The organism is Saccharopolyspora erythraea, from assembly GCF_018141105.1.
Taxonomy (GTDB): Bacteria; Actinomycetota; Actinomycetes; order Mycobacteriales; family Pseudonocardiaceae; genus Saccharopolyspora_D; species Saccharopolyspora_D erythraea_A.
This window is the reverse complement of the sequence record NZ_CP054839.1, coordinates 4,680,035-4,905,083: the sequence shown is the minus strand read 5'-3', so window position 1 is coordinate 4,905,083 and position 225,049 is coordinate 4,680,035. Positions and strand designations below refer to the sequence as shown.

Genomic DNA, 225,049 nt, shown 5'->3' with positions numbered 1-225,049 from the left:
AGCCCATCCGCAACAGCTCTCGCGCCGCACCCGTAGCTACGCCCTGTCCCCACAACCGCGGATGCACCGCGTACGCGATCTCGCCGGTGCTCGGGCCGTGCAGCTTCAGCTCGGCGCTGCCGACAACGTCGTCATCGACGAGCACCCCGAACACCAGCCGGTCCCGGGGTGCCGCCACTGCGGCCCGCACATACGCCTGCGTCTGATCGAAAGTGTTGGGTCCCCACGCCTGAAAGCGGCACGACTCGGGCAAGCAGGCCCAGTCGTGCACGGCGGTGACGTCGTCGAGCGCGAGCGGCCGGAGCTTGAGCGCCATGGCGGCACATTAGATCCGCGCGCACTCAGGAACAACCGACCAGTCGCACGACTCCGACCCGCGAAGAAATGCCATGAATCCGAGACTGATCACGGCCGCCATCACTGTGCGGCAGAAGAGAAGCTCCAGGTCGAACCAGATCAACATGTCACCCGGTTCGAGAACCCGCACCTGCGCGTCGCCGGACTCGGGACGAAATGCCCGGGAAGTCGGCTGGGCGAGCGGGCAGGGTGGGCGTCGGGCCGCGCGCCTGCCGGGCGGCCCGGCGGTGTTCGCCGAGGCTGGGGAGACCTCATGGGCGTGATCACGACCAAGGACGGCACCGAGATCTTCTACAAGGACTGGGGTTCGGGGCGGCCGGTGGTCTTCAGCCACGGCTGGCCCCTCAACGCCGACGCCTGGGACGACCAGTTGGTGCTGGTGGCCTCGCGCGGCTTCCGGGCCATCGCCCACGACCGCAGGGGGCACGGGCGTTCGGAACAGCCGTGGAGCGGCAACGACATGGACACCTACGCCGACGACCTGGCGGCGCTGCTCGACGTGCTCGCCCTGGAACACGCGGTGCTGGTCGGCCATTCGACCGGCGGCGGTGAGGTGACCCGCTACATCGGCCGCCACGGCACCGCCCGCGTGGCAGGGGTCGTGCTGCTGGGCGCGGTCCCGCCGCTGATGTTGCGCACCGAGCAGAACCCCGGCGGCCTGCCGATCGAGGTCTTCGACGAGATGCGCACGGGCGTCGCCGCCGACCGATCGCAGTTCTACCGCGACCTCAGCGAACCCTTCTACGGCGCGAACCGGCCCGGTTCGGCGGTCTCGCAGGGCCTGCGCGAGGCGTTCTGGCTGATGAGCATGCAGGTCGGGCTCAACGCGGCGCTGGAGTGCATCAAGGCGTTCTCGGAGACCGACTTCACCGGCGACCTGCGCAGGATCGACGTCCCGACGCTGGTCGTGCACGGCGACGACGACCAGATCGTTCCCATCGACGCTGCTGGGCGGCGGTCGGCCGAAATCGTCCGCGACGCGACCCTGAAGGTCTACTCCGGCGCCCCGCACGGGCTCGCCGCCACTCCGGAGTACAAGGACGCCTTCAACTCCGACCTGCTGGAGTTCATCAGCTCGTAGGGCCGGTATCACGCCGGCGGCAGTGGACGGCTCGCCGGCTCGACGAGCTGCGGTTGATCCGGACTGAGCCACCCACGGACGAGTGACCCGATGTCGGGTGTGCAACCGATCCGCGCCGTCGGTGTTCTCCTGGAACATGGGTGACATGCCAGCCGAGCCGGACGACTCCGGCGAGGTCCTCGCCGCGCTCGCCGACGACCTGGACGAGGGCTTCGCCGCGCTCGTGCGCGCCTACTCGCGGACCGTGTACTCGGTCGCGTACCGGCTGTGCGGTCGGGACACCGACGCCGAGGACCTCGCGGCCGAGTCGCTACTGCGCGCCTACCGGTCGCTGCGCGGCTACGACTGCGACCGCATCCTGACGCTGTCCCTGAGATCGTGGCTGGTCACGATCGTGCTCAACGCGTGGCGCAACCTCGCGCGCGACGCGGCCAGACGGCCGCGGCAGGTGCCGATGGCAGAGCTCCCGGAGCGGTCGGTCGCCGGCCCCGGCGTCGAGGAGCAGGTGGAACGCCTGGAGACCCGCGACGAGTTGGGCGCGCTGGTGGCACGGCTGCCGGAGAGCCAGCGGATCGCGGTCGTGCTGCGCCACGTCGTGGGCATGCCGATCGCGGAGGTGGCCGCGGCGATGGACTGCCCGGAGGGGACGGCGAAGTCGCACGTCTCACGGGGTCTGCGGCGCATCCGCGAGGACTACACCGCCGCCGCGCGACCCGCGGCGACGGCCGGAGGGAGGAGTACCCGATGACGGTCAACAGGCACAGTCCACTGGAGGCGGCGCTGGCCGATCTCCTCGACGAGCCGCCCACGCCGCTCGCGGACCGGATCTTCGTCGACTGGACGCGTGCGCGCAGCCGGTTCGGGCCGATCGACGTGGCGTTCAACCGCCACGGCGTCGTGTTCGTCCGCACCGCGGAGTCCGAGCAGGACGACGCGGAGTTCCGGGAGGCGTTCCGGCACGAGTTCGAACAGCCGTTGCGGCGAGCCGGGCGCGAGCCCACCGGGATGCTCACGGCCCTGCGCCGCAACCGGACCAGGTCGATCCGGGTCGACCTGCGGCATCTGCCGGACTTCGACCAGGAGGTGCTCCAGGCGACCCGGCTCATCCCGGCGGGACAGACCCGTCCGAGCGCCTGGGTGGCCCGGGAGGTCGGTCGCCCCGAGCGGGCGCCCGCGGTGGACGTCGTGCTGGCGCGCAACCCCGTCCCGGTCGTCGTCCCGTGCCACCGCGTGACTCTCGGCGAGGGTGGCGAGCACGTGTTCGGCGCGCGGGCCCAGGATCGGATGCTGCGGTCGGAGGATGTCAACGTCGACGAGGTCCGCGAGCTAGCCGAGTCCGGCGTCCACTACCTCGGCAGCGACACCACCAACATCGTTTGCTTCCCGACCTGCCACAACGCCAGGCGGATCAGCGCGGCCCACCGGCGGGGCTTCGGTACCGTCGAGGCGGCCGAACGGGCCGGGTACCGGCCGTGCGGGCACTGCCGTCCGGTCGAGCTGGTCTCGTGACCGGAGTGGAGGTCGCCAAGGTGGTCGAGCTGCTGCGCGAGCTGGAGGCGACCCTGGTCAACGTCGGGCACGGGCGGGACGTGGGCTCAGACGAGCGGGCGGCCCGGTTCGTGCGCGCTTGGAGCGCGGTGGGCGGCGAGATCGGCGCGGTCGTGTCGTGGCCCGCCAGCGCCGCGTCCTGGCTGAAGCCGGCGTGCCGACTGGTCTCCGGAGCGCCGGACGCCTGGGTGGTGGCCGACGAGCCGACCGGCTGGACCGGATTCTGCCGCAGACTCGCGGCCGTGGGCGGTTGGCGGCCGGACCGCACCGTCGCCTTCTCCGGGCTCACCGACCCGCTCCTGCCGGCGGCGGTCGGAGCCGGAGCCACCGAGGGCATGAGAGGAGCCGCATCGGACGGTACGGGCTGGATGTTCGCCGACGGCCGCCTCATCACCGAGGTACCGGAGCAGGGACGGTGAACCGATGGAGATGATTCCCCGGCCGCGCACCGAACTCGCACCGGGCGCGGTCCACGTGCCGGACTGGCTCGACGCCGAACAGCAGCGGATGCTCGTCCGGGCCTGCCGGGAATGGGCGACCGGCCCAGCCGGTATGCGGGCCGCCCGCATGCCCAACGGGGCCCTCATGTCCGCACGGACCGTCTGCCTGGGCTGGCACTGGTATCCGTACCGGTACTCGCGAACGCTCGACGACCAGGACGGCTCCCCGGTCAAGCCGTTCCCGTCCTGGCTCGGAGATCTCGGCAGGCGCGCGGTCGCGGACGCCTGCGGTGACGACTTCGAGGCGGCGGACTACGAACCCGACGTCGCACTGATCAACTACTACGACGATTCGGCCCGGATGGGGCTGCACCAGGACAAGGATGAGCGCGCGCTGGATCCGGTCGTCTCGCTCAGTCTGGGCGACACGGGCGTGTTCCGCCTCGGCAACACCGAGAACCGCAACCGGCCGTGGACCGACGTCGAGCTGCGTTCGGGAGACCTGCTGGTGTTCGGCGGCCCCTCGCGGATGGCCTACCACGGCGTGCTGCGAATCCTGCCCGGGGCCCGCGAGCCGGACATCGGGCTCGACCGCGGCAGGCTCAACATCACGCTCCGGGTGTCCGGTTTGGACTGACGGATCGTGTCTGCGGCTCGCGGAGATCCGCATCGTCCTGACGAGAACTCGTCGCGTCGATTTTCCCCGAACTGCAACCGGATCCGCTCATCGGTGTTCTTCATGGTGTGGGCGCGAGGAGCAGCCCACCTCCGCCGCCACAAGGCGGGGACCTTCCACAGGAGAACACGATGGATCTGAACCTCTCCGGCCGGGTCGCGGTGGTGACCGGCGCTTCCAAGGGCATCGGGCTCGCGGTGACCCGCACGCTGCTGGCCGAGGGCGCCCGCGTGGTGGCCACTTCCCGAAAGCCCTCTCAGGAGATCGACGAACTCGCCGGCCCCGACCTGGTGCACTTCCCTGCCGACCTGATGGACCCGGAGGCACCGGCCGCGATCATCGCGCACGCCGTGGAGGTGTTCGGTGGACTCGACATCCTGGTCAACAACGCGGGCGGCTCGCCTCCGGGCGTCACCCTGCCCAGGGGCTCGTTCATGGACGCCACCGACGAGCAGTGGCGGATGATGTTCGAGCTGAACCTCTTCTCGGCGGTCCGCGCGATCCGGGCGGCGATACCGGCGATGCTGGCGCGGGGCGGTGGCTCGATCGTCAACGTCTCCTCGGGCAACGCCCGCCAGCCGTCCCCGATCAACGTCGACTACGGCGCCGCCAAGGCGGGGCTGAACAACCTGACCAAGGTGCTGGCGGGCGAGTACGGCCCGCAGGGCATCCGGGTGAACACGGTCTCGCCGGGGCCGGTGCGCACTCCCTGGTGGACCGCGGAGGGCGGTGTCGCCGACCTGATCGCAGCACAGGCGGGCACCGACCGCGAGAGCGTCATGTCCTCGGTCGTGCCGGAGATGATGAAGCTGGCCACCGGGCGGTTCGCCGATCCGCAGGAGGTCGCCGACGCGGTGGTGCTGCTCGCCTCACCCCGATCCGCCAGCACCACCGGCGCCGACTTAGCCGTCGATTCGGGCTTCCTCAAGGAGGTATGAGGTCACCCCGGAGGCTTGAGCGCGCACGACAGAAGGTGGGTAGGGCCGAGAGAGGAGCGTGAACAACGACGGGTGGGGTGAAGACGGTCGGAGCCTGGCGACGCAGTCGCCGGTGGGCTGGACGGATCGGGGTGGCCCGGGTAAAACGCCGCGTGATGGGTACCTCGTCGGGCACCCATCACGCGGACCCCCAGTGATCAATCGATGTGCTGTGCGGCAGTTGGTTCCTGACCTGATGTGCGAGTTGGGTCCTGACGCGATTCCTGTCAGTTGGTTCCGGACACGGAGGAGGTCAGGGCCAATTGACGTGGCTTGCCTCGGAATCAGTCAGCGTGGCGTCCGTTGAGGTCGCCGCCGGTGGGTTCGAACGGTGCCTCCACGGGGTCGTCGTGTGACCGGCCTGCATGTCCGTTCTCCGTCTCGGCAGGTAGGGCACCGTTGTCCGCGTGGGGAAGATCCCCGCCCGCGGGCACGGTGTCGCCATCCGCGTCGACCCGATCAGGATCCACAGTGGATCCCGTGCCCGTGCCCGTGCCCGCGTCGGCGTCGTCGGCGTCAGCGTCAGCGTCAACGTCAACGTCAACGTTAGCGTCGGGAGTCGCAGGGGAGGGGTGGTCGAAGCGACGTCGGATCTCCGCGGCCTCCTCGTGCTTGCCCGCCGCCTCGACGAGTTTGGCGAACCGGTTCGCCAGCAGTGCGCCGCGGTCGCTGTCCGGATCGAGGTCCAGCGCCGTCATCAGGTTGGCCAGCAGTTCGGTGGGGTTTCGGTGCTCGGCCTCCGGGAAGTGCACCGTGAAGTCGGAGAACGTGCCGTCGGGGAAGGCGTGGTAGCCATTGCCGCCCGCGGAGCTGGCACTGGAGCCCGAACCGGCACCGGAGCCAGAGGCGGCGGCGTCCGCCGAGTACTGCTCGGACGCCAGCCGCAGGTACAGGTCGGGGACGTCGGTGCCGGTCGCGGCAGCGGAAAGCTTCGCCAGCGGCCCGATCAGCTTGACCGCCTGCTCCACCTGCGTCTCGTTGTTGGCCAGCCACCACACGAGCGCGCTGCCCGGGTTCTTGAGCACGTCGTCGCTGAGGTAGGTGCGCTTGTTGCGTTCGTGGTTGCGTTCGTGCTCCCACACCTCCTCGTCCTTGCGGACGTCGGAGAGCTTGCGCAGGCGCCGCAGGTCGGCCTCCGACAGCGTCAGCGCGACGTTGTTGGCCATGCTCTCGACTCGGCCGGTCTCGTCGCGCAGCACGGTTCCGAGCACCGCGTTGAGCTTGTGCTGCACGATGGTCCGGCGCTCCGGCGTGCCCTGGGCGGTGATGTCCCTGGCCCGGCTGAGAACCGAGTCGATAGCCAGCCCGCCCGGGTTGGCGTGCGGTATGCCCGGTGGGTTGGGCACCGGGCGCCACCAGACCGTGGCGGAGAACAGGAAGTCGTAGTCGGCGACCGAGCTGGGCAACGCCACCTCGGTCACGTCCTCCTGCTGGAACGGCGGCGGTGCCGGCTGCTCGACCGGCGCGGGTTGCGCGGTGACGGTGTCCAACTCCTGCTGCATCCGGCGCTGGTTGTTCTGGTCGACGAGCTTCCTGGCGACGAGGTACGGGATCGTCAGCAGCGCCAGGGTGATCAGCGCCCACAGCCAGCCGTTCATCCCGGTGCCGATGGCGATGCCGGTCGGGACCAGCACGCAGGCCGCGGCGATGAAGGCGACCATGATCTTGTTCTCGGAGTTCATCGTTGCCTCTCCTGACTGTCCTCAGTGGTTAACTCGTCTGCTTCGAAGCCCTGCGCTCGGTCGATCCGGCGCAGCAGCGAGTCGCGCGTCGCCGCACGCGACGGGTCCTCGTGTGCCCAGTCGCGGGCCGTCACGTAGAGACCGCCGAGCGCGTCGCCGTCGTCGCGGACGGCCTCAACGAGGACGTCGAGCGGGCGCGTGTCGGTGGCGGAGAACTCCAGCCAGGACCGCACCCCGCCGCCCCACACGTCCCTGCCTCGGCCGGTCAGCACCGAACTCCAGCCCTTCACGAGCTGGGCCCGCACGGTCGTGTCCCCGAGCAGCCGTCGGTCCGCCCGCATCCGGTCGGTGAAGGGTGTGGAACCCACCAGCTCCAGGAACAGACCGGCGTCGGCCCCGGTCCAGTGCGGCGAAGCCTGTTCGCCGGCGAGACGGTCGAGGAGGCGCCGCAGCTGCCGCCGGTCCCGCTCGACCAGCCCGAGCAGCGCATCGCGGGCCGCTGCACGCACGACGCCGCGCCCGCGTCTGGCGAGGTGGTGCAGGCGCACCAGTGCCTGGTCCGGATGGTCGGGCGCGAGCACATCCGCGCAGACCTGGACCACCACGAGCGCGAGGTCCCGCGGCAGGCCCTGATCGCGGGACCAGCTGTAGATCTGGCTCCGGAAGTGCCCGCCGTGCTCCTCGTGCCGCAGCCCCAGCGTCAGCGCCTCGGCGGCCAGCGGCAGGTACGGGGAAGGACGCCCGCTCTCGGTCCGCTCCGCCCAGCGCTTGACCAGGTGCACCAGGTCGTCGGGATGCCCCACCCGCAAGGCTTGCGCGGCGAAGCGGGGCACCACGGCGCTGCGGTCGGCCTCGCCGAGCACCCGCAGCCGCACCAGCTTGTCGACCCACGTCCGGTACGACAGGCGCAGGTCCGGGAAGTTGTTCCAGAAGTGGGTGAGCACCGCCTCGTCGTAGGCCAGCGTGTCGAAGCGGACGCGCTGGTCCCGCTCCACGCCGACGCCGATGTCGGCCAGCCGTTCGGCCAGGTCGGCCTGCTCCAGCGCCGGGGTGTCGTCGGGCGTGTGCCCCACGACGGCGAGCAACCGCGCGGCGGCGTGGAAGACCGCGTCCGACCGGCAGCCGATGAGCATCGCGGTCGACAGCAGCAGGGCCCGCGACCAGCCGTCGCGGTTTGCCCTGACCCGCGCCGCGACTTCAGCGCCGCGCTCCTTGCGAGCGTTGATGGCCTGGGCGAGCCAGGCGGGGAAGCCGCCACTGCGGTCGGCCTCGGAGGCGAGCCGGGTGAGCCTCGACAGCTCGCGCAGCTCGCGCATCGCCGCCGATTCGAGGTAGCCGGCGAGTTCGGGCACGCCGAGATCGCTGTCCCGGAAGTCGATGCCGTCGGCCAGCAGGTGCTTCTTCAGCACCCGCGACCCGTTCGGCCGCCCGATACCGACGACGAGGTTGCTGAACTCGTCGCGCAACAGGTGCTCGTGGTGACGGGGAAGGACGGCGACCAGACGGGCCTCGTGCTGCTCCAGCGCCGCCCGCACCGAGCCGAGCTCCGGTTGGACCGAACGGAAGCGGTCCTCGTCGGTGGCCGACAGGTCGAGCAGATACCGGCCACCAGCGGCGATCTGCGACGACAGCGAACTCTCCGGATCGTCGTGCAACTCCTCGAAGCGGCCGCCGTCGCGACCGATGTCGTGCAGCAGCATCTTCGCGGCCGACCGCCGTCCGGTGCCGGGATCACCGGTCAGCAGCACCATGCCGGGACGGGTAAGCCGTTCGGTCGCCTCCCCGAGGTCCCGGGGCTCGACGAACCGCCGTGCGAGCCAGTGCAGATCGTCCCTCGCCACCCGCATCGGGTCCTTGCCCTGCCTGGTCAGGCGGCCCGACTCGTGGTCCAGGTAGTAGTTGAAGTTGTTGGTCTGGTCGCCGCTGCCCGCGCTGACGGGACCGGTCGCGCTTTCGATCCGGGTGGTCATCGCCGGTCCTCGCTGCCGTCGCCGAAGCGCTGGCGGATTCCGCCCTTGTTGTTCGCGACGTGGTTGACACCGTCGCCCGAGGAGTGCGTCGAGTTGTTGTACTGGTTGCCGCTACCGGTGTGCAGCGGCCCGTCCGCCCTGTCGATGTAGGTGCCGATGTTCCCGGCGACGTTGCCGATCCCGCCGCTCTGGTTGTTGTGGTAGACGTCGGCCTGCACGACCCAGCCGGTCACGTTGCCGACGCTGTTGTAGGTGTTGCCGGTGGCGGCCGGTTTCGGTGCCTCCTGCCCGGTCCTGTCGACCAGACCCGGGACCAGCTCGGAGAGCTTCGCGGCGATCTGCGCCAGGTCCGCTTCGGAGTTCCGCAGATCCAGCCGCCGGTACTGGCAGTCGGCGAGCTCGGCCAGCGCGGGAGGCAGGTCGGCCCTGGCCAGCCTTTCGGTCGTCCGCCCGACCAGGACGGGCACCACCCGGATGCCCCGGTCGAACGCCTCGAGGATCTCCCAGCGCGTCCAGTCGGACTCGTCGTCCAGCGCGTTGCGGCCGTCGGCGCCGCGTGCGGTGAGCCAGCGGGGACCGATGACCACCAGCAGCACCCGGCACTGGCGGATGGCGGTGACGAGCCGTTCGGCGAAGTCCTCGCCGGGCTCGATCGACTTGCTGGCGCGGAAGATCCGTTCGCTGCCGAACCGCAGGGACAGGTGCTGGTCGATGAGAGCGGCTGCGGACTCGTCATCACCGGTGCGGTAGTTGATGAAGACGTCGTGCACGGCGGTGTTCTCCTTCTGGTGCCGGGAAAAGGGCTCTCTGGTGTCGAGGACGCGCGCTCAGGCGGTGGGCGCGGTGGGGTCGTGCAGTGCGGCGGTCAGCCGCGGGTAGAGCTCGCGGACCGCCGGGTGGGTGCGGAAGCGGGCCAGGGTGCGGGCGAGCCGGCGCAGATCGGTCAGCACCGTCGCGGAGCCGACGACCTCGACCGAGCCGAGCAGGTGCGCGGTCAGCTCGCAGGCGTGGTCGATCTCGCCCGCGGCGGCGTGGGAGAGCGCGCGGCGGACGCCGTAGCGGGCGTGGCTGCGCAGCGCGTGCGCGGGCAGCCGGGAGATCTCGCGGTCCATGATCTCGGCCGCCTCGCGCGAGCGGCCGAGGTCGTGCAGGCACCACCCGGTCATCATCGCCACCGGATCGGTGAGGTTCACCGTGCCGAGCACCGGCGCCTCGGACTCCCGTGCGTCGCGGGCCAGCAGTTCGCGGGCGCGGTCCAGGCTGCGCAGGCACCGGTCGTAGTCACCGGCCAGGGCGTGGCCCTGCGCTTCGCGCTGCGCGGCCAGCCCGTGGATGCGCGGTGGCGCCGTGGTGTTCTGCGCCTGCCGGGCCAGCTCGACGGTCTGCGCGGCGTCCTCCCGGTACAGCGTCACCAGCGCGCGCCGGACCAGCGAGTAGGTGGCCAGGTCGTGGTCGTCGCCGGCCGCGGCCAGCTCCACGGCGCGGTCGGTCCACCACAGGGCGGCGCGGTCGTCCCCGGACTCCTGGGCCATCCAGCCCGCGTACTCGGCGTAGCGGGCGGTCAGCGCCAGCAGCGGGCCCCGCGTGCGGGAGCCTGCGTTGGACGACAGGCCGCGCAAGGTGTGCGTCTGCGCGATCAGCGTCGGCAGAACCACACCGGGGCTCGCGGTCTGGCCGAGCCGGCGCAATTGGCCGAACAGTTCGCGAAAGGTCTCCAGCGGTGCCGACTGCGCGGCCGTCGCGGCCATTCCGCGACCGCCCAGGCCGAAGCCGAGCACGGAGGCCGCGCCCGCGGCCAGCGCCTGCCTGCGGTCCATCGGCTGGAACCGGCTCAGCCCGTCATCGCTCAGGTTCAACATCCACACCTCACCGTCGTCGCCTGTCTCGGGCAGTCGCACTCCGGAAGCGGGCGCGGGGACCAGCGCGGCGAGCGCGCCCCCGGCGTCGAGGGCGGCGTCGCAACGGCGGGCCAGGTCGGGCTGGGCGGGCTTGAGGCCGGTTTCGACCTTGCTGAGGTAGCCCTTGCTGTAGTGCACCCGCCGGGCCAGTTCCGACAGCGCCATGCCTGCGGCGATGCGGAGCCTCCGGAGCTCTGCTCCGAACAGTGTCGGCCGGTCGGGCACTCGAACCTCCGGGTTTCCCGTCTCCTGGTGACTGGGCGCGCGGACAACGCCTGGCTGCCGGGCGCGCCGGCGGACAAGCTGGGCGGTGGATGCGGAACGTACTTACCAGGTTACGGAAGGGCGTCAATCCCTTGATCCGCAGGGAGGCCGAAATGATCAGGAAGACTCGCGCGCCAGGGGTTTCGCTGCGCGTGCTGCTCACGGTCGGGTTCACGCTGGTGCAGGCCTGGGCGGTGGTCGCGGCGGCCGGACTGGCCAGGCCGGGAGAGGGCGCTGTCGTCGCCCTGGTGCTCGTGCTCGCCGCCGCGCTCATCGCCGTCCTCGACGCCTGGAGGGATCTCGGCGCCTACCTCCGCAACGCAGGCCGCCTGCCGGTGGATTGTGGCGAAACCGGTGGCCGTGATGGGGGTGGATGAGGGTGTTTCCCGTTTCCCGTCGGTGCGTCGACAGGAAACGGGCGGAAAAAGCGGGAGCGCCGGACCCGCGGGTCCGGCGCTCCCGCCAACCGTCCTCAGTGGACCTTGTGTAGTGCTTGCCGCACGTCGGCCCACAGGTCTTCGGGGTGTTCGATGCCCACGGCGATGCGCACGGTCCCTGGCTCGATGCCGACCGCTTCCAGCCGCCGCTCGTCGAGCTGGCGGTGCGAAGTGCCGGCGGGGTGGGAGACGAGCGTCTTGACGTCGCCGAGCGACACGGCGGCGAGCGCAAGTCGCAGCGCGTCGGTGAAAACCCGCCCCGCTTCCCGGCCGCCCGCGAGGTCGAGGGCGAGGACACCGCCCCCGGCGCCGCCGTCGAGCAACCGGACCGCGAGTTCCCGGTCGGGGTGGGACTCCAGGCTCGGGTGGTGCACCGCGGTGACGGCCGGGTCGGCGGACAGGCGTTCGGCCAGCAGCTTCGCGTTGTCGCACTGCCGCTGGACGCGCAGCGACAACGTCCGCAGGCCACGCAGCGCCAGCCACGCCGGGATCGGCGCCGCCGTGGCGCCGAGCTGGCAGGAGTAGTCGCGGATCCGCCGGTGGCGCTCGCGGTCGGCGAAGACCGCGATCCCGCCGAGGGCGTCACCGTGCCCCCCGATGTACTTGCTGGTGGAGTGCACGACGACGTCGGCGCCGTGCTCGATCGGCCTGCACGGCACCGGGGTCGCGAAGGTGTTGTCCACGACCGACATCACCCCGTGCTCCCGCGCGACCGCGAACAGCCCCGGCAGGTCGGCGATCCTGGTGGTGGGATTGCCGATCGTCTCCAGGTACAGCAGCTTGGTGTTGGGCCGCAGCGCGGCCCGCATCTCCTCGACGTCGTGCCCGGACACGTGCGTCACCTCGACGCCCCACCGCTGGGCGAGGTCGGCCAGCAGCGCCAGCGTCGCGCCGTAGAGACCGCGCTGGGCGATGACGTGGTCGCCGGAGGAGAGCGAGCCCAGCAGTACCGTGCTGATCGCACTCATGCCCGACGCCGCGGCCAGTGCCGCCGCACCGCCGCACCGCTTTCCAGTCCGGCGACGGCCTTCTCCAGCGCGTCGACCGTGGGGTTGCCGTACCGGTTGTAGACGAAGGCGTCCGGCTCGCCCTGAAGGCGGCGTCCTGCGCCTCGGGGTCGTCGAAGGCGAAGATGTGGTTCTGGTAGATCGGGACACCGAGCGGGCGGCTTGCCCCGTCCGGCTGAGGATCCGGGGTGTGCACGGCGCGGGTGTCGAGGTGGAACTCGCTCATGCGCTCATCCTGCGGAACACCGCGTGGGCCGGACATGGCCAATTCGGCACTGGTGGCCCGCGCGAGTTCGGTACTGCTGCCGCGGGTCCGGCTCACCCCTGCGCGGCGTCGGCGTCGTAGCCGACGGGCTCCCAGCGCTTGGCCAGCAGCGCGACCAGGCCCATCGCCGGTGCCAGCGCGATGACCCAGAAGACGCCGGTGGCCAGCGCGCTGCTCAGCACCGGGAAGAAGAACAGCGACAGCGTCGCACCGACGCGCACCATGCCCTGGTTGAAGCCGATCCCCATGCCGCGCATGGAAGTCGGGTAGCTCAGCGAGGCGAAGCTCATGAAGTGCGCGCCCGGGCCGGAAGCCTGGGCGAACATGAACGCCCCAAGCATGAACAGCGCGGCCAGCACCCAGGCCGTCTCGGACGGCTTGCCGATGAGCGCGAGCGCGACGAGCGCGACGAACTGCGTGGCGAACCCTGCCACCGTCATCGGCCAGGCACCCGCGCTGTTGGCCAGGCGGATGCCCAGCAGGCCGCCGGTCACGGCGAAGACCAGGTTCAGCACCAGCGACGCGCTGATGGTGTTGAGCGCGCCCTGGCCGAGCAGGCTCGCGATGATGATCGGCAGGCCGTAGGCGACCGCGTTGTAGCCGAAGGTCTGCCCCAGGCCGATCACCATCGCCTGCAGCGTCCGGGAGCGGTAGCGGCGGTGGAACAGGCGCGCGAAGTCGCGAAGGCCCCCGGTCTCCCGCGTGCGCGGTGCCTTCGCCTCGGCGTCGTCGGCCACCACCGCGTTCACGCCGTAGGAGCGGCGGAGGATGTGCGCGGCGCGCTCCAGGTCGCCCTGGTCCGCGGCCCAGGACGGGGACTCGTTCATGTACTTCTTGCGCACCAGCAGGATCACGATCGCCGGCACCGCGCCGAAACCGACGGTGAACCGCCACAGCAGGTCGTGGTGGGCTTCGGGCAGCAGGAAGTACAGCGCCATGATCACCACGTAGCAGGCGCTGGTGGCCACGTACCAGGCAGGCGACCACGCCGCGGTGCGCGAGCCCTTGCTGCCCCGGCCGCGCAGCCGGGAGAACTCGGCGAGGAACGCCATGGCGACCGGGATGTCCATGCCCACGCCGAAGCCCATCAGGAACCGGAAGAAGACCAGCACCTCGGCGTTTGGCGCCACCGCGCAGCCGATCGCGGAGACCACGAAGAACAGCATGTCGGCCATGAACACCCGATACCGGCCCAGCCGGTCCACCAGGTGGCCGCCGAGCCAGGCGCCGAAGATCGCTCCGACGCTGATCGACGCCGTCACCGCGCCGGCACCGGCCGGGCCGAGCTGGAACTGCTCCCGGATGTCGGTGATGCCGTAGGCCAGCGAGGTCAGGTCGTAGGCGTCCAGGAAGATGCCGCCCAGCGCGAGCAGCACGATCATCCGGGCGTGGCTGCCGCGCGCGGCGCCGGAGTTGACCAGTTCGGTGACGTCGCGGGCCGAGCGGATGAGCACCGGCTCGCGCTCGGTGACCGGCTGCGCGGACACGGGCGGCTCCTCGGATGTGGGGTGGGACACGCCGGACGGTCCACATAGGTCCGGGCCGGCGAGCGGCCTGTTCCGCCGCCGCGAACGGACATTACCTCCGCGACGCATCGCGTCCACATGGTGGAACGGTGGTCGTATGTCCAGTGAGGACGGTCACTCGGGCGCCGCGTTGCGTGATCGCCTGGTCGCTCGCGGTGCGGCCGGGCCCGCTCGCTGCTCGAAGGCCGGACGCGCTCGCTGCTCGAAGGAAGGACCCCGCTCGTGCTTGAAGGCTGGACCGGCTGTGCTCGGAGGTCAGACCCGCTCGTGCTCGACCAGGCCTGCCTCGTGCGCGATCAGCGCCGCCTGGACGCGGTTCTGCACCTGCACGCTGCGCAGGATCGTGTTCACGAAGATCTCGACGGTGCCTTCCACGACAAGCATCCGCCGGGCGATCTCGGCGTCGGTCAGTCCGCGGCCGAGGAGGCCCAGGATCTCGCGTTCGCGCGGGGTCAGCCCGACGACGAGCTCGCGCGCCCGGGTCGTCCTCGCCGCCGGGCTGCCGGACGCGCGGAGCTGCTCGACGATCCAGCGGGCGATCTCGGGGGCGAGGACCACACCGCCGCCGGCGGATGACCGCACGCCCTCCGCCAGCTCCCCGCGTTCCGCTGACTTGAGCAGGAACCCGCCGGCGCCGCCGGTGAGCGAGCACGGGACGTGGGACTCCTCGCGCAGCTCGGTCAGCAGGAGCACGCGCGTGCCGGGCATGGTCCGCTTGAGCTCGTCGGCGACCGCGATGCCGTCCACGTCCGGCATGGCGATGTCGAGCAGGGCGACGTCGGGCCGATGGGTCCGCGCCAGCTCGAGCGCCTCGTGGCCGCCGGCCGCCTCTGCCACCACCTCGATACCGGGATCGGCGTCCAGCGCGGCGCGCACGCCGGCCCTGGGCAGCGGTTCGTCGTCGGCCAGCAGTACTCGGATCATCGGGCTCTCTTCGGTCCTTCGGCGGAGTTCTCGGCTCACGGCGGGCCGGACCCGGTCGTCCGGCGGTCTCATCGGGCACCAGCCGCACGCCCGCGGAACAACAACCGGACAACGGCGCTTCAGGGCGCCGCGCGCTCGGCCGGCAGTGCCGGCACGCACCGCTTCCGGGGCTCTGGAAGCATACGTTCCGGATCACCGTGGAGTCGCCGCAGGTGGGAGTGCGACTGAACGCAGCACATGCGCGCTGCGCCGGGTGCCGGGGGCGTTGCGCCGTCCGTTCGATGCTGGCGCAACGATCGGGAAGCCGTGCCCTTCGCCGCGCTGGGCCGGTCGGTGGGCGTTCGAGCCGGGCGATCGGCGGTACGCCCGCGGGTCCGTTCGAATGCTGCGAACTCAGGGATTGGTGGAGCGGATCACCGCGACCGGACACGGTGCGTGGTGCAGAGCGCCCGCCGCCACCGATCCCAGCAGCAGACCGGTGAATCCACCGCGCCCGCGGTGTCCGACGACCACGAGCCGGGCGTCGGCCGCGGCCTCCCGCAGCGCGGCGACCGGGTGCTCGTTGGTGGCGATCCTGCGAACCGGTACGTCCGGGTACGTCGACGCCCACCCGGCGAGCTGTTCGGCGAGGTGGCGCTCGGCGCTGTCGCGCAGCTCGTCGCGGTCGGGGTGCGGGAACGGGCCGGGGTGGAAGTAGGCGTCGGGCAGCGCCTGCACCGCCACCAGATCGGTGCGGCACCGCGACGCCGCCTCGAAGGCGAAGTCCAGCGCGGTCCGGCTTCCCCGGGAGTTGTCGACGCCCACCACGATGGGGCCGGTGGTGCAATGGCCGCGCACCACGACGACCGGGCAGGCGCCGTGCATGGCCACCGAGGCGCTGACCGAGCCCAACAGGGCCTCGACGAAGCCGCCGTGTCCGCGCGAGCCGACCACGAGCAGCTCGGCCAGCGCACTGCGGCGCACCAGCTCGTCGATGGGGTGGCCCTCGGTGGTCTCCTCGGCGACCTGCACGCCCGGTGCCTGCTCCCGGCACGCCGAAGCCGTCTCGGCCAGAGTCTTCGCGGCCTGCTCGGCGCGCCCCGGATCGTCGTTGACCAGCAGCAGGCGCAGGGAGGTGCCGCGCATGCCCGCCTCCCGCGCCGCCCACAGCGCCGCATCGGTGGACTGCGCGGACCCGTCGACGCCCGCGACCACGGGCAACCTCGATCGCGTCATGGCAGGCTCCTCCCCGTCATCGCCGTCCTGTGCTGCGCTCGTCGCGGACCACGGCCACCGGGCAGGTGGCGTGGTGCAGCACGCCCATCGCGACCGAGCCCGTCAGCAGGCCGGGGAACCCGCCGAGACCGCGGTGGCCGACGACCAGCAGCAGCGCTTCGCGTGCGGTCTCGGTCAGTTCGGCGACCGGGTGGCCGCGCACGGTCAGCTCGCGCACCGACACGTCGGGATGGTCGTCGCGCCGGCCCGCGAGCTGTTCGGAGAGGCTGCGTTCGGCGCTCTCCCGCGCGGCGGACTCCCGCTCCAGCGACGGGGTTCCCCGCTCCGCCCGCCAGACCTGGGTGGCGACGAGCTCCGCTCCGTGCGCCGAGGCGGTCTCGAAGGCGAAGCCGAGAGCCTGCCTGCTGTGCGGGGAGCTGTCGACGCCGACGACCACAGGGCCCTGGGGGTGCTCTTCGCGCACGACCACGACGGCGCAGTGGGCGTGCCCGGCGACCTTCGTGCTGACCGAGCCGAGCAGGGCCCCGGCGAGCGCGCCCCGCCCGCGCGAGCCCACCACGACCAGCCGCGCGAGCGCGGAACTCCGGACCAGCTGGGTGGCGGGGTTGCCCAGCTCGGTCATGTCCGCGACCTCCAGCCCGGGGTATGCTTCGCGGCACATCACGGCGATCTCACGCGCGGTCTCCTTGGCGAGGTGGTTCAGCGGCGGATCGGGGTTGACGGCCAGCACGTGCAGTGGTGCGCGGCGCAGGGCCGCCTCACCGGCCGCCCACCGCGCCGCGGCGACCGAGCGCCGGGAGCCGTCCACCCCGACGACCACTGGTCCATCCGGCATCATCGGCGTTCCCCCTGGGGGCGACGCAGGTTCGGAGTGCGGGCCGCGCGGCACCGCCCCTATCCAGGATGACCGGCCGGGTCCGGCGCCAAACGTCGTGGCCGCCCCCATCCGCGATGGGGGTCGCCCGGGTGTGCATAGTGGACGGTTCGCGGCCGCCGATTCAGGCGGTGCGGAAGTTCCAGTCCCGCACGGCGATCAGCACTGCGGCCAGGATGCCCGCGCTCACGAAGGCGCCGCCCTCGCCGAGGAACAGGCACAGCACGGCGAGCAGCGCTGAGAGCAGCCCGAGCACCAGGCGCGGTGGCACCCCGTGCAGGGACCACCGCCGAAGGCTCGGGTCCGTGAGGGCCCGGGCGAACTCCGGGTCCTCGATGCTGAGCTGGTCCTCGATCTCCTCGAGGCGCCGACGCTCATGTCTTGGCAGCATGGACAACCTCCACCAGATCGGTTGCCGTCGACCTGCTCCCGATGGATCTCGACCGGCTGTCTCCCCAGGGTGCCTGAAGTGGCCAGGCTCAGCAGAAGAGTCCTATGACCCGGGTCGGCGTGAGACTGGGCCATCCGGAGGTGACGGGTGGCACGGATGGCGGTACCGATGTGACCGGAGGGGCGCTGAGTGCCTGGTCAAGCACTCGGCTCCACCCGTACGGCCGCAGCGAACCTCCGTTCGAGTGTGGTGTTCGCCTCTACCGGATGGTCTAGCCGGCGGTCCCCGGAGTTCTCGGTCGCGACCTGTTCGGACGTGGGCGAGCCGTCCGCGATCTCCGGCCGGGGCGCCTGCGCCGTCGGGGTGGCCGAAAACGAATGGTGCGGGTGGGGTGTGCCCTGGTACTCACCATCCGGGCCGGGGAACCTCCGGCGGCGGTGGTTCAGGAGGGAGGCCGATGGCGCGCGAGACGAACGTGGAGATCCGGGAACACGAGGTGCCGGATCCGGCGGACGGCCCCTACGGGATCACCGCAGGCCCGGACGGCGCCCTGTGGTTCACATTGGTCCACGGTGGACAGATCGGGAGGCTCGCGCCAGGCGGTGAGATCACCATCCACCGGCTCGACCCGGACTCGGGGCCGACGATCATCACCGCGGGGCCCGACGGCGCCCTGTGGTTCACCGAGCACCGGGCGCACCGGATCGGACGGCTCACGACCGAGGGCGGGCTCGCCGAGTTCGCGCCGCCGACGCCGCAAGCGGGTCCCTATGGGCTCACCGCCGGCGCCGACGGCGCCATGTGGTTCACCGAGATCGGCGCCGGGCGGATCGGCCGAATCACCGCGGAAGGCGAGATCACCGAGTTCGGGCTCCCGGTCGCCGGCGCCTTCCCGTCCATGATCACCGCCGGCCCGGACGATGCGATGTGGTTCACCGCGAACCAGGCGAACGCGATCGGCCGGATGTCGGTCGACGGCGTCGCGGTACTGCACGAGCTGCCGACGGAGGCAGCGGCCCCGGTCGGCTTGGCGCTCGGTCCGGACGGCGCGCTGTGGTTCACCGAGATCGGCGCAGGGCAGATCGGGCGCATCACCGCCGATGGGGCGATCAGCGAGTTCCCGCTGCCGGACCGCGCCTCCCGGCCGCACGCCATCGTCGCCCGCGGGGACGAGCTCTGGTTCACCGAGTGGGGCGCGAACCGGGTCGGCAGGATCGACCTCGACGGCCGGATCGACGTCCACGAGCTGCCGACGCCGAACTCCGAGCCGCACGGCATCACCGTCGGCTGGGACGGCGCGCTGTGGGTGGCACTGGAAACCGGGGCACTCGCCCGCGTCGCGCCGGAGTCGCACGGCTGAACAGGTGGCGGGGCCGGCCCGGTCTCGACGCGCTCGTCGGCCTCGCTGTGCCGCGCGCCGTTTGCCAGGTGACGCGAACTAGCGGCGGCGGGCGAGAGTGATGCCGTCGGCGATGCCGAGCATCACCTGCTCGACGCGGTCGTCGGCGAGCACGTGCTCATTGAAGCGCCGGATCGCCGCGGCGTTGCCCTCGGCGTCGGGCCGGACCACCCCGCCGTGGTAGAGGACGTTGTCGGCGATCAGCAGGCCGCCGCCGCGCATGCGCGGCACCAGCTCCTCCCAGTAGTCCACGTACCCGGGCTTGTCCGCGTCGATGAAGGCCAGGTCGACGGCGGGTTCGGGGGGCAGCGCGCGCAGCGTCTCGAGCGCGGGCGCGAGCCGGAGGTCGATGCGCTCCGCCACCTCCGCCCGCTCCCAGTAGCGCCGGGCGATCGAGGTCCACTCTTCGGAGACGTCGCAGGTCAGCAGTCGTCCGCCGGCGGGGAGCCCGCGGGCCAGACACAGCGTGGAATAGCCGGTGAAGGTGCCGACCTCCACGGCGAACTCGGCTCCGACCAGAGAGGCCAGCAGCGTCAGCAGCGCGCCCTGCTCCGGCGGGACCTGCATCTGGGCCCGGTCGCCGGTCAGCCGCGCGGTCTCGGCGGCCAGGTCGGTGAGCACGGCATCCGGCGGAGTCCCGTGCGCGACGAGATAGGTCTGCAACTCGGGGTCGAACTGACCGGACAACCGCGCCATGCCTGCTCCCGCCTGGAATGTGGGACGAACCTCAGGTGGGCAGCTTACGGGGAATCCTGGCCCGCCCGGCCTTGTTTCCCATCGGTGCGCCACGAGTGATCGACTCCGGCGGTCGCCGGGCGTGAGAGGTGGATCGTGAGCCACGTGAGCGCGGGTTGGTGATCTGAAACACGTTGGAATTATCAGAGTTGCTGGCATGTTGGTTGATAACGACAGGCTCAACTATGACGGCGACGAGCGCCGTGCGAGGAGGGTAGGAATGGCGACGTTCTTCGGACCGGGCGGATTCGGACAGGGCCCGTTCGACGAGTACCTCGCCCGTTTCTTCGGGCCTGGCGCCGGCGCAGGCGCCAGCCGTCGCGTCGACATCACCGAACTGATGACCCAGAAGACGCAGGAGCTGCTCGCCGGGGCCGCCGACTACGCCCGTGGTCTGGGGCACGACGATCTCGACGCCCTGCACGTGCTGTGGGCGGCTACCAAGGAGGGCACCACCCGCGAGATGCTCGAGGGCGTCCAGGTCGACCCGGACGCCTTCGCCGAGACCGTGCAGCGCCAGCTGCCCGCCGCACGCGAGGCGGGCGACCACGCGCCGACGCTGACGCCGGCGGGCCGAAAGGTACTGGTGGACGCCTACCAGGTGGCCCGTGCGCTGGGCTCGACCTACATCGGGCCAGAGCACGTGCTGCTGGCGATGTCGGCCAGCCCGGATTCGGAGGCCGGCAGGCTGCTGGCCTCGGCGGGAGCGACCCCGGAGGAGTTCCGGGTGTCTGCGGGCGGTACCCGGCGGCCGGAGGCCGGACAGGCGACCGCCGAGCGCGACAGCGGCACCCCGACGCTGGACAAGTACGGCCAGGACCTCACCGCTCGCGCCCTCGACGGCGAGCTCGACCCGGTCGTCGGCCGCGCCGACGAGATCGAGCAGACCATCGAGGTGCTGTCGCGGCGTACCAAGAACAACCCGGTGCTCGTCGGCGAGGCGGGTGTCGGCAAGACCGCCATCGTCGAGGGGATCGCCCAGCGCATCGCCGACGGGGAGGTCCCGCACGTGCTGACCGGCAAGCGCATCGTGCAGCTCGACCTGTCGAGCATGCTGGCGGGCACCCGCTACCGCGGTGACTTCGAGGAGCGGATGACCAAGGTCATCGACGAGATCAGCGCGAACAGCGGCGAGGTCGTCGTGTTCATCGACGAGCTGCACACGCTGGTCGGTGCGGGCGGCGCCGAGGGCGCGGTCGACGCGGGCAACATGCTCAAGCCCCGGCTGGCCCGCGGTGAGCTGCACGTGGTGGGCGCCACGACGCTCGACGAGTACCGCAAGAACATCGAGAAGGACGCGGCGCTGGAACGCCGCTTCCAGCCGGTGCAGGTGCCCGAGCCGAACGTCGAGGACACCATCGAGGTGCTCGACCGGCTGCGCGACCGCTACGCCGAGCACCACAGGGTCCGCTACACCGACGAGGCGGTCGCCGCGGCGGCCCGGCTGTCGGACCGCTACATCGCCGACCGCTTCCTGCCGGACAAGGCCATCGACCTGCTCGACCAGGCAGGCGCCCGCAAGCGGCTCAGCGTCGTGGGGCCGTCGGCCGACGAGCTGGAGCAGCGCATCCAGCGGCTCGAGCGGGAGAAGGACCGTTCGGTGGCCGACGAGGACTACGAGCGCGCGTCGGCGCTGCGCGACGAGATCGGCGTCGCGCAGGCCGAACTGGCCGCCAACCGCGACGCCGGTCTGCCGGAGGTGACCGAGAGCGACATCGCCGAGGTCGTCTCGCGGACGACGGGCGTGCCGGTCAGCCGCCTGACCGAGCAGGAGCGCACCAGGCTGCGCAACCTGGAGGGCGAACTGCACCGCCGCGTCATCGGCCAGGACGACGCGGTGCGGGCGCTGGCCCGCGCGGTGCGGCGTTCGCGCAGCGGCGTCGGCAACGCCAACCGCCCGGTGGGCAGCTTCCTGTTCCTGGGGCCGACCGGCGTCGGCAAGACGGAGCTGGCCAAGGCGCTGGCCGAGACGCTGTTCGGCGACGAGGACCGGATGATCCGGCTCGACATGAGCGAGTTCCAGGAGCGGCACAACGCCGCGCGCCTGATCGGTGCTCCTCCCGGCTACGTCGGCTACGGCGAGGCGGGCGAGCTGACCGAGGCGGTGCGGCGCAGGCCGTACTCGGTGGTGCTGCTCGACGAGGTCGAGAAGGCGCACCCCGACGTCTTCAACACGCTGCTGCAGGTGCTGGAGGACGGCAGGCTCACCGACGGCCAGGGCCGCACGGTCGACTTCACCAACACCGTGGTGATCATGACCAGCAACCTGGGCTCGGAGGTCATCTCCAGCAAGTCCGGCGGGCTGGGCTTCTCGGCCGCGCAGGACGAGGCCGACGACTCGCTGCACGACCGGCTGATGCCGCGGCTGAAGGAGGCGTTCCGGCCCGAGTTCCTGAACCGGATCGACGAGGTCGTGGTGTTCCGCAAGCTCACCGCGGAGCAGCTGCACGACATCGCCGACCAGCTGCTGGACGGCACCCGGCAGCGCCTGGCCGCGATGGAGATCGGCATCGGGTTCGACGACGACGCCGTCGGCCTGATCGCCGAGCGCGGCCACCAGCCGGAGTTCGGCGCCCGGCCGCTGCGCCGGACGATCGAACGCGACGTCGACGACCGGATCGCCGACCTGGTGCTCGACGGCGAGCTGGAGGCCGGCAGCACCGTCCACGTCGGCGTCCGGGACGGGGAGCTCACCTTCGAGGTGACCCAGCGGACGCCCGAGTCGGTCTGATCCGGCTCACCGGAAGCGAAGGGCGAGGCACGAACGTGCGCCTCGCCCTTCGCTTCCGCGTCCTCCGGCGCTTGCACGGCCGGTGAGCAGGCGCTACGTCGAAGCCAACGGGAATGTGCCCGCGGTCCCTGGATGTCCCGTCACCGCCGGGGTTCGCGGACGACCAGCACCGGGCACCTGGCGTGGTGGATGCAGTACTGGCTCACCGACCCGAGCAGCGCTCCGGTGAAGCCGCCGTGCCCGCGGTTGCCCAGCACCAGCATGTCGGCGTCCTCGGACTCCTCCAGCAGCGCCTTCGCGGGATGGCCGTTGGCGACCTGCTTCTCGATCTCGACGGTGGTGCCCTCGGGCGCCACCTCGCGCAGGGCGTCGCCCAGGGAAGTGGCGGCGCGGGCGTTGAGGTCCTGTGAGGCCGCGTCCTCCCAGCCGTAGATGGGCGGGCTGTCCCACGCCATCATCGCCACGAGCCGGCTGCCGGTCAGCTCCGCCTGGCGCAGCGCCCAGCGCAGCGCGGCCTTGGACTCGGGCGATCCGTCCACGCCCACCACGATCTTGTCCGCCATCCCCGCCTCCGGCGTCGGTGCCCCGTCGCAGCACACCCTGCTCCGGACTGCCGGGTTCCGCCGGCCGAGCCCGGCCGGTTCAGCCGGTGACGGGGCAGGGCGGGGAGATCACCGTCGGGACCGGGCGCGGACGCCCGCAGAACCAGATCACGTTCTCGTTCACCGCGCCGTTCTCGTCGACCTGCAGGATCGCCACCGGCTTGTCGACCGGCACGTTGCGGCCCAGGTTGCCACCGAAGTCGATCACGCCGGTCGCGCCCTCGACGGTGCCCGAACCGCCGCCGTGGATGTCGTTGAGCTCCCGCCACACCCCGCCGGGCGACAGCGGGACGCCCTTGCCGTGCAGGTGCTGGACCGCGGTGATCATGCTCAGCACGGCGTCGTGGGTCAGCGCGGCGTGGCCGTCCAGCGAACGGCCCTCGGCGGTCCGCTCGAACGGGAAGGTGTCGAAGAGGCGGTCGTAGAAGACCTGTTCGGCCTCCACGAGGCGGTCCTCGGTCAGCGGGTCGGCGCCCGCCGGACCGATCGCCGAGGTCTGGTAGAGGAACGGGATCTTGCGGTTGCGCTCGCGCATGCCCTGGTCGGCGACGTAGCGCGAGGTGCCGTGGCCGCCGACGATCGGCGGCGGCGCGCTGCGGCAGGTGTTGGCAACGCCGCCCAGGAACAGGTCGAACTCCGGAACACCGCGCCCCGCGTAGTAGACCAGCCCCGGGAACTCGCACGCCCGCTGTCCGGCGCCCCAGGCATCGCCGGGTGAGAAGGCGGCGGTCTCGACCGCGAAGCCCCTGGCCTCGGCAGCTCGTCTCATTTCGTCGCGCAGGTAGGAGCTGTAGATGTCGGCAGGGTCGCCGGCGTGGTAGATCCGGACCGCCCTGGCGAACGGCCGGAATCCGGCCGGCCGACCGCCGTTGCGTTGCAGGTGGTCGATGAGCTCGGCGGCGACCAGCGACTGCCGCTCGTTCTGCGGCGCCACCTGGTAGTACATCGGGAAGTCCGAGGCGTCCTTGTCCGCGGTCAGCGCCGCTGCGACCATCGGCAACCCGGCCCGGCTGAGCACCCGGATCGTCTCGTCGGTGGGTGTGCTGCTGCGGTCCAGGCCGACGACGCCGACCAGGCTCGGATCGTGCCGCGCCAGCTCGCCCAGCCGGCGCGCGATGGCAGGGCCGTGGCGCATGTCGCGACCGGCGTTGGCGAGCAGGATGCGGACCACGGGCGTGCCGACGCGTTCCAGCGCGTTGCGCTGCGCGACGGCGGCCCCGGCGAGTTCCTCGCGCTTGGCGACCAGGCCCCCGGCGTCACCGGAGGAGGAGCTGAGCGCGCCGCCGTAGGCGAGGGAACGAGCCGTCGGTGACGCCGATGCACTCGCCGTCGACACGGGTGAGCGTCGGTTGCGTCCCGGGCCATCCGAATCCGCCTTGGCAGTGCCGGAAGCTCCACGTGGAGTACCCGGCCAGTGCGCAGGCGACCAGCGCCGCGGTGACGCCCACCGCGGTGAGCCGCCGCGACCACCAGGGCGCGCGGGCCAGCGCGTAGTTGTGGACCGGCGGTTCACCGTCGTGGACGGCGGCCGGGATCAGGATCGGCAGGTACCAGGCGATTTCCTTGCGCTGCTTGCGCGCCGCGTCCAGTACGCCGGACCAGTCGCGGTAGCCGTTGCGGGGCCTCCACGGGGCTGTAGACGCGGAGGCGGGCGTCGCGGGAGTCCGGTTCGTCCCGGTAGGGCGGGACGAACCGGCTGCCGCTGACCAGCAGGAGGGGATCCAGCCTGCCGGTGTCGTTGCGGACGTCGTTGACCAGCCGCAGCAACCGGTATCCGCCGTTGTGGAGGGTGATGTGGTCGAGCAGCACGACGGCGTTGGTCGTCCGGCGGGCGCCCCGCAGCCGCAGCGGCGGCTTCGGGTAGGACTGGCGAAGGTCCTCCAGGAAGGCGTTGGTCAGGAACTTCAGCATCTGGTCCGGCGACTCGCGGCGCCAGCCCCTGGCGGTGAGCCGCTCGGCGAACCCGATGAAGGTGCCGGGAACCTCGGCGGCAAGGTAGGGCTGGCGCGGGAACCAGCGGTACTCGGCGCTGAGCCGGGGCAGGCGGCCGCTGGACTTGAGGCGGAACCAGAACGGCGGCAGCGCTCTGAGCACCCGGGGCGCCCAGCGCAGCCACCCCGGCAGGTCGGGCGCGCCCTGCTCGAGCGAGTCCAGCGAGTCGGTGACCCGGCGGTCGATGTGGCGGCGGTCGCGGAGTTCGGCGTGCAGGACCCGCGGCGTGCGCTCGCCGCCCAGGCGCACGTCCTGCTCCATCAGCCAGACGGCCAGGGCGAGACGCGGGAACCGCAGCCGCCCGGCCTTGGCGTTGCGCGACTCGGCCAGCTCGTGCGCGATCTCCACCAGCATGCCGCGGATCTGCTCGACGTCGGCCGGTGTCGGAGCCGGGAGGCGTTCGGGACTGATCGGGTGGGGCTCGCGGGGGCGGTGCCCGATCCCCTCCAGGCGGACCAGCGCGTGCGGCACGCGGTGCGGGCTGCCTTCGTGCAGGCGCTGGGAGATCGCGGGCAGCACGTCCTCGTACTCCTCCGGGCGCACGAGGCAGATCATCGGCAGCTCGGCACGACCGAGCGCCTCGCCGTCGCGGTCCCCGGAGGGCCGCCTGCGGTAGAGGGCGCCGATGAGGGCGAGCGTGTCCCGCGCTCCCTCGAACGGCGGTAACTCCACTGCGTCGTCTGCGCTGGACACGATCCCGCACCCCCTTGTGCGTGCACCCGAGTGGGCCGAAGACTAGCGGCTCCGGCCGGGGCGCGGTGCGGCTTCGGGGCGAGTGGCGCCCGAATCCACAGTGGAGGCTCGTGGCGGGGCGATCCGCTCGGTCAGGGAGTGGCCGGCCCGGCCGCGGGTCTCACCCGCCCGGCCAGTCGCGCCGCCCGGAGCTGCGACCGGCGGATCTTGCCGGCATCGTCGCGCAACGGGGTGGTGACGAACTCGAAGCTGCGCGGCATGCGGTAGGGCGCCAGCCGCGACCGCAGGTGCCGGACCAGGTCGGCCTTCGACACCGACCGGCGGGTGACGACGATGGCGTGCGGCACGTTGCCCAGGTCGTCGTCGGGCAGACCGACGACGCAGCTGTCCACCACCGCGTCGTGCTGGCCGAGTGCGGCCTCGATCTCCGCCGGGTACACGTTGGCCCCGCCGACAAGGATCATGTCCGCCTCGCGGTCGCCGAGGTAGAGGTAGCCGTCCTCGTCGAACCAGCCGATGTCGCCGAGCGACTCCCAGCCGTCGGCGTCGGCGTGCGCCTGTGCGCCGAGAAGACGGTAGGTCGGCTCGACGTCCGGTGCGCGCCGCATCCACACCTTGCCCTCCCGGCCTGGTGGCAGCACCCGGCCGTCGCTGTCGCGGATCTGCATCTCGCCGCGCAGGACGCGGCCGACCGAGCCCGGGTGGGCCAGCCACTCCGGTGCGGTGATCACGGTCGTGGCCTGCGCCTCGGTGCCCGCGTAGAGCTCGCGCACGATGGGGCCGACCCAGTCGATCCAGGCGCGCTTGAGCCACACCGGCACCGGCGCCGCGGTGTGGAAGACGGTGCGCAGGCTGGAGAGGTCTGCCGCGGCGCGCACGTCCTCGGGCAGCCGCATGATCCGTCCCATGGTCGTCGACACCACGTACAGCCAGCTCACGCGGTGCCGCTCGACCAGGTGTAACACCTGCCGGGCGTCGAAGCGGCGCATCAGCACGACGTGGTTGCCGCGCAGCAGCCCCATGGCGACGCTCATGTTCGGCGCGTTGTGCGACACCGGCGAGGGCACCAGCACCACGCCGCCGTGCTCGATGCCGAAGACGTCGGCCGACAGGTCGGTCTCCTCGACCAGCGCCGGGCGGCCGGCGACGATCACCTTGGGCCGTCCGGTGCTGCCGCCGGAGGTCGGCGCCTTCCACGCGGGCGAGACCACGACCGGCAGGGGGCCGTCGTCCAGTGCGGGATCGGGCTGGTGGTCGGCCGGGAGCCGCGCGCGTCCGCCCGCGACGTCGGCGGTGACGTCACCGATGACCAGTGCCGGTTCGGTGAGGTCGATGATCTCGCGCAGCTCGGAGGCGGGCAGCTTCGGGCTCAGCGGCTGCGGGACGGCACCGGCCTTCCACGCGGCCAGCTCGGCCACCACGAACGCGACGCTGTTGGGCACGACGATGCTCACGAAGTCGCCGTGGCGCACTCCGCGCGCGAGCAGGTCACGCGCCAGGCGGTTCGACGCCGACTCCAGGCCGCTCCTGGTGAGCGACACGTCGTCGCAGGTCAGGGCGAGCCGGTCGGGCTCGGCGGCGGCCAACTCGGCGAGCCGGACGACGAACGGCGTGTTCTGGGGGACCGACGTGTCCGGGTGGCCGGGCGTGCCCTGGTGAACGGGTGCGCCCGGCGGCTTCGGCTGATCCGCGTGCATCCGGCTCCTCCTCGAACCACAGTGGACGGTCCGCGCACCGCGGACCGCCACCGTCGAACCAACCATCCCTTCGCACACCCAGGCTAAGACGAAGCACGCAACGCTGCGATAGGTCGAACCTATGCCCGCGAACCGGTGACCGGCCATCCCGTGATCGTCTTGCGGCGGGGAGCCGGGTAGGCGCTGGGCGAGCTGCGCAAGCCGAGCCGCACCAGCGTCTCGGCGAGTCCCACCGCCGCGGTCACGCCGTCGACGACCGGTACCGAGGTCGCCTCCTCGACGTGCTCGGCGAGTCCGGCCATGCCCGCGCAGCCGAGGCAGATCACGTCGGCGCGGTCGAGGTCCACGGCCTGCACCGCCTGCTCGGCGATGCGCCTGGCCGCGAGGCCGGGATCGGCCTCGAGCTCCAGCACCGGCAGGTCGGTCGCGCGCAACGACACGCACCGCTCGGCCAGACCGGCCACGCGCAGCCGGTCCTCGATCTGGCCCAGCGTGCGCCGCAGCGAGGTGACCACCGCGTAGTTGCGGCCGAGCAGTCCGGCCACGTGGGCGGCGGCCTCGGTGATGTCCACGACCGGCACGCCGAACAGCTCGGCCAGCCCTTCCTTGCCGTGCTCGCCGAAACCGGCGAGCACGACCGCGTCGAAGGGTTCCCGGACCGCCGCGACGCGGTCCATGACCGCGACCGCGGCGAGGTAGCTCTCGAAGCTGCCCTCTACCGACTCGGGGCCGAACGAGGGCGTCACCGCGACGATCTCGGTGCCGGGTCCGGCGACCTTCATCGCCTGCTGCCGGACGGCTTCGGTGACGGCCTCGGTCGTGTTGACGTTGGCGATGACGATGCGCATTCGCTTCCTTCGTCGGGTTCAGTGGATGCCGGAGGCGGCGGTGGACCAGCTCAGGCGGTCACCGGGGGGCGCTGCGGCCGGTCGCGGAGCAGGGTTCACTCGGCGGGAACGGCGATGGCTTCGCCGTCCACGTCCCGGAAATCGGGCTTGCTGTCGCCGATGGCGGCGTAGATGACCGCGCCCAGGATCGCCCCGATGAACCAGGAGAACCCGGAGGCGGACTCGAAGGCGGGCACCAGCGCCACGACGACGGAGATGGCCGAGGCCGGGACGAACGCCCCGACGGCCTTGAGGTTGTAGCCGTTGCGGTAGTGGTAGTCGCTGTGCGGATCCTCGCTGTAGAGGTCCGGGACGTTGACGCGGCCCTTCCGCAGCAACCAGTAGTCCGCCATGATGACGCCGAAGACGGGGCCGAGCAGCGCACCGAGGCCGCTGAGGAAGTAGTTCACGACGACGGGGCTGTCGTAGAGGTTCCAGGGCAGGATGACCAGACCGATGACGGCGCTCACCAGTCCCGCCCGGCGGAAGTTCAGCTTCCGCGGGAAGAGGTTGACCAGCACGTAGATGGGCGCCACGAAGTTGGCCAGCAAGTTCACCGCGATCGTCAGGACGACCAGTGCGATCGACGCGCTCGCCAGCATCACCAGGTTGGGAATCGTCTGGACGATGTCGGTCGGACTGGTGATCACCCGTCCGTCCAGTTTGAACTGAGCGCCGCCGAGAACGACGACGATGGCGGCGAACAGCAGCATGTTCACCGGAATCCCGACGAGGTTGCCGCGCACGATCGACTGGCGGCTCTTGGCCGCGCGCGTGAAGTCGCAGAAGTTCAGCACGAACGTCCCGTAGATCACGACCCACAGCGCGGCACCCTGCAGGATCTGCAGCCACATCGCCCCGCCGGTGAGCGGCTGCGCGGTGGAGAAGGAGATGGAGCCGCCCGCCCGGACGAACATCCAGATCGCCAATGCGGACATCGTGATGAGGGTGGTCGGCGCGGCGATCGCCATGTACTTGCGGATCACGTGCATGCCGTAGCTGACGATGAGGACCTGGACCGCCCACAGCGCGAGGAAGGTGATCCAGCCGAGCACCGACAACCCCAGCGCGGATCGGTCCTGCAATGACTGCAAACCGGGGAACATGGCCACGAGGAGCGCGTTCAGCACCGAGGACGCGAGATAGGTCTGGATGCCGAACCAGGCGATGGCGACGATGCCGCGGACGGCAGCCGGAATCCGCGCGCCTTTGGTGCCGAACGCGATCCGGCTCATGACCGGGAAGGGCACGCCGGTCTTGTGCCCCATGTAGCCGGACAGCGTCAGGAGCAGGAACAGCAGCGCGGACGCCAGCAGGAAGGCCAGCAGGATGCCCCAGACGTTGAGCCCGAGCGCGAAGAGGCCGATGGCGAAGGCGTAGTTGCCGAGGCTGTGCACGTCGTTGGCCCAGAGCGTGAAGACGTTGTAGGCGCCCCAGCGGCGCCCGGCCTTCTTGGTCGGGGCGAGGTCGTAGCTGTACAGAGCCCGGCCGGTGCCGGCCGTGTCGGCCGATCGGTCGTCGGTGGCGGTCATGAGGCCACTCCAAGGTTTCGACGTTGAAACATTCGGTTGCCTTGATTCACAAGGATGTTGTGGTTGTTCGAGCGCGATGCGCCGTCCCACTCGGACGAGCCGCGTGCCAGCCGTGGCCGGTGGCCGGGGAAAGCCACGGTGCGATCGCGATGCAACGTCCTCGGCCTTTTGGGCCGGCGGAACTGGTCGGAGCGACGCCTCGTTCGGTCCACCGCTCGTGGTCCGCGATGGTAGTGCGCCGGGCATCGCCCACGACGCCGCGCGCGGTGCGTCAGACCTGCTCAGGGTCATGAGAGGCACCGTCGGTCACGCGTGCTCGTCAGACGCTGCAGGTCTTCCAGCGCCGTTGTTCCGGCGGCGCGAGGTCGGCGTTGTGGGGCCGCTCGCGGAGGGGCCGTCCGCGGATCGGGGTGGGGGAGCGCGGAGCCGGGGGCCGGGGCGTCGCGTCGGCGGCGCCGTCCGTGGGTTCGGTTGACATGTGCATCACCGCATTCCGCGATGTGGAAGTATATCGGAATGTATACGTAAGGTAGATGTCAGGTGAGACGCAGTCAATACTGCGGCTGTTCCGCGCTGGTTACGAGTGGACTTCGATGTCGGGGCGAGTGCGGCTCGGCCGCACCTGCGCGCTCGTGCAGCAGGACGTGATGCGGCGGGTCGTCCTGCGGGAGCGGGACGTGCCCGGCGGCGCCAACGTCGGCCTGATCTCCACGGTCGCCCGCTACGCCCTGGACCACGGCTACCACGCGATCGTCGAAGGCATCATGAGCGCCGAGCGGTACGGAGGGATGCTGCGGCGCCTCGCCGAGGACCATCGCGGGCGGACGTGGTTCTACTACTTGGACGTGTCCTTCGCCGAATCCCTGCGCAGGCACGCGACCCGGCCGCAGGCCGCCGAGTTCGGCCCGGGCGACATGCGCGGCTGGTACCGCCCGCGCGACCTGCTCGGCGTCGCCGGTGAACACCTGATCCCGCAGGAATCCGCGCTGCCGGACACCTGCACCCGCATCCTCGCGGAGGCGTTCGGTATGCGGCACTCGTCTGGCTGAGCGTCGGCCGGGTCAACCACCGCGACCGTAGCCAAGTCGCCTTCCACGGGACTGACCACGGAACCCCGGGCCGCGGCCTCAGAACAGGATGCGCTCCAGCACCATCTTGCGGCTGGAGTGCACGTGCCGCTTCGCGACATCGGCCGCGCGCTCGGCGTCACCGGCCGCTATGGCCGCGTGCAGCTCCTCGTGCTCGCCGCAGACCCGCTCCGGCTCCATGTTGAGCCGGAACATCCAGGCGAGCCTGCCGTGCAGCGGTTCCAGGATCGACGCGAGCAGATCGTTGCCCGCCAGCGTGACGAGCTGGTCGTGGAAGGCGGCGTTGGCGGTGGACATGGCCTCGATGTCGCCGGCCTCGTGGGCTTTGCGGGCCTGGTCGGCCAGCTCGGCCATCCGCCGCACGCCCGCGCTCTCGCCGCGCTGGGCGGCCAGCCGCGCGGCGAAGACCTCCAGAGCCTCCCGGACCTCGAACAGCTCCTCGGCCTGGTGGCGGTCCAGGCCGCGCACGAACACGCCCCGCCTGCGGGGCATGACCTCCACGAACCCCTCGCTCTGCAGCATCCGGATCGCCTCCCGGACCGGCACCCGGGAGATGCCGAACTCGGCGGCGATGTCCTGTTCGAAGAGGCGGTCGCCGGGGCGCAGCCTGCCGTCGGCGATCCTCGCCTGCAGTGCGTCCCGAACCTGGTCGCGCAGGGGTACGCGCGCTTCGGCGCTGGTCTCTCCGGTGACGGGCACGGTCCCTCCTCGATCCGATGATCCCAGCCTAGTGAGAACCGGGGAACGCGGTCTCACGAACGTGGTTGTGAACCTGAGGTTTACACGCTATTGTGAACCGCGGGTTTACAGTAGGGGAGAGTGGGCGAATGGATACCGCGAACGCGACGGGCCGAGCCGACGAACTGGTCCAGGACCTCACCGCGGTCGTGCGCAGCGGGGTGGAGGTCGACGACCCCGCTGCGATGATCGAGGACCGCGGGGACGACCAGCGGCTTCGCCGCGATGCGCTGGCCGACGTGCGTGCCGCGCTCACCGTGGAGGGGCTGGTGTCGGAGGCGGCGCTGCGCGGAGTGGAGGTGGCGGTCGCCGACGCGGTGTGGCTCGGCGCGAGCCTGGCCGACCTCAGCGCGGTCACCGGCCGCTCCAGGCAGGCCGCGCGCAAGCGCTGGCCCGCCCTGGGTGGCATCTACCGCAGGCGCAAGTGGCTGGCCAACCACGTGGACGACACGTTCTACATGGTCCGGCTGCTGCTCGACCGGTCCGACGGGTTCGCGCCGGGCGAGCCCGAGCGGTTCCGGTACGCCGTGCGGGAGCTCCGCGAGGCGCTCAGCCGGTCCGAGGCCGACTTCGGTGACAACGCCGCCGCGTCCGCCGGCCGGCCGCCCGCCGCGCGCTGGCGCGCGCTGGACGAGCTGGTCGACGTCCGCCTCCGGCACGTCCTCGCGCTCGCGGGTGAACCCGCGAACCCGGAAGCGGGCTTCGCGCTGCATGGTGCTGGTGGCGTCCTCGGCTACTACGATCACGCCACCGCCGCGACCGGCGAGCAGGAGTGATCAGAGGTCCAGGTCGATCACCAGGGGTGCGTGGTCGGAGGCGCCCTTGCCCTTGCGGGCCTCCCGGTCGACGTAGGAGTCCGACACGGCGCCGGTGAAGCGGGGGTCGCCGTAGGCCAGGTCGATCCGCATGCCCATGTTCTTCGGGAACGCGCCGGCGCGGTAGTCCCAGTAGGTGAACGGGACGTCGTACTTCAGGGCGCGCGGGTAGACGTCGGCGAGCCCCGCCGCGCGCAGGGCCGCCAGCGCCGACCGCTCGGGCTCGGTGACGTGCGTGCTGTCGGTGAACGCGCTGATGTCCCAGACGTCGTCGTCCGCAGGCGCGATGTTGAAGTCCCCGAGTACGGCGAACGCCCGGCCGTGATCGCGTTCCGCGGCGACGGTGTCGCGCAGCGCTTCCAGGAAGCGGAGCTTGTAGTCGTAGTGCGCGTGGCCGACGTAGCGCCCGTTGGGCACGTACACCGACCACAGCCGCACCCCGGCGCAGCTCACGCCGATGGCGCGAGGTTCGTTCACCTCGAACATCGCGCCTTCGGGCAGGTAGCCGGGTTCGCCGGGCAGACCGCGCCGGACCTCGTCGAGGCCGACCCGCGACAGCACGCCGACCCCGTTCCACCGCCCGGTGCCGTGGGCGGCGACCTCGTAGCCGAGCGCGGCGACCTCGGCCACCGGGAACATGTCCGAGGCGCATTTGAGCTCCTGCACGCACAACACGTCCGGCGAAGCCGCCGACAGCCACTCCAGCAGCCTGGGCAGCCGGGCCGTGACGGAGTTGAGGTTCCAGGTGGCGATCCGCATGCCGGAAGGGTGGCACAGGCCACCCGTGCGGCGCCGTCGTGGTTGGGCCGCTGGGGGTTCGGGTACGTGGTTGAGGTGACCAGGAAGAGCGGACCGACCGATGCGCCCGTGCCCAGGTGCGACGGCCGGTCCGCGCGATCGGCTCCGGAGGGGCCGCGCGGACGAGGCTGAGGGGTGTTCGGATGGCCGCGGACTCCGAGACGCTCGACATCGGCGGCAGGTCGGTGGAGCTGTCCAAAGGGGACAAGGTCATGTACCCCGACGACGGTTTCACCAAGCGCGATGTCGTCGGCTACTACCGCGCGGTGGCGTCGGCGATGCTGCCGCACGTGCGCGGGAAACCGTTGACGCTGCGGCGGTTCCCGGACGGCATCGGCTCCGGCGGGTTCTTCCAGAAGGAGGCCTCGGAGCACTTCCCGGACTGGGTCCGCGTCGTGTCGGTACCGCAGCGCGGCGCGGACGACTCGGTGCACCACGTCGTCGCCGGCGACGCGGCCACGTTGGTGTACCTGGCGAACCAGGCGTGCCTGGAGTTCCACGTCGCGCTGTCCACTGCGGACGACCTGGAGCGCCCGGTGCTGGCCGTGGTAGACCTGGATCCGCCCGAGTCGATCGGCATCGCCGATCTGCGCTCGATCACCAAGGACATGTGCGACCGGCTCCGAGACGCCGGAATGGAGCCGTTCGTCCAGGCCACCGGGGGCAAGGGCTTCCACGTGGTGGCGCCGCTGGACGCGCGGCGGGACTTCGACGAGGTCCGCGCTCACATGGCCGAGATCGCCGACCGGGCGGAACAGGAGGACGAGCGGCTGACCACCCAGCAGCGCAAGGACAAGCGCGGCGACCGCGTTTTCCTGGACATCAACCGCAACGCCTACGGGCAGACGATGATCGCGCCCTACTCGCTGCGAGCACGACCGGGGGCCCCGGCCGCAACCCCGATCGACCTCGCCGAGCTCAGCCGCGCGACACCGCGCCGCCACGGCCTGGCCAACATGACGCGCCGGCTGGCCAGGAAGGCGGACCCGTGGGCGGAGATCGACCGCCGCGCGGCGGTGTGAAGGAAGGAGCGAGCATGTCGGACCCACTCGACGCCACCACGCCCTCGCCGGACGAGGCCCCGCCGCAGGAGCCGACCGACCCGGCCAACCTGCAGTCCGCGCCCGACCTGGACGAGGACGAGCTCGGCGTCGACCCGCTGGAGAGCGGCGTGGAACCGGCCGAGGGCTGGTCGCCGGTCGCGGAGGGCAGGCCGACGCCGAGGGACCAGCGCGAGGGCGACTCGATCGACGAGCGGCTGCGCTCGGAGGTACCGGAAGGCCCGGGATCGGTGGAGCCGCCGCTGGCCGAGAGCCGGATGCACGAGCTCGACGAGAGCATCGACCAGCGCGCTGAGCAGGAGGTCTCCGACGGCGCGACCGAGGAGTAGCCGCCCACCGGGCCGGCACGCCGCGCGTGCGGCGCCTCGTAAGCTGTCCGGAATGGCGGGCGGTGGGGCGCCGCCGCGCACGACCGCCGGGAGCGCCGTGCCGGAAAGGGTGGGAATGGCCGCAGCAGGCAGCAAGGGGGCCGCGGGCGCGGTACGCAACACCCGGCCGCGCAACCGCAGGACGCTGATCGTGGCCGCCGCGTCGGAGCTGTTCCACGCCAGGGGCTACCCGCGGGTCGGCATGAGCGACATCGCCGAGGCGGTCGGCGTCGGGCCCTCCGCGCTATACCGGCACTTCGCCAGCAAGCAGCGGCTGCTCACCGAGGTGGTGCTGGAGGAGCTGCGCCCGTTCGGCGAGATCCTCGACCGCGTCGCGACCGACGACCTCGACGCGCTGGTGGCCGAGCTGGCGACCGCCGCGCTCGACCACCGCAGGCTGGGCGTGCTGTGGCAGCGCGAGGCGCGGCACCTGCCGGCCACCGATCGTGACCAGCTCAAGGGCGAGCTGCGCGCGGTGGCGGGCGGGCTGGCAGACCTGGCGCGGGCGCGCAAACCCGGACTGGCCGAGGAAGACGCCCGGTTCCGGGGCTGGTGCCTGTTCAGCGCGCTGACCAGCCCGTCCTACCACCAGGTCGAGCTGCCCAGGGCGGAGTTCGAGGGACTGCTGCGCAACATGGTCGCGGTGGTCACCGACCAGCAGCCCATGGCCCTGGCATCGCGGCGCACCGCCGAGTCCGCGCCGTCACCGCTGCTGGCCAGGCGCGCGTCCCGGCGGGCCGTGCTGCTGTCGGCGGCGACCCGGCTCTTCGCCGACAACGGGTTCACCGCGGTGACCACCGACGACATCGGTGCCGCGGCGGGCATCTCGGGCCCCAGCGTCTACAGCCACTTCGCCAGCAAGCAGGAGCTGCTGGGGGCGGTGATCGCCCGCGGCTGCGCCTGGCTGGAGATCGAGCTCGAACGCACGCTGACCGCCACCCACGACGCCGAGGAGGCGTTGCGGGAGCTCCTGCACTCCTACATCACCTTCGCCTACGACCACGGCCGGTTCATCGACATCCTGGTCACCGAGGTCGGGCACCTGCCCGACGCCGAGCGGCACCGGGCCCGCCAGACCCAGCACGACTACGTCGCGGAATGGGTGGCACTGCTGTGCCGGGTGCGCCCCGAGCTCGACCGCGTCCCGGCGCGCGTGCTGGTGCAGGCGGCGCTGACCGCCGCCAACGACATGGCGCGCACCGGGACGGTGCGCGACCCCGACGCGGTCGCGCGTGTCGGCACCGCCCTGATGTTTCGCACCGATGCCTATCGGGCATTCACTTATGGGTAGCAACTGCGTGGGGGCGCGGCTTTAACTGCGTATCGAATGGCTACCACGGCGTCACATCCCAGTTGACGCTGCCGAGGGCGTGCGCTAGCGTCCGCCTGCAGGCCCTCCGGTCCGCCCGCTGCTGGCGGGGCGCGCCGCCGGTGCGGCTCGCCGATCATCCGCAACGAGCCAGGAGAAACCGCAGCGATGAGCAGTGCGACCGAACCTGTCGGAGTGCCGCCGGCGGAGACACCGGACATCCACACCACCGCGGGCAAGCTGGCCGACCTCTACCGGCGCAACCACGAGGCCGTGCACGCGGGTTCGGAGCGCGCGGTCGCCAAACAGCACGCCAAGGGCAAGCGGACCGCCCGGGAGCGCATCGACATGCTGCTCGACGAGGGCTCCTTCGTGGAGCTCGACGAGCACGCCCGCCACCGGTCGACGAACTTCGGCATGGACGCCGACCGCCCCTACGGCGACGGGGTGGTGACCGGCTGGGGGACCGTCGACGGCCGCCGGGTCTGCGTGTTCTCCCAGGACTTCACCGTGTTCGGCGGGTCGCTCGGCGAGGTGTTCGGCGAGAAGATCGTCAAGGTCATGGACCTGGCGATGAAGACAGGCTGCCCGCTGGTGGGCATCAACGACTCGGGAGGCGCGCGCATCCAGGAGGGTGTGGCCGCGCTCGGGCTCTACGCCGAGATCTTCAAGCGCAACACCCACGCCTCGGGCGTCATCCCGCAGATCTCGCTGATCATGGGGCCGTGCGCGGGCGGAGCGGTGTACTCGCCCGCGATCACCGACTTCACCGTGATGGTCGACCAGACCTCGCACATGTTCATCACCGGCCCGGACGTCATCAAGACGGTCACCGGCGAGGACGTCTCGTTCGAGGACCTGGGCGGGGCGCGCACGCACAACGAGCGGTCCGGCAACGCCCACTACCTGGCCACCGACGAGGACGACGCGATCTCCTACGTCAAGGAGCTGCTGTCGTTCCTGCCGTCGAACAACCTGTCCTCCTCGCCGGTCCTCCCCGGCGCCGAGGTGGAGGCGGGTTCGGTCGCCGACGGTGTCGGCGAGGCCGACCTGGAGCTGGACGCGCTGGTCCCGGACTCGCCGAACCAGCCCTACGACATGCGCGAGGTGATCACCAGGCTCGTCGACGAGGGCGAGTTCCTGGAGGTCTCGGCGCTGTTCGCGCCGAACATGCTGTGCGGGTTCGGGCGGATCGAGGGCGCCGGCGTGGGCGTGGTGGCCAACCAGCCCATGCAGCTCGCGGGCACGCTGGACATCGACGCCAGCGAGAAGGCCGCGCGGTTCGTGCGGTTCTGCGACGCCTTCAACATCCCCGTCCTGACGCTGGTGGACGTGCCGGGCTTCCTGCCCGGCACCGGGCAGGAGTGGAACGGCATCATCCGGCGGGGCGCCAAGCTGCTCTACGCCTACGCCGAGGCCACCGTGCCGCTGGTCACCGTCATCACGCGCAAGGCCTACGGCGGTGCCTACGACGTGATGGGCTCCAAGCACCTCGGAGCCGACATCAACCTGGCGTGGCCGACCGCGCAGATCGCGGTGATGGGCGCGCAGGGCGCCGCCAACATCCTCTACCGGCGCCAGCTCGCCGAGGCCGCCGAGAGCGGTGAGGACGTGGAGGCGCTGCGGGCGCGGTTGCAGCAGGAGTACGAGGACGCCCTGTGCAACCCGTACGTCGCCGCCGAGCGCGGGTACGTGGACTCGGTGATCCCGCCCTCCCACACCCGGGGCCACGTGGCGCGGGCGCTGCGGATGCTGGCCGACAAGCGCGAGGCGCTGCCTGCCAAGAAGCACGGCAACATCCCCCTCTGACACCACCGATCCGCGTGACGAACCGCGGTCTTGGAGGACACAGTGCACAGCGATGAGTCCGAGCGCCCGGTGCTGCGGATCGTGCGCGGCGAGCCCGACGACGTCGAGCTGGCGGCGCTGACCGCGGCGCTGGCCGCGGTCAGCGCCGCCGCGGCCGCAGCGCAGCCCGAGCCGGAGCCCACCGGTTGGTCGTTGTGGGCCGACCGGTCGGCGGCCCTGCGCCATCCCGCCGGCCGCAGGCCGCTGCGGCCCGGCCCGGCGGCCTGGCGCACCTCCGTCCTTCCCCTGTAAAGCAATTCCCCGCGCGAGCTAGGAGCCCTGGTCGAGATGACCGCAGAACGCAATGCCGAGACCACTGTGGACAACACCGTCATCTCCGGTGCCATCAAGAAGGTGTTGGTGGCGAATCGGGGTGAGATCGCGGTGCGGGTGGTTCGGGCGTGCCGGGATGTGGGGGTGGGCAGTGTGGCGGTGTATGCGGAGCCGGATGTGGATGCGGTGTTCGTGCGGTTGGCCGATGAGGCGTTCGGGTTGGGTGGGTCGACGGCGGCGGAGTCGTATCTGGACATCGGCAAGGTGATCGATGCGGCGAAGCGGTCGGGGGCGGATGCGGTGCATCCGGGGTATGGGTTCTTGTCGGAGAACGCGGATTTCGCGCAGGCGGTGCTGGATGCGGGTCTGGTGTGGGTGGGTCCGTCGCCGGAGGCGATCCGGGTGTTGGGGGACAAGGTGACGGCGCGGCGGATCGCGTTGGAGGTGGGGGCGCCGTTGGTGCCGGGGACCGAGGAGCCGGCCTCGGGTGCTGGGGAGGTGGTGGCCTTCGCCGAGGAGCACGGGTTGCCGGTGGCGATCAAGGCGGCGTTCGGTGGTGGGGGCCGGGGGTTGAAGGTGGCGCGCAGTCTGGAGGAGATTCCGGGGTTGTTCGAGTCGGCGGTGCGGGAGGCCGAGGCGGCGTTCGGTCGGGGTGAGTGTTTCGTGGAGCGGTATCTGGACCGGCCGCGGCATGTGGAGGCCCAGGTGCTGGCTGATCGGCACGGCAACGTGGTGGTGGTGGGGACGCGGGATTGTTCGTTGCAGCGGCGGCATCAGAAGTTGGTGGAGGAGGCGCCGGCACCGTTTTTGTCCGGGGAGCAGCGGGAGCGGATTCATACCGCGGCGCGGGAGATCTGTGCGCGGGCGGGTTATGCGAGTGCGGGCACGGTGGAGTTTTTGGTGGGTGTGGACGGGACGATTTCGTTTTTGGAGGTCAACACGCGGTTGCAGGTGGAGCATCCGGTGTCGGAGGAGACCACGGGGTTGGATCTGGTGGTCGAGCAGTTGCGGATCGCGGCGGGTGAGCGGTTGTGGCTGGACGCCGATCCGGTGCCGGTGGGGCATGCGATCGAGTTCCGGATCAATGGGGAGGATCCGGGGCGGGATTTCCTGCCTGCGCCGGGGACGGTGGAGCGGTTCGTGGTGCCGTCGGGTCCGGGGGTGCGGGTGGATGCCGGGGTGGAGTCGGGCAGTGTGATCGGGGGGCAGTTCGACTCGTTGCTGGCGAAGGTGATCGTGTGGGGGCGGGATCGGGCGCAGGCGTTGGCGCGGTCGCGGCGGGTGCTGGCCGAGATGCGGGTGGAGGGGTTGGCCACGGTGTTGCCGTTTCACCGGGCGGTGGTGGCCGATCCGGCGTTCACCGCCGAGGGTGCCGGTGGGTTCGGGGTGCATACCCGGTGGATCGAGACCGAGTTCGACAACACGCTGCCGGCGTTCGATGGTGCGGCCGAGGCCGGTGAGGCGGCGCGGCGGCGGACGGTGGTGGTCGAGGTCGGTGGCCGCCGGTTGGAGGTGTCGCTGCCGGCGGATCTGACTCCGGCGGCGGCGCCGGCCGCGGGGGCGGGGCGTGCGCGCGGGCGCTCGGGCGGGGGTCGTGGTGGCGCGGCCTCGGGGGATGCGGTGACCGCGCCGATGCAGGGCACGCTGGTCAAGCTCGCGGTGGCCGAGGGCGACCGGGTCGGCGCGGGTGAGGAGATCGCGGTGCTGGAGGCGATGAAGATGGAGAACCCGGTACTGGCGCACAAGGACGGCACCGTCACCGGCCTGACCGCCCAGCCCGGCGACACCCTCACCCAGGGCACCACCCTCTGCGAACTCAAAGACTGAGGAGGCGGGCGCGAGCCGCGCGGCGCATCGGCGGCTCGCCCGGTTCCGTTTAGCGGAGTGTGGACCGCTCGTTCAGACGAACGGGCGGTTCACCTCGCTCACCAGCTCGCCGCGGTGCACCTCGTCGAAGACGGTCCGTGCCTTCTCGGCGATCTCCGGCGCGGCCCTGCGCAGCTCGGCCGCATCGGCGTCGCGGACGCCGTCGTCGGCGACCCCGGCCCGATCGAGCAGGGCGGCGAGGTCGGACAGCTCCTCGCGCAGCCACTCGAACGGGCTCGCGGTGAGCCTGTCGCTCCACTCCCGCCGCACGGGTTCGGTGCCCTCGAACCGCGAGTGGTAGTGGGCCCGGTCGAAGGACTCCGGCGGCGAGCCGACGGCCACGAAGATGTCGGCGCGCCACACCGGGCGGTCGATCACGACGCGCTGAGCGGCGAACTCGGTTCCCTGCCAGTCCTGGCGCTCGCGGATCCGCAGCTCCAGGCGGACACCGCGCTCCGAGCCTTCGTCCCGCGCGGCCGGCCTGGTGTTCCGGAAGTGCATGTCGCGGAGGAGGACGCCGACGCGTTCGAAGATGTAGGCGTACAGCATGCGGAGCTCCCGTTCTGCGCGAAGTGCGGTCGAGCACATGGTGGCCCCGCCGCGCAGCACCAACAGTGCGGCCACTCGATCGGGTTGCCCGGACCCACCGATCTCGATTGACAGCACGAGTCGGGCACTCGATGCACGCCGCCGGGACTCGATGCTTCGCAGCCGGCTTCCCGTCGACCCGGTACCGGCCGCAGGGTGAGGATGTCAAGGGACGGGATGTGCCGGTCCCGCCCGGTTCGGCGACACTGTGTCGCTGCCGCCGGCCGCGACGGGTGATCGACACTCGCACGAACGCCACCAGGGATGTGGAGGTCGCATGAACGAGCACAGTCGGCCCACCGAACTCGCCGATCTCCCCGCCGTCGACCTGGTCGCCGGTTACCGCGCACGCACGCTGTCACCCGTCGAGGTCGTCGAGTCGGTGCTCGACCGGGTGCAGACCTGCGAGCCGCTGCTGTGCGCGACCTACGCCCTGGACCCCGACGGCGCCCGCGCGGCCGCACGCGAGTCGGAGCGGCGGTGGGGCAGGGGCGAGCCGGACGGGCCGGTCGACGGCGTGCCGGTCACGATCAAGGAGAACATCGCCACCAAGGGCGTCCCCGTCCCGCTCGGCACCGCGGCGACCGAGCAGGTCCCGGCCGCCGAGGACGCACCCGCCGCGGCCCGGCTGCGCGAGAGCGGCGCGGTGCTCCTGGGCAAGACCACGATGCCCGACTACGGCATGCTCTCCTCCGGTGCCTCCAGCTTCCACCACCTCGCCCGGAACCCCTGGAACCCCGACCGCACCCCGGGTGGCTCCAGCGCCGGCGCGGGCGCGGCGGCCGCCGCCGGTTACGGGCCGCTGCACGTGGGCACCGACATCGGCGGTTCGATCCGGCTGCCCGCGGGCTGGTGCGGCATCGCCGGTCTCAAGCCGAGCTTCGGCCGCATCCCGGTCGACCCGCCCTACATCGGCCGGGTCGTGGGTCCGATGACCCGCACGGTCGCCGACACCGCGCTGCTGGCCTCCGTGCTGGCAGCGCCCGACGAGCGCGACCACACCGCGCTCCCTCCCGCCGACATCGACTGGACGGCGCTGGACGGCGACGCCCGCGGCCTGCGCATCGGCCTGCTGCTCGACGGCGGCGCCGGGCTCCCCGTCGAACCGGCCGTCACCGAGGCGGTGCGGGCGGCCGCCGAGCGGTTCGAGGCCGCGGGCGCGGTGGTCGAGCCGCTCGCACCGATCCTGACCCGGGAGATGCTCGACGGCCTCGACCTCTTCTGGCGCTACCGCGCGTGGAACGACATCACTGCCCTGCCGGAGCAGCGCCGCGCCCGCGTCCTGCCCGACATCGCGGCGTGGGCGGCGGGCGCGCGGGATGCCTCCGCGGCTCAGGTCTTCCACGGCTTCAGCCAGATGGACGCGATCTCGGCCTCGGCCAACCGGGCGGTGCGCGGCCTGGACTTCCTGCTCTCCCCAGTCGCCCCGATCCCGGCCTTCCCCGCCGAGCAGGCGTATCCGACCGGTGACTCGCGGCTTCCCATGGAGCACATCGCCTTCACCGTGCCGTTCAACATGTCGGGTCAGCCCGCGATCTCGGTCAACTGCGGATACACCCCCGACGGGCTGCCCATCGGCCTGCAGATCGCGGGACGCCGCTTCGACGACGTCGGGGTGCTGCGACTGGCGAGCTTGCACGAGCGGATCCGCCCGCCGCAGCGGCCCTGGCCGTCCCCGGTCAGCAGCAGGTCCGCGAGCTGACCGCCGCCTCGCCGCGCACCGCTGCGGCGACGTCGTCGAGCATCCGGGCACGCTCCCGTGCCGGCAACAGCCGGCCGCGAGCCACCACCGCGTGGATCCGGCGGGTGTTGGCGATGTCGCGCAGCGGGTCGTCGTCGAGCACCACCAGGTCGGCCAGACGGCCGGGTTCGACGGTGCCCAGCAGCTCACCCGCGCCGAGGAAGGCGGCCGGCTCGGCGGTCGCCGCACGCAGTGCCTGCATCGGGGTGAAACCGGCCCGCACGAGCAACTCCAGCTCGTCGTGCAGGCTGAAGCCGGGGAAGGTGAACGGCGTCCCCACGTCGGTTCCCGCCAGCACCGGCACGCCTGCCTCACGCAGCGCCGCCGTCATCCTCAGACGGCGTTCGAACAGCTCGCGCCGCTGCGCCGACTCCTCGCCGGTCCGGCCCGGCAGGTAGAGGCCGTCGACGATCTCCTTCCACTGCGCGGCGGTGCCGGGCGGGAGGTAGCGCAGCCGCTCGTCGGTGAGCGACCCGAGCTCGGGCATGTCGAGGATGCGGTGCATGACCAGGGTGGGCACCTGCGCGGACCCCGTCTCGGCGAGACGGCGGAAGACCAGCGCCGCCTTGCGCTCGTCGAAGGTCGTCGCGGCCCGCCATTCCAGCGCGTGGGTCTGCTGGAACCAGCTGTTGTAGCCGCCGTCGCGGGTGTCGATCCCGGCGGCCTGCCCGCGCAACGCGGGTTCCTGGTCCGAGGTGGACGACCAGATGCCGAAGAGGTGCTCGAAGCTGCGCTGGCCGAGCTCGGCCGCCTCGGTGATCGGGACGGTGTCGGGGCAGTGCCCGGCGAAGGCGATTCCGCGCCGCCCGGCCTCCTCGGCGAGCGCGAGGTAGTCCTCTGCCGAGATCCGGGAGTAGACCTTGACGAAGTCCGCGCCGTCGGACTGGGCCTGCTCGACCGCCCGCCGCGCGTCGGCCGCGCCGTCGACCTCGGCGAAGGGGGCGTCCAGGCCGAAACCCCGCCACAGGCTGGGCCTGCCGTCGACGATCCGGCTGCCGATCCACATCCTCGGTCCGGCCAGCTCACCGCTCTCGATGCCGCGGCGCCACTCGTGGTGGCAGGTGTCGCCCCACATGACGCGCACCGTCGTGACGCCGTTGGCCAGGTACAGGGGCAGCACGCTCGCGGGCGGTCCGTCTGCGTGGACGTGCATGTCGGCCAGGCCGGGGATGACGTACTTGCCCGTCACGTCGACGACCCGCGCGCCGTCCGGGACGGTGATACCGGCGCGGTGCCCGACCTCGGTGATCCGGTCTCCTCGCAGGACCACGGTCGTACCGGGCCGCGGGTCGGCTCCGGTGGCGTCGATGACCGTGGCTCCGGTCAGCACGATCGTCTCGTGGTCGGCTGTCATCGTTCGTCCCCCGTCGGTCAGGTGGTTCGGTGGTCTGCGTACAACGTACTCATGATGTGCTGTGACGGCAAAGAACTTCCTGCAATAGCGGGGAAATCGGCGGTAGTGCACTAGTTCACCGGATCGAAGTGCGGACGGCGAGCACTGCTGCGGATAGGATCGCGGAGGTCACCGCACTAGTGCACTGGAGGAGGGGCAGGTGGAGGCGTCGCGGGAACGGGCCGACCCGCCCTATGTCCGGATCGTCGACGAGATCCGGCGGCGGATCACCTCGGGCGAGCTGCGGGCAGGCGACCGCGTGCCCTCCACGCGGCGGATCGTGCAGGAGTGGGGGGTGGCGATGGCCACCGCCAGCAAGGTGCTTTCGGCGCTGCGGCAGGAAGGGCTCGTGCACGCCGTGCCGGGAGTCGGAACCGTGGTGAGCGCACCCGCCGGACGAGGGCGTCGGCCCGCGGTCGGTGCGGACCGCGGGCCTGAGCCCGGCCATGTCCTGAGCCGCGAACGCGTCGTCGGCGCGGCGGTGGCCATCGCCGACTCGGAAGGGCTCGACGCGCTGACGATGCGCCGGGTCGCCGCGCAGCTCGATGTCGGTGTGATGTCGCTGTACCGGCACGTGCCGAGCCGCGAAGAGCTGACGTTGCTGATGATGGGCGAGGTGTTCGAGCGCTACCGCCTGCCTGGGCAGGTCCCCTCCGACTGGCGCGCCGGCCTGGAGCTGATGGCGCGACGGCAGTGGGAGATCTACCGGCAGCACCCGTGGGTCGCGCGGATCGTCTCGTTCACCCGGCCCCGGGTCGTGCGCGCCGCGATGGCGCACACCGAGTGGGGGCTGCGGGTGCTCGACGGGAGCGGCCTGGACGTCGGCACGATGATCCACGCGGTGGTCACCCTGAGCGCGTTCGTACGTGGGATGGGGGCGAGCAGGTCGGCGGAGGTGGACGAGGAGAACGACACCGGCGTCACCGCGCGGGAGTGGATCGAGGCCAGGAACACCGAGACCGGCAGGATCCTGCGCTCGGGCGACTTTCCCATGCTCAGCAGGCTCGACGAGCTCGACGACGAGTCGATCGGGCTGGAGGAGTGGTTCGAGTTCGGTCTCCAGCGCCACCTGGACGGGCTGGAGGTCCACTTCGGACGGCTTGGCGTCAGCCGTCGAGCAGCTCGCTGAACCGCCGCAGGTCGACGTTGCCGCCGGAGAGCACGACACCCACCCGGCCGCGCGCCGATGCGCGCCCGGCGAGCAGCGCCGCCAGCGTGGTCGCGCCGCTGGGCTCGACGACGATCTTCAGGCGCTCGAACAGCAGCCGCATCGCCGCGCGGATCTCGTCGTCGGAGACCACCACGACCTCGTCGACCAGCCGCCGCACGACCTCGAACGTCAGCTCGCCGGGCGCGGTGAGCGCCTGTCCGTCGGCGATCGTGCGGGGCACCGGGATCTCGATCCGGTGGCCCGCGGCCAGCGACCGCCGCACGTCGTCACCCGCCTCGGGCTCGACCCCGATCACCCTCGTCGCAGGGCTCAGGGCGCGCACGGCGGTCGCGCAGCCGGAGATGAGGCCACCACCGCCCACCGGCACCACGAGCGCGTCGAGCTGTCCGGCCTCCTCGACCAGCTCCAGCGCGGTGGTGCCCTGGCCCGCCATCACGTCGTGGTGGTCGTAGGGCGGGACCACCGTCAGCCCGTGCTCGGCGGCGAGTTGCTCGGCGATCTGCCTGCGGTCCTGGGAGTAGCGGTCGTAGCCGACGATCCGGGCCCCGTACCCGGCGGTCGCCTCGGCCTTGGAAACCGGGGCGTCGTGGGGCATGACGATCGTCGCCGTCGTTCCTGCCAGCCGCGCGGCCAGCGCCACGGCCTGCGCGTGGTTGCCCGACGAGTACGCCGCGACTCCCCGTTCGAGCCGGGCGGAGTCGAGCCGGGAGATCGCGTTGTAGGCGCCGCGGAACTTGAACGCCCCCACCCGCTGGAAGTTCTCGGCCTTGAGCAGCACCTGCGCGCCGAGCCGTTCGTCGAGGGTCCTGGAGGTCAGCACCGGTGTCCGGTGCGCGACCCCGCGCAGCCGTCCCGCCGCGGCCTTGACGTCGTCGAAGGTCAGCACATCGCTCACCGAGCACCACCCGCCTGATCGCCGATGCACCACTGTATTCCGCGGGGCAAGCGGTGCGCGCCGAGCCGGGCGCGGGTCACCAGGTCCGGTGGTCCGGGCCCCAGCTCTCCGGCAGCCCGGCCGTGGCCAGGTCGATCGCGCGCTCGACCAGTTCGACCATGCGGTCCAGCTCCCGGCTCGGGTCGGCGCACATGGCCTCCATGCCGATCCGCAGCGCGGCGTAGACGACGCCGACGAGGATGCGCGGACGCATGTCCACGGCGGGGTCGACGCCTTCGCGGGCGGCGATCTCGCCCGTCAGCCGTTCCTCGGTGGCCGTGGTCCTGCGCAGGTTGCCCGCCAGCAGCGCGGGCGTCTTGTTGATCAGGTGCTGGATCCGCAGGAAGCGCCGGACGCCCTCGCTGGTCGCCGAGTCGCGCACCATCGAGAGCACCGCGTGCCGGAGCGCGACCAGCGGCGCCTCCCGGGCCGGGCGCGCCCGCAGCGCCTCGACCACCAGTTCGTCGAACGCGGCGGCCTTGGCCAGCGCGATGTCCTCCTTGCCCGCGAAGTAGCGGAAGCACGTCCGGGGCGAGATGTCGACCTGCGCGGCGATCTCGTCGATTGTGGTGTTGTCGTAGCCGTTCTCTAGGAAGAGGTCCACCCCGGCGTCGATCAGCGCTGACCTGGTGCGCTGCTTCTTGCGGGCGCGGAGGCCGACCTGCTCGGCGGGGACGCTCATGGCGTTCATTGTGCCGGACGGCAGTGGACGTCATTGGTCACTCGATGACGAGCGGCACACGATGACCTAAGACACTGCCCGCCATGTGTCAGTCGCTGACACTTTATGTATCGTCGGGGACGGCAACCGCAAAGCCGCGAAGGAGCGATCATGTCGTACAAGAGCCTGGAGGTCCGCCTGGCCGCCCGTCCCAAGGGCTGGCCGACCGACGAGACCTTCGAGTTCGCCGAGGTCGAGGTCGGCGAGCCCGCCGAGGGGCAGGTACTGGTCCGCAACCTGGTGATGAGCGTCGACCCGTCGATGCGGGGGCGGATGAACTCGGGCAAGTCCTACGTCGAGCCGTTCGAGGTCGGCGAGCCGATGAGCGGCGGCGCGCTCGGCGAGGTCGTGTCCTCCCGCGCCGACGGCGTCGAGGCGGGTGACCTCGTGGTGCACTGGCAGGGCTGGCGCGAGTACGCGGTCGTGGACGGCAAGCGCACGCTGAAGGTCGACCCCGACGCCGCCCCGCTCAACGCCTACCTCGGCGTGCTGGGCATGATCGGGATGACCGCCTACGTCGGCCTGGTCGAGATCGCCTCGGTCAAGGAGGGCGACGTCGTCTTCGTCTCCGGTGCCGCGGGCGCGGTCGGCGCGGTGGCGGGCCAGATCGCCAAGCTCAAGGGCGCCTCCCGGGTGATCGGCAGCGCGGGCAGCGCGGAGAAGGTCCGCTACATCACCGAGGAGCTCGGCTTCGACGCCGCGTTCAACTACAAGGACGGCCCGGTCTACGACCAGCTCAAGGCGGCCGCGCCCGACGGCATCGACGTCTACTTCGACAACGTCGGCGGCGAGCACCTGGAAGCCGCGATCTCGGTGCTCAACGACTTCGGCCGGGTCGCCGAGTGCGGGATGATCTCGCAGTACAACAACTCCGAGCCGCAGCCCGGCCCGCGCAACATGACGATGCTGGTGCAGAAGCGGCTCACGCTGCGCGGCTTCATCGTCATCGACCACGGGCACCTGCGGGACCAGTTCCTGGCCGAGGTCGGGCAGTGGCTGCGCGAGGGCAGGATCCACTACACCGAGACCGTCTACGAAGGACTGCGCAACGCGCCCGAGGCGCTGCTGGGCATGATGCGTGGTGAGAACACCGGCAAGACGCTGGTGAAGATCGCCGACCGGAGCTGAAAGCGCCGGTTCCCCGCCCCGGCGCGCGGGGCGGGGAACCTACTCGGCCCGCCTGGCGCGCACGAACGCGTCGATGCCGTCGAGGATGCGCTGCAACCCGAACTCGAAGGCGTGACCGGGGTCCTGCGCCGAACCGTGCGCCTCGCCCGCCGCGGAGCCGACCCTGGCCGCGGTGGGGAAGCGGGCCGGGTCCATGATCTGGTTCAGCAGGGGCGCGTGCGCGTGCCACCACTGCTCGTCGCTGACCCCGGTCCGCTGCTCGGTCTGCGCGGCCTCGACCGAACGCCGCGCCGCGCCCTCCACGTGTCCCAGCACGAGGCTGAGCATCGAGTCCATCTCGACCTCGGACAGCCCGAGCCCGGCCACCGCGCCCAGCTCGTAGTCGTACTTGGCGATGACGTTGGGTCCCAGCACCGCGCGACCGGTGGCGACCTGCAGCATCCACGGGTGCCGGTGGTAGAGCGCCCAGTTCTCGCGTGCGATCCGCTCCAGCCTGCCGCGCCAGCCGCCGTCGGCCTCGGAGAGCGCGGTCTCGCCGTAGACGGCGTCGAGCATGGCGTCGAGCAGCTCGGCCTTGCCGGGAACGTAGGTGTACAGCGACATGGTGCCGACGCCGAGCCGCTCGGCGACGCGCCGCATCGACAGCGCCGCGATGCCTTCGGCGTCGGCGAGCTCGATCGCGGTGGCCACGATCCGGTCGGCGTCCAGGTCCGACCGCCCCCGGCGTCCGCCTCGCTGCCGGCTCCGCCACAGCAGGGCCAGGCTGCGCGCGGGATCACCGCCGCCGCTGTACTCCGTCGCCATCGGTCCACCCATCGCCGAACAACGTCCGGTACATGCTACGGCGGGAGTGGTCGGCGCTCGCCGCGCGGCGCGGTGGTCACTCGGCGGGGTGGGTCCGCAGCCATTCCGCCCAGGTGGTCTTGCCCCGGCGCCCGTCCGGGCAGGTGATGTGGGTGGCGATCCGGGTCAGCCGCCGGGGAGCAGGCACGGTGACCACCTTCCGGGAGCGGTGCCGGGCGTGCTGCCACTGCTCGACGACCTCGGCGAAGGTCAGCACCTCGGGGCCGCCGAAGTCGGTGCGGTGCCCGCCCGGGCCGTCGGCGAGGCATTCGACGACGTACTCGGCGAAGTCGCGGGCGTCGACCGGCTGCGTCGGCAGCGAGGTCGGCAGCGGCAGCACCGGCAGCCGGGTCGCCTTGCCCAGCATCCGGTCGAGCAGCCAGTGGAACTGGGTGGAGCGCATGATCGACCACGGCAGGTCGGCGACGCTGACCAGTTCCTCGGCGGTGTGCTTGAGCCGCAGGTAGGGCCCGACCGGACGGTCCACGCCGACGATCGAGACGTAGGCGAAGTGCCCGACCCCGGCATCGGTGGCCTCCTCCAGCAACCGGGCCGTGCCGTCGACGTCGACGTCGGGCGGACTGCGCCAGAAGTCCGCTGGCAGCAGGTAACCCCGCTGCGCCGCGGGCGACATGGTCGCCGCGTGCAGCACGATCTGCGCGCCGGTGACCAGTTCGGTGATTCCCTCGCCGGTGGCCAGGTCGCCCTGCACCCACTGCACGTCGTCGTCGGCGCCCGGCCGGCGGGTCAGCACCCGCACCCGGTACTTCGGCGTGAGCAGCGCGATGAGCTCGCGCCCCAGATGTCCCGTGCCTCCGGTGACTGCGACGGTCTCCATGGCACCCCCGAAGCCGGTTCGGCGATTTGTCCTCACTGTCCCATTGAGCCCTGGGGGTGGCGACTCGGTTGCGGACCGCTCGCGGTCAGCCGAATGGTTGACTTCGCAACTTTGCTCACTAGTGTGGGTTCGCATCCGGGCCGTGGGCCGCCGAGGCCCCGCAGAGCGACGGAGAGCGGATGAGCGTCTACGACGAGCGCCCATGGCTGGCCCGATACGACGCGGGGCAGCCGCACGACATCGAGCCCGAGTTCGCCAACGCGCTGGAGATGTTCGCCGCCTCGGTGCGAGCGGCGCCGGACCGGCCGGCGGTGAAGTACTTCGACGGAGTGGTCTCCAGGTCCGAACTGGACGAGCTGTCGGATGCATTCGCCTGCGGCCTGCTGGACCGGGGCATCCGGCCGGGCGACCGGGTGGCGCTGTTCCTGCAGAACGTCCCGCAGTTCCTCGTCGCGCTGCTGGGCACCTGGAAGGCCGGCTGCGTCGCGGTCGCGGTCAACCCGATGAACAAGCAGCGCGAGCTTTCCCTGCTGCTGCGCGATTCCGGCGCGCGGGCGCTGGTCTGCCTGGAATCGCTGCACGGCCCGGTCGTCAGCCCGGTCCTCGGCGAGACCGACGTGGTGCTGGCGATCACGACCTCGGAGCTGGAGCACCAGTCCCGCGACGACCGACGGGTCCTCGGGGACGTGCGGCGCGTCCGCTGCGAGGGGGCGGAGGACATGTCCGCCCTCATCGAGGGGTTCCGGGGACGGCGTCCGCCGGCGGTCGAGCTCCGCCCCGACGACGTGGCGGTGCTGAGCTACACATCCGGCACCACCGGGCCGCCGAAGGGCGCGATGAACACCCACCGCAACCTCGTGTTCAACGCCCGCGCCGTGCGGGACTGGGTCGGCATCGGCGGCTCTGACGTGATCTTCGGCGTGGCGCCGCTGTTCCACATCACCGGGTTGGTCGCGCACGCGGCACTGGCGTTGCTGACCACCGCGCCGCTGGTGCTGTTCTGCCGCTTCGAGCCGAACGCGGCCGCCGACCTCATCCGGGAGCACCGGCCGACCTTCACCATCGGCTCCATCACCGTCTTCATCGCCCTGATGAACGCGCCCGAGGCGACGAGCGCGGACCTGAGCTCGCTCACCCGGGTCTACTCCGGCGGGGCGCCGATCCCGCCGAGCACCACGCGGGCGTTCCAGGAGCGCTTCGGGCACTACATCCACAACATCTACGGGCTCACCGAGACGACCGCGCCCACGCACGCCGTTCCGCTGCACGGCGAGGCACCGGTCGACCCCGAGTCGGGCGCGCTCTCGATCGGGGTGCCGATGTACAGCACCGTCGCCCGGATCGTCGACGACGACGGCGCCGACCTGCCCGCGGGGCGGATCGGTGAGGTCGTGCTGCGCGGGCCGCAGGTCGTCGCGGGCTACTGGAACAAGCCGGAGGAGACCGCGGGCGCCCTGCCCGGCGGCTGGCTGCACACCGGCGATGTCGGGTACATGGACCAGGACGGCTGGTTCTACCTGGTGGACCGCAAGAAGGACCAGATCAACACCGGCGGCTACAAGGTCTGGCCGCGCGAGGTCGAGGACGTGCTCTACGAGCACGAGGCGGTGCGGGAGGCGGCCGTGGTCGGCGTTCCCGACGAGTACCGGGGCGAGATGGTCAAGGGCTTCGTCAGCCTGCGGCCGGGGCTGACGGCGAGCCCGGAGGAACTCGTGGACTTCTGCAGGCGCCGGATGGCCGCCTACAAGTACCCGCGCCAGGTCGAGGTCCTGGAGGAGCTGCCCAAGACGGCGACCGGCAAGCTGCTGCGCAGGCACCTGCGTGGGCGCTGAACCGGCATCCCGGAAACTGTTCGACCCGCCGCCCGGCGTGGTAGAGATTAGTCGGACCGCCTACGGCCGGATCTCTGCGAGGTGAGCGGTGTCCCTGGTCAACAGCCCGTTCGACGTCCTTCCCGCCGACTGGCGGACCGCCCTGCTGGTGGGGCGGGTGCACGATCCCGAGGAGCAGGGGCCGAGCGTCGTCGTGGTCGCCGGTGACGAGCTGCTCGACATCTCCGGTGCCGCGCCGACCCTGTCGCGGCTGCTGGAGTCCGAAGACCCGGCGAAGCTGGCGCGCACCGCCCAGGCGCGCAAGAGCTGGCCGCTGGCCGAGGTCCTGGACAACACCCTCGGCGACCGCAGGGGCCCGCACCTGCTCGCACCCGCCGACCTGCAGGTGATCAAGGCGGCCGGGGTGACCTTCGTGCGCAGCATGCTGGAGCGGGTCATCGAGGAGCGCGCGGCGGGCGACCCCGAGCGGTCCGCGCTGATCCGGGCGCAGGTCGAGGCCGCGATCGGCGGCACGCTGGCCGTGGTCGACCCGGGCTCGCCCGAAGCGGCGGCGGTGAAGGAGTGGATGGTCCGCGACGGCCTTTGGTCGCAGTACCTCGAGGTCGGGCTCGGGCCGGACCCGGAGGTCTTCACCAAGGCACCGGTGCTGGCCGCGGTCGGGACCGGCGCCGAGGTCGGGGTGGCCGAGGACTCGCGGTGGAACAACCCCGAACCCGAGCTGGTGCTAGCGGTCCGCTCCGACGGGCGGATCACCGGGGCGACGCTGGGCAACGACGTGAACCTGCGCGACGTCGAGGGCCGCAGCGCGCTGCTGCTGCCCAAGGCCAAGGACAACAACGCCTCCGCCGCGATGGGGCCGTTCCTGCGGCTGTTCGACGACAGCTTCGGCCTCGACGAGGTGCGCCGCACCGACGTGCGCCTGGAGGTCGTCGGCGAGGACGGGTTCGTGCTGGACGCGCTGAGCTCGATGCGCGAGATCAGCCGCGACGTGCTCGAGCTGGTCGCCGCGACGATCGGGCGCCACCACCAGTACCCGGACGGCATCATGCTCTACACCGGCACGCTGTTCGCGCCGACCGAGGACCGCGACGCCGAGGGCGGGGGCTTCACCCACCACCTCGGCGACGTCGTGCGGATCTCCTCGCCCCGCCTGGGCACGCTGGCCAACCGGGTGAACCACGCCGAGAAGTGTCCGGAGTGGACGTTCGGCATCGGCTCGCTGATGACGAACCTGGCCGCGCGTGGACTGCTCGGCTGACCGGCGATTCCGTCGGCGGTGGGCGGCCAGGCACACAACCGGGCTGAACGCGGTCAGCCGCCCATGGGCAACCAGTTCCCCATGTAGTCGTAGGAGAACTCGCCGCCGCGCTGCTCGCCGTCGACGATCGCGCCGAACCGCGGCGCATCGGCGCTCACCGTCTCGAACGGTGCGCCGTTCGCCGTGCCGTCGCTGCGGACCACGACGTCTCCGCGCTGGCCCCGGTACTCGGTGGTGACCACGAGTTCCCACTTGCACCGGCATTCGCTGGTGAGAGCGGTCAGCTCGAAGCCTTCCTGCTCGTCCTTCGCCAGGGTGAGGTTGTGGGTGTGCAGGTATGGCGTGCTCGTCTGGGTCTCCTCGTAGAAGGTGCGCACGGCGCCGTCGGCGTCGAGGTCGACCATCACGCGCTCCAGCTCTTCACCGCCCTGGGTGCCGCCGTAGAGCATGGTGCCGTCGGGCACGGGCAGCCGTTCCAGCACACGGGCCCGCATCGCGACCACGGCACGGTTTCGCGGCGATGCCCGGTCAGCACCACCTTGTACCTGGTCGCGCTGCCGCAGGCCGGAAGGCACGCGGAGAGGAAGCGCTGACCACCCAGCGCGGCCATCTGCTCGGCGGCGGTCTCCTCCTGGCTGGTGGGGCCATTACCGAGGTCGGCGCTCTCCAACCGCGCCGAGATGCGTCCGGCCTCGGCGATGTCGGCGGGGGACAGGGCCTTCTCGAACACCCAGTTCCACCCGTCGCCGTTGACGTCCCACAGCTGCTCGACGCGCGCCACCACCGGTGGTTCGGTCTCCAGCTGGGCGTCCTCGTACCGCTTGACGGATTCCTGCGCGCGGACTTCCTGCGCCGGAGCCTGCTCCGAGGTCACCCACGCGCCGTACTGCGCACTCACAAGCGCGATCACCAGCGGTATCACGACCACGGTGGCGACCGTTCCGCCGATCGCCCACCACTTGCCGTGGTTCCGCGGCGGCGTCCGCCGACCGGCCCCCGCCACCCGAACTCTGCGCTCGCGCCTGCCCATGACCTCTCCAGGTGACCAGCCGGGCACAGATCGTAGCAATCCGTGATCAGGCCAGATCGCGATTCCGGGCAATCGCGACACCAGGAACGTGCGAGTGCGTCCGGTCCTAGTCCTGCGAGTCGCGGACCAGCAGTGCGACCTGCACCCGGTTGGTCACCCCCAGCTTGGTCAGCGACCGGCTGACGTGTGCCTTGACCGTGGCTTCGCTCATCACCAGCTCGCGGCCGATCTCGGCGTTGGAAAGACCGCGTGCGACGGCCTGGACCACCGCGCTCTCCCGATCGGTCAGGGCCGCCAGCCTCGCCAGGGCGGCTTGCGCCCTCGATGGCCCCATACCGGCGAACCTGCTGATCAAACGCTTGGTGACGGTGGGAGCCAGCATCGCGCTGCCCGCCGCGACGGTGCGGATCGCGGCGACCAGGTCGCGGGGCGGCGTGTCCTTGAGCAGGAAGCCGACCGCGCCCGCGCGCAGCGCGCTGTGCACGTACTCGTCGAGGTCGAAGGTGGTGAGCATGACCACCTTGGGGGCGTCGGCGCGGCGCGCGAGCTCGCCCGCGGCCGAAAGGCCGTCCACACCGGGCATCCGGACGTCCATCAGCACCACGTCGACACGGTGCCGCGCCACCGCGTCGAGCGCGTCGCGTCCGTCGGCGGCCTCGGCCACCACCTCGATGCCCTCGGCGGGTTCGAGGATCATCCGAAGGCCGGTGCGCACCAGCACCTCGTCGTCGGCGATGAGCACCCGGATCACAGCTGCTCCTCCCACAGCGGGAGCACCGCGGTCACGGTGAAACCGCCGTCGAGTCCGGTGCCCGCGTGGAACCGGCCGCCGAGCAGCCCGACCCGTTCGCGCAACCCGACCAGGCCGAGCCCGCTGCTGGGCAGCGACACGGTGCGGCGGGCCGGTCCGGCGTTGTGCACGGTCACCTCCAGAGTGGACGCCCCGTGGCGCAGCACGACGTCGGTGCGCACCTCGCCGGCGTGCTTGTGGACGTTGGTCAGCGCTTCCTGCACCACGCGGTAGGCGGTGTGCTCGACCATCGCGGGCAGCGCGGTGGTGTCGCCTTCGTCCCGGCGCACCACCGGGATCCCGGCGGCTCTCGACTTGTCGAGGAGCCGGTCCAGGTCGGCCAGGGAGGGCTGCGGTTCGAGGGCGGCATCCGCGCCGGGGGAGCGCAGGACCCCCAGCACTCCCCGCAGTTGGGAGAGTGCTTCGCGTCCGGTTTCACGGATGAACCCGGCTTCGGCGGCGGTGCCTTCCTCGGCTGTGTTGACCTCGATCGCCCCGGCATGCAGCACGATCAGCGACACACGGTGCGCGACGACGTCGTGCATCTCCCGCGCGATGCGGGCCCGCTCCTTCGCCCTGGTTTGCTCGGCGCGTGCGGCCTGCTCCCGTTCGAGCTGTTCGGCGCGCTCCTCCAGTCCCGCGAGGACCTGCTTGCGGGCGTTGGTCCACAGGCCGAGCACCACCGGCAGCACCACCACGAGCACCACACCGCCGAGCGCACTGGTGACCGCGTCCCCGTCCCCGCCCGGTACCGCGATCAGCGAGCGGACCGCGACCGGGACGACCACGGCGGCAGCCGCGGCGGTCGCGTAACCGGCCAGGCCGACCGGTCGCCGGATCGTCGTTGCGGCGTAGTACGAGGCGACGGCCAGCGCGGCGGAGGTCGACTGCACGACCACGGCCGCGAAGGCGACCGCGAACAGGGGCCAGTGCCAGCGCGGCGCCAGCAGAACCCCGGCGGCGGAGAGCACAGCGATGGTGGCGGTCACGGCGAACTCGGAAACCGGCGAGGCGTTGAGGAGCGCGGTCGTCGTGGGCGAGACCGGCGAGACGAGGGTGAGGAAGGTGAGACACAAGACCGCACAGGCCACCGCCCAGCGTCCGGCGTCGCGAAGCCACGGCCACTGCACGACCACCAACGGCTCCCCACGCGTCACCGGGCGAGCCTAGCCGCCCGGCGCGGGAGGGATCTTCCACCGGGAGTCGACGGCCGACCGCTACTAAAGTGACGGATCCCGCCGTCGTCCGGCCGACGTGCCACCGTTGTCCGGAACCCGATGCTTGCGGCCATGACACAGCAGATGCCCGCCGTGCGGACGCGTGGGCTGACCAAGACGTACGGAGACGACGACGCGAGGGTGGTCGCGCTCGACCACGTCGACGTCGACTTCGAGCAGCAGCGGTTCACCGCCATCATGGGCCCGTCCGGGTCCGGCAAGTCCACGCTCATGCACTGCGCCGCCGGACTCGACCGCCCTTCCGATGGGCAGGCCTGGATCGGCACGACCGAGGTGAGCGCGTTGTCCGACGACGAGCTGACCACGCTTCGCCGCGACCGGGTCGGGTTCGTCTTCCAGGCGTTCAACCTGATCCCGACCCTGACCGCCTGGGAGAACATCGTGCTGCCGCTGGAGCTCGCCGGGCGCGCCCCCGACCGCGCGGCTGTCGAGGCGATCATCGACGCGGTCGGACTGCGGGAGCGCCTGCACCACCGTCCGAGCCAGCTCTCCGGCGGGCAGCAACAGCGGGTCGCATGCGCGCGGGCCCTGGTGACCAGACCGGACGTGGTGTTCGCCGACGAGCCGACCGGCTCGCTGGACTCCCGCTCCTCGGCAGAGCTCCTTTCCTTGCTGCGACGCGGTGTCGACGAGCTGGGCCGCACGGTCGTCGTGGTCACCCACGATCCCGCCGCGGCGGCGCAGGCCGACCGGGTGCTGTTGCTCGCCGACGGGCGCATCGTCGACGAGATGGCCTCGCCCACCGCAGAAGGCGTGCTCGACCGGCTGAAGTCGCTGGAAGGGGTGGGGGCCTGATGCTCCGGGCGATGCTGCGCGACCTGCGCGCCCACCGCGGCCGGGTCGCGATGGCGCTGGTGGCCATCGCGCTCGGGACCGCTGCCGTGGTCGGGAGCTGGACCATGTCGGGCTCCATAGCCACGAACCTGGTCGGTGGTGCGGCCCGATCCGACGCCGGAGTCGTGGTGCGGGGTGACGGCAAACCGCTGACCACCGACGACCTCGACCGCCTGAGGGGTGTCGAGGGCGTCGCCGGTGCCGCCGGAGTGCCGGCCGGAAGCGCCGGTCTGATCGGGCGCGACGGAAAGCTCGTGCCGGGACCGGTGCAACGGGCCGGCACCGGGTGGGACGACACCGGGCGGTTCAGCCTCCTCGCCGGGCGTGCGCCCGCGACCGGCGGCGAGGTCGCCGTCGCGCGGGAGCAGGCCGAGTCAGCGGGACTGCGGATCGGCGACCGCGTGCGAGTGCTGCTCTCGGGGAAGTCCGAGACATCGGCGGTGGTCGGTGTGTTCGACTACCGGACCCTCGGCCCCCGGTCCTCGGAGTCACCGGACTCCGAGACCACCCCGGTGCTCGCCTACGACCGCACGACGGCGACGCGGCTGTTCGGCGACCGGCTCGACCGCGTCGAACTGGTGGGCGCTTCACCGGAGGCCATTGCGGAGTCGGTGCGAGCGCTGGACCCCGGCAGGTACCGGGCGGTGACGGGCGCGGAACTGTCCGACGCGGCCGTCCGCGAGGCGGCGTCGGACGTGTGGTCGTTGCGCCTCACCCTGATGCCGTTCGCCGGGGTCGCGCTTCTGGTCGGCATGTTCGTCATCGCCAACACCTTCTCGATGCTGGTCGCGCAGCGGACCAGGCAGGTCGCGCTGCTGCGGGCGATCGGTGCCCGGCGCAGGCAGGTCCTGCGCAGCGGCGTCGCCGAGGCGGCGGTGCTGGGGCTGGTGGGTGCGACGGCAGGAGCGGTGCTCGGCACCGCACTCGCCCCGCTGCTGATCCTCGTGCTGCGCCCGGGTGAGGACCTGGCGTTCGAGGTCTCGCCGCTGGGAATCCTGCTCGGCTACCTCGCCGGTGTCGTCGTGACGGTGCTCGCGGCACACGGATCGGCGCGCCGGGCGGCGGCGGTCCCGCCGATGGCGGCGCTGCGCGCGGACCCGGTCGTGCCCACCGCGCAACTGCGTGTGCGAACCGGACTCGGGCTGATCGCGTTCGGCTGCGGAGGGATCGCCGTGCTCGCCACGGCCGACCCCAGCTCCGACACGTTCCCCCGCCTGGTCGCCCTCGGCGGAGCGGCGGTGGGAGTGCTCGGTGTGGTGCTGGTGGCGCCTGCGCTCAGCGGCGCCGTGTTGCGGCCGTTGCGCGGGATCGCCGACCGGTTCGGCGGCCCGGCTCTGCGACTGGCCGTGCGGGGTGCGGTGCGCGATCCCCGGCGCACCGCCGGGACCGCGACCGCGCTGATGATCGGGCTGACGCTGGTGTGCGCGTTCGCCACCGTCAGCGCGACGTTCGCGACGCTGATCGGCTCCACGTTCCGGGTCAACGTGGCACCGACGACGACCGTGCTGCGGGCGGCGGCGGGAAGTTCGCTGCAACCGACCGCGGACACGACGCTGGCGGCCGCCGACGTCGCCGACGCAGCGCGGCTGCCAGGCGTCCGCACCGTGCTCGCCGAGCACAAGGCCCTCGCGGAGGTGCGCTACGAGGGTGGCAGCACCAGGCGCGTGGTCTCGGCGGTCGACCCGGCGCACCTGCGCGAGGTCCTGCCGCTGCGGATGACCGGCGGTGCCGCGGACCTGCGTGGCGGTGTGCTCGTCTCGCGCAACCAGGCAGACATGCTCGGGCTGACCACGGGGGAGGAGTTCTCCCTGGCGATGGGTCCCCGGTGGGAGCTGCGCACCCGCGTGGCGGGGATCTACGAGGCGACGGAGTTGCAGGCCAGCATCTTCTTCGACGCCGCGCTCGCGCCACCCGGCATGCGCGAGCGGGTCGCCGCGGCGTACGCCACCGGTCCGGATCCGGAAGCGGCCCGCGGCGCGCTCGAAGCCCACTTCCGCGACCGTCCCGACGTCGAGGTCCTCGACCGGGAGGCGCTCGTCGCCGACGGCGTGGCGAAGCAGGACGCCGGATTCCTCGTCATGTTCGCGATGTTCGGGCTGGCCATCGTGATCGCCGCCTCCGGCGTGGTCAACACACTGGCGCTGTCGGTGGTGGAACGCACGAGGGAGATCGGGATGCTGCGCGCGGTGGGTGCGGGCCGTGCGGTGGTCCGAAGGTCGGTCCTGCTCGAAAGCCTGGTCATCACGGCGTTCGGCGGCGTGCTCGGGATCGCCTCCGGACTCGGCGTCGGCGCGGTGATGCAGCACGTGATGCTCGGGCAGCCGCTGTGGCCGTTCACGGTCCCGTGGACGCCGATCGCGCTGTCGCTGGCCGGGATGGTCGCGGTCGGCGTGCTCGCGGCGGTCTGGCCGGCCCGACGGGCGGCCGGGACCAGCGTGCTCGCCGCGATCGCCATCGAGTGAGGATCAGTGCGCGTGCGCGGGCACGCCGGGGCGGGCCCACTCGCGGGTGTCGACCACCGTGCCGTCGGCCAGCAGCGCGTGGACGTCGTGGCCCGAGGTGAAGGTGGTCAGGGGCGCGAGCCCCAGCGCGGTGGCGGCGATGAACGACCCGCCGATCAGGTTCACGTCGCAAGCGGTGCCGATGCGGAACAGCGACTGCGACTCGGAGGTGACGTCGTCGTCGCCCCCGGCGCGCAGCACGATCCGCTGGTCGGGGGCGACCGCGCGGGCCGCCACCGCCACGGCGATGTTCTCCAGCACGTCCGAGGACACCGCCACGATCGCCCGGGCGCGGCGCAAGGACAGCCTGCGCAGCAGGAAGCGGTCGCCGCCCCGCCCGAACATGACCGGGATGTCGAAAGATCTGGCCAGCGGCACGCACGGCGCCGACCGGTCGCGCTCCACCGCCACCACGCCGATGCCCAGCCGCTGGAGCTCCATGCACAGCCGGGTGCCCACCTGGCCGAGCCCGACGACGATGACGTGGCCGCGGCGCGGAACGGCGCGGGCGCCGACGATGCCGGTGAAGCGCCCCGAGGTCATCCGGTCGACCAGGCCCGCGGTGAACAGCGCCGAGAAGCCCAGCACGCACAGCAGGGTCAGCGTCGACAGCGCGTGGTACCAGGCGGGGGCGTGCTGGGCGGCTTGGCTGGCCGAGACCGTCGTCAGAGTCTTGGCCGCGTTCCACGCGGCGGTCACCGCCGGCTCGTGCAGCACAAGCACGCCGAGCACGGTGTCGAGCAGGAACACCAGCAGCAGGCCCGCCAGGCCGGCGAGCAGGGACCGGGTCGTGCCCTCCAGCGGCCGGAGCTGGGCGTGGACCCAGTTGCGCACTGGGCGCCTGCCGTCGATCTCGTGCTTGCTCAGCGGCGCCGCGGACAGGCCCGCCGGCGTGCGCGCCACGCCGACGTAGCGGCCGGACGCGGTCGAGGTGAGGCTGACGAGCTCGTCGGCGATGCACGGGCCGAGCAGGGCGGGCACCAGCGCCTCGGTCATCCCGATCACCTTGCAGTTGGGCACCGACCGGACGACCTCGCCCGCCACGGTCCGGTCGAAGAGGGTGACCAGCAGGGCGACGCCGGGCCTGGCGTGCTCGACCATCAGCGCGTAGCGCAGCACGCGGATGTCGTCGCGCGACACGATCACCACGACGTCGACCTCGCCTGCGAGCGCGGCGGCGAGGTCCGCGGCGGCGGGCGAGCCGAGCCGGCTCAGCTCCGCGCCCCAGCGGACGGCGTGCTCGGCGACGGAGTCGGCGAGGTCGTCCTCACCGATCAGCAGCAGGCGCATCAGGCGACCCCGCCGGTCGGCCGGGCGGAGGCGGCGCGCCCGCGGCGGTGGCGGTCCGGGGACTCGGCGGCCATGGGCGATGTCCTCCTGGGTCGGTCGGCGTTGCGATGACCCTAGGCAGCGCTCAGGGCGGGCCGCATTGTGCGAACCGCTACCGTTGGCCGCTCCCGGTTGGGCGATCCGCCAAGCTGATCGGCGCCCGCCGCGGCCGCCGCCGCGCGGTGACGAGACGCGGCTCACTTTCCTGTTGTGTTGTAACGGCTTTCCGGTAACGCGCGATCAAGGGGGTGAAGGGGTGAGAAGATCGTGTTCGTCGTTGTCGTTGCTCTGTTCTTCGTGCTGATCATGGGTGCCATCATGTTCACCGACCTGGTCGAGGCCGGTGCCACCGAGTTCAAGGCGTCGCTGACCGGCCTGGTCCGGCGCGCCCGCTCGCACTGAGCAAAGTGGACACGCCGCACTGCGGCGTGTCCACTCCGCCCGCTCAGCTCTCCAGACGCTCCACCTTGTCCACCAGGAAGACGTAGCTGAGCGCGCCCATCAGCGCGACGCAGCTCATGAACACCAGCCCGCCCGCGAACGACCCGGTCGCGTCGACGATCACGCCGATGACGATCGGGGTGCTCGCGCCGCCGAGGTTGCCGACGAAGTTGAACACCCCGCCGGTGAGGCCCACCATCCGCGACGGTGCGATCTCCGGCGGCAGCAGCCAGGAGATGGCGGCCATGCCCTGGGCGAAGAACGCCACGGACATGATCGCCACGATCAGCCCGACGTCGTCGACGTAGTTGGCCGCGACGATCACCGTCGCCAGGAACAGCCCGGTGATGATCGGCGTCTTGCGCGCGACGTTGACCGAGACGCCGCGGCGCAGCATCGAGTCCGACCACCAGCCGCCGAGCAGCACGCCGGCCAGCGCCGCCAGGTAGGGGATCGAGGCGTAGAAGCCGGCCTCCATCAGCTCGAGCCCCCGCGACTGGGTGAGGTAGCTGGGGAACCAGGTCAGGAAGAAGAACATCGCGCTGTTGATCGCGAACTGGCCCAGGTAGATGCCCCACAGCCGCTTCTTGCTCAGCAGGTAGCGCAGGTCGCCCCAGTTGAGCTTGGCCGAGCTCGGCACCACGTTGGCCCGGCCCAGGTGCCGCTCCTCGATGTGGGCCAGTTCGGCTTCGTCGACCCTCGGGTCCTCCTGCGGGGTGTTGCGGATCTGGCGGAACCACACCACGGCCCAGACCAGGCCCGCCACGCCGGTGACCACGAAGACCGACTGCCAGCCGAACGCCACGACCAGCATCGACAGCACCGGCACGGCCAGCGCCAGCCCGACGTACTCGCCCGCGGTGTAGATCGCCGTGGCGCGACCGCGCTCGGAGCTGGGGAACCAGGACGCGGCGAGGCGTCCGTTGGCCGGGAAGGCGGGGGCCTCCAGGACGCCCAGGCTCGCGCGGAGCGCGAACAGCGAACCGAACCCGCGGGCCAGCGCGGTCGCCACCGTCGCGAGCGACCACAGCACCAGGGCCCAGCCGAAGGCCAGCCGCGGCCCGATCCGGTCCAGCAGCCAGCCGCCGGGGATCTGCAGGAACGCGTAGCCCCACGAGAACGCCGAGAGGATCACGCCCAGCTCCGTGGCGCTGAGTCCCAGGTCGTGCTGGATGTGCGGTGCCGCGACCGACAGGTTGGTCCGGTCCAGGTAGTTGATCGCCGTGCTGACGAACAGGACCGCGAGTACCACGTAGCGGATCCTGACGCGTCGTTTCCGGACCGCCGGGTGGTTCGTGCTGCCGTTCTGGGCCTGTACTGCCATGTCCGCTCCTGGGTAGCCGAGGACCCGATCACTTGTGTTCGCATTGCGCACACTTGTTCATATCGCGAATGTAGGGAATGTAAGGACGGGTTACAGGCGTGTCAATGGCCACGCCCGCGGAGAGGACCGGCCGACGCCCCGCGATGTGATGGCGAGGCCCGAACGGGCGGTCTCAACCAGGTTCGCGGCGACTAGCCTGGAGGGATGGCGAGCCGCCGACCCAATCCCGCGCAGTGGGTCTGGTACGCGTTCGGCGGCCGGCTGCCCGACCGGTATGCCGAGTGGGTGCTGCACGACGTCACCTGCCGGACGTGGCTGCTGCGCCACGTCGCCCGCGCGCTCACCCAGCTGCTGCCGTTCTGCGCGCTCGTGCTGCTGCTCCCCGGTCCGCTGTGGATCCGGCTCAGCTCGATCGCGCTGGGGCTGATGGTCGGGCTGTTCTACTCGCTGTGCTTCGCCGTGGAGATGGCCGAGCACCGGGTGATCAAGCACGGCTACCCGCCGGGCATCGGCCGGCAGACCCGGACGCTGAACCGGGACGTGCGCCGGGCCGAGCGCCACGGCGTCGGATACCAGCCGTGGTGGGAGTGAGCAGGTGGCCGGTCTCCGACGCCCGTCATCCCGTTCGTCCGGACGCGCCGTCGCCCGCTAGGCTCGCCGTACCGAGTTGATCGACCTGGAGGGCGCTTGCCGATGGGCCGTGCCGACGCGCGGGCACGTCGTGCGCTCGCCGATGCCGAGCCCAACGTCTACTGGACCTCCCGCACCGAACCGCCCGCGCCGGACGAACCGCTGACCTGCTCGTCGGCGGCTGACCTGGCCGTCGTCGGCGGCGGGCTCACCGGGCTGTGGACGGCGGTGCTGGCCAAGCTGCGCGATCCCGGGTGCGAGGTGGTGCTGCTGGAGAAGCACCGGATCGGCAGTGGCGGCAGCGCCCGCAGCGGTGGTTTCGTCTCCGAGTCGCTGACCCACGGTCTCGCCCACGGCGCCTGGCTGTGGCCGGAGGAGATCAGGACCCTGGTCGAGCTCGGAAGGCGGAACCTCGCCGCCGTCGAGGAGTTCGTCGCGGCGGAGGGCATCGACGCCGACCTGCGCATGTGCGGCAAGACCAGCGTCGCGACCGAACCGCACCAGGTCGGCGAGCTCAGCGACGAGCTCTCGCTCTACCGCGAGCACGGCTTCGAGGCGGTCTTCCAGGGTGCGGGCGGTGTGCGTGCCGACATCGCGTCCCCGGCCTACCGGGCGGGCCTGCGGGTGCCCGGCGCCGGAGGTCTGGTCGATCCCGCCCGCCTGACCTGGGGGTTGGCCCGCTCCGCCCGCCGACTGGGTGTCGTGGTGCACGAGGACACCCCGGTTCGCGCGCTGCGCTCTCGCGGCAGCGCGGTGGACGTCGTCACTCCACACGGGACGGTGCGAGCGGCGGGTGCCGTCGTCGCCACCAACGCGTTCCCGCCGCCGCTGCGCGGGATCCGGCGCCACGTCCTGCCGGTCTGGGACTACGTGCTGGTGACCGAACCGCTCACCGACGAGCAGTGGCGCTCGGTCGGCTGGCGCGACGGCCAGGGCATCACCGACAGCCACAACAACTTCCACTACTACCGGCCCACCCCGGACGGGCGGATCCTGTGGGGCGGTTCCGAGGCGCACTACTACTTCGGCGGACGGACCGGGGCCCGGCAGGCCCGGCGGCCCGGCCCGCACGAAGCGCTCGCGACGGACTTCTTCGGCACGTTCCCGCAGCTCGAGGGGATCGGTTTCACGCACCGCTGGGGCGGGCCGATCGACTCCACCGCACGGTTCACCCCGGTGTTCGGAACCCGCTGCTCCGGCAGGGTCGCCTACGCGGTCGGCTACACCGGCCTCGGGCTGGCGGCGTCGCGCTTCGGCGCCGGTGTCGCGCTCGACCTGCTGCGCGGCGAGGAGACCGAGCTGACGCGCCCGGCGATGGTCCGGCAGAAACCGGTGCGATTCCCGCCGGAGCCCCTGCGGTGGCCGCTGGTGCAGTACACGCGCCGGGCGCTGGCCAGGGCCGACGCGCGTGGCGGACGAAGAGGCCGGTGGCTGCGCCACCTCGACCGGCGGGGCATCGGGCTGGGGTCCTGAAGCGCCACGCGGCCCCACCTCGCGCTTCGGCGGCGTTCTTCGCCGTTCGGGCGGCTGACTGCCAGCGGCGTACGGATGCGGTCGAGCGCCACCGCTGGACACGGTGATCCGCGCGTGCTCCACAGTGGAGATCGCGGGCGACCGAGCCTCAGTGATGGTGTTGAGGTCCGCCGCCAGCAGCTTGAGGAAGGAACCCGCCTGGCCCCGCCAGGGGCATTGCAACAGGCTCGCCTGTCGCGCCCGGGCGGACCGGAATGCGTATTCGCCCGACACACCGGCGATTCGCCCGCTCGGGCGAATTGCGGGCGGTCGTCGGCGCGGCCGCTTCCAGCATCTGCGCTCGCCGGGACACGTCCGATGATCTGCCGCCGAGGTCGATGTCACCGTGAGTGACAGCGCGGTCATTGCACGTGTGTGGCGCTGGTCATATGTTCGGGGTGCGGGCGGCGACCGCCCGGCACCGCGCCCTCGGCGGACGTCCGAGCGGGCGGGCGACGAGGCGAAGGGGTGCCGAGCCGATGTCCAATCTCGTTCGTGCCGCGCTGGTCCAGGCGAAGTGGACCGGTGACACCGGCTCGATGATCGACGCGCACGAGAAGCACGCCAGGGCGGCGGCCGCCGACGGCGCGCGGGTCATCGGGTTCCAGGAGGTGTTCAACGCGCCGTACTTCTGCCAGGTGCAGGAGAGCGAGCACTACCGGTGGGCCGAGCAGATCCCCGACGGCCCCACCACGCAGCGGATGCGGGAGCTCGCGCGGGAGCTGGGCATGGTCGTGGTCGTGCCGGTCTTCGAGGTCGACGGGCCCGGCTTCTACTACAACAGCGCGGCGGTGATCGACGCCGACGGCACCTACCTGGGCAAGTACCGCAAGCACCACCTGCCGCACCTGCCCGGCTTCTGGGAGAAGTACTACTTCCGGCCCGGCAACCTCGGCTGGCCGGTGTTCGACACCGCAGTGGGCAAGGTCGGCGTCTACATCTGCTACGACCGGCACTTCCCGGAGGGCTGGCGCGCGCTGGGGCTAGCGGGCGCCCAGATCGTCTACAACCCGTCGGCGACCAGCCGGGGCCTGTCGGCCTACCTGTGGAAGCTCGAGCAGCCCGCCGCCGCGGTGGCCAACGAGTACTTCGTCGCGGCCATCAACCGCGTGGGCGTGGAGGAGTACGGCGACAACGACTTCTACGGCAGCAGCTACTTCGTCGACCCCTACGGGAGGTTCGTGGGCGAGGTCGCCAGCGACACCGACGAGGAGCTGGTGGTCCGCGACCTCGACCTCGACCTGATCGACGAGGTCCGCACGAAGTGGGCCTTCTACCGCGACCGCAGGCCCGACGCCTACGGACCGCTGACCACCCCCTGACCGCCACCGGCCTCGAAAGGAACCACGCATGGCCAGCACCGGCGTGCACACCGACCTGGTCAAGCGGCGCCGCGCGGTGCTGCCGGACTGGCTGTCGCTGTACTATGACGAGCCGATCGACCTCGAACGAGGCGAGGGCAGGCACGTCTGGGACGCGGAGGGCAACCGCTACCTGGACTTCTTCGGCGGGATCCTGACCACCATGACCGCGCACGCGCTGCCGGAGGTGACCGCCGCGGTCAGCGAACAGGCCGCGCGCATCCTGCACTCCTCGACGCTGTACCTGAACCGGCCGATGATCGAGCTGGCCGAGCGGGTCGCGGAGCTGTCCGGCATCGACGAACCGCGGGTGTTCTTCACCGCCAGCGGCACCGAGGCCAACGACACCGCGCTGCTGCTGGCCACCGGATACCGGGCCTCGAACCAGGTCCTCGCGTTGCGCAACAGCTACCACGGCCGGTCGTTCTCGGCGCTGGGCATCACCGGCAACCGGTCCTGGTCGCCGACCAGCCTGTCACCGGTGCAGACCTCCTACGTGCACGGCAGCCGCAGGCCGGGAACGCCGATGGCGGCCCTGCCCGACGAGGAGTTCACCGACGCGTGCGTGGCCGACCTGGAGGACGTGCTCGGACAGCTCAACGGCAACGTTGCCTGTCTGATCGCCGAGCCGGTCCAGGGAGTCGGCGGTTTCACCACCCCGCCCGACGGGTTGTTCGCGCGGTTCAAGGAGGTCCTCGACCGCCACGGCATCCTGTGGATCAGCGACGAGGTGCAGACCGGCTGGGGCCGCACCGGCGAGCACTTCTGGGGCTGGCAGGCGCACGCGGCAAGCGGCGGGCCCGACATCGTCACCTTCGCCAAGGGCATCGGCAACGGCCTGTCCCTCGGCGGGGTCGTGGCCAGGGCCGAGATCATGAACAGCGTCGCGGCCAACTCCATCTCCACCTTCGGCGGCAGCCCTGTGACCGCGGCGGGAGCGCTGGCCAACCTCGACCACCTCGTCGCCCACGACCTGCAGGGCAACGCCCGGCGGGTCGGTGCGGTGCTGCGCGAGCAGCTCGACGCCGCGCTGGGGCGGCTGCCCGCGCTGGGCGACGTCCGGGGGAAGGGGCTGATGATCGGCGTCGAGCTGGTCCACCCGGGCTCCGGCGCGCCCGCGCCGGAGCTGGCCACCTGGGCGCTGGAGGAGACCAGGCGGCAGGGGCTGCTCGTCGGCAAGGGCGGGATGCACGGCAACGTGCTGCGCATCGCGCCACCGCTGAGCCTGACAGCGGAGGAGGCGCGCGAGGGCGCTCGAATCCTCCTCGACGTGCTGGAGAAAGCGGGTCGCACATGAGCGGGCCCGCGCAGCGCCGAGGCGGCGCACGGGCGAGATCCACGACGGGGAAGGGCGGGCGGGCATGACCAGAACGGTGATCCGCGGTGGCCTGGTGATCACCGCGTCCGACGAGATGGCCGCCGACGTCCTGGTCGAGGGCGAGCAGATCGCCGCCGTCGCCGGTGCGCGGACCGGTCTCGGCGAGCGCTGGGCGGCCGAGGCCGACCACGTCGTCGACGCCGATGGCCACTACGTCATCCCCGGCGGCGTGGACGGGCACACCCACATGGAGATGCCCTTCGGCGGCACCTTCGCCTCGGACACCTTCGAGACCGGGACGCGGGCCGCGGCCTGGGGCGGCACGACCACGATCATCGACTTCGCGATCCAGACGGTCGGTCGCTCGCTGCGCGAGGGACTGGACACCTGGCACGCCAAGGCCGACGGCCGCTGCGCGATCGACTACGGCTTCCACATGATCCTCTCCGATGTCGGCGACCAGTCGCTCAAGGAGATGGACGCGCTGGTCGGGGAGGGCGTGACCAGCTTCAAGATGTTCATGGCCTACCCGGGCGTCTTCTACAGCGACGACGGCAGGATCCTGCGCGCGATGCAGCAGGCGGCCGGCAACGGCGCGCTGACGATGATGCACGCCGAGAACGGCATCGCCATCGACGTGCTGGTCCAGCAGGCGCTGGAGTCCGGCCGCACCGACCCGAAGTACCACGGCAAGGTGCGCCACCCGTTGCTGGAGGCCGAGGCCACCCACCGCGCGATCCAGCTCTCCAGGGTCGCGGGCGCTCCGCTGTACGTCGTGCACGTGTCGGCCACCGAGGCGGTGGCCGAGCTGACGCAGGCCCGCGACGCCGGGCTGAACGTGTTCGGCGAAACCTGCCCGCAGTACCTGTTCCTGACCGTCGACGAGCTCGCGCGCCCGGAGTTCGAAGGCGCCAAGTACGTCTGCTCCACACCGCTGCGACCCGAGGAGCACCAGGAGTCGCTGTGGCGGGCGCTGCGCACCAACGACCTGTCGGTGGTCTCCACCGACCACTGCCCGTTCTGCTTCGCCTCGCAGAAGGAGCTGGGGCTGGGCGACTTCTCGAAGATCCCCAACGGCATGCCGGGGGTGGAGAACCGGATCGACCTGCTGCACCAGGCGGTCGTGGAGGGCCGCATCGGCCGCCGCCGCTGGGTGGAGCTGGCCAGCACCACACCGGCGCGGATGTTCGGCCTGCACCCGCGCAAGGGGACCATCGCCCCCGGTGCGGACGCCGACATCGTCGTCTACGACCCCCACGCCGAGCAGGTGCTCTCGGCCGAGACCCACCACATGAACGTCGACTACAACCCCTACGAGGGCAAGCGCATCACCGGCAAGGTGCGCACGGTGCTCTCCCGGGGCGAGGTGGTCGTGGATTCCGGGGAGTACCTGGGACACGCCGGACACGGGCGGTTCCTGGAACGCAGCACCTGCCAGTACCTCATCTGAGCGAGCGGAGCACCCATGGACTTCGGACTGGTCCTGCAGACAGATCCACCGGCCTGGTCCGTGGTGGACCGCATGCGCAAGGCCGAACGGCTCGGCTTCACCCACGGCTGGACGTTCGACTCGTGCGTGCTGTGGCAGGAGCCCTTCGTCATCCACAGCCAGATCCTGTCGGCCACCGAGCGGATGCTCGTCGGGACCATGGTCACCAACCCGTCCACGAGGGACTGGACGGTCACCGCCTCGACCTTCGCCACCCTCAACGACATGTTCGGCAACCGGACGGTGTGCGGCATCGGCCGGGGCGACTCGGCCGTGCGGGTCACCGGCGGACGGCCGAACACGCTGGCCCGGCTGGAACAGGCCATGCACGTGATCAAGGAGCTCGCCGAGGGGAGGGAGGTCGACCTCGCCGGTACGGCAGTGCGGATGCCGTGGATCCGAGACGGCAGCCTTCCGGTCTGGATGGGCGCCTACGGTCCGAAGGCGCTGGAACTGGTGGGCAGGAAGGCCGACGGCTTCATCCTGCAACTGGCCGATCCCGTGCTCACTCGGTGGATGGTCGACCACGTCCGGGAGGCCGCGCGTGACGCCGGACGGGACCCCGACTCGATCACGGTGTGCGTCGCCGCGCCCGCCTACGTCTCCGACGACCTCGACCACGCCCGCGACCAGTGCCGCTGGTTCGGCGGCATGGTCGGCAACCACGTCGCCGACATCGTCGCGCGCTACGGCGACACCGCCCAGGCCGTGCCGACCGCGCTCACCGACTACATCAGGGGCCGCCACGGCTACGACTACTCCCACCACGGCCGCGCGGGCAACCCGAGCACCGACTTCGTCCCCGACGAGATCGTCGACCGGTTCTGCCTGCTCGGGCCGCAGGAAGCACACGTCGACAAGCTCCACGAACTCCGCGAGGCCGGCGTCGACCAGTTCGCCATCTACGCCATGCACGACTCGGTGGACGCGACGATCGAGACCTACGGGGACGCGGTGATCAGCGCGATGACGTGACCCCGAGACCCGCTGGACAGTCCATCGTGGACCTGATCCGGACGGGGGAACCGCCGCATGGACCAATTCCGCGCCGTGGGAAAACGGGAATGGTCCATTCGCAAGGAAGAATTCACCGCAACGGTGCTGCTCGCGGCTCAGCCGTGCTTCTACTGTGCGATCACAGTCCCGAACTGATCTCGCGTAGTAGGAGCCCCACCGTGCAACGACGTAACTTCCTGCGCGCCGCCGTGCTCGGCGTCGGCACTTCGGTCGCCTTCGGCTTCTCGGTCACCAGGGAGGCGATCGCGTTCCCGGCCCTTCCCGGCACCAGCCCCTACGGCGAACTGCTTCCGCCCGACGCCAACGGGCTCATGCTCCCGGAGGGGTTCACCAGCCGGGTCATCGCCCGCACGGGGCAGAAGGTAGCGGGAACCGGCCACGTCTGGCACGGTGCGCCGGACGGCGGCGCGTGCTTCGCCGACGGCGACGGCTGGATCTACGTGTCCAACTCCGAGCAGTACGACGGCCAGGGCGGCGTCAGCGCGGTGCGCTTCGACAGCGCCGGCGAGATCACCGCCGCCTACCCGATCCTGGCGGGCACCAGTGTGAACTGCAGCGGTGGTGCGACACCGTGGAACACCTGGCTGTCGTGCGAGGAGTTCGACCGCGGCCAGGTGTTCGAGACCGACCCGTGGGGACAGAAGGAGGCCGTCGCGCACCCGGCGATGGGACGCTTCACCCACGAGGCCGCGGCGGTCGACCCGGATCGCAAGGTCGTGTACCTGACCGAGGACGAGGGCGACGGCTGCTTCTACCGCTTCGTGCCGACGACCTGGGAGGACATGTCGGCAGGGACCCTGCAGGTGCTCGCCGACCGCGACGGCGGTCTGGCCTGGGTCGACGTCCCGGACCCCAGCGCCGCGGACACCGCGACCCGCCACCAGGTGGCAGAGGCGCTGCACATCTCCGGCGGCGAGGGCGCCTACTACCGCTCCGGCACCTGCTTCTTCACCGCCAAGGGCGAGAACCGGGTCTACGCCTACGACGCGGTGAACAACGTCCTCAACGTCGCCTACGACGACGATGACTCCGCCGACGCCCCGCTCACCGGCGTGGACAACATCACCGGCGCGGCCGTGGGCGACCTCTACGTCGCCGAGGACGGCGGCAACATGGAGGTTTGCATCATCACCCCGGACGACGTCGTCGCCCCGTTCCTGCGCGTGACCGGCCAGGACCAGTCGGAGCTGTGCGGTGTCGCGTTCGACCCGTCCGGCGACCGGCTCTACTTCTCCTCGCAGCGCGGGGCCACCGGCGAGAACAGCGGCGGCATCACCTACGAGGTCAGCGGGCCGTTCCGCAAGAGCTGAGCGGCGCCACGTGGTGTCCGGCGGCCATCCGCCGGACACCACGGCGTGTCCTCAGACAACCGTGACGATGTCGCCGACCTGCACCGGCCCCGGACGGGCCACCGTGGCGAGCGCGTCGAGCCGGTTCCGGTGCCCTCGCGCGACCGCACGGAGCACCAGCGGCTAGCGCGGGAGGTCGTGTTGGGCCTCGTTGACCATCACGCAACGCTCGCTGGACCGAACGAACTCCACGGAAAGGGTGCTCCCGACCCGCGCCGTGCTGCCCAGCCACTCGTCCTCGACGAACGGCGGGGTGCCCGGTGGCGTCCGGACCAGCAGGTTCGGCCGGAAACGACGCTCGTCGACCGGCACGCCGGGCACCGCCGCGCGCACCCAGTCGAGGGTGGCGGTGGTGAGCACGCTCAACGGCAACTGGTCGAAGTGGGACACCGCTGCCTCCCGGGCCACCTCGACGTCGTCCCGGCCGAGGTAGCCGCGGACGTAGGCCGTCGGGTCGGCCACCACCGCGCCTCGCGGATCCAGCAGCTCCGGCTGCGGGATGCTGTCGCGGTAGCGGGAGCGCAGCTCCAGCAGGCCCGCCATCCGGCGGAAGCGGCGGGTGTTCTTCCCGGAACCGAACCTGCCGTCGGCATCGCGAACCGCGTACAGGCGGTCCCCGACGAGTCCGCGCTGGTCCACGTCGGTTCTCTCGATCCGCTCACCTCCGAGCGACTTGATCGGGTACCGCCAGATCCGCTCGACCACTCCCACAGCGACTGCCACGTGATCGAAGCTAGCGCCCCAACGCAGGCATCCGGAAAACGCGTCTGGAGGACGCTCTGCGTGTCCAGCGTGGACGGCGACCCGTTCTTCTCGTTCCGGTGCCCGACCTGAGACCTGACCGGCCGGTTCGTGGGGGAGACTGTCCTGATGCGACAGGGTTTGGGCAGGAAGCTGGGCGTCGTGTGGACGCTGCACGGAGACGGGAGCACGCCGGCGCCAGGCGAGGCCGTCGCCCCGGACGAGCGGCTGTCGTGGGGCCGCACGATCGGCCTCGGCGCGCAGCACGTGGTGGCCATGTTCGGCGCGACGTTCGTCTTCCCGGTGCTGATGGGGCTCGACCCGAACCTGGCGATCATGGTCTCGGGGGTCTCGACGATCCTGTTCCTGCTCATCGTGCAGGGTCGCATCCCGTCCTACCTCGGCAGCAGCGCGTCGTTCGTCGGTGCGGTCACGGTGATCCGCGCCGGCGGCGGGGACAGCTCGGCGGTGACCGGCGCGATCCTGGTGTCCGGTGTCGTGCTCGCGGTCGTGGGGCTGGTCGTGCACTTCGTCGGGGCCCGCGTGGTGCACCGCGTGCTGCCGCCCGCGGTGTCGGGCGCGGTGGTGATGCTCATCGGGTTCAACCTGGCGCCGGTCGTGGCCAAGACCTACTGGCCGCAGGACCAGTGGATCGCGCTGATCACGATGGTGCTGGTGCTCGCGTGCAGCCTGCTGCTGCGCGGCTTCTGGAGCCGCATCGCGGTGTTCATCGCCCTGGTCGCCGGGTTCGTGCTGTCGTGGGTGTTCGACCGCGTCTTCGGGATGATCACCTCGGCGACCGCGAGCGGGGAGGTGGTGCCGCACTACCGGGTCGATCTCAGCGCGGTCCCGGAGGCGAGCTGGTTCGGGTTCCCGACCCTGCACGCGCCGTCGTTCGAGGCGACCGCGATCGTGGTCGTGCTGCCGGCGGTGATCGCCCTCATCGCCGAGAACACCGGGCACGTCAAGGCGGTCGAGGAGATGACCCGCACCGACCTGGAAGGCAGCCTGGGGCGCGCCATCTTCGCGGACGGCTTCACGACCACGCTCTCCAGCGCGGTCGGCGGGCCGCCCACGACGACGTACGCGGAGAACATCGGCGTGATGGCCGCGACCCGCGTGTACTCGACGGCGGCGTACTGGGTGGCGGCGATCGTGGCCATCGGCTTCGGGCTGTGCCCGAAGTTCGGGGCGGTCATCGCGGCGACACCGGGCGGGGTCCTCGGCGGCATCACGGTCGTCCTCTACGGCATGATCGGTCTGCTCGGCGCGAAGATCTGGGTGGAGAACCGGGTCGACTTCGGAAACCCGGTCAACCTCCTGCCGCTGGCGGCGGGCCTCGTCGCGGGGATCGGAGACGTGTCCCTGGACATCACCCCGTCCTTCAGCTTCAGCGGCATCGCCCTCGGGACCGTCGTCACCCTCGTCGGCTACCACGTGCTGCGGTTGCTGGCGCCGAAGGGGAACACCGGGCGGATGGGCTGACCGCCTGCTGCTTCCGCCGCTAACGGGTGGCCGCCAGGAGCAGGTCGCGGGTGATCTCCATGTGGCCGTGGTGCTGGCACAGTTCCTCGATCACGTGCAGCAGGGCGGTTTCCTGCGTCATCGGGTGCTCGGGCGGGATCCACGACCGGTGCGTGGGGTTCAGCCGAGCGCCGGGACGCAGTGCTGCCAGGTCGTGCCGCAGTTGCGCCTTGGCCGACGCAGCGCGCTCCGCCAGCGGGGCGGCCGGGCCGCTCGCGGTGAACTCGGCGTCGCGGTCGCGCTCGATCCGCCGGCCCGCGACGAGCTCGCCCACCCAGTACTCGAGCAGGCCCAGGCAGTGGGTCAGCAGCTGGTACGGGGAGTTGGCGCCGGGGAGGTCCGGGCGCCGGTTGGCGAGATCGTCGCCGAGGTCGGCGACGATCCGCGCCATGCCGTCGAGGGCGCGGTCGGCGACGAGGAGGAAGTCATCGGTGCCCATGGCCGCCATCCTTCCCCCGGCGGCGAGGGGATGCGCCGCCGACCGCGACCCGGTCAGGCGTTGACGCCGCCGTCGACGGTGATCGCCGACCCCGTGATGTAGCGGCCGGACTCGCCCGCGAGGTGCGCGACGGTTGCGGCCACGTCTTCGGGGCGTCCCCACGTGCGCATCGGTATCAGGGGGATCTTGGCCTCGGCGCCCTCCCGGTCGGCCGGGTTCATGTCGGTGTCGGTGTTGCCCGGGTGCACGACGTTGGCCGTGACGCCGCGCGGCCCCAGGTCGCGGGCGAGGCCCTTGGTGAAGCCGGTCAGGGACGACTTGGTCAGCGAGTACAGGCTCAGCCCCGCTTGCGGCACCCGGTCGGCCAGGGTGCTGCCGATGTTGATGATCCGGCCGCCCTCGCCCAGGTGCCCGGCGGCGGCCTGGCACGCGGCGAACACCGCGCGGATGTTCACCGCGACCGCGGCGTCGAAGTCCTCGACGGTGAGGTCGCCGATCAGCCCTCGCGGGAAGACACCCGCGTTGTTGACCAGGATGTCGAGCCGCCCGAACTCGGCGACGGTCTGTTCGACCGCGCCTGCGACCGCGCCGGCATCGGTGGCCGGCGCCGGGACGGCGAGGGCGCGGGCACCCGCGGCCTTGATCCGGTCGACCACCCGCGCCGCGCCGTCGGCGTTCGCGTTGTAGGTGACGGCCACGTCGGATCCGTCCTGGGCGAGCCGGGTGGCGATAGCCGCCCCGATACCCCGGCTGCCACCGGTGACGAGTGCGACCTTGCCGCTGAGCTGGGTCATGCGAGTGCTCCAATCTGTATCGAACGCTATAAAATAGCTATCATCGTGATCGACCGAAGGTCAACCGGGATTCGCACGCAGGACGGGAGGTGGGCAGGTGTCGCCACGTGGCCGCCCTCGCGCCTTCGACCGCGATCGCGCGGTCAGGGTCGCGATGGAGCTTTTCTGGCGGCGCGGCTTCGACGGCACGTCGCTCAGCGACCTGACCGCCGCGATCGGCATCAGCCCGCCGAGCCTGTACGCGGCGTTCGGGTCGAAGGAGGGCCTGTTCCACGAGGCCGTCGAGGTCTACACCTCGCGGGAGCGCGCGCCGATCGCCCGCGCGGTGCGCGAGCAGCCGACCGCGCGGCAGGTCGTCGAGGCGATGCTGCGCGGCAGCGCCGACGCCGCCACTGACCCGGACTCACCGCCCGGTTGCCTCGTCGTGCTCGCCGCGACCAACACCGCGGACGAAGGCGTGCGAGAGTTCCTCGCCGCCCGCAGGCGCCAGGATCACGCGCTGGTCGAGGAGCGCCTCGAACGCGGGGTGGCCGAAGGTGATCTGCCCGCGGGTACCGACACCGCGGCGATGACGACGTTCTTCATGACCGTCCAGCAGGGTTTGTCGCTGCAGGCCCGGGACGGCCGGTCGCGCGCCGAACTGCGCGCTGTGGTCGACCGGGCGATGTGCGCGTGGGATTCGCTGGTGTAGGCGGCAAGTCGGGCATTGCGCGACGGCGGGATTCGCCGGGTGCCACGGGATGCCAGGGCGTCGGCCTGCGGCGGCAGTCGGCTGGGCGTGCGGTCCGGAACCCGCGAAGCCCTGCGGTCACGGCCCGGAAGCCCGAGGTCACTCCTGGTCCGACGTACGAATGAAGTCCAGGTCCTCCTGGGTCACCGACCTCCCGGGCAGCGGAGTGGTGGAGCCGAAGCGCAGGCCGTCGAGCATCAGGGTCAGGAACCGCGGAGGCGCGGCGAGCTTCAGGTCGTGCGGCAGTCCGTTGATGCCGCGCAGCACCAGCGAGAGCAGTACCGCGATGTCGGCGCCGCTGACGTCGGTGCGCATGGAGCCGTTCTCCTGGGCGGCGCGCACGAGTTCGTCGAGGATGCCCATCAGGACGTTGCGGATGCGGTGCGCGTCATCGTCCTGGGTGAGCACCACTCGGGCGCGCGGTGACAGCAGGGAGAGCTGGAGCACCACCCGCAGGTCCGCGATGGACATCACCACCTCGGTGAGCGCCGCCCACGGGTCCTGCTCCCGCGCCACGATCGCCCGCGTGGTGTCCAGGACGCGTTGCAGGGTGTCGACGGCGACCGCGCGGATCAGCGAGTCGCGGTCCGGGAAGCGCCGGTAGAGGGTGCCGACGCCCACCTCGGCCGCGCGGGCGATCTCCTCCATCGGGACCTCGGCGCCGCGCTCGGCGAAGACCGTGCGGGCGGCGGAGACGATCCGGTCCCTGTTGCGTCGTGCGTCGGCGCGCAAGCGCGTCCGTTCGGCGGCCTCGGTCATCGTCCTCTCTTCGGGTACTCGGTTGGTATGCGCGGATTGTCGCACGCGCAACGATCGCGCCGGACGCGATCAGGTGGACGGAGTTCCTCCGCTTCGCTACCGTGGCGAACGGAAGCGGAACAAGTTCTTCCACATCATCTACTGCGATCCTGGAGCCACGATGTCGGCGTCTTCAGAAGCTCTGAGCTATCCCATGCCGCGCACCTGCCCGTACTCGCCACCGCAGGAGTACGCGCAGCTGCGCTCGCAGGAGCCGGTCAAGCGGGTCCGGACGATCGGCGGAGGCGCCGCCTGGCTGGTGACCCGTCACGAGGACGTGCGACGCGTCCTCTCCGACCCGCGGATGAGCTCCGACCGGCGCAAGCCCGGATTTCCGAGCCTGATCCCCGGCAGACAGGCCGTGGTGGCCGAGAACAAGCAGGCGATGATCGGGATGGACGGCCAGGAGCACGCGGAAGCGCGCCGCGCCGTCATCGGCGAGTTCACGGTGCGCCGCATCAACCGGATGCGGCCGCGCATCCAGGAGATCGTCGACGAGTGCATCGACCGGATGCTCGCCGCCGGCGGGCCCGTGGACCTGGTCCGGGAGCTCTCGTTACCGGTTCCGTCGTTGGTGATCTGCGAGCTGCTCGGCGTGCCCTACTCCGACCACGACTTCTTCCAGGGCCGCAGCGCGCTGATGATCAGCCGCTCCACGCCTGCCGAACGCAGGCGCGAGGTGGTGCTCGACCTGCGGCGCTACCTCGACGAACTGGTGGCAGAGAAGGTGCTCCGGCCCACCGACGACCTGCTCGGGCGCCAGATCGTCCAGCAGACCGAGGACGGCGAGGTGGACCGCGAGGGCCTGGTGAGCCTGGCCTTCCTGCTGCTGATCGCCGGGCACGAGACGACCGCGAACATGATCTCGCTCGGTACCCTGGCGCTGCTGGACAACCCGGAGCAGCTCGCGCGCATCACCGAGGACCCGGCGCGGACGCCGGCCGCGGTGGAGGAGCTGCTGCGGTACTTCTCGATCGTCGACGGCGCCACCTCGCGGACGGCGCTCGCCGACGTCGAGATCGGGGGAGTGCTGATCAGGGAGGGCGAAGGTGTGGTCGCCGTCGGCTTGTCGGCCAACCGCGACCCCGAGGCATTCGACTCGCCGGACGAGCTCGAGCTCGACCGCCAGGCGCGCAACCACGTGGCCTTCGGGTTCGGCGCGCACCAGTGCCTCGGCCAGAACCTGGCGCGGGTGGAGCTGCAGATCGTCTTCGACACGCTGTTCCGCCGCATCCCGGGTCTGCGCCTGGCAAACGGCCTGGACGGGATCAGGTTCAAGGACGACGCCCTGGTCTACGGGGCGCACGAGATGTCGGTGACGTGGTGAGGAGTGCTTCGATGCGGATCAACGCCGATGCGGACCGTTGCGTCGGTGCGGGCCAGTGCGTGCTCGCCGCCGGTGCGGTGTTCGATCAGAACGACGAGGACGGCACGGTGGTGCTGCTGACCGACCACGTCGGCGACGAGGAGCTGGAGCCGGTCCGCGAGGCGGTCGACCTGTGCCCGGCGGCCGCGCTGTCGCTGGTCGAGGACTGAGATCGGGCCAGTAGGGCGTTGATCTCGCGCACGGCGGCGCGGCCCGCGCGGCCGGCGCCCACGGTGCTGGCAGACGGGCCGTAGCCGACCAGGTGCAGGCGCGGTTCGCGCACCGCGCGGGTCCCGTCGACCTCGATCCCGCCGCCCTGCTCACGCAGCTGGAGCGGGGCGAGGTGGCGGATCGCCGGCCGGAATCCGGTGGCCCACAGGATGACGTCGGCGCGCAGCTCCCGGCCGTCGCGCCAGGCGACGCCGTGTGCGGTGATGCGGTCGAACATCGGCACCCGCTCCAGGACGCCGCGCTCGCGCGCCGCGCGCACGGCGGCTGTCGGTGGCAGTCCCGTCACGCTCACCACGCTGCCCGGCGGCAGTCCGGCCCGGACCCGGCGCTGCACCTCGGCGACGGCCTCCCGCCCGCGTTCGGGGGTGAACGCGGTCTCGCCGAAGTCCGGCGGGCGGCGCGTCACCCAGGTCGTCGAGGCGACCTCGGAGATCTCTGCGAGGTGCTCCACCGCGGAGATGCCGCCGCCCACCACGACGACGTGCATGCCCCGGAACTCCTCCGGTCCGCGGTAGTCGGCGGTGTGCAGCTGTCGGCCCGCGAACAGCTCCTGACCGGGGTAGCGCGGCCAGAACGGGTGCTCCCACGTCCCGGTCGCGTTGATCACCGCGCGCGCCGACCAGTCGCCCACCGAGGTCTCGACGGTCAGCCGTGCTCCGGAATCACGCACGGCGCGCACCTCGACCGGGCGCAGCACGGGCAGGCCGAAGGTCCGCTCGTAGCGCTCGAAGTACTCCGCCACCACCTCCGAAGCCGGTCGGGAGGCGTCGCCGGTGTCGAAGGCCAGGCCCGGCAGGTCGTGCACGCCGTGCGCGCCGCCGATCCGCAGCGACGGCCAGCGGTGCCGCCAGGCGCCGCCCGGACCGTCGGCGTCGTCCAGCACCACGTACCCGGCACCGGGCTCGTGGCCGGTGCGCCGCAGGTGGAAGGCGCTGTTGAGCCCCGCCTGCCCCGCGCCGATGACCATGACGTCGACCTCGCGCATGTCCACCAGAACGGCGCAGCGGCCCCGCCCTTTCCCGTGCGGAGCGTGAGGCGCGACACCGGCACAAGAGTGCGACGCACACCACTGCCCGGCCCCCTTCAACAAGGTCGAAACAAAGATCTACGATTGTTTACGCAAGTGGGTGTTCGCCCCAAACCTCTTCGGAACAACCGCCCTGCACGGGCGGCCTTCGCACGCGCGTTCCGGAGACGGGGAGGTATGCAGAAGGGAGGCAACGAAAGTGGCAACGGTGTGGGTGGCTCTGGTGACCGAGGCGGTCGTGCTGCTGGCGGCGGCGGGCGCGGCGGTCAGGTGGGTTCGGCGGCCTTCTGCGAGTGCCCCTGACCAGGCCGTACAGCCGGTCGCTCCGCTGGCCGAGCCGGCCGCGGTCTGAGTCGGAGTCCAAGCGTGCAACGGGCTTGCTCCGATGAGGAACAAGCCCGCTGTGTCTCCGGGCGGGAGCGGTGCATCGCTGCCGGGCCCGGTTCTGTTACTCGATTTCCGGAATCTTTTTTCGTGACGTGCACGTCATGTTTCGGAAACCGGGTATTCGCATTCGCCATCGGCGAATCGCACCGCTGAAATGACGAAGCCCCGCTTCCGACGAATTCCGCCGGAACGGGGCTCCTCGCGTGCCCGCCTCTCTGCGAGGTCGTGCCGTCGCCTGTGAACATCGCCCCGGCTGTGTCGTCCGTTACACCCGCTGGTGCGGCCGGCGGCCCGCGGGGTGATCGACGGGTCCGTGCCCTGGCCGTCTCTGAGCCGATAGGGTGAGCCGAGGACGTCGGTTCGGCCCCGGGAAGGTATCCGTGACAGCACCTCAGCATCGAGACGGAGCACGCGCGCTCGACCAGCGGCCCGCCGGCGGATCGGTCCTGGCCGGCTACCGGGCGTTCGTCAGCCGGGCGATGCGCAAGCCCGGGCTGGTCGGTGCGGTCGCGCCGAGCTCGCCGGGCCTCGCGAGGCAGATGGCCTCGGTCGTGCCGACCTCCGGCAACCCGGTCGTGGTCGAGCTCGGACCCGGCACCGGAGCGCTCAGCGGCGCGGTCGCCAAGCGGCTGCCCACCGGCGGCAGGCACCTGGCCATCGAGCTCGACCCAGGCATGGTCGAGTACCTGCGCACCGAGGTTCCGTGGCTGGAGGTCGTCCAGGGCGACGCGGCCCACCTCGGCGAGCTGCTGGCCGGTGCCGGGATCGAGTCGGTGGACGCGGTGGTCAGCGGGCTGCCGTGGTCGATCTTCCCGGGGGAGCTGCAGAAGGCGATCCTGCAACAGGTGGGCGCGGTACTGGCTCCCGGTGGCGCGTTCACGACCTTCGCCTACGTCCACGCGCTCGGCATGACCGGGGCGCGACAGTTCCGCAGGCGGCTGGACACCGCCTTCGACGAGGTCGTCACCAGCCGCACGATCTGGCGCAACGTCCCGCCGGCGCTCACCTACGTCTGCCGCCGCCCCACCGGGCGCTGATCCGGGGCTGCCCGCTGCGGTGGCAACCGGGCAGTCCTCCCCGAGCCGACCAAGCGGACGCTCTCGTTCCGTATCCTTGCCGCGACAGTGTTCGGCGCGGATTCGACGTGGTGGTGGGTGGATGAGACACCCGGTCGGGGCGGTGGTGATCGCGGGTGGTGGTCAGGCGGGCTTCCAGACGGCGGCTTCGCTGCGGCAGGGCGGTTTCGCCGGCCGCGTGGTGCTCGTCGGGGACGAGCCGGTGTTGCCCTACCAGCGCCCGCCGCTGTCGAAGGTCTACCTGAGCAGGCCCGGTGTGGACGGGATCCGGTTGCGCGGCGCGGAGTTCTTCGAGGAGAACGAGATCGAGCTGCTGCGCGGCGAGCGCGTGGCGGGCATCGATCGCGCGGACGGGTCGGTGACCACCGAGTCCGGCACCACCGTCGACTACGACCACCTCGTGCTCGCGCTGGGCTCCCGCAACCGCGCGCTGCCCGTTCCCGGCGCCGACCTGGCCGGCGTGGCCGGGCTGCGCACGGTGGCCGACGCCGACGCGCTGCGCGCGGCGTTGCCCGCGGCGCGCGACGTCGTCGTGATCGGCGGCGGGTTCATCGGACTGGAGTTCGCCGTGGCGGCCGTGGAGGCCGGGGCGAAGGTGACGGTGGTGGAGGCGCTGCCCCGGTTGATGTCCAGGGTCGTCAGCGAGCCGATGTCGGAGTTCTTCGCCGGGGTCCACCGCGCCCGCGGGGTGAACCTGCTGTTCGGGACCAGCGTGTCGCGGGTCGTCGGGGAGGGCGGCGCGGTCACCGGTGTCGAGCTCGCCGACGGGACGCGCATCGACGCCGACCTCGTCGTCGCCGGCATCGGCGTGCGTCCCAACACCGAGCTCGCCGAGCGTGCCGGGCTGAGCGTCGACGACGGCATCGCGGTCGACGAGACGTTGCGCACGAGCGATCCGGCGATCTCGGCGATCGGCGACTGCGCCCGCTTCCCGAGTCCGCACGCCGGGTTCCCGGTGCGTCTCGAGTCCGTCCAGAACGCCGTGGACCAGGCGCGCCACGTTGCTTCCCGGCTGCTGACGGGCGAGGAAGTCCCGTACGAGGCCGTGCCGTGGTTCTGGACCGACCAGGGTGCGGCGAAGCTCCAGATCGCCGGCTTGGTCGGCGGTCACGACCGCAGGGTCGTGCGCGGCGACCGGGACGAGGGCCGGTTCACCATCTTCTGCTACCGGGGCGATCGGCTGCTGGGGGCGGAGTCGGTCGGGCGGCCGGTCGAGCACATGGCGGTGCGGCGCATTCTGACCGCCGGTGCGGGCCTCACGCCGGAGCAGGCGTCCGATGTGGACTTCGACCTCAAGGCCTACAGCAAGGGGCTCACGCCGGGTCGTGCCTGACGGCTGCCGTCAGCGCGGCCGGCGCATGTCGTGGGCGAGCAGCGCGACGTGCAGCGAGACCAGGGACTCCGGCGCGTCCAGTGCCACGCCCAGCAGTTGCTCGATCCGCGCGAGCTGCCCGTAGTAGGCGGTGCGCGACAGGTGCGCCGCCGATGCCGCCGCGGACTTGTTGCCGCCATGCTCGCAGTAATGCCGCAGGGCGGCGAGCAGGCGCCCGTCGGAGCGGATCGGTGCCAGCTCCCGCTCGGCGAAGGCCACCAGCCGGTCGTCGTCCCTGAGCAGGTGCAGCAGGCCGCGCAGCCGCACGTCGTCGAGCCGGTGGTACTCGCGGCCGTCGTCGGCGCCATGCAGCGCCGCCTCCGCGACCTGCGCGGCCTCGGTGAGGCTGCGGCGTGCCGCACTGATCGACCCGACGGTGCCACCGACGGAGATCACCAGCGGCAGCGCGTGCGGACTGCTGCTCGCGGCGCGCCGGACCTCGGCCGCCAGCCGGCCCACCACGGCGTCGTCGCCGCCGTCCACGGCGACCAGCGCCAGGACCGTGACGTCGTTGACGACCCCGCAGAGCGCGGGCAGCCGTGCCCCGCGCGCGGCCTGTGCGGTCGCCTCGGCGAGGTCGCGCAGGAACGGCTGGGTTTCGAGCGCTGGTGCGTCCGCGGCCGTGGTGCGCGGGCGCACCGCGATCCCGGTGAGCCCACCGGTGATCGCGAGCCCCGCTCCGCACGCGCGTGCGGCGAGATCGGTGCTGTCGCCGGCACCGCCGAGCAGCTCGGTCAGCAGGGTGCGGTGCGCCTGGCGCTCCAGGTTCTCCCGGTCGCGCGTGACCAGCCGGTTCAGCGCGAGCGCCGAGGCCGCCCGCTCGGCGACCACGACGTGGCGGTGCTGCGGCGGCTCCGGTGAGACCAGCACCAGCCTGCCCCAGTCGTCGCCGCGCGCTCCGACCACGGTGGTGAGCCAGGTGGCCCGCGGGTCGTAGCCGGTGCGGCCGGACTGCGGGACGCGCCTGGAGCGCTCGCCCCAGCCCGACAGCAGCGCCACCGGATCCGATCCCGCCGCGTCGTAGGCCAGGACCTGGCGCGACATCGTCTCCAGCACCGCAGGCAGCCCGGTCATCCGCACCACCTCGCCCAGGACCTCCGCGGGCTCGGCCCCGGTGGTCGTCAGCTCGGTGAAGGTCTCGTGGATGCGGTGCGTGGCCCGCAGCTCGCAGAGCTGCGCGTCGCGGATCAGCGCCACCACGGCCTCGGTGACCCCGACGAAGCGCGTCTCCTCGTAGAGCGCGACCAGCGGCAGGTCGTGCCGTCCAGCGGCGGTGACCAGGGCGTCGGGGAGGCGGTCGCGCCAGTGCCTGCCGAGCTCCACGACCAGGCCGGCCACGCCCGCGTCGGCCAGGTCCCGGATGTAGGCGGTGAGCTCGGCCGGCTCGTCGGGCAGGGCGATGCCGGTGGTGAGCACCAGCTCCCCTCCGCAGAGCAGCGTGGCGATGTCGGCGATCTCGGCGACGTGCACCCAGCGCACCCGGCGTTCGAGCCCGGCAGAGCCCGCCACGACCCTGGGCCGCCCGGCGCGGACGGCGGCCAGGTCCAGGACGTCGGCCACGGTGGGCAGGGCCGGCACGTCCGGCGAGGTCGGGTTCATCGCCACCTCCTTCGGTACCGGACACAACGTAGTGCCGGAGCCGTCGGAACAGAACAGGTTGTCCACGCTGTGGGCGTCGAGGCGCCGAGGGGCGCGAGTACCTGGACTTCTTCGCCGGGTGAGGCACCGCCCGCTGCGGCCGCCGGGCGGTGCGAGCAGGACCATCCATGGTGGACAGAGCTGGCGACCGAGGGGTTCCGGTAGTATCCGCCTTTCCCGCGCGCCGGCAGGGAACCGGCGACGGGTGGGGCACGTGCCGCGAGCAGGCGACCGGGGAGAGGGGCCGTCATGACCATCAACCGAGCGTTCCTCGGGCACCGGTTCAGCGCCGCCGAGCCCTACGAGGTCACCCGGGTCAAGATCCGCGAGTTCGCCGAGGCGATCGGCGACCCGAACCCCGCCTACCGCAGTCCGGATGCGGCCCGCGCCCTCGGGCATCCCGACGTCATCGCACCGCCGACGTTCCCCATCGTGATCACCGGCATCGGCTCGGCGGGCAGCCCGATCTTCGAGCCGGAGTTCGGCATGGACTACGGGAGGGTCCTGCACGGCGAGCAGAAGTACCGCTACCGCAGGCCGATCCGCGCCGGGGACCTGCTGTCGGTCCGCGGGCTCGTCGCCGAGATCCGCGACGCCGGACCGCACGAACTCGTCCGCGTCGAGACCGAGCTGTCGGATGCGGACGGCGAACCGGTTTGCACCGCCGTGAACGTGCTGATCTCGCGCGGCACGGCTGCCAGCGGGACGGGGGAGTGAGGACGGTGCGGGTGCGCTACGACGACGTGGAGGTGGGAGCGAGCATCGGACGGCGCGAGCTGCCGGTCCGCAGGCTGGACCTGATCCGCTACTGCGGGGCGTCCGGTGACTTCAACGAACTGCACTGGAACGAACGCGCCGCGAAGCGGGCCGGGCTGCCCGACGTGATCGCGCACGGGATGTTCACCATGGCCCGGGTCGGCAGGCTGGTCACCGACTGGGCCGGTGATCCCGGCGCCGTGGTCGAGTACGAGGTGCGGTTCTCGCGGCCCGTCGTCGTGCCCGACACCGACGAGGGCGTGACGCTGGTCGTGGAGGGGGCGGTGGCCGAAAAGCTCGGCGACGGATGCGTCGCGGTCGAGCTCACCGCCTCGATGGAGGGTGCCGACGTGCTCAGCGCGGTGCGCGCGGTGGTCCGGCTCGGCTGAGCCGAGAACGGGACGCGACCATCGGTGTGACCGGGGGACCGCAGTCGGGCTTGCCACGATCGGCAGCGGCCGGGACGCCGCTTCTCCTACCCTCACCCGCATGCCCGCGCTGACACCGCAGTCGATCCTCGAAGGACGCAGAACCAACCGCACACCCGTGCCGCTGATCATCGGGCTGGTGGTGTCGGGGATCTGCCTGCTGCTCGCCCTGGCCTTCTACCTGGCCACGGGGGAGCCGGTGGGCGTGCTGGTCGGCACCCTGCTCGCCCTGCCGACCGCGGTGGTGCTGGTCGGGCTGATCCTGCTCGTCGACCGGCTGGAACCGGAACCGCGACTGCACCTGCTGCTCGCCCTCGGCTGGGGCGGCGGGGTGGCGATCGTCGGAGCGCTCATCGTCAACAGCCTCGGCGGCGCCGTGCTGGAGCTCGCGATCGGCCCGGACGCCGGGATGTTCGTCACGATGGCGGTCGTGGCGCCGGTGGTCGAGGAGAGCTTCAAGGGCGTGCTGCTGCTGTTGGTGCTGTGGTGGTGGCGGCACGAGATCGACGGGCCGACCGACGGCATCGTCTACGCGAGCCTGTGCGGGTTGGGCTTCGCGCTGGTCGAGAACGTCCTCTACTACATGCGCGGCTTCGAGGGACCGCAGGGCGAGTTCTGGTTGACGGTCCTGGTGCGCGGTGTCATCGCACCGCTGGGGCATCCGCTGTACACGGCGCTGACCGGTCTCGGCGTCGCCTATGCCGCGACCCACCGCGGCGCCGGGCGCTTCCTGGCCGTGGTCGCGGGCTGGATCGGCGCCGTCCTGCTGCACGGGCTGTGGAACGGCTCGACGGCGTTCGGCCTGCCCGGACTGCTCTTCGCCTACGCGGTCGAGGCCGCGGTGCTGGTGGTGATGATCGTGGTGCTGGTGCGCGACCGGCGCAGGCTGGTGGGGCTGATCCGCACATATCTGCCGGCCTACGTGCCCAGCGGACTGGTGCAGCCCGACGACATCCGCATGCTCGGGACCATGGCCGGGCGCAGGCAGGCCCGGCACTGGGCGCGCAGGCAGGCCGGTGGCACCGGGGTCCGCGCGATGGGCGACTACCAGCTCGCCGCGACCGAGCTCGCGCTGCTGCACGACCGCGCGCGGCTGGGAACCATCGATCCGCACGCCTTCCACGCGCGCCGGGAGGCGATCGTGGGCCTGATGCGCGCCGCCGCCACGGCGTTCATGCGGCGGCTTCCGCAGGCGCCGCCGCCACCGTGGGCGGTGCGGCAGCAGCAGTCGGGGTTCTTCGCCCCGCCGTCGAACCTGCACGTGGCCAGGCTGCCGTCGTTGCCGCCGCAGTCCGTCCCGCCGCGGGGACCGGGCAGGCCCGGGCAGCAGTGGCCGCCGCGCTGACGCATCACATGGTGCGGATCTTCGGCCACAGCACCGACCACGGCACCTCCGGGTGCTCGTAGAAGGTGACCGTGTCGCCCTGGGCGAGGTTGAGCAGGCCGAGGTCGCTGTGCACGGTGGCCAGCTCGCGGCCGGTCCCGAAGTAGGGCGCGAGCGGCTGGGCGTTGCCGACGTAGAGCATCGCGGTGGCCTGGTCCGGCGGCGCCCCGAAGAACCAGTAGCCGCGGTGCGGACTGTGGGCGCGGGGCAGGCCGAGCTCGCGTCCGTGCACGTCCAGGGCTGCGGTGGTGTAGTAGCTCTCGCCGACGACCACCGTCCGCCTGCGCACCTCGGCGGGCAGCGAGTGGTAGGTGTCGGCGACCGTGCGCGCCAGCTCGGGCCAGCCGGTCTCGTAGAGCCTCGGGAAGTTCGGCAACTCGGGATGGCGCGCCAGCAGCGGCAGCGGGTAGATCGGCAGCAGCGCCAGCGGGAGCACCGCGGAGAGCAGGTACGCCGGCCACGGCAGCCAGCGCCACCGGTGGACACCGCGCCGTTCGCGGCGCTGCTGGAGACCGACGGCCGCGGCGGCGAACAGCAGTCCGTAGAGCCCGGCGAGGTAGTTGGCGCGGCCGCTGGCGGCGAGGTAGATCAGCGCCACGGCGGCCACAGTCAAGCCGAGGAACCGGTGTCCGGGTGCGCGCAGCAGCCACCACAGCCCGTAGCCGCAGAACACCGAGCCCACCGCGATCCCCGAGTACAGCAGGACGTTGGGCAGGAACAGCAGCCTGCTCGACTCGCCGTCGACGACGGTGCCCATGTCCAGCGCGGGCCAGTCGTTGGCCGCCTGCCACACCAGGGTCGGCACGGCGGTGATCAGCGCGACGGCCGCGCCGACCCACAGCAACGGCCTGGTCAGCAGGGCGCGGGGACCGGCCGCGAGCAGACCGGCCAGCAGCGCGACGCAGAGGACGGCGATCTGGAACTTGGTCTGCACGGCCAGCGCCACCACCAGTCCGGCCGCGAGCAGCAGCCGGTCGCGGTGGATGCCCTGCCGGTGCAGCCGTACCCAGCGCACCAGCAGCCAGATGACGGTGGCCCACTGCGCCGGCTCCATCGTCGCGGCGGCCAGCCAGTGCCCGCTGAGCAGCAGCCACGGCGAGAGCGGGTAGGCGGCCGCGGCCAGGGTCTGGGCGCGCCGGTCACCGCCGAGCTCGCGCGCGATCAGCGCGGTGACCACGACACCGAGCACGGTGACCAGCACGGCGGGCAGCCGGAACACGGGCAGCAGGCCGGGGAAGGCAGCGTCCAGCCCCCAGGCGAGCAGTGGAACCAGCGGCTGCTGGTCCATGTAGCCCCAGTCGAGGTAGTGCTTGCCCGCGGCCAGGAAGTACAGCTCGTCGGTGACGTAGCCGTAGCGCCCGCTGAGGGCGAGAAGCAGGGCACCCGCCGCTGCCGCGACCGCCAGCACCGGACCCCGCGCCAGCGGCGGGAGCCCGGGTGCCGGCGGCACGGGCGACGGGTCACGTGTTCCCGTGACGGCGGGACCGAACGTCGATGGCATCTTCTCCCCCGGATCACGGCATCAGCGCGTGCAAAACCCCCTGGGTACGGGAGTTTACGGGGTCGAAGTCGATCACGGCGCGGATCGGCGGTCCGCTTTTTGCCGCCTCACGTGGGAAAAACGTGTATGGGCGGGGTACTGGGGCGCGGTGAACCCTATTCCTCGAACTCGCCGATCCGCACCTCGCACTCATCCGCGTCGTCGGCGGCGAAGCGCAGCAGACGCCGCCCCTCCGCCTCGACCTCCGCTCTGTCCTCTTCGGACAGAGTGCGCGTCAGGCCGACCCGCAGCAACGCCCTGCCGCCGCTGCACTCCATCCGCCAGAACCCGCATAGGAAGCCGTCCGCGGTGACCGGTGCCTCGACGACGACGTGACCGCGTTCGCGTTCGGTCATCATCCGGGAGCGGTCGCGGAAGCCGATCACGACGTTGTCGAGCTCGGGGAGGAACCGCACCGGCGCGGGTACGTCCGGGTCGGGCAGCGGGGCGTCGGGAAGGTCGAACAGCTCGCGCCCCGACTCGTCGCGCAGAACCCGCAGTTCCGGGCGGAGCCGTTCCACCACCTCCCGAAGCCGGGTCATCCCGCACCACGCCTGGATGTCGTGGACCGCGGCGGGTCCGAAGCCTGCGAGGTAGCGCCGGACCAGCTCGTCCGGCCTGGCCTGGCCGGCCCCGGAACGTCCGAGCCAGGTCTCGGCCGGGGTGAACAGGGTGGGCCCGTGATGGCCCCAGACACCGTTGGGCGGCGGGTGCACGACCCGCGTCCGCGCCTGCGCCGACCACGCCAGCGCCATGGCGTCGTGGCCCGGCCAGCGGACGGCGAGCCGGTCCGCGAGCTGCCTCCTGGTCAGCGGCCCGTCGGCCAGCGACTCCCGCACCGCCGCGGCCAGCCCGGCGAGGTCGATCCCGGCGGTGGCCTTGCCGAAGGCGCCCCGCTGCCACCGGTCCAGCATCGGCTGCAGGGTCGGCCGCAACCAGCGGTAGTCCTCGGCGCCCACCAGGTGCTGGGTGCCCCGGTGCAGCGTCGCGCGGACCACCGCCCGCTCGTGCAGCAGCCGGGTCAGCTGCTCCCGGGTGAAGCCCGCGGTCCGGGACCACAACCCGAGGTAGGGCAGGTGGGGGTCCTGCGCCTGCATCCCGGCGAGCCGGGTGATGATCTCCATCGGGGTGCCGTCGCGCCGCAGGAGCTGCTGGCGCTCGAGCGTGGCGCGGTTCAGCGCACGTCTGGTGAGCACGGCCATGCCGCCACCTCCTCAGCGGTGGTCGCGGAAGAACGCCCGGAGGTCCTCGACGAGCAGGTCGGGTTCCTCCATCGCGGCGAAGTGCCCGCCCCGGTCGAACTCGGTCCAGCGCACGATGTTGTTGTTGCGTTCGGCGAGCCTGCGCACCGGCAGCGCGATGTCGTGCGGGAACACCGCGACGGCGGTCGGCACCGGTGAGTCCGGCTCCGGCTCGCCCCAGGTGCTCACGCCCTCCTTGTAGTAGCGGGCGGACGATCCCGCGGTGCCGGTCAGCCAGTACAGCGACACGTTGGTCAGCATCGCGTCCCGGTCCACGGCGTCCTCCGGGACGTCGGTGGAGTCGGTCCACGCCTTGAACCCGTCGGCGAGCCAGGCCAGCTGGGCCACCGGGGAGTCGGTGAGGGCGTAGGCCATCAGCTGCGGCTTGGTGCTCTGGATCGCCGCGTAGCCGCCGAGCTCGTACTCGTAGCGGTAGCCCTTCTCGACGCTGCGCTGCTCGGCCTCGGCGGAGAAGTCGGCGTTCTCCGGGGTCGCGCCGGCCGAGAACAACGAGGTGAGGTGTACGCCGGTCACGTGTTCGGCGTCGATGAGACCGAGCTCGCGGGAGATCAGCGAGCCGAAGTCGCCGCCGTGCGCGCCGTAGCGCGAGTAGCCGAGGCGGCGCATCAGCTCGGCCCAGGCCGCCGCCACCCGGGCGCAGGTCCAGCCCGTCTCGCGGGTCGGGCCGGACAGGGTGAAGCCCGGGGCCGACGGCACCACGACGTGGAAGGCGTCGGCAGGGTCGACGCCGTGCGCGCGGGGATCGGTCAGCGGGCCGATGACCTGGAGGAACTCCACGATCGAGCCCGGCCAGCCGTGGGTGAGCACCAGCGGCAGCGCGCCGGGCTCCGGCGAGCGGACGTGGGCGAAGTGCACCTGGTGCCCGTCGAGCGCGGTGGTGAACTGCGGCAGCGAGTTGAGCGCGGCCTCCTGTGCCCGCCAGTCGTAGCGGGTCCGCCAGTACTCGGCCAGCTCGCGCAGGTAGTCCAGGGGGACCCCGAAGTCCCAGCCGGCACCCGCGGGCTGGTCCGGCCAGCGGGTGCCGGCCAGCCGGGCGGCCAGGTCGTCCAGGTCCGCCTGCGGGATGTCGATGCGGAACGGTTCGATCGTCTCGGTCATGACGGCCAAGCTAGGCGGAGTGGAGGACAACTCCGGTCCGCCATTGCTGGCAGACTCCGGCGGCGTGTTGGAAACCTCAGCGCGGCTGCTCAGACTGCTGAGCCTGCTGCAGACCCGCCGCGAGTGGAGCGGCGCCGAGCTCGCCGAGCGGCTCGGGGTGAGTGCCCGGACGGTCCGCAGGGACGTCGACAAGCTCCGCGGTCTCGACTACCCGATCTCGGTCGGCATGGGCAGGGCCGGTGGCTACCGGCTGGGCGCGGGAGCGAGGCTGCCCCCGCTGCTGCTCGACGACGACGAGGCGGTCGCGGTGGCCGTCGGGCTGCGGACGGCGACAGGCAGCGGTGTGGCCGGAGTCGGCGAGACCGCGTTGCGGGCGCTGGTCAAGCTGGAGCAGGTGCTGCCCGACCGGCTCTGGCGGCGCATCGAGTCGTTGCAGGTCCGCACGGTGGAGGCGCCCGGGGCACCGTCGGTCGACGCAGGCGAGCTCACCGCGGTCGCCACGGCCTGCCGCGACCGGCAGTGCCTGCGGTTCGACTACCGCGCCCACGACGGGCAGGAGACCCCGCGTGTCACCGAGCCGCACCAGCTGGTCACCTGGGGCAGGCGGTGGTACCTGGTGGCGTGGGACCTCGAGCGGCAGGACTGGCGCACGTTCCGCGTGGACCGCATGCGCACCCGCGTCCCGACCGGTCCGCGGTTCGCGCCCCGGGAGATGCCCGACGCCGCCGCGTTCGTCGCCAGTGGCGTGGCACGCGCGTGGCCGTACCAGGCGACGGTGCGCCTGGCGGTGCCCGCCGACTCCGAGGTCGCCCGGCAGACCACCAACTACGGGCGGATCGAACCGGTGAACGACCGCATGTGCCTGCTGCACTTCGGCGCCGACACCCTGCACTCGCTGGCGTTCCTGCTCGGAGCGCTGGAGGTCGACTTCGAGGTCGTGCACCCGCCCGAGCTCGCCGACCAGCTCGTGCGCGCGGCCGAGCGGTTCCTGAACGCGGCGGGCAGAGCAGGCGGCCGCGACGACGGGCCTCGGCACGACTCGCCGGACCCCGCGCCCGGACCATAATTGCCCGGTGAGCTCCAAGCGCCCGTCCGGCACGCGCGGGCCGAGCGGCTCGCGGCGCCGCGCCGAGCTGCTGGCCATCGCCGCGGACCTGTTCGCCCGCCGGGGGTTCCAGGCCACCACGGTCCGCGACATCGCCGACGCGGCGGGCATCCTGTCCGGCAGCCTCTACCACCACTTCGACTCCAAGGAGACGATGGTGGACGAGATCCTGCGGGACTTCCTGGACTCCCAGCGGCGGGCCCAGGAGCGGGTGCTCGCCGGGACCGGTGACGCCCGCGACCGCGTCGCCGGACTGGTCCGGCAGTCCTTCCGCACCGTGCACCGGCACCGGGCGGCGGTGGTGATCCTGCAGAACGAGTCGAACCACCTGGCCACCTCCGGCCGCTTCGCCTACCTGCGGGCGGCGGCCGGCGACTTCGAGCGGACCTGGACGCGGGTGCTGCGGGAAGGACAGCGCGCCGGGGTGCTGCGCGCGGATCTCAACGTCAAGCTCGCCTACCGCTTCATCCGCGACGCGGTCTGGACGTCGGTGCACTGGTACAACCCGCGAGGGCGGTTGACCTTGACCGCGATCGCCGAGCAGTACGTCAGCATCCTGCGCGACGGGATCGCGGTCGCGGACACCAGGCGGTGATCGCCGGGAGGGCGGTCAGGTTCCCGTCTCGGCGCGCAGCCGGGTCTTGAGCACCTTGCCGCTGGGATTGCGGGGCAGCTCGGCCACGACCGAGATCCGGCGCGGGCACTTGTACCCGGCGAGTCGTTGGCGGCACCACGCCTCCACCTCGGCGGCGGTGGGCGGGCTGTCGGCGTCCCGGGGCACGATCACCGCCAGCGGCGTCTCGCCCCAGCGGGGGTCCGGGACGCCGATCAGCGCGACTTCGGCGATCCCGGGGTGTGTGGCGAGAGCGTTCTCCACCTCGGCGCAGTAGATGTTCTCGCCGCCGGAGATGATCATGTCCTTCTTGCGGTCGACGACGTAGAAGTAGCCGTCCTCGTCCTCGCGCACGAGGTCGCCGGAGTGGAACCAGCCACCGCGGAACGCCTCGGCGGTCTCGGCGGGCTTTCCCCAGTACTCGCGCATGACCATCGGGCTGCGGTAGACGATCTCGCCGACCTCGCCGCGCGCCACGTCGTTCATGTCGTCGTCGACCACGCGCACCTCGACGTTGAGCATCGGGGTGCCGACGGAGCCGATCTTGCGCACGGAGTCCTCGCCGCGCAGCACGGTGGTGACCGGGCTGCACTCGGTCTGGCCGAACATGGTGACGACCTCGGCCCGCGGGAAGGTGTCGATCATCGTCCGCAGCAGGGTGCTCGACGCCGGTGCCGCGCCCCACGAGATGCGCCGCAGGGCCGACAGGTCCCGGTCGGCGAGATCCGGCAGCGCGCAGATCGCCTGCCACTGCGCGGGCACGAAGAAGCAGTTGGAAACCCGTTCCCGCGCCAGCAGGTCCACCATCTCGGCCGGGTCGAACCGGCCGGAGCGCACCAGGACGGAGCGGCCGCCGAGCAGCAGGTTCGTCGAGACGGCACCCAGACCGGCGATGTGGAACAGCGGGGCGCCGCTGAGACCGACCCGGTCGTCGGCGGGGGCGCCGAGGTGGGTGATGCTGCTGAAGGCGTGCATCAGCAGGTTGGAGTGGGTGAGCACGGCGCCTTTCGGCCGCCCGGTCGTTCCCGAGGTGTACATGATGAACGCCGGGTCCTGGATGTCCACAGTGGCTTCCGGGATGTCCGGAGTGGACTCGCGGACCGCGCGCTCGTAGTCGCGGTCGCCGTGCCCGCCGATGAGCAGGCAGGTGTGCGCCGACGGCGCGGCCGCGAGCGCGGCGTCGACGGTGGGTGCCAAGTCCGCGTCCGCGACGACCGCCGCGGGCTCGCAGTCGCCGAGCAGGTAGGCCACCTCGCCGGCGACCAGCCGGAAGTTGACCGGCACGCAGATCGCGCCCAGGCGCACCGAGGCGAGGTAGGTCTCCACGGCCTCCAGGCCGTTCAGGCACATCACCGCGATCCGGTCACCCGGGCGCACGCCCCGGGAGCGAAGCGCGCTCGTCAGCCGCGAGACGCGGTCGTCGAGCTCGCGGTAGGTGCGGGTTCCGGACTCGAAACTCAGGGCACCGGACTCGGGGATCTTGCGGGCGTGCCGGGACAGCTGGTCGCTCATCGTCATGCCCCGGCCGGTCAGGAGGCCGGTGGCGTGGTGCGCGGTGTCGGTCATCGTCGTCCTCGGCGGTGAGGGTGATGTGACCTGGATCATGGTGTCCCGCCGGCGCGCGACCGTCAAGGCTGACTGTTGTTGGTCCGCCGGCGCGCTCTTGTGGTGGCCGAGCCCGATGCCGTAGGAACGATCACCACCCATGCTTCGGTTCTCGGCGAGGAGGAGCGATGGACATCTCGGGCAGCGTCGCCCTGGTCACCGGTGGCGCTTCAGGACTCGGACTCGCGACCGCGCGGCGGCTGGTGGCCGCCGGAGCGCGAGTCGTGCTGCTGGACCTGCCGGACTCGGCGGGGGAGCGCGTGGCCGCCGACCTCGGCGCGGCAGCGCGGTTCGTCGCGGGTGACGTCACCGACGAGCAGCAGGTGGGTGCCGCGCTGGACGCGGCCGACGCGGCCGGGACGCTGCGGATCGTGGTCAACTGCGCGGGAACCGGCAACGCCATGCGGGTGGTCAGTCGCAGGAAAGGACCCTTCCCGCTGGATGCGTTCAGCCGGATCGTCAACGTCAACCTGGTCGGCACGTTCAACGTGCTGAGGCTCGCCGCCGAGCGCATGCTGCGCCACGAGCCGGTCGGCCAGGAGCGCGGGGTCGTCATCAACACCGCCTCGGTCGCCGCCTTCGATGGGCAGATCGGGCAGGCGGCGTACTCGGCCTCCAAGGGCGGCGTCGTGGGCATGACGCTGCCCGCCGCCCGCGACCTGGCCGAGCACGCCATCCGCGTCGTGACCATCGCGCCCGGACTGTTCGACACACCGCTGCTGGCCGGTGCCTCCGAGGAGGTGAAGGCGTCGCTGGGCGCGCAGGTGCCCCACCCGGCCCGGCTCGGGGACCCGGACGAGTTCGGCGCGCTGGCCGAGCACGTCGTGTCGAACCCGATGCTCAACGGCGAGGTGATCCGCCTCGACGGCGCGATCCGCATGGCGCCCCGGTAGTGTCAGCCGCCGAACAGCAGGCTGCGGGCGATCGTCTTCCACGACTCCAGGTGCGGATCGGTCGCCGCCGAGCGGTCCTCGAAGGCGTAGGCCAGCGCGGCCCCGCGCATGCTGGTGAACAGGACTTCCCGCAACTGCGGGTAGAGCGGGTGCGAGCACACGGCCGGACCCCAGATCCGGTCGGCCACCGAGCGGATCGCGCCGCGCAGCCGCGCTCCTGCGGAAGGAGCGCGGCTGCCAGCGCGGGGTTGGTCCGGGCCGCCGTCCACAGTTCCATGGCGGCCCAGAACGGCGGTTCCTGGAAGGTTTCCCACAGCAGCTCGATGCAGCGATCCATCCGCTCCGGTCCCTCGGGCACCCCGGCGAGCAGGCGGGTCACGCGTTCCTCGGTGCGCACCAGGCGGTTGGCCGCCAGGTGCTGCGCGGCGGCGACCAGCAGCTCCTCCCGCGACGGGAAGTGGTGCAGCAGTCTGCCCCGCGACACCCCGGCCCTGGCCTGGACGACCACTGTGGACGCACCGGCGCAGCCGTGCTCGACCAGGCATTCCACGGCGGCGTCGAGGATCAGCGCACGGCTGTCGGCGGTGCGCTCCTGCCGGGTGCGCCTGCGCCCGGCCTGCTGAGTGCGTGCGACCTGCTGGGGGCGGGCGGCTGTCCGGGCTCGAACCACCGCGCCAGGGTACTCCGCCACGAGCGACGCACTTCCGGTTGACCTGCACACGACGCCGGCATCGCCCGGAGGACGCGAAGGAGGTCCGCATGTATCCAGGTGCACATCCGGCCGGCCGCACGGCCCTGGTCATGGCCGGGTCCGGCCGCAGCACGACCTACGGCGAACTCGAGGAACGCTCCACCCGGCTGGCGCACTTCCTGCGCGAGTCCGGGCTGAGCCGCGGTGACACCGTGGCGTTGCTGACCGACAACTCCATCCACGCCTACGAGGTCTACTGGGCCGCGGTGCGATCCGGGCTCTACCTCACCGCGGTCAACCGACACCTCACCGCCGCGGAGGTCGCCTACATCGTGGCCGACTCGAAGGCGAAAGCGCTGGTCGTCTCCGCGGCGCTGGACGAACCGGCCGGGCGGCTGGTGGACGCGCTGCCGGATGTCGGCACCCGGCTGGCCTACGGCGGCCCGGTCGACGGCTACGGCGACTACGAGTCGGCGCTGGCCGTGTCGTCGCCGGTGCCTCCGGCGGAGCAGCCGCGAGGCGGGGACATGCTCTACTCGTCGGGAACCACGGGGCGCCCCAAGGGGATCAGGGCTCCGCTGCGCGACGTCGACGTCAGCGAGGGCGACAACCACCTCACGCCGTTGACGCGGTCGCTGTACGGGTTCGGCCCCGACACCGTCTACCTCTCGCCCGCGCCGTTCTACCACGCCGCACCGCTGCGGTTCGGGGCATCGGTCCATGCGGTCGGCGGCACGCTGGTGATGATGGAGCACTTCGACCCCGAGGACGCGTTGCGGGCGATCGAACGCCACCGCGTCACCCACAGCCAGTGGGTGCCGACGATGTTCGTGCGGATGCTCAAGCTTCCCGAGAGCGCCAGACGCCACGACCTGTCGAGCCACCGCGTCGCCATCCACGCCGCCGCGCCGTGCCCCGTGGACGTCAAGAGGGCGATGATCGACTGGTGGGGCCCGATCCTGCACGAGTACTACGCCGCCACCGAGGGGATCGGCATGACCGTCATCGATTCCGAGACCTGGCTGGAGAAACCGGGTTCGGTCGGCCGGGCGGTGCTCGGCACCGTGCACGTCTGCGCCGACGACGGCGCGCAACTGCCGCCGGGGGAGGTGGGCACCATCTACTTCGAGCGCGACGAGCGGCCGTTCGAGTACCACGGCGACCCGGACAAGACCCGGTCGGCGCAGCACCCGCTGCACCCGAACTGGACCACCACCGGTGACCTCGGCTACCTCGACGAGGACGGCTTCCTGCACCTGACCGACCGGAAAGCGTTCATGATCATCTCCGGTGGCGTCAACATCTACCCGCAGGAGACCGAGAACGTCCTCGCCCTCCACCCGTCCATAGCCGACGTCGCGGTGATCGGAGTGCCGGACGAGGAGATGGGGGAGGCGGTGCGGGCCGTGGTCCAGCCGGCCCCGGGCGCCGAGCCGGGGCCGGGGCTGGAGCGCGAGCTGATCGAGCACGTGCGGTCCCGGCTCGCCCACTACAAGGCGCCCCGCGCCGTCGACTTCGTCGACAGCCTGCCCCGCACGCCCACGGGCAAGCTGGTCAAGGGCGAGCTGATGCGGCGCTGCCGGTGATCACGTGAGCGGCGCGGCGCCGGGGTCCAGCCGCGGCGACAGGTGCGCGGTGTCGTTGAAGCGCCGCACCGTCCACCGCTCGCCATCGACCACGACCTGCGAGATCGAGCCGTTGTCGGCGCCGAGGAAGGCGAACGGGCGCGACCCGGCCGCCAGCGCCAGCACCTGCGCGATCACGCCGCCGTGGGTGAACACGGCGAGCCGCCGGCCGGGGTGGGCCGCCGCGAGGCGCTCGACCGCGCCGCGGACCCGTTCCCGGAAGCGCTGCGCCTCCTCGGCACCGGGGATGACGTCCCACCGCTCCTCGGCGTGCATGCGCAGGCTGACCGGGTGCCGCTCGGCCACGTGCTTGCGGAACAGGCCGCCCTCCCACTCGCCGAGGTTGACCTCGCGCAGCTCAGCCTCCACCAGCGGGGTCATGCCGAGGCGTTCGGCAAGCGGAGCCGCGGTCTGGACGGTGCGCCGCAGCGTCGTGACGTACAGGGCGTCGAACCGCTCGTGCTCGAGTCGGTCGGCGACCCGCCGGGCGTGCTCGCGGCCCTCGGGCGCGAGGTCGGGGTCGGACTGCCCGTCCAGCAGGGCGAACGGCCTGCCGGGGACCGCCCGGGCCGACTCCCCGTGCCGGATCAGCAGGAACTCGGTGGAGCCCTCCGGCGGCCGGTACCGGGGCTGGCGGTATTCGGTCATCTCGTACGACTCCTCGGTTCGGGGCTTCCTGCCGGTCGGGGCCGGCGCCGCCAGTATCCACGCGCATCGGGCATGCGGCCAGCACCGGTGTCCACAGTGGCCGACCCGGGTGCGTGACCGGACTCTTGTGCCGGATGCTTAGTCATGCTTATGGTCGTTGCGGTCGCAGGCGGAAGGGGTCGCGGGTGCGGGAGATCAGCAGCGGGCTGCGCTTCCCGGAAGGCCCGGTCGCCCTGGGCGACGGCTCGGTGCTCGTGGTCGAGATCGAGCGGGGAACCCTGTCGCGGGTGGCCGCCGACGGATCGGTCTCGGTGGTGGCCGACTGCGGTGGCGGCCCCAACGGCGCGGCCATCGGCCCCGACGGCGCGGTCTACGTCTGCAACAACGGCGGGTTCGACTGGCACCGCGGCGGCGGACGGCTCGCACCGGGCAACCAGCCCGACGGCTACCTCGGCGGACGCGTCCAGCGCGTCACCTTCGACGGCGAGGTGACCGACGTGTGCACGTCGGCCGGCGGCCACCCGCTGCGTGGCCCGAACGACCTCGTGTTCGACGCCGACGGCGGCTTCTACTTCACCGACCACGGCAAGCGCCGGGAACGCGACTCCGACCGCGGCGGGCTGTACTACGCCACAGTGGACGGTTCGAGAATCGAGGAGATCGCCTACCCGCTGCACGACCCCAACGGCGTCGGCCTGTCCCCGGACGGCGAGCGGGTGTACGTGGCCGAGACGATGACCGGACGAGTCTGGTACTGGGAAATCGAGGCGCCCGGTAGGCTTCGGCGGGCGCCGGGCCCGGGGCCGGCGGGTGCCACGCTGCTGCACGGGTTCGGCGGCTACCAGCTCCTGGACTCGCTCGCGGTGGACTCCGAGGGCAACGTCTGCGTGGCGACGCTGATCACCGGCGCCATCAGTGTGCTGAGTCCGGACGGGGCGCTCGAGGACGTCGTGCGGACTCCGGAAACCGACTACTACGTCACCAACATCTGCTTCGGCGGGCCGGATCTGCGCACCGCCTACATCACCTCCTCCGGGCTCGGCAAGCTCTACGCCGCGCAGTGGGACCGCCCGGGCCTGCCGCTGAACTTCGGCGCTGAGCACGGCGCGGCCGGGGCGCGAGATTCGATGTCCACCTCTTGACGGGCGGTTCGATGACGACTTACGAGCAGATCACCTTCGAGGTGGCCGACGGCGTCGCCACCATCACGCTGAACCGGCCGGAACGGCTCAACGCCTTCACCGCCGTGATGCGCGCCGAGCTCGTCGACGCGTTCGACGCCGTCGACGCCGACGACGACGTGCGGGTGGCGGTGGTGACCGGTGCCGGCCGGGCCTTCTGCGCCGGTGCCGACCTCGGTGGCGGCGCCGACACCTTCAACGCGGGCAGCGAGCACCGGCGCGCGGCCCACGAGGACCTCGGAGAGGTCGACGGCGCGCCGCGGGACGGCGGCGGAACCGTGTCGCTGCGGATCGCGGCGTCGCGCAAGCCGGTGATCGCGGCGATCAACGGCGCGTCGGTCGGGGTCGGAGCGACCATGACGCTGCCGATGGACATCCGCCTGGCCTCGGAGTCGGCGCGGTTCGGTTTCGTCTTCGCGCGCCGGGGGATCGTCGCCGAGGCGGCCTCGACGTGGTTCCTGCCGCGCGTGGTCGGGATCTCGCAGGCGATGGAGTGGGCGGCCACCGGCCGGGTCTTCGGTGCGGAGGAAGCACTGCGCGGCAGGCTGGTCTCACGCGTCGTGCCAGACGGCGAACTGCTTGCCACCGCGCGGGAAATCGCCCGCGAGATCGCCGACAACACCTCCGCGGTCTCGGTCGCGGTGACCCGCAGGCTGCTGTGGGGCATGCTCGGCGCGTCGAACCCCTGGGAGGCTCACCGGCTCGACTCCAGGGCCATGCACGAACTCGGTGCCGGGGCCGACGCGGCGGAAGGCGTCACCGCGTTCCTGGAGAAGCGCGAGGCCCGCTTCCCGATGCGCGTCAGCCGGGACTACCCCGGCTTCATCCCGGAGTGGCCGCAGCGCCCCGGCGGCATGTGAGCCCGCGCGGCCCGGCGGTCAGCCGGGCAGCAGGCGTTCCGCCGCGGCCCGCGCACTGCTCATCGCGCCATCGACGGTGCCCATCGCCGTGGTCACCAACGCGCCTTCCAGCAACAGGAACAGCTGGGCGGCCAGCGCTTCCGGGGCGGGTGCGCCGGTTTCGGCGACGAGATCGGTCAGGTAGGCGCGCAGCCACTCCTTGTCGGCCCTGGTCACGGCGTTGCCGGGATGGTGAGCGTCGGCCAGCTCGACATAGGCGTTGATGAACGCGCAGCCGCGAGGGTTCTCGCTCTCCGTCCAGCGGGCGAGCACGTCGAACACCGCCAGCACGCGTTCCCGGGGAGTGGTGCCCGCCTCGCGCATCCGTGACCGGAAGTGCTCCAGCCAGCGCTGCTCGCGGCGCTCCAGGTAGGCGACCACGAGGTCGTCCTTGGAGCGGAAGTGCTTGTACAGGCTCATCTTCGCCACACCGGCGCGCGCGATGACCGCGTCGATGCCCACCGCCCGGATGCCGTCCCGGTAGAAGAGCTCGCCCGCGGCGTCGAGCAGTCGTTCGCGCGCCGATGGCCGGGCTCCGCCCCGCGCTCCGGCGGGTGTGCTGGTCGTGGCCACGTCGTCGGTCTCCGTTCGTCGGGCTGGGTACGACCATAGCATTGACATTAGGTAGACAGGTCTGTCTACTAGCGGGTGCGAGTGGAAGGAGCGCGCCCATGCGCATGCTGTCGAAGTCCCTGCTGCGGGTCCTGGCCGATCTGGCCCGCGGAGTTCACGCCGGTCACGGGATCAGGCACGGCGTCGGCCACCGGAGTCGCCGGTGAGTCCCGCCTGGCGGGTAGGAACCGCGGGGGTGGCGGCGATCGGGGTCGGGTTCGGCCTCGCACGCTACGGCTACGGGCTGTTCCTGCCCGGCATCCAACGGGAGTTCGGGCTCTCCCTGGTCGTGGTCGGGTGGATCGGAAGCGCGACCTACCTGGCTTACCTGTGCGCCCTGGTCGCGGTCGGGACGTTGGCGAACGTGGTCGGATCGCGGGCTCTGGTCGTGAGCGGCGGGCTCGCGGCGACTGCGGGGATGGCGACGGTGGCGCTGGCAGCCGAACCCGTCGCGCTGGTCGCGGGCCTGGTGCTGGCGGGCACGAGTCCGGCGTTGGTCTGGTCGCCCTATTCCGATGCCGTGGACCGGGTCGTCCCGCCCGAGCGGCGGGAAACCGTGCTCGCGTTGCTGCCGACCGGTACGGCGTTCGGCGTTGTGGTCGCCGGACTGATGGCCATGGGAGCGCGAGGTGAGCAGTGGCGTTCCGCCTGGCTGGTCTTCGCCGTCATCGCTCTGCTCGTCACCGCCTACAACTTCGTCGCCGTGCCGGCGGGTCGCGGTGGAAAGCGCAGGGCGGAGCGCGGAATCCGCGGGTTTCTGGCTCCGCGGGCGGCACGGTTGCACCTGACCGCGTTCTCCTATGGCGTGGTGGGCGCGGTCTACTGGTCGTTCGCCGTGGTGGCCGTGTCGTCGGCGGCGAGGGCGGCGTACGACATCGCGCCGGTTTTCTGGTCGCTCACCGGGGTTTCCGGTATCGGCGGGTTGTTCGCGGGGACGGTGTTGCGACGGTGTGGTCTGCGCGCGGGACACGCGCTGATCTTCGGCGCGCTCGCCTGCGCCGCGGGGTTGCTCGGGCTCGCGCCGGGATCGTGGGTGGCGGTGTGCGCGTCCGCGTTGCTCTACGGGGCCGCCTTCATGGCGGGCTCCGGTTTGCTGGCCGTCTGGAGCTACCAGATCTTCCCGGAGCGGCCGACGGCCGGGCTGAGCGCGGCACTGGTCTCGCTCGGGCTCGGCACGGTATGCGGCCCCGCAGCGCTGGGGGTGCTCGCCGCCGACCACGGGCTCGACGCGGCCTTCTCGGTCACCGCCGCGATCGCCGCTCTCACCCTGCTGGTCCGGCCGCGGCGGCACAGGCCCCGGGTGTTGACAAACGTCGCCGGTGAGCGCACCGTACCTCCAACGGTGCGTAAATAGAGACACCGTTGTGTATATCCCAACAGCGGAGGATTTCGGGTGGCCGGTACGAGCACGCTGCAGACCGCGGACCGAGCCCTGCAGGTCCTGCTCGCGTTCACCGACGACCGGCCGGAGTGGGGAGTGAGCGAGCTCGCCCGCCGGCTCGACCTCGACAAGTCCGTCGCGCAGCGCCTGCTGGCCACGCTGGCGGGCCGCGGTTTCGTGCTGGCAGACCCGGAAACCCGCCGCTACCGGCTGGGGCCCGCGGTCAGCAGGCTGGCGCGGGTCGCCGAGCGCAGCGGCGCGATGAGTCCGCTGGCTCGGCCGGTGCTGGCCAAGCTGGCCAGGGAGACCGGGGAGAGCGCCGTGCTCAACGTCGCGCACGGCGGCTCCTACCGGACCGTGGCCGCCGTCGACGCCGGTGGTCCGCTGACGTACTCGGCGATCGTCGGGCACGTGATGCCCGGCCACGCCGGCTGCTCGGGGCACGCGCTGTTCGCCACCGAGCCGCCGGAGGAGGTCCGCGAGCTGTTCGGCCCCGAGCCGCTGACCCGCTACACCGCGAGCACCCCGACCACCTACGCCGAGCTGGAACAGCGGTGGCGGCAGGTGCGCGAGACCGGGGTCTCGGTGTCCGACGGCGAGTTCGACGCGAGCGTGGGTGCGATCGCGGTGCCGCTGGCGCTCGGCGGCGCGACCGTCGCGTCGCTGACGCTGATCGGTCCGTCCGACCGGGTCTCCGGGCGGGTGGACGAGCTGGCCGCGCCGCTGCGCGCGGCGGCCGGGGAGCTGGCCGTGCGCATGGCGCCGAGCGACTCGGCGAACTGACCGACCGCTGCCGGCGAAAGGCTGCTCATGGTGACCACCACCTCCCCGGCGCGCTCGGAGGAAACCCACCCCAGGGCGTTCGAACCGACGGTGCTGGTGCTCACCACGGTGCTGTCGGTGGTCGGCGCGGTCATCGGGATGCACCTGATCACCACGCTCGGGATCTCTGCCAACACCTCGGTCATCGGGGCGCTGGTCGCGATGATCATCGGCCGGATCAACGTCGCCGGACTGCGGCGGATGCGTTCGGTCCACCGGCAGAACCTGGTGCAGAGCGCGGTCTCGGGCTCCACCTTCGCCGCCGCCAACTCGCTGCTCGCCCCGATCGCGGTGCCCTTCGCCTTCGGCAGGCCCGACCTGGTGTGGCCGGTGTTCGCAGGCGTCGCGATCGGCCTGCTCGCCGACTCCTACGTGCTGTACCGGATCTTCAACTCGCGCCTGCTGCCCGCGCAGGCCGCGTGGCCGCCCGGGGTCGCCGCTGCCGACACGATCCTCGCCGGTGACCGCGGCGGCAGGCGGGCCGTGGTGCTCGCGCTGGGTGCCGTGGCCGGGTTCGCGGGATCGCTGTTCAAGCTCCCGGTCTCGGCGGCGGGCGTGGCCTTCATCGGCAACCTGTGGGCGCTGCTGATGTTCGGCATCGGTCTGCTGTTCAGCCAGTACAGCCCGGCCTGGTTCGGCGTGGAGCTCGACGAGGTCTACATCCCGCACGGCGTGATGATCGGCGCCGGGCTGGTCGCGCTCGGGCAGGCCGCGGTGCTGATGTTCCGCGGGCAGCGGCAGCGCCCGGCCGCCGACGTCGACCCCAGCACCCTGCCGCAGGTCGACGAGCGGCGGCTGCGCCGGGGCGTCCTGGAGGGATACGCGCTGTTCGTGCTCGGCGCGGCCGTCGTGGCGCTGGCCGGTGGTCTGCTGGGCGAGCTGTCACCGCCCGCCCTCGTCGCGTGGGTGCTGGTTGCCGCGCTGGCGGCGATCGTGCACGAGCTGATCGTCGGACTGGCCGCGATGCACTCCGGCTGGTTCCCGGCCTTCGCGGTGACCCTGATCTTTTTGGTCCTCGGGATGGTCGCCGGCGTGCCCGCCGTGCCGCTGGCGCTGTTCGTCGGCTACTGCTCGGCCACCGGACCGGCGTTCGCCGACATGGGATACGACCTCAAGGCCGGGTGGATCCTGCGCCGGGACCACCGCCCCTACGACGTGTTCGAGCGTTCCGGCCGCCTCCAGCAGTACCTGGCCTCGCTCGTCGGCTTCGCCGTGGCCACCGTCGCGGTCGCGGTGTCGTGGCAGTCGTTCTTCGGCGACGGGCTGATCCCGCCGGTGGCCGAGGTCTACGCGGCGACGATCGAGGCGGGGCTCTCCGAGCCCGACATCATGGTGACGCTGCTGTCGTGGGCGGTCCCCGGCGCGCTGATCCAGCTACTGGGCGGGCCGAGCAGGCAGATGGGCGTGCTGCTGGCGACCGGTCTGCTCATCTCGACCCCCCAAGCCTGCTGGCTGGTGTTCGGGGCACTGCTCGTCCGGGTGCTCTACGGCCGGCTTCGCGGGGAACGAGCCGGGGAGGACCTCAACCTCGTCGGCGCAGGCCTGATCGCGGGCGATGCGCTGTATTCGACCAGCCGCATCGTGGAAACCCGCTGATCGGGCGGGCAACACCGAACAAGGAGTCGCAGTGGAAGTCGTGAGCCGCATCGAGTCCCGGCCGGAGTACCTGTCGTGGGAGGCAGCGGTCGGCGCCCGCAAGCTCGTCGAGCAGGTCATGCTGGTCAAGCCGGGCGAGCAGGTCGTGATCACCGGGGACACCTCGACCGACCGCCGCGTCGTGGAGGTCACCGCGCAGGCGGTGGCCGCCGCGGGCGCGGTGCCCACCGTGGTCTGGTACGACACCCGGCCCAGCTCGGCGATGGAGCCCCCGGCCCCGGTGGCGGGCGCGGTGGCGAACGCCGACGTGTGGATCGAGTACAGCCTGGCCTACATCATGCACAGCGAGGCGTTCCGGACCGCCATCGCCAACGGGGTGCGCTACACCAACCTGACCGGCATGGACGTCCCGATGCTGGTGGACACCGTCGGGCGCCCCGACTTCGAGGGCGTGATGCGGCTCGGCCGCACGCTGGTGCGCCTGCTGGAGGAGGCCGACGAGGTCCGCATCAGCTCGGCCAACGGCACCGACCTGGTCGGCCGCAACCAGGGCCGCCCGATCAACCTGCGCGGCAAGCCCGCGGAGAAGCCGGGCGAGACGGTGATGCTCTCCGGGCAGATCTCCTGGAACCCGGTGGAGCAGACCCAGAACGGGGTGCTGGTCTTCGACGGCGCCCTGTGGCCGCCCGCCGAGATCGGCCTGCTGCGCACGCCGGTGCGCTGCGTGGTGGAGGACGGCGTGGTCACCGAGATCACCGGTGACCGCGACGCCGAGGTGTTCCGCGCCTGGATGCAGTCCTTCGGCGACCCGAACATGTTCCGGCTGGCGCACTGGTCGCTCGGCTTCAACCCCGGCGTCACCCGGCCCACCGGGCGCATCGTCGAGGACGAGCGCGTGTTCGGCTGCGTCGAGATCGGCATCGGCACCAAGGGTGCCTGGATCGGCGGCGAGCCGTGGGTGGCCGCGGCGCACACCGACGGCAGCGTGCTCGGCCCGACGATCCACCTCGACGGCGAGGTGATCGAGCTCGACGGGCGCTACGTTCATCCGGAGCTCGTGGCGATCTGCCGCGAGATCGGCGCCCCCGGCTACTGACCGCCGAACGCGGGTGCGCCCGGCCGGCCGCCGGGCGCACCCGCGCGTGACGACCAAGGAGAGTTCGGATGCAAGCCAGCTACCACAGGCCCGGTCTGGTCGCCCGGGACCACGTCTTCCACGTGCCGCTCGACCACGGCGACCCTGGCGCGGGGGAGATCGAGGTCTTCGGGCGGGAGGTGGTGGCACCGGGCAAGCAGGACCAGGAACTGCCCTGGCTGCTGTTCCTGCAGGGCGGGCCGGGTGGCAAGGCCGAACGCCCCCTGAGCACCAGCGCCTGGCTCGGCCGCGCGCTCCAGGACTACCGCGTGCTGTTGCTGGACCAGCGGGGGACGGGGCGCAGCACCCCCGCCGGCCGGATCACCCTGGCGGGGATTGCTCCCAAGCAGCAGGCCGAGCACCTGAGCCTGTTCCGCGCGGACTCGATCGTGCGCGATGCCGAGTTGGTGCGCGAGCAGCTCACCGGCGGCGCCCCGTGGAGCGTGCTGGGGCAGAGCTTCGGCGGCTTCTGCGCGCTGACCTACCTCTCCCACGCACCGCACGGGCTCCGGCAGGTTCTCATCACCGGCGGCATCCCGACGCTGACCGGGCACGCCGACGACGTCTACCGCGCCGCGTACCCGCGCGTGCTGGCCAAGAACGACGCCTACTACGGCCGGTATCCGGCCGACGCGGAGATCGCGCGGCGGGTGGTGGAACACCTGGCGTCCCACGAGGTGCCGCTGCCCTCCGGCGACCGCCTGACGCCCGAGCGGTTCCAGACGCTGGGCATCCAGTTCGGCCAGGCCGCTCGCTTCGACGCCCTGCACTACCTGCTGGAGGAGGCGTTCGTCGCGGGCCCCACCGGCCCGGAGCTGTCGGACACCTTCCTGCGCGGCGTCGACGCCGTGGTCTCCTTCGCCGAGCGGCCCCTGTACGCGGTGCTGCACGAGGCGATCTACTGCCAGCACACGGCCTCGGAATGGTCGGCGCACCGGGTGCGGGCGGAGTTCGCCGAGTTCGACCTGGCAGGCGCCTCGCGGGTCAACTTCACCGGGGAGATGATCTACCCCTGGTTCTTCGAGCAGGACCCCGCGCTGGTTCCGCTGAAGGACGCAGCCGACCTGCTGGCGGGTAAGGACGACTGGCCCGCGCTCTACGACCTCGACCGGCTCGCGGCCAACGACGTACCGGTCGCCGCGGCGGTCTACCACGACGACATGTTCGTCGACCGCGACCACGCGCTGGAGTCGGCGGAGCGGGTGCGCGGCGCGCGCGTGTGGGTCACCAACGAGTACGAGCACGACGGGCTCAAGGCCGGCAGCGCGGTGCTGGACCGCCTGCTGGCGATGAACCGCGGCGAGGCATGAACCCGTTGAGGTGATCATCACCGGCCGCCTCACCTGCGAGCCCGGGGCATGGCGGCTATTGTGCAGTTCTCATGTCAGCCTCGGGCCCCAACTCCGCCAACGGTGTGCCGTGGCAGCGCGTTTTCGACCAGTCGGTCGCTGCGATGGCGATCATGGACTTGCAGGGCAAATACCTGTACGTCAACGAAGCGATGTGCCGGTTGCTGGGCTACACCGACGACGAGCTGATCGGGCTGAACTACCGCGACGTGACCCACCCCGACGACGTGGACGAGGGGCCGCTGGTCGGTGAGGCCGTGCTGGAGAAGCGCTACGTGCGCTCCGACGGCGGCGTGATCTTCGTGCTGCTGTCGCGGACCGTGGTCCGCGACAGCGCCGACCGCCCGCAGTACTTCCTCTCGCAGGCCCAGGACATCACCGGCCGCCGGGAGGCCGAGCTGCTGTGGCAGCGCAGCTTCCACAACGCCCCGATCGGGATGGCCCTGCTGGACCTCAAGGGTAGCTGGACCGCGGTCAACGACACCCTGTGCCGGATGCTCGGCTACGCGCGGGAGGAGATGCTGTCGCGCTCCTTCAACGACGTCACCTACCCGGAGGACGAACAGCAGGGCATGACCGCGCTCGCCGATCTCATCGAGGGCCGCAAGGACACCGTGAGCGTGGAGAAGCGCTACCGCCACCGCGACGGCCACCCGATCTGGATGCTGATCAGGGCGACCGCGGTCCCGGGTGCCGACGGCCTGCCCGCCTACCTGGTCAGCCAGTACGAGGACATGGGGGAGCAGCGGCTGGTCGACGCCCACCTGGCGCACCTGGCGCTGCACGACCCGCTGACGGGGCTGGCGAACCGGGCGCTGCTGGCCGACCGGCTGGACCACGGCCTGCAGCAGCTCGCGGGGGGCAACGGGGTGCTGGTGGTCATCGTCGCCGACCTCGACCAGCTCAAGCCGGTCAACGACCGCTACGGCCACGCGCTGGGCGACCAGATGCTCACCGTGGCCGCCCAGGAGCTGCTCGGGGTCGTGCGCTCCGGCGACACCGTCGCGCGCCTGGGCGGCGACGAGTTCGTGGTGGTCAGCCTGCTGCCGGACCAGCAGTCGGCGGTGGCGCTGCACCGGCGGGTCGCCGAGCGGCTGGACACCCGGATCACGGTCTCCGGCGTGTCGGTCCGGCTGCGGGCCAGCGTCGGCTTCGCCACCACCGACAACGCCGTCACGCCGCCCGAGACGCTGTTGCACGAGGCCGACCGGGACATGTACACCCGCAAGCAGGCGCACCGGCGCCTCGGGGACGAGCCGAGGTAGCGCTTCGGCGCCTGCCGCTCAGCTCCCGGACGCGGGGAGCTCGGCGAGCGCGGCTTCGATGGCGCGGTGGAAGGTCGGGTACGCGTAGATCATGTGCCGCAGCCGCTCGACGGGGACCTCACCGTGCACGGCGACCGCGAGCGCGCCGAGGATCTCGCCACCGGCGGGCGCGGCCACCGTGGCGCCGACCAGCACCCCGCGCCGAGGGTCGGCGACGAGTTTGATCAGCCCCTGGTTGCCGGCCTTGTGGATCCACCCGCGCGGCGAGGCCGGGATGTCGGTGGTCGCGGTGACCACCGGCAGCCCGCGATCGCGGGCCGCGGTCTCGGTGAGCCCGACCATGGCGACCTCCGGATCGGTGAAGGTCACCGCGGGCGCCGCCCGGTAGTCGGCGTTCTCGTGGCCCTGGCCGAGGATGTCGTTGGCCGCGATGCGCGCCTGGTACACCGAGGTGTGGGTGAACGCCCCGCGCCCGGCGACGTCGCCGATGGCCCAGACCCCGTCGGTCGCGCGCATCCGCACGTCGACGTCGATGGTCCTGCCCTGCTCGTCCAACCCGACCGCCGCCACGCCCAGCGCCGCGAGGTCGGTGCGGCGGCCGGTGGCGACCAGCAGCCGCTGCGCGGTGAGCTCGGCACCGGAGCCCAGCCGGACGGTGAACGAGTCGTCGTCGTGGGCGACCGACTCGGCGCGTTCGCCGGTGCGGACGTCGATGCCCTCGGCCGCGAACACCGACTCCAGCAGTTCCGACGCCTCCGGCTCGAACGGGCCGAGCAGCCGCGGCCCGTGCTCCACCACCGCGACCCGCGTCCCGAACCGCGCGAAGATCTGCGCGAACTCGACACCGACCGGGCCGCCGCCGAGAACCAGCAGCGACTCCGGGGCCTCGCGGGTGCGAACGGCGTCGCGGTTGGTCCAGTACGGCGAGTCCCGCAGGCCGTCGACGGGTGGAACCAGCGGTTCGGTGCCCGGGTTGAGCACGATGGCGCGCCGGGTCCGGAAGACCCGGTCGCCGTCGTCGGTCGACACCGACACCTCGGCAGGCGCGCTGATGCGCCCGAACCCGCGGACGAACCGGGCCCCGCTCTTCTCCAGCCGCTGGACGGCCGCCGCGTCGTCCCAGCCGGTGGTCGCCTCGTCGCGGATCCGGTCGGCCACCGGGGTCCAGTCGGGCCGGACCTGCGTGGAGCCGGCCAGTTCGGCGACCCGCCGCCCCTCGGCGAGCGCGTCCGAAGCGCGCACCATCATCTTGGTCGGTACGCAGGCGAAGTAGGGGCACTCGCCGCCGACCAGCCGCGACTCGACCCCGACCACGGACAGGCCCGCCGCGGCCAGGCGCGCGGCGGCGTCCTCACCACCGGGCCCGAGCCCGATGACCACGACGTCGACCTCTTCGGCGTCCATGTGGACCTCCATTCCCCAACGTTGGCCCACCCAGCCCAGCACCCCCGGGCGCGGAGCGCACGCGGAGGCGGCCGTGTGCCGCCGGAACGCCGTTGCGCGCCGACGCGGACTCGCCCGGATCACTGTGCTCCACGGCCCGGTTGATCACGGCTCTTGAAGCGCGGAAATCGGCGACCACGGCACCGGGCGCGGACGGTGCACCGGTACCGCCTACCGGCAACGGCCGTGGGAGCGGTTGTGGGCGACCCTGGCCTCGCTGAACGGGGGTCGTCCACCGCGGGAACCCAGCCGTGGGCGGGCCGGAGCACCGCAGGTGGTCGCGGGCACCGCCGTCCTTTCGTGGGCAGCCGCCATCGTTTCGCGGGGAACCGCCATCGCTTCGTGGGTAATCACGATCGCTTTTGCGGGCCAGCGCTGTCGGGGCAGGACGCTAGTGTGGGGCCGTGCCTTCACAACTGGTCCCGTTCCTGCTGTTCGTCATCGTCCTCACCATCGTGCCCGGCCCCGACCTCGCGCTCGGGCTGCGCAACAGCCTGCGCGGCGGGACAACGGCGATGTGGTGGACGGGCCTGGGCTGCTGCAGCGGCCTGCTGGTGCACGCGGTGGCGTCGGTGGTCGGCCTTTCGGCGCTGTTCGCCGCCTCGGCGCAGGCGTACATGGTGGTCAAGCTGGCGGGCGCGGCCTACCTGGTATGGCTCGGGGCCACCACGCTGTGGAAGAGCTGGCGGCACCGGCACGAACCGGTGGCGCTGGACCTGCCCGCTGCGCCGAAGACGGCCATCGACCGCCGGACCGCGTTCCGGCAGGGGCTGGTGAGCAACCTGCTCAACCCGAAGATCATCCTGCTGTTCCTGACGCTGCTCCCGCAGTTCATCTCGCCGGGGGAGTCGCGGATCGTCACCTCCGCGGTGCTCACCCTGGTGTTCCTCGTCGTCGCGCTGGTGTGGTGGCGGGTCACGTCGTGGCTGGTCGGCGCGATGCGGGCGGTGCTGACGCGCAAGCGCGTCATGCAGGTCCTGGAACGGGTGACCGGCGGCGTCATGGTCGCTCTCGGCCTCCGGGTCGCGGTCGAGTCCTAGACGCGCTCGGGCGCGGCGTGCGGGTGGCGCGGCGCCCGCGCCCGGCTCAGACCGAGGGCGAGTAGTGCTTGGGGTCGTCGCGATGCTCGGCTGGAGGCAGGTTGCGCGCGGGCGTTTCGACCAGCGGCGCGTCCGTCCGGAAAAGGCCGCGCTCCCGGCGCCAGCCCGCGCGAGCCCTGGGGTGGTATCGCAGTTCGAAGGGCACCAGTCGCCACACCAGCGCCAGCAGCCGGCCGAGCACGCGCAACGTCCTTTCGTCGCGGGAAGTCCAGCGGTAGCCGAGTCTTTCGCGCACGACCGGCGGGTACAGCCCCACGGTGAGCCACACGAACCCGCGTGCGACGGGGATTCTCGCCAGCCGCCACAACGGTTCGGGCAGCCTGCGCAGCAGGGGCGGCTTGCCGATTCCGGAGATGTCGAGGACGTCGCGGGTCGCCTTGTTGACCTCCAGCACCTCGGCGCACATGTGGTCCCAGTAGTGCTGGAAGCCGCCCCAGTCCGGAGGCACCGGGCGCATGCTCATCCCGTACAGCCGGTACCACTGCACGCCCTCGGCGTAGACCTGCTCCTTCTGCCGTTCGTCGAACGGTTCCCCCGAATACTCGCTGAGCAGCACCGACAGCATCATGAACGTCGAGTGGGCCCAGAAGTAGGTTTCCGGGTTCAGCGCGTGGTACGGCCGCCCGTGGCGGTCGACGCCCTTGATCGTGTCGTGGTAGCCGCGCACCTGACGCGCGGTTTCGGCCGCGCGCGGACCGTCGTAGACCACCCCGCCGATCGGGTAGAGCGAGCGGAAGAGCCGCTGCCAGCGCTCGTCGAAGAACCGGGAGTGCTCCTCGACGCCCGCGCCGAGCTGGGGATGCATGTTCTGCATCGAGCCCGCCCACAGGGCCAGCAACAGACCCCGCCAGTCACCGAAGTACTTCCACGTCAGCGAATCCGGGCCGAGCGGTCGCGGATCGTCCACGCTCGGCATCGGCGCTCCGTTCGGGCTGAGGACGGCCGTCGTCACCGTAGGATCGGCCCACCTGGTGGTCAATCGGCTGCACGGGGTAGCCGATCACGACGTGCGGCAATCTGGCTTTCCTGGGCGCCGCGCGGCGCCAGCAGTCCTGCCGGGCGCCACGGAATCCGGCGCTGAGCAACTTCTTCTTCCATTGGCGGCCTCGTCTCTCCGGCCGGTCGCGGCGACGCGCGCGAACCCGAACCCTGGTAGTAGCGAGCGGCGCCACGCTCCGACCGAAGTTGCGCAAGTTGAGCAACTCTATTGACTGGATCGCGCATGTAGTTCAGTCTCTACTCACGAAACCGCGCGGCAGTCGCGCGGTTCGCGCAAAAGGGGAGGCGACGGTGCCTCAGGTGCTCGTCATCGGCGACGACCTCACCGGCAGCAACGCGACCGGGGCGAGGTTCGCGCGCGCCGGGCTCCGGACGATCTCGGTGAGCGGGGTCGAACGGGTGCCCTGCGCCATGGACGCCGACGTCGTCGTGCTCAACCTGGGCACCCGGCACGCCGCGGCCGACGCCGCCCGCGAGCGCGTGCGGCACGCGGCGCTGGCGGCGCCGTTCGCGGAGCTGGTCGTCAAGCGGGTCGACACCACGTTGCGGGGCAACGTCGGCGCTGAGGTCGACGCGCTGTTCGAGGTGCTGGAGCCGGGCACGCGCGCGCTGGTGGTCCCGGCCTTCCCCGACGCGGGCCGCACCACGGTGGGCGGCCTGCACCTGGTGGACGGCGTGCCGCTGGCCGAGACCTTCGCCGCCCGCGACCCGCTCAACCCGGTCAGTTCGTCACGGGTGGCGACGTTGCTGCGCGAGGGCACGCGGCGTTCGATCACCGAAGTCCCGATCGACGTCGTGCAGGCAGGTGCCGGGTCCGTCGCCGAGGCGCTGAGCGCCACCGACGCCGAGCTCGTGGTCTGCGACGCGACGACCAACGCGCACCTGAGCACGATCGCCGACGCGGCGGCGCGGGTGCAGGACGCGGGCGGGGCGCGCTGGCTGTCGGTGGACAGCGGCCCCTTCGCCGTCCGGCTGGCCACCGCGCTGGGCATCGGCCCCGGGGTGCGGGCGCTGCGGCCGGTGCTGGCGGTCGTCGGCAGCATCACCGCCACGACCCACGACCAGGTCCTGGAGACCGAGCAGGTGCTCGGCGCCCGCTTCGTCGACGTGACGCTGGACGCCCTGGACCCCCGCGCCATCGCCGACCGGGCCCGGGAGCTGGCGCGCACCGGAAGCCGCATCGTCGGCATCCGGACGGTCCCGCCCGGGCCGGGCGCCCCCGCTGATCCGGCGCTGGCCGCCCGCATCCCCGGCGTCCTGGCCGAGGCCACCGCGATGCTGCTGGACGACGGCGTCTTCGGCGGTCTCTACGCCACCGGAGGCGACATCGCCGAGGCCACCACCGAGGCCCTGGGCAGCTCCGGTTTCGCCATCGACACCGAGGTGCTGCCGCTGGCGGTCGCCGGCCGGCTCGTCGGCGGTCCGCACGACGGGCTGCCCTTCGCCACCAAGGGCGGCCTGATCGGCGACCGGACGGCCGCGGTCGCCTGCCTGGAGCACCTGATCACCACCATCGCCGGACAACAGAGAGGAATCCCGCAGTGAGCAACGGAACCGCCCGCCCGATCCTGGCCGTCACCCTCGGTGACCCGGTGGGCATCGGCCCGGAGATCACCGCCCGCGTGCTGGCCGAACCCGAGGCCACCGAGACCGCCCGCCCGCTGGCGGTCGGCGACGCCACGGCCCTGCGCCGCGCCGTCGAGGTCTGCGGCCTGGACGTCGAGGTCAACACCGTTTCGGAGGTGTCGCAGGCCCGCTTCGAACCGGGCGCGATCGACATCCTGGACCTGGGCATCTCGCCCGCCGACCTGCCGTGGGGCCAGGTCGACGGCACCGCGGGCCGCTCGGCGGTGGCGGCCATCGAGACCGCGACCCGGGCCGCGCTGGAGGAGGACGTCGACGCGATCGTCACCTCGCCGATCAACAAGGAGGCGATCTGGGCCGCGGGCTCCGAACACCTCGGCCACACCGAGATGCTCGGCGAGCTCACCGGATCCGACCGGTTCAACACGATGTTCTGGGTGCAGGGGCTGAAGATCTTCTTCGCCACCCGGCACATGTCGCTGCGCCGGGCGGTGGAGTCGATCACCAAGGAGAACATCGCGCACTCGATCCGCGAGGCATACACCGCACTGGAGGTCTTCGGCACCCGCGAGCCCCGGCTCGCGGTGGCGGCGCTGAACCCGCACGGCGGTGAGAACGGCAAGTTCGGCGACGAGGAGATCACCGCCATCGCCCCCGCGGTGGAGGAGGCGCGCGCCAACGGGCTCAACGTCTTCGGGCCGATCCCGGCCGACTCGGTCTTCCACCAGGGTCTGCAGGGCCGCTACGACGGCGTGCTGTCGCTCTACCACGACCAGGGCCACATCGCCTCGAAGACGGTCGACTTCGACGGCACCGTGTCGGTGACCGTCGGACTGCCGATCCTGCGCACCTCGGTCGACCACGGCACCGCGTTCGACATCGCGGGCACCGGCCAGGCCGACCCCGGCACCATGCGCTCCGCGTTCCGCGCGGCCGTCGAGCTGGCGCCGTTCGCGGGCCGCCTGCGCGAGGTCTACCCGCCGAAGGCCCGCTGACCCGGTCACCACCCCTCAATGCCTGTCTTCGAACTCGACCTGCGTGGCGGCGCGGGTGGCAGAACCTCGGGCGTCCTCTGGCTCCGGGATCTTTTTCTCACGTATCAGCCCATACGCCGCGAAAAAGCTGTCCTCGCCGGAGAACGTCTGAGAACCGGCGGCAGTGCTGGTTGAGGGGGTGGGCCAAGCGGCTGCGCCGCTTCACAGATCAAAGACAGCCTTCAGGAGTTCCACATGAGCAACAACGGCGTTGCCGCGCCCAGCAAGCGATGGGTCTTCGTCATCCCGGTCGCCGCGGTGATGTACATGCTGGCCTACATCGACCGCACCAACGTCTCGCTGATCCTGCCCTACGTCGGCCAGGACCTGCCGCTTTCGGCGAGCGCCAAGGGCATGGCCAGCGGCATCTTCTTCATCGGCTACATGCTGCTGCAGATCCCGGCGGCGATCCTCGCCGCGCGGTGGAGCAGCCGCAAGACCGTGCTGTGGCTGATGGTCACGTGGTCGCTGGCGGCGATGGCCTGCGGTCTCGTGCGCAGCGAGCTGGAGCTGCACATCGCCCGTTTCGTCCTGGGCGTGTTCGAGGGCGGCGTGTGGCCCGCGGTGCTGATCCTGCTGGCCTCGTGGTTCCCGCAGCGCGAGCGGGCCAGGGCCAACGCGCTGTGGATGGCATGCCTGCCGGTCTCGGCGATCCTGATGTCGCCGCTGTCGGGCTGGATGCTCGAACACATGTCGTGGCGGTGGGTCTTCGTCGTGCAGGGGCTGCCGCCGCTGATCTGGGCCGTGGTGTGGTGGTTCGCCGTTGCCGACCGGCCCGCGCAGGCCAGGTGGATCTCGGCGGCCGAGCGCGACCACGTCGAGTCGATGCTCGCGCAGGAGGAGGCGGCCAAGCCGAAGGGGCGGCAGCAGAGCTACGGGGAGGCGCTGCGCAACCCGACCGTGCTGCTGCTGATCGTCGTCTACTTCTTCTGGATGACCGGTTTCTACGGCTTCTCGCTGTGGCTGCCCTCGGTCGTCAAGACGATGACCGGCGACGGCGACGCGGCTCTGGTCGGATGGCTGACCGCGATCCCCTACACCGTGGCGCTGCTGAGCATGACCGGCATCGCGCTGTGGTCGGACCGCACCGGTAACCGCAGGCTGGCCGTGGCGGTGCCGCTGGTGGTCGCGACCGCGGCGATGCTGCTCGGCCAGTGGCTGCAAGGTCCGGCGTGGCAGCAGATGTTGCTGCTGTGCGTGGTCGCCGCCGGCGTCTACGCCCCGTACGGGCCGTTCTGGGCGATGCCGAGCACGGTGCTGCGCTTCGAGGTCGTGGCCGTGGCGCTCGGGCTCATCAACGCACTGGGCAACCTCGGCGGGTTCCTGGGCCCGTACCTGGTCGGCTGGCTGACCGACGCCACGGGCAGCAGTGCCACCGGGTTCGTGGTGCTGGCCGGGTTCCTGGCCGCCGCGGTGGTGGTGACGCTGGCGGGCTTGCGGCCCGCGGCGCGGCCGGAGCCGGCGCCGGTGGCCGCCGACCTCGAGTCGGCTCGCCCGTAGGGTGGCATCGTGACCGTGCCCCGGCCTACGACCACCCAGCGGCGGACGCTGCTGCTCGACGCCGTCCGCAGCGGCGAGGGCAGCATCCAGCAGCTCGCGGACCAGTTCGGAGTCTCCTCGTCGACGATCCGCAGGGATCTCTCCGAGCTGGCCCGCGAGGGCCACGTGGTCCGCACCTACGGCGGGGCGCTGGACAGCGCGCACAGCGTGGAGCGCACGCTGCGGGAGAAGGACGCCAGCAACGCCGCCGAGAAGGACGCGGTGGCGCGGGCGGCCGCCGAGCTGGTCGCCGACGGCGAGGTGGTGCTGCTGGACGCGGGCACCACCACCAGCCGCGTCGCCCGGCACCTCGCCGACCGCTCCGGGCTGACCGTGGTGACCAACGGGCTCACGGTCGTGCTGGCCCTGGCCGAGAGCCCCGACATCGAGCTCGTGATCCTCGGCGGGCGGCTGCGCTACCCCAACGAGGCGATCCTGGGCCGCTCGGCCGAGCAGCAGCTGCGCCACATCGCCCCGGACCACGTGTTCCTCGGCGCGGACGGGCTGACCGCGCAGCGCGGGATCTGCTCGCCGACGCTGGAGCAGGCGCAGCTCAAGCACCAGATGCTGCACGCGGGCCGCAACTCCTACGTGCTCATGGACAACTCCAAGCTGGACCACGCGCCGTTCGCGTACTGGACCCCGCTGGACCGCCACCACACGCTGGTGGTCGACGACGGCCGTCCCGACGCGGTCGAGGCGCTGGGCACCGACCCGTTGCGGTCGCTGCTGGTCGTCAGCACTTCCTGACCAGCGCCGACGTGGGGGTCGTCGAGCGGCTGCCGTCGGCGACCCGGCAGCACCACTACCGCCTCACGCCGGGTGGTTTCACGCAGGTGCTGCGAGTGCAGTTCGCCCGGCTGCGCGCCGGGGCCGAGGCCGCCGAGTTCGGGCTGTCGGTGGTCGGCGAGGACCGCGCCGACCAGCGCGAGCGCCTGGCGGATCTGCGCGACTTCTGCGAGTTCGCCGCCCAGGACGTGGGCGATGAGTTCATGCGACGGTGGGAGGACTACCGCGCGCGGAGGAGGGACGGCCGATGACCGGCAAGGCCGACTTCACCGGGATCCGCTGGTGGACGGTGGAGTGGACGATGCTGTGCACGCTCTACCTGCGTGCCTGCGAGAGCCGCTCGCCGCACTCGATCCTCGGCGACCGCGCCGCGGACGAGGCGGTGCGGCGCATCGACTACAACTTCGCCAGGATGCGCTGGGTCGTGCAGCCCTCGGCCAACCAGTACCTCGTCGCGTTGCGCGCCAGGCAGCTGGACCTGTGGGCCGCCGACTTCCTCGCCCGCCACCAGGATGCCGTCGTGCTGCACCTCGGAGTTCGAGTCGGCGCTCGAGGTCGGCGGACACCGGGTCGCCGGGTACCGCGTGCTGCGGGTGGGAAGTCCTTCGGTCGCCAACGCCATCGCCGCCGTGCTCCTGGACATCCGCGACGAGAAGGGGCGTGATGTCGCACGTGTACTTCCGGTGGACCGAGGGCAACCCGTTCAAGTTCCTGGTCAGCTACCTCATGTCCGGTGGCGGCGACATCGCTCCGCTCACCCGCGAGGTGCTGCGTCGCGCCGAGCCCGATCCGCACCGGCGCCCCCTGGTGCACGTCGGCTGACGACCGCGCGGACCGTGAGTCCGAAGTCGACAGTTGATCGTTATCCCTTGCCGTGGAACGCAATGATCCGACGATGTAGGCGATCTTGCTGATGCTCAACGCAGTCACACCTTCGAGGTTTCCGCCGAACGCGGGGGAGTTCGCGCTGATAACCTCGGCCTGTTCGGGTGAACCAGCCATGGGTCGGCGTCGGAGACGAACGGAATAACCCGCCTGTGGTCACGTTTTCCCGCGGCAGAACGACGGCGGAGCCCCGGCCGTCGGCCCAACGGGCGAGGTGAGCCACCGTGCGCGTGCTGTTCACGACCTTCCCGATCCCCTCGCACCTGCACCTCCTGGCGCCGCTGGCGTGGGCGCTGCGCGCGGCCGGGCACGAGGTCCGCGTGGCCGGGCAGCCGGAAACGGCGCGCGCGATCCAGCAGGCGGGGCTCACGGCGGTACCGGTCGGTGCCGAGCTCGACTTCGCGGCCCGGCACGCCGAGGTGTCCTTCGAGGACACCGTCTACGCCTCCGGCTTCGACATAGCCGAGCAACGGCCGGAGGTGCTGACCCCGCGGTATCTGCGCGGGCTGTTCACCACCTACATCCACGCCCCGCTCGCCCTCGACGCGCTGATGCCGGACGCCCTCCTGCGCGACCTCGCCGCGTTCACCCGGTGGTGGCGGCCGGACCTGGTGGTGTGGGACGCGCTCACCTACGCCGGGCCGGTGGTGGCGAAGGCGACCGGCACCGCGCACGCGAGGCTGCTCAGCGGCGTCGACAACCTCGCCCGGCTGCGTGCTCTGTTGCTCGATTCGCCGGACGCTCCGGAGGTGACCGGTGACCCGGTCGCCGACTGGCTCGGCGGAAAGCTCGCGCGGTTCGGGTGCGACTTCGACGAGCAGGCCGTGGTCGGCCAGCTGACCATCGACCCGCTGCCGTCCTGGATGAGCCCGGACCTCGACCTGGTCCGGCTGCCGATGCGGCCGGTGCCCTACCACGGGCCTTCGGCGGTCCCGGACTGGCTGCGCGAGCCGCCGGCCCGCACGCGGGTCTGCCTCACCCTGGGAATGTCGGGCCGTTCGCAGGTGCGTGACGGTTCGCACGTGCCCGGCATGGCCGCCTACGACCTCCCGGTGGAAGATCTCCTGGAAGCGGTCTCCACCCTCGACGCCGAGGTCGTCGCGACGCTGACCGCCGACCAGCTCGGTCGGGTTCCGGTTCCGGCCAACGTCCGGCTGGTCGACTTCGTTCCGCTCGACGCTCTGCTGCCGACCTGCTCCGCGATCGTCCACCACGGCGGCGCGGGCACGATGAACACCGCGCTGGTGCACGCGGTGCCCCAACTGGTGGTCCCCACCGCGATCTGGGACGAACGCCAGCTTGCGGCGGCACTGGCCGAGCAGGGCGCGGGAATCACCTGTCTGCCGGAGGAACTCGGTCCGCGGCTGTTGCGCGAGCAGCTCGGCAGGCTCGTCGACGAGCCCTCGTTCGCCGCGAACGCCGGTCGGCTGGCGGAGGAGGTCGCGGCCACGCCCAGCCCGCACGACATCGTCCCGGCGCTGGAGGAGCTGGTTGCGGTCGGCCACTGGACCGGGGCGGCAACGCGGACGGCTCCCGTCTGATCGGCGACGGGAGCCCGGCAGCACAGCACGACGGGGGAGGGGCGTGGACAGGTCATTCGCGGTGCGATCCAGCACCGGCGGCGGCAGGGCCGCGCACGGCGCTCCCCGCTCGGTGGACGTCCTGGTGCGCGGCCTGGCCGCGGCCGGGGTGAGCCACGTCTTCGGAGTCGGCGGCGCCAACATCGAGGACCTCTACGACGCGCTGCACGCCAGCCCGGCGGTGACCGGCGTGCTGGCCAAGCACGAGTTCTCCGCGGCAGCCATGGCCGACGGGCACGCGCGCCTCACCGGCGGGCTCGGCGTGGTCGCGGCGACCTCGGGCGGAGGCGCGCTGAACCTGGTGCCCGCGCTCGGCGAGTCGTTCGCGTCGCGGGTGCCGGTGCTGGCGCTGGTCGGGCAGCCGGCCACCGGGATCGAGGGCCGTGGGGCGTTCCAGGACACCAGCGGTGCGCCCGGCTGCCTCGACGCCGAAGCGGTTTTCGGTGCGGTGGCGCGGTATTGCGCCCGTCTCGACGCCCCCCACGACCTCCAGCACCGGCTGGCGGAGGCGATCGAGGCCGCACTGGCCCCGCCCGGCGGACCGGCCGTGCTCCTGCTGCCCAAGGACGTGCAGCAGGCCCGGGTCACCGGCTGCGCCGGACTGCCCCGCCCCAGAGCGGAGGTCGCGCCGCACAACCGCGAGCTGCCGCGTGCGGTGGGCGTGCTGGAGGCGGCCCGCCGGGCCGGTGGCGTGCTCGTCATCGCCGGTGACGACGTGGCGCGCCGCGGTGCCCGCGAAGACCTGGCACGGCTGGTCGACGCGCTCGACGCGCGAGTGGCGGTGGCGCCGGACGGCAAGGACGCCTTCGACAACGGCGACCCGCGTTTCGTCGGTGTCTCCGGTGTCATGGGGCATCCGACCGTCACCCGTGCGCTGCGCGAGTCCTCGGCATGCCTGCTGGTGGGAACCCGTCTGCCCGTTGTCGCGCGGGACGGCCTCGACCACCTGCTCGCAGGCAGACCGGTGGTGGCGGTCTCCAGGGAGCGTCCGCACGTCGGGTCGATCGTGCTGCCCGGCGACCTGGCGCCGACGCTGCGAGCGCTGACCCACCGGTTGAGCGGCCCTCCGGCGCGCCAGGCCCGGCAGCCGTCGGGAGTCGAGCGCTATCCGGGAGCCCGGCCCGCGGGCGGCGGTATCGGCTACGTGGAGGCGATGGCGGTCATCGAGGCGGCGCTGCCGCGGGGTGCGCGGGTTTTCGTCGATGCGGGCAACTGCGGTGCGGCGGCGATCCACCACCTGGCGGTGCCGCGGGGCGGGCGGTTCGTCGTGGCGATGGGCATGGGCGGCATGGGCTACACCTTCGGGGCCGCGATCGGCGCGAGCTTCGCCGACTCCGCCGACGTGGCGCGGACCTTCGTGATCGCCGGGGACGGCGCTTTCTACATGCATGGCCTGGAAGTGCACACCGCGGTCGAGCACGGGTTGCCGATCACCTTCATCGTGCTGAACAACAACGCCCACGCCATGTGCGTGACGCGCGAACAACTGCACTACGGCGGCCGGTACAGCTACAACCGGTTCGCGGGCACCAGCATCGCGGCCGGGGTCAACGCGATGTTCCCGAGCCTGGAGGCGCGCAACGCCACGACCGCGCTGGAGCTGGCCGACGCTCTCGTGGCGACCGGGTCCGCGCCCGGGCCCGCGTTCATCTCCGTCGACTGCGACGCCGACGAGATGCCCCCGGTCGCCGCTTTCCTGAGGGAGGGGATGATCCCGTGCCAGCGGTGAACTCGCAGCTCGCCTCGGCCCGTGCGGTCGCAGGCCGTCGAGGGGTGGGGACATGAGGCCGGTGAGCCTGCTCGACGTCTCCAGCTATCTGCCGGCACTGCGGGTCCCCACCGGCCACGTCGAGTCCGCCCCGGGCGCCATGTTCGAGCCGCCGCTGTTCCGGCACCGGGTGGCCGCGGACGAGACCGCGGCGGACATGCTCGAACGCGCCTGCGCGGGGCTGGTTGCGCGGCACGGGCGGTCCGCCGTCCGCGACATCGACGTGCTCATCACCCAGACCGCGTTGCTGGACAACCCGATCCACGGTTGCGGCGGCGAGCTGGCGCACCGGCTGGGCGCCGACCCGGAATGGGTCATCGACCTGCACAACACAGGCTGCGCCTCGTTCGTCTACATGCTCAAGCTCGCGCGCCGGTTCCTCGGCTCCGGGGCGGCGGAGTCCGCACTGGTCTGCAACGTCGCCAACCTCAGCGGACAGATCTTCGTGCAGTCCGACGTCCGCGGGCTGCCCCAGGCGGCGATCCCGGGGGACGGGGCAGGTGTCGCGCTGCTGACGGCGTCGGCCGAGTCCCCGGTCCTGCACGTCGAGACCCACCACGCGGCCGAGCTCGCCGGGCACATGCGCCTGGAGTCCGACGACGGCCGCAAGTACTGGGAGCCGGGAGCGGGGCAGCTCCGCGTCAACTTCACCGAGTCCGGCGTCAGGGAAGCGGTGACCAACGGCAAGCGCCTCGTGCCCGAGATCGTCATGAAGCTGTGCGCGGAGGTGGGCGTGCCGGCCGCCGACATCGACACGCTCGTGACCAACCAGCCCAACCGGGCGTTCCTGCGCGCCTGGCGCGACGCGCTGGGGCTCGACCCGCGACGGCACCCGGACACCTTCGACGACTGCGGCAACCTGTTCGGCGCGGGCATCCCCGTCACGCTGGACCGGGCGCTTCGCGACGGGACTGTCCGGAGCGGATCGCTGGTGGTGCTCGCCGGGTTCGCGCACACCGGTGACTTCGCCGCCGCGGCCGCCGTGCGCTGGGGCAGCTGACCATCGGCGGGCGCCCGGCCGACCGGACGCCCGCCGGGAGGTCAGCCCAGCTGCTTGTTGATCTCTGCCGCCAGGGGAGCCGACGAGGCCGGGTTCTGGCCGGTGAACAGGTTGCGGTCGGCCACGACGTGGGCGGCCCACGGCTCGCCTTCCTGGAAGTCCGCGCCGATCTCCACCAGCCGGTCCTGGAGCAGCCACGCGGCCTTGTCGGCGAGCCCGGCCTGCTTCTCCTCGGCGTTGGTGAAGCCGGTCAACCGGTACCCGGAGAACGGGGAGGCGCCGTCGCCGTTCCTGGCGGCGAGCAGCGCGGCCGGCGCGTGGCACACCACGCCGAGCGGCTTGCCCGAGTCGAGCGCGCGGGTCAGCAGAGCGCCGGAGTCGGCGTCGACCGCGAGGTCCTCCATCGGCCCGTGGCCGCCGGGGTAGAACACCGCCGCGTAGTCGGACAGCTCGACATCGCCGAGCTTGATCGGCTGCTTGAGCTCGGTCATGCCGGCGAGCGCGCTCGCGATCCGGTCGGCGCCCTCCTGACCGCCGTTGGACTCGGGCGCCAGGCTGGTCTCGTCCACGGGCGGCACCACGCCGCCCGGTGTAGCGACCACGATCTCGTGGCCCGCGGCCTTGAACGCCTCGTACGGCGCCACGGCCTCCTCGGCCCAGAAGCCGGTCGGGTGCAAGGTGCCGTCCGCCAGCGTCCAGTGGTCGGCACCGGTCATCACGAACAAGATCTTGGCCATGTCGCGGAAGTTTCCCTCGGGTCTCGGCTGTGCTGACAGCGCCGGTCGGCGGGCCGTGCGGTCCGCCGGGTGGCGCCGACTCCGACGCTAGGCGCGCTCCCCATCACCCTGCCAATAGAGTTGTCTCTATGTCCCATAGGAATCCTGATCGCTCCGAGGTCGCCGCGGGCGGGCCGCTGGACCTCGGACTGCTCCGGACCTTCCTCGCCGTGCACCGCGCCGGGTCCTTCACCGCGGCGGCCGGGCTGCTCGGGCTCTCGCAGCCGACCGTGACCAGCCAGGTCCGCGCGCTGGAGCAGCGGATGGGTCGGCGCTTGTTCGAACGCCTGCCGCGCGGCGTGGCCAGCACCCCGGTGGCCACCGAGCTGGCCGCCGAGGTCGCCGCGCCGCTCGACGAGCTGGCGGCGGTGGCCGAGCGCGGCCGCCCCGGAGCCGGCGCACCCGCCGAGCCGGTGCACCTGGCAGGCCCGGCTGAGCTGCTGTGCGCCCGGGTGATGCCCGCCCTCGCACCGCTCGTGCGGCAGGGCGTGCGCCTGCGGGTGACCACCGGGCTCGCCGACGACCTGCTGGACGGGCTGCGCGCCGGGCAGGCCGACCTGGTCGTCTCCGCCATCCGGCCACGCGGCCGCAGCGTGTCCGCCGTCGCGCTGATGGACGAGGAGTTCGTGCTCGTGGCGGCGCCGTCCTGGGCGGCGCGCATCGGTGCGGTCCAAGCCGGAGACCCCGCGCCGCTGGGCGAGGCGCCGCTGGTCACCTACGCCGAGGACCTGCCGATCGCCCGCCGCTACTGGCGGCACGTCTTCGGGGCGCGGCTGACCGGTCAGGCCGCCATCGTGATGCCTGACCTGCGCGGCGTGCAGGCGGCGGTCGAAGCCGGGGCGGGCATCACCGTGCTGCCGCGCTACCTGTGCGCCGCCGGAATCCGCTCCGGCGCGCTCGTGCCACTGCTCGAGCCCGACGATCCGCCGATCAACACGGCGTTCCTCGTGCAACGCAGCGGGGCGACCGAGCACCCGCACGTCACTCTGGTCCGCGACGTGCTCCTGCGCGAAGCGCGGAACTGGTGAGCGCGGCCGCTGTGGTCAGGGCGCGGGTCCGCCGAAGCGACGAGCGAGCACGGCTGCGGTCGACGACACGCTCCGAAAGGAGAGGCGTGCGCCTCAGCGGGCACTGCCGACGTCGACCCGCTCGGCGCCGGCGTCGGCCCGCTCGGCCAGGATCCGCAACACCTGCTCGCCCCAGCGGAGGTTGTCCTCCTCGAAGGACCTGCCCCGCATCAGGGTGAGGTAGGGCCCGATCCGATCGGCGCTGCGCAGGTAGTCGTCCTCGGACCGGCCGTCCAGCAACTGCTCGCGCAGCCGGTCGTAGCGGGTGAGCTTGGTGCGTGCCAGCTCGACGCGCTCCTGGACGAAGGTGCGGACCGCGTCACGGTCGCCTGCGTCCACGGCTTGGAGCTTGACCAGCAGTTCGTCGCGGATCGCCGTGGGCCTGGGCTGCCGCGCGGTGAACGCGGCCAGCTGCCGCCTGCCCTCGTCGGTGAGCGTGAACAGCCGCTTGTCGGGCCGTCGCTCCTGACGTACCACCCGCGCGGCCACCAGGCCGTCTTCGGCCAGGCGCTCCAGCTCGCGGTAGAGCTGCTGCGGCGTGGCGGACCAGAAGTTGGCGACCGATACGTCGAACTGCTTGGCCAGGTCGTAGCCGGACGCCTCGCCTTCCAGCAGAGCGGCCAGGAGTGCGTGCTTCAGCGCCACCTGGTAACGCTATCACCCGATCGAATGGTCCCGAACGTGCTTGGTCAACGGCCTGATCAGCGCGGAAGGGGCGGGAGATCCGGTGCGCGCGTCCGTGAAACCGCTGGCGCGCGGCGTCTAGGCTGGCGTCGTGATCGAGCTCTGGAACTCTTCGGCGCCGGGCGTGCTGCGCCTGCCCTCCGGGCGGCTCGTCCGGGGTCGCGGCCTGCGCCGTACCCCGCCGACGGGGCCCGAACCCACTTACGGGCTCTACCTGCTCGGCAAGCAGCCGCCCGCGGTGTCGTGGGAGTCCCGGTGGGTTCGCTGGCCGGACTTCCGGCTTCCGGCTGACCGGGCCGACGCCGCCGACGCGTTCCGGGAGGCGTGGCACCGCGCGGAGACCGAGCGCGTCGAGCTCGCGTGCGGAGGTGGCATCGGGCGGACCGGCACGGCGCTGGCCTGCCTCGCCGTGCTCGACGGCGTGCCCGGCGCGGAAGCGGTCGCCTACGTTCGCGAGCACTACGCGCGCCGCGCCGTGGAAACCCCTTGGCAGCGCCGCTTCGTCACCCGATTCGAATGATCCGGGGCACCGCACCTGGCCGGCGCGGTGCCCGTTCCCGTGGTGGCGCCCGTCAGACCCCGCGGGTCAGCGTCCACGTGTCGTACATCGACTCCGGTGTGGACGGGCGGGGTGTCCAGTTGTCGTGGACCTCGGCGGAGCTGAACCCGGCTTCGGTCGCCAGGCGCCGCACGGTCGTGTGGGTGTGCTCGTGGAAGCGGTGCCGCTCCCGAGTCATGGTGTAGGTGTCGGCGGCCGCGTCCGGGGTGCGCAGGAACTGGCTGTGGAGCATGTCGAAGTGCGCCCGGGACGGGGGAGCGGTGAAGGTCCAGATGCAGGAGACGTCCTCCAGCTCCACGGCGACCACCTGCCGCTCCGCCGAGCCGTAGAAGCGCTCGAAGAACCCGTGGCCGTAGAGGTCGAAGACGAACGTGCCGCCGGGAGGCAGCAGCCGGGCGACCGCGGCCAGCGTCTCGCCGAAACCCGTCTCGGGCAGGTGGTGTGCTCCTTCTCGTGGCTGCGGAACCGGATGCGTCCGCGGCAGATTCCGGTGCGAAGTGGACGGAACAGTGTCCGGCCTGCGCATCGGCCGGCGGGGTCCGGTGCGGTGGGAAGAGACGCTTGCGCGCGAGCAGGGCGCGAAAACGCCTTGCGCGGTAGGGAGAAATGGTATTGACAGCCCCCTGACCGCAGCGGAACGCCGGGCGCGCATCCGTCCCACGAGTGATCGTTTTCACCGGGCCGCGACGGCTCCAGGCGGCGGTGGACGATCATCGAGCCCGGCACGGGCGGCCGCTACCGGTGCCGGCGGCGAGGTTGGTCCGCTCGGGCGAGACGGTGAGACGTGTGTTGACCTGGTGTCTCGCGGGTGACTACCGTCCGTTGCATCGACCAGCGCCCGAGACGAGGTGCCACATGAAGCGGTTCGCCCGGCTGGAGCGGATTCTGGCCATGGACCCCGACCGCGACTGCGAGTCGATCTACCGGCTGCTCGCCGAGTACGAGTTCCCGTGGGACGTCACCAAGTCGCTGGAGATGGCGCTGTTCCGCACCTACGCGGTGCCGAGCATCGGGCGTCTGCTGGACCGCACCGGGGAGTTCGCCAGGTGCCCGCAGAAGCGCTACGACGACACCGTGCTGATCCTGTTCGAGATCCTGCACAACGGTCCCTCCAGCGCGAAGGGCAAGGCGGCGCTGGAGTGGCTCAACCGCATCCACGGCCGATTCCGGATCAGCGACGACGACTACCGCTACACGCTGTCGACGTTCGTCGTGATGCCGGTCCGCTGGATCGAGGCCTACGGCTGGCGCAGGCTGCACCCGGTCGAGGTCCGGGCGGTCACCAACGTGATGCGCGGAATGGGCGAGGGGATGCGCATCAGCGAGATCCCCGAGACCTACGAGGAGTTCGCGCGGCTGTTCGACGACTACGAGCGGGACAACTTCGGCCGCGACCCGGGCGGTACGCGGGTCGCGCAGGCCACGCTCGAGCTGTTCGGCTCCTGGTACCCGAAGGCGCTCGCGGGCGCGGTGAGCGACGCGGCCCACCTGCTGATGGAGCCCCATCTGTTGACGGCGTTCGGCTTCCCGGAGCCCTCCGCGCGGGCCCGGCGGCTCGCCGGCCTGGCGCTGAAGCTGCGCGCCGGCATCGTGCGGATGGGACCGGCCCGCCCGGACTCGCGGCCGGTGGCACCCGATCCGCTGACCTACCCGGACGGCTACGCCCTCTCCGACCTCGGTCCCGAGTCCTTCCACCGCCACCTGGCCCGGCAGAGCGCGGGTCCCGACGACGCCGAGCCCCGATGTCCGGCCGCCCGATGAACGCCGGCGACCACCGGGTCCTGCTGGCCGAGCCGGACAGCGACGTCGGGGGCGTGGTCCTCGACGCGGCGCTGGCCGCGTTCGTGGACGTCGGGATCCGGCGGACCACGATGAACGACATCGCCCGCCGGGCCGGGCTCGGCCGCGCGACCATCTACCGGCGCTACCCGGACAAGGACGCCGTGGTCGAAGCGGTCCTGCTGCGGGAGATGCGCCGCTTCGTGCGGTGGCTGGACGAGCGCGTCGACCACATCACCGACCCGGCGGAGCAGGTCGTCGAGTGCTACGTGGCCGTGGTCGGCGGGCTGCGGCGGCACTCGCTGCTGAACCGGCTGATGGCCGTCGAGCCGGACGACTGGCTGCCCGCGCTCACCGCCGACTGGGGCGGGGTGCTGGCCGTCGCCCGCGGCTACCTGGCCGAGAAGCTGCGCGGTCACCAGAGCGCCGGGCGGTTGCGCGGGTTCGACCCGGAACCGGTCGCCGAGGTGTTCGTCCGCCTGGCGCACTCGATGATGCTGACCCCCACCGGTTGCATACCGGAGTCCGACGACGGACGCACGCGTGCCTTCGCCCGCGCCCACCTGGTGCCGGTCGTCACGAGCTGATCCCGGGAGGCCCCATGCCACGAGCGCTCACCGACGAGCAGCGGGACTTCGTCGACGCGGTCGGCGAGTTCTGCCGCCGCGAGTGCGGCACGAAGCAGCAGCGCGACGCCCTGACCGGGCACGGGCGCCATCCGCACAGCCGGGAGCTCTACGCCAGGATGGCCGAGCTGGGATGGCTGGGCGTGTCGATCCCGCAGGACTACGGCGGTGCCGGTCGCGGCATGGCGGAGCTGTGCCTGTTCCTGGAGGAGACCGCCTACGGCCGCGCTCCGATCTCGGGATTCGCCACCACGATCATCTCCGCGGCCGCGTACGAGAAGTTCGGCAGCGAGCCGCAGAAGCGCGAAGTGCTCTCGGGAGTGGTCCGCGGACGCGTCGAGGCGATCTCGATGTCGGAGCCGGGCGCGGGTTCCGACGTCGCCGCGCTGCGCTGCCGCGCCGAGCGGCGGCCGGGCGGCTGGGTGGTCAACGGGCAGAAGACGTGGTGCTCCAACGCCCACATCGCCGACCACGTGCTGCTGGTGGCCAGGACGTCGGGCGAGGGCACCAAGCACGACGGACTGACGCAGTTCATGGTGCCCACCGGCGCGGACGGGCTGCGGATCAGCGGAATCGACACGATGGGCGGCCGGGAGGTCAACGACCTGTACTTCACCGACTGCTTCCTGCCCGACGACGCGGTGGTCGGCACCGTCGGTGCCGGGTGGAGCCAGCTCGTGTCCGGGCTGAACCTGGAGCGGATGATCCTGGCCGCCCTGATGCTCGGCACCGCGCGGCGCGCCTTCGACGACACGGTCTCCTACGTCGCCCAGCGCGAGCAGTTCGGCAGGCCGGTCGGCACGTTCCAGGCGCTGCGGCACCGGATCGCCGACATGGCCACCGAGCTGGAGTGCGCACGCCTGCTCGTGGACGACGTCGCCCGCACCATCGACGCCAACCCGGGTGTGCTGTTCCCGAGGGAGGCGTCGATGGCCAAGCTCAAGTGCACCGAGCTGGCCAAGCACGTCGCGCTGGAAGGCATGCAGATGATGGGCGGCTACGGCTACGCCACCGAGTACGGCATGGAGTCGCTGCTGCGCTCGACCGTGGTGTCCACTGTGTACGGCGGCACGAGCGAGATCCAGCGCGACATCATCGGGAAGTCCTACGGGCTATAGCGGAGTGCCGACCACGCCGCCGCGGGTCCAGGTGCGCTGCCGCGCGGCCTCGTAGAGCGCGATGGAGGCCGACGCGGCGGCGTTGAGCGAGCTGGCCGATCCGACCATGCGGATCCGCGCGACGTCGTCGCACGCCTCGGTCCATCCGCGGCTGAGTCCGGTGGCCTCGTTGCCGACGACCAGCACGGTCGGGCCGCGCAGGTCGTAGGCGGCAAGCTCGCGCGTGCCGTCCTCGCTCAACCCGACGATGCGCAGCGGGACGCCGCCGCGGCGGACGTCGTCGACCCACCGGACCGCCTGGGCGGCGGAGTCTGCGTGCGCGGTGGGCGTGCTGAAGAACGATCCCGTGGTGGCGCGCAGCGTTCGCGGGTCGTGGAGGTCGGCCGCGTGCCCGGTCACGACGACACCGCTCGCCCCGAGCGCGTCGGCGGAGCGGATCACCGTCCCCAGGTTCCCCGGACTGCCAGGACGGTCGAAGGCCACGACGAGCATGTCGGGCGTCGTGGGGACTGGTCGCGCCGAGCCGGACCGGATGGCGGCCACCGCGATCAGTTCGGGCGGCTCGGACTTGTCGCCGAGCTCGGCCATCAGCTCCGGTGCCAGTTCGTAGTGGATTTCGACGTCGGCCGTCCGCGAGATTTCCGCGGCCCACTCGGAAACTCCGCCGCAGCGTCGCAGAAGCGCCTTCAGCGGCCATCCGGACGCGGCAGCCAGGCTGATCGGACGCACGCCGTGCACCAGGAACTCGCCGAGCCGATGCCGCTTGCTCCGGCTGTCCAGCAGGGCGCGCCACCGCTGGAACGCGGCGTTGCGCGTGGTCACCCGGAGCGTCCTGGTCGCTGATCGCACCACGCGCGGCAAACTAGCAACGGCGGACGGCGAAGGCGACTGGTTTTCCGCCGCGCCGGCGGAAAACCGCGTCGGCTCGGAGCAACTGGCACCTTGCGGTGCCGGCGTTGGCCCGCACCATGGGGTGCGGGTCTTCCCGTGGCGCTACCCGTCACGTCGTGGAACGAGCGCCGGACCCGCCGGTTACGACCCGGCTGCCTCCAGGTCGCGGGGAACGGGGCCGAGCCGGCACACGGCCGGGTAGACGGTGCCCAGCAGGTGCAGGGCGGACTGGGTGAGCATCACGTGCAGGTCGCCGCGGCTGAGGGTGCCCCGCACCAGCCACTCCCGCGAAGCGGCCTTGAGCATGCTGCCGAAGGCGCGGATCATCGCTCGCAGCTCCTCGCGGCCCTCGGTGACGTCGGTCATCATCGCGGCCAGCAGGACGTTGTCGGTCGCGATCTCGTCGGACTCCAGCACGATGCGCTCGATGTCCTCGTCGCGGCCGATGGCCTCGGAACCGATGACCGAAAGCCACAGCTCCTTGTCGCGGTCGACCACGTCCAGCCAGCGGTCGACCAGGATCGAGACGCGTTCCTCGGCGGTGGTGCGGGGCAGGTGCTGGGCGACCGAGCCGGGCACCACCACCATCTGCCGCACGACCTCCAGGTAGAGCTCGCGCTTGCTGCCGAAGTAGTGGTTGATCAGTGCCCGGGCCACCCCGGCCTCCCGCGCGATGTCCGTTGTGGACACCGAGGAGTAGCTGGCCCGGCCGAAGAGCCTCCGCGCGACCGCCAGGATCTGCGAACGGCGCTGGTCCGGCTCCAGCCGGCGCCGCTGCGGTGCGGGCTCGGTGCTCATCCATCCACTGTCGCGGCTCGGTTGCCGGTGTGTCAACAACCGGATCAGGTGCGAGTGCGCGGTTGCGAATATCCTTGCATATCAGGGAGTTTCGGCGTCCGAACTGTTGGCTGCTTGACAACAGCTCTGATCGGGTCGGGTGCTGCGCCGGCCGGGTGGACGCGTTCTCGCGGGCGGCCACCGGAGGCCGGCCGCGCGCTCGGGGTCACCAGGACGGCGGTGTCAGGCGTACATCCGGTCGATCTCGGCGGCGTAGCGCTCGGCGACGACCCGGCGGCGCAGGCTCAGCTTGGGCGTCAGCTCGCCGGACTCCGCCGTCCACGGGTGCCGCAGCACGCGGTACTTCTTGATCTGCTCGACCCGGGCGAGCACCTGGTTGGCCCGGTCGACCAGGGTGTCGAGCTCGGCGAGCACGTCCGGGTGCTCAGCCAGCTCGGCGAGGTCGACGGTGCCGATACCGCGCGTCTTGGCCCAGGCGGGCGCGGCCTCCTCGTCCAGCACGACCAGCGCCGTCAGGTAGGGGCGGCGGTCCCCGACGGCGACGGCCTGGGCGACCAGAGGATGCGCCCGCAGCATCGCCTCCACCCTGGCCGGCGCGATGTTCTTGCCGCCGGCGGTGATGATGAGCTCCTTCTTGCGGTCGGTGATGGTGACGACGCCGCGCTCGTCGACGACCCCGATGTCGCCGGTGTGGAACCAGCCGTCCTCGTCGGTGCCGTCCTCCACTCCGCCGTCGGGGCGCAGGTATCCGAGGAACACCACCGGTCCGCGCACCAGCAGCTCACCGTCCTCGGCCGTGGCGACCTCGATGCCCGGCAGCGCGCGCCCGACTCCGCCGAGGGTGAACGTGTCGCCGGTGGTGACCGTCGAGGCGCCGGAGGTCTCGCTGAGTCCCCACACCTCGTACACGGGAAGCCCGATGCCTGCGAGGAGCTCGAGCACGGCGATCGGGATGGGGGCCGCGCCGCTGTAGCTGCGCAGGGAGGCGTCGAGCCCGATGGCCGCGCGGATGGGGAGCAGGAGGGCTTCGTCGAGCTCCTGGCGCCGCGCTTCGAGTTCGGCGGGCACCTCGGCCCCCTGGCCGCGCTGCCGCAGCACCCGCAGCGAGAGTTCGCGGGCTTCGTCGAGCGCGGCGCGCTGGTCGGCGGGCAGGGCGTCGAGCTTGGCCTGCAACCCGGCGGCGAGTTTCTCCCACACCCGGGGCACGCCGAAGAAGCTGTGCGGCCGGGCGGCCACGAGCGTGGGCACGAGCTCTGCCTGCGCGGCGCAGATCGTCACGTGCCCGGCCCCGCAGATCGGCCGGTAGATGCCGAGGACCCGTTCGGCGATGTGGGCCAGCGGCAGGTAGGAGACCGAGCGCGGGTGCTCCGGCAACGGAGCGAGTTCGTCCAGCGTCAGCGACTCGTGGATGACGTTGCGGTGCGAGAGCACCACGCCCTTCGGCTCGCCGGTGGTGCCCGATGTGTAGACCATCGACAGCGGCGCGTCGGGGATGGCGGCCTCGGTCAGCTCCTCGAACTCGGCGGCGAAGTCCGGGTCCGCTCCACCACCGCGCAGCTCCGCGTAGCCGACGAAGCGCTCGTCGCCATCGGGGATGATCTGCTCGTCCAGTACCACGATCCCGCGCAGGGCGGGCAGATCGTCGACCACCGGCCGCCACCGGTCCCACTGCTGCGGACCTTCGACCACCACGACCGCCGCCGCGCTGTGCTCGGCGAGGAAGCGCAACTGCTCGCTGCTCAGCGTGTCGTAGGTGGTGCAGGAGACGGCGCCCACGTGCGCCGCCGCCAGGTCGGCGACCCAGTGCTCGGGGCGGTGCGACATCGAGATCAGCATCCGGTCGCCACGTTGCAGGCCGAGCCCCTGGAGCCCGCGGGTCAGCGCGGCGACCTCCTCCCGCAGCCCGGCCCACGTCAGCGTGGTGGCCTCGGCCCCGTTGCCAGCGGTCAGCGCGGGCAGCTCGGCGAACCGGTGGGCGTTGCGCCGCAGGAGCCCGGGGATGGTCTTGCCCTCGACGGCTTCGCGGACTCGTTCTGCTGCGGGCAATGCGGTTTCCTCCCTGGCGCGGACCGGCGCGGCGGACTGCTGAAACCCCGTCAACGCTGGAGTGCTGTTGCCCCGATGTCAACAGGCCGTCCGGTGCATTGGTCCGTTCGGTTGATCTTCGCGCCAGGCGTGGCCGGGGCGGGTCCCGGCGGCTGTCCCACTCCCGCGCGGCTACCTCGCCGCCGACCGGATCAAGGCTTGTTGACCCGGAGTCAACAACGCTGCCACCGCCAGCGGCGGATGTTGCGCGCGAACCCGCGCACCTCGCGCGGCAGCACGGCTTGGACGAGCTGGTCCTTCTGCGGGAAGCACCGGTAGACAGTCGCGACACCGAGTTCGGCGCGCTCGGCGATTCCGTTCATCGTGGTGCGGCGGATGCCGTGGGTGACGAAGCAGGCCAGGCGCGTCGAGGATGCGCCGCACGGACTCGTCTCCGGGCTCGGGGCATGCTCCGCAGGTCGTCGAGGAACGCCTCGTCGAAGGTGGTCATGGCGGGCCGGAGGCCACGGTCGGCCGGCTGTGCTTGAGCGTCGAACGGAGAGGCCGGGGTGGCCCGCGAGCGCCCGGGTGCGAGGGCGGGCGCGCACGCGGGGAGATCGCGTCCGGCGGCCTGCGCCATACTGGTGCTTGACGCCACGGCTAAGGTCCGGTTAACTTCCGGCGCATTGGTCCTACCAATGAGGAGGCCGAGGTGGACCCGGAACTGATCGGGTTGGTGGACGCGCTGCTGCGGACCGCGACCCGCGAGCGCAGAACGGGCCTGCTGCGGCTGCCGCCGGAACGCGAGCTCGGAGCCGAGCTGAACATGAGCCGGGGCGCGCTGCGCGAGCAACTCTCCTGCCTGGCCATGCTCGGGTTCGTCAACCGGACCCAGGGCAGGGGCACCTACCTGCAGGTGCCGGACGCGAGCTTCATGCAGGTCTACTTCAGCCTCGCCCGCCGCTTCGGCCATCTGGGGCCCGCGCAGTTCGAGCAGGCCAGGGAGCTGCTGGAGATGTCGGTCGTGGCCGAGGCCGCGCGCAGGGCGACCGACGCCGACGTGCGCAGCCTGCGCGACCAGGTCGACGCGATGATCGAGGCTTCCGCCGCCGGCGCGGTGGAGGAGGCCACCGAGGCCGACTTCGACTTCCACCGGCTGCTGTTCGGCATCGTCGGCAACCCGATGTTCGACTTCCTGCACGAGGGGTTCGCCCACGTCATGCGGGAGGACCTGACCGAGCGCCGGGCGCGGACGCTGCGCATCGAGCAGCGCGCGGGCAAGCCCTGCTTCGAGACCGACCGCGTGCATTACGACATCGTCGACGCGATCGAGCGGCGAGACCCCGACGCCGCTCGTGCGGCGATGGCCCGGCACTTCGAGCTGTGGCGCAGCCTGACCGAGTCCGCAGATTCCGCCGAGCCCGCCGAAGCTCCCGAAGCCGCCGAGTCGGCCGAGGCCGCCGCGAGCTGACGCCGCACCGGTTTCCGCCGCTCGTCGAACGAATCCACTGGCCGGACGGTATCGGTTGCGCGCGTTGTGGGGTCGGCCCCGATGCGCTACAACGGGGTGATGGCGGACATCGATGTGTCTTCCCTGCAACCGGGGCAGAGCGAGTCCAACGAGAGCGGCGAGCGGATGGGCCGCTCAGCGGGCGGCCACCTGGTGCAGTTGCGCAGGCGGGTCTCGGAGCCGGGCTTCGTCGTCACCGCAGACGTGGAGTCGCGCCCGGAGGCGCCCTCCGAGGTGATCACCCACGAATGGGCCTCGGCCAACGTCGCGTTCGAACGGCTGATGCGGGAGTGCTGACCTGCCACCCGGACGACGCCCGGGTGGCTTGTTGTGCCGCGCCTGCGACCGGGCGTCCGGGCTGGCGCGCCAGTCCCTTCCTGCCAGGTCGCGCCCCGGAGGGGGTCAGCGGCTCGCCAGGGGAGTAGAGCTGCGTGGTCGGCACCGGCTGGTTCGGCGCCTGCACCTTGACCTGGATGTGCCTGGTGCGGCCTGGGTAGAGACCGGGGACGATGGTGTGCCCTGCGGGTGAGTCGTCCGTCAATCGCACGGCCGGTCGTTTCCCGCCTCTGCCCGGGATCGCACGCGCAACGCCAGCAGCACGAGCGCGGCGTGCTCCGGGCTTCCCAGGTCGCCACCGGTGAGCTCGCCCAGTCTGCGCAGCCTGTTGAGCACGGTGTTGCGGTGGCAGAAGACCTCGCGGGCGGTGTCGGCGACCGAGCCGGAGGCGAGGAAGCTCTCGGCGGTCTCGAGCAGCCTGCGGCGCTCGTGCGGGGGCACGGAGTCCACTTCGGACAGGACAGAGCGTGCGAGCGCTTGCCCGAGTTCTGCCAGTCGAGCGGCGGCGACCTCGGCCCAGACCTCCCGCAGCCCCACCGGATGCGTGGTGCCGGGACCGATCGCCGAGGCCACTTCCACGGCGACGCGCACCGATAGCGGTACCGCGGCCAGGCCGTCGGCGACCGGGCCCAGGCCGCAGGGCACGTCCTGCATCCAGTGCGCGGGCATCGCGCGCACGCCGCGCGGCAGCGCGGCCAGCAAGATCGGTCCGCGTTCCTCGAAGTGGAGGTGCGCGCTGACCCCGTTGGCGCGCAGGCGATCCAGCTCGCCGCGCAGCGCCCGCTGGTCCGCCTGCGCCCCGGCGGCGACGGCGAACAGGCCGTTCGGGTCGACCTCCAGCGCGGTGGCGACCTGGTTGACGGCCTGCGGATCCCGGCCGTCGGTGGCGAGCAGCTGTGCGACGAGCCTGCTGCGCTCGCGTTCCCGCTCCCGCGCCAGCACGGCGGCCTCGTCGAGGTAGCTGACGTGCACGCCGACCGTGTGGCGCTCGACGGCCTCCCAGACGGTGACCGCGCCCTCGATCAGCGCCTGCGTGTCGCCGGGGTCGGCGCGCCGCAGCAGCGCCGACCACAGCACGCGGAAATCCAGCCGCACCGCCTGGAGCAGGACCTCCAGCGGCATGCCCGCCTGGGCGCGGCGCCGCCCGACGCGTTCGGAGACATCGGCGATCCGGTGCGGCACGGGCAGTCCCGCGATCAGCCGCAACAGCATCTCGAAGCTGGCCTCGGCGTCGGCGCGGACCTCCGCGGCGGGGATCAGCCGGTCCCGGTAGGGCCGCAGGACTGCGATCTCGGCGACGAAGGCGTCGACCAGCTCGTCGAGATCGTCCAGGCACGCGTGCACGAGATGGAGCAACGGCCCCGTGGAGTGGCCCGAACTGTGCACGTGCCCAAGCACCCCTTCCGCATCGACGGCATTTCACCATTGTGCTGGGCGTGCGCCGCGAGGAGGGTGTCAGGACAACTCGGCAGTGTTCGGTACTTCACCGGGAGTTTCGATGCACCTGACGCCACGGGAACAGGAACGCCTGACGCTGTTCACCGCCGCCGAGCTGGCTCGCAGGCGGTTGGCCAGGGGGTCCAGGCTGGGATCGGCCGAGGCCATCGCACTGGTCTGCGACGAGGTGCTGGAGATGGCCTGGGACGGCGTGGGGATCGACGAGGTGGTGGCCAGGGCAGGCGAACTCGTCCGGCCGGACCAGGTGCTGCCGGGCGTGGCCGCGGCCGTGCCCCGCGTGCAGGTCGAGGCCCTGTTCCCGCACGGCAGCTCGCTGGTGCACGTCGACGAGCCGTTCGGGCCGGCCGAACCCGACGACGCCGGCGCGGTGCGCGTCGGCTCCGGGGAGGTGGCCCTGGCTCCCGGCCGGCAGCGCAAGCACCTCGAGGTGCGCAACGGGGGAGCGCGGGCGATCTGGCTGTCGTCGCACTTCCCGCTGGAGCAGGCCAACCAGGCGCTGGAGATGGACCGGACGGCGGCCGCCGGATACCGGCTCGACGTCCCGGCCGGCACCTCGTTGGAGTTCCCACCGGGCGCGGCGCGCACGGTGGCGGTGGTCGCGAGGGGAGGCGCGCGATGACGGCGAAGATGTCCCGCGCGGAGTACGCGACGCTGTACGGGCCGACCACCGGGGACCGCGTGCGGCTGGCCGACACCGGCCTGTGGGTGGAGGTCGAGGGTGACGACACCGAGCCGGGCGAGGAGCTGCTCGGCGGGTGCGGCAAGACGGCCAGGGACGGGCTGCTGGTCGCCGGGAAGGCGCCGCGCGACAGCGCGCTGGACCTCGTCGTGCTCGGCGTGCTGCTGCTCGACCCGGTGCTGGGAATCCGGAAGACCAACATCGGTGTCAAGGACGGCCGCGTGGTCGGCACCGGACGGGCTGGCAACCCCGACGCGGCCGACGGCATCGAGCTGGTCGTGGACTCCCACACCGCGATGATCACCGCTGAAGGGCTGATCGCCACGCCGGGCGTGGTCGACTCACACGTGCACCTGTCCAGCCCCGAGGTCGTGCCCGCCGCGCTCGGCGCGGGCGTGACCTCGCTGGTCGGCATGGGCCTCGGCGGGGTGTGGGACGTCGGCGCCAACCCCCGGCAGAACCTGCACACCCTGATCCAGGCGTGGCGCGACGTCCCGGTCAACGTGGCGTTCCTGGCGCGCGGCTCGTCGTCGTCGGCCGAGCTGCTGGACCAGGCCGTGCTCTCGGGCGCGGGCGGGTTCAAGGTCCACGAGGACTGGGGCGCCACCCCGCACATCGTCGACACCTGCCTGGGCGTCGCCGAGGACTCGGACCTGCCGGTGGCCCTGCACACCGACACGCTCAACGAGTCGGGCTACCTCGCCGACACCCTCGACGCCACCGGCGGGCGGACGGTGCACGCCTACCACGTGGAGGGCGGCGGCGGACACCCCGACCTGCTGGAGATCGTCTCCCACCCGCACGTGCTCACCTCCTCGACCACGCCGACGCTGCCGCTGACCCCGGCCACCGCCGCCGAGCTGCTGCCGATGACCATGACCGTCCACAGGGGACACGGCAGCCTCGGCAGCGACGTCGCCATCGCGCGCAGCCGGCTGCGCGAGCACGCCATCGCGGCCGAGAACGCGCTGCACGACCGGGGCGCGATCAGCATCGTCAACTCCGACTCGATGGGCATGGGCCGCATCGCCGAGACCGCCCGCCGCACCTGGCAGCTCGCCCACGTCCAGGCCGCGCTGGCCGGGGAGACCGGGCCCGACCGGCCCGCCAACGCCCGGGTGCTGCGCTACCTGGCCAAGATCACCCTGAACCCGGCCATCGCGCACGGCATGAGCCGCGAGGTCGGTGCCCTGACCCCGGGCAGCATGGCCGACATCGTGCTGTGGCATCCGGCCTGGTTCGGCACCCAGCCCGAACTGGTGCTCAAGTCCGGGTTCGTCGCGTGGGGCGCGAGCGGTTCGGGCTCCGGTTCGACGAGGCTGACCCAGCCGCGCGTGATGGGCCCGTTCTTCGGCGGCCTGGGCTCGGCGCCGCGCGGGCTTGCTTCGGTCTTCGTCTCCGAGCAGTGCCTGGCCGACTCCCGGACCCGCGCCGCGCTGCCAGAGGGAGTCCGCTACGCGCCGATCCGGCGCAGCCGGGGCCTCACCCGCCACGACATGGTCGCCAACACCGCCACGCCCCGCGTCGAGGTGCCGACCGGGCCGGAACCGGTCCTGGTCGACGGCGTGGCGATCGCGATGCACCACGCGAGCTCCCTGCCGCTGACCCGCGTGCACCACCTGGGCTGAGGAGGACCGATGCTGGATCTGCTGTTGCGCAACGGCGTGGTCCGCACCATGGACGACCGGCGCCCGAGGGCCTCCGCTGTCGGGGTGCTGGCCGGACGTGTCGCCGGTCTCGACGAGGAGGTGGCGGGGGTGCCTGCGCGCACCGTCGTCGACTGTGACGGTGCGGTGCTGTTGCCGGGTTTCGGTGACGCGCACAACCACATGGCCTGGTACGGCATGGCGCTGTCCGAAGTGGACCTGACCGGCTGCGCCACCCTCGAGGAGGTCCACGCCGCGGTGGCGCGGCGGGCCGCGGGCCTCGACCACGACGGCTGGGTGGTCGGCAGCGGCTACGACGACACCGTGCTGGGCGCCCACCCCCACCGCGCGGAGCTCGACCGCGCCGGCGGTGGCAGGCCGGTGTGGCTCAAGCACCGTTCCGGGCACATGTGCAGCGTCAGCAGCGAGGTGCTGCGGCGGGCGGGCGTGCTCGACGGGACAGCCGAGGTCCCCGAGGGCGGCGTCGTCGCGCGCGATGCCGCGGGAAGCCCCACCGGGCTTGTCGAAGAGCAGGCGCAACAGCTGGTGAACGCCCTCGTCACGCCGGTACCGGTGCACGAGTTGGCGGACGCGGTCGCCAGAGCGGCGCGCAACTACGTCGCCGAAGGGCTGACCCACGTGGTGGAGGCCGGCATCGGCGGCGGGTTCATCGGGCGCAGCCCCGTCGAGCTCGCCGCCTACCAGCTCGCCCGCGAGCGCGGTGAGCTGCCGTTGCGGGTGCAGCTCATGGTCGCGAGCGACGCGCTGCACCCGCTGGCCGGTCACCGCGACGACGACGTGCGCGTCGGCCTCGACCTGGGCATTCGCACCGGGTTCGGCGACGACCACCTGCGCATCGGGCCGATGAAGATCTTCCTGGACGGCTCGATGGTCGGACGCACGGCCGCGCTCACCGAACCGTTCTGCGACCACGCGCACGGCTCCGGCTACTTCCAGAGCGATCCGGCCGCCATGCGCAGTCTCGTGGTCGACGCGCACCGCAGCGGCTGGCGGGTCGCCGCGCACGCGATCGGCGACTCCGCGGTGGACGTGGCGATCGAGGCCTTCGCCGCCGCGCAGCGCGAGCATCCGCGGCCGGGCGTCCGCCACCGCGTCGAGCACGCCGGGCTGGTGCGGCCCGACCAGATCACGGCGCTGGCCGAACTGGGGCTGGTCCCGGTACCGCAGGCGCGGTTCCTGCACGAGATCGGCGACACGATGTTCGACGCGGTCGGGCCGGACCGGGCGCCGTGGCTGTACCGGCACCGCTCCTTCCTCGACGCCGGGTTGCGAGTTCCCGGCAGTTCCGACCGGCCGGTCGCGGCCGGAGCGCCCCTGCTGGGCGTGCAGTCCATGGTCGAGCGCACCAGCCGGACCGGCCGGCTGCTCGGCGAACACGAGCGCGTCACCGCCGAGCAGGCGTTGCGCGCCTACACCACCGAAGCCGCGTGGGCCTCGTGCGAGGAGTCCGACCGGGGCCGCCTCGCGGCGGGCCTGCACGCCGACCTGGTGGTGCTCGGCGCGGACCCGCTCGGTGTGCCCGCCTCGCGGATCGGCTCCGTCCCCGTCGTGGCCACCTTCGTGGCAGGGCGCTGCGCGCACGGCGCGGACTGGGTCGAGTCGCGGACCACCGGCGCCTCGCCGCAACCCGGCCCATCACCCGCAACCTCCTCCGGAGCCGCCAGATGACCAGCACAGACAGCCACCAGGCACCACGGGTCACCGACGCCGAGGCCGGCCGGATCGCCTTCGCCGCGTTCGTGGGCACCGCGCTGGAGTGGTACGACTACTTCCTCTACGGCACGGCCGCGTCGATCGTGTTCAACCGCCTGTACTTCGCCACCGGCGATCCCGTCGTGGCGACCCTGGCGGCCTTCGCGTCGTTCGCGGTCGGGTTCGTCGCCCGGCCGGTCGGCGCCGTGATCTTCGGCCACGTCGGCGACCGGATCGGCCGCAAGCGGTCGCTGATCATCACGGTGACCATGATCGGCGTTGTGACCGGGCTGATCGGCCTGCTTCCGGACTACACCGCGATCGGCGTGGCCGCGCCGGTCCTGCTCACGCTGCTGCGGGTGCTGCAGGGCGTCGCGGTGGGCGGCGAGTGGGGCGGTGCGGTGACCCTGGCGGTCGAGCACGCCCCGCCGGAGCACCGCGGCCGGTACGCCGCACTGCCGCAGGTCGGCTCACCGATCGGCACCTTGCTGTCCTCCGGTGCGTTCACCCTGGTCTCGCTGATGCCGCCGGAGACCTTCGACGCGTGGGGCTGGCGGCTGCCGTTCCTGGCGGCGATCCCGTTGCTGTTCGTGGCGCTCTACCTGCGCCGCCGGGTCGAGGAGTCGCCGCTGTTCACCGTGCTGCTCGAACAGCACGAACGCGCCTCGCTGCCGGTGGTGGAGGTGCTGCGCGACTCGCTGGGCCGGGTGCTGACCGGGCTGTGCGCCTCGCTGCTGGGCGTCGGCGGGTTCTACCTGCTGACCACCTTCGTGATCAGCTACGGCACCGAGACGCTGGGACTGCCCCGGTCGCTGATGCTCTCGGCAACGCTGGTGGCGGCGGTCGTCGAGATCGCGGTGCTGCTGGTATTCGGCAGGCTCGCCGAACGCCTCGGCCCCGGAACGGTGTGCGTGGCGGGCAGCGTCGCCTCGGCGGTGGTGGCCTTCCCGGTCTTCTGGATGCTCGACACCCGCAGCGCGCCGCTGGTGGTGCTCGCCGTGACGCTCGGAGTGGCGTGCCTGTCGGTGCCCTACGCAGTGTCCGGCTCGCTGCTGACCGAGCTGTTCCCGCCGCACCTGCGCTACAGCGGCGTGTCGATCTCCTTCAACCTCGGCGGCGTGGTCAGCGGGTTCGTGCCGCTGGCGGCCACATCGCTGATGGCCGCGGGCGGCGGTTCGTGGGCGGTCGCGCTGCTGCTGGTCGGGCTCTCGGCGCTGACCGCCGTCGGTGGTTTGGTCGGTGGCCGCCTGCGGGTAAGGGACGAGGTGAGCGTCGCCTGATCCGCCGTCACCGGGTGTCGGGCGGCAGGGGACGCCCAGCCGACCCGACCCGGTAGCGGCCGCCGCACGCGGACGGCCGAGCGAGCCGGCCGCGGTGCTCGCACCGCCGACTGGCTGAGCGTCGAAAGGAGAGATCTCATGACGACGGCTCGCGACATCATGCACGCAGGCGCCAAGTGCGTGAACGAGGGGGAAAGCCTGCAGAAGGCCGCTCAGATGATGCGTGATCTCAACGTCGGCTCGCTGCCCATCTGCGGCAACGACGACCGGTTGCACGGCATGATCACCGACCGCGACATCGTGGTGAAGTGCTGTGCCGAAGGCAAGGACCTGTCCCAGGTCAAGGCGGGTGAGCTCGCGCAGGGGACCCCGCACTGGGTCGATGCCAACGCGGACATGAAACAGGTCCTCAACCTGATGGAACAGCACCAGATCCGCAGGCTGCCGGTGATCGCCGACCACAGGCTGGTCGGCATGATCAGCGAGGCCGACCTGGCCCGCAACCTCAGCGACGAGCAGCTCGCGCACTTCGTGGAGAACGTGTACGCGACCAGCGGCTGACACCACCGCACGAGGACGGCGGCGGGGTTCGCTCCGCCGCCGTCCTCGTGCGCGGGTCAGGGAGCGGGTGGGAGGTAGTCGTTGGTGTAGGTGCGCGTGAGGTCGATGTCGGCCCCGGCGACCTCCGGGATGAACCGGGCCAGCACCGACCGCACAGCCTCGGCCCCGTCGGCCTCGATCCGGCCGTCCGGTGAGTAGGCCGCCTTGACCTGTTCGATCGAGCGCACGTAGACCTGCCGGTCGCCCGCGGCGTACTCGGGCGGCATCCGGTCGGCGATCTCCTGCGCCGAGTGGGTCCGGATCCACTCCAGCGCCCGGACGATGGCCGCCGCGAGGCGCCTGGCCTGCTCGGGGTGCGCGTCGAGCCACTCCCGCGTGGAGTACAGGACCGCGGCGGGGTAGGTCGAGACCCCGAAGTCCTCGCGCACGCCCTGCTCGGTGCGGGTGTCGGTCAGCACCCGGACCCGGTCGGCGCCGACGCGCTGCTGCAGCTGCGACACGGCCGGGTCCAGCATCACCGCGGCGTCGACCCTGCCCTGTTCCATCGCCGCGACCGCCGTGCTGTCGCCGCCGACGCCCTGCACGATCGCGTCCTCGGCGGCGAGCCCGTTCTTGACCAGCAGGTACTTCAGGAAGAAGTCGGTCGACGAACCGGGCGCGGTCACCCCGACGTTGGCCCCCTTCAGATCGGCCACCGAGTTGATCGGCCTGCTCGCCTTCGGCGACACCGCCAGCACCAGCGACGGGTAGCGCAGCATGTTCACGAACGACACCACGTCGCGGCCCTTGGCCTGCATCTGGATCGCGTGGTCGTAGTAGCCGCTGACCACGTCGACGCTGCCGCCCTGCAGCGCCTGCAGCGCCTTGGAACCGCCCTGCAGGTCCTCCAGCTCGACCTGCACCCCGGCCTCGCGGTAGAAGCCGAGCCGGTCGGCCAGCGTGGTCGGCAGGTAGACCAGCAGCGGTTGCCCGCCGACGCCGATGCGCACGGCCGGGCCGGAGCCGCTGCCGGGTTTGGGCGCGCAGCCCGCCGCCACCGCCAGGACGGCCAGCAGCGCCGCCACGACCATCGAGAGCTTCCTGTTGCGCATGTTGCCTCCATAAGATCGTTGGTGTTCAGGACGTGGTGTTCTGGATGCCCAGGGCGGCGGGGTGTGGCTGATGTTGTCTTGCCGTTGGGTGGCTCCCGAGGAGTGGCCGCCTCGCTGTTCTGGACGCCCTGACCGCTGATTGAGATCTGTGCGCGTGGTCGCTGTTTATGGAGCTGCCGGCGGGGTCGTCCACGGGGTTGAGCTGGGATGACGGGAGGACGGGCTCGGTGAAGGTCCGCGAGATCGTCTGGGTCGGCATCGACGTCGGCAAGCACACCCACCACGCGTGTGTGGTGGACGAGACCGGCAAGGTCGTATTCAGCCAGAAGGTCACCAACGGCCAAGTTGCGATCGAGGCGTTGATCGCCCGGGCCGGCAAGAAGGCAGGCGAGGTGGTCTGGGCGGTGGACATGACCTCCGGCGCCGCCGGCCTGCTGATCACGTTGTTGCTGGGCACCGGGCAGCCGGTGGTCTACGTGCCCGGGCGGCTGGTCAACCGGATGGCCGGAGCGTTCGCCGGCGAGGGCAAGACCGACGCCAAAGACGCCCGCACCATCGCCGAAACCGCCCGCATGCGCGGGGACCTGACCCCGGTGACCAGCCCAAACGACATCGTCTCCGATCTGGGTGTGCTCACCGCCCGCCGCGAGGACCTCATGGCCGACTGGGTGCGCGGAATCAACCGGATCCGCGAACTGCTCGCCTCGATCTTTCCGTCGTTGGAGCGGGCGTTCGACTTCTCCACCCGCTCCGCGCTGATCCTGGTGACCGGGTTCCAGACCCCCGACGGCGTCCGCGCCGCCGGAGAGGACGGGCTGCGGTCCTATCTGACCGAACACCAGGCCCACACCCGCAGCGTCCCGTCCATCGTGGACAAAGCACTGGCTGCCGCGAGCGAGCAAACCGTGGCGCTGCCCACGGAAACGATCACCGCGCCGCTGATCGCCCGGCTGGCCCGCCAACTGCTCGAGCTCGACCGGGAAATCAAAGACCTCGACAAACAACTCGGCGAACGCTTCGAAACCCACCCCGAGGCCGAACGCATCACCAGCGTCGACGGTTTCGGCACGATCCTGGGGGCCCAGCTGCTTGCCGACACCGGAGGCGACCTGCTGACCACCTTCGGCAACCCTGGCCGCCTGGCCGCCTACGCCGGCCTGGCCCCCGTCCCCCGTGACTCCGGGCGCGTCCGCGGCAACCTGCACCGCCCGAAGCGCTACCACCGCGGCCTGCGGCGGGTGTTCTACCTCGCCGCGCTGTCGAGCATCAAACGCCCCGACAGCCCCTCCCGTTCCTTCTACCAGCGCAAACGCGGCGAGGGGAAACGGCACACCCAGGCATTGATCGCGCTCGCCCGCCGCCTGGTCGACGTGATCTGGGCACTGCTGCGCGACGGCCGCACCTTCCAGATCACGCCACCGCCCCAGACCGACGCGGCTTGACACGATCATTGAGACTCCTCGCTCCCTAGTGCTGCTCGTGCGCGCCGGGCTGCCAGCGCAGCAGCGCCCGCTCGATCCGGTTGACCAGCAGGTCCACCACGACCACCACCACCGAGAGCACGACCATGCCCGCGAACACGCCGGTGGTGTCGAAGGTGCCCTCGGCCTGCGAGATCAGGTAGCCGACGCCCTCGGAGGCGCCGAGGTACTCGCCGACGACGGCGCCGACGATGGCGAAGCCCACGCTGATGTGCAGGCTGGAGAAGATCCAGGTCATCGCGCTGGGCAGCAGCACGTGGCGCAGGAGCTGCCCCTCTCGCGCGCCGAGCATGCGGGCGTTGTCGATCAGCACCCGGTCGACCTGCCGCACGCCCTGGTAGGTGTTGAAGAAGACGATGAAGAACACCAGCGTGACGCCGAAGGCCACTTTGGACCAGATGCCCAGCCCGAACCACAGCAGGAAGATCGGCGCGAGGACCACGCGGGGCAGCGCGTTGAGGACCTTGATGTAGGGGTCCAGCACCGCGGCGAGCACGCGGACCCTGGCCAGCAGGAACCCCACGCCGAGCCCCAGCAGCCCGCCGATGACCAGGGCGAGCGCCGCCTCCAGCAGCGTGACCCCGAGGTGGGAGAGGATCTCGCCGCTGGAAAGCCACTGCCCGACGCGCTGGGCGATGTCGCCGGGAGAGCTGAAGAAGAACTCGTCGATCACCCCGGCGCGCGAGCCGGCCTCCCAGCCCGCCACGACCGCCACCCCGAGGCCGAGCTGGGCCAGCAGAATCAGCGGCCGTCGCCGGGAGGGCGCGGGCACCGCGACGTCGGCTGCCGGCGTCGAGTCAGTTCCCGGTGCTTGCGAAGCCGCGGTCATAGGTCGCCATCACCTCGTCCCGCAGGTCGGACCAGATCGCGCGGTAGGTCTCGGTGAACGCCGGGTCGGCGCGGATCTCCAGCAGGTCGCGGGGCCGGGGCAGCTCGACCGGGTATCCGCCCACCAGCCGGGACGCCGGGCCCGCCGACAGCAGCAGCACCTCGTCGGACATCGACACCGCCTCTTCGAGGTCGTGGGTGACGAACAGGACGGTCTTGCCGCTGCCGGTCCACAGCGACAGCAGCTCGTTCTCCATCAGTTGGCGGGTCTGCACGTCCAGCGCGCTGAACGGCTCGTCCATCAGCAGGATGTCGGGATCGCCGATCCAGGTCTGGGCGATCGCGGTGCGCTTGCGCATGCCACCGGAGAGCTGGTGCGGGTAGGAGTCGGCGAAGCCGGTCAGCCCGACCCGGCCGATCCACTCGCGGGCACGCTCCCGGCGTTCGGCCTTGGCCACGCCGCGCAGCTCCAGCCCGAAGGCGACGTTGTCGGCGACGGTCTTCCACGGCAGCAGCGCGTCCTGCTGGAACAGGTAGCCGGCGTGGCTGTTGAGGCCGGTCAGTACCTCGCCGTGGACCCTGACCTGCCCCCGCGACGGTCGCAGGAGCCCCGCGACCGCGTTGAGCACGGTGGACTTGCCGCACCCGGTGGGGCCGACGACGGAGACGAAACGTCCCCGGGGGATCGCGAAGCCCACGTCTCGGACCGCGGTGTAGCCGGAGCCGCGCGACGACGGGAAGGTCATCGTCACCGACTCCAGTTCGACGGCGGGCGGCTGCCCGCCGGGGGATGGACGGTCGGGTGGTGCGTCCACTGGTCACCTCCTGGTGCTGGTGGTGCTGGGGTCGTGGTGGCCGAGGCGCCGGCAGCCGGTGACGCCCTGGTCCAGCGGTTGCGCGCTGCGTCGCCGAACCGCCGGCGCGGCGCCGCGACCCCACGACGGGACCAGAGCAGCGATCTCGGCCGGGCCGGTCAACAGCCGGTGGTCGCCGTGGCGGACCAACAGCAGTGCGGTCTCGCCGGTGCGGTCGCGCATACCCCTGTCCTCGTGGACCTCGCGCCAGGGGCGGCCCGTCGTGGTGGGCGCAGACCGCGTCGAGCACCGCCGTGGCCTTGCCGAGCATCGGGATCGGCCGGGCCGGGTGCTTCGCCGCGGTCATGGCGCCACCTCCACATCGCGGAGCCGGACCCGCATTGTGGCGTGCGTCACTCTAATGGGCAATAGCCGGGGGCTCCGCGTGGCTGTGCGGAGGTGCGGCGGTGTCGAGCGCGCCCACTCGTGGTGGGCACAGAGTCTTCAGGGTATTTATCCTGGTCACTGCCTCCGCACGGCCAGCGTCGAAAGCGTGCTGCACCGCCCTGGGGACCGAAGGGGCGGGCTGCGGCGGTTGGAAGGGCAGGGGGAGCGACATGACGACACGAGTGTTCGTGGTGGACGACCACGAGGTGATCCGTCGCGGCATCGCCGCACTGGTCACCGCCGAGAGCGACCTGGAGCTCATCGGCGAGGCATCCACGGTCGCCGAGTCGCTGGCGCTGGTGCCGCAGGCGAAACCGGACGTGGCGGTGCTCGACGTCCGGCTGCCCGACGGCAACGGGGTGGAGCTGTGCCGGGAGCTGCAGTCGCGCCAGCCCGGACTGCGGTGCCTGATGCTCACCTCCTTCGACGATCACGACGCGCTCATGGACGCGATCATCGCGGGTGCGGCGGGTTTCGTGCTCAAGGGCGTGGTGAGTGAGGAACTGGTCAACGCCATCCGCACCGCGGGCTCGGGCGAGTCGCTGCTCAGCGCGAAGAAGACCGAGGCGATGCTGGCCTGGCTGCGCCGCGAGCAGGAGCAGGCCGACCCGCTGCGCGAGCTCACCGCCCGCGAACGAGAGGTGCTCGAGCTGATCGGCGAGGGCCTGACCAACCGCGAGATCTCCCAGCGCATGTACCTGGCCGAGAAGACGGTCAAGAACTACGTCTCGCAGATGCTGTCGAAGCTGGCGATGCGCCACCGCAGCGAGGCGGCCGTGCTGGCCACCGAGCTCCGCCTGGACAAGGACTCGCGGAGGCACTGACCTGCGGCGCTGGGCATTGTTGCCCTGTGCGGGCCGCCGCGGAGTCACCTAGATTCGCGCTCAAGAGCAACGGCTGGTCGGAGGGCTCTCATGGCACTACCGTCGCAGCGCGGTGCGGCGCGCTCCGAGCAGCGCGGCGACGCGGTGGGACAGACCGTCAACCAGGCGATGGCGCAGCGGCTGCTGGCCGGTCTGCGCGACCTGCGGGACGGCAACTTCCGGCGCAGGCTCGTGGTCTCCGACGACGGCCTGTGGTCCGAGATCGCCTCGGCGTTCAACGAGCTTGCCGAGCGCAACCAGGGCCTGGCCGCCGAGCTGGATCGGGTGGGCCGCGCGGCCAACGAAGGTGAGTGGCCGATCGAGCCGGTGGCCGCGATGGGCCCCCCCGGGGGGAGCTGGTCGAACAACGCCGCCGCGGTGAACGGGATCGTGCGCAACGTCCTCGGCCCCGCGACCGAGCTGAGCCGGGTGCTCGACGCGGTCGCCAGGGGCGACCTCAGCCAGCGGCTGCCGCGCCGTGCCGGTGACCTCGCGCTGCCCGGCAGGCTCGGTTCGCTGACCTGGACCGTCAACGGGCTGCTGGACCAGCTCTCCACGCTGACCGCCGAGATCAGCCGCGTGACCGGTGAGATCGGCACGCACGGCCGCCTCGGCGGTCAGGCGCACGTGCCGGGGCTGGAGGGGGCCTGGCGGGAGCTGGCGGACTCGGTGAACGAGATGGCCGCCGACCTCACCGGACAGCTCCGCGACATCTCCCAGGTCGCCAAGGCGGTCGCCGCGGGCGACCTCACCCGCAAGATCACCGTGGAGGTCTCCGGCGAGACGCTGGAGCTGAAGAACACGCTGAACACGATGGTCGACCAGCTCTCGGCGTTCGCCGACGAGGTGACCCGGGTGGCCCGCGAGGTCGCCAGCGAGGGCAGGCTCGGCGGTCAGGCGGAGGTGCCCGCCGCCGCGGGCACCTGGCGCGCGCTGGTCGAATCGGTCAACTTCATGGCCAACAACCTCACCGCGCAGGTCCGCAACATCGCCCAGGTGGCCACCGCGGTCGCCCGCGGCGACCTGAGCCAGAAGATCGACGTGGACGCCCGCGGGGAGATCCTGCAGCTGAAGAACACGCTGAACACGATGGTCGACCAGCTCTCGGCGTTCGCCGACGAGGTGACCCGGGTGGCCCGCGAGGTCGGCACGGAGGGCAAGCTCGGCGGTCAGGCCAGGGTGCACGGCGTCGCGGGGACCTGGAAGGACCTCACCGACAACGTCAACATCATGGCCGACAACCTGACCAGCCAGGTCCGCAGCATCGCCACGGTGGCCACCGCGGTCGCAGGCGGCGACCTGTCCAAGAAGATCACCGTCGAGGCCAAGGGCGAGGTGGCCGCGCTGGCCGAGACGATCAACGGCATGGTCGAGACGCTGCGCGCCTTCGCCGAGCAGGTCACGCTGGTGGCCCGCGAGGTCGGCACGGAGGGCATGCTCGGCGGTCAGGCCAGGGTGCCCAACGTGGCCGGCACCTGGAAGGACCTCACCGACAACGTCAACTTCATGGCCCGCAACCTGACCAGCCAGGTGCGCAACATCGCGCAGGTGACCACGGCGGTCGCGCGCGGCGACCTGTCCAAGAAGATCGACGTGGACGCCCGCGGTGAGATCCTGGAGCTCAAGACCACCATCAACACGATGGTCGACCAGCTCTCGGCCTTCGCATCCGAGGTGACCCGGGTGGCCCGCGAGGTCGGCACCGAGGGCAAGCTCGGCGGTCAGGCCGAGGTCGCCGACGTCTCGGGCACCTGGCGGCGGCTGACCGAGAGCGTCAACCAGCTGGCGGGCAACCTCACCGCGCAGGTCCGCGCGATCGCCGCGGTGGCCACCGCGGTCACCGAGGGCGACATGACCCGCCAGATCACCATCGACGCCTCCGGCGAGCTGGCCGACCTCAAGGACAACATCAACCGGATGATCGGCAACCTCAAGGAGACCACCCGCACCAACCAGGAGCAGGACTGGCTCAAGACCAACCTGGCCCGGATGTCGGCGCTGATGCAGGGCCTGCACGATCTCGACGCGCTCTCCTCGCTGATCATGAGCGAACTGACCCCGCTGGTCTCGGCGCAGCACGGGGCGTTCTTCCTCACTCGCCAGCAGGACGACGCGGTCGTGCTGGAGCAGACCGCGGGCTACGGCAGGCCGGTCTCGCACAACGGCTCACCGGTGCGCTTCGCCCTCGGCGAGTCGCTGGTCGGGCAGGCCGCGGTGGACAAGCAGACCATCCTGGTCGCCGAGGCCCCGCCGGACTACATCCGCATCGGCTCGGGGCTCGGCGGCTCCGCGCCGGTCAACGTCGTCGTGGTGCCGGTGCTGTTCGAGGGGGAGGTCCTCGGCGTCATCGAGCTGGCCTCCCTGCGCCCGTTCACCCCGCTGCACCTGGACCTGCTGGAACGGCTGAGGGAGACCATCGGCATCGACGTCAACACCATCGTCGCCAACTCCCGGACCGAGGCGCTGCTCGGCGAGTCGCAGCACCTGGCCCAGGAGCTGCAGGCGCGGTCGGAGCAGTTGCAGCGCCAGCAGATCGAGCTGCAGCGCTCCAACACCGAGCTCGAGGAGAAGGCGGCGCTGCTGGCCAGCCGCAACCGCGACATCGAGCTCAAGAACATCGAGATCGAGCAGGCCCGCCAGGAGCTGGAGGAGCGCGCGCACGAGCTGTCGCAGGCCTCGACCTACAAGTCGGACTTCCTGGCCAACATGTCCCACGAGCTGCGGACCCCGCTCAACAGCGCGCTCATCCTGGCCAAGCTGCTGGCCGACAACATGGAGGGCAACCTCACCCCGCAGCAGGTCGACCTGGCCAAGACCATCCACTCCGCGGGCACCGACCTGCTCCAGCTCATCAACGACGTGCTCGACCTGTCCAAGGTGGAGGCAGGGCACATGAGCCTGCTGCCCGAGGACGTCGAGCTCAGCGAGCTGACCGAGCACGTGGAGTCGCTCTACCGGCCGCTGACCGAGGACAAGGGCCTGGAGTTCTCCGTGGTGGTGGCCCCGTCGCTGCCGCCCAGCCTGCGCACCGACCGCAACCGGTTGGAGCAGATCCTGCGCAACATGCTGTCGAACGCGGTGAAGTTCACCGACAAGGGAAAGGTGGAGCTGCGGATCCGCCCGGCCCCGGCCACCGAGGTCACCGTGCCCGCGCTGCGCTCGGCCGGGCAGCGGGTCGCGTTCGCGGTGCGCGACACCGGGATCGGCATCCCCGCCGACAAGCTCAGCCGGATCTTCGAGGCTTTCCAGCAGCTCGACGGCACCACCTCGCGCAAGTACGGCGGCACGGGGCTCGGCCTGTCCATCAGCAGGGAGCTGACCACGCTGCTGGGCGGGGAGTTGCAGGTCCGCAGCGATGTCGGGGTCGGCAGCACCTTCACCCTGTACCTGCCGGTCGAGACGGAGGTCGTGGGCGGGGAACTCGTGCCGGAGGCCGGGCGGAACGGCGGGTCGCAGCTCCAGCCGGGCCACGAGTCCGCAGAGCGCAAGCCGGTCACGGTGGCCTCGGAGACGGCGTTCGACGTCTCCGCCGAGGGCATCGACCCGCCGTTCCGGGTCTCGGAGCTGGCCCGCCGGGAGGCGCACGCCCACGAGCCCGCCGAGCAGGAGGTCGTGCCGCCGCACGACTCGATCCGGTTCAACGGCGAGAAGGTGCTGCTGGTCGACGACGACCAGCGCAGCGTCTACGCGATGACCACGCTGCTGGAGCAGCACGGCCTCCAGGTGGTCTACGCCGACAGCGGCGTGGCCGGGCTGCAGGCGTTGCAGGAGCACTGCGACATCACGGTGGTGCTGATGGACGTGATGATGCCCGAGCTCGACGGCAACGCGACCATCGAGACGATCCGGCAGATGCCGCGCTACCGGGACCTGACGGTCATCGCGGTCACGGCGAAGGCGATGAAGGGCGACCGGGAGCGCAGCCTGGCCGCGGGGGCCACCGACATCATCACCAAGCCCGTGGACGTCAACCGGCTGCTGGACCTGCTCTCGGTCTACCTGCCCGCGGGCTACGGGCACGAGGAGACCTGAGGGATCTTCCAGGGGCTTGCGTGACGGTGCCGGTTGCCGGGGTGGGCGAGAAGGAGGAAGCCGGTCAGTCGGTCGACTCGCCGGGCTCGGGGGTGGTGGGCAGCTCGTCGAGCTGCTCGTGCAGCTTCTGCGCCCACGCGAGATCGCGCGCGAAGGTCGCGTCGTAGTGGTCGATGCCGTGCGGTTGCGCCATGGTCCTTCCCAACGATCGGCTCCAAATCGGTGACCGGAAAACGATAGTCGCTGGTAGCGGCGTTTCCACGGGCGGGCCGCGAACTCGTGGCGGATGTGGTCGCAGTGGCGCCAGGGGCACCGGACCGCCCGTCATGTGGGACGCGCCGCGGTGCGAGAGCGCCCCGCCGGTCCGGGCATCGGGGCCGGGAATGCGGCGGGGACGGCCGGTGTTGCGCAGTCACCAGCATCGCTCCCGTGACCGGAGGCCGCGATGACCACCGCATCAGGACGTCCTTCCGAGCCCTTCGACGGCGAGGCCCTCGACGCCTACTCGCGCACCGTGACGGCGGTGGCGTCGGCCATCACGCCGAAGGTCGCGAGCCTGCACGTGCCGGGCGAGCGCGGCGACGGCAGCGGGTCGGCGGTCGTGTTCACCTCCGACGGGTTCCTGCTCACCAACGCCCACGTCGTGGGCGGGGCCCGGCGCGGCACGGCCGCTTTCGCCGACGGCACCACCGCGCCCTTCGCGGTCACCGGCTCCGACCCGCTGTCGGACCTGGCGGTCGTGCGGGCCGAAGGCGCCACGCCCGGACCGGTGCGGCTGGGCGACAGCGACGAACTGGTGGTCGGCCAGCTGGTGGTGGCGGTGGGCAACCCGCTCGGGCTCGCCGGCTCGGTGACCGCCGGAGTGGTGAGCGGCCTCGGCCGGTCGCTGCCGGCCCGCAGCGGCCACGCGGCGCGCATCATCGAGGACGTCATCCAGACCGACGCCGCGCTCAACCCCGGCAACTCCGGCGGCGCGCTGGCCGACTCGCGCGGCGTCGTCGTGGGGATCAACACCGCCGTCGCCGGCGTGGGGCTCGGACTGGCGATCCCCGTCAACTCCACGACCCGGCGCATCATCGACTCGCTGGTGAGCTTCGGCCGAGTCCGCCGAGCCTTCCTGGGGCTGGTGACCACGCCCGCCCCGCTGCCGGAGGATCTGGCCGCACGGACAGGTCAGCGCACCGGGCTGCGGGTGGTCGACGTGGTGCGCCAGAGCCCGGCGGCCCGCGCCGGACTGCACCCCGGCGACCTCGTGCTCACCGCGGGCGGGCGACCGGTGCGCGACGCGCAGGGCCTGCAACGCCTGATGTTCGCCGAGGCCATCGGCAAGCCGCTGCAGATCACGGTGACCCGCAACGGCGCGCTCGTCGACGTCATCACCGAGCCGACCGAGCTGCTCGACACGTCGGCCTGAGCGAACGCTCGGCAGGTCGGCCCGGGCGCCGACGACGTAAGGTCGGCCGGGTGTCGTCGGGTTCGATTCCGATCACCCCGGCCCTGGGGGTGGTCGTCGCCGTCCTGCTGGTCGCCGCCGCCGCGGTGGTCGGGCTCGGCGGGATCGGGCACTACCGGCCGATCCTGGTCGCGGGCGTGCGCGGTGCCGTCCAGCTGCTCGCGGTCGCCCTCGTCATCGCCTACATCGTCGGCTTCGGCGCGCTGGTCGGCCTGTTCATCTTCGTGATGTTCGCGGTGGCCACCCGCACCGCGGGCCGCCGCATCACCCTCGACCGGACCTGGTGGTGGACGGCCCTGCCGATCGCCGCCGGGGTGGCGCCGGTGGTGGCGCTGCTGCTGGTCAGCGCGGCGGTGCCGACGACCGGCCTGGTGCTGATCCCGCTGGTCGGCCAGCTGATCGGCGGGGCGCTCACCGCCACGGCTCTGGCCGGGAGGCGGCTGCTCGACGAGCTGTCGCAGCGCAAGGGCGAGGTGGAGGCCGCGCTGGCGCTGGGCATGACCGAGCGGGACGCGCGCATGGAGGTGGCCCGTCCCGTCGCGGGCTCGGCGCTCGTCCCCGCGCTGGACCAGACCCGGACGGTCGGCACCGTCACCCTCCCGGGCGCCTTCGTGGGCATGATGCTCGGCGGGGCAGGACCGGTCGAGGCTGGTCTGGTGCAGCTCTTCGTGCTGGTGGGACTGCTCGCGGTGGAGTCGGTGGCCATCGTCGTGGTGCTGGAGATCGTCGCCAGGGGCCTGCTCACCCGATCGACCGAGCCCGCCCGCCGCAGGCGGCGCTGAAGCCGGCCGGTCGCGCTCGACCACCGGCGCGGAGTCACCACGGTTGTGGTGACTCCGCGGCCGGCCTGCGCGTTCCGGTTCGACGAGGTGGTCGTGCTCGTCGTCGTGGTGGGCTGGTCGCCGGTATGGCCACCGCGCCGCTGGTCCTCCGGAGGAGGGACGGAGTCCACCCACCGGAACGTTGACGGATGAACGACCCGCGGCGGATGATCCTGTCTTTCACCGCTCCCGGGGAAAGGGGTTCGGGTGTCATCTCGGAATACGCCTGAGCGGGGCTACTTCGCCGGACAGGACCTCCAGGGCCTGGCCGACCGGCTCCGCACGGGCGCGGTCACGTCCGCGGAGCTCACCGCGCACGCGCTTGACGCCGTCCGCGGCCTCGACCAGGAGATCAACGCGTTCGTGTCCGTGGACGCCGAAGGCGCGCTGGAGTCGGCGCGCAAGGCCGACGCGGAGCTCGCGGCGGGTGACGACCTGGGGCCGCTGCACGGGATTCCGGTTGCCGTGAAGGACGTCATCGAGACCGCCGGGATGCGCACGACGATGGGCTCGGCGCACTTCGCCGACCACGTGTCCACAGCGGACGCCGAGTGCGTGCGCCGGCTCCGCGCCGGTGGAGCGGTGATCGTCGGCAAGACCACCACGCACGAGTTCGCCTACGGGCCGACCGGCGACCGCGCGGCAGGCGGTGCGTCGCGCAACCCGCACGACCCCGCCGCGATGTCGGGTGGCTCGAGCGGGGGCAGCGCCGCCGCCGTGGCCGCCGGGATGGTCCCGCTCGCGATCGGCACCGACACCGGCGGCTCGGTGCGCATCCCGGCGGCGCTGTGCGGTGTCGCCGGTTTCAAACCCGCCTACGGCGCCGTCCCGGCCGACGGGGTGTTCCCGCTCTCGCGTTCGCTGGACCACGTCGGCGTCATCGCCGGGACGCCCCGGGACTGCCGCACCGCCTACCGCGTCCTCGCCGGTCTGCGCGCCGGGTCGCCGCGGTCCACGGGCGGGCCCGCGACGGTGGGCTGGATCGCTCCCGGGTCGCTGTTCGAGACCGACCGCGAGGTCGAGGAGCTCGCCCGCGCGGCGCTGTCCGGCCGGACGGTGCAGGAGGTCGAGCTCGGCGACGCGGCCGGGCTTCGCCGGACCTACAACGGAATCCAGGATGCCGAGGCCTACGCCGTGCACGCCGAGCGGGTGGCCGACGCGCCCGAGCTGTTCACCCCGGAGGTCCTCGAACGCCTCCGCGCCGCGGCGCGGACACCCGGTTGGCGCCACGTCCGGGCGTTCGAGGAACGGCAGCGGTGGCGCGCGGAGGTCGCGCACCTGCTGTCGCGCCACGACCTGCTCGCGCTGCCCACGACCCCCTTCACCGCACCCGCGATCGGGCAGCGCGAGATCGAGGTCAACGGCCGCGAGGTCGAGGTCCGATGGGGACTGCTCTCGCTCACCAGTCCCTGGAACATCGCCGGAGTCCCCGCGCTGACCGTGCCGGTGGGCACCTCGCGGGGACTGCCGGCCGGGCTCCAGCTCGTCTGCCGGCCCGGCGACGAGGACCTGCTTTTCGCCTTCGCCGCCCGGATCGCCGGCTGAGGCGGTGGGTGCCCGCGGGCACCCACCGCGCGCCTCACACCGCGGCGGCCACCGCCTTGCCGAGGTCCTCGGTGGACGCGGTCCCGCCCAGGTCCGGCGTGCGCGGAGCCGAGTCGTCGGAGAGCACCGACTCGATGGCGGCGACGACGTCGGCGCCCGCCTCGGCCTCGCCGAGGTGGTCCAGCATCAGCGCGGCCGACCAGATCTGGCCGATCGGGTTGGCGATGCCCTTGCCCGCGATGTCCGGCGCCGAGCCGTGCACCGGCTCGAACGTCGACGGGTGCACGCGCTCCGGGTTGATGTTGCCCGAGGGCGCCACGCCGATCGTCCCGGTCACCCCGGGGCCGAGGTCGGACAGGATGTCCCCGAAGAGGTTGCTGGCCACGACCACGTCGAACCGCTCGGGCGACATGACGAACCGCGCGCACAGGATGTCGATGTGGTCCTGGTCCACCCGCACGTCGGGGTACTCGGCCGCGATCGCCGCGAAGCGCTCGTCCCAGTAGGGCATCGAGTAGTAGATGCCGTTGGACTTGGTGGCCGAGGTGACGTGCGGCTTGCCCAGCCTGCGAGCCAGCTCGAAGGCGTAGCGCAGGATCCGGTCGGTCCCGCGCCGGGTGAAGGCGGCGGTCTGCAGGACCATCTCGTTCTCGGTGCCCTCGCCCTGGCGCCCGCCGAGCTGGGAGTACTCGCCCTCGGTGTTCTCGCGCACCACCCAGAAGTCGATGTCGCCCGGCGCCTTGTCCCGCACCGGCGGCGTCACGCCCGGCAGCAGACGCACCGGCCGCAGGTTGACGTACTGGTCGAACGCCCGGCGGATCGGCAGCAGCAGCCCCCACAGCGAGATGTGGTCGGGCACGCCTGGCCAGCCGACCGCCCCGAGCAGGATCGAGTCGTGCTCGCGCAGCCGGTCGAGGCCGTCCTCGGGCATCATCCGGCCGGTGGTCTTGTAGGTCTCGCAGTTCCAGTCGAAATGCCGGTACCGGAACCTGATCCCGTGCTTGGCGCCGACCGCGTCGAGCACCCGCAGCGCCTCCGGCATGACCTCGTTGCCGATCCCGTCACCGGGCAGGATCGCCAGCTCGTGCGTCTGACCGGTCCGGTGGGTCGTTCCCTCTTCCCGCAACTGCCACCTCGCGTCTAGTGGTTCTACCTTTCGTTCGCCATCTAACGCCCGAAGGGCGGGCGCGGCCAAGACCGCTGGGAGCTCGAAATCGCCGGGGTGCGTCGCGGGCTGGCAGGCGTTACCAAGGACGGATGGATCCGGTGCGGGCGTTGCGGGAGGTCGCGTTCTGGCTGGAGCGCGGCGGGGAGCCGACCTACCGGGTGCGTGCGTTCCGCCGCGCGGCCGAGGCGGTGGCCTCGGCGCAAGACGTCGGCGACCGCGTCGAGTCGGGACGGCTGACCGACCTGCCCGGCGTCGGCAAGACCACGGCCAAGGTCGTCGAACAGGCCCACCACGGCGACGTGCCCGACTACCTGCGGCGGCTCCGCTCGGAGGCCGAACGGCCGGAGGAGGGACGGGAGCTGCGCGCGGCCCTGCGCGGCGACTGCCACACCCACTCCGACTGGTCCGACGGCGGCAGCCCGATCGAGGAGATGGCCGAGACCGCGCGCGACCTCGGTCACGAGTGGATGGTGCTCACCGACCACTCGCCGCGGCTGACCGTGGCCAACGGGCTCTCCGCCGAGCGGCTGCGGCGGCAGCTGGAGGTGGTGGCCGAGGTCAACGACCGGATGGCGCCGTTCCGGATCCTCACCGGGATCGAGGTCGACATCCTCGACGACGGCTCGCTGGACCAGGAGGAGGCGCTGCTCGCCGAGCTTGACGTGGTGGTGGCCAGCGTGCACTCCAAGCTCCGGATGGACTCGGCCGCGATGACCCGGCGGATGTGCGCCGCGGTGCGCAACCCGCACGTCGACGTCCTCGGGCACTGCACCGGACGGCGGGTGGTGGGAAGGCCGCGCCCGCAGTCGGAGTTCGATGCCGACGAGGTCTTCCGCGCCTGCCGCGACCACGGGACGGCGGTCGAGATCAACTCCAGGCCCGACCGGCTCGACCCGCCCCGGCCGTTGCTGCGCCGGGCGCTGGAGCTGGGCTGCGTGTTCAGCATCGACTCCGACGGCCACGCCCCGGGCCAGCTGGACTGGCTGCACCTGGGGTGTGCGAGGGCGCAGGAGTGCGAGGTCCCGGCGGACCGCGTGATCAACACGCGCGGCGCCGGCGAACTGCTGAGCTGGAAGTGACGCGGAAGCGGACGCGACCGCTGGTAGGACCATTCCCGGTAAGCTCGCCGTCGTGGACGAGCCCCGGTGGTTGAGCGACGAGCAGCAGCGCGCGTGGCGCAAGTTCGCGGCCCTGATGACGGTGGTGCCCGCCGGGCTGGACGCGCAGTTGCAGCGCGACTCCGACCTGACCCACTTCGGCTACTGGGTTTTGGCCATGCTGTCGGAGGACCCGGACCGCGCACTGCGCATGAGCCACCTCGCCGCGCAGGCCAACGCCTCGCCGTCACGGGTGTCGCACGTCGTGTCGAAGCTGGAGGCTCGCGGCTGGGTCCGCCGCCACCGGGCCGCGGCCGACGGCAGGGGCAACGTCGCCGAACTGACCGAAGCCGGCTACCGGAAGGTCCGGGAGGCCGCTCCCGGCCACGTCGAGCAGGTCCGCTCGATGATCTTCGACGGGCTCGACGAGGACCAGGTGCGCCGGCTCGACGAGATCTGCGGCGCGGTGCTGGCGCACCTGGACCCCGATGGCCGCCTGTGCACGCAGGTCGGCCGCTGAGTGCTTCGCACTCACCTCGCGTAGTGGCGTGGGTGGAACCCAGGCGCCCTCTGGCACCGGGATCTTTTTTCGCGTAGCGCCCCGGGGTCAGGCGGTCAGCAGGTCGTCGTCGCGGTCACCGGGGCCGCCCTGAGCGAACTGCGTGCGGTACAGCTCGGCGTAGAGCCCGCCGCGCGTCAGCAGCTCCTCGTGCGTGCCGTCCTCGGCGATGCGGCCCGCGGAGACGACCAGGATCCGGTCGGCCTCCCGGATGGTCGACAGCCGGTGGGCGATCACCAGCGCGGTCCGCCCGGACAGCGCCGTGCGCAGCGCCTTCTGCACGGCGGCCTCGGACTCGGAGTCCAGGTGCGCGGTCGCCTCGTCGAGCACCACGATCGGCGGCGCCTTGAGCAGCAGGCGGGCGATCGCCAGCCGCTGCTTCTCCCCGCCGGAGAGCCGGTAGCCGCGGTCGCCGACGACGGTGTCCAGCCCGTCCGGCAGGGCCTCCACCAGGTGCTGGAGCTGCGCGGTGCGCAGGGCCTCCAGCAGTTCGGCGTCGGTGGCGCCGGGCCGGGCGAAGGTGAGGTTGGCGCGGATCGTGTCGTGGAACAGGTGCGGGTCCTGGGTGACCACGCCGACGGTGGAGTACAGCGACGCCAGCCGGACGTCGCGGACGTCGGTGCCGCCGATGCGCACCGCACCCGAGTCGGCGTCGTAGAGCCGGCCCGCCAGGTGCGTGATCGTCGTCTTGCCCGCTCCCGATGGCCCGACGAGCGCGATCGTCTGGCCGGGCTCGGCGCGGAAGGAGATGTCGTGCAGCACCTCGTGGGCCGGGGCGTTGTCGTTGTGAGCCACCGACTCCAGCGACGCCAGCGACACCTCGCTGGCGGCGGGGTAGCGGAAGGAGACCCCGTCGAACTCGACGTCGGCGGCGCCGGCGGGCAGGTCCCTGGCACCGGGCTTCTCCTCGATCATCGGCCGCAGGTCCAGCACCTCGAAGACGCGGTCGAAGCTGACCAGCGCGGTCATCACGTCGACGTGCACATTGGACAGCGCGGTCAGCGGTCCGTAGAGGCGGTTGAGCAGCGCCGCCAGCGCGACCAGGGTGCCGAGCTGGAAGACCCCGGCCAGCACCAGGCCGCCGCCCAGGCCGTAGACGATCGCCGTGGCCAGCGCGGCCAGCAGGGTCAGCGCGACGAAGAACACCCGGCTGTACATCGCCGAGACCACCCCGAGGTCGCGGACCCGGCCTGCGCGCTCGGTGAACCGGCCCGACTCCTCGTCGGCCCTGCCGTAGAGCTTGGTCAGCATCGCGCCCGCGACCCCGAAGCGCTCGGTCATCAGCGAGCTCAGCTCGGAGTTGACCTTCATCTGCTCGCGGGTGACCCGCTGCAGCCTGCGGCCGATCCAGCGCACCGGCAGCAGGAACAGCGGCAGCAGCACCAGCGCGACCAGCGTGATCTGCCAGGACAGCGTGAACATCGTGGCCAGCACCAGCACCAGGCTCAGCACGTTGGAGACCACCGAGGACAGCGTGCTGGTGAGAGCGCGCTGCGCGCCGATGACGTCGTTGTTGAGCCTGCTGACCAGCGAACCGGTCTGGGCGCGGACGAAGAAGGCCACCGGCATCCGCTGGACGTGGTCGAAGACCTGCGCGCGCAGGTCGTAGATCAGGCCCTCGCCGAGCTTGGACGAGTACCAGCGCTGCAGCAGCGACAGCGCAGCCTCGGCCAGCGCCACACCGGCCACCGCGAGCGACAGCCACACCACGACCGGCAGGTTCCTGGCCTGGATGCCGTTGTCGATGATGGCCTTGAACAGCAGGGGAGTGACGATCCCCAGCACCGCCGCGACCGCGACGGTGACCAGGAACGGCACGATGTCGCGCACGTACGGGCGGGCGTAGCCGAGGATGCGGCGGGCGGTGCCGGGTGCCAGCCGCTGGCGGGTCACCGAGTCGTCGCTGGCGAATGAGCGCATGGTCTCCCAGCTCACGGTCATGGTCGCGGTCCTTCCGGGCAGGAACGTGGTGGTGGCACCGATCCTCGAACTTCACGTTAGCTCGAAGTCAAGGCGGCGGGTCCGGTACCGCGGGTGCGCGGCGGTGGTGACGGCGACCACTCCGGCCCATCACTTTGAGTGAGAATCATCGTTCATTCAACCAAGCCGGGGACGCCCGGTGTAGCGAGCGTCCCATCGGGAGGACCTTGAAATAGCCTGATCATGCGTTACTGTGTGCGCATACTCGGACACGTTTCGGGGCTTGGGAAAGGTGCGGGCCCGGGCGTGCGCTGTCCGTCCCGGTCACGGGACGGGAGGGAAACGGCTGGGGTGTGCATGCCGCCGAAGGGCTCGACGGTGGGGAGTGGACGGACGGTACCCGCGGGAGGTGCCCGGCGATGAACGACACGCCGGAGTCCACCGGGATTCCGCTCCGGCTCGCCGACAGGATCTTCCTCGCCGCCCACGCCGGTGAACAACGACTGTCCACCCGCGTCGACCCCGGGCTGCTCGCGCTCGGCTGCGCCGGCGGCCTGCTGGGCGAGCTCATCCTCGACGAGGAGATCACCGTCACCCCGACCGTGCGCGCCAGCGGTCTCGGGCGCTGCCCGGACTACCTGTCCTGGGTGGTGCTGCGGGAGATCCGGGAAGAAGGCGGCCACGACCTGCGGACCTGGCTGGAGTACCTGGCGCAGACCGCCACGCAGAAGGTGCGCGCGCGGCTGACGATCATCGACGTGCTGCACGAGGTCCCGGTGTCGGCAGGCTGGCGCGGCAGCCCGGCCAGCGCGTGGCGGTTGGCCTCGACCGCTCCGCTGGCGCCCGCCGAGGACCTGGAACGCCTGTTCACCGAACCTGATCCGGCCAACGGGCGCAACGGCATGATCACCGAGCCGGAGACGCTGGTCGGGATCACCTTCGCGCTGCTGGCCAGGGAGACCGGCGTGGTGCGGCAGCTGCTGGCACGCCAGGTCGCGCGCCAGGGCGAGCACCGCATGGAGTCGTGGGAGCCGCGCATACCGGGACCGCTGCGCACGGTCGTCAACGAGGTGGCCGCCGCGCGGGAGCAGTCGGCCATGACGCCGAAGTACTGACGAAAGAGCGGAAGGGGTGGGTGGCCTTGCCACCGTCCAAAGTGTCCACTTCGCTGGCCAGCGCCAGGCTCGGCGTGACGTCGATCGTGTTCTTCACGGTCGCGGCCGCCGCGCCGGAGACCGTGGTCGGCGGTGGCGCGGTCAGCGGCTTCGCGGTCAGCGGGATCAGCGGCATCCCGATCGGCTACCTGGCCATCGCGGTGGTGCTCGGGCTGTTCGCGGTCGGCTACGTCACCATGGCGCGCCACGTCGAGAACGCGGGCGCGTTCTACGCCTACATCGCCAAGGGCCTGGGCAAGGTCTGCGGTACCGCGGCGGGTGGTCTCGCCCTGGTCTCCTACAACGTCCTGGAGGTCAGCCTCGTCGGCGGATTCGGCGTCGGTGCCTCGGACTTCGTGCGCCAGCTCAGCGGTGCCGACATCCCGTGGTGGCTGTTCGCCGGGGCGGGCGTGCTGGCCATCGGCGTCCTGGGCGTGTTGCGGATCGACGTCAACGGCAAGGTGCTCGGCGTCCTGCTCGCCGCGGAGATCGCCGTGATCGTGCTGTTCGACGTGGCCTTCGTGTCCTCGCCCTCGCCGCAGGGCATAGTGCTCACCACGCTGAACCCGGCGCATCTGGCCACCGGGGCGGCCGGGGTGATCCTGGTGATCGCCTTCACCGGCTTCATCGGCTTCGAGAACTCCACGGTGCTCGCCGAGGAGGCGCGCAACCCGCGCACGGTCGTCTACGCCACCTACATCTCGCTGGCGCTCATCGGCGGGCTCTACAGCGTGTCGACCTGGGCGATGACGGTGGCGACCGGGCCCTCGCAGATCGTGGACCAGGCCAGGACGCACTCCACCGAGCTGATGTTCGTGCTGGCGGGCGAGCGCCTGCCGGGCCTGCTGGTCACCATCGGCTCGGCCCTCTACGTCACCAGCCTGTTCGCGGGCATGCTGTCGTTCCACCACGTGTGCGCCCGGTACTTCTTCGCGCTCGGCCGCGAGGGCGTCGGGCCGCGGGTGTGGGGCACCACCAGCGCCCGCACCGGCGCCCCGGTACCGGGTTCGCTGTCGCAGACCGCGGTGTCGGCGGTCGTCGTGCTCGGGGTGGTCGTCACCGGGCTCGACCCGATCACCCACCTGTTCTACTGGTGCGCCTCCATCGGCGCGCTCGGCGTCCTGGTGCTGGTCACCTTCACCTCGGTTGCGGTGGTCGGCTACTTCCTGCGCGCGGAGCCGAACGCGCACGGCCGGTGGAAGACGCTGGTCGCGCCCTCCGTGGCGGCGGTCGCGCTGGGCGCGGTCCTGGTGCTGACCTTGCTGTCGTTCGGCACGGTGCTCGGCGTCGAGGAGGGCGACCCGGTGGCGTGGGCGCTGCCGCTGGCCTACCTGGTCGTCGTCGTGGCCGGGCTCGGCTGGGGGCTGGTGCTCAGGCGCAACCGGCCCGACGCCTACGCGCGGATCGGGATGGGCGCGCGGTCGGCGACCGTCCGCGTGGAGAAGGAACCCGTCGATGTCCGGTGAGGAGGTCGACGACGCCCGGTTGCGCACCCTGCTGCGGGCGTTCGGCGACGACGGGATAGCCCGGTGGCTGCTGCCCGACCCCGCTTCCCGGCCCGCCCTCTACCGCGAATGGTTCGGGATGGTCCTGGAGCACGCCGAGCGCGAGGGCTCGGTGCTGACCGGCGAGGACGGCGACGCGGTGCAGGTCTGGCTCTCCGCGCTGCATGGGCCGGCGGAGATGCTGGACGAGGCGGGCGGCAGGCGGCTGCTGGAGATCGCGGGTGCGGCCGCGCCGCGCTTCCGCGAGTTCGGCGAGCTGACCTCGGCGAACCACCCCGACGAGCCGCACCAGTACCTCGCGCTCATCGCCGTCGACCCGGCCGTGCAGGCGTCGGGGATCGGCACCCGCGAGCTGACCGCGGCGCTGCGGCGCTGGGACGCCGAGGGCGTGGCGACCTACCTGGAGGCCAGCACGCCCCGCAGCCGCAGGCTGTACGCGCGGCTGGGCTTCCGCGACCGGGGCGCGCCAATCGAGCTGCCCGGTGGCCCGTCGCTGTATCCGATGTGGCGGGAGCCGAACCCGGCCTGAGCGCCCGTCCTCGAACTCGTCTTGCGCAGCGGTCCCGGCGACGGGGCTGGTCCAGGCGGCCGCGCCGCTTCGGAGATCAACGGCATGTGCTCCGGCGAGCGCCGCGTGCCCGCCGGAGCCCCGAACTCCGCGCCGATGTGGCGTGCCGCCCGTTCTGGAGGCCGGGCAACACGTCACATCGACCCGTCGCGCGTCTGGTCCTAGTCGGTCTCGGTGCCTACGAAGCCGAACTCCCAGACACCGTCGGACGCGCTGCGCCTGCGCTCGTAGGCCAGCAGCGGAGCGTGCTGGTCCGCGGCGCCCGGGGAGCCGTGCGCACGGCGTGCGGGGAGGGTGACCCGCGGAACCGGCATCCCGGAGGCATCGGCGGCCACGCTGATCTCCCGCCCGTCCTCTGGACCGCCGCGCAGGCGTACGCGGACATCTCCCACCGGAACTCCCTTCCTTGGAACGAGCAACGACAACACGTTCCGACTTCCGGCGCCGCCGGTTCGTTCCGGCTGTCACTTGATCGTGTGGCGCCATGCTCCCAGAAAGTCGATCAACGCTCCAGAAACCGTTCGAGTGCCTTGCCCGGTTCCATTGTGGAGCACGGCCTACCAGCGAGTACGTAGTGTTCGGCTCCGTCGTCGCCGTTCTGCCTGCCGGGCGGCGAAGCTGCTGGTAGAAATCGGGGATGAGCGTCGAACGAACGGTGGCCCTGCGGTTCGCGCCCGGCGCGGTCGAGGCCGGCACGCACGTGAATCTCTCCGCGGTCCGCACCGACGGAGAGCACCTCTGGATCGCCGGTGACGAGACCGCGACCGTCGAGCGGCTGACCTGCGACTCTCCACAGCGGCCGGTGGTCTATACCGATCACGTGGAGTTCTCGCTGGCCGACGTCGTGGCGCTGCCCGGCGAGGCCGACGAGGAGGTCGACGTCGAGGGCCTCGCGCTCAACGGCCCGTACCTGTGGGCGGTCGGCTCGCACAGCCGCAGGCGCAAGCGGGTCAAATCGAACCATTCCGACCGCAAGGCCGCCAAGCGCCTGGCGGCGGTCACCGACGAACCCAGCCGCCGCGTGCTGGCACGCATCGCGCTGTCCGACCACGTGCCCGCCGGGACCACGCCGGAAGGCCACCGCAGCGCCGCGCTCAGCGGGCCCGGACTGGTCGACCTGCTCGACGAGGACGAGCACCTGGCCCCGTTCCTGGCGATCCCGGGCAAGGACAACGGGCTCGACGTCGAGGGCATCGCGGTGGCCGGCGACCCCGGCGCGGAGCGGGTCTTCCTCGGGCTGCGCGGCCCGGTGCTGCGCGGATGGGCGGTGGTGCTGCAGGTCGCGCCCAGGGAGGACGGCGACGAACTCCGGCTGGCGCCCGTCGAGGGCAAGCAGCGCTACCTCAAGCACTTCCTGGACCTCGACGGCCTGGGAATCCGCGACCTGTGCCCGCAGGGCGACGACCTGCTGGTGCTCGCCGGCCCCTCGATGGACCTCGACGGCCCGGTCCGCGTCTACCGCTGGCCGGGCGCGGCACGCATCGAGGCGCCCGACGTAGTTCGCCGGGACGAACTGCGCCGCGAGATCGACCTGCCCTACGGGGAGGGCGACGACCACGCCGAGGGGATCGCCCTGCTGCCCAGCGGTGAGCTGCTGGTCGTCTACGACAGCCCGGCGCGGTCGCGGCTGACGGAGCCGGGAACGGTGCTCGCGGACGTGGTCGCGCCGGGCGGCCGTTGACACCTGTTCAGATCAGCTCGGTGATGTTGGGGCGCACCCCGAGCATGGCGCGGCCGAACAGCTCCGGGTTTCCCAGCGTGCTCGCGATGGCGTGCCTGCTGCCGGTGTGGATGTCGCGCAGCAGGCCCTGCAGCGGGTTGGAGTCGGCCATCGCCGACGCGCCGTAGGCCGAGACCAGCAGGTCCACCGCCTCCCGGCACTGCTGCACGGCGTGGCTGGCGTGCTGGCGGATCCGGGCGCGCTCGACGTAGGAGGGGTAGGTGCCCGCCCGGGCGTGGGAATCCACTGTGGATGCGCATTGGTAGGCGATCATGCGAGCGACGTCGGCCCGGGTGGCGGCCTCGGCGACGGCCATCTGGAAGGCCGTCGAGTCGGTCATGCGCTCGTAGTTGGTGAACGAGATGCCGCGGCGGCCCGACTCGCCGACCACGTAGTCCAGCGCCGCGGTGGCCATGCCCACGAACGGTGCGATCAGGTGCGTGCTGAGCGTGGGCACCAGCGCCGCCCGGTAGCGGACGTTCTCCTCGTCCTCGCGGGCGTACCTGCCCTCGATGGCAGGCCCGACCGGCAGGATGCGGTGGTCGGGGACGAAGAGGTCCTCGCCGACCAGCAGGTTGCTGCCGGTGGCGCGCATGCCGAGGGTGAACCAGGTGTCCTTGATGGTCAGCTCCCGCATCGGCACCAGCCCGTAGGCGCTGCCCGCGGGCCTGCCGTCGTGCTCGGGCAGCCGGATCCCGAGCATCGCCCACTGGGCGTGCAGGCATCCCGACGCCGGCCCCCAACGCCCGCCCGCGACCCAGCCGCCGTCGACGCGGCGCGCGGTGGAGTGCGGGGTGAGGACCTGGCACACCCGGGTGTCGGGGTCGTCGCCGAAGACGTCGTGCTGGGCACGCTGCGGGAACAGGCCCGTGAGCCAGTCGCCGCAGCTCAGGATCATCACCAGCCACGCCGCCGACGGGTCGGCGGTGGCCAGCGCCGTGGTCGAGTCGACGATCGTGCGCAGGTCGTACTCCAGGCCGCCGAACCGGCGCGGGACCCAGGCCCGGAACAGGCCGGCGTCGGTGAGGGCCCGCAGCGCCTCGTCGGCGAGCCTGCGCTGCCGGTCGCCGGCCGCCCGGTGCTCGGCGAGCACGGAACGCACGGCGTCCGCGCGTTGCAGCGCCTCGTCAGCACCGCGTCTTCGACCATCGGCGTCGGACATGTCGTCCCCCTCCACGGGTGTGTGTACTTCGATCAGTACACACCCACAAGGCTGACGGGTGACAATCGGCCGGGCGAGCGGCAGTCCACTATGGAGTGACCAGGACGTGCAGGGTCCGCGGACCGTGCACTCCCTCGACGCGGTCGAGCTCGATGTCGCTGGTCGCCGACGGGCCGCTGATGAACGTCAGCGGCCGTGCGGGGTCCAGGTCGGCCAGCGCGCTGGGCACGTCGTCGGCGATCCGGGATTCCTCCACCACGCAGAGGTGGACGTCGGGCACCAGCGTCGCGGCTCTGCGGCCCTGGCCGGGACGGTGGTCGAGCACGATCGTGCCTGTGGAGGCGATGCCCGCGGTCGCGGTGGTGACCACGGCGTCGACGCGGTCCAGCCCGGCGGTGCCCATGGCGGTGCCGTCCTCCACTTCGAACTCTCCGCTGAGCTGGCTCGGCCACTGCTCGGGCACGCCGGCCGGAACGAGCAGGCGGCGTGCCGAGTGCTGCCGGGCCGCCGCGGCGATCGCGTCCACCACCTCCGGACCCGCCACCCGCTGCACGGTCGCCCTGTACTCGGCGACGCGCTCGCAGAACAGCGCGACCACGTCGGCGGTCGGCCGCTCAGCGGCATAAGCGCGCGGGACGGCCTCCAGGGATTGCCGGTCCGCGTGCGCCAGGGCGGTGCGGACCCTGCCGAGAACGACCTCGCGTGCGGAACTCATGACTGCTTGCCTCCTCGGGTGCGCTCCCACCAGGCGCGGAAGGACTCGCGCGCGGGCGCGGGTGCGTCGCGGGCGTCGGTCCAGCGCGACAGCGGGGCCGGGAGCCGCCCGATGCTCCCGCGCCGGCCGATGAAGCGCCTGCTCCAGGACGCGACCCGCTGGACGGCGGCCAGCCTCCTGGCATCGCCCAGCACCCAGCCCGCCAGTCCCATCAGCAGGTCGAGCGGCCTGGACCGGGCGCCGTGGTGCTCTTCGACCACGCGGGTGCGCAGGTGCACCAGCAGGTCCGGGATGTCGATGGCGACCGGGCAGACGTCGTAGCAGGCGCCGCACAGCGAGGAGGCGTAGGGCAGCGCCTGGTCGACGGGGGACGCGGTGCCGCGAAGCTGGGGGGCGAGCACCGCCCCGATCGGTCCGGGGTAGACCGAGCCGTAGGCGTGGCCGCCGGTGCGCTCGTACACCGGGCACACGTTCAGGCAGGCGGAGCAGCGGATGCAGCGCAGCGCCTGCCGCCCGACCTCGTCGGCCAGGGCGTTCGTCCGCCCGTTGTCGAGCAGCACCACGTGGAAGGACTGCGGCCCGTCGCCCGGGGTCACGCCCGTCCAGGTCGAGGTGTAGGGGTTCATCCGCTCCCCGGTGCTCGACCGGGGCAGCAGTTGCAGGAACACCTCCAGGTCCCGCCAGCTCGGTACGAGCTTCTCGATCCCGACCACGCTGATCAGCGTCTCGGGCAGCGTCAGGCACATCCGGCCGTTGCCTTCGGACTCCACCACCACGAGGGTGCCGGTGTCGGCGACGGCGAAGTTCGCGCCCGAGACCGCGACCTTGGCCCGCAGGAACTTCTCCCGCAGGTGGCGGCGCGCGGCGTCGGCGAGCCGGGCAGGCTCGTCGGTGAGGTCGTCGGGCGCGGGCACCCCGACCGCGCCCATCTCGCGGCGGAAGATCTCGCGGACCTCGGCGCGGTTGCGGTGGATGGCGGGGACCAGGATGTGGCTGGGGGCGTCGTGCCCGAGCTGCACGATCAGCTCGGCGAGGTCGGTCTCCCACGCCGAGATCCCGGCATCGGCCAGCGCCTCGTTGAGCTCGATCTCCTGCGTGGCCATGGACTTGACCTTGACCACCTCGCGCTCGCCGGTGGCCCGGACCAGGTCGACGACGATCCGGTTGGCCTCCTCGGCGTCGCGCGCCCAGTGCACGACGCCGCCCGCGGCGGTGACGGCGGCCTCGAAGCGCTCCAGGTAGGTGTCCAGGTGCGACAGGGTGTGGGCCTTGATCGCCGCGCCCGCCTCGCGCAGCTCGGCCCAGTCGTCGAGCTCGCCGACGACCGACGCGCGCTTGCGGCGGATCGTCGCGGTCGCCCCGGCCAGGTTGTGCCGGAGCTGGGAGTCGTCGACCGCCCGCTTGGCCGCCTCCGGGAACGGCGGCATGCCGAGGAAGGTGCTCACGCTCGGTCTCCTTCGGTCGAGGCCAGGATCTCGGCAAGGTGCACGACCCGGATGCCCGAACGCTGCCGGGACAGCAGGCCGCCGATGTGCATCAGGCACGAGCTGTCGCCCGCGCAGAGCACCTCCGCGCCGGTCTCCCGCACGTGCCGGGCCTTGTCCGCGCCCATCGCGACCGACACGTCCGGGTTCTTGAGCGCGAACGTGCCGCCGAACCCGCAGCACTGCTCGGCCTGCGGCAGCTCGACCAGGTCCAGGGCGCGCACCTCGCGCAGGAGTCGCAGTGGGCGGTCTCCGACGCGCAGGAGCCGGGCGGAGTGGCAGGTGGGGTGGTAGGTGACCCGGTGCGGGAAGTACGCGCCGACGTCGGTGGTGCCGAGCACCGAGACCAGGAACTCCGACAGCTCGTGCACGCGCGGGGCGAGCCCGCGCACCGCGCGCGAGAGCCGGGAGTCGCCGGAGCTGTCGGCGACCGCCGCGTGCTGGTGGCGGACCGACCCGACGCACGAGCCCGACGGCGCCACCACCGCGTCGTAGTCGGCGAACGCGTCGACGAAGGTGCGCACGGAGGAGACGGCCTGGCGCCGGTAACCGGTGTTGGTGTGCATCTGCCCGCAGCAGGTCTGCGCGGCGGGGAACTCGACCTCGCACCCGAGCCGTTCCAGCAGCCGCACGGTCGCCTTCGGTGCTTCCGGGAACACGGTGTCGCCCAGACACGTCGCGAACAGGGCAACCCTCATCTGAAATCCAATCGGCGGATGCCCCGGCCTTCAGGTCGGGGAGGAGCCGATCCCGAGTGCTGCTCGGTGAACACCCGAGATCGGCACTTACAAACTGACTTGCAAACATGTGAGGCATGGCTAGGACGCTGGTGAAGCGGGCGTACAAGTACCGCTTCTATCCGACCGGTGCGCAGCGGCGGGAGTTGCTGCGTACGTTCGGTTGTGTCCGCAAGGTCTACAACCTCGCCCTGGATGCCAGGACCCGCGCGTGGTTCGCCGAGCAACGCCGGGTGAACTACACCGAGACCTCGGCGATGCTCACCGCGTGGAAGAAGTCCGACGATCTGGCGTTTTTGTCCGAGGTGTCGTCGGTGCCGTTGCAGCAGACGTTGCGGCATCTGCAGGGTGCGTTCACGGCGTTTTTCGACAAGCGCGCGAAGTACCCGCGTTTCAAGTCCCGCAAGAAGTCGCGCCAATCGGCGGAGTACACCAGGTCCGCGTTCAAGTACCGCGATGGGCAACTCACGCTGGCGAAGATGGCCGAACCTGTCGACATCGTGTGGTCGCGCCCCCTGCCGGAGGGTTCGGAGCCGTCCACGGTGACCGTGTCGCGAGACGCGGCTGACCGGTGGTTCGTGTCCCTGCTGGTGGAAACGGCGGTGGAACAGCACACTCCGACCGACACCGCCGTGGGTGTGGACGCGGGCATCACCTCGCTGGTGACGCTGTCGACCGGCGCGAAGGTCACCAACCCGAAGCACTCTGACCGGGAACGAGCTCGCCTCGCAAAGGCGCAGCGGGAACTTGCTCGTAAGGAGAAGGGCAGCAACAACCGGGCCAAGGCCCGTCTCAAGGTCGCCCGGATTCAAGCGAAGATCGCTGACCGGCGGCGGGACCATCTGCACAAGGTCACCACTGGACTCGTCCGTGACAACCAAACGGTCGTGATCGAAGACCTTCAGGTGCGCAACATGCTCCGCAACGGCAGTTTGTCGCGGGCCATCTCCGACGCCGCGTGGTCGGAGTTGCGGACCATGCTGGAGTACAAGGCCGCCTGGTACGGGCGGGAACTGGTCGTGATCGACCGGTGGTTTCCCTCCAGCAAGACGTGTTCGGCGTGCGGCAGGCTGGCCCGGTCGATGCCGCTGCACCTCCGGGAATGGACGTGTGCCGGTTGCGGCACCCGGCATGACCGGGACGTCAACGCCGCGAAGAGCATTCTGGCCGCCGGGCTGGCGGTGTCGGCCTGTGGAGCCGGTGTAAGACCTCAACGGGAGACCTCCCGGACGGGGCAGTCGGCGGTGAAGCAGGAACTTTCCGGCGCGAGCCGGAAGGGAATCCCCGCCCTTCAGGGCAGGGAGTAGTCAATGCGGCATCACTCCTGCGTGCGTGCGTGTGCGTGTGCGGGAGCCGGACCAGTGCAGGCCCGGAACCGTTTGCCGGCGTCGAACCGCCACCGGCCGGAACCACTACCGGCACTGTGGCCGGTGCGGCGCGAGCATGCTCGGCCGCCGACCAATCTATGGTCAGACCACAGCAAGGACGTACTGTAGAGACCGATGGAGCCGATGTGAACCCTGGGGGGTCGATGGCGGGACAGGACGACCCGGCGCGCGATGACGCGGCGGGCTGGCGGCCGGTCGCGCGGGCGCGCACCTACGAGCTGGTCATCGACCGGGTCGAGGAGCAGATCCGCACCGGCGCGCTGCGCGTCGGCGACCGGTTGCCCGCCGAGCGGGACCTGGCGGGCATGCTCGGTGTCAGCCGGGCCGCGGTGCGCGAGGCGCTGCGCGCGCTGGAGGCGCAGGGCGTGCTGCGCATGTCGGTGGGCACCGGACCGGACTCGGGCACGATCGTGGCCGCGATGCCGAGCCAGGCGCTCACCCGGTTCCTGCGCCTGCACGTCGCGCTGGCCAACTTCCCGATGCGAAACGTCGTCGAGGCCCGCGTGATGCTCGAGCGCGAGAGCGCGCGCAACGCCGCGCTCCGCGCCGGGCCCGAAGACCTGGCGGAGCTGGCGGAGCTGCTCGACGCGATGGACGAGGCCGGCTCGGACCGGGAGCGCTTCAACGAGCTGGACACCGCCTTCCACGTGGCGATCGCCGAGGCCGGTGGCAACCGCCTGGTCGCCGACATGACGATCGCCATCCGCGAGTCGATGCGCGCGCCGCTGCTGCGGGCGTTCGTCGAGCTGGGCGAGTCGTGGCCGTCGGTCGCCGACAGCCTGCGCGACGACCACCGCGCGATCCACCAGGCGTTGCGCGACCGCGACGAGGCGCTGGCCGAGCGGCGGATGGTCGAGCACATCCGGGGCTTCTACGCCCGGGTTCCCGGCACCGCCGGCTTCGGCTGACCGGACCGCTCAGCGCGCGAGCGGGCTCGCCCCGGAAGGCGCCATCCGCAGGTCGGCCCCTATGCGGGCGGCGGTCTCCAGCAGCGGCGGGAGGAACACCTGCCGGGCGTGGGTGTCGCTGGTGCGCGCGGCGTGCGAGGAGACGTTGATCGCGGCCACGACACGGTCGCCCCTGCCCCGGATCGGTGCGGCGATCGAGCGCAAGCCTGCCTCGAGTTCCTGGTCGACCAGCGACCACCCCTGAGCCCGGATGCGTTCGAGCTCGCGGCGCAGCCCGGCGGGGGTGGTGATGGTGTGCGGCGCGAGCTGCTCGAGCTGGACCTGGTCGAAGTAGGCGTCGAGCTCCTCCTCGGGCAGGTGGGCCAGCATCACCCGGCCCATCGAGGTCGCGTAGGCGGGGAACCGGGTGCCGATGTTGATCGACACCGTCATGATCCGCGAGGTCGGCACGCGGGCGACGTAGACGATGTCGGTGCCGTCGAGCACCGACACCGACGCCGACTCGTGCACCTCGGCGACCAGCCGCTCCAGGTAGGGCTGGGCGATCTCGGGCAGGGAGACGCTCGAGAGGTAGGCGAAGCCGAGCTCGAGCACCCGGGGGGTGAGCCCGAAGACCCGCCCGTCGGTCCAGACGTAGCCCAGGTGCACCAGCGTGTGCAGGAACCGCCGGGCGGCGGCCCGCGAGAGGCCGGTCGCGCGGGCGACCTCGCTGAGCGACATCTGCGGGTGCGACTCGTTGAACGCGCGGATCACCAGCAGTCCGCGCGCGAGCGACTGCACGTAGCCGGTGGTCGGCTCGGTGGTCTCGTCCAACGTCGTCTCCTCGCGGTGCTCGTCGACCGGTCAGCTCCCGGTCTCCTCCCGCACGATCGTATTGGCGATCGCGAAGGCACGGTTCGCGCGGGGCACCCCGGCGTAGACCGCGACGTGCATCAGCGTCTCGCGGATCTGCTCCGGGCTCACCCCGTTTCGGCGCGCGGCGCGCACGTGCATCGCGAACTCCTCCTCGCAGCCGGTGGCGGCCAGGACGGCGAGCGTCAGCATGCTGCGCGTGGGCCGGTCGACGCCGTCGCCGCTCCACAGCTCACCCCAGGCGTAGTGGGTGATGAACTCCTGGAACGGGGCGGTGAACTCGGTGGTGCCCTCGACGGCCCGGTCCACGTGGGCGTCCCCGAGGACCTCCCGGCGCACCCGCATACCGCGGGCGTGGCGGTCGGCGTCCCGCGGCATCAGCTGCTCCTCGTGAAGTGGTCCAGCAGGAGGTCGTTGACCAGCTCCGGCTGCTCGGCGTTGGCCAGGTGGGCCGCGTCGTCGAGCACTTCCAGCCTGGCACCCGGGACCGCCGCCGCGATGCGCTCGGCGTGCGGCGGGGGAGTGGCCGGGTCGTCGCGACCCGCGATGACCAGCGTCGGAGCCGTGATCCCGGGCAGCCCCGCGAGCAGGTCCATGGACGCGATGGCTTCACAGCAACCCGCGTAGCCCTCGTCGTCGCAGTCGCCGAGCATCCCGCCGAACTTGGCGGCGACGTCCGGCCGCTCGGCGAGGGCGGGGGTGAACCACCTGGGCAAGGACGCTTCCACCACGGCTGTGGTGCCCTGTTCGCGCACCAGCGCGGCCCGGTCGCGCCAGTTCTGCCGCGGGCCCAGCTCGGCGGAGGTGCAGATCAGCGCCAGCGCCGCGATCCGGTCCGCGGCGTGCTCGGCCAGCCACATGCCGGTCATGCCGCCGATCGAGACCCCGGCGAAGTGCGCCCGCTCGATGCCGAGGTGATCCAGCAGCTCGAGCACGTCACCGGCGAGGTCGCGCAGGTCGTACGGACCGGGTTTGGCGGGTGTCCCGCCGTGTCCGCGCTGGTCGTAACGCAGCACGCGGAAGTGCCGCGCCAGCGCGGGTACCTGCTGGTCCCACAGCGCGAGGTCGGTGCCGATCGAGTTGGACAGCACGACCACGTCGGCGTCCTCGGGTCCGGTCAGCTGGTGGTGGACGGTCAACACTCCTCCTGTTCGGCGAGGGCGCGGTCCACGAACGCGGTGGCCGAGCCGAGGTAGGCCGACGGGTCGGTGGCTCCGAGCACGTCGTCGCGCGAGAGCACCTCCCGCACGCGGGGGTCTTCGAGCAGTTCGTCGCGCAGGGTGGTTCCGCGCTCGACGGACTGGCGGCACAGTCGTCCGACGAGGTCCTGCGCGTCGTTGCGGCCCAGCGACGGCGTGAGCGCGGCGGCCGCGCTCTCGGCCATCACCAGGCCGCGGGTGAGCTCGACGTTGGCCGCCATGCGGTCTGCGTCCACACGCAGGTCCGACAGCAGGTGCCGGGTCCGCGACGCCGCCGACGCGACGAGCCCGAGCAGCTCGGTGAGCGGTTCCCACTCCGCCTGCCAGGCCCCGGCGGCCCGTTCGTACTCCTGCGGCATGGCCGACAGCAGCGAGGACACCAGGCCCGGCACCCGCTCGGTGGCCGCCGAGACGAGCACCGCGTCGACCGGGTTGCGCTTGTGCGGCATCGCCGAGGACCCGCCGGGCGCACCCTCGGCCAGCTCGCCGACCTCGGTCTGGGCGTGCAGCTTCACGTCGAGCGCGATCTTGCCCAGCACGCCCGCCACGGTGCCCAGCGCGCCGGCGAGCTCGCCGACGCGGGTGCGGTCGGTGTGCCACGGCACGACCGGCTCGGCCAGACCAAGCTCACCCGCCAGCAGCCCGAGTACCTTCGGGCCGTCGGCACCGAGCGAGGCGAGGGTTCCCGCCGCCCCGCCGAACTGCACGGCGAGGCGCTCCCGGCGCACCCGTTCGACCGCGGCCGTCGCCTCGCGCACCGCGGTCAGCCAGGTCGCGCAGCGGCAGCCGAAGGTCGTGGGCAGCGCCTGCTGGAGCAGCGACCGCGCGATCATCACGGTCCGCCGGTGCTCGCGGGCCAGCCGCTCGCACTGCCGCGCGACCTCGTGCAGGTCGGCGACGACCGTTTCCAGGGCGCGGCGCACCACCAGCATCGCGGCGGTGTCGACGACGTCCTGGCTGGTCGCTCCCCGGTGCACGTGCGCGGCGGCCGACGGCCCGACCAGCTCGGTCAGGTCGCGGACCAGGGCGATGACCGGTGTCGCCGAGGAGGCCGCGCGGCGGGCGATCGAGTCGGCGTCGAACAGCTCGGCCCGGCAGTGCCGGGCGATCTCGCGGGCGGCCTCGGCGGGCACGGTCCCTGCCGATGCCTGCGCGGCGGCCAGCGCGGCCTCGAAGTCCAGCATGGCCTGCAGCCAGGCGGTGCGGTCGGTCGCCGCGGTGACTTCCGGCGTGCTGAACATCGGACCGAACAAGGATTGCCTCCTCAGAGCGCGAAGAAGACGGTCTCGCCGGGGCCCTGCAACCGGATGTCGAAGCGCAGGCCGTCCTGGTCCGCCACCGCGATCAGCGTCGACCTGCGGTCCTCGTCCACCGCGCCCAGGACGGGGTCGGTGGCGTTGGCCTGCTCCTCGTCGGGGAAGTAGACGCGGGTGACGACGCGGTTGAGCAGGCCGCGCGCCAGCACGGTGACGTCGATGTGCGGTGCCTCGGTCGCGCCGTCCGGAGTGGGCAGCGGCCCGGGCTTGACCGTGCGGAAGCGGAACCGGCCCTCGGGATCGGTCCCGCACCGCCCGAAGCCGCGGAACCCGCCCGACGTGCCGGGCCGCGGGTCGTTCGGGTGGTCGAAACGGCCTTCGGCGTCGGCCTGCCAGATCTCCAGGACCGCGTCCGGCACCGGATCGCCGTTGCCGTCCAGCACCCGGCCGTGCAGCGGGACGGCGCCTGCGGTGCCTTCGGGCACCAGGTCCGGGCCGTCCGGCCACAGCAGGCCGTCGGGCAGCGCGTAGAACGGACCCACCGTCTGCGACGGCGTGGTCTCGAGGCTTTCAGCCGCCATCAGTCGTCGTCCTCTTCCTCGTCCTCGAACACGCTGGCCTCGGTGCCCCGCAGCACGATGTCGAAACGGTATCCGAGCGCCCACTCGGGCACGGTGGTCTCCAGGTCGAACCGCGAGATCATCCGCTCCCGGGCCTTCGGGTCGCGCACCGAGTTGAAGATGGGGTCCTGGCCGAACAGCGGGTCGCCCGGGAAGTACATCTGGGTGATCAGGCGCTGGGTGAACGCCTGGCCGAACAGGGAGAAGTGCAGGTGCGCCGGACGCCACGCGTTGTCGTGGTTGCGCCACGGGTAGGCCCCGGGCTTGATCGTGACGAACCGGTAGTTGCCGTCGCCGTCGGTCATGCACCGCCCGACGCCGGAGAAGTTGGGGTCCAGCGGAGCGGGGTGGCGGTCACCGGAGTGCCGGTAGCGGCCGGAGGCGTTGGCCTGCCACAGCTCGACCAGCGTGTTCGGAACCGGTTTGCCCCCAGAGTCCAGTACCCGGCCGCTCACCACGATGCGCTCGCCCAGCGGCTCGCCGTCGTGCTGGACGGTCAGGTCGTGGTCGGTCTCGCCGACCCGATCGTGCCCGAGCAGTGGCCCGGTGACCTCGGTCAGGTACTGGGGGAGCAGCTGCAACGGCTGCTTGGGGTGCCGCAGCGCGGTCGAGCCGTACCCGGCGAAGTCCAGCGGCGGGTGCGAGCCCTCGTCGCGCCGGTAGGAGGGCAGGATCAGCCCGGACTCCGACCGGGACTGGGTGGATTGCGTCATGGCGACTCCTCGGGCCGATGTGGCATCGGCTGGTGCTCGGTGGGCGCGAAGCGCCTCGGCGGGGTGCGGGCGGGCTACTCCTCGATCGTGGCCCTGAGCCGCCGCAGGACGTCGAGCTCCTCGCCGGTCGGCGGTTCCTGGACGGTGAGCTCGTCGGCGACGCGCAGGGGCCAGCCCGTCGCCGCGCGCGCCTGGTCCACCTCCACGCCCGGGTTCAGCCTGGTCAGGGTGAGCTCGAGGGTCTGCGGGTCCGGTTCCAGCACGCCGAGGTCGGTGATCACCTTGACCGGCCCGCGGCCGCGCAGGCCGTGCCGCTCGCGGCTTCCCGGTCCGTCCCCGTAGCCCACCGACGTGACGAAGTCGAGCCGGTCGACGAAGGCCCGGGTGCTCTGGCGCATGACGACCAGCACCTCCCGGCAGGACGCGGCGATCTCAGGCGCACCCCCGGCCCCCGGCAGCCGCACCTTCGGGTGCTCGTAGTCCCCGCCGATCACCGTCGTGTTGATGTTGCCGAAGCGGTCCACCTGGGCACCGCCGAGGAAGCCGGTCTCGATTCGGCCGGGCTGGAGCCAGTAGTTGAAGATCTCCGGCACGCCTACGACGGAGTCGGCGGTGTCGGCCAGCACGCCGTCGCCGATCGACAGCGGCAACCGGTCCGGCTTGGCCCCGAGCGTGCCCGACTCGTAGATCAGCACCAGCTCCGGCGCGTGGGTACGCCGGGCCAGGTTGGCCGCAGTGCTCGGCAGGCCGATGCCGACGAAGCACGCGGTGCCGTCGCGCAGCGACCGGGACGCAGACACCGTCATCATCTCGTCGGCGGTGTACTCCCGCGCGGTCATCGGGGGCTCCTCTCCGCTCGCAGCACCTCGGTGCCCAGCCAGTTCTCGAACGCCTCGCGGTCGCGGGCGACGGGATCCCAGTCGCGGTAGTAGGCGTTGTCGCGTTCGGAGTACCCCTGCGCGTAGGAAGGATGTGCGCCGCCCGGGACCTCGGCCACGGCGGTGATCGCCCACTTCGGCAGCACCACCGCGCCCGGCCGGGGCCGCAGCTCGTCGACGATCTCCTCGACGGTGACCAGGCTGCGCCGCGAGGCCAGCACCGTCTCCTTCTGCACCCCGGTGATGCCCCACATCTGCACGTTGCCGGAGCGGTCGGCCTGCTGGGCGTGGACGATCCCGACGTCGGGGTTGAGCGCGGGCACCGCGGTCAGCGCCTCCCCGGTGAACGGGCATTCGATGGTCTTGATGTTCGCGGTGTGGTTGGGCAGGTCCGTTCCGGTGTAGCCACGCAGCACGGCGAAGGGCAGCCCGGAGGCTCCGGCGACGTAGCGGTTGGCCATCCCGGCGTGGCTGTGCTCCTCGATCTCCAGCGGCACCGGCCAGGAGTTCTGGATGGCGTCGCGGAAGCGGTGCAGCGACCCCACGCCCGGGTTGCCGCCCCAGGAGAACACGAGCTTGCTCGCGCAGCCCGCACCGATCATCTGGTCGTAGACGATGTCGGGCGTCATCCGGCACAACGTCAGGCCCCGGCGCCCCTGGCGGATGATCTCGTGCCCGGCGGCAACCGGGATCAGGTGTGTGAAGCCTTCGAGCGCGACCGTGTCGCCGTCGTGCACCAGTTCCGCGATCGCCTCTTCCAGCGACAGGATCCGCGCCACCCCAACCTCCGTGCGCATAGAGAACACATGTGCTTTATACGAACACGATAGGGCGAGGCGTGTTCCGCGGTCAAGGTTCGGACCTGCTCGGCCGACGGGCGAGCTGGAAGTTCATAATGCGAACACCCCTGCCGGCGATGACCCGCCGACCCGGGACACGCCTGCACCGGCGCACGAGAGAGGTTCGGATGGCTGAGGAACGCGGCGAGCACTTCGTCAAGTCCTTCGAGCGAGGGCTCTCGGTGCTGCGGGCCTTCTCCGCCGAGCACCCGGAGCTGACGTTGTCGGAGGTCGCCGCGGCGACCGGGCTGACCCGGGCAGGCGCCCGGCGGTTCCTGCTCACGCTGGTCGACCTCGGATACCTGCGGGTGGAAGGGCGGCGCTTCGCGCTGACGCCGCGCGTGCTGGAGTTCGGCTACGCTTTCCTGTCCGGCAGGCCGCTGCCCAAGATCGCCGAACCCCACCTGCACCAGCTCGCCGGGGAGCTGCACGAGACCACGTCGGTCGCGGTCCTGGACGGCACCGACATCTACTACGTGGCCCGGGTGCCCAGCTCCCGCCTGCTGTCGGTGGCCATCACCGTGGGGACCCGGTTCCCGGCGCACGCCACGTCCATGGGCAAGGTGCTGCTCGCCGGGCTCCCCGGTGACGAGCTGGCCCGCCGCCTCGACGGGATGGAGCTCAGGGCGCTCACCCCGCGCACCATCACCTCGCGGGAAGCGCTCACCGCCGAGATCGAACGGGTGCGGGAACGCGGCTGGGCGATCTCCGACGGCGAGCTGGAGGAGGGCCTGCACGGCGTCGCCGCCCCCCTGCGGGACCGCACGGCGTGCGTCACGGCGGCGGTCAACGTCTCCCTCCAGACCCACAGCGCCGACGAGTCCCACGTGCGGCGCGAGGTGGTGCCGCCGTTGCTGGCCACGGCCTCGCGGATCGAGGCCGAGGTGAACCTGCAGCCGTCGGCCCCGGTGTAGCGGCGGTCACGCGCTGCGGAGACCGGGCGTGCCGGAGTGCAGCAGCGCGCGTGCCGCGTCGTGGTGGTGCCGCAGGAAGCGATGCGGTCCGAGCGATTCGATCAGCTCGAGGTTCGGAGCCTCGACGCTGACGGCGAGGTCCGGTGGCAGGACGTCGAGCAGCTCGCGCAGGCCCAGTTCGCCGTCCCCGGCGGGCAGTCGCGCGGTGAGGCTCTCCACCTGGGCGGGGTCGTCGCCGCACACCTGCTCGCGCGGCAGCGGTTCGGCCGGCCGCGTCAGTCGCGGGGGCTGCCACGGCGCGTCGGAGATCTGGACGTAGGTCAGCAGGGCGGGATCCACCGCGCGGACGTCGTCGAGGGTCTCGCCGCAGCGCCGCAGGTGCAGCGAGTCCAGCAGCACTCCGCCGCCGTCGGACCGGCGAGCGATGCCGGCCGCCTGCGACAGGCTCGACACCTTCTTGTAGGCCATCGGCTCGATCGCCGGGCGGATGCCGTAGATCCTGGCGCGCTCCACGACACCGGCGAAGGTGTCGGCGGCGCGGTCGAGGTCCGGGTCGTCGCACATCACGTTGAGGAACCGCGCGCCCAGCCGGACGCCGACCTCCAGGGCCTGCTCGTAGTCGGCGGGAGCGGTGCCGGGCTTGAGCGCGACGATCTCCACGTCGAGGACCGAGACGCCGGTGTCCTCCATGCGCCGCACGGTGTCGAGCAGCATCGGCGAACCGACGTCGACCGGCCAGCGCCGTTCCGTCCCGTTGCCGGTCAGCACGCGCAGTCCGACGAAGCCGAACCCGGCCTCGGCCGCGGTCGTGACCAGTTCGGGCGGGGCCAGGCCGAGCGCGGTGAGGTGGCCGACGCCGAGCGGGCGCGAGGGGTGGGACATCGGGGTCTCCTCGGTGGCGCGGGGGTTCATGCGGACCAGTCGGAGAGGTCGATCCAGGACTTGCCGGGGATCTCGCGCGCCGCGGCGAGCGCCTCATCGGCGCGGCCGGGCGTGGCGCGGGAGCGCAGAATCCGCTCGGGCGCCAGGTCGAGGTCACCCAGCGCGGTCCTGGTGTGGTCGAAGTCGACCGGGTGGTCGTAGATCAGCGCGCCCAGCAACGTGAGCTGGCGCTGCACGATGTCCTGCGTGACCACCGGGAACGGCGCCGTGTTCTGCCCGACCAGCGAGACCACGGCCGTCTTGTCCGCGGCGCGCAGCGCGTCGTGGAAGCCCGGCTCCACCCCGGAGGACTCGAAGACGTAGGAGTACCGGCGGTCGGGGTCGTCGGCTGGTTCCGCGCCGAGGGACACCGCGAGCGCGAGCCGGCCCGGGTGGGGTTCGCTGACCGCCGGCGTGACCCCGGCCGCCAGCAGGCTCAGGCAGATGAGCAGCCCCTGCGAGCCGGCGCCGACCACGAGGCAGCTCTGCCCGGCCCGCACACCGGAGCGGCGGACGACGCCCTGGGCGACGGCCAGCGGTTCGAAGCACACCAGGCGTTCGACGGGCCACTGCTCGGGAACGGGCCAGGCGAACCGCGCCGGGACCGCGGCGAACTGCGACAGCAGGCCGGGGCGGTTGATGCCGACGATCCCGCGGTGGTCGCACTGCGCCGTGCGGCCCCGCCGGCACCACTGGCAGTGCAGGCAGCAGTAGTTCGGCTCGACGACGACCAGCTCGCCGACGGACCGGTCGGCCACGGCCGGTCCCACTTCCACGATCCGGCCGCACCCCTCGTGACCGATGATCCACGGCATCGCGGCCGGCTCGCGTTTTCCGTCGTACACCGACAGATCCGAGCCGCACAGGCCGACGCCGAGCATCTCGACGACCACGTCGTGCTCGCCGGGCTCCGGGTCGGGCCAGTCGTCCACCTGCTCGAGGTGCCGGGCCGAGGTCAGGGTGAGTGCCTTCATCGCCACGCTCCGCGCGGTCGCGCGTACGCCTCGGGTCGAAGGTAGCCGCGGGAACCGGGCACCGTCATCGTCACTCCCGTCGTAACGCGATACGAACACAGGTTCATCATGCGAACAAGACGTTAGCCGTCCTCAACGACGACGTCAATGAGCGATCTACGTGCGAGTACGGGAGAGCGCACGGAGCCGGCGTCGACGCTCTGCCGCGCGTCGGCCCTGTGCGTTGTGCGAACGATCTATCGGCGATGCGAACGTTCGCGCTGGGGCATGCCCGTGCCTGCGGGCGGGAAAACCGCGATTGTGCGCGGCATGCGGGGCAGAACCCGGGTGGCGCCGGAGGTGCTTGGTCGAGGGTCAGATGTAGCTCGGTGCCGGCAGGTCGTGGTGCGGCAGCCCGAGAACGGCGATCGCCGCCGCTGCCGCCGCCGACGCCTGCTTGCGGCCGCTGACGCCCCAGTTGAGCAGTTCACCGGCCCGGCCGGGCGGGACCAGCAGGCGGCGATAGGTGCGGCCGTTGTCCGGGTCCGGTGCCGGTGGGTAGACCTTGGCCAGCGAGGCGACCATCCGGACCTGCGCGTAGGGGGCGATGCCGTCGTCGACCCGCTGGTATCCGAGGTAGTGCGGGTCGGTGATGTCGGCGGTGACCTCTTCGTAGGTCTCGCGCCGCAGGATGTCGGCGTAGGTGCGCTCACCGGGTTCGGGACGGCCGCCGGGCAGCGAGTGCTTCGCGCCGTCGACGCGGATCAGCACGCGCCCGTCCGAGGCGAACAGGAACCCGTAGACCTGGCGCACGGGGAGGCCGTCCGGCACGGAGTGGGTGAACCACCGGAACCTGGCCATAGTGCACTCCTTCCGTGGGCTGCGCGACCGATCACATTAACGGATTTCCCGGTGGCGCAGGGTGATCGCCGCGCGCCGCCGGTGGGCGCCGTCCGCTTCCGGAAAGCGGTCGGCGCCAGGATCAGGTGAGGTGGCGGGCACCGAGCGCGGGTGCCGGACGCTCGACCCGGCCGGCGATGTCCACGGGTCCCTGGTCCAGGGTGATGGCCTGCAGCGCGTCCAGGACCTCGCACACGTGGTAGGCGAACTCGCCGCTGGTGCGGTGGTCGTCGCCTTCGAGGTGCGCGGCCAGGTCGGCCACGCCCAGCGCGCGGAACGGCTTGGGCGGCTCGGGGGTGGTGCGGCCGATCACCGGGGGTAGCTGCGACCAGTCGTCGTCGGTGCGGCGCCTGATGCGTACCGGCTGGTCGAAAGTGTTGGGGTCGGGCAGTTGCAGGGTGCCCTCGGTGCCGTAGATCTCCAGGTGCGGCAGCTCGGTGTCCCAGACGTCGAAGCTGTACATCGTCGTCACCAGCGCGCCGGACTCGAACCGCAGCACGCCGGTGGCGTGGGTGGGGACCTCGACGCTGATGCGCTCCACGCGGCGCCGGGGAGCGGTCACGGCGATCTCGCCTTCGGCGGTGAGCGTGGCTCCGGCGACTTGGCCGACCGGGCCGAGCAGGTTGACCAGCGCGGCGACGTGGTAGGGACCCCAGTCCAGCACCGGACCGCCACCTGCCTGGAACAGGAACGACGGGTCGGCGTGCCACGTCTCGGCCTTCGACGACCGGGCGAACGAGGTGCCCGCGAACGGCCGGCCGATCAGGCCCGCGTCGATGGCGGCTCGCGCGGTCTGCCCGGCGGTGCCGAGGAAGGTGTCCGGTGCCGAGCCGAGCACGCGCCCGGTCTCCTTGGCGGTCGCGAGGTTGTCCAGCGCTTCGCGCATGGTCGCCGCGAGCGGCTTCTCGACGTAGACGTGCTTGCCCGCACGCAACGCGGCGTCGGTGAGCCGGGCGTGCGCGGACGGCGGGGTGATGTTGACGACGATGTCGACCTCGTCGTCGGCGAGCAGTTCCTCACCGGTGCCCCACGCGGGGATGCGCCACTGCCGCGCGGCGTCGCGCGCGCGGTCCAGGTCGAGGTCGGCGACGCGCACGACCGGCAGGTGCGGGAACAGCGAGAGTCCCCGCGCGTACGCGCCGAAAATGGTCCCGGTTCCGAGGATTCCGACGTTCAGCCGCTCGCGGGCCTGGCTCATCGCGTCTCCCACCTCAAGCATCCGTGCCGTTTTCCCTTTGCGGTGGCGCGGAATTCGGGCGTGAGACGAAAGAATCGTGATCGGCTTTCCGGAACGGTGTCAAGCTCGGCGCCCGACATGCGCGCGAATGCAGCAATGCCGGGACGGAGCAGGCCCGCGATCTTGTCCGCCGCGACGGCAGCGGCTACGTTCGATGCCGCGGCGCCGGGCGTGAGACACCCGCGGCGCGTCCGGGCGCGGGCGCCACCAGCCGGGTGGGGCGGTCAGCCGAGCAGCCACATGAAGAACTGCGCGACCCTGCTCACCCTGCGCACCCGCACGTCGCCCTCCACGCCGTGGATCTCCCACTGCTGGCCGCACTCGTCGCAGCGCCACAAGCCGATCCGCGATGTGTCGGGGTCGCACGGGTGCCCCCGCCGGCCTCTTCGCATTCCGCGCCCTCCTCGGGTCGAGCGGGGGGGGACGTCCCCACCTTCTCGATCAGACCACAGCCCCGCCGTGCGGGGAAGGTGATCTCCGAGTGACCGGACTCGTGACTTTAGGCCTTACCGAACACATGTCCCAGCTTCGTACTCTCGCCTGGGTGACCGAACGAGAGGGGCAGCCGCATGGGACCGAGTACGCTGCGTGAGCTCGCCGAGCAGATGCGCCACCGCTGGGAGGAGCTGATGGTGCTGAGCGCGGGCCCGGACATGTACGGCAGCGAGATCCTGGACGGCCAGCTCGTCGAGCTCGAGATGTGGATGAGCAGGATCCGGCGCATGGACGAAGTCGAGCAGGCCGCGTGAGGCGGTGGGCGACGACGGGGGTACGGATCAGCTGACCGCGGGACCGCTCCCGCGCCGCTCGCCGGAGCGGTAGGCGCAGGTGCACGGGTCCTGGCACGCGTGGTTCAGCCCCGGCACCGGCATGTTCTCGACGCGCCGTGCGCGGTCGATCGTCAACCAGGCCAGGACACCGCCCAGCGCGCACAGGGCAGCCGAGATCAGCATGGCCCGTCCGAAGCCCGCGCCCAGCGGAGCGCCCGCGCCGGTGTGCGTGAGCCCGGCCACCAGGGGCAGCACCGCGATCGCGAGCAGGCCCGCGACCCGGGACACCGCGTTGTTCACGCCGGACGCGGTACCGCCGTGGTGTTCGTCGACCGCGCCGAGGACCGCCGAGGTCAGGGGCGCGACCGTGATCGCCAGCCCGAGCCCGAACACACCGACGCCGGGCAGCACGCCGCCGAGATAGGTGCTTCCCGGCACCGCCAGCGTCATCAGGGCCAGCCCCGCCGCGCACACGAGCGGACCCGCGGTCATCGGCAGCCGGGGTCCGGTGCGCTGCGCCAGCGCACCCATCCGGCTGGAGAGCAGCAGCATGATGATGGTGATCGGCAGGGTCGCGATACCGGCCTGCAGCGCGTCGTAGTCCAGCGTCTGCTGGAGCTGGAGCGACAGCAGGAACAGCGCACCGCTGAGCGCCGAGTAGACGGTGAAGGTGACCAGGTTCGCCCCGGCGAACTGCCGCGAGCGGAACAGCGACAGCGGCATCAGGGGCTCCGCCATGCGGGACTCGATCACCGGGAAGGTTATGAGGCAAGCCACTCCGACGACCGCCGCGGCCGCGGTGACGCCGTCCCAGCCGCGTACCGGGACCTCGATGAGCGCGTAGATGGTGCCCGCCAGGCCCGCCGTCACCGCCGCCGCGCCGCCGAGGTCCGGCCTGCCCGACATCCCGGGGTTGCGGCTCTCCGGCACCCGGCGCGTGGTCACCAGCAGCGCCAGGGCCGCCAGCGGGACGTTGATGTAGAACACCCAGCGCCAGGACACCGCGTCCACCAGCCAGCCCCCGACGAACGGGCCGATCGCCGAGGAGACACCGGTCAGCCCGGCCCACGTGCCCACCGCCCGGCCGCGGTCCTCCTGGCGGATCGAGGCGTTGATCAGCGCCAGGCTGCCGGGGATCAGCAGCGCCCCGCCGATTCCCTGCACCAGGCGGGCGGCGATCAGCGCGCCGCCGGTCGGGGCGAGCCCGCAGGCCAGCGAGGCCAGCGTGAAGACCACCAGTCCGATGTTGAACACCAGCCTGCGCCCGTAGCGGTCGCCGAGCGCGCCGCCGAGCAGCAGCAGCGCGCTGAGCGTGAGCAGGTAGGCGTCGAGCACCCACTGCAGGACGGAGAGGTCGCCGCCGACGTCGCGGCCGATGGCCGGCAGCGCGACGTTGACCACCGAACCGTCGAGGAAGGCCACGCCCGAGCCCAGGATCGTCGCCACGATGATCCAGCGCCCCTCCGGTGAGCGCAACGCCACCGCGGCCCCCGTCGCCGCCCGCGGCAAGTCGGATGCCATCCGTCGAGGATAGGGGTGCCCGCCGCGGGCGGCGGTGCCGATCAGCGCGGGCGGACCGCGGTGAAACCCACCGGCAGATGCTTGATGCCGTTGATGAAGTTCGACACCAGGTGCCGCACCGGCCCGGTCACGTGCAGGTCGCGCAACCGCCACAGGGCCTCGGAGTAGAACGCCCGCAGTTGCAGCCGTGCGAAGTGGGCGCCGAGGCACACGTGCGGTCCGGTGCCGAACGAGAGCTGTTCGTTCGGGTCGCGGCGGATGTCGAAGCGCAGCGGGTCGTCGAAGCGCGCCGGGTCGAAGTTCGCCGAGCAGTGGAACACCACGACCTTGGCGCCCGCCGGGATCGCCTGCCCGGCCAGCTCGACGCCGGTGGTGGCGGTCCGGCGGAAGCTGAGCACCGGCGGGTGGTAGCGCAGCGTCTCCTCGATGGCCCGTTCGAGCAGCTCCGGTGATTCCAGCAGCAGCCGGTGCTGGCCGGGGTGTTCGGCGAACGCGCGCAGGCCGCCGGGCAGGGCGCTGCGAACGGTGTCGTTGCCCGCGACCGACAGCAGGAAGAAGAACATCTCGAGCTCGGTTCCGGACAGGCGCCTGCCGTCGACCTCGGCGGTGGCCAGCGCGGTCATCAGGTCGTCGGCGGGGTGGCGGCGCTTGTGCGCGGCGAGTTCCCGGGCGTAGCCGAACATGTCGGCGAGCATCGCGGGCGAGCGCGGGTTCAGCGGGCGCCCGTCGGCGTCGCGGACCACCTCGGAATGCTCCGGGTCCTGGTATCCGATGATCCGGTTGGTCCACTCCAGCAGCATCCGCCGGTCCGCCTCCGGCACGCCCATCAGGTCGGCGAGGTTCAGCAGCGGGAAGTCGTCGGTGAGATCCGGCGGCACGTCGCACTCCCCGCGCTCTGCCACCGCGTCGACCAGCCGCCGTGCCCTTGCCGCCACCTCCGCCCGGAACCGGTCGACGCGGCGGGGTGTGAACGCCCGGCTGACGATGCGGCGCAGCTTGCCGTGTTCGGGCGGGTCGAGGTTGAGCATCATCCGCCGGATGAACGGCAGGTCCGCGGGCGCGGGGTCGCGGATCTGGGTGGCACCGAGCCACGACGAGAACTCGCCGGGCGAACGCAGCACCCGGACCACGTCGTCGTATCCGGTCACCGCCCAGAACCCCGGTCCCGCGGGCCAGTCGCCGATCGCGTGCTCGGGTTGCCAGCTCACCGGCGCGTTCGCGCGCAACCAGGCGAAGTCGGCGTGCGGGATGCCCGAGGCGTACCGGCGCGGGTCGAAGACGTCGGGGACCTCGGTCGCGGTCACGACGCCAGGAACGCCTCGATGCGGGCGACCAGGGCCAGCGGCACCTCGTCGGGCGCGTAGTGGCCCGCGTCGGCGTAGACCTCCAGCTCGGCGTTGGGGTACCACTGCAGCCAGGTCGCCTTCATCACCTCGGGCGTCAGCGACTTGTCGTGCGCTCCGGCGCACACCAGGACCGGTGTCGGGTTGCCCTCGACCTCCTGGTGGATGTCGGTTCCCGACCAGGAGTCCAGGATCCGCCGGAACGCGCGGGTGTCGGTGTGCTCGACCGAGCGGCGGGTCATCGCGTCCAGCCAGGTGTCCGGAAGCCGGTTGCCGGAGGTGCTGTCGATGATCGCCCTGCGGTTCTGCGGGCGCTCGGCCGCACCGGCGAACAGCTCCCAGGTCTGCTCGTCGAACGGAACGCCGGAGGCGGGAACCGGCGAGATGCCGACCAGCCTGCGCACCCGATCGGGGGCCTTCAGCAGGACGTGCTGGGCGATCATGCCGCCCATCGAGTGCCCGACGAGCGAGAACCGCTCCAGCCCCAGCGAGTCCGCCGTGGCCAGCAGGTCGTCCGCGGCCTCGCCGACGGTGTTCTCGCCCGCGACGTCGACGGCTTCGCCGTAGCCGCGCAGGTCGACGAAGACGTAGGAGTGCGCCGACCGGTTGAGGTGGGCCCGCACCGGGGCGAAGCTGGTCCGGTCACCGAACCAGCCGTGCACGACCAGCACCGCATGGTCGCCGTTTCCGACGCGGTCGTGGGGGAGGACGTGCGCTGCCATTCTCGGCTCCTTCGCGGGTCTCACGACGAGGTGTTCACACCTTGTCGCCCGGTTCACCGATCGTCAATGCCGCATAACGGTGATCCATAGTGGACTCGAAGCGGGATTGCCGGATTTCACGTTTCCGTTCCACTGCCGCGATGGCGCGCGGGGCGCGGTGCCGCGCCGGTTGGCGAGAAGTGGTCAGCGGGGTTCTCCGGCGCCGGATCCGTCGGACAGGGTGGTCTGGTCCTATCGCAGAGCAACGGCCGACCAGAGGTGCACGTGAGCGCGAACGCGACGGAGTCCGACTGTCCGGTGTGGGTGCCCGATCCCGCCGAACTGTCCGATGTGGAGCTTCTGCTCGATGGCGCTTTCCCTTGCCTGCGCGGGTTTCTGGATGCCGGAGCGGCGGAGTCGGTGCGCACTGCGGGCGAGCTGCCCGACGGCACCCGGTGGCCGGTGCCGATCGTGCTGGAAGTCCCCGACGACCTCGCGCGCCACGAACGGGTCGAGCTGCGCGACGAAGAGGGCGCTCCGGTCGCCGTCGTCGACAACGTGTCGCCGTGGTGGGACGAAAGGGCGGCCTACCTGGCGGGTCCGGTGCGGGCGGCGAGCGCCGAAAGGGGCCGGACGCTGCGCACGCTGCGGCCACCGGCCCCGGTCGTCCGCGCGGGCCTGCCCCCGGGGCCGGTGCTGGGGCTGGTGCCGCGGCACCCGCTGGACCGCAGGCGCCTGGCGCAGATCCGGCACGTGTGCGGGGAGCTCGGTGCGACGGTCCTGCTCCTGCCGCGGCTCACCGGCCCGAGACCGCAGGCGCTGGTGCGGGCCACCTTCGCGGCGATGGCCGAACTGCCCGAAGGCACCACGGTCGTGCCGGTCCCGTTGCGTTCCCACGGCGACGGTAAGCGGGACGAACTGCTGGCTGCCCACGTCGCCGCCGCCTACGGCGCGACGCACCTGCTGAGCGAGGACGTTGTGGAACACGCGCCCATCCGGGTGGTGGAACCGCCGGAGATGGCCCGGGACGAAGCGGACCGCTGGCGCCCGGCCGCGGACGTGCCCGCGGCCCGGCGGCGTCCCGGGCTCGGCGAGGACGAGCTGAGCGAGCGGCTGGCGGCCGGGGACGAGTTGCCGGGCTGGTTCGCCTCCGAGCCGGTCGCGCGCGAATGGTCCCGGTTGTCCCCGCCGCTGCACCGGCGCGGCTTCACCGTCTTCTTCACCGGGCTGTCCGGGGCGGGCAAGTCGACGCTGGCCAGGGAGCTGCGCGACGAGCTCACCCGATGCGACGCCCGCGAGGTCACGCTGCTCGACGGCGACGTGGTGCGCCGGTCGCTGTGCGCGGGGCTCGGGTTCTCCGCCGAGGACCGCAGCCGCAACGTGCGCCGCATCGGGTGGGTGGCGGCCGAGGTCACCCGGCACGGCGGCGTGGCCATCTGCGCGCCCATCGCGCCCTACGACGCCGACCGGGCCGAGGTGCGTGCCCGCGTCGGAGAGGTCGGGGAGTTCCTGCTGGTGCATGTCGCGACACCGCTGACGGAGTGCGAGCGGCGCGACCGCAAGGGCCTCTACGCGCGGGCGCGCAGCGGGGACCTCCCCGAGTTCACCGGGGTCTCCGCGCCGTACGAGTCGCCGGAGGACGCCGACCTGGTGCTCGACACCTCGCGCCTGCCGGTGCGGGACTGCGTCGGGCAGGTGCTCGCGCTGCTGCGGCAGCGGGGCTGGGTGCGACCGTGGACCTAGGCGTGACGGCCACCGGCCTGCTCACCGGGGTGCTCGTGGGCCTGACCGGGATGGGCGGCGGCGCGCTGGCGATGCCACTGCTGACGCTGGTGTTCGGCGTCCCTCCGCTGGCGGCGGTGTCCACCGACCTGGTCGCCAGTGCCGTCACCAAGCCCATCGGCGCCGCGGTGCACCTGCGCAGGCGGACGGTGGACCTGCGACTGGTGGGACTGCTCTGCCTCGGCTCGCTGCCGTGCGCGGCGATCGGCTCGGTGCTGGCCGGAACGCTGGGCGAGCGGACCCAGGACGTGCTCAGGATCGTGGCGGGCGCGGCCGTCGTGGTCGCGGCCGGGACGCTGTTCGTCCGCATGTACCTGGACCGGATGCGTCCGCCGCACCCCTGGGAGCACCCGCGCGCCCGGCCGGTGGCCACCGTCGCGCTCGGCGCGGTGGCCGGACTGGTCGTGGGCACGACCTCGGTCGGCTCCGGCTCGATCGTGATCGTCTGCCTGCTGCTGCTCCAGCGGCGCCTGACCTCCGCCCGGCTGGTCGGCACCGACCTGGTGCAGGCCGTGCCGCTGGTGCTGGTCGCGGCGGGCGGGCACCTGCTGGTCGGCGACGTCGACCCGGGCCTGGTCGCCTCGCTGCTGGCAGGGTCGGTGCCGGGGGTGCTGGCCGGCGCGGTGCTCTCGGCCCGGACGCCGGACGTCCCGATCAGGGTGGCGCTGGGCACGATGCTGATCCTGACCGGACTCGTGCTGCTCGGGGTGCCGGTGGCCGTCGCGGTGGTGCCCGCCGTGGCCGCCGCCGGTGCCGCGGCCGCGGTGCTGCGGGCCGGCCAACCCACCCCGGCGCGGGTGGGAGACGAAGGAGGACGAAGTTGACCGACAACGACCACGTGCTGGCGGCGCGGCTGGCCGAGGCGGCGGGCCGCCACCTCGTCGACCTGCGCGGGCGCGGCGACCCGGCCGACCCGAAGGCGCTGGGCGAGGAGGGGGACCGGGGAGCCCACGAACTGCTCCTGGCGGAGCTGACCGAGCAGCGCCCCGCCGACACGGTCCTTTCCGAGCACGGCACCGCAGGCCCGCCGCGGCGGCCGGACGGCCGCACCTGGATCGTCGATCCCCTCGACGGCACCAGGGAGTTCGGCGAAGGGGACCGGCAGGACTGGGCGGTGCACGTCGCGCTGGCGCAGGGCCCCGGGCTGGTCGCCGGGGCGGTGGCCCTGCCCGCCCGGGACGTGGTGCTGAGCACCGCCGACCCGCCGCGGCATTTCGACTCCGGCGGCGAGCGGCCCCGCATCGCGGTGAGCCGGACCCGCCCGCCCGTGTTCGTCGAGGCGCTGGCCGAGGCCCTCGGCGCGGTGACGGTGCCGCTGGGGTCGGCCGGGGCGAAGATCGCCGCGGTCGTGCTCGGCGATGTCGACGCCTACGTCCACGCGGGCGGCCAGTACGAGTGGGACAGCGCCGCACCGGTCGCGGTGGCCAGGGCCGCCGGGATGCACACCTCGAGGCTGGACGGCTCGGAGCTGGTCTACAACCGGCCCGACCCGTGGCTGCCGGACCTGGTGGTGTGCCGTCCCGCGCTGGCGGAGCGGCTGCTGGCCGAACTGTCGAGGCTGGAGCGGGCGGGGGAGGCGTGATGCCGGAAGCGGACAGGCTGGCGGTGCTGGAGGCCGAGGCGGTGCACGTCCTGCGGGAGGTCGCCGCGGAGCTCGACCGCCCGGCGCTGCTGTTCTCCGGGGGCAAGGACTCCGCGGTGCTGCTCCGGCTGGCAGAGAAGGCGTTCCGGCCCGCGCCGATCCCGTTCCCGGTGCTGCACGTCGACACCGGGCACAACTTCGACGAGGTGATCGAGTTCCGCGACCGGCGGGTCGGCGAGCTCGGGGTGCGGCTGGTGGTCGGCTCGGTGCAGGACTCGATCGACGCGGGCCGGGTCGCCGAACCCGCCGGGCGGTGGCCGAGCCGCAACCGAGCGCAGACGGTCACCCTGCTCGACACGATCGCCGAGCACGGCTTCGACGCGTTGTTCGGCGGTGCCCGCCGCGACGAGGAACGGGCGCGGGCCAAGGAACGGGTGCTGTCCTTCCGCGACGCCTTCGGGCAGTGGGACCCGCGCAACCAGCGCCCGGAGCTGTGGAACCTCTACAACGGGCGGGTGCGTCCGGGCGAACACGTCCGGGCGTTTCCGCTGTCGAACTGGACCGAACGCGACGTGTGGGCCTACGTCGAGCGCGACGGGATCGAGCTGCCGTCGCTGTACTTCGCCCACATGCGCAAGGTCTTCGAACGCGACGGGATGCTGCTGGCCGACAGCCGGTTCGTCGACCGGTCACCCGAGGAGGCGCTGGTGGAGCGTTCGGTGCGCTTCCGCACTGTCGGGGACATGACCTGCACCGGGGCGGTGCCGTCGCGGGCGGGCACCGTCGCCGAGGTCATCGCCGAGATCGCCGCGACCCCGGTGACCGAGCGCGGCCAGACCCGCGCCGACGACCGCGCGGGCGCCGCGGCCATGGAGGACCGCAAGCGGGAGGGCTACTTCTGATGAGCACGACCACCGCGACCTCGCTGCCGGCCTCCGGGCTGCTGCGCTTCGCCACGGCCGGGGCCGTCGACGACGGCAAGAGCACGCTGATCGGCAGGCTGCTGCACGACTCGCGCTCGCTGCTGGCCGACCAGCTCGACGCGGTGCGGCAGGCGAGCCTGGAACGCGGCGACGAGCACCTCGACCTGGCGATGCTCACCGACGGGCTGCGCGCCGAGCGGGAGCAGGGCATCACGATCGACGTGGCGCATCGCTACTTCGAGACAGCGCGGCGCGCGTTCATCATCGCCGACACGCCGGGACACGCGCAGTACACCCGCAACATGGTGACCGGAGCGTCCACGGCGGACCTGGCGATCGTGCTCGCCGACGCCCGCCACGGGCTGACCGAGCAGAGCCACCGGCACGCGGTGCTGGCCGGTCTCCTGCGGGTGCGCCACGTGGTGCTGGCGGTGAACAAGATGGACCTGGCCGGCTACGACCGGTCGGTGTTCGAGCGGATCGCCGAGGACTTCGGCGACCGGGCCGAGCGCATCGGACTCGGCGCGGTCACCGCGATCCCGATCGCGGCGTTGCACGGGGACAACGTCGTGGACCCCTCGCCCGCCATGCCCTGGTACGAGGGGCCCACGCTGCTGGAACACCTTGAAACCGTGGCCACGAGGACAGCCGACGACGGTCCGTTGCGGCTGCCCGTGCAGTACGTGATCCGAGCGGTCGGCGGCTACACCGGCTGCGCCGGGCAACTGGCCGCCGGGGTGGCGATGGAGGGCCAGGAGATGTTGCACCTTCCGTCCGGGACGCGCACGCGGATCGCGGCGCTCGATTCGCCCGACGGCCCGGTTCGGCATGCGGCCGCGCCGCTGTCGGTGACCGTGCGCCTCGCCGACGACGTCGAGGTGCACCGGGGCGACCTGCTCTGCGCCGTCGAATCCCCGCCCGTGGCGTCGGACCGCCTGGACGCGACGGTCTGCTGGATGTCGGCCGGACGGGCCATGAAGCCCGGCTCGCGGCTGCTGCTGAAGCACACGACCAAGACCGTCCGGGCGACCGTCACCGACCTGCACCACCGCCTGGACGTCACGACGTTGCGCCGCGAACCCGCCGACGAGCTGGCGCTCAACGACATCGGAGGCGCCGGCCTCCGGCTCGACGAGCCGGTGCACTGCGATCCGTACGCCCACAACCGGTTCACCGGTGGCGGAGTGCTCATCGACGAGTCCACCAACGCGACGGTGGCGGCGGTCATGATCGACCGCGCGACCACAGTGGACGAAGGTGCGCCACGAGCGGCTCGGTGAACCGTTTCCATCGCGGTTGTGCTTGTCGAGCGGGCTTCGTCACCGGCTGCGGTGTGTGGTCGTGGCCCATGCGGGGGCGATGCGGTCGAGGAAGACGTCCTGGTGGTCGGCCAGGTGCGCCGACAGCGGCAGGGCCGTGAACCGGCAGGCGAACCGCAGGCCGTTGTCCTGGCCGGCCGCACGGACGCGGTGAATCCAGCTGCTCCGGCCGCAGGACGGCACGTGCACGTGGAAGTAGGTGGTATGACGGGGCTGCCCGGTTTCGGGATGGGGCTTGTCTTCCGCGCCGAGTTCAGCGACGAGGGTGACGTCGGTCAGGCCGGTCTCCTCGGCGATCTCGCGGACCACCGCGTCGGACAGGGCTTCACCCGGTTCGACGCCACCAGCGGGTATCTGGGTACCGGCCGCGGGGACGCCGACCTGGTCGAAGACGAGGAGCTGAGGGCCGGTTCCGGTGCGTCGGATGACGTAGGCGGCGACGCGAAGGCGAGTCGTGCTCGAGTGCGTCAACGCATCGCCCCCTTCATCGTGGCGGTGTCGTACCTTCTCATCCTCGATGACGTTCGGTTCGGCGTGGCTGAGAACGTCGCGGCGGCCCCACCTCGTGCCGATCAACACCTGGCACTGCCGTGAAGAAGAAACCTCAGCGCACCGGGACGGCCAGACCTTCGGCGGGCAACGTCGAGGCCACGGCGTCCGGTGCGTACCGGTGCAACAGGTCCAGGCCGATGCGTGCCCGGCGTACCCGCTCCCGCCCCAGCGCGACCGCGGTGGGCGTCAGGTGCAGGCCGCTCGGGTAGATGTTCGGCGCGTTGCGGAGTCCGAACTTGACGTACACCGGCGCCGCGACGCGCACGATCTCGGCGATCTCGTAGTGCCGCACGAAGCCGCCCATGTCGTCGGGCGCCTCGACGTAGACGTCCAGCGGCAGGTCGGTCGCGGCGCGGACGGCCGCGAGCTGCGGGAGGGTGAAGTCGGTCGGCACGTTGTAGGAGTCGGCGCCGAGGTCCTCGGCGATGCGGATGGATGCCGGGTTCGCCAGTCCCATCTGGACGCTGATCTTGAACCGCATGCCGGCGGGCAGCTCACCGGCCTCGCGCATCCTCGATGCGACCGAGAGCACCCCGAGATCGGTGATCAGCACGCTGCGGATGCCGGCCTCGGCGGTGCGCCGCACGTCCTCCAGCGCGTGCACCAGTTGCTCTGTCCCGCGCGCCTGCGCGGCGACCGGCCCGCCGCCCGGGGCCGTCGACAGCGCCGAGGTGTCCCACGCCGCCACCGGGCGGGCGAACAGGCTCAGCTCCACGGCGGCGTCGACGGCCGTCACCGCCATCGCGCGCAGTTCGCCGTCGGTGAGCAGCATGCCGCCGCTGCCCTGCGAGACGCGGTGGACCACCACCCGCCGCGCCGCGGCCTCGGCCAGCACCGCCTCCAGCACGTCGGGACCCTCCACGCTCGGGATCTCGACCCGGTACTGGGATCCGTCGGGGAATCGCTTCCTGCTGGTGGCGGGTGCGTCCGGATCGCCGCCGGGCAGGCCGGCCGAACGCAGGAACTCCCGGGTGGCGCGCACGAACCGCCTCCGTTCGAAATATCGGACATTGTTCGGTGATCGTAGGTAGGTCCGCGCATGCCGGTCAAGCCGTGCCATCCGTCCGCCGATACCATGTTCGAAATACCGGACAGCGACGCCGGCGGTGGCCGGCGCCAGTGAGGAGCGTCTCGGTGGCACGAGCGGTACCCGCGGTGGAACGCGCATTCGACGTCCTGGAGCTCTTCCTCGACGAGCACGAGCTGAGCGCGCCGGAGATCACCGCGAAGCTGGGCCTGCCCCGCACGACGGTGCACGAGCTCGTCGGCACCCTCGCCGAGCGCGGCTACCTGACCCCGGCGGGCGCGGGCAGCAACCGGTTCCGCCTCGGCGTGCGCGGCTTCCAGCTCGGCTCCGCCTACGCCGAGCGGCTCGACCTCGCCCGCGAAGGGCGCGTCGTGGCCGAGACCGTCGCCGAGCGGTGCAGCGAGACCGTCCACATCGGCGTGCTGGACGGCACCGACGTCTTCTACGTCGCCAAGGTCGACAGCAGCCACCCGGTGCGGATGGTCTCGGCGGTCGGCAAACGGCTGCCCGCCCACTGCACCGCGGTCGGCAAGGTGCTGCTGGCGGCCCTGCCACGGCCCCGGCTCGACGAGCTCTACGCCAACGTCCGGCTCGCCGCGATGACCGCCAACAGCATCAGCAACCGCAGGGCGCTGCGCCGCGAGCTCGACGCCATCGCCGCCGACGGGGGAGTCGCGCGGGAGTACTGCGAGTCCAACGACGCGGTGGCATGCGTGGCGGCCCCGGTGCGCGACCAGTCCGGCGAGGTGGTGGCCGCGCTGAGCATCTCGGCGCCCATCCTGCGCTGGAACGACGAGACCGAGCCCGGCCTGCGCGAACTTGCCTGCGAGGGCGCCCGGCTGCTGTCGGAGCGCCTCGGGCACCGTCCGGCCGGATGAGCGCGATCGGTTGGCGGGCAACCGGAATCGGTCCGCGGTTGGGGCCGCGCGCCGCTGGGTAACTCGGTGAGGTGGACACCGAGCCGGACCTCGCCGACCGACGGCGATTCGCGCGGCACTTCGGGGAGCGCGACTCCGGCACCGCCCGGTGGCCGCAGGTCGCCGACACCCGCGAGCAGCTCTGGTCGCCGCTGGCGCGGCAGTTCGCCGACCTGGGACGCGACCTGTTCGCGGTCGGCTCGGTGGCCGGGGTTCTGCAGCTCGTGGTCGACGTGGCGGCGGTGACCGTACCCGGCGCGGCGATGGCGGGCCTGACGGTGCGAGAGGCAGGCGGGAACCTCTCCACCGCCGCGCAGACCGACGCGAAGGTGGGCGAGCTCGACGCCCTCCAGCAGGAGAGCGCTGAAGGACCGGTCGCCGACGCCACGCGAGCCGACGGCACCGGCCTCTCCTACAGCACCGACGTCGCCGTCGAACCGTCGTGGGACCGGTTCGGGGAGCAGGCGGCCCGGCACGGGGTCCGCAGCGTGCTCGCGGCGGGCGTTTTCCTGGCCACCGGAACGGATCGGCACGCGGCGCTCACCGTGTGCTCGACCGAGCCCAGGGGGCTGGCGGCCGCCGACCCCGACGTGGTGCTCGTGCTGGCAGCCCACGGCGCGGTCGCCCTGGACGCGGTGGGGGAGCAGGATCCCGAGCACGCCGCCATCGGCGAGCCACTGCGCAGCAGCGACGTGATCACCCGTGCGGCCGACGTCCTGATCGGCAAGCGCGGCCTGGAACCGGAGGACGCCTACGACGTCCTCTGGCGCGCGTCGCTGTCGCTGGCGGAGAGCTGGCGCGAGTGAGCCCGCCGCTCGCTCACGTGCGGACGATCACCACCGGGCACTCGGCGTGCTGCGCGCACCGCTGGCTCACCGATCCGAGCAGCACACCGTAGAAGCTGCCGTGCCCGCGGCTTCCGACGACCAGCAGCTCGGCGTTCCTGGCGGCGTCGAGCAGCACCTGCGCGGAGTGGCCGTGCATGATCTCCCGGTCGATCCGCACCGGCTGGTCGGTCTCGCGCTCGACCTCGTCGACCACGTCGTTGAGGCCCTTGCGGGCGGTCTGCTCGAACTCCTCGGGCGGCATCGGGCCGCCCTCCCAGCTGTAGAAGGCGGGGAACTCCCACGCCACCACGGCGCGCACCCGGGCACCGGTGAGCGCGGCCTGGCCGACGGCCCACTGCAGCGCCGCCTTCGACGATGAGGAACCGTCCACGCCGACGACGATCTCGCGCTCGGTCGGGTTGCTCATGGCGCATACCTCCCTGGCGACTCGCCCCCGCGTCGCTGGAACGGGGATTCACCGACCAGTGTGGGGATCAACCGGCCCGATTGCCATACCGCGCGGAAGCGGACTTCCCACCACGATCGGCAATTCGATCCACTGAGGACAGCCGCCGACGGGGTGCTCGTACCCGTCCGGCCGCTTGCTCGGGGCTGTGACGCGCGATACACCTGTGACAGGTGTGCCGTAGGAGCACCGCGACCAAGGGGGCGCTGTGGCCGGAACGGAAAGCTCATCCACCGGGCGTTATCTCGTACTGCTCGACGACGACGCGACCGTCGTCGGCGCACGTGAACTGACCAGGCTGGCCGGGATCCGCACGGTCAACACCGCCGACGTGGTCGGCGCGTCGGCCGCGGAGCTGTTCGGCGCGGCCGACGGCGTGGTGCTCAACGAGCTCGGCATCGCGCTGGTCACCGCCGGATCGGACCAGGCCAGCGCGCTGAGCGAGGCCGTGCGCTCGTCCGGCCCGATCGCCGCGTTCGAGGCCGAGCGCACCGTCTACGCGATCGACGACGCCGCGCCCGCGGCCGAGGCGCCTCCCGCTCCGGTCGACGGGGAGCTCACCTGGGGACTGCAGGCGGTCGGCGTCAACGGCACGACCCCCACCGGCGCGGGCGTGCGGGTGGCGGTGCTCGACACCGGGCTCGACCTGAAGCACCCGGACTTCGCCGGGCGCGACATCGTCACCGGCTCGTTCGTGCCGGGCGAGGACGTCCACGACGGCCACGGCCACGGCACCCACGTGATCGGCACGGCGTGCGGGCCGCGCACCCCGGCCGAGGGCCCCGGCTACGGGATCGCCTCGGAGGCCAGCATCTACGCGGGCAAGGTGCTGAGCAACGGGGGCACCGGCAGCGACGGCGGCATCCTGTCCGGCATCTCGTGGGCGATCTCCAACGGCTGCTCGGTGGTGTCGATGTCGCTCGGCGCGGCGACCGAGCCCGGCCAGCCGTTCTCGCAGGCCTTCGAACGGGTCGCGCAACGCGCCATGGCCCGCGGCACGCTGATCATCGCCGCGGCGGGCAACGAGAGCAGCCGCGGGGCGGGCACCATCGCTCCGGTCGGGCACCCGGCGAACTGCCCGTCGATCATGGCGGTCGGTGCCGTGGACGCCCGGAACGCGATCGCCGAGTTCTCCTGCGGCACGGTGGACCAGATCGGCCAGGTCGACCTGGTCGGCCCCGGCGTCGACGTGCACTCGAGCTGGCCGGGCGCGGGCTTCAAGTCGCTGAGCGGCACGAGCATGGCCACCCCGCACGTGGCGGGTGTGGCCGCCCTCTACGCCCAGCAGCACCACGAGCGGGCGTGGGGACTGTGGGCGCGGCTCGCGCAGAAGGGCAGGCGGCTCCCGCTGCCGTCCACCGACGTCGGGGCCGGGCTGGTGCAGGTGCCCTGAACCTCCCGGTCACGTGTGCCCGCGCTCCCGGCGGGGTAGTCACCGGGAGCGGTTGGGCGCGCCTCTGACGGGCGCGTCCGGGTGAAGGACGGCATCATCGGCGGATACTGCCCGCCGGGTGCCGGTACCCGCAGCAGCGCGGGCACACGTGGTGGGGGCCGAGATCGATGACAGGCAGGGCGGCGTCCTCGGGGTGGCGGGATCTGGACGCCACCGCGCGCGCCATGGCGCGCGCGACGGAGGGGCTGGAGGAGTCCGCGGGCCCGCCGGCGGTGGCGCCCGACGAGCTGGCCGCGGCTCAGGAGGCGTTGCTGCTGGTGACCGCTGCGGGCAACAAGCTCGCGCGGCAGCTCGACCTGCTCGCCAACCGCTACTCGGGGGCAGGTCTGGTGCAGCCGTCGGAGGTGCAGGTCGCGCTCGACCAGGCGGCCGCGGCCGCCGAGGACCTCGGCAACTGCACGAAGGTCGCCGCGCAGGCGATAGAGGACGAACGCGGGCCGCGGGACGACGAGCCGACCGCCGGGCCCGGGCCGCAGCGCACAGGCGAGCAGGACGAACGCTGAGGGCCGGACCTGCACCAGCCGGAGATCCCGGAGCGAGAAGGCGGCTGAGGTTCCGCCAAGCGCCCAGCTACGCGAGCCACCTCTGAAACACGTTTCAGGACGGGGAACCGTTTCGCCGGCGGAGCCCGGAGGCCACCCGCGCGGCGGCCGTCGCCGAGGCGGCGGTGAGCCCGATGCTCAACCTCCGCGAGTTCGCCACCGCGAGCCGCGAGCCGAACACTTCGTAGCCGGATTCCACCACCCGGTCCAGGATTTCCCCGTACAGGGTGAACGCGGTGGCCACGCACGGCCGCGAAGCCTCCGCGAGCAGCGCGATGCCGGGCTCGGCCGCCCGGTACGCGGCCTTGGTGCGCGCCACCTGGTCGGCCAGCGCCCGCCGCACGCTCGCGTCGGGCCTGCCCCGGCGGCGGCACCACGTGAGTCGCTCCCGGTCCACTCCGAACGCCGCGAGCTCGTCGGCGGGCAGGTAGACGCGTCCGCGGTCGAGGTCCTCGCCGACGTCGCGGATGAAGTTGGTGAGCTGGAAAGCCCGGCCGAGCGCCGCGGCGTAGGACGCGGCGCTCGCCTCGCCGGAAACGGTGCCGAGCACCGGCAGCACCTGCAGGCCGATGACCGCCGCCGAGCCGTGCACGTAGTGCTCCAGCGCGGCGCGGTCGGGGTAGTCGCGGACGGTCAGGTCCATCCGCATCGAGGTCATGAAGTCGGTGAACAGTGCCCGGTCGATGGCGTGGCGGCGCACGGTGTCGGCCAGGGCCGCCAAAATCGGGTGGTCGCTTCGCCCGGTGTCCAGCCCCGCCCGCAGCGCTCCGTCAAGCTGCCGGAGCCGGCGGTCGCGGTCGTCGACTCCGCTCGCGGGCTCGTCCACGACGTCGTCGACCCACCGCGCGAAGCCGTAGAGCGCGTGCACCGCCGGTCGCCGCTCGGGACTGAGCAGGCGGGTGGCCAGGAAGTACGTGCGGCCGTGCTCGGCGTTGAGCCGCCGGCAGCGCCGGTAGGCCGCCCGCACCGCCGGCTGCCGGATCCCGGCCGCGTCGAGCTCGCGACGGGTCATCGACGGGTTCCGGCAGCGGTGTCCATACCGGAATCTCAGCACACCGCGGCCGCGCGCCGCGCCGCGCCGATGGCATCGTGAAAACGGTCACCGTCAGCGGTCGATGCCCGCCTGGGCCATCTCCTCGTCCAGGCCGTCGAGCAGCACGATCCCCAGCGTGTCGGCGACCGGTCCGGTGCGCAGCTCCTCGCGGAGCCTGCGGGCGAACAGGCGCACCCGGCGGGCGTCGGGATCCGGACGGCGCGCGCATTCCCACAGCTGGCGCGCCGTGTGCTCGACGAGGTCGCCGTCGCCCGAGCGGGCCTGCACCGTGGGCAGCGTCAGCAGCACCACCCGCGCGACGCGGGCCAGGCCCGCGAAGTCGGCGCGCGTGGGCGGAGCGGCCTGGGACGGGATCACCGGTTCCGACGGCTCGGGCTGTTCGAGCACGCCGACCGGGGCCTCGCGGGCGCGGGTCCACGCCTCGACGTCCCCGTCGTGGTGGCCCGCGCAGATCAGTCCGGACCCGGTCAGCCCCGCGCGCCGGGGCAGGCCCTCGGCGTCGGGCCCGCTGGTGGCGATGAGCTCCTTCTCCCGCAGCGACTCCACGATCGCGGCGAACTCGTCGTGGCTGATGTCGGCCTGCGGCCCCGGCCCGTCGAGGAAACCGGCGACCTCCGGGCGGAAGTGGCTGTCTTCGTACAGGTAGCGGAGGAAGGCGCGAGCTATCGTCTCCGAACGTGACACGGAGGCCTCCGGATGCCGTGTGCATGTGCTGCGAACGCGCTGCGCGAGGGCGATGCCCATGGCGTTCTGTTCCCCAGTGCGACTTGTCCGGCCGACGTTAGGGGGCGCTCCGCTAGATCGCAGGAGGCTTTCGGCCCGGTCGCCGCGGTGTCGATCGCCCCCAGGCACGAACGGCGGGGTTCGTGGTTTCTGTCACAGCACCGCGCGCGGGAGTACATCGCGGCGCAGAAGTCACAGGCGTCCCAACGGAAACGCCCGGCCTCCGCACATGAGAAGAGTCCCCGACCGCTCGGATCGAGGACTCCCCCCCACCTGGGCTGCGTACCCGGTGTGCCAACACCGGAGCCCGGCAGGCTGCTTCCAGCCTAGGGGAATGTTTCAGGGGTGGATTGCGTGGCGGGCCGAACCTCAGGGGCGTGCGCGCAGGCATCCGGGGGCGCGGCCGCCGGCCGCCGCACGGGACTCCGGCGCGGCCGGCGGCCTGGCACGCGCGGAAGCCCCTCAACGTCCCACGCGCGGTGCGGGCGCTCCAGATCGCCCGCACGACAACGAGACGAACCAGCGCGGCCGATATGACGCGGCGGCCACGAACTCATCCGCCGGATTCGCCCGCACCGCCGCGCAGCCCGTCGAAGGCGATCTTGGTGACGGCGTCGGCGATGGCCGGCGCCCGCAGCCCCCGGCTCGGCCGGTACCACTCGATGATGGAGTTGACCATGCCGAACAGCAGCCGCGCGGTCAGCGCCGGATCGACGTCCGGGCGGATGCTGCCCTCGGCCTCGGCCTGCTTGACCAGGTCGCTGACTATGCGGTCGAACTCGCGCCGCCGGGTCAGCGCCTGCCGCTCCACCTTGGTGTTGCCCCGCACCCGCAGCAGCAGCGTCACGAAGGGCAGGTCCTCCACCAGCACCTCGACACTGCGCCGGACCACGTGTTCGAGCCGGTCGATGGCCTTGCCGGTGGTCGAGCGCTCCTCCTCGACGACCGCGAACAGCGCGTCCAGCGCCCGGTTGACGCTGAGCCGCAGCAGCTCGTCCTTGCCCGAGACGTGGTGGTAGATCGCGGACTTGGTGATGCCCAGCCGGTTGGACAGGTCCTCCATGCTGGTGCCCTCGTAGCCGCGCTCGATGAAAACCTGCACCGAGACGTCGAGGAGCTTCCCGAGGTCGTAGCCCGGTCGACCTCGGCGGTTGCGCTGACCTGCGTTGCCCTGCATGACCCGGAGTATTTCAGCCGCCGGTCAGCGGCCGCGGGTGTCCACGATCCGCCGGAGCTTGCCGACCGACCGCTCCAGGGTGTCGGGGTCCACCACCGAGACGTCGGCGCTGACGCCCACGGCGTCCTTGATGGACCGGACGAGCTCGTCGGCGGCGCTGACCCGGCGCGGGCCCGGGCAGTCCGGCCGGGCCTCGACCCGCACCGTCATGTGATCCATCCGCTCGTGCTTGCTCAGCACGAGCTGGAAGTGCGGGGACATCCCGCTGGTGCGCAGCACGATCTCCTCGATCTGGGTCGGGTAGACGTTGACGCCGCGCAGGATGATCATGTCGTCGCTGCGGCCGGTCACCTTGGTCATCCGGCGCATCGGGCGCGCGGTGCCCGGCAGCAGCCTGGCCAGGTCGCGGGTGCGGTAGCGGATGATCGGCAGCGCCTGCTTGGTCAGCGAGGTGAACACCAGCTCGCCCTCCTCGCCGTCGGGCAGCACCTCGCCGGTGAACGGGTCGATCACCTCGGGGTAGAAGTGGTCCTCCCAGACGTGCAGGCCGTCCTTGGTCTCCACGCACTCGCCTGCCACCCCGGGCCCCATCACCTCCGACAACCCGTAGATGTCCACCGCGTCGATGTCGAGCCGTTCCTCGATCTCCAGGCGCATCTGCTCGGTCCAGGGCTCGGCGCCGAAGATGCCGGTGCGCAGCGAGGTGGTGCGCGGGTCGATGCCCTGACGCTCGAACTCGTCGATGAGGGTGAGCATGTAGGACGGGGTGACCATGATGATCTCGGGCTGGAAGTCCTGGATGATCTGCACCTGGCGGGCGGTCATCCCGCCGGAGGCGGGGATGACGGTGCAGCCGAGGCGTTCGGCTCCGTAGTGCGCCCCGAGACCGCCGGTGAACAGGCCGTAGCCGTAGGAGACGTGGACCTTGTCGCCCGGCCTGCCGCCCGCCGCGCGGATGGTGCGGGCGACGACGTCGGACCAGACGTCGAGGTCGCCGTCGGTGTAGCCGACCACGGTCGGCCTGCCGGTGGTGCCGCTGGAGGCGTGCACCCGCCGCACCTGCGACATCGGCACCGCGAACATCCCGAACGGGTAGTTGTCGCGCAGGTCGTGCTTGGTGGTGAAGGGCAGGTTAACCAGGTCGGCCAGGCTCGTGCAGTCCTCGGGGCGCAGGCCCGCCTCGTCGAAGCGCTCGCGGTAGAGCTCGACGTTGTCGTAGGCGTGCCGCAGCGTCCGGCGCAGGCGTTCGAGCTGGACGTGGGCGAGCTCGTCGGCCGAGTACCGCTCGGCGGGGTCGAGATCCGATCGCGCGGGTGCGGCTCCCAGCCGGCGCGGTGTGCGAGACCCCGTCGTCCCCGTCATGGCGTGCTCCCTCGACGTGCTGGTGCGCTCTGCGGCCCGCCCGGTGCCCGCGGTGCCCGCGCGAACCTGGTTACTGACCGACTAGTCGGTTATTTATGCAGCGCCGCACCGGGATGTCAATAGTGCGCTCATGTACGCGGTTCTTGCTCGTTACAGCGGGGGATCGTGCCTTCGCGGCGCTGTCGGCCGACCCCGATCGCTGCTATGGTTACCGAACGAACGGTCGGTAAAAGAATTCGTGCTGAGGAGGTTGGCTGGATGGCCGCCCTGCGGAGCTTCGTCAACGGTGACTGGCACGTCCCCTCCGAGGATGGGGCGCCACTGCACGACGCTGTGACCGGTGAGGAGGTAGCGCGGATCTCCTCTGCCGGGATCGACATGGCCGGTGCGCTGGAGTACGGGCGCACCCGCGGGGGTCCGGCGCTGGGCGAGCTGACCTTCCACCAGCGCGCGGCGCTGCTGAAGGTGCTCGCCTCCCACCTGCTCGAGCACCGCGAGGAGCTCTACGCCCTGTCGGCGCGCACCGGCGCGACGCTCGGCGACTCCAAGTTCGACATCGACGGCGGGATCGGCGTGCTGTTCGGCTACTCGGGCAAGGGCCGCCGCGAGATGCCCAACGCCAAGGTCTACGTCGACGGCGCGGTGGAACCGCTGGGCAAGGGCGGCACCTTCGTCGGCCAGCACATCTGCACGCCCCTTCAGGGCGTCGCGGTGCAGATCAACGCCTTCAACTTCCCGGTGTGGGGCCCGCTGGAGAAGTTCGCGCCCGCGTTCCTGGCCGGGGTGCCGACCCTGGTCAAGCCCGCCAGCCAGACCGCCTATCTGACCCACCGGCTGGTGGAGCTGATGATCTCCTCCGGAGTGCTGCCGGAGGGCTCGCTGCAACTGGTCTGCGGCGGGGTGGGCGACCTGCTCGACCACCTCACCGACCAGGACCTGGTGTCCTTCACCGGCTCGGCGGCCACCGGCCAGCGGCTGCGGGCGCACCCGAACGTGGCCGCCCGTTCGGTGCGGTTCAACGTCGAGGCCGACTCGTTGAACTGCTCGGTCCTGGGGCCCGACGCGGTGCCCGGCACCGACGAGTTCGCCCTGTTCGTCAAGCAGCTCGTCACCGAGATGACGGTCAAGGCGGGGCAGAAGTGCACCGCGATCCGGCGGGCGCTGGTGCCGGCCGGACGCGTCGACGACGTCGTGCAGGCGGCCTCGGAACGGCTGTCGAAGGTCGTGGTCGGCAACCCGGCCTCGCCCGAGGTCCGGATGGGCGCGTTGGCCAGTCTCGAACAGCGCGAGGAGGTCCGCCGGTCGCTGAAGGCGCTGCTGGCGGCGGGGACGCTGGTGCACGGCGATCCCGAGCGGGTGGAGGTGGCAGGCGCCGACGCCGAGCGGGGCGCGTTCCTGCCCCCGCTGCTCGTGCGTTGCGACGACGCCGACCGCGCCGAGCCGCACGAGGTGGAGGCGTTCGGGCCGGTCAGCACGATCCTGCCGTACGAATCGAGCGAGCACGCCGTCGACCTGGCCCGCCGGGGTCTGGGCAGCCTGGCGGGTTCGGTGGTCACCGCCGACACCGACTTCGCCCGCGAGGTGGTCGTGGGTACCGCCTCCCGGCACGGCAGGCTGCTGGTGCTCAACCGGCACAACGCCAAGGAGTCGACCGGGCACGGTTCCCCGCTGCCCGCCCTGGTCCACGGTGGACCGGGCCGCGCGGGCGGCGGCGAGGAGATGGGCGGCGTGCGCGGCGTGCTGCACCACATGCAGCGCACCGCGGTCCAGGCCGACCCCGACACGCTGACCGCGATCACCGGCCAGTGGGTGCCCGGCTCCGGCCGGACGGTCACCGACGTGCACCCGTTCCGCAAGCACCTGGAGGACCTGCGCGTCGGCGACACCGTGGTGGCGGGCCCGCGCGCGGTGACGATGGCGGACGTCGAGCACTTCGCCGAGTTCACTGGCGACACCTTCTACGCCCACACCGACGACGAGGCCGCGCGGGCCAACCCGTTCTTCGACGGCCGGGTCGCCCACGGCTACCTCGTGGTGTCGTTCGCCGCGGGTCTGTTCGTCGAGCCCTCGCCGGGCCCGGTGCTGGCCAACTACGGGCTGGAGAACCTGCGGTTCCTCACACCGACCTACCCCGGCGACGAGCTGACCGTGACGCTGACGGCCAAGCAGATCACCCCGCGCGTCAACGCCGAGCACGGCGAGGTCCGGTGGGACGCCGACGTGACCAACCAGGACGGCGAGTCGGTGGCCAAGTACGACGTGCTCACGCTCGTGGCCAAGCGACCCGAGGAGAAGGCATGACCGCGGTGCAGGAGTCCGGCGACGAGGTGCTGCAGGAGCACTTCGACCGCAGGATCGCCCACGACCAGCGCATCGAGCCCCGCGACTGGATGCCCGAGGGCTACCGCAGGACGCTGGTGCGCCAGATCGCCCAGCACGCGCACTCCGAGATCATCGGCATGCAGCCGGAGGGCAACTGGCTGACCCGCGCGCCCAGCCTGCGGCGCAAGGCCATCCTGCTGGCCAAGGTGCAGGACGAGGCCGGGCACGGCCTGTACCTGTACTCGGCGGCCGAGACCCTCGGCGCCGACCGGGCCGAGCTGACCGACAAGCTGATCAGCAGCAGGCAGAAGTACTCGTCGATCTTCAACTACCCGACGCTGAGCTTCGCCGACATCGGCGTGATCGGCTGGCTGGTGGACGGCGCGGCGATCTGCAACCAGGTGCCGCTGTGCCGCAGCTCCTACGGGCCCTACGCGCGGGCGATGGTGCGCATCTGCAAGGAGGAGTCGTTCCACCAGCGCCAGGGATACGAGCTGCTGATGACGATGATGCGCGGCACCGGCGGACAGCGGGAGATGGTGCAGGAGTCGACCGACCGCTGGTGGTGGCCGTCGCTGATGATGTTCGGCCCGCCCGACGGCGACTCGCCGAACACCCAGCAGTCGATGGCGTGGGGCATCAAGCGGCACACCAACGACGAGCTGCGGCAGAAGTTCGTCGACATGACGGTGCCGCAGGCCGAGGCGCTCGGTGTGACCCTGCCGGACCCGGACCTGCGGTGGAACGCCGAGCGCGGGCATTACGACTTCGGCGAGCCGGACTGGTCGGAGCTCAAGCGGGTCATCGGCGGCAACGGGCCGTGCAACGCGCAACGGCTGGCGCGCCGCCGCCGCGCGCACGAGGAAGGGCAGTGGGTTCGCGACGCGGCCGCGGCACACGCCGCCAGGCAGGCCGCGCGACGGGAGGCCGGAGATGGGTGAGGGAAGCGGGGCGCCGCGGTCGTCCTGGCCGCTGTTCGAGGTGTTCGTCCGCGGCAAGCGCGGCCTCAACCACGTGCACGTGGGGTCGCTGCACGCCGCCGACGAGGAGATGGCGCTGCACAACGCGCGCAACCTCTACACGCGGCGCAACGAGGGCGTGAGCATCTGGGTGGTGCGGGCCGACGCCATCACCGCGTCGAGCCCCGACGAGAAGGACCCGTTCTTCGCGCCCAGCGGGGACAAGGTGTACCGCCACCCGACGTTCTACGCCATCCCGGACGCGGTCCCGCACATGTGACCGGGCCGGGAACGCGGCGAGTCGGACGCTCCGAGGGCGGGGCTGGTTCTTCAGACGGGAAGACGTGTCGATGAGCGACGAGAACGCATACCAGGCGCTGACCGAGGCCGAGCCGGACGGCGAGTCGCGGTGGGCCTTCGGGACCGGGTTCGACGACCCGCTGTCCGGTGTGGACACCACGCTGCCGGACGACGTCGACGGCGCCGCGCTGGGCGAGTACTGCACCATGCTCGGCGACGACGCGCTGGTGCTCTCGCACCGGCTCACCGAGTGGGTGACCAACGCGCCGGAGCTGGAGGACGAGCTGGCGCTGGCCAACATCGCGCTCGACCTGCTGGGCCAGGCCCGCCTGCTGCTGTCTCGGGCCGGGCAGGCCGACGGTTCCGGCCGCGGCGAGGACGAGCTGGCCTACTTCCGCGAGGACCGCGCGTACCGCAACGTCCGGCTGGTGGAGGTGCCCAACGGCGACTTCGCCGAGACCATCGCCCGGCTGCTGGTCTTCTCGACCTGGCGGCTGGCGCTGTTCAGCCGGCTGGCGGGCTCCCGCGACCCGGTCGTGGCCGCGATCGCGGCCAAGGGCGTCAAGGAGCTGGCCTACCACCGGGAGTACGCCGCGCGGTGGGTCGTGCGCCTCGGCGACGGCACCGAGCTCTCCCACGAGCGCATGCGGGCCGCGATCGAGGCGGTGTGGCCGTTCGTGGACGAGCTGTTCGCCACCCACGACGTCGAGCGCCGCATGACCGACGCCGGGACGGGAGCCGACCCGGCGCAGGTGCGCGCGGAGTTCGACGAGGTGCTGGCGCAGGTGCTGCGGACCGCGCTGCTGCCGTGGCCGGAGACCGCACCGCTGTCGGGCGTCAACGGCGCCGCCGGGCGCGACGGCATCCACACCGAGCACCTGGCCTACCTGCTCGCCGAGATGCAGAGCCTGGCACGAGCGCACCCGGAGGCGACGTGGTGACCCGCACCAGGACCGACGCGCAGCGTGCGCTGGAGATCGCGCGCACGGTGCCCGACCCGGAGCTGCCGGTGCTGACGCTGGCCGACCTCGGGGTGCTGCGCGAGGTCGAGACCACCGAGGGCGGCGGGGTCGTCGTCTCGATCACGCCGACCTACTCGGGCTGCCCCGCGATGGCCGAGATGCGTGCCGACCTGCGCAGGCGGTTGCACGACGCCGGGTTCGACGACGTCGAGGTGCGCACCGTCCTGCACCCGGCGTGGACCACCGACTGGATCAGCGAGGAAGGCAGGCGCAAGCTCGCCGAGTACGGCATCGCACCGCCCGGCAGGGCCCCGCAGCACGGGTCCGGACCGGTACCGCTGACGCTGAACGCACCGGCGCCGCGCGTGCCGTGCCCGCACTGCGGATCAGCCGACACCGAGGAGGTCTCGCGGTTCAGCGCGACGGCCTGCAAGGCGCTGCGGCGGTGCCGCGCGTGTTCCGAACCGTTCGAGCACATCAAGGAGATCTGACGTGCCTCGTTCCGCTCCCGTCGCGGCCGACGCCCCCGACGCCGGTGCGCAGCCGGTCACCCAGGCCCCGGCGCGCCGTCGCACGGCCTTCCACACGCTCACGGTCAGCCGGGTGGAGCGGCTGTGCGACGACGCGGTCGCCGTCAGCTTCGACGTGCCCGTCGAGCTGGCGGGCGAGTACGAGTTCCGGCCGGGGCAGTCGCTGACGCTGCGCCGCGAGGTCGACGGCCGGGAGGAGCGCCGCTCCTACTCCATCTGCGCGCCGCACGGCAGCGCGCCGCGCATCGGCGTGCGCCACGTCCCCGGCGGGCTGTTCTCGTCGTGGCTGGTGCACGAGGTGCGGGCCGGGGACCGGATCGACGTCATGCCGCCCACGGGCGGCTTCACCCCGGACCTCGGCGCCGACGAGCGGCACGTGCTGGTCGCGGCGGGGTCGGGCATCACGCCGGTGCTGTCGATCGCCGGCTCGGTCCTGCGCGAGACCGGCGCGACCGTGACCCTGCTCTACGGCAACCGCCGCAGCGACACGGTGATGTTCGCCGACGAGCTGGCCGACCTGAAGGACACCTACCCGGCCCGGCTGGAGCTGGTCCACGTGCTCTCCCGCGAGCCCCGCGAGTCCGAGCTGTTCACCGGCAGGCTCGACGCCGCGAAGCTGCGCGCCATCCTGGACGCCGTCGTCGAACCGTCCGAAGTGGACCACTGGTGGCTGTGCGGTCCGTACGGGATGGTCCGCGACGCCCAGCAGGTGCTGCGCGAGCGCGGCGTGGCGAACCGGCGCGTCCACCAGGAGCTGTTCTTCGTCGACGACGTCCCGCCCGAGCCGGTCCGGCACGAGGAGCCCGCCTTCGAGGGGCCGACCAGCGAGGTCACCGTGGTGCTCGACGGCAGGGCGACGCCGCTGTCGCTGCCCAGGGACGTGCCGGTGCTCGACGCCGCCCAGCGGGTCCGTCCGGACCTGCCGTTCGCGTGCAAGGGCGGCGTGTGCGGGACGTGCCGGGCGAAGGTCACCGACGGCGAGGTCCGGATGCGGCGCAACTTCGCCCTGGAGGAGTCCGAGCTCGAGCAGGGGTTCGTCCTCACCTGCCAGTCGCTACCGGTCACCGACACAGTCACGGTGGACTTCGACTCCTAGGTGTCGGTCATAGCGGCGTGGACGGTGAAACCATAAGACTGCTTTTCGTCTTTGAAGCGGCGCAGCCGCTTGGCCCACGCTCGCAACCGGAACCGTCACGCAACGTGAGTTCAGAACGCCTGTCAAGAGGTCACAGCGGGGTGGGCGAGTCCTCCAGACCGGCCATGAGGTCGCCGTGGCGGTCCAGGCGCCGCAGGACGTCGTCGCTTGTGAACACCAGCTCGTCCGGCCTGGTGCAGCCGCGGACCTCGTCCCAGGTGACCGGTGTGGACACCGTCGGCCTGGCCCGCGCGCGCAGGGAGTAGGGGGCGACGGTGGTCTTGGCGGTGTTGTTCTGGCTCCAGTCGATGAACACCTTGCCCTCGCGCTCGGCCTTGGCCATCTTCGCCACGACCGAGTCCGGGTGCTCGGCCTGCATGTGCTGGGCGATCTCCTTGGCGTACTCCGAGGTGCGCTTCGGCGAGTCCACGCGCACCGGGCAGTAGAGCTGGAGCCCCTTGGATCCGCTGGTCTTGGGGTAAGGGCGCAACCCCTCCGCGCTCAGGACGTCGTGCAGCAGTTCGGCCACCCGGCAGCAGTCCACGATGGTGGCGGGTTCGCCGGGGTCGAGGTCGAACACCAGGATGTCGGGCGGGTTGCGGGTGCCGTCGGCGTCGACCTTCCACTGCAGCACGTGCAGCTCCAGCGCGGCCAGGTTCGCCGTCCACACCAGCGTCGGCAGGTCGTTGACCACCACGTGGTGGTTGAGCGCGCGCCCGGTGCCCTCGGCGCCGCTGATCAGGGCCACCGTGGGCAGCCAGTCGGGCGCGTGGCGTGCGACGTTCTTCTCGTAGAAGGAGAACCCGCCCACACCGTCCGGGAAGCGGATCAGCGTGGCCGCGCGGTCGCGCAGGTGCGGCAGCATCGCGGGCGCGACCCGCTGGTAGTAGTCGATCACGTCCCGCTTGGTGAACCCGGACACGGGGTAGAGGACCTTGTCCAGGTTGGACAGCTTGAGCCGGCGGCCCGACACCTCGACGGTGACGTCGCTGCCCGCCATCGCTGCCTCCTGCCGGCTCATGACGCCCTGCGGCGGCGCCTGCCGCCCGAAGCGGAGCCCTGCGACTCGGCGACCGCGGCCTCCAGGTCGGCGCGCTTCATCTTGGACCGGCCCTTGATGCCGAGCTCCTTTGCCAACTTGTCGAGGTCTGCCTTGCTCAGCTCGGAGACGTCCGGCTCCTCCTCGCGCTGGCGGGGAACCCGGCCGCCCCGTTCGCGCCGGGCCTGGTCGACGCTGCGGCGCAGGGCCTCGGTCAGGTCGATGACGTCGCTGGGCTCGCCGGGCGCCTCCTCGACCTCCGGGGCGCGGCCCTCGGCCTTGTCCTCGATCAGCTTCTCCACCCGCGCGGTGTAGGTGTCCTCGTACTGCTCGGGCTCCCAGTCCCCGCTCATCGACTCGATGATCATGGTGGCCATCTGGATCTCCTTGTCGCTGGGCTTGGCCACCGAGGACGCGTCACCGACCAGCTCGCCGGGGTCGCGGATCTCGTCGGCGAAGAACATCGTGTTCAGCGCCAGCACCGAGTCCTCGGCGCGCACCGCGGTCAGGTACTCCCGCCCGCGCATGACGAAGGTGGCGATGCCGACCTGGTTGGTCTCGTCCATCGCCCGCCGCAGCAGGTTGTAGGGGCGGAAGTGCTCCTTGCTGTTGGGCGCGAGCCAGTAGGTCTTCTGGAAGTACACCGGGTCGATCGCGTTGAGGTCGACGAAGGTGTTGATGTCGATGGTGCGGGAGAGCTTGGGCGCGATCTCCTCCAGCTCGGACGGTTCGACGGCGACCAGCACGCCGTCGACCTCCCGGCCCTTGACGATGTCGTTGTAGCCCACTTCCTCGCCGGTGCGTTCGTTGACCCGCTTCATCCGCACCCGGTCGGTGGTCCCGCGTTCGTACTGGTGGAACTGGATCGAGTGGTCCTCGGTCGCGGCGTAGAGCCCGACCGGGATGGTCACCAGGCCGAAGTTGATCGAGCCGGTCCAGATCTTTCGCGGCATGGCGCGCCTCCCTTGCCATCGCGCTTCAACCATGCGGCCCGCCGCGCAAGATCGCAGCACCAGCCACCGGCGCGGTCGGTACCTCGAAATGCCCGGTCAGCGGGTGTGCGAAACGACCTGGTGGGTGCCGTCGGGCAGTCGCCTCGTTCGCCCGCGCCGGGCGAGGAACTCCAGCAGCACCACTGCGACCCGCCGGGTTGTGCCCAGCGCGCGGCGTGCCTGGCTGACGGTGAACGGAGCCGGAAGCCCGGACAGCTGGTCGATAGCGTGGCGGTCGGCGCCCGGCAGCAGCACGATGCCCGGTGCGATCCGCAGCAGTTCACCCGCTCGCTCGGCCGCGGCGAGTTCCTTCTCGCCCAGGCCGAGCTCGGCGAGCTCGTCGGCAGTGGGCGCTTCGAACGGGTGGGCGGTGAGCTTGTCGCGGACGGTGCCCAGCGCCCGGCTCAGCGGCTCCGGCAGCGGGGCCGGGCCCAGGCGGAGCCGGCCGCCGTCCAGCGAGATGCCGGAGGCCGCGGGTGCGGCCAGCACGACGGGCAGCAGATCCGGGTCGGGAAGGTCGAGCGCGCGCCGGGCCATCTCGGCCGGGACGCCGTCCTCCAGCGGGTGTTCGCGCCGGTGCCGGTCGAGCAGGCCCGCCAGCTGGGCGGCCAGCTGGTCGCGGTGGGCGGGGTCGATCAGCCAGTCGCCTTCGGCGGGCGGGACGGCGCCCATCGCGCGCAACTCGTCCGCGCGGACCACGCGGCGCCGACGCAGCTCGGCCGCACCGTCGGGGCGGCCGTCCATCGTGGCCAGCTCCAGCGCCCGCCGCTGGGCCGCACCGCGCCGGTCGAGCTCGGGAGGCCGGACGTCCAGCACGAGCGCGCCCGCGCGCGCCTGCCGCCCACCGGACTCGCGCAGCAGCGCGCGGTCGCCGATGCGCAGCGGCAGCGGCGCGCGCAGCGCGAGGCGCGCGGTGTCGACGTCGAGCGGGCGGACGCGGACCGGCACCGAGGCCGAACCGATGTGCAGCGCGAGCTCGCGCGGCAGCTCCTTGGCGACCGATCCGCTCAGCCGCACGTCCACGAGATCGGTGTCCAGCCAGCGCCCGGGTGAGAGCAACACGTCGCCCCGGCCGGTCTCGGCGGCCTCCACCCCGCGCAGGTTCACCGCAACGCGGGACACCGCGCGGGCCTCCGGCACAGGGGAGCCCAGGGACTGCATGCCCCGGATCGCCACCTCGCGGCCCGACGACCCGAGCCGCAGCCGCATGCCGGTGCGCAGGGTTCCCGCGGCCAGCGTGGCGGTGACGACCGTGCCCGCGCCCCGGATCGAGAAGGAGCGGTCGACCCACAGCCGGACGTCGGCGTCGGGGTTCGGCGCGGGCAGGCGGTGCACCAGCTCGTCGAGCGCGGCGCGCAGGCCGTCGAGCCCCGCGCCGGTCGCGCCGCTGACCCGCACGACCGGGCTGTGTGCCAGCGAGCTCTGGTTCAGCCGGTCCCGCGCCTCGGCGATCGCGGGCTCCGGGTCGGCGAGGTCGCAGCGGGTCACCGCCAGCAGACCGTGGCGCACCCCGAGCGCGTCGAGGGCGTCGAGGTGCTCGGTCGACTGGGGCATCCAGCCCTCGTCAGCGGCCACGACGAACAGCACCGCGGGCACCGGCCCGATCCCGGCGAGCATGTTCGGCACGAAGCGCTGGTGCCCGGGCACGTCGACGAAGGCGACGGTGCAGCCGTCGGCCAGCGTGGTCCAGGCGAAGCCCAGGTCGATGGTCAGCCCGCGGCGGCGTTCCTCCGACCAGCGGTCGGGCTCCATCCCGGTCAGCGCCCTGACCAGGGTGGACTTGCCGTGGTCGACGTGTCCGGCGGTGGCGACGACGTGCATCACGGTGCCGCCTCCCGCACCGCACCGACGAGCACCTCGTCGTGTTCGGGGTCCAGGGCGGCCAGGTCGAGCAGGCAGTACCCGCGTTCGAGCCGCGCCAGCACCGGTGGGTGCCCGGCGCGCAGCCGCTCGGCGAACGAGCGCGGCAGCCGCACCGCGGCGCTCGCCAGCTCCACGCCCGGCGCGCCACCCCCGCCCACCGTCGCCGACGAGTGCTGTGCGCGGGCGTCGACACCTGCCTCGCTCAGCGCCGCGGCTATCTTCTCGGCGCGGCGCATCAGGCTCGCGCGGTCCCGGCGCAGTGCGTTCTCGACGGGCGTGTCCGGTCCGCGCAGCGTGGCCTCCAGCGCGGCGAGCGTGAGCTTGCCGACTCGCAGGGCGCGGGCGAGCGGATGCCGGGCGAGCCCGCGCACGAGCTCGGCGCGGCCGAGGACGATGCCGGCCTGCGGCCCGCCCAGGAGCTTGTCGCCGCTGGCGATCACCATGTCGGCGCCCGCGGCGAGCGTGGTCGCCGCGTCGGGTTCGTCGGGCAGCGCGGGGTGCGGTCGCAGCAGCCCGGAGCCGATGTCGACGACCAGCGGCACGTCCAGGCCGCTCAGCTCGGCCACCGGGACCGAGGAGGTGAAGCCGCTGATCACGAAGTTGGACGGGTGCACCTTGAGGACGAAGCCGGTCTCCGGTCCGACGGCGTCGAGGTAGTCGGCGCGGTGGACCCGGTTGGTGGCGCCGACCTCGCGCAGCCGCGCACCGGTGGAGGTGAGCAGCTCGGGGATGCGGAAACCGTCGCCGATCTCGACCAGCTCGCCGCGCGCCAGCACGATCTCCCGGTCCTGCGCCAGTGCGGTCGCCGCCAGGGCCAGGGCGGCGGCTCCGTTGTTGACCACGTGCGCGGCCTCGGCGCCCGGCACGGCTTCCAGCAGCGCGGCCAGGGCCGACTCGCCGCGCTTGCCCCGCGCGCCGGTCGTGAGGTCGAGCTCGACGTTGGTGGTGCCCGCGGCCTCGCGAACCGCGTCGATCGCCGCCTGCGACAGCGGTGCCCTGCCGAGGTTGGTGTGCAGCACGACGCCGGTCGCGTTGAGCACCGGCCGGATGCCCGACGCCGACCGCGGCAGCGCCTCGAGCGTCGCGGCGAGCACCTGCTCGGGCTCGATCTCCCCGGCGCGCGCTCGGCGCTGGGCGTCGTGCACCGCCTGCTTCACCAGGCCGCGGCCGAGGCGGGAGGCGGCCGCCGCCACCGGGGCGGCGCCGAGGACGTCGTCGGTGGCCGGTACGCGCCTGCGCGGGTCACCCATGCGCCGAACTATATGTGCTCCGGCGGGAGCGGGCACGAAGATCAACCCCGCATTGAGCCAACACCTATTGTTACAACGAACATTGACAATGTTGGTACTGTCCGGGTCATGTCCCACAGTCCTGTCCCCGACCCGGCGCAGTACGCCCGGTTCCGGGAACTCCAGCGGCTCGCGTACTCGGCGGCCGAAGCCGTGGCGCGGGGGTTGGAGCCCGGCGTCACCGAACGGGAGGCGGCCGCGCGGCTGCGGCACCACCTCGTGGAGCGCGGTGTGCAGGACTGGTTCCACGCCCCGTTCGCCTGGTTCGGCGGCCGCACGGCCTTCGGCGGGTTCAAGGTGCCGCTGCAGTTCTTCCCGACCCGCGGGCGGCTCGAGGAGGGCATGCCGTTCATCCTGGACTGCGCACCGGTGCGCAGTGGCTACGTCGCCGACATCGGCTACTCGGGATGTCTCGGCGCCAACCGCATTCACGACAGGCTGATGGACGACCTGGCCGCCTATCGCGAGCCGATCGTCGAGCAGGTGCGGGCCGGGCGCAGGCTCAGCGACATCTACCGGGCCGCGGACGCGCTGATCAGCGAGCAGGGCTACGACAACCGGCACCAGGTCTACCCGGGGCGCGTGATCGCCCACCAGGTCGGCCTGGCCCGTTTTCGGCTGCCGAGGTTCGTCGCGGCGGGCTCCGGCATCCGGCAGGACAGGAAGGTGACGCGATGACGCGCCGAATGGTGACCACCAGCGACGGGCTCTCCCTCGCGGTCTGGGAGCACGGCGATCCGGACCGGCCGACCGTGGTCGCGGTGCACGGCTACCCCGACGACCACTCGGTGTGGGACGGCGTCGTGCGGGTGCTCGCCGAGGACTACCACGTCGTCGCCTACGACGTCCGCGGCGCGGGAGAGTCGGACAAGCCCCGTGAGCGGGCGGCCTACCGGCTCGACCGGCTCGTCGGCGACCTGGTCGCCGTGCTCGACGCGGTGAGCCCGGACCGGCCCGCGCACCTGCTCGCCCACGACTGGGGCTCGATCCAGACCTGGCAGGCGGTCACCGAGGAGCAGCTTCGGGAGCGCATCGCCTCGTTCACCTCCATTTCCGGGCCGTGCCTGGACCACGCCGGGGCGTGGATGCGCGGGCAGTGGCGCAGGCCGACTCCCCGCAACCTGCGCCAGCTGCTCACGCAGCTGGCGTTCTCCGGCTACATCGGGTTCTTCCAGCTGCCGGTCCTGCCGGAGCTGGCCTGGTACAGCGGCGCGATGACGCGGCTACTGTCCACTGTGGAGAAGATGGACCCGGCGGCAGGCGGAACCCCGCCGCGGCCGCGGATCGCCGACGGCGTGCGCGGGCTGGAGCTGTACCGGGCCAACATGATGCCGCGGCTGTCCGCTCCCCGTGTCCGGCGCACCAGCGTGCCGGTCCAGGTGCTGGCGCCGACCGGCGACCCGTTCGTGAGCACCCCGCTGCAGGCCGCGGCCGCGCGCTGGGTGCCGGAGATGCGGATCCGGCGGCTGCCCGGAGGGCACTGGCTGCCCCGCACGCGGCCCGGGCTGATCGCCCGGTGCGCCGCCGAGCTGGTCGAGAACGTGGAGTCCGGCGCCGAACCGAGGTCGCTGCGGCAGGCCCGGGTGGGTTCGGGCCGGTTCGCCGACCGGCTGGTCGTCATCACCGGCGCGGGCAGCGGCATCGGGCGCGCCACCGCGCTGGAGCTGGCCGAACGGGGCGCCGAGATCGTCGCCGCCGACGTCGACGAGAAGGCCGCCGCGCGCACCGCCGAGCTGGCCGCGTTGCTGGGCCCCGGTGCGACGCCGTACCAGGTCGACGTCTCCGACGGGAAGGCGATGCAGCGCTTCGCCGAGGACGTCCGCGCCCGGTTCGGCGTACCCGACATCGTGGTCAACAACGCCGGGATCGGGATGGCCGGGCCCTTCGCCGACACCACCCCCGAGGACTGGGAACGGGTCATCGACGTCAACCTGTGGGGCGTCATCCACGGCTGCCGCGTGTTCGCGCGGCAGATGACCGAGCGGGGCGAGGGCGGGCGGATCGTCAACATCGCCTCCGCCGCGGCGTACCTGCCCTCGCGCACGCTGCCCGCCTACTCCACGACCAAGGCCGCGGTGCTGGCGCTGAGCCAATGCCTGCGCGCCGAGCTCGCCTCCGCGGGCATCGGGGTCACGGCGGTCTGCCCCGGGCTGGTCAGCACCGGCATCACCTCGACGACCAGGTTCGTCGGCGCCGGGGAGGAGGAGCAGGGCAGGCGCAGGCTGGCCGCGACCGCGTTGTACCGGCGGCGCGGCTTCACCCCGGAGCGGGCGGCGGCCGGCATCGTCCGCGCCATCGAGCGGGACGCCGCCGTCGCGCCGATCACCGCCGAGGCCCGCGCCGGCCTGGTGCTCTCGCGGCTGACACCCGGTCTGCTGCGCGCCGCCGCCCGCATCGAGGCGAACCCGAGGTAAGGGAGCAACAGCGATGTCCGATCAGCACGAGCACCTCGACCCCGGGGAGCCGGACCGGGTCGCGCTGCACGCCCGCGACGTCGAGTTCGACTGGGCGGAGCTGCCGATGCACTGGATCCCCGGCGAGCCCTTCGCCACCCACATGATCAACGTGCTGCACCTGCTGCTGCCCGAGGGCGAGCGGTGGTTCGTCGAGGTGTTCAAGCAGGCGCTGCCGCTGATCAGGGACGAGCACCTGCTGGAGGACGTGCGGGGCTTCATCGGCCAGGAGGCCATGCACGCCGAGTCCCACCAGGGCGTCATCGACCACTTCGACGCGCACGGCCTGGACACCACCCGCTACGTCGAGCAGGTCACCTGGATGTTCCGCAAGGTGCTCGGCGACCGCCCGTACGAGGGGGAGAGGCGGGAGGAGTGGCTGGTCGAGCGGCTGGCGCTGGTCGCGGCCATCGAGCACTTCACCGCCTTCCTCGGGCAGTGGATCCTCGACGCCGACGCGCTCGACGAGGCCGGCGCCGACCCGACCATGCTGGACCTGCTGCGCTGGCACGGAGCCGAGGAGGTCGAGCACCGGTCGGTGGCCTACGACCTCTACATGCACGTCGACGGCCGGTACGGGCGCCGGGCGCGGGCCATGGTGATCGCCGGCTTCGCGCTGTTCGTGCTGTGGACGCGGGGAGTGCGGTACCTGATGCGCCACGACCCGGTCCTGCGCGGTTCGCGCAAGGCGCGCTGGCGCGACCTGCTGCGCTCCGGCCGGCTGGGCATCACGCCGTCGCTGTGGCAGCTGCTGCGGGCCTTCCCCTCGTTCTTCCGCCGCTCCTACCACCCGTCTCAGCACGGGTCGACCAGCCAGGCGATCGCCTACCTGGCCAAGTCGCCCGCGGCCCAGTCCGCCGAGCACTGATGGCCGCCACGTTCGGCGGCGAGGTCCCGCCGCACCTGCACACCGGGCGCGGCGCGGACCCGTTCCTGCGGTTCCTCGCCCGCGCCTCTGCGGGACTGGAATGGCTCAACCGGCGGAGCTCGCGGCGCAGGCGGCCGGCCGTGGCCGTCGACCGGGACGTGCGCGTGGTCGTCGACCGGATCCGCACCGAGGCAGAGGACGTGGTCAGCCTCCGGCTCCGGGCGGCCGACGGTTCGGCGCTTCCCGCGTGGCAGCCGGGCGCGCACCTCGACGTCGTGCTGCCGTCTGGCCGAATCCGCCAGTACTCGCTGTGCGGCAGCACGGCGGACCGCCACCACTACCGGATCGCCGTCCGGCGGATCGCCGACGGCGGCGGTGGTTCCCGCGAGGTCCACGACGAGCTGGGGGAGGGCAGCGCACTGGTGATCCGCGGGCCGCGCAACGCTTTCCCCTTCATCACCGCTTCGCGCTACCTGTTCGTCGCGGGCGGCATCGGGATCACGCCGATCCTGCCGATGGTGTGCACCGCCGCGGCGCGAGACGCCGACTGGCGGCTGGTCTACACCGGAAGGTCGCGGGAGTCGATGCCCTTCCTGGACGAGCTCGCCGCACTCGACCCCGCGCGGGTGTGGATCCGCTCCGACACCGAGTACGGGGTGCCCGCCTCCGGCGGCGAGTTGCTGGAGCACGCGCCCTCGGACGCGACGATCTACTGCTGCGGGCCCACGCCCATGATCACCGGAGTGCGGATCGACGCGCGGCGCACCGGGAACGGCGCGGTGCACTGGGAGCGGTTCTCGGCTCCGCCGGTCGTCGACGGCAGGCCGTTCCAGGTGGAGTTGGCAACCGATGGCCGGGTCCTGGACGTGCCCGCCGACCGCTCCGCTCTTGACGTCATCCGCGAGGCCCGCCCGCAGGTCGCCTTCTCCTGCCGCCAGGGGTTCTGCGGCACCTGCCGGGTGAAGGTCCTCTCGGGCGGGGTCGAGCACCGCGACCACGTGCTGACCGGCGACGAGCGCGCCGGGCACATGATGATCTGCGTGTCCCGGGCCGGTGGCGACCACCTGGTGGTGGATCTGTAGTCCGCGGCAGCACCCGCGGATCAGTCGCGTCCCTGCTTGCGCTGGCGGTAGGACCGCGTCTTCATCCGGTTCCCGCAGCCGCTGCTCGCGCACCAGCGCCCGTTGCGCGGCTTGGAGTGGTCGTAGAAGACGTTCCGGCAGTTGTCGGCGGCGCACATCTTGATCCGCACCCAGGTCCCGTCGATGCTCGCGCGGACGGCGTCGGCGAGCAGCCGGGCGAGCGCGCCGCGCACGCCGTCCTGGAGGGGCCGCAGGCCAACGCCGCCGTCGTCGCCGACCACGGCGCGCAGCGGGAGCTCCCGGCCGAGTTCGGCCATCGCGTCTTCGGGAGGGCGCTCGCGCGTCCGGTTGGCGGCCGCGCAGTCCCGCAGCACCTCGCGCAGCCGCAGCGCGATCCGGAAGTCGGTCTCGTCGGTGCTCGTGCCGGGCGACACCAGGTCGCGGGCGCAGAGCCAGCCGTCCAGTTCGGCGGGTGAGGTCAGCTCGTCGTACGGGGTCAGCCCGCCGAAGGTGCGCTCGTCGAGCGTGTTGAGGAAGTCGAAGATCACCACCCGCGCCTCCGGCACCTGGTGGTGGTCGGACCAGCGGATTCCGTGTCCGGGCGGCATGGGCGACCTCCTTCCGCGATGCTAGCCTGACACGAGCATACGCGTTTGCTAGTGTCGAGACCGTTTGATCAACGCCCACGCCGGATCCCCGAGGAGCCCTGCCATGGCGGTAGCCGTGCCGCGGCTCACGGTCCTCTGCGTGGGCGCGCGATGCGGCGGAGCTGAGCGGTTCCGCCCCGTCGGTCGCAGAGCTGTACGCGCGGGCGCCCGCTGGTGGTCGTGCTCCTCGGCTCAGGGCTGGGACAGCGATCCCAACCCGCGGCCTCCTCGTCCCGGTGGTTCGCGCCGGGAGCAACGAAGCGCAAGAACAACAACGAAGAAGGGAAGTCCGATGTCGACCGAACGTGGGCGCACCGTGGCGGTGCTGGGCACCGGCATCATCGGCGCCGCCGTCGCGCGCAACCTCGGCCGGGCCTCGTTCGACGTGCGGGTCTGGAACCGCACGCGCTCGAAGGCCGAAGCGCTGACCGACGCGGGCGCGGTCGTCGCGGCCACCCCGGCGGATGCCGTCCGGCACGCGGGAATCGTGCTGACCGCGCTCAACGACGGGCCACGGGTGCGGGAGGCGGTCGAGGCCGCCGCCCCCGGCCTCGCCGAGGGCGCCGTGTGGGCTCAGCTCAGCACCGTCGGCGTTCACGCCGTGGCGCCGCTGGCGGCGTTCGCCGAGGAGCACGGCCTGGTCTTCGTCGACTCGCCCGTCGTGGGCACCCGCCAGCCGGCCGAGCAGGGACAGCTGGTGGTGATGGCCTCGGGGCCGGAGCCGGCGCGCGAGGCGCTGCGTCCGGTGTTCGAGGTGATCGGCAAGCGGACGCTGTGGGTCTCCGACGACGGTGCAGGCGGGGCGAGCTCCCGGCTCAAGCTCGCGCTGATGAGCTGGGCGTTCGCGCTGACCCACGGCACCGCGGAGGCGCTAGCCATCGCCGAGGGCCTGGGCGTGGATCCCCGCCAGGTCCTCGAGGTGATCGAGGGCGGGCCGATGGACAACGCCTACCTGCAGCTCAAGGGTGCGGCGATCCTCGGCGAGGACTACACGCCGAGCTTCACCGTCGCCAACGCCGAGAAGGACTCGCGGCTGATCGTGGAAGCCGCCGAGCAGGCCGGTGTCCGGGCCGACCTGGTGGAGGCGGGCCTGCGGCGCTACCGCAGGGCGGCCGAGGCCGGGCACGGCGGCAAGGACATGGCCGCCAGCTACCTGGCGAGCTTCGGATGAGCGGCGGCCCGGCGGGATCAGCCACGATCCCGCCGGGCCCGCGGCGCCTGCGGAGGCGGACGGGAATCGAACCCGCCTGACCGAGGTGCTCGGCCACGTCGGTTTTGAAGACCGCGGGGTCCACCAGGAGCCCTTACGCCTCCGCTGCCGAGCATATGAGCTGTCGCGCCTCGGCGTCGGGCGGGGCCTCCACAGAGGCCGGACACCGCCCGGAGCTGGGGCGTCACCCAGAAAGCCGGTCAGGAGTGTGATCGGTTGTCGTAGGCTCGCCCTGGGAGAAAAGGGGGCACCTGGTGCACACCGAGCAATTCGTCGAGATCAACTCCGAGGCCGAGCTGCGCGAGCTCGTCGGCGCGCCGTTGCAGCGGGCGGTGGACAAGACCCGGCCCGCGCTGCACGAGCTGGACCGCCAGTGGCTGGCGCAGTCGCCGTTCTGCCTGATCGCGACCTCCGGCGCGGACGGCTCCTGCGACGTCTCGCCCAAGGGCGACCCGGCCGGTTTCACCGCGGTGCTGGACGACCGGACGATCGCCATCCCCGACCGCAAGGGCAACCGCCGCGTCGACGGGTTCCGCAACGTGCTGGCGAACCCGCACGTCGGGCTCATCTACCTGCTGCCCGGCCGAGGTGACACGTTGCGCATCAACGGCAGGGCCAGGCTCCTGCGCGACGCGCCGTTCTTCGACCGGATGGCGGTCAGGGGAGTCCGGCCGTCGGTGGCGCTGCTGGTGGAGATCGACGAGGTGTTCCACCACTGCTCCAAGGCGTTCCTGCGCTCCGGCCTGTGGAACCAGGAGACCTGGAACGGCGAGTCCGTGCCGTCCCGCGCCCGGATCGCCAAGGCGCTGGATACACCGGAGGCCTCGCTGGAGGAACTGGAGCGCTACTACGGCCCGGACTACGCCAAGAACCTGTACTGAGCGATCACCGATGCTCCGCGGGCGGGTGGCGAATAGCGTCGGGGCATGGACCTCGAAGCTGCGACCACGCACCGGCTCACGCAGTACGCGCACGGAGGCGGCTGCGCCTGCAAGATCCCGCCGGGAGAGCTCGAAGCCATGGTCTCGGGCCTGGCCGAGCCGCACCCGGGTCTGCTGGTCGGTCTGGACGGCGGTGACGACGCCGCGGCCGTGCGCGTCGGCGCGGACGGCGCCGTGCTGAGCACGGCGGACTTCTTCACCCCCGTCGTCGACGACCCCTACGACTGGGGACGGATAGCCGCGGCCAACGCGCTTTCCGACATCTACGCCATGGGCGGGCGTCCGGTCCTGGCGATCAACCTGCTCTGCTGGCCCCGGGAAGTGCTGCCGGTGGAGCTGGCGCGGGAGGTGCTGCGCGGCGGCGCCGACGTCGCCCGCGCGGCGGACTGCCCGGTCGCGGGCGGGCACAGCGTGGACGACCCCGAACCCAAGTACGGCATGGCGGTGACCGGACTGTGCGATCCGGACGCCCTGCTGCGCAACGACGCCGGGCGTCCGGGGCTGCCGCTGTCGCTGACCAAGCCGCTGGGGATCGGCGTGCTCAACACCCGGCACAAGGCGACCGGTGATGTCTTCCCGCAGGCGGTCGAGGCGATGACGGGCCTCAACGCGAAGGCCGCCGCCGACGCCGTGGCGGCCGGGGTGCGCTGCGCGACCGACGTGACCGGCTTCGGACTGCTCGGCCACCTGTTCAAGCTGGCCAGGGCCAGCGGGGTATCGGCGGTGGTCGACTCCGCGGCCGTGCCGTACCTGCCCGGGGCCCGCGAGGCGCTGCGCGACGGCTACGTCAGCGGTGGCACCAGGCGCAACCTGGACTGGGTGCGCCCGCACACCGACCTGTCGGCGATCGACGAGGACGAGGCGCTGCTGCTGGCCGACGCGCAGACCTCGGGTGGTCTGCTGGTCGCCGGTGAGGTCCCGGGTGCTCCGGTCGTCGGGGAGCTGGTGCCGCGCGGCGAACACGTCGTCACGATCCGCTGAGCGGCGCCCGGCCGGCCGTCACGGAAATCCGTCCCCTCCTCGCGTTGCGAGCGGTGGGGGGTGGTGGTCTCCTGGAGATCAAGCCGTTCGAGGAGAGGTACATGGCCGAGTGGCTGCGGTGGCCGGTGATCCGCCAGCTGACCGGATCCGACCCGCTGGGTCGCGGTTCGGCGGCGCGGTCGCGGCGCACCGACGCCCTGCGTTCACGGACCGAGGACGCCGATCAGGTGGCGCGCTCGGTCTGCCCGTACTGCGCGGTCGGCTGCGGCCAGCGCGTCTTCGTCCGCGACGGCGAAGTCACCCAGATCGAGGGTGATCCCGACTCGCCCATCAGCCGCGGCAGGCTCTGCCCGAAGGGCTCGGCGAGCCGCGAGCTGGTCACCTCGCCGTCCAGGCAGACCAGGGTGCGCTACCGCAGGCCGCACGGCACCGAGTGGGAGGACCTCGACCTCGACACGGCGATGGACATGATCGCCGACCGGGTCCTCGAGACCCGCGACCGGACCTGGCAGGACACCGACGAGAACGGCAGGCACCTGCGCCGCACGATGGGCATCGCGAGCCTCGGAGGAGCGACCCTCGACAACGAGGAGAACTACCTCATGAAGAAGCTCTACACCGCCCTGGGCGCGCTCCAGGTCGAGAACCAGGCCCGCATTTGACACTCCTCCACGGTTCCCGGTCTGGGGACCTCCTTCGGGCGCGGCGGCGCCACCACCTTCCAGCAGGACCTCGCCAACTCCGACTGCATCGTCATCCAGGGGTCCAACATGGCCGAGGCGCACCCGGTCGGCTTCCAGTGGGTGATGGAGGCCAAGCGGCGCGGCGCCAGGATCATCCACGTGGACCCGCGGTTCACCCGGACCTCGGCCATGGCGCACCAGTTCGTGCCGCTGCGCGCGGGTAGCGACATCGCGTTCCTGGGCGCGCTGATCAACCACGTGCTGACCAACGACGCCTACTTCCACGAGTACGTCGTCGCCTACACCAACGCCGCGATGATCGTCTCGGAGGAGTTCGAGGACACCGAGGACCTCGACGGGGTGTTCTCCGGCTTCGACGCCGAGGCGGGCAGCTACGACGTCAAGACCTGGCAGTACGAGGGCAGCGACGCGATGTCGGCGGTCGGCGGGCACGGGCCCGAGCAGGAGCCGTCGAAGAGCCACGCGCGGGAGCGGGAGGCCGGGCGCCCCGAGCGCACCGGGGCGGGTGGGCCGGTCTACCACGGGCGGCCCGAGACCGATCCGACGTTGCGGCATCCGCGGTGCGTGTTCCAGATCCTCAAGCGCCACTACGCCCGCTACACGCCGGAGATGGTCGAGGAGGTCTGCGGGGTCCCGCGCGAGCAGTTCCTCGCGGTGGCCGAGGCGATCGTGGCCAACTCCGGGCGCGAGCGCACCACCGCCTTCGCCTACGCGGTCGGCTGGACCCACCACACGGTCGGGGTCCAGTACATCCGGGCGGCGTCGATCCTGCAGCTGCTGCTGGGCAACATCGGCAGGCCCGGCGGCGGCATCCTCGCGCTGCGCGGGCACGCCAGCATCCAGGGCTCCACCGACATCCCGACGCTGTTCAACCTGCTGCCCGGATACATCCCGATGCCGCACGCCCACACCGACACCGACCTGGACGCCTTCGTGGCGCAGGACGAGTACGCCAGCGGGTACTGGGGCAACATGCGCGCCTACATCGTCAGCCTGCTCAAGGCGTGGTGGGGCGAGAACGCCACGGAGGACAACGACTTCTGCTTCGACCGGCTGCCGCGGCTGACCGGCGACCACGGCTCCTTCCAGACCGTGATCGACCAGATCGAGGGCAAGGTCAAGGGCTACTTCGTCATCGGCGAGAACCCCGCGGTGGGCACCGCCAACTCGCGCCAGCAGCGGCTGGGGCTGGCCAACCTGGACTGGCTGGTGGTGCGCGACCTCAACATGATCGAGACCGCGACCTTCTGGAAGGACGGCCCGGAGATCGAGAACGGCGAGATGGCTCCCGAGGACATCGGCACCGAGGTGTTCTTCCTGCCCGCCGCCGCCCACACCGAGAAGGACGGCACGTTCACCAACACCCAGCGGCTGCTGCAGTGGCACCACAAGGCGGTGGAGCCCAAGCAGGACCAGCGCAGCGACCTGTGGTTCTACTACCACCTCGGCCGCAAGCTGCGCGAGAAGCTGCGCACCGCCGAACGCACCGCCGAGCTGCGCGAACGGGACCGGGCACTGCTTGAGCTGACCTGGGACTACCCGACCGAGGGCGAGCTCGACGAGCCGAGCGCGGCCGCGGTGCTGCGCGAGATCAACGGCTTCGGTCCGGACGGGTCGCTTTCCAGCTACACCCAGCTGCGCAGCGACGGCTCCACCCGCTGCGGGTGCTGGATCTACTGCGGTGTCTTCGCCGACGGCGTCAACCAGTCCGCGCGGCGCAAGCCGGGCCGCGAGCAGAGCCCGGTCGCACCGGAGTGGGGCTGGGCGTGGCCCGCCAACCGGCGGATCATCTACAACCGCGCGTCGGCCGACCCGGCGGGCAGGCCGTGGAGCGAGCGCAAGGCCTACGTCTGGTGGGACGAGGCGCGCGGCGAGTGGACCGGCCACGACGTGCCGGACTTCGACAAGGGCAAGCGCCCGGACTACGTGCCGCCCGAAGACGCCGTCGGCCCCGACGGGATCGCCGGCACGGACCCGTTCATCATGCAGAGCGACGGCCGCGGCTGGCTCTACGTGCCCGCCGGGCTCGTCGACGGCCCGCTGCCCGCGCATTACGAGCCGCAGGAATCGCCGCTGGCCAACCGCCTGCACGACCACCAGCAGCGCAACCCGGCCCGCCAGGTGTACTCGCGGCCGGAGAACCGGTACCAGCCCAGCGGCGACGAACCGGGCGCGGAGGTCTACCCGTACGTGTTCACCACGTTCCGGCTCACCGAGCACCACACCGCGGGCGGCATGAGCCGCTGGCTGGCGCACCTCTCGGAGCTGGCCCCGGCGATGTTCCTGGAGGTCTCGCCCGAGCTGGCCGCCGAGCGGGGCCTGGAGCACCTGGGCTGGGCGACCGTGGTGACGGCGCGCAGTGCGATCGAGGGCCGCGTGCTGGTGACGCCGCGGATGCGTCCGCTGCGCCTCGGGGACCGCACGATCCACCAGATCGGCATCCCGTGGCACTGGGGACCCAACGGCCTGACCACCGGCGACGCGGCCAACGAGCTGATCAACGTGGCGCTGGACCCCAACGTGCACATCATGGAGACCAAGGCGGGCACCTGCGACATCCGGCCCGGCAGGCGTCCGCGGGGCCCGGAGCTGGCCCGGTTCGTCGAGCAGTACCGCAGGCGGGCGGGCATCACCGAGCTCACCGGCACCGAGTACGCCGACGACCCGCGGCTCACCGGGGAACGACGAGGGGAGGAACGGCAGTGACCGACAACCGGCTCAGCGGTCCGCTGGCCGACCCCGCGGGAGATGCGGGCTATCCGGCCGACCACCCGGAACGGGTCGGGTTCTTCACCGACACGAGCGTCTGCATCGGGTGCAAGGCGTGCGAGGTCGCCTGCAAGCAGTGGAACCTGCTGCCCGAGGACGGCGTGGAGCTGACCGGCATGTCCTACGACAACACCGGTGCGCTGGGCGCGAGCACGTGGCGCCACGTCGCGTTCATCGAGCAGCACGTGGAGAACGGGTCCGCGGCGGCCACCGCCCCGGAGTCGGTGGACCTCGGGATGCCTGGCATGGGCCCCTCGGGCGGCGACGGGTCGGTGCGCTGGCTGATGTCGTCGGACGTGTGCAAGCACTGCACCCACGCCGCGTGCCTGGACGTCTGCCCCACCGGAGCCCTCTTCCGGACCGAGTACGGCACTGTCGTCGTGCAGGACGACGTGTGCAACGGCTGCGGGTACTGCGTGCCCGCCTGCCCCTACGGCGTGATCGACATCCGGCCCGGCGACGGCGGCGCGTTCAAGTGCACGATGTGCTACGACCGGCAGGGCGCCGGGCTGGCACCGGCGTGCGCGACGGCTTGCCCGACCGAGTCCATCCAGTACGGCCCGCTGGAGGAGCTGCGGGAGCGCGCGGCGGCGAGGGTGGACGAGCTGCACGCCCAGGGCGTGACCGAGGCGAGGCTCTACGGGCACGAGCCCGACGACGGCGTCGGCGGTGACGGCGCGTTCTTCCTGCTGCTCGACGAGCCCGAGGTCTACGGGCTGCCGCCGGACCCGGTGGTCACCACGCGGGACCTGCCGTCGATGTGGCGGTGCGCGGCCGCTGCGGCGGCCACCGGCGCCGCGCTCGTCGCGGGCTGCTTCCTGGGGAGGAAGAAGTGACCGAAGTGGATACCAGCGCCGATTTCCGCTCGTACTACGGCAAACCGGTGCTCAAGGAGCCGGTGTGGAAGGTCCCCGACGTCCCGGCCTACCTCTACATGGGCGGTCTGGCGGGCTCGTCGTCGACGATGGCGCTGCTGGCCGAGCTGACCGGCAGGCCGACGCTGGCGCGCAACGGCCGCATCACCGCCGCCGTCGGCGCCACGGCGAGCGTGGTCGCGCTGGTGCACGACCTGGGCAGGCCGACCCGGTTCCTCAACATGCTGCGCGTGTTCAAGCCGACCTCGCCGCTGAGCGTCGGCTCGTGGATCCTGGCGCCGTTCTCCGCGCTGGCCGGCGCCGCCGCGGCCAGCGATGTCACCGGGTACCTGCCCACGCTGGGACGGCTGAGCGCCGGGGTCGCGGGCGTCATCGCCCCGGCGATGACCACCTACACCGCGGTGCTGCTGTCGGACACGGCAGTGCCCGCCTGGCACGAGATGCACCGGGAGCTGCCGTTCGTCTTCGCAGGCAGCGCGGTGGCGAGCGCGGGCGGCATGGGCATGATCACCACACCGGTCGCCCAGGCCGGGCCCGCCCGCCGGATGGCGGT

The 225,049-nt window shown here is 72.0% G+C and carries 212 protein-coding genes, 1 tRNA gene and 2 pseudogenes (2 of these 215 cut by a window edge); 118 read left to right on the top strand and 97 right to left on the bottom strand.

Translation table 11 applies throughout. The features are described from left to right. Positions 1 to 316: the 5' portion of a GNAT family N-acetyltransferase gene (locus HUO13_RS22100; RefSeq protein WP_211897013.1), read on the bottom strand. It extends 173 nt beyond the left edge of the window; only the first 316 of its 489 coding nucleotides appear in the window; its start codon is at positions 314 to 316; the stop codon falls past the left edge of the window. 294 nt (positions 317 to 610) lie between these two features. Between HUO13_RS22100 and HUO13_RS22095 the strand changes: the two genes are divergently transcribed. From HUO13_RS22095 to HUO13_RS22070, 6 genes are all read left to right on the top strand, one after another. Next, a complete protein-coding gene (locus tag HUO13_RS22095; RefSeq protein ID WP_211897012.1) occupies positions 611 to 1,438 on the top strand; it encodes an alpha/beta fold hydrolase in 828 nt (275 codons plus the stop codon). 145 nt (positions 1,439 to 1,583) lie between these two features. Further along, positions 1,584 to 2,186, top strand: a complete 603-nt coding sequence (locus HUO13_RS22090) for an RNA polymerase sigma factor (RefSeq protein WP_211897011.1) — start codon at positions 1,584 to 1,586, stop codon at positions 2,184 to 2,186. Further along, on the top strand, positions 2,183 to 2,947 hold the full coding sequence (locus HUO13_RS22085) for a methylated-DNA--[protein]-cysteine S-methyltransferase (protein ID WP_211897010.1): 765 nt from the start codon (positions 2,183 to 2,185) through the stop codon (positions 2,945 to 2,947). The genes HUO13_RS22090 and HUO13_RS22085 overlap by 4 nt, the downstream gene beginning before the upstream one ends. Continuing rightward, positions 2,944 to 3,405: a hypothetical protein gene (locus HUO13_RS22080; RefSeq protein WP_249123940.1), complete on the top strand. Its 462-nt coding sequence runs from the start codon at positions 2,944 to 2,946 to the stop codon at positions 3,403 to 3,405. The genes HUO13_RS22085 and HUO13_RS22080 overlap by 4 nt, the downstream gene beginning before the upstream one ends. Before the next feature lie 4 nt (positions 3,406 to 3,409). Then, the gene (locus HUO13_RS22075) at positions 3,410 to 4,063 is read left to right on the top strand and encodes an alpha-ketoglutarate-dependent dioxygenase AlkB family protein (RefSeq protein WP_211897009.1); all 654 of its coding nucleotides are present in this window, start codon (positions 3,410 to 3,412) and stop codon (positions 4,061 to 4,063) included. A gap of 170 nt (positions 4,064 to 4,233) precedes the next feature. Then, positions 4,234 to 5,040: an SDR family NAD(P)-dependent oxidoreductase gene (locus HUO13_RS22070; RefSeq protein WP_211897008.1), complete on the top strand. Its 807-nt coding sequence runs from the start codon at positions 4,234 to 4,236 to the stop codon at positions 5,038 to 5,040. A 323-nt stretch (positions 5,041 to 5,363) separates the two neighbouring features. Here the strand turns inward: HUO13_RS22070 and HUO13_RS22065 are convergent, their stop codons facing one another. The 4 genes from HUO13_RS22065 to HUO13_RS22050 are packed head-to-tail and all read right to left on the bottom strand — an operon-like array spanning position 5,364 to position 10,794. Beyond that, on the bottom strand, positions 5,364 to 6,761 hold the full coding sequence (locus tag HUO13_RS22065) for a hypothetical protein (RefSeq protein ID WP_211897007.1): 1,398 nt from the start codon (positions 6,759 to 6,761) through the stop codon (positions 5,364 to 5,366). Continuing rightward, complete coding sequence (locus tag HUO13_RS22060) at positions 6,758 to 8,731, bottom strand: hypothetical protein (protein ID WP_211897006.1); 1,974 nt, start codon at positions 8,729 to 8,731, stop codon at positions 6,758 to 6,760. The genes HUO13_RS22065 and HUO13_RS22060 overlap by 4 nt, the downstream gene beginning before the upstream one ends. Continuing rightward, positions 8,728 to 9,501, bottom strand: a complete 774-nt coding sequence (locus HUO13_RS22055; RefSeq protein WP_211897005.1) for a toll/interleukin-1 receptor domain-containing protein — start codon at positions 9,499 to 9,501, stop codon at positions 8,728 to 8,730. Before HUO13_RS22055 ends, HUO13_RS22060 begins: the two co-directional genes overlap by 4 nt. A 57-nt stretch (positions 9,502 to 9,558) precedes the next feature. Beyond that, complete coding sequence (locus HUO13_RS22050) at positions 9,559 to 10,794, bottom strand: helix-turn-helix domain-containing protein (protein WP_249123939.1); 1,236 nt, start codon at positions 10,792 to 10,794, stop codon at positions 9,559 to 9,561. A 212-nt stretch (positions 10,795 to 11,006) separates the two neighbouring features. Between HUO13_RS22050 and HUO13_RS22045 the strand changes: the two genes are divergently transcribed. After that, positions 11,007 to 11,270, top strand: coding sequence for a hypothetical protein (locus HUO13_RS22045; RefSeq protein WP_249123938.1), 264 nt, complete (start codon positions 11,007 to 11,009; stop codon positions 11,268 to 11,270). A gap of 95 nt (positions 11,271 to 11,365) precedes the next feature. On the opposite strand, the gene HUO13_RS22040 is transcribed toward HUO13_RS22045, so the two are convergent. The 6 genes from HUO13_RS22040 to HUO13_RS22015 form a co-directional block, all read right to left on the bottom strand. After that, the gene (locus HUO13_RS22040) at positions 11,366 to 12,298 is read right to left on the bottom strand and encodes a trans-sulfuration enzyme family protein (protein ID WP_282974129.1); all 933 of its coding nucleotides are present in this window, start codon (positions 12,296 to 12,298) and stop codon (positions 11,366 to 11,368) included. A gap of 357 nt (positions 12,299 to 12,655) precedes the next feature. Next, positions 12,656 to 14,089 carry an MFS transporter gene (locus HUO13_RS22035; protein ID WP_211897003.1) on the bottom strand — a complete coding sequence of 478 codons (1,434 nt, stop codon included), beginning with the start codon at positions 14,087 to 14,089 and terminating at the stop codon, positions 12,656 to 12,658. Positions 14,090 to 14,383: 294 nt separating this feature from the next. After that, positions 14,384 to 15,052 (bottom strand): response regulator, encoded by a 669-nt coding sequence (locus tag HUO13_RS22030; RefSeq protein WP_211897002.1) that lies wholly within the window; start codon positions 15,050 to 15,052, stop codon positions 14,384 to 14,386. Positions 15,053 to 15,445: 393 nt separating this feature from the next. Continuing rightward, positions 15,446 to 16,267, bottom strand: coding sequence for a universal stress protein (locus tag HUO13_RS22025; RefSeq protein ID WP_211897001.1), 822 nt, complete (start codon positions 16,265 to 16,267; stop codon positions 15,446 to 15,448). A gap of 16 nt (positions 16,268 to 16,283) precedes the next feature. After that, complete coding sequence (locus tag HUO13_RS22020; RefSeq protein ID WP_211897000.1) at positions 16,284 to 17,105, bottom strand: universal stress protein; 822 nt, start codon at positions 17,103 to 17,105, stop codon at positions 16,284 to 16,286. A gap of 160 nt (positions 17,106 to 17,265) precedes the next feature. Next, the gene (locus tag HUO13_RS22015; RefSeq protein ID WP_211896999.1) at positions 17,266 to 17,532 is read right to left on the bottom strand and encodes a DUF3040 domain-containing protein; all 267 of its coding nucleotides are present in this window, start codon (positions 17,530 to 17,532) and stop codon (positions 17,266 to 17,268) included. Positions 17,533 to 17,989: 457 nt separating this feature from the next. On the opposite strand from HUO13_RS22015, the gene HUO13_RS22010 reads away from it, so the two are divergent. Then, complete coding sequence (locus HUO13_RS22010; RefSeq protein ID WP_211896998.1) at positions 17,990 to 18,892, top strand: Vgb family protein; 903 nt, start codon at positions 17,990 to 17,992, stop codon at positions 18,890 to 18,892. Positions 18,893 to 18,970: 78 nt separating this feature from the next. Here the strand turns inward: HUO13_RS22010 and HUO13_RS22005 are convergent, their stop codons facing one another. Next, the gene (locus HUO13_RS22005; protein ID WP_211896997.1) at positions 18,971 to 19,627 is read right to left on the bottom strand and encodes an O-methyltransferase; all 657 of its coding nucleotides are present in this window, start codon (positions 19,625 to 19,627) and stop codon (positions 18,971 to 18,973) included. Positions 19,628 to 19,886: 259 nt separating this feature from the next. On the opposite strand from HUO13_RS22005, the gene HUO13_RS22000 reads away from it, so the two are divergent. Continuing rightward, positions 19,887 to 22,397 carry an ATP-dependent Clp protease ATP-binding subunit gene (locus HUO13_RS22000; RefSeq protein WP_282974124.1) on the top strand — a complete coding sequence of 837 codons (2,511 nt, stop codon included), beginning with the start codon at positions 19,887 to 19,889 and terminating at the stop codon, positions 22,395 to 22,397. Between the two features lie 140 nt (positions 22,398 to 22,537). Here the strand turns inward: HUO13_RS22000 and HUO13_RS21995 are convergent, their stop codons facing one another. The 6 genes from HUO13_RS21995 to HUO13_RS21970 all read right to left on the bottom strand — a co-directional run bounded on the left by HUO13_RS21995 (position 22,538) and on the right by HUO13_RS21970 (position 29,800). Beyond that, the gene (locus HUO13_RS21995) at positions 22,538 to 22,960 is read right to left on the bottom strand and encodes a universal stress protein (protein ID WP_211896996.1); all 423 of its coding nucleotides are present in this window, start codon (positions 22,958 to 22,960) and stop codon (positions 22,538 to 22,540) included. Between the two features lie 79 nt (positions 22,961 to 23,039). Beyond that, the gene (locus HUO13_RS21990; protein ID WP_211896995.1) at positions 23,040 to 24,335 is read right to left on the bottom strand and encodes a hypothetical protein; all 1,296 of its coding nucleotides are present in this window, start codon (positions 24,333 to 24,335) and stop codon (positions 23,040 to 23,042) included. 173 nt (positions 24,336 to 24,508) lie between these two features. Beyond that, positions 24,509 to 25,684: a hypothetical protein gene (locus HUO13_RS21985; protein WP_211896994.1), complete on the bottom strand. Its 1,176-nt coding sequence runs from the start codon at positions 25,682 to 25,684 to the stop codon at positions 24,509 to 24,511. A 131-nt stretch (positions 25,685 to 25,815) separates the two neighbouring features. After that, positions 25,816 to 27,381 carry an AMP-binding protein gene (locus HUO13_RS21980; protein WP_211896993.1) on the bottom strand — a complete coding sequence of 522 codons (1,566 nt, stop codon included), beginning with the start codon at positions 27,379 to 27,381 and terminating at the stop codon, positions 25,816 to 25,818. Positions 27,382 to 27,500: 119 nt separating this feature from the next. Further along, positions 27,501 to 28,229: an aspartate/glutamate racemase family protein gene (locus HUO13_RS21975; protein WP_211896992.1), complete on the bottom strand. Its 729-nt coding sequence runs from the start codon at positions 28,227 to 28,229 to the stop codon at positions 27,501 to 27,503. Positions 28,230 to 28,324: 95 nt separating this feature from the next. Then, positions 28,325 to 29,800, bottom strand: a complete 1,476-nt coding sequence (locus tag HUO13_RS21970; RefSeq protein ID WP_211896991.1) for an NCS1 family nucleobase:cation symporter-1 — start codon at positions 29,798 to 29,800, stop codon at positions 28,325 to 28,327. A 593-nt stretch (positions 29,801 to 30,393) separates the two neighbouring features. Here HUO13_RS21970 and HUO13_RS21965 point away from each other — a divergent pair. Next, complete coding sequence (locus HUO13_RS21965; RefSeq protein ID WP_211896990.1) at positions 30,394 to 30,849, top strand: kinase; 456 nt, start codon at positions 30,394 to 30,396, stop codon at positions 30,847 to 30,849. Positions 30,850 to 30,927: 78 nt separating this feature from the next. Here the strand turns inward: HUO13_RS21965 and HUO13_RS21960 are convergent, their stop codons facing one another. Continuing rightward, positions 30,928 to 31,587, bottom strand: coding sequence for a GntR family transcriptional regulator (locus HUO13_RS21960; RefSeq protein WP_211896989.1), 660 nt, complete (start codon positions 31,585 to 31,587; stop codon positions 30,928 to 30,930). A gap of 128 nt (positions 31,588 to 31,715) precedes the next feature. Here HUO13_RS21960 and HUO13_RS21955 point away from each other — a divergent pair, with 128 nt between their 5' ends. Further along, positions 31,716 to 32,402 (top strand): hypothetical protein, encoded by a 687-nt coding sequence (locus HUO13_RS21955; RefSeq protein ID WP_211896988.1) that lies wholly within the window; start codon positions 31,716 to 31,718, stop codon positions 32,400 to 32,402. Here HUO13_RS21955 and HUO13_RS21950 read toward each other — a convergent pair whose 3' ends face one another. Then, positions 32,403 to 33,200, bottom strand: a complete 798-nt coding sequence (locus HUO13_RS21950) for an exodeoxyribonuclease III (protein WP_211896987.1) — start codon at positions 33,198 to 33,200, stop codon at positions 32,403 to 32,405. Between the two features lie 182 nt (positions 33,201 to 33,382). Here HUO13_RS21950 and ligD (HUO13_RS21945) point away from each other — a divergent pair, with 182 nt between their 5' ends. From ligD (HUO13_RS21945) to HUO13_RS21920, 6 genes are all read left to right on the top strand, one after another. Then, positions 33,383 to 34,261, top strand: coding sequence for a non-homologous end-joining DNA ligase (ligD, locus tag HUO13_RS21945; RefSeq protein ID WP_211896986.1), 879 nt, complete (start codon positions 33,383 to 33,385; stop codon positions 34,259 to 34,261). Between the two features lie 14 nt (positions 34,262 to 34,275). Beyond that, positions 34,276 to 34,629, top strand: coding sequence for a hypothetical protein (locus HUO13_RS21940; protein ID WP_211896985.1), 354 nt, complete (start codon positions 34,276 to 34,278; stop codon positions 34,627 to 34,629). A 115-nt stretch (positions 34,630 to 34,744) separates the two neighbouring features. Continuing rightward, complete coding sequence (locus HUO13_RS21935; protein WP_211896984.1) at positions 34,745 to 35,959, top strand: TetR/AcrR family transcriptional regulator; 1,215 nt, start codon at positions 34,745 to 34,747, stop codon at positions 35,957 to 35,959. A 186-nt stretch (positions 35,960 to 36,145) separates the two neighbouring features. Then, positions 36,146 to 37,786: an acyl-CoA carboxylase subunit beta gene (locus HUO13_RS21930; RefSeq protein ID WP_211896983.1), complete on the top strand. Its 1,641-nt coding sequence runs from the start codon at positions 36,146 to 36,148 to the stop codon at positions 37,784 to 37,786. A gap of 42 nt (positions 37,787 to 37,828) precedes the next feature. Continuing rightward, positions 37,829 to 38,077, top strand: coding sequence for an acyl-CoA carboxylase epsilon subunit (locus HUO13_RS21925; protein ID WP_211896982.1), 249 nt, complete (start codon positions 37,829 to 37,831; stop codon positions 38,075 to 38,077). Positions 38,078 to 38,113: 36 nt separating this feature from the next. Beyond that, positions 38,114 to 39,925: an acetyl/propionyl/methylcrotonyl-CoA carboxylase subunit alpha gene (locus HUO13_RS21920; RefSeq protein ID WP_211896981.1), complete on the top strand. Its 1,812-nt coding sequence runs from the start codon at positions 38,114 to 38,116 to the stop codon at positions 39,923 to 39,925. Positions 39,926 to 39,997: 72 nt separating this feature from the next. Here HUO13_RS21920 and HUO13_RS21915 read toward each other — a convergent pair whose 3' ends face one another. Further along, positions 39,998 to 40,588: a hypothetical protein gene (locus HUO13_RS21915; protein WP_249123937.1), complete on the bottom strand. Its 591-nt coding sequence runs from the start codon at positions 40,586 to 40,588 to the stop codon at positions 39,998 to 40,000. Positions 40,589 to 40,829: 241 nt separating this feature from the next. On the opposite strand from HUO13_RS21915, the gene HUO13_RS21910 reads away from it, so the two are divergent. Then, the gene (locus tag HUO13_RS21910; protein WP_211896980.1) at positions 40,830 to 42,254 is read left to right on the top strand and encodes an amidase; all 1,425 of its coding nucleotides are present in this window, start codon (positions 40,830 to 40,832) and stop codon (positions 42,252 to 42,254) included. On the opposite strand, the gene HUO13_RS21905 is transcribed toward HUO13_RS21910, so the two are convergent. After that, entirely contained in the window at positions 42,232 to 43,647 is a 1,416-nt protein-coding gene (locus HUO13_RS21905) for an amidohydrolase family protein (RefSeq protein ID WP_211896979.1), read from the bottom strand. The genes HUO13_RS21910 and HUO13_RS21905 overlap by 23 nt on opposite strands. Before the next feature lie 199 nt (positions 43,648 to 43,846). Here HUO13_RS21905 and HUO13_RS21900 point away from each other — a divergent pair, with 199 nt between their 5' ends. Next, complete coding sequence (locus HUO13_RS21900; protein WP_211896978.1) at positions 43,847 to 44,815, top strand: TetR/AcrR family transcriptional regulator C-terminal domain-containing protein; 969 nt, start codon at positions 43,847 to 43,849, stop codon at positions 44,813 to 44,815. On the opposite strand, the gene HUO13_RS21895 is transcribed toward HUO13_RS21900, so the two are convergent. Both HUO13_RS21895 and HUO13_RS21890 read right to left on the bottom strand, forming a co-directional pair. Further along, positions 44,793 to 45,743: a threo-3-hydroxy-L-aspartate ammonia-lyase gene (locus HUO13_RS21895; protein ID WP_211903042.1), complete on the bottom strand. Its 951-nt coding sequence runs from the start codon at positions 45,741 to 45,743 to the stop codon at positions 44,793 to 44,795. The genes HUO13_RS21900 and HUO13_RS21895 overlap by 23 nt on opposite strands. 85 nt (positions 45,744 to 45,828) lie before the next feature. After that, on the bottom strand, positions 45,829 to 46,473 hold the full coding sequence (locus HUO13_RS21890; RefSeq protein WP_249123936.1) for a TetR/AcrR family transcriptional regulator: 645 nt from the start codon (positions 46,471 to 46,473) through the stop codon (positions 45,829 to 45,831). 150 nt (positions 46,474 to 46,623) lie between these two features. On the opposite strand from HUO13_RS21890, the gene HUO13_RS21885 reads away from it, so the two are divergent. Further along, positions 46,624 to 47,640, top strand: coding sequence for an NADP-dependent oxidoreductase (locus HUO13_RS21885; RefSeq protein WP_211896976.1), 1,017 nt, complete (start codon positions 46,624 to 46,626; stop codon positions 47,638 to 47,640). 39 nt (positions 47,641 to 47,679) lie between these two features. Here HUO13_RS21885 and HUO13_RS21880 read toward each other — a convergent pair whose 3' ends face one another. After that, positions 47,680 to 48,444, bottom strand: a complete 765-nt coding sequence (locus tag HUO13_RS21880; protein ID WP_211896975.1) for a TetR/AcrR family transcriptional regulator — start codon at positions 48,442 to 48,444, stop codon at positions 47,680 to 47,682. A 76-nt stretch (positions 48,445 to 48,520) separates the two neighbouring features. Then, positions 48,521 to 49,321: an SDR family oxidoreductase gene (locus tag HUO13_RS21875; protein ID WP_211896974.1), complete on the bottom strand. Its 801-nt coding sequence runs from the start codon at positions 49,319 to 49,321 to the stop codon at positions 48,521 to 48,523. 179 nt (positions 49,322 to 49,500) lie between these two features. On the opposite strand from HUO13_RS21875, the gene HUO13_RS21870 reads away from it, so the two are divergent. Together HUO13_RS21870 and HUO13_RS21865 are read left to right on the top strand one after the other, a co-directional pair. Then, the gene (locus tag HUO13_RS21870; RefSeq protein WP_211896973.1) at positions 49,501 to 51,153 is read left to right on the top strand and encodes a long-chain-fatty-acid--CoA ligase; all 1,653 of its coding nucleotides are present in this window, start codon (positions 49,501 to 49,503) and stop codon (positions 51,151 to 51,153) included. An 88-nt stretch (positions 51,154 to 51,241) separates the two neighbouring features. Then, complete coding sequence (locus HUO13_RS21865; RefSeq protein WP_211896972.1) at positions 51,242 to 52,411, top strand: fumarylacetoacetate hydrolase family protein; 1,170 nt, start codon at positions 51,242 to 51,244, stop codon at positions 52,409 to 52,411. Between the two features lie 53 nt (positions 52,412 to 52,464). Here the strand turns inward: HUO13_RS21865 and HUO13_RS37640 are convergent, their stop codons facing one another. The 4 genes from HUO13_RS37640 to HUO13_RS21850 all read right to left on the bottom strand — a co-directional run bounded on the left by HUO13_RS37640 (position 52,465) and on the right by HUO13_RS21850 (position 55,388). Beyond that, the gene (locus tag HUO13_RS37640) at positions 52,465 to 52,875 is read right to left on the bottom strand and encodes a hypothetical protein (protein WP_249123935.1); all 411 of its coding nucleotides are present in this window, start codon (positions 52,873 to 52,875) and stop codon (positions 52,465 to 52,467) included. Beyond that, the gene (locus tag HUO13_RS37635; protein WP_249123934.1) at positions 52,815 to 53,441 is read right to left on the bottom strand and encodes a hypothetical protein; all 627 of its coding nucleotides are present in this window, start codon (positions 53,439 to 53,441) and stop codon (positions 52,815 to 52,817) included. Before HUO13_RS37635 ends, HUO13_RS37640 begins: the two co-directional genes overlap by 61 nt. A 106-nt stretch (positions 53,442 to 53,547) precedes the next feature. Beyond that, positions 53,548 to 54,192 (bottom strand): response regulator transcription factor, encoded by a 645-nt coding sequence (locus HUO13_RS21855; protein WP_211896971.1) that lies wholly within the window; start codon positions 54,190 to 54,192, stop codon positions 53,548 to 53,550. Continuing rightward, positions 54,189 to 55,388: a sensor histidine kinase gene (locus HUO13_RS21850; protein WP_249123933.1), complete on the bottom strand. Its 1,200-nt coding sequence runs from the start codon at positions 55,386 to 55,388 to the stop codon at positions 54,189 to 54,191. Before HUO13_RS21850 ends, HUO13_RS21855 begins: the two co-directional genes overlap by 4 nt. A 132-nt stretch (positions 55,389 to 55,520) precedes the next feature. On the opposite strand from HUO13_RS21850, the gene HUO13_RS21845 reads away from it, so the two are divergent. Then, complete coding sequence (locus HUO13_RS21845) at positions 55,521 to 56,264, top strand: ABC transporter ATP-binding protein (protein ID WP_211896970.1); 744 nt, start codon at positions 55,521 to 55,523, stop codon at positions 56,262 to 56,264. After that, positions 56,264 to 58,765, top strand: coding sequence for an ABC transporter permease (locus HUO13_RS21840; RefSeq protein WP_211896969.1), 2,502 nt, complete (start codon positions 56,264 to 56,266; stop codon positions 58,763 to 58,765). The genes HUO13_RS21845 and HUO13_RS21840 overlap by 1 nt, the downstream gene beginning before the upstream one ends. A 3-nt stretch (positions 58,766 to 58,768) precedes the next feature. Here HUO13_RS21840 and HUO13_RS21835 read toward each other — a convergent pair whose 3' ends face one another. After that, positions 58,769 to 60,094 (bottom strand): NAD-binding protein, encoded by a 1,326-nt coding sequence (locus tag HUO13_RS21835; protein WP_211896968.1) that lies wholly within the window; start codon positions 60,092 to 60,094, stop codon positions 58,769 to 58,771. Between the two features lie 306 nt (positions 60,095 to 60,400). Between HUO13_RS21835 and HUO13_RS38125 the strand changes: the two genes are divergently transcribed. Beyond that, on the top strand, positions 60,401 to 60,535 hold the full coding sequence (locus HUO13_RS38125) for a hypothetical protein (RefSeq protein ID WP_282974104.1): 135 nt from the start codon (positions 60,401 to 60,403) through the stop codon (positions 60,533 to 60,535). Between the two features lie 43 nt (positions 60,536 to 60,578). Here the strand turns inward: HUO13_RS38125 and HUO13_RS21830 are convergent, their stop codons facing one another. Continuing rightward, a complete protein-coding gene (locus tag HUO13_RS21830) occupies positions 60,579 to 61,898 on the bottom strand; it encodes an MFS transporter (RefSeq protein WP_211896967.1) in 1,320 nt (439 codons plus the stop codon). Between the two features lie 204 nt (positions 61,899 to 62,102). Here HUO13_RS21830 and HUO13_RS21825 point away from each other — a divergent pair, with 204 nt between their 5' ends. The 7 genes from HUO13_RS21825 to HUO13_RS21795 all read left to right on the top strand — a co-directional run bounded on the left by HUO13_RS21825 (position 62,103) and on the right by HUO13_RS21795 (position 70,535). Further along, entirely contained in the window at positions 62,103 to 62,489 is a 387-nt protein-coding gene (locus HUO13_RS21825) for a DUF5313 family protein (protein WP_211896966.1), read from the top strand. A gap of 102 nt (positions 62,490 to 62,591) precedes the next feature. Further along, positions 62,592 to 64,001, top strand: coding sequence for an NAD(P)/FAD-dependent oxidoreductase (locus tag HUO13_RS21820; protein ID WP_211896965.1), 1,410 nt, complete (start codon positions 62,592 to 62,594; stop codon positions 63,999 to 64,001). Between the two features lie 518 nt (positions 64,002 to 64,519). Then, positions 64,520 to 65,362, top strand: a complete 843-nt coding sequence (locus HUO13_RS21815) for a nitrilase-related carbon-nitrogen hydrolase (protein ID WP_211896964.1) — start codon at positions 64,520 to 64,522, stop codon at positions 65,360 to 65,362. A 28-nt stretch (positions 65,363 to 65,390) separates the two neighbouring features. Further along, positions 65,391 to 66,698: an aspartate aminotransferase family protein gene (locus HUO13_RS21810; RefSeq protein ID WP_211896963.1), complete on the top strand. Its 1,308-nt coding sequence runs from the start codon at positions 65,391 to 65,393 to the stop codon at positions 66,696 to 66,698. A gap of 64 nt (positions 66,699 to 66,762) precedes the next feature. Continuing rightward, complete coding sequence (hydA, locus tag HUO13_RS21805) at positions 66,763 to 68,169, top strand: dihydropyrimidinase (RefSeq protein ID WP_211896962.1); 1,407 nt, start codon at positions 66,763 to 66,765, stop codon at positions 68,167 to 68,169. Positions 68,170 to 68,184: 15 nt separating this feature from the next. Continuing rightward, a complete protein-coding gene (locus HUO13_RS21800; RefSeq protein ID WP_211896961.1) occupies positions 68,185 to 69,183 on the top strand; it encodes a TIGR03842 family LLM class F420-dependent oxidoreductase in 999 nt (332 codons plus the stop codon). A gap of 200 nt (positions 69,184 to 69,383) precedes the next feature. Continuing rightward, a complete protein-coding gene (locus HUO13_RS21795) occupies positions 69,384 to 70,535 on the top strand; it encodes an alkaline phosphatase PhoX (protein ID WP_211896960.1) in 1,152 nt (383 codons plus the stop codon). 162 nt (positions 70,536 to 70,697) lie between these two features. Here HUO13_RS21795 and HUO13_RS21790 read toward each other — a convergent pair whose 3' ends face one another. After that, on the bottom strand, positions 70,698 to 71,297 hold the full coding sequence (locus HUO13_RS21790; protein WP_249123932.1) for an MOSC domain-containing protein: 600 nt from the start codon (positions 71,295 to 71,297) through the stop codon (positions 70,698 to 70,700). Between the two features lie 147 nt (positions 71,298 to 71,444). Between HUO13_RS21790 and HUO13_RS21785 the strand changes: the two genes are divergently transcribed. Further along, entirely contained in the window at positions 71,445 to 72,800 is a 1,356-nt protein-coding gene (locus tag HUO13_RS21785) for a uracil-xanthine permease family protein (protein ID WP_211896959.1), read from the top strand. A 19-nt stretch (positions 72,801 to 72,819) separates the two neighbouring features. Here the strand turns inward: HUO13_RS21785 and HUO13_RS21780 are convergent, their stop codons facing one another. Together HUO13_RS21780 and HUO13_RS21775 are read right to left on the bottom strand one after the other, a co-directional pair. Further along, a complete protein-coding gene (locus HUO13_RS21780; protein ID WP_211896958.1) occupies positions 72,820 to 73,278 on the bottom strand; it encodes a DinB family protein in 459 nt (152 codons plus the stop codon). Between the two features lie 53 nt (positions 73,279 to 73,331). Continuing rightward, positions 73,332 to 74,072 (bottom strand): SDR family NAD(P)-dependent oxidoreductase, encoded by a 741-nt coding sequence (locus HUO13_RS21775; RefSeq protein ID WP_211896957.1) that lies wholly within the window; start codon positions 74,070 to 74,072, stop codon positions 73,332 to 73,334. A 97-nt stretch (positions 74,073 to 74,169) separates the two neighbouring features. Here HUO13_RS21775 and HUO13_RS21770 point away from each other — a divergent pair, with 97 nt between their 5' ends. Beyond that, positions 74,170 to 74,763: a TetR/AcrR family transcriptional regulator gene (locus HUO13_RS21770; RefSeq protein WP_211896956.1), complete on the top strand. Its 594-nt coding sequence runs from the start codon at positions 74,170 to 74,172 to the stop codon at positions 74,761 to 74,763. A 138-nt stretch (positions 74,764 to 74,901) separates the two neighbouring features. Here HUO13_RS21770 and HUO13_RS21765 read toward each other — a convergent pair whose 3' ends face one another. Continuing rightward, positions 74,902 to 75,561, bottom strand: a complete 660-nt coding sequence (locus HUO13_RS21765) for a TetR/AcrR family transcriptional regulator (RefSeq protein WP_211896955.1) — start codon at positions 75,559 to 75,561, stop codon at positions 74,902 to 74,904. Between the two features lie 160 nt (positions 75,562 to 75,721). Here HUO13_RS21765 and HUO13_RS21760 point away from each other — a divergent pair, with 160 nt between their 5' ends. Both HUO13_RS21760 and HUO13_RS37630 read left to right on the top strand, forming a co-directional pair. After that, complete coding sequence (locus HUO13_RS21760; protein ID WP_249123931.1) at positions 75,722 to 76,927, top strand: cytochrome P450; 1,206 nt, start codon at positions 75,722 to 75,724, stop codon at positions 76,925 to 76,927. Positions 76,928 to 76,938: 11 nt separating this feature from the next. Continuing rightward, positions 76,939 to 77,070, top strand: a pseudogene (locus HUO13_RS37630) (ferredoxin); the annotation flags it as partial. Here HUO13_RS37630 and HUO13_RS21755 read toward each other — a convergent pair. After that, entirely contained in the window at positions 77,013 to 78,182 is a 1,170-nt protein-coding gene (locus HUO13_RS21755) for an NAD(P)-binding domain-containing protein (protein WP_211896954.1), read from the bottom strand. The pseudogene HUO13_RS37630 and the gene HUO13_RS21755 overlap by 58 nt on opposite strands. Before the next feature lie 241 nt (positions 78,183 to 78,423). On the opposite strand from HUO13_RS21755, the gene HUO13_RS21750 reads away from it, so the two are divergent. The 3 genes from HUO13_RS21750 to HUO13_RS21740 all read left to right on the top strand — a co-directional run bounded on the left by HUO13_RS21750 (position 78,424) and on the right by HUO13_RS21740 (position 81,020). Continuing rightward, positions 78,424 to 78,576 (top strand): hypothetical protein, encoded by a 153-nt coding sequence (locus tag HUO13_RS21750; protein WP_211896953.1) that lies wholly within the window; start codon positions 78,424 to 78,426, stop codon positions 78,574 to 78,576. 514 nt (positions 78,577 to 79,090) lie between these two features. Then, the gene (locus tag HUO13_RS21745; protein WP_211903039.1) at positions 79,091 to 79,648 is read left to right on the top strand and encodes a class I SAM-dependent methyltransferase; all 558 of its coding nucleotides are present in this window, start codon (positions 79,091 to 79,093) and stop codon (positions 79,646 to 79,648) included. Positions 79,649 to 79,769: 121 nt separating this feature from the next. Then, on the top strand, positions 79,770 to 81,020 hold the full coding sequence (locus HUO13_RS21740) for an NAD(P)/FAD-dependent oxidoreductase (RefSeq protein ID WP_211896952.1): 1,251 nt from the start codon (positions 79,770 to 79,772) through the stop codon (positions 81,018 to 81,020). Positions 81,021 to 81,029: 9 nt separating this feature from the next. Here HUO13_RS21740 and HUO13_RS21735 read toward each other — a convergent pair whose 3' ends face one another. Next, positions 81,030 to 82,658, bottom strand: a complete 1,629-nt coding sequence (locus HUO13_RS21735; RefSeq protein WP_211896951.1) for a PucR family transcriptional regulator — start codon at positions 82,656 to 82,658, stop codon at positions 81,030 to 81,032. 288 nt (positions 82,659 to 82,946) lie between these two features. Here HUO13_RS21735 and HUO13_RS21730 point away from each other — a divergent pair, with 288 nt between their 5' ends. The 3 genes from HUO13_RS21730 (at position 82,947) to HUO13_RS21720 (ending at position 85,226) form a co-directional block, all read left to right on the top strand. Then, entirely contained in the window at positions 82,947 to 83,414 is a 468-nt protein-coding gene (locus HUO13_RS21730) for a MaoC family dehydratase N-terminal domain-containing protein (protein ID WP_211896950.1), read from the top strand. Between the two features lie 11 nt (positions 83,415 to 83,425). Further along, the gene (locus HUO13_RS21725) at positions 83,426 to 83,842 is read left to right on the top strand and encodes a MaoC/PaaZ C-terminal domain-containing protein (protein ID WP_211896949.1); all 417 of its coding nucleotides are present in this window, start codon (positions 83,426 to 83,428) and stop codon (positions 83,840 to 83,842) included. A gap of 100 nt (positions 83,843 to 83,942) precedes the next feature. Continuing rightward, complete coding sequence (locus HUO13_RS21720; protein ID WP_211896948.1) at positions 83,943 to 85,226, top strand: PrsW family intramembrane metalloprotease; 1,284 nt, start codon at positions 83,943 to 83,945, stop codon at positions 85,224 to 85,226. 4 nt (positions 85,227 to 85,230) lie between these two features. Here the strand turns inward: HUO13_RS21720 and HUO13_RS21715 are convergent, their stop codons facing one another. The 3 genes from HUO13_RS21715 to HUO13_RS21705 form a co-directional block, all read right to left on the bottom strand. After that, the gene (locus HUO13_RS21715; protein WP_249123930.1) at positions 85,231 to 86,766 is read right to left on the bottom strand and encodes an ArnT family glycosyltransferase; all 1,536 of its coding nucleotides are present in this window, start codon (positions 86,764 to 86,766) and stop codon (positions 85,231 to 85,233) included. A gap of 155 nt (positions 86,767 to 86,921) precedes the next feature. Continuing rightward, on the bottom strand, positions 86,922 to 88,007 hold the full coding sequence (locus HUO13_RS21710; protein ID WP_432757761.1) for a winged helix DNA-binding domain-containing protein: 1,086 nt from the start codon (positions 88,005 to 88,007) through the stop codon (positions 86,922 to 86,924). A 12-nt stretch (positions 88,008 to 88,019) separates the two neighbouring features. After that, positions 88,020 to 89,165 carry an epoxide hydrolase family protein gene (locus HUO13_RS21705; protein ID WP_211896947.1) on the bottom strand — a complete coding sequence of 382 codons (1,146 nt, stop codon included), beginning with the start codon at positions 89,163 to 89,165 and terminating at the stop codon, positions 88,020 to 88,022. 64 nt (positions 89,166 to 89,229) lie between these two features. Between HUO13_RS21705 and HUO13_RS21700 the strand changes: the two genes are divergently transcribed. Both HUO13_RS21700 and HUO13_RS21695 read left to right on the top strand, forming a co-directional pair. Further along, a complete protein-coding gene (locus HUO13_RS21700; RefSeq protein WP_211903037.1) occupies positions 89,230 to 90,231 on the top strand; it encodes a helix-turn-helix transcriptional regulator in 1,002 nt (333 codons plus the stop codon). A 7-nt stretch (positions 90,232 to 90,238) separates the two neighbouring features. Beyond that, entirely contained in the window at positions 90,239 to 90,865 is a 627-nt protein-coding gene (locus tag HUO13_RS21695) for a TetR/AcrR family transcriptional regulator (protein ID WP_211896946.1), read from the top strand. A gap of 15 nt (positions 90,866 to 90,880) precedes the next feature. Here HUO13_RS21695 and HUO13_RS21690 read toward each other — a convergent pair whose 3' ends face one another. Then, positions 90,881 to 92,449, bottom strand: coding sequence for a long-chain-fatty-acid--CoA ligase (locus tag HUO13_RS21690; protein WP_211896945.1), 1,569 nt, complete (start codon positions 92,447 to 92,449; stop codon positions 90,881 to 90,883). A 167-nt stretch (positions 92,450 to 92,616) separates the two neighbouring features. Between HUO13_RS21690 and HUO13_RS21685 the strand changes: the two genes are divergently transcribed. Then, positions 92,617 to 93,381 carry a 3-hydroxyacyl-CoA dehydrogenase gene (locus HUO13_RS21685; protein ID WP_211896944.1) on the top strand — a complete coding sequence of 255 codons (765 nt, stop codon included), beginning with the start codon at positions 92,617 to 92,619 and terminating at the stop codon, positions 93,379 to 93,381. Positions 93,382 to 93,383: 2 nt separating this feature from the next. On the opposite strand, the gene HUO13_RS37625 is transcribed toward HUO13_RS21685, so the two are convergent. Then, on the bottom strand, positions 93,384 to 93,569 hold the full coding sequence (locus tag HUO13_RS37625; RefSeq protein WP_249125246.1) for a hypothetical protein: 186 nt from the start codon (positions 93,567 to 93,569) through the stop codon (positions 93,384 to 93,386). Positions 93,570 to 94,140: 571 nt separating this feature from the next. Between HUO13_RS37625 and HUO13_RS21675 the strand changes: the two genes are divergently transcribed. Then, positions 94,141 to 95,658: an acyl-CoA synthetase gene (locus HUO13_RS21675; RefSeq protein WP_211896943.1), complete on the top strand. Its 1,518-nt coding sequence runs from the start codon at positions 94,141 to 94,143 to the stop codon at positions 95,656 to 95,658. On the opposite strand, the gene HUO13_RS21670 is transcribed toward HUO13_RS21675, so the two are convergent. Continuing rightward, complete coding sequence (locus HUO13_RS21670; protein ID WP_211896942.1) at positions 95,659 to 96,345, bottom strand: histidine phosphatase family protein; 687 nt, start codon at positions 96,343 to 96,345, stop codon at positions 95,659 to 95,661. It lies immediately after the preceding gene. A 185-nt stretch (positions 96,346 to 96,530) separates the two neighbouring features. Here HUO13_RS21670 and HUO13_RS21665 point away from each other — a divergent pair, with 185 nt between their 5' ends. Both HUO13_RS21665 and HUO13_RS21660 read left to right on the top strand, forming a co-directional pair. Continuing rightward, complete coding sequence (locus HUO13_RS21665) at positions 96,531 to 97,487, top strand: SMP-30/gluconolactonase/LRE family protein (RefSeq protein ID WP_211896941.1); 957 nt, start codon at positions 96,531 to 96,533, stop codon at positions 97,485 to 97,487. An 11-nt stretch (positions 97,488 to 97,498) separates the two neighbouring features. Then, entirely contained in the window at positions 97,499 to 98,386 is an 888-nt protein-coding gene (locus HUO13_RS21660) for an enoyl-CoA hydratase-related protein (RefSeq protein ID WP_211896940.1), read from the top strand. An 18-nt stretch (positions 98,387 to 98,404) separates the two neighbouring features. Here the strand turns inward: HUO13_RS21660 and HUO13_RS21655 are convergent, their stop codons facing one another. After that, positions 98,405 to 98,998, bottom strand: coding sequence for a TetR/AcrR family transcriptional regulator (locus HUO13_RS21655; RefSeq protein WP_211896939.1), 594 nt, complete (start codon positions 98,996 to 98,998; stop codon positions 98,405 to 98,407). A 235-nt stretch (positions 98,999 to 99,233) separates the two neighbouring features. Here HUO13_RS21655 and HUO13_RS21650 point away from each other — a divergent pair, with 235 nt between their 5' ends. The 6 genes from HUO13_RS21650 to HUO13_RS21625 all read left to right on the top strand — a co-directional run bounded on the left by HUO13_RS21650 (position 99,234) and on the right by HUO13_RS21625 (position 106,585). Then, the gene (locus tag HUO13_RS21650; RefSeq protein WP_211896938.1) at positions 99,234 to 100,391 is read left to right on the top strand and encodes an MFS transporter; all 1,158 of its coding nucleotides are present in this window, start codon (positions 99,234 to 99,236) and stop codon (positions 100,389 to 100,391) included. A gap of 39 nt (positions 100,392 to 100,430) precedes the next feature. Then, a complete protein-coding gene (locus HUO13_RS21645) occupies positions 100,431 to 101,201 on the top strand; it encodes an IclR family transcriptional regulator (RefSeq protein WP_211896937.1) in 771 nt (256 codons plus the stop codon). Between the two features lie 27 nt (positions 101,202 to 101,228). Continuing rightward, a complete protein-coding gene (locus HUO13_RS21640; protein WP_211896936.1) occupies positions 101,229 to 102,836 on the top strand; it encodes an OPT/YSL family transporter in 1,608 nt (535 codons plus the stop codon). 31 nt (positions 102,837 to 102,867) lie between these two features. Next, a complete protein-coding gene (locus HUO13_RS21635; RefSeq protein WP_211896935.1) occupies positions 102,868 to 103,932 on the top strand; it encodes a hypothetical protein in 1,065 nt (354 codons plus the stop codon). 68 nt (positions 103,933 to 104,000) lie between these two features. Next, positions 104,001 to 105,281 carry an alpha/beta fold hydrolase gene (locus tag HUO13_RS21630; RefSeq protein ID WP_211896934.1) on the top strand — a complete coding sequence of 427 codons (1,281 nt, stop codon included), beginning with the start codon at positions 104,001 to 104,003 and terminating at the stop codon, positions 105,279 to 105,281. Positions 105,282 to 105,352: 71 nt separating this feature from the next. Continuing rightward, positions 105,353 to 106,585 (top strand): sensor domain-containing protein, encoded by a 1,233-nt coding sequence (locus tag HUO13_RS21625; RefSeq protein ID WP_211896933.1) that lies wholly within the window; start codon positions 105,353 to 105,355, stop codon positions 106,583 to 106,585. A gap of 18 nt (positions 106,586 to 106,603) precedes the next feature. Here the strand turns inward: HUO13_RS21625 and HUO13_RS21620 are convergent, their stop codons facing one another. Continuing rightward, positions 106,604 to 107,989: a dihydrolipoyl dehydrogenase family protein gene (locus HUO13_RS21620; protein ID WP_249123929.1), complete on the bottom strand. Its 1,386-nt coding sequence runs from the start codon at positions 107,987 to 107,989 to the stop codon at positions 106,604 to 106,606. A 443-nt stretch (positions 107,990 to 108,432) separates the two neighbouring features. Here HUO13_RS21620 and HUO13_RS21615 point away from each other — a divergent pair, with 443 nt between their 5' ends. Then, positions 108,433 to 109,068, top strand: coding sequence for a LysE family translocator (locus tag HUO13_RS21615; RefSeq protein WP_211896931.1), 636 nt, complete (start codon positions 108,433 to 108,435; stop codon positions 109,066 to 109,068). A gap of 46 nt (positions 109,069 to 109,114) precedes the next feature. Here the strand turns inward: HUO13_RS21615 and HUO13_RS21610 are convergent, their stop codons facing one another. Then, the gene (locus HUO13_RS21610) at positions 109,115 to 110,044 is read right to left on the bottom strand and encodes an oxygenase MpaB family protein (protein WP_211896930.1); all 930 of its coding nucleotides are present in this window, start codon (positions 110,042 to 110,044) and stop codon (positions 109,115 to 109,117) included. 374 nt (positions 110,045 to 110,418) lie between these two features. Between HUO13_RS21610 and HUO13_RS21605 the strand changes: the two genes are divergently transcribed. The 10 genes from HUO13_RS21605 to HUO13_RS21565 all read left to right on the top strand — a co-directional run bounded on the left by HUO13_RS21605 (position 110,419) and on the right by HUO13_RS21565 (position 120,306). After that, complete coding sequence (locus HUO13_RS21605) at positions 110,419 to 111,672, top strand: four-carbon acid sugar kinase family protein (protein WP_211896929.1); 1,254 nt, start codon at positions 110,419 to 110,421, stop codon at positions 111,670 to 111,672. Then, the gene (gene pdxA / locus HUO13_RS21600) at positions 111,669 to 112,706 is read left to right on the top strand and encodes a 4-hydroxythreonine-4-phosphate dehydrogenase PdxA (RefSeq protein WP_211896928.1); all 1,038 of its coding nucleotides are present in this window, start codon (positions 111,669 to 111,671) and stop codon (positions 112,704 to 112,706) included. Before HUO13_RS21605 ends, pdxA begins: the two co-directional genes overlap by 4 nt. A 234-nt stretch (positions 112,707 to 112,940) precedes the next feature. After that, positions 112,941 to 114,245, top strand: coding sequence for an MFS transporter (locus HUO13_RS21595; protein ID WP_211896927.1), 1,305 nt, complete (start codon positions 112,941 to 112,943; stop codon positions 114,243 to 114,245). 9 nt (positions 114,246 to 114,254) lie between these two features. After that, a complete protein-coding gene (locus HUO13_RS21590; RefSeq protein WP_211896926.1) occupies positions 114,255 to 115,034 on the top strand; it encodes a DeoR/GlpR family DNA-binding transcription regulator in 780 nt (259 codons plus the stop codon). Positions 115,035 to 115,045: 11 nt separating this feature from the next. Beyond that, positions 115,046 to 115,324, top strand: a complete 279-nt coding sequence (locus HUO13_RS21585) for a hypothetical protein (protein WP_211896925.1) — start codon at positions 115,046 to 115,048, stop codon at positions 115,322 to 115,324. Then, the gene (locus tag HUO13_RS37615; protein ID WP_249123928.1) at positions 115,321 to 115,737 is read left to right on the top strand and encodes a hypothetical protein; all 417 of its coding nucleotides are present in this window, start codon (positions 115,321 to 115,323) and stop codon (positions 115,735 to 115,737) included. Before HUO13_RS21585 ends, HUO13_RS37615 begins: the two co-directional genes overlap by 4 nt. Beyond that, positions 115,737 to 115,895, top strand: coding sequence for a hypothetical protein (locus tag HUO13_RS37610; RefSeq protein ID WP_249123927.1), 159 nt, complete (start codon positions 115,737 to 115,739; stop codon positions 115,893 to 115,895). The genes HUO13_RS37615 and HUO13_RS37610 overlap by 1 nt, the downstream gene beginning before the upstream one ends. 287 nt (positions 115,896 to 116,182) lie before the next feature. Further along, positions 116,183 to 117,499: an activator-dependent family glycosyltransferase gene (locus HUO13_RS21575; protein WP_211896924.1), complete on the top strand. Its 1,317-nt coding sequence runs from the start codon at positions 116,183 to 116,185 to the stop codon at positions 117,497 to 117,499. Between the two features lie 43 nt (positions 117,500 to 117,542). Next, entirely contained in the window at positions 117,543 to 119,267 is a 1,725-nt protein-coding gene (locus HUO13_RS21570; protein ID WP_211896923.1) for a thiamine pyrophosphate-binding protein, read from the top strand. 52 nt (positions 119,268 to 119,319) lie between these two features. Further along, on the top strand, positions 119,320 to 120,306 hold the full coding sequence (locus HUO13_RS21565) for a 3-oxoacyl-ACP synthase III family protein (protein WP_211896922.1): 987 nt from the start codon (positions 119,320 to 119,322) through the stop codon (positions 120,304 to 120,306). A 41-nt stretch (positions 120,307 to 120,347) separates the two neighbouring features. On the opposite strand, the gene HUO13_RS21560 is transcribed toward HUO13_RS21565, so the two are convergent. After that, complete coding sequence (locus HUO13_RS21560) at positions 120,348 to 121,043, bottom strand: type 1 glutamine amidotransferase domain-containing protein (protein ID WP_211896921.1); 696 nt, start codon at positions 121,041 to 121,043, stop codon at positions 120,348 to 120,350. Positions 121,044 to 121,171: 128 nt separating this feature from the next. On the opposite strand from HUO13_RS21560, the gene HUO13_RS21555 reads away from it, so the two are divergent. After that, positions 121,172 to 122,110, top strand: a complete 939-nt coding sequence (locus HUO13_RS21555) for a LysR family transcriptional regulator (protein WP_211896920.1) — start codon at positions 121,172 to 121,174, stop codon at positions 122,108 to 122,110. A gap of 93 nt (positions 122,111 to 122,203) precedes the next feature. Here HUO13_RS21555 and HUO13_RS21550 read toward each other — a convergent pair whose 3' ends face one another. Further along, positions 122,204 to 122,794, bottom strand: coding sequence for a PadR family transcriptional regulator (locus HUO13_RS21550; protein ID WP_211896919.1), 591 nt, complete (start codon positions 122,792 to 122,794; stop codon positions 122,204 to 122,206). A 130-nt stretch (positions 122,795 to 122,924) separates the two neighbouring features. Here HUO13_RS21550 and HUO13_RS21545 point away from each other — a divergent pair, with 130 nt between their 5' ends. Next, on the top strand, positions 122,925 to 123,353 hold the full coding sequence (locus HUO13_RS21545; RefSeq protein WP_211896918.1) for a protein-tyrosine phosphatase family protein: 429 nt from the start codon (positions 122,925 to 122,927) through the stop codon (positions 123,351 to 123,353). Between the two features lie 52 nt (positions 123,354 to 123,405). Here the strand turns inward: HUO13_RS21545 and HUO13_RS21540 are convergent, their stop codons facing one another. Beyond that, positions 123,406 to 123,918 carry a hypothetical protein gene (locus tag HUO13_RS21540; RefSeq protein ID WP_249123926.1) on the bottom strand — a complete coding sequence of 171 codons (513 nt, stop codon included), beginning with the start codon at positions 123,916 to 123,918 and terminating at the stop codon, positions 123,406 to 123,408. Between the two features lie 329 nt (positions 123,919 to 124,247). On the opposite strand from HUO13_RS21540, the gene HUO13_RS21535 reads away from it, so the two are divergent. Genes HUO13_RS21535 through HUO13_RS21525 form a run of 3 tightly spaced genes read left to right on the top strand, consistent with a single transcriptional unit; the run spans position 124,248 to position 126,915 of the window. Further along, on the top strand, positions 124,248 to 125,153 hold the full coding sequence (locus HUO13_RS21535; RefSeq protein ID WP_211896917.1) for an oxygenase MpaB family protein: 906 nt from the start codon (positions 124,248 to 124,250) through the stop codon (positions 125,151 to 125,153). Next, on the top strand, positions 125,150 to 125,758 hold the full coding sequence (locus tag HUO13_RS21530) for a TetR/AcrR family transcriptional regulator (protein WP_249123925.1): 609 nt from the start codon (positions 125,150 to 125,152) through the stop codon (positions 125,756 to 125,758). The genes HUO13_RS21535 and HUO13_RS21530 overlap by 4 nt, the downstream gene beginning before the upstream one ends. Before the next feature lie 14 nt (positions 125,759 to 125,772). Then, positions 125,773 to 126,915, top strand: a complete 1,143-nt coding sequence (locus HUO13_RS21525) for an acyl-CoA dehydrogenase family protein (protein ID WP_211896915.1) — start codon at positions 125,773 to 125,775, stop codon at positions 126,913 to 126,915. Here the strand turns inward: HUO13_RS21525 and HUO13_RS21520 are convergent. The 4 genes from HUO13_RS21520 to HUO13_RS37605 all read right to left on the bottom strand — a co-directional run bounded on the left by HUO13_RS21520 (position 126,910) and on the right by HUO13_RS37605 (position 131,012). Further along, positions 126,910 to 127,767, bottom strand: coding sequence for a TrmH family RNA methyltransferase (locus tag HUO13_RS21520; RefSeq protein ID WP_249123924.1), 858 nt, complete (start codon positions 127,765 to 127,767; stop codon positions 126,910 to 126,912). The genes HUO13_RS21525 and HUO13_RS21520 overlap by 6 nt on opposite strands. A 180-nt stretch (positions 127,768 to 127,947) precedes the next feature. Beyond that, positions 127,948 to 128,604, bottom strand: a complete 657-nt coding sequence (locus HUO13_RS21515) for a TetR/AcrR family transcriptional regulator (RefSeq protein ID WP_211896914.1) — start codon at positions 128,602 to 128,604, stop codon at positions 127,948 to 127,950. Between the two features lie 222 nt (positions 128,605 to 128,826). Next, positions 128,827 to 130,650: an AMP-dependent synthetase/ligase gene (locus tag HUO13_RS21510; RefSeq protein WP_211896913.1), complete on the bottom strand. Its 1,824-nt coding sequence runs from the start codon at positions 130,648 to 130,650 to the stop codon at positions 128,827 to 128,829. 212 nt (positions 130,651 to 130,862) lie between these two features. After that, positions 130,863 to 131,012, bottom strand: a complete 150-nt coding sequence (locus HUO13_RS37605; protein ID WP_249123923.1) for a TetR family transcriptional regulator — start codon at positions 131,010 to 131,012, stop codon at positions 130,863 to 130,865. A 329-nt stretch (positions 131,013 to 131,341) separates the two neighbouring features. On the opposite strand from HUO13_RS37605, the gene HUO13_RS21500 reads away from it, so the two are divergent. Next, positions 131,342 to 132,100, top strand: coding sequence for a FadR/GntR family transcriptional regulator (locus HUO13_RS21500; protein ID WP_211896912.1), 759 nt, complete (start codon positions 131,342 to 131,344; stop codon positions 132,098 to 132,100). Positions 132,101 to 132,199: 99 nt separating this feature from the next. Next, the gene (locus tag HUO13_RS21495) at positions 132,200 to 132,436 is read left to right on the top strand and encodes a hypothetical protein (RefSeq protein ID WP_249123922.1); all 237 of its coding nucleotides are present in this window, start codon (positions 132,200 to 132,202) and stop codon (positions 132,434 to 132,436) included. Between the two features lie 109 nt (positions 132,437 to 132,545). On the opposite strand, the pseudogene HUO13_RS37600 reads toward HUO13_RS21495, so the two are convergent. After that, positions 132,546 to 132,653 (bottom strand): annotated as a pseudogene (locus HUO13_RS37600) (dioxygenase); the annotation flags it as partial. A gap of 23 nt (positions 132,654 to 132,676) precedes the next feature. Beyond that, entirely contained in the window at positions 132,677 to 133,861 is a 1,185-nt protein-coding gene (locus HUO13_RS38380; protein WP_432757760.1) for a PucR family transcriptional regulator, read from the bottom strand. Between the two features lie 112 nt (positions 133,862 to 133,973). On the opposite strand from HUO13_RS38380, the gene ureA reads away from it, so the two are divergent. The 5 genes from ureA to HUO13_RS21465 all read left to right on the top strand — a co-directional run bounded on the left by ureA (position 133,974) and on the right by HUO13_RS21465 (position 139,812). Then, a complete protein-coding gene (gene ureA, locus HUO13_RS21485) occupies positions 133,974 to 134,552 on the top strand; it encodes an urease subunit gamma (protein WP_211896910.1) in 579 nt (192 codons plus the stop codon). Further along, entirely contained in the window at positions 134,549 to 136,240 is a 1,692-nt protein-coding gene (locus HUO13_RS21480) for an urease subunit alpha (RefSeq protein WP_211896909.1), read from the top strand. Before ureA ends, HUO13_RS21480 begins: the two co-directional genes overlap by 4 nt. 9 nt (positions 136,241 to 136,249) lie before the next feature. Continuing rightward, a complete protein-coding gene (locus HUO13_RS21475; RefSeq protein ID WP_211896908.1) occupies positions 136,250 to 137,947 on the top strand; it encodes an amidohydrolase in 1,698 nt (565 codons plus the stop codon). Next, a complete protein-coding gene (locus HUO13_RS21470) occupies positions 137,944 to 139,251 on the top strand; it encodes an MFS transporter (protein ID WP_211896907.1) in 1,308 nt (435 codons plus the stop codon). Before HUO13_RS21475 ends, HUO13_RS21470 begins: the two co-directional genes overlap by 4 nt. 138 nt (positions 139,252 to 139,389) lie before the next feature. Further along, positions 139,390 to 139,812, top strand: a complete 423-nt coding sequence (locus HUO13_RS21465; protein WP_211896906.1) for a CBS domain-containing protein — start codon at positions 139,390 to 139,392, stop codon at positions 139,810 to 139,812. A 56-nt stretch (positions 139,813 to 139,868) separates the two neighbouring features. Here the strand turns inward: HUO13_RS21465 and HUO13_RS21460 are convergent, their stop codons facing one another. Next, positions 139,869 to 140,903, bottom strand: coding sequence for an ABC transporter substrate-binding protein (locus HUO13_RS21460; RefSeq protein WP_211896905.1), 1,035 nt, complete (start codon positions 140,901 to 140,903; stop codon positions 139,869 to 139,871). A gap of 227 nt (positions 140,904 to 141,130) precedes the next feature. On the opposite strand from HUO13_RS21460, the gene HUO13_RS21455 reads away from it, so the two are divergent. Beyond that, complete coding sequence (locus HUO13_RS21455; protein WP_211896904.1) at positions 141,131 to 142,345, top strand: IS110 family transposase; 1,215 nt, start codon at positions 141,131 to 141,133, stop codon at positions 142,343 to 142,345. Positions 142,346 to 142,370: 25 nt separating this feature from the next. Here HUO13_RS21455 and HUO13_RS21450 read toward each other — a convergent pair whose 3' ends face one another. From HUO13_RS21450 to HUO13_RS21440, 3 genes are read right to left on the bottom strand one after another with little or no spacing between them, the layout of a single operon-like run. Further along, positions 142,371 to 143,213: an ABC transporter permease gene (locus HUO13_RS21450; RefSeq protein WP_211896903.1), complete on the bottom strand. Its 843-nt coding sequence runs from the start codon at positions 143,211 to 143,213 to the stop codon at positions 142,371 to 142,373. Continuing rightward, positions 143,182 to 144,027, bottom strand: a complete 846-nt coding sequence (locus HUO13_RS21445) for an ABC transporter ATP-binding protein (protein WP_249123921.1) — start codon at positions 144,025 to 144,027, stop codon at positions 143,182 to 143,184. The genes HUO13_RS21450 and HUO13_RS21445 overlap by 32 nt, the downstream gene beginning before the upstream one ends. 3 nt (positions 144,028 to 144,030) lie before the next feature. Further along, entirely contained in the window at positions 144,031 to 144,249 is a 219-nt protein-coding gene (locus HUO13_RS21440) for a hypothetical protein (RefSeq protein ID WP_211896902.1), read from the bottom strand. 374 nt (positions 144,250 to 144,623) lie between these two features. Between HUO13_RS21440 and HUO13_RS21435 the strand changes: the two genes are divergently transcribed. After that, complete coding sequence (locus tag HUO13_RS21435) at positions 144,624 to 145,277, top strand: response regulator (protein WP_211896901.1); 654 nt, start codon at positions 144,624 to 144,626, stop codon at positions 145,275 to 145,277. Between the two features lie 90 nt (positions 145,278 to 145,367). Next, positions 145,368 to 149,348 (top strand): HAMP domain-containing protein, encoded by a 3,981-nt coding sequence (locus HUO13_RS21430; RefSeq protein WP_211896900.1) that lies wholly within the window; start codon positions 145,368 to 145,370, stop codon positions 149,346 to 149,348. 64 nt (positions 149,349 to 149,412) lie between these two features. Here HUO13_RS21430 and HUO13_RS38120 read toward each other — a convergent pair whose 3' ends face one another. Continuing rightward, positions 149,413 to 149,541, bottom strand: coding sequence for a hypothetical protein (locus tag HUO13_RS38120; RefSeq protein WP_282974056.1), 129 nt, complete (start codon positions 149,539 to 149,541; stop codon positions 149,413 to 149,415). A 252-nt stretch (positions 149,542 to 149,793) separates the two neighbouring features. On the opposite strand from HUO13_RS38120, the gene HUO13_RS21425 reads away from it, so the two are divergent. The 3 genes from HUO13_RS21425 to HUO13_RS21415 all read left to right on the top strand — a co-directional run bounded on the left by HUO13_RS21425 (position 149,794) and on the right by HUO13_RS21415 (position 153,167). Next, complete coding sequence (locus HUO13_RS21425; protein WP_211896899.1) at positions 149,794 to 150,762, top strand: S1C family serine protease; 969 nt, start codon at positions 149,794 to 149,796, stop codon at positions 150,760 to 150,762. A gap of 50 nt (positions 150,763 to 150,812) precedes the next feature. Beyond that, positions 150,813 to 151,583 (top strand): ABC transporter permease, encoded by a 771-nt coding sequence (locus HUO13_RS21420; RefSeq protein WP_211896898.1) that lies wholly within the window; start codon positions 150,813 to 150,815, stop codon positions 151,581 to 151,583. 246 nt (positions 151,584 to 151,829) lie between these two features. Then, a complete protein-coding gene (locus HUO13_RS21415) occupies positions 151,830 to 153,167 on the top strand; it encodes an amidase (protein ID WP_211896897.1) in 1,338 nt (445 codons plus the stop codon). Positions 153,168 to 153,201: 34 nt separating this feature from the next. Here HUO13_RS21415 and HUO13_RS21410 read toward each other — a convergent pair whose 3' ends face one another. Then, the gene (locus HUO13_RS21410; protein WP_211896896.1) at positions 153,202 to 154,293 is read right to left on the bottom strand and encodes a tartrate dehydrogenase; all 1,092 of its coding nucleotides are present in this window, start codon (positions 154,291 to 154,293) and stop codon (positions 153,202 to 153,204) included. Positions 154,294 to 154,424: 131 nt separating this feature from the next. Between HUO13_RS21410 and HUO13_RS21405 the strand changes: the two genes are divergently transcribed. Both HUO13_RS21405 and HUO13_RS21400 read left to right on the top strand, forming a co-directional pair. Then, complete coding sequence (locus HUO13_RS21405; protein ID WP_211896895.1) at positions 154,425 to 155,414, top strand: PHP domain-containing protein; 990 nt, start codon at positions 154,425 to 154,427, stop codon at positions 155,412 to 155,414. A gap of 52 nt (positions 155,415 to 155,466) precedes the next feature. Then, on the top strand, positions 155,467 to 155,952 hold the full coding sequence (locus tag HUO13_RS21400) for a MarR family winged helix-turn-helix transcriptional regulator (RefSeq protein ID WP_249123920.1): 486 nt from the start codon (positions 155,467 to 155,469) through the stop codon (positions 155,950 to 155,952). 87 nt (positions 155,953 to 156,039) lie between these two features. On the opposite strand, the gene HUO13_RS21395 is transcribed toward HUO13_RS21400, so the two are convergent. Next, a complete protein-coding gene (locus HUO13_RS21395) occupies positions 156,040 to 157,932 on the bottom strand; it encodes an ABC transporter ATP-binding protein (protein ID WP_211896894.1) in 1,893 nt (630 codons plus the stop codon). Positions 157,933 to 158,330: 398 nt separating this feature from the next. Between HUO13_RS21395 and HUO13_RS21390 the strand changes: the two genes are divergently transcribed. From HUO13_RS21390 to HUO13_RS21380, 3 genes are read left to right on the top strand one after another with little or no spacing between them, the layout of a single operon-like run. Further along, positions 158,331 to 159,026, top strand: a complete 696-nt coding sequence (locus HUO13_RS21390) for a GOLPH3/VPS74 family protein (RefSeq protein ID WP_211896893.1) — start codon at positions 158,331 to 158,333, stop codon at positions 159,024 to 159,026. Between the two features lie 26 nt (positions 159,027 to 159,052). Continuing rightward, on the top strand, positions 159,053 to 160,531 hold the full coding sequence (locus HUO13_RS21385; RefSeq protein ID WP_211896892.1) for an APC family permease: 1,479 nt from the start codon (positions 159,053 to 159,055) through the stop codon (positions 160,529 to 160,531). Then, positions 160,521 to 161,099, top strand: coding sequence for a GNAT family N-acetyltransferase (locus HUO13_RS21380; RefSeq protein ID WP_211896891.1), 579 nt, complete (start codon positions 160,521 to 160,523; stop codon positions 161,097 to 161,099). The genes HUO13_RS21385 and HUO13_RS21380 overlap by 11 nt, the downstream gene beginning before the upstream one ends. A gap of 200 nt (positions 161,100 to 161,299) precedes the next feature. Here the strand turns inward: HUO13_RS21380 and HUO13_RS21375 are convergent, their stop codons facing one another. Further along, the gene (locus tag HUO13_RS21375) at positions 161,300 to 161,530 is read right to left on the bottom strand and encodes a hypothetical protein (protein ID WP_211896890.1); all 231 of its coding nucleotides are present in this window, start codon (positions 161,528 to 161,530) and stop codon (positions 161,300 to 161,302) included. Positions 161,531 to 161,775: 245 nt separating this feature from the next. Here HUO13_RS21375 and HUO13_RS21370 point away from each other — a divergent pair, with 245 nt between their 5' ends. Continuing rightward, positions 161,776 to 162,819 carry a DUF3616 domain-containing protein gene (locus HUO13_RS21370; RefSeq protein WP_211896889.1) on the top strand — a complete coding sequence of 348 codons (1,044 nt, stop codon included), beginning with the start codon at positions 161,776 to 161,778 and terminating at the stop codon, positions 162,817 to 162,819. A 7-nt stretch (positions 162,820 to 162,826) separates the two neighbouring features. Here HUO13_RS21370 and HUO13_RS21365 read toward each other — a convergent pair whose 3' ends face one another. The 4 genes from HUO13_RS21365 to HUO13_RS21350 form a co-directional block, all read right to left on the bottom strand. Continuing rightward, positions 162,827 to 164,020 carry an acyl-CoA dehydrogenase family protein gene (locus tag HUO13_RS21365; protein WP_211896888.1) on the bottom strand — a complete coding sequence of 398 codons (1,194 nt, stop codon included), beginning with the start codon at positions 164,018 to 164,020 and terminating at the stop codon, positions 162,827 to 162,829. A gap of 88 nt (positions 164,021 to 164,108) precedes the next feature. Further along, positions 164,109 to 164,735: a LutC/YkgG family protein gene (locus HUO13_RS21360; RefSeq protein WP_211896887.1), complete on the bottom strand. Its 627-nt coding sequence runs from the start codon at positions 164,733 to 164,735 to the stop codon at positions 164,109 to 164,111. Beyond that, positions 164,732 to 166,162, bottom strand: a complete 1,431-nt coding sequence (locus tag HUO13_RS21355) for a LutB/LldF family L-lactate oxidation iron-sulfur protein (protein WP_211903032.1) — start codon at positions 166,160 to 166,162, stop codon at positions 164,732 to 164,734. Before HUO13_RS21355 ends, HUO13_RS21360 begins: the two co-directional genes overlap by 4 nt. A gap of 14 nt (positions 166,163 to 166,176) precedes the next feature. After that, positions 166,177 to 166,917 (bottom strand): (Fe-S)-binding protein, encoded by a 741-nt coding sequence (locus tag HUO13_RS21350; protein ID WP_211896886.1) that lies wholly within the window; start codon positions 166,915 to 166,917, stop codon positions 166,177 to 166,179. Positions 166,918 to 167,033: 116 nt separating this feature from the next. On the opposite strand from HUO13_RS21350, the gene HUO13_RS21345 reads away from it, so the two are divergent. Together HUO13_RS21345 and HUO13_RS21340 are read left to right on the top strand one after the other, a co-directional pair. Further along, on the top strand, positions 167,034 to 168,263 hold the full coding sequence (locus tag HUO13_RS21345) for an RNA-guided endonuclease InsQ/TnpB family protein (protein ID WP_282974047.1): 1,230 nt from the start codon (positions 167,034 to 167,036) through the stop codon (positions 168,261 to 168,263). Between the two features lie 224 nt (positions 168,264 to 168,487). Beyond that, positions 168,488 to 169,252, top strand: a complete 765-nt coding sequence (locus HUO13_RS21340; protein ID WP_211896885.1) for a FadR/GntR family transcriptional regulator — start codon at positions 168,488 to 168,490, stop codon at positions 169,250 to 169,252. A gap of 9 nt (positions 169,253 to 169,261) precedes the next feature. On the opposite strand, the gene HUO13_RS21335 is transcribed toward HUO13_RS21340, so the two are convergent. The 8 genes from HUO13_RS21335 to HUO13_RS21300 all read right to left on the bottom strand — a co-directional run bounded on the left by HUO13_RS21335 (position 169,262) and on the right by HUO13_RS21300 (position 175,549). Further along, on the bottom strand, positions 169,262 to 170,065 hold the full coding sequence (locus HUO13_RS21335; RefSeq protein ID WP_211896884.1) for an IclR family transcriptional regulator: 804 nt from the start codon (positions 170,063 to 170,065) through the stop codon (positions 169,262 to 169,264). A 30-nt stretch (positions 170,066 to 170,095) separates the two neighbouring features. Next, positions 170,096 to 170,482: a 4-carboxymuconolactone decarboxylase gene (gene pcaC, locus HUO13_RS21330; RefSeq protein ID WP_211896883.1), complete on the bottom strand. Its 387-nt coding sequence runs from the start codon at positions 170,480 to 170,482 to the stop codon at positions 170,096 to 170,098. Continuing rightward, positions 170,482 to 171,243 (bottom strand): 3-oxoadipate enol-lactonase, encoded by a 762-nt coding sequence (gene pcaD, locus HUO13_RS21325; protein WP_211896882.1) that lies wholly within the window; start codon positions 171,241 to 171,243, stop codon positions 170,482 to 170,484. The genes pcaC and pcaD overlap by 1 nt, the downstream gene beginning before the upstream one ends. Continuing rightward, positions 171,240 to 172,556, bottom strand: a complete 1,317-nt coding sequence (gene pcaB / locus HUO13_RS21320) for a 3-carboxy-cis,cis-muconate cycloisomerase (RefSeq protein ID WP_211896881.1) — start codon at positions 172,554 to 172,556, stop codon at positions 171,240 to 171,242. Before pcaB ends, pcaD begins: the two co-directional genes overlap by 4 nt. Before the next feature lie 11 nt (positions 172,557 to 172,567). Then, positions 172,568 to 173,140: a protocatechuate 3,4-dioxygenase subunit alpha gene (pcaG, locus tag HUO13_RS21315; protein WP_211896880.1), complete on the bottom strand. Its 573-nt coding sequence runs from the start codon at positions 173,138 to 173,140 to the stop codon at positions 172,568 to 172,570. Next, positions 173,140 to 173,892 carry a protocatechuate 3,4-dioxygenase subunit beta gene (gene pcaH, locus HUO13_RS21310; protein WP_211896879.1) on the bottom strand — a complete coding sequence of 251 codons (753 nt, stop codon included), beginning with the start codon at positions 173,890 to 173,892 and terminating at the stop codon, positions 173,140 to 173,142. Before pcaH ends, pcaG begins: the two co-directional genes overlap by 1 nt. Before the next feature lie 74 nt (positions 173,893 to 173,966). Continuing rightward, entirely contained in the window at positions 173,967 to 174,731 is a 765-nt protein-coding gene (locus HUO13_RS21305) for a CoA-transferase subunit beta (protein WP_211896878.1), read from the bottom strand. Continuing rightward, complete coding sequence (locus HUO13_RS21300) at positions 174,728 to 175,549, bottom strand: CoA transferase subunit A (protein WP_211903030.1); 822 nt, start codon at positions 175,547 to 175,549, stop codon at positions 174,728 to 174,730. The genes HUO13_RS21305 and HUO13_RS21300 overlap by 4 nt, the downstream gene beginning before the upstream one ends. Positions 175,550 to 175,737: 188 nt before the next feature. Here HUO13_RS21300 and HUO13_RS21295 point away from each other — a divergent pair, with 188 nt between their 5' ends. Then, positions 175,738 to 176,523 (top strand): IclR family transcriptional regulator domain-containing protein, encoded by a 786-nt coding sequence (locus HUO13_RS21295; protein ID WP_211896877.1) that lies wholly within the window; start codon positions 175,738 to 175,740, stop codon positions 176,521 to 176,523. Between the two features lie 6 nt (positions 176,524 to 176,529). Here HUO13_RS21295 and HUO13_RS21290 read toward each other — a convergent pair whose 3' ends face one another. From HUO13_RS21290 to HUO13_RS21270, 5 genes are all read right to left on the bottom strand, one after another. After that, on the bottom strand, positions 176,530 to 177,405 hold the full coding sequence (locus HUO13_RS21290) for a sugar phosphate isomerase/epimerase family protein (RefSeq protein ID WP_249123918.1): 876 nt from the start codon (positions 177,403 to 177,405) through the stop codon (positions 176,530 to 176,532). A gap of 26 nt (positions 177,406 to 177,431) precedes the next feature. Then, positions 177,432 to 178,418: a zinc-dependent alcohol dehydrogenase gene (locus tag HUO13_RS21285; RefSeq protein ID WP_211896875.1), complete on the bottom strand. Its 987-nt coding sequence runs from the start codon at positions 178,416 to 178,418 to the stop codon at positions 177,432 to 177,434. Positions 178,419 to 178,772: 354 nt separating this feature from the next. Continuing rightward, positions 178,773 to 179,258, bottom strand: a complete 486-nt coding sequence (locus HUO13_RS21280; RefSeq protein ID WP_211896874.1) for an NUDIX hydrolase — start codon at positions 179,256 to 179,258, stop codon at positions 178,773 to 178,775. A gap of 121 nt (positions 179,259 to 179,379) precedes the next feature. Continuing rightward, complete coding sequence (locus tag HUO13_RS21275) at positions 179,380 to 180,516, bottom strand: Gfo/Idh/MocA family protein (protein ID WP_211896873.1); 1,137 nt, start codon at positions 180,514 to 180,516, stop codon at positions 179,380 to 179,382. Positions 180,517 to 180,758: 242 nt separating this feature from the next. Continuing rightward, positions 180,759 to 180,926, bottom strand: coding sequence for a hypothetical protein (locus HUO13_RS21270; RefSeq protein WP_211896872.1), 168 nt, complete (start codon positions 180,924 to 180,926; stop codon positions 180,759 to 180,761). A 177-nt stretch (positions 180,927 to 181,103) separates the two neighbouring features. Between HUO13_RS21270 and HUO13_RS21265 the strand changes: the two genes are divergently transcribed. Continuing rightward, positions 181,104 to 181,283: a hypothetical protein gene (locus tag HUO13_RS21265; RefSeq protein ID WP_211896871.1), complete on the top strand. Its 180-nt coding sequence runs from the start codon at positions 181,104 to 181,106 to the stop codon at positions 181,281 to 181,283. Between the two features lie 27 nt (positions 181,284 to 181,310). On the opposite strand, the gene HUO13_RS21260 is transcribed toward HUO13_RS21265, so the two are convergent. From HUO13_RS21260 to HUO13_RS21250, 3 genes are read right to left on the bottom strand one after another with little or no spacing between them, the layout of a single operon-like run. Beyond that, positions 181,311 to 182,825, bottom strand: a complete 1,515-nt coding sequence (locus HUO13_RS21260) for an MFS transporter (RefSeq protein ID WP_249123917.1) — start codon at positions 182,823 to 182,825, stop codon at positions 181,311 to 181,313. Positions 182,826 to 182,866: 41 nt separating this feature from the next. Then, entirely contained in the window at positions 182,867 to 184,129 is a 1,263-nt protein-coding gene (locus HUO13_RS21255; RefSeq protein ID WP_211896870.1) for a cytochrome P450, read from the bottom strand. After that, a complete protein-coding gene (locus HUO13_RS21250) occupies positions 184,126 to 184,890 on the bottom strand; it encodes an alpha/beta fold hydrolase (protein WP_211896869.1) in 765 nt (254 codons plus the stop codon). Before HUO13_RS21250 ends, HUO13_RS21255 begins: the two co-directional genes overlap by 4 nt. A gap of 264 nt (positions 184,891 to 185,154) precedes the next feature. On the opposite strand from HUO13_RS21250, the gene cysC reads away from it, so the two are divergent. The 5 genes from cysC to HUO13_RS21225 are packed head-to-tail and all read left to right on the top strand — an operon-like array spanning position 185,155 to position 190,436. Next, positions 185,155 to 186,612, top strand: a complete 1,458-nt coding sequence (gene cysC, locus HUO13_RS21245; protein WP_249123916.1) for an adenylyl-sulfate kinase — start codon at positions 185,155 to 185,157, stop codon at positions 186,610 to 186,612. A gap of 2 nt (positions 186,613 to 186,614) precedes the next feature. Further along, entirely contained in the window at positions 186,615 to 187,475 is an 861-nt protein-coding gene (locus tag HUO13_RS21240) for a sulfite exporter TauE/SafE family protein (RefSeq protein ID WP_249123915.1), read from the top strand. Next, a complete protein-coding gene (locus HUO13_RS21235; protein ID WP_211896866.1) occupies positions 187,472 to 188,233 on the top strand; it encodes a 3'(2'),5'-bisphosphate nucleotidase CysQ in 762 nt (253 codons plus the stop codon). The genes HUO13_RS21240 and HUO13_RS21235 overlap by 4 nt, the downstream gene beginning before the upstream one ends. Next, the gene (gene cysD, locus HUO13_RS21230; protein WP_211896865.1) at positions 188,233 to 189,135 is read left to right on the top strand and encodes a sulfate adenylyltransferase subunit CysD; all 903 of its coding nucleotides are present in this window, start codon (positions 188,233 to 188,235) and stop codon (positions 189,133 to 189,135) included. The genes HUO13_RS21235 and cysD overlap by 1 nt, the downstream gene beginning before the upstream one ends. Further along, positions 189,135 to 190,436, top strand: coding sequence for a sulfate adenylyltransferase subunit 1 (locus tag HUO13_RS21225; protein ID WP_211896864.1), 1,302 nt, complete (start codon positions 189,135 to 189,137; stop codon positions 190,434 to 190,436). Before cysD ends, HUO13_RS21225 begins: the two co-directional genes overlap by 1 nt. Positions 190,437 to 190,475: 39 nt before the next feature. On the opposite strand, the gene HUO13_RS21220 is transcribed toward HUO13_RS21225, so the two are convergent. Both HUO13_RS21220 and HUO13_RS21215 read right to left on the bottom strand, forming a co-directional pair. Further along, positions 190,476 to 190,946, bottom strand: a complete 471-nt coding sequence (locus HUO13_RS21220; protein ID WP_211896863.1) for an NUDIX hydrolase — start codon at positions 190,944 to 190,946, stop codon at positions 190,476 to 190,478. Positions 190,947 to 191,079: 133 nt separating this feature from the next. Next, positions 191,080 to 192,009 carry a U32 family peptidase gene (locus HUO13_RS21215; protein WP_211896862.1) on the bottom strand — a complete coding sequence of 310 codons (930 nt, stop codon included), beginning with the start codon at positions 192,007 to 192,009 and terminating at the stop codon, positions 191,080 to 191,082. 152 nt (positions 192,010 to 192,161) lie between these two features. Between HUO13_RS21215 and HUO13_RS21210 the strand changes: the two genes are divergently transcribed. Next, complete coding sequence (locus HUO13_RS21210; RefSeq protein ID WP_211896861.1) at positions 192,162 to 192,932, top strand: IclR family transcriptional regulator; 771 nt, start codon at positions 192,162 to 192,164, stop codon at positions 192,930 to 192,932. A gap of 71 nt (positions 192,933 to 193,003) precedes the next feature. Then, entirely contained in the window at positions 193,004 to 193,777 is a 774-nt protein-coding gene (locus HUO13_RS21205; RefSeq protein ID WP_211896860.1) for a GAF domain-containing protein, read from the top strand. A 13-nt stretch (positions 193,778 to 193,790) separates the two neighbouring features. Here HUO13_RS21205 and HUO13_RS21200 read toward each other — a convergent pair whose 3' ends face one another. After that, entirely contained in the window at positions 193,791 to 194,225 is a 435-nt protein-coding gene (locus HUO13_RS21200; protein WP_211896859.1) for a universal stress protein, read from the bottom strand. Positions 194,226 to 194,472: 247 nt separating this feature from the next. Here HUO13_RS21200 and HUO13_RS21195 point away from each other — a divergent pair, with 247 nt between their 5' ends. After that, complete coding sequence (locus tag HUO13_RS21195; RefSeq protein ID WP_211896858.1) at positions 194,473 to 195,657, top strand: S8 family peptidase; 1,185 nt, start codon at positions 194,473 to 194,475, stop codon at positions 195,655 to 195,657. A gap of 167 nt (positions 195,658 to 195,824) precedes the next feature. Next, on the top strand, positions 195,825 to 196,220 hold the full coding sequence (locus HUO13_RS21190) for a hypothetical protein (RefSeq protein WP_249123914.1): 396 nt from the start codon (positions 195,825 to 195,827) through the stop codon (positions 196,218 to 196,220). A gap of 94 nt (positions 196,221 to 196,314) precedes the next feature. On the opposite strand, the gene HUO13_RS21185 is transcribed toward HUO13_RS21190, so the two are convergent. The 4 genes from HUO13_RS21185 to paaK all read right to left on the bottom strand — a co-directional run bounded on the left by HUO13_RS21185 (position 196,315) and on the right by paaK (position 200,575). Then, complete coding sequence (locus HUO13_RS21185; RefSeq protein WP_211896857.1) at positions 196,315 to 197,271, bottom strand: phytoene/squalene synthase family protein; 957 nt, start codon at positions 197,269 to 197,271, stop codon at positions 196,315 to 196,317. Between the two features lie 93 nt (positions 197,272 to 197,364). Continuing rightward, a complete protein-coding gene (locus HUO13_RS21180; RefSeq protein ID WP_211896856.1) occupies positions 197,365 to 197,997 on the bottom strand; it encodes a hypothetical protein in 633 nt (210 codons plus the stop codon). A gap of 592 nt (positions 197,998 to 198,589) precedes the next feature. Further along, entirely contained in the window at positions 198,590 to 199,213 is a 624-nt protein-coding gene (locus HUO13_RS21175) for a TetR/AcrR family transcriptional regulator (RefSeq protein WP_211896855.1), read from the bottom strand. A gap of 24 nt (positions 199,214 to 199,237) precedes the next feature. Beyond that, entirely contained in the window at positions 199,238 to 200,575 is a 1,338-nt protein-coding gene (paaK, locus tag HUO13_RS21170; protein WP_211896854.1) for a phenylacetate--CoA ligase PaaK, read from the bottom strand. A 258-nt stretch (positions 200,576 to 200,833) separates the two neighbouring features. On the opposite strand from paaK, the gene paaZ reads away from it, so the two are divergent. The 6 genes from paaZ (at position 200,834) to paaE (ending at position 206,744) form a co-directional block, all read left to right on the top strand. Beyond that, positions 200,834 to 202,876 (top strand): phenylacetic acid degradation bifunctional protein PaaZ, encoded by a 2,043-nt coding sequence (gene paaZ, locus HUO13_RS21165; RefSeq protein ID WP_211896853.1) that lies wholly within the window; start codon positions 200,834 to 200,836, stop codon positions 202,874 to 202,876. Beyond that, on the top strand, positions 202,873 to 203,838 hold the full coding sequence (gene paaA, locus HUO13_RS21160; RefSeq protein WP_211896852.1) for a 1,2-phenylacetyl-CoA epoxidase subunit PaaA: 966 nt from the start codon (positions 202,873 to 202,875) through the stop codon (positions 203,836 to 203,838). Before paaZ ends, paaA begins: the two co-directional genes overlap by 4 nt. Continuing rightward, on the top strand, positions 203,831 to 204,136 hold the full coding sequence (gene paaB / locus HUO13_RS21155) for a 1,2-phenylacetyl-CoA epoxidase subunit PaaB (RefSeq protein WP_211896851.1): 306 nt from the start codon (positions 203,831 to 203,833) through the stop codon (positions 204,134 to 204,136). The genes paaA and paaB overlap by 8 nt, the downstream gene beginning before the upstream one ends. A gap of 70 nt (positions 204,137 to 204,206) precedes the next feature. Next, a complete protein-coding gene (paaC, locus tag HUO13_RS21150; RefSeq protein WP_211896850.1) occupies positions 204,207 to 205,097 on the top strand; it encodes a 1,2-phenylacetyl-CoA epoxidase subunit PaaC in 891 nt (296 codons plus the stop codon). After that, a complete protein-coding gene (gene paaD / locus HUO13_RS21145) occupies positions 205,091 to 205,609 on the top strand; it encodes a 1,2-phenylacetyl-CoA epoxidase subunit PaaD (RefSeq protein ID WP_211896849.1) in 519 nt (172 codons plus the stop codon). The genes paaC and paaD overlap by 7 nt, the downstream gene beginning before the upstream one ends. 1 nt (position 205,610) lies before the next feature. Further along, positions 205,611 to 206,744, top strand: a complete 1,134-nt coding sequence (paaE, locus tag HUO13_RS21140) for a 1,2-phenylacetyl-CoA epoxidase subunit PaaE (RefSeq protein ID WP_211896848.1) — start codon at positions 205,611 to 205,613, stop codon at positions 206,742 to 206,744. A gap of 130 nt (positions 206,745 to 206,874) precedes the next feature. Here paaE and ligD (HUO13_RS21135) read toward each other — a convergent pair whose 3' ends face one another. The 4 genes from ligD (HUO13_RS21135) to selA form a co-directional block, all read right to left on the bottom strand. Next, positions 206,875 to 207,783 (bottom strand): non-homologous end-joining DNA ligase, encoded by a 909-nt coding sequence (ligD, locus tag HUO13_RS21135; RefSeq protein WP_211896847.1) that lies wholly within the window; start codon positions 207,781 to 207,783, stop codon positions 206,875 to 206,877. A 17-nt stretch (positions 207,784 to 207,800) separates the two neighbouring features. Continuing rightward, positions 207,801 to 208,775, bottom strand: coding sequence for a Ku protein (locus tag HUO13_RS21130; RefSeq protein WP_211896846.1), 975 nt, complete (start codon positions 208,773 to 208,775; stop codon positions 207,801 to 207,803). Between the two features lie 96 nt (positions 208,776 to 208,871). Then, positions 208,872 to 210,635 carry a selenocysteine-specific translation elongation factor gene (gene selB / locus HUO13_RS21125; RefSeq protein ID WP_211903027.1) on the bottom strand — a complete coding sequence of 588 codons (1,764 nt, stop codon included), beginning with the start codon at positions 210,633 to 210,635 and terminating at the stop codon, positions 208,872 to 208,874. Then, positions 210,635 to 211,927: an L-seryl-tRNA(Sec) selenium transferase gene (selA, locus tag HUO13_RS21120; RefSeq protein WP_211896845.1), complete on the bottom strand. Its 1,293-nt coding sequence runs from the start codon at positions 211,925 to 211,927 to the stop codon at positions 210,635 to 210,637. Before selA ends, selB begins: the two co-directional genes overlap by 1 nt. A gap of 108 nt (positions 211,928 to 212,035) precedes the next feature. On the opposite strand from selA, the gene HUO13_RS21115 reads away from it, so the two are divergent. The 4 genes from HUO13_RS21115 to HUO13_RS21100 are packed head-to-tail and all read left to right on the top strand — an operon-like array spanning position 212,036 to position 216,369. Further along, the gene (locus tag HUO13_RS21115) at positions 212,036 to 212,644 is read left to right on the top strand and encodes a M24 family metallopeptidase (protein WP_249123913.1); all 609 of its coding nucleotides are present in this window, start codon (positions 212,036 to 212,038) and stop codon (positions 212,642 to 212,644) included. After that, a complete protein-coding gene (locus HUO13_RS21110) occupies positions 212,641 to 214,380 on the top strand; it encodes an SDR family oxidoreductase (protein ID WP_211896844.1) in 1,740 nt (579 codons plus the stop codon). Before HUO13_RS21115 ends, HUO13_RS21110 begins: the two co-directional genes overlap by 4 nt. 13 nt (positions 214,381 to 214,393) lie before the next feature. Continuing rightward, a complete protein-coding gene (locus HUO13_RS21105; RefSeq protein WP_211896843.1) occupies positions 214,394 to 215,287 on the top strand; it encodes a metal-dependent hydrolase in 894 nt (297 codons plus the stop codon). Continuing rightward, positions 215,287 to 216,369 carry a PDR/VanB family oxidoreductase gene (locus tag HUO13_RS21100; protein ID WP_211896842.1) on the top strand — a complete coding sequence of 361 codons (1,083 nt, stop codon included), beginning with the start codon at positions 215,287 to 215,289 and terminating at the stop codon, positions 216,367 to 216,369. Before HUO13_RS21105 ends, HUO13_RS21100 begins: the two co-directional genes overlap by 1 nt. 20 nt (positions 216,370 to 216,389) lie before the next feature. Here HUO13_RS21100 and HUO13_RS21095 read toward each other — a convergent pair whose 3' ends face one another. Further along, complete coding sequence (locus HUO13_RS21095) at positions 216,390 to 216,977, bottom strand: CGNR zinc finger domain-containing protein (protein WP_211896841.1); 588 nt, start codon at positions 216,975 to 216,977, stop codon at positions 216,390 to 216,392. Between the two features lie 103 nt (positions 216,978 to 217,080). Here HUO13_RS21095 and HUO13_RS21090 point away from each other — a divergent pair, with 103 nt between their 5' ends. Beyond that, on the top strand, positions 217,081 to 218,187 hold the full coding sequence (locus HUO13_RS21090; RefSeq protein ID WP_282974022.1) for an NAD(P)-dependent oxidoreductase: 1,107 nt from the start codon (positions 217,081 to 217,083) through the stop codon (positions 218,185 to 218,187). A 48-nt stretch (positions 218,188 to 218,235) separates the two neighbouring features. On the opposite strand, the gene HUO13_RS21085 is transcribed toward HUO13_RS21090, so the two are convergent. Further along, positions 218,236 to 218,330, bottom strand: a tRNA-Sec gene (locus HUO13_RS21085). Between the two features lie 150 nt (positions 218,331 to 218,480). On the opposite strand from HUO13_RS21085, the gene HUO13_RS21080 reads away from it, so the two are divergent. The 5 genes from HUO13_RS21080 to nrfD all read left to right on the top strand — a co-directional run. Continuing rightward, complete coding sequence (locus tag HUO13_RS21080) at positions 218,481 to 219,107, top strand: pyridoxamine 5'-phosphate oxidase family protein (RefSeq protein WP_211896839.1); 627 nt, start codon at positions 218,481 to 218,483, stop codon at positions 219,105 to 219,107. A 45-nt stretch (positions 219,108 to 219,152) separates the two neighbouring features. Continuing rightward, on the top strand, positions 219,153 to 220,148 hold the full coding sequence (gene selD / locus HUO13_RS21075) for a selenide, water dikinase SelD (RefSeq protein ID WP_211896838.1): 996 nt from the start codon (positions 219,153 to 219,155) through the stop codon (positions 220,146 to 220,148). A gap of 101 nt (positions 220,149 to 220,249) precedes the next feature. Next, positions 220,250 to 223,558, top strand: a complete 3,309-nt coding sequence (gene fdh / locus HUO13_RS21070) for a formate dehydrogenase (RefSeq protein WP_211896837.1) — start codon at positions 220,250 to 220,252, stop codon at positions 223,556 to 223,558. After that, entirely contained in the window at positions 223,555 to 224,457 is a 903-nt protein-coding gene (locus HUO13_RS21065) for a 4Fe-4S dicluster domain-containing protein (protein WP_211896836.1), read from the top strand. The genes fdh and HUO13_RS21065 overlap by 4 nt, the downstream gene beginning before the upstream one ends. Further along, positions 224,454 to 225,049: the 5' portion of an NrfD/PsrC family molybdoenzyme membrane anchor subunit gene (gene nrfD / locus HUO13_RS21060; protein ID WP_249123912.1), read on the top strand. 325 nt of this gene lie beyond the right edge of the window; only the first 596 of its 921 coding nucleotides appear in the window; it begins with the start codon at positions 224,454 to 224,456; its stop codon lies beyond the right edge, outside the window. The genes HUO13_RS21065 and nrfD overlap by 4 nt, the downstream gene beginning before the upstream one ends.

Bases quoted from the DNA above. Each gene is read 5' to 3' on its own strand.
- pcaC (WP_211896883.1), bottom strand. From the start codon at position 170,482: ATGCCGCGGGACGCCGACCGCCACGCCCGCGGTATGCGGGTGCGCCGG.
- pcaH (WP_211896879.1), bottom strand. From the start codon at position 173,892: ATGACGCAATCCACCCAGTCCCGGTCGGAGTCCGGGCTGATCCTGCCC.
- HUO13_RS21115 (WP_249123913.1), top strand. From the start codon at position 212,036: ATGTCCCACAGTCCTGTCCCCGACCCGGCGCAGTACGCCCGGTTCCGG.
- HUO13_RS21105 (WP_211896843.1), top strand. From the start codon at position 214,394: ATGTCCGATCAGCACGAGCACCTCGACCCCGGGGAGCCGGACCGGGTC.
- HUO13_RS21095 (WP_211896841.1), bottom strand. From the start codon at position 216,977: ATGCCGCCCGGACACGGAATCCGCTGGTCCGACCACCACCAGGTGCCG.
- HUO13_RS22070 (WP_211897008.1), top strand. From the start codon at position 4,234: ATGGATCTGAACCTCTCCGGCCGGGTCGCGGTGGTGACCGGCGCTTCC.
- HUO13_RS21425 (WP_211896899.1), top strand. From the start codon at position 149,794: ATGACCACCGCATCAGGACGTCCTTCCGAGCCCTTCGACGGCGAGGCC.
- HUO13_RS21275 (WP_211896873.1), bottom strand. From the start codon at position 180,516: ATGCTTGAGGTGGGAGACGCGATGAGCCAGGCCCGCGAGCGGCTGAAC.
- HUO13_RS22015 (WP_211896999.1), bottom strand. From the start codon at position 17,532: ATGCTGCCAAGACATGAGCGTCGGCGCCTCGAGGAGATCGAGGACCAG.
- HUO13_RS21530 (WP_249123925.1), top strand. From the start codon at position 125,150: ATGAACGCCGGCGACCACCGGGTCCTGCTGGCCGAGCCGGACAGCGAC.
- HUO13_RS21730 (WP_211896950.1), top strand. From the start codon at position 82,947: ATGACCATCAACCGAGCGTTCCTCGGGCACCGGTTCAGCGCCGCCGAG.
- HUO13_RS21365 (WP_211896888.1), bottom strand. From the start codon at position 164,020: ATGTCCGACGCCGATGGTCGAAGACGCGGTGCTGACGAGGCGCTGCAA.
- HUO13_RS21735 (WP_211896951.1), bottom strand. From the start codon at position 82,658: ATGAACCCGACCTCGCCGGACGTGCCGGCCCTGCCCACCGTGGCCGAC.
- HUO13_RS21785 (WP_211896959.1), top strand. From the start codon at position 71,445: ATGCGACAGGGTTTGGGCAGGAAGCTGGGCGTCGTGTGGACGCTGCAC.
- HUO13_RS21640 (WP_211896936.1), top strand. From the start codon at position 101,229: ATGGTGACCACCACCTCCCCGGCGCGCTCGGAGGAAACCCACCCCAGG.
- HUO13_RS21820 (WP_211896965.1), top strand. From the start codon at position 62,592: ATGGGCCGTGCCGACGCGCGGGCACGTCGTGCGCTCGCCGATGCCGAG.
- HUO13_RS21340 (WP_211896885.1), top strand. From the start codon at position 168,488: ATGGCGGGACAGGACGACCCGGCGCGCGATGACGCGGCGGGCTGGCGG.
- HUO13_RS21450 (WP_211896903.1), bottom strand. From the start codon at position 143,213: ATGACCGCGGCTTCGCAAGCACCGGGAACTGACTCGACGCCGGCAGCC.
- HUO13_RS21840 (WP_211896969.1), top strand. From the start codon at position 56,264: ATGCTCCGGGCGATGCTGCGCGACCTGCGCGCCCACCGCGGCCGGGTC.
- HUO13_RS21625 (WP_211896933.1), top strand. From the start codon at position 105,353: ATGTCAGCCTCGGGCCCCAACTCCGCCAACGGTGTGCCGTGGCAGCGC.
- HUO13_RS21885 (WP_211896976.1), top strand. From the start codon at position 46,624: ATGTCGTACAAGAGCCTGGAGGTCCGCCTGGCCGCCCGTCCCAAGGGC.
- HUO13_RS21610 (WP_211896930.1), bottom strand. From the start codon at position 110,044: ATGCCGAGCGTGGACGATCCGCGACCGCTCGGCCCGGATTCGCTGACG.
- HUO13_RS21720 (WP_211896948.1), top strand. From the start codon at position 83,943: ATGCCCGCGCTGACACCGCAGTCGATCCTCGAAGGACGCAGAACCAAC.
- HUO13_RS21940 (WP_211896985.1), top strand. From the start codon at position 34,276: ATGTCGGACCCACTCGACGCCACCACGCCCTCGCCGGACGAGGCCCCG.
- HUO13_RS21295 (WP_211896877.1), top strand. From the start codon at position 175,738: ATGGCTGAGGAACGCGGCGAGCACTTCGTCAAGTCCTTCGAGCGAGGG.
- HUO13_RS21765 (WP_211896955.1), bottom strand. From the start codon at position 75,561: ATGACCGAGGCCGCCGAACGGACGCGCTTGCGCGCCGACGCACGACGC.
- HUO13_RS21350 (WP_211896886.1), bottom strand. From the start codon at position 166,917: ATGAGGGTTGCCCTGTTCGCGACGTGTCTGGGCGACACCGTGTTCCCG.
- HUO13_RS22050 (WP_249123939.1), bottom strand. From the start codon at position 10,794: ATGGCGCTGTCGGAACTGGCCCGGCGGGTGCACTACAGCAAGGGCTAC.
- HUO13_RS21185 (WP_211896857.1), bottom strand. From the start codon at position 197,271: ATGACCCGTCGCGAGCTCGACGCGGCCGGGATCCGGCAGCCGGCGGTG.
- ligD (WP_211896986.1), top strand. From the start codon at position 33,383: ATGGCCGCGGACTCCGAGACGCTCGACATCGGCGGCAGGTCGGTGGAG.
- HUO13_RS37610 (WP_249123927.1), top strand. From the start codon at position 115,737: ATGTCGCACGTGTACTTCCGGTGGACCGAGGGCAACCCGTTCAAGTTC.
- HUO13_RS21525 (WP_211896915.1), top strand. From the start codon at position 125,773: ATGCCACGAGCGCTCACCGACGAGCAGCGGGACTTCGTCGACGCGGTC.
- HUO13_RS21845 (WP_211896970.1), top strand. From the start codon at position 55,521: ATGACACAGCAGATGCCCGCCGTGCGGACGCGTGGGCTGACCAAGACG.
- HUO13_RS21810 (WP_211896963.1), top strand. From the start codon at position 65,391: ATGGCCAGCACCGGCGTGCACACCGACCTGGTCAAGCGGCGCCGCGCG.
- HUO13_RS21920 (WP_211896981.1), top strand. From the start codon at position 38,114: ATGACCGCAGAACGCAATGCCGAGACCACTGTGGACAACACCGTCATC.
- HUO13_RS21745 (WP_211903039.1), top strand. From the start codon at position 79,091: ATGCGCAAGCCCGGGCTGGTCGGTGCGGTCGCGCCGAGCTCGCCGGGC.
- HUO13_RS21780 (WP_211896958.1), bottom strand. From the start codon at position 73,278: ATGGGCACCGATGACTTCCTCCTCGTCGCCGACCGCGCCCTCGACGGC.
- HUO13_RS21440 (WP_211896902.1), bottom strand. From the start codon at position 144,249: ATGCGCGACCGCACCGGCGAGACCGCACTGCTGTTGGTCCGCCACGGC.
- HUO13_RS38120 (WP_282974056.1), bottom strand. From the start codon at position 149,541: ATGGCGCAACCGCACGGCATCGACCACTACGACGCGACCTTCGCGCGC.
- HUO13_RS21435 (WP_211896901.1), top strand. From the start codon at position 144,624: ATGACGACACGAGTGTTCGTGGTGGACGACCACGAGGTGATCCGTCGC.
- ureA (WP_211896910.1), top strand. From the start codon at position 133,974: ATGCACCTGACGCCACGGGAACAGGAACGCCTGACGCTGTTCACCGCC.
- HUO13_RS22045 (WP_249123938.1), top strand. From the start codon at position 11,007: ATGATCAGGAAGACTCGCGCGCCAGGGGTTTCGCTGCGCGTGCTGCTC.
- HUO13_RS21875 (WP_211896974.1), bottom strand. From the start codon at position 49,321: ATGGAGACCGTCGCAGTCACCGGAGGCACGGGACATCTGGGGCGCGAG.
- selA (WP_211896845.1), bottom strand. From the start codon at position 211,927: ATGGGTGACCCGCGCAGGCGCGTACCGGCCACCGACGACGTCCTCGGC.
- HUO13_RS21905 (WP_211896979.1), bottom strand. From the start codon at position 43,647: ATGACAGCCGACCACGAGACGATCGTGCTGACCGGAGCCACGGTCATC.
- HUO13_RS21675 (WP_211896943.1), top strand. From the start codon at position 94,141: ATGTATCCAGGTGCACATCCGGCCGGCCGCACGGCCCTGGTCATGGCC.
- HUO13_RS21475 (WP_211896908.1), top strand. From the start codon at position 136,250: ATGCTGGATCTGCTGTTGCGCAACGGCGTGGTCCGCACCATGGACGAC.
- paaB (WP_211896851.1), top strand. From the start codon at position 203,831: ATGGGTGAGGGAAGCGGGGCGCCGCGGTCGTCCTGGCCGCTGTTCGAG.
- HUO13_RS21970 (WP_211896991.1), bottom strand. From the start codon at position 29,800: ATGACCGCCACCGACGACCGATCGGCCGACACGGCCGGCACCGGCCGG.
- HUO13_RS21965 (WP_211896990.1), top strand. From the start codon at position 30,394: ATGTCGGGGCGAGTGCGGCTCGGCCGCACCTGCGCGCTCGTGCAGCAG.
- HUO13_RS21515 (WP_211896914.1), bottom strand. From the start codon at position 128,604: ATGAGCACCGAGCCCGCACCGCAGCGGCGCCGGCTGGAGCCGGACCAG.
- HUO13_RS21565 (WP_211896922.1), top strand. From the start codon at position 119,320: ATGAGGCCGGTGAGCCTGCTCGACGTCTCCAGCTATCTGCCGGCACTG.
- HUO13_RS21910 (WP_211896980.1), top strand. From the start codon at position 40,830: ATGAACGAGCACAGTCGGCCCACCGAACTCGCCGATCTCCCCGCCGTC.
- HUO13_RS22040 (WP_282974129.1), bottom strand. From the start codon at position 12,298: ATGAGTGCGATCAGCACGGTACTGCTGGGCTCGCTCTCCTCCGGCGAC.
- HUO13_RS21540 (WP_249123926.1), bottom strand. From the start codon at position 123,918: ATGCGCAGGCCGGACACTGTTCCGTCCACTTCGCACCGGAATCTGCCG.
- ligD (WP_211896847.1), bottom strand. From the start codon at position 207,783: ATGGCGGGCAGCGACGTCACCGTCGAGGTGTCGGGCCGCCGGCTCAAG.
- HUO13_RS21935 (WP_211896984.1), top strand. From the start codon at position 34,745: ATGGCCGCAGCAGGCAGCAAGGGGGCCGCGGGCGCGGTACGCAACACC.
- HUO13_RS21430 (WP_211896900.1), top strand. From the start codon at position 145,368: ATGGCACTACCGTCGCAGCGCGGTGCGGCGCGCTCCGAGCAGCGCGGC.
- hydA (WP_211896962.1), top strand. From the start codon at position 66,763: ATGACCAGAACGGTGATCCGCGGTGGCCTGGTGATCACCGCGTCCGAC.
- HUO13_RS21760 (WP_249123931.1), top strand. From the start codon at position 75,722: ATGTCGGCGTCTTCAGAAGCTCTGAGCTATCCCATGCCGCGCACCTGC.
- HUO13_RS21480 (WP_211896909.1), top strand. From the start codon at position 134,549: ATGACGGCGAAGATGTCCCGCGCGGAGTACGCGACGCTGTACGGGCCG.
- HUO13_RS21980 (WP_211896993.1), bottom strand. From the start codon at position 27,381: ATGCACGCGGATCAGCCGAAGCCGCCGGGCGCACCCGTTCACCAGGGC.
- HUO13_RS21100 (WP_211896842.1), top strand. From the start codon at position 215,287: ATGGCCGCCACGTTCGGCGGCGAGGTCCCGCCGCACCTGCACACCGGG.
- HUO13_RS21380 (WP_211896891.1), top strand. From the start codon at position 160,521: ATGTCCGGTGAGGAGGTCGACGACGCCCGGTTGCGCACCCTGCTGCGG.
- HUO13_RS21460 (WP_211896905.1), bottom strand. From the start codon at position 140,903: ATGCGCAACAGGAAGCTCTCGATGGTCGTGGCGGCGCTGCTGGCCGTC.
- HUO13_RS22075 (WP_211897009.1), top strand. From the start codon at position 3,410: ATGGAGATGATTCCCCGGCCGCGCACCGAACTCGCACCGGGCGCGGTC.
- selD (WP_211896838.1), top strand. From the start codon at position 219,153: ATGGACCTCGAAGCTGCGACCACGCACCGGCTCACGCAGTACGCGCAC.
- HUO13_RS22025 (WP_211897001.1), bottom strand. From the start codon at position 16,267: ATGACGCGATCGAGGTTGCCCGTGGTCGCGGGCGTCGACGGGTCCGCG.
- HUO13_RS21280 (WP_211896874.1), bottom strand. From the start codon at position 179,258: ATGGCCAGGTTCCGGTGGTTCACCCACTCCGTGCCGGACGGCCTCCCC.
- HUO13_RS21835 (WP_211896968.1), bottom strand. From the start codon at position 60,094: ATGCGCCTGCTGCTGATCGGTGAGGACGACCTCGCCGACTCCGTCGCC.
- HUO13_RS21975 (WP_211896992.1), bottom strand. From the start codon at position 28,229: ATGCGCATCGTCATCGCCAACGTCAACACGACCGAGGCCGTCACCGAA.
- HUO13_RS21670 (WP_211896942.1), bottom strand. From the start codon at position 96,345: ATGACCGAATACCGCCAGCCCCGGTACCGGCCGCCGGAGGGCTCCACC.
- HUO13_RS21190 (WP_249123914.1), top strand. From the start codon at position 195,825: ATGACAGGCAGGGCGGCGTCCTCGGGGTGGCGGGATCTGGACGCCACC.
- HUO13_RS22000 (WP_282974124.1), top strand. From the start codon at position 19,887: ATGGCGACGTTCTTCGGACCGGGCGGATTCGGACAGGGCCCGTTCGAC.
- HUO13_RS21270 (WP_211896872.1), bottom strand. From the start codon at position 180,926: ATGCGAAGAGGCCGGCGGGGGCACCCGTGCGACCCCGACACATCGCGG.
- HUO13_RS21110 (WP_211896844.1), top strand. From the start codon at position 212,641: ATGACGCGCCGAATGGTGACCACCAGCGACGGGCTCTCCCTCGCGGTC.
- HUO13_RS21470 (WP_211896907.1), top strand. From the start codon at position 137,944: ATGACCAGCACAGACAGCCACCAGGCACCACGGGTCACCGACGCCGAG.
- HUO13_RS21880 (WP_211896975.1), bottom strand. From the start codon at position 48,444: ATGGCGACGGAGTACAGCGGCGGCGGTGATCCCGCGCGCAGCCTGGCC.
- HUO13_RS21630 (WP_211896934.1), top strand. From the start codon at position 104,001: ATGCAAGCCAGCTACCACAGGCCCGGTCTGGTCGCCCGGGACCACGTC.
- HUO13_RS22030 (WP_211897002.1), bottom strand. From the start codon at position 15,052: ATGATCCGAGTACTGCTGGCCGACGACGAACCGCTGCCCAGGGCCGGC.
- HUO13_RS21495 (WP_249123922.1), top strand. From the start codon at position 132,200: ATGGCGGACATCGATGTGTCTTCCCTGCAACCGGGGCAGAGCGAGTCC.
- HUO13_RS21355 (WP_211903032.1), bottom strand. From the start codon at position 166,162: ATGCCGCCGTTCCCGGAGGCGGCCAAGCGGGCGGTCGACGACTCCCAG.
- HUO13_RS37615 (WP_249123928.1), top strand. From the start codon at position 115,321: ATGACCGGCAAGGCCGACTTCACCGGGATCCGCTGGTGGACGGTGGAG.
- HUO13_RS21555 (WP_211896920.1), top strand. From the start codon at position 121,172: ATGTCCCATAGGAATCCTGATCGCTCCGAGGTCGCCGCGGGCGGGCCG.
- HUO13_RS37635 (WP_249123934.1), bottom strand. From the start codon at position 53,441: ATGGGCAGGCGCGAGCGCAGAGTTCGGGTGGCGGGGGCCGGTCGGCGG.
- HUO13_RS21175 (WP_211896855.1), bottom strand. From the start codon at position 199,213: ATGCAGGGCAACGCAGGTCAGCGCAACCGCCGAGGTCGACCGGGCTAC.
- HUO13_RS21130 (WP_211896846.1), bottom strand. From the start codon at position 208,775: ATGCCGCGAAAGATCTGGACCGGCTCGATCAACTTCGGCCTGGTGACC.
- pcaG (WP_211896880.1), bottom strand. From the start codon at position 173,140: ATGGCGGCTGAAAGCCTCGAGACCACGCCGTCGCAGACGGTGGGTCCG.
- HUO13_RS21930 (WP_211896983.1), top strand. From the start codon at position 36,146: ATGAGCAGTGCGACCGAACCTGTCGGAGTGCCGCCGGCGGAGACACCG.
- HUO13_RS21950 (WP_211896987.1), bottom strand. From the start codon at position 33,200: ATGCGGATCGCCACCTGGAACCTCAACTCCGTCACGGCCCGGCTGCCC.
- HUO13_RS21890 (WP_249123936.1), bottom strand. From the start codon at position 46,473: ATGAGCGTCCCCGCCGAGCAGGTCGGCCTCCGCGCCCGCAAGAAGCAG.
- HUO13_RS21690 (WP_211896945.1), bottom strand. From the start codon at position 92,449: ATGACCGACACCGCGCACCACGCCACCGGCCTCCTGACCGGCCGGGGC.
- HUO13_RS21825 (WP_211896966.1), top strand. From the start codon at position 62,103: ATGGCGAGCCGCCGACCCAATCCCGCGCAGTGGGTCTGGTACGCGTTC.
- HUO13_RS21685 (WP_211896944.1), top strand. From the start codon at position 92,617: ATGGACATCTCGGGCAGCGTCGCCCTGGTCACCGGTGGCGCTTCAGGA.
- HUO13_RS21870 (WP_211896973.1), top strand. From the start codon at position 49,501: ATGAGCGTCTACGACGAGCGCCCATGGCTGGCCCGATACGACGCGGGG.
- HUO13_RS21660 (WP_211896940.1), top strand. From the start codon at position 97,499: ATGACGACTTACGAGCAGATCACCTTCGAGGTGGCCGACGGCGTCGCC.
- paaZ (WP_211896853.1), top strand. From the start codon at position 200,834: ATGGCCGCCCTGCGGAGCTTCGTCAACGGTGACTGGCACGTCCCCTCC.
- HUO13_RS21360 (WP_211896887.1), bottom strand. From the start codon at position 164,735: ATGAGTTCCGCACGCGAGGTCGTTCTCGGCAGGGTCCGCACCGCCCTG.
- HUO13_RS21250 (WP_211896869.1), bottom strand. From the start codon at position 184,890: ATGGCAGCGCACGTCCTCCCCCACGACCGCGTCGGAAACGGCGACCAT.
- selB (WP_211903027.1), bottom strand. From the start codon at position 210,635: ATGCACGTCGTCGCCACCGCCGGACACGTCGACCACGGCAAGTCCACC.
- HUO13_RS21995 (WP_211896996.1), bottom strand. From the start codon at position 22,960: ATGGCGGACAAGATCGTGGTGGGCGTGGACGGATCGCCCGAGTCCAAG.
- HUO13_RS21595 (WP_211896927.1), top strand. From the start codon at position 112,941: ATGAGCAACAACGGCGTTGCCGCGCCCAGCAAGCGATGGGTCTTCGTC.
- HUO13_RS21225 (WP_211896864.1), top strand. From the start codon at position 189,135: ATGAGCACGACCACCGCGACCTCGCTGCCGGCCTCCGGGCTGCTGCGC.
- HUO13_RS21405 (WP_211896895.1), top strand. From the start codon at position 154,425: ATGGATCCGGTGCGGGCGTTGCGGGAGGTCGCGTTCTGGCTGGAGCGC.
- HUO13_RS21465 (WP_211896906.1), top strand. From the start codon at position 139,390: ATGACGACGGCTCGCGACATCATGCACGCAGGCGCCAAGTGCGTGAAC.
- HUO13_RS21620 (WP_249123929.1), bottom strand. From the start codon at position 107,989: ATGGACGCCGAAGAGGTCGACGTCGTGGTCATCGGGCTCGGGCCCGGT.
- HUO13_RS22095 (WP_211897012.1), top strand. From the start codon at position 611: ATGGGCGTGATCACGACCAAGGACGGCACCGAGATCTTCTACAAGGAC.
- HUO13_RS21370 (WP_211896889.1), top strand. From the start codon at position 161,776: ATGAGCGTCGAACGAACGGTGGCCCTGCGGTTCGCGCCCGGCGCGGTC.
- HUO13_RS21090 (WP_282974022.1), top strand. From the start codon at position 217,081: ATGGCGGTAGCCGTGCCGCGGCTCACGGTCCTCTGCGTGGGCGCGCGA.
- HUO13_RS21265 (WP_211896871.1), top strand. From the start codon at position 181,104: ATGGGACCGAGTACGCTGCGTGAGCTCGCCGAGCAGATGCGCCACCGC.
- paaA (WP_211896852.1), top strand. From the start codon at position 202,873: ATGACCGCGGTGCAGGAGTCCGGCGACGAGGTGCTGCAGGAGCACTTC.
- HUO13_RS21290 (WP_249123918.1), bottom strand. From the start codon at position 177,405: ATGTCCCACCCCTCGCGCCCGCTCGGCGTCGGCCACCTCACCGCGCTC.
- HUO13_RS21390 (WP_211896893.1), top strand. From the start codon at position 158,331: ATGAACGACACGCCGGAGTCCACCGGGATTCCGCTCCGGCTCGCCGAC.
- HUO13_RS21800 (WP_211896961.1), top strand. From the start codon at position 68,185: ATGGACTTCGGACTGGTCCTGCAGACAGATCCACCGGCCTGGTCCGTG.
- HUO13_RS21345 (WP_282974047.1), top strand. From the start codon at position 167,034: ATGGCTAGGACGCTGGTGAAGCGGGCGTACAAGTACCGCTTCTATCCG.
- HUO13_RS21200 (WP_211896859.1), bottom strand. From the start codon at position 194,225: ATGAGCAACCCGACCGAGCGCGAGATCGTCGTCGGCGTGGACGGTTCC.
- paaK (WP_211896854.1), bottom strand. From the start codon at position 200,575: ATGACGGGGACGACGGGGTCTCGCACACCGCGCCGGCTGGGAGCCGCA.
- HUO13_RS21305 (WP_211896878.1), bottom strand. From the start codon at position 174,731: ATGACCGCGCGGGAGTACACCGCCGACGAGATGATGACGGTGTCTGCG.
- HUO13_RS21705 (WP_211896947.1), bottom strand. From the start codon at position 89,165: ATGACCGAGACGATCGAACCGTTCCGCATCGACATCCCGCAGGCGGAC.
- HUO13_RS21560 (WP_211896921.1), bottom strand. From the start codon at position 121,043: ATGGCCAAGATCTTGTTCGTGATGACCGGTGCCGACCACTGGACGCTG.
- HUO13_RS21775 (WP_211896957.1), bottom strand. From the start codon at position 74,072: ATGACCCAGCTCAGCGGCAAGGTCGCACTCGTCACCGGTGGCAGCCGG.
- HUO13_RS21740 (WP_211896952.1), top strand. From the start codon at position 79,770: ATGAGACACCCGGTCGGGGCGGTGGTGATCGCGGGTGGTGGTCAGGCG.
- HUO13_RS21815 (WP_211896964.1), top strand. From the start codon at position 64,520: ATGTCCAATCTCGTTCGTGCCGCGCTGGTCCAGGCGAAGTGGACCGGT.
- HUO13_RS21535 (WP_211896917.1), top strand. From the start codon at position 124,248: ATGAAGCGGTTCGCCCGGCTGGAGCGGATTCTGGCCATGGACCCCGAC.
- HUO13_RS22060 (WP_211897006.1), bottom strand. From the start codon at position 8,731: ATGACCACCCGGATCGAAAGCGCGACCGGTCCCGTCAGCGCGGGCAGC.
- HUO13_RS22085 (WP_211897010.1), top strand. From the start codon at position 2,183: ATGACGGTCAACAGGCACAGTCCACTGGAGGCGGCGCTGGCCGATCTC.
- HUO13_RS22090 (WP_211897011.1), top strand. From the start codon at position 1,584: ATGCCAGCCGAGCCGGACGACTCCGGCGAGGTCCTCGCCGCGCTCGCC.
- HUO13_RS22005 (WP_211896997.1), bottom strand. From the start codon at position 19,627: ATGGCGCGGTTGTCCGGTCAGTTCGACCCCGAGTTGCAGACCTATCTC.
- HUO13_RS21755 (WP_211896954.1), bottom strand. From the start codon at position 78,182: ATGCGCGAGGTCGACGTCATGGTCATCGGCGCGGGGCAGGCGGGGCTC.
- HUO13_RS22020 (WP_211897000.1), bottom strand. From the start codon at position 17,105: ATGATGCCGGATGGACCAGTGGTCGTCGGGGTGGACGGCTCCCGGCGC.
- cysD (WP_211896865.1), top strand. From the start codon at position 188,233: ATGCCGGAAGCGGACAGGCTGGCGGTGCTGGAGGCCGAGGCGGTGCAC.
- HUO13_RS21830 (WP_211896967.1), bottom strand. From the start codon at position 61,898: ATGGCAGTACAGGCCCAGAACGGCAGCACGAACCACCCGGCGGTCCGG.
- HUO13_RS21710 (WP_432757761.1), bottom strand. From the start codon at position 88,007: ATGGCCGTGCTCACCAGACGTGCGCTGAACCGCGCCACGCTCGAGCGC.
- HUO13_RS22010 (WP_211896998.1), top strand. From the start codon at position 17,990: ATGGCGCGCGAGACGAACGTGGAGATCCGGGAACACGAGGTGCCGGAT.
- HUO13_RS21260 (WP_249123917.1), bottom strand. From the start codon at position 182,825: ATGGCATCCGACTTGCCGCGGGCGGCGACGGGGGCCGCGGTGGCGTTG.
- HUO13_RS21715 (WP_249123930.1), bottom strand. From the start codon at position 86,766: ATGCCATCGACGTTCGGTCCCGCCGTCACGGGAACACGTGACCCGTCG.
- HUO13_RS37605 (WP_249123923.1), bottom strand. From the start codon at position 131,012: ATGAACGGAATCGCCGAGCGCGCCGAACTCGGTGTCGCGACTGTCTAC.
- paaC (WP_211896850.1), top strand. From the start codon at position 204,207: ATGAGCGACGAGAACGCATACCAGGCGCTGACCGAGGCCGAGCCGGAC.
- HUO13_RS22065 (WP_211897007.1), bottom strand. From the start codon at position 6,761: ATGAACTCCGAGAACAAGATCATGGTCGCCTTCATCGCCGCGGCCTGC.
- HUO13_RS21395 (WP_211896894.1), bottom strand. From the start codon at position 157,932: ATGACCGTGAGCTGGGAGACCATGCGCTCATTCGCCAGCGACGACTCG.
- HUO13_RS21955 (WP_211896988.1), top strand. From the start codon at position 31,716: ATGGATACCGCGAACGCGACGGGCCGAGCCGACGAACTGGTCCAGGAC.
- HUO13_RS21285 (WP_211896875.1), bottom strand. From the start codon at position 178,418: ATGAAGGCACTCACCCTGACCTCGGCCCGGCACCTCGAGCAGGTGGAC.